This is a genomic window from Corticicoccus populi, from assembly GCF_042686195.1.
Lineage (GTDB): Bacteria > Bacillota > Bacilli > Staphylococcales > Salinicoccaceae > Corticicoccus > Corticicoccus populi.
Map to the genome: position 1 here is coordinate 1037028 of NZ_JBHUOQ010000001.1, position 230686 is coordinate 1267713.

Genomic DNA, 230686 nt, shown 5'->3' on the forward strand with positions numbered 1-230686 from the left:
GTTATACAGCATATGAACGATAAATGCCACAAGGAATAAAATCGCAAATAAACCGTACACCTGATACATTAAAATGGTTGTAACGATAAACAATACGATCGACAATCCTAAAAAGAAAAAAGACAGATAAATATCATATTTAGTCGTATCACGAATCGTCTGAGCCACTTTAAACATGAAAACACCAAACAGTATCAGAAAAATACCTGCAATGACTGGAAAGCTGCCAATCATAATCCCAAGCATATGGGAAACTTCTACAAAGAATGCATTGATTAAATCCAGAATCGTTTCAATTTCTCCTTCATCAACCAACTCGGCGTCTCCTCTAATACGACTTGTATTAAATAATATGAAGACACCCATTAAAACAAAAAACAGACCGAGTATAAGACTGATTATAACCTCGCTCTTATCTTTTAATTTATTAATCATTAAAATTCACCTCAATACAACATTCATTATAGTGTAAAAGAAAAAAATTTGCATTTTTTATCACTTTTTGTGTTTATCATTATAAACAGCTGGGTATAAATCACTAACAGATAATAATATAGTATTAATGATATGAAAAAAGTATTCAATACGCGTTTGAATAGATTTGACTAACCAAATATGCGGGTGTATAAGTTTTCAAATACTATGCTGAAAAGTTGTTGGTAAGTGTTTGTTGGTTTTGACTCAGTATAGCTCGTAAGGATTTAAAAGATTTTTAGATTTTTGTAAGTTGAGTTAAGATTTAAAATGGTTTTAGCAATATGATTTACTGTTTGGTTAGTCTAAGTTTCTCAGCAGTACCCTCAAGTACTTGAGATGTTTTAAAGTGTCCCGGTTCATCGTATTACAGATGAACCGGGATTTCTTTATGTTTCAAACTTTTACAGCTCTGATATTTCAAATTCCACATATCTACATTAAGAAACAAGGACCTTCAGACTGTATTAAGTGTTCACAGCCTGAAGGTCCTGAATCATCTATTATAGTGCACGATGTGCAATATCAGTACGGTAAAATAATGATCCATCATCAAATGTCACAGCTTTGATATTTTCATAAGCCGCTTCACGTGCGGATTGAACAGACTCACCTTCACCTGTTACGAGAAGTACACGTCCGCCGGATGTAATATAATCACCGTCTTCAGTCTGACTGAGGCCGCTGATATACGTTTTTTCTTTACACTCCTGAACAATATCCACTCTCGCACCTTTATCATATTCGCCCGGATAGCCGTCACTTGCAAGCATGACACCTACTACAAACCCGTCTTTCCATGACAGTGTAAGCGGCTCTTTATTCCATACACTTTCAAGCACTTCTGCGAAATCATTTTCAAGAAGGCTCAAGAGAACCTGCGCCTCCGGATCTCCGAACCTTGCATTAAATTCAATGACCTTAACGCCGTCATTTGTAACAATCGCACCGAGGTACATGACACCAAAGTAACTGAGCCCTTCTTCAACGAGGGCATCTGCCATCGGCTGAACGATATTTTCAACTGCCGACAGCCTTACTTCTTCTGAAATATGTGTGACCGGCGCATAAGCACCCATGCCGCCGGTATTCGGTCCTTGGTCGCCGTCAAATGCGCGCTTATGATCCTGTGCAATGACTTCAAAAGAATGTGTATATTCTTCATTCACCAGAACCATCAGGCTGAATTCTTCCCCTTCTAAAAATTCTTCAATCACCACCGGTTCACTGTCATCACCTTCATCCATCATAGATGACAGACCATCCAATGCCTCTTCAAGATTCATCGCAACAACAACACCCTTACCTGCAGCAAGTCCGTCTTTTTTAATGACAATTGGTGCGCCTTCATGTTCTATATATTGTTTTGCTTTATCATAATCTGTAAATGTTTCATATTTTGCAGTCGGAATATTATATTTTTTCATAATATCCTTTGTAAATGCTTTTGAAGACTCAAGACGTGCTTCGCTTTGTCTTGGGCCAAATACTTTAAGATCATATTCATCCTCAAGAAAATCAGCAAGTCCGTCTGCAAGCGGTGCTTCCGGACCGACAACCACCCAGTCCACCTGTTTTTCAATACAGACACCCGCAATCGCTTCAAAATCCTTCTCTGATACACCATAAATCACTTCGGCAGTATCATTCATCCCCGCATTCCCTGGTATGGCAATCACTTTATCAACACTTTTTGAGTGATACAATTTTTTAACGATGGCGTGTTCACGGCCGCCGTTTCCAATTACTGCTACATTCATTTGTTGAGTTACCCCTTTCCTCTAGTGCTTAAAGTGTCTCATACCTGTGAACACCATGGCAATACCATTTTCATCACAAAAATCAATTGATTCCTGATCTCGTTTTGATCCGCCCGGCTGGATGATGGACTTGATGCCGTGTTCATGGGCAAGTTCTACAGAATCCGGCATCGGGAAGAAACCGTCACTGGCCATTACAACACCATCTCCGAGTTCAAGAGCCCGGTCAATAGCAATTTTCAATGCACCGACCCGGTTCATCTGACCGGCACCGATTCCGACTGTCTGCTTATCATTCGCAAGAACAATCGCGTTACTCTTTACATGTTTGGAAACTTCCCAGGCAAGTGCCATAGCTTTCATATGTTTTTCAGACGGCTGTTGTTTGGTCACGACTTTAATATCATCTACATTCAGTTTACCGGTATCACGGGACTGAACCAGATACCCTCCTGAAACGCTGACAAATTCATCTTCATCTTCGTCCTCCCTGAAGTCCGCTTCAAGCAGACGGAGATTTTTCTTTTTTGTCAGCACTTCAAGTGCTTCACTTGAGAATTTCGGTGCAATAATCACTTCAAGGAAAATTTTGCTCATTTTCAGTGCCGCTTCCTCATCCACTTCTATGTTCAGTGCCACAATACCGCCGAATATTGACTGGCTGTCCGCATCAAATGCGTTCTGGAATGCTTCCCCGACTGTAGTGCCTGTCCCGACACCGCACGGGTTCATATGTTTAACTGCCACTGCTACAGGCATTGTAAATTTTTTGGCAAGTGCAAATGCGCTGTCGGCATCACGCAGGTTGTTGTAGCTGAGTGCCTTCCCGTGAAGAACATCTGCATTTAAAATCGTATTTCTCGCATCTGTTGTACGGACGAGTTTCGCATCCTGGTGCGGATTTTCTCCGTATCTGAGCACTTCTTCTGCACTTGAAAAGTGATTAACGATTGCCTGATCATAATCATTAGTATGCCGGAATACTTTAATCATCAGACTTTTACGGTATGTTTCATCCAGACGATCCTCTTCAATTCTTCTGATGACGCCGCTGTAATCTCTCGGATCAACGACAGTTGTCACAAACTTGAAGTTCTTCGCCGCGGCACGTAGCATTGTCGGTCCGCCGATATCTATATTTTCAACCGCATCTTTCTCAGTTACATCCGGCCGGCTCACTGTTTCTTTAAATGGATATAAATTAACAACCACCATATCAATTAAATCAATATTATTGTTCTTTAAATCTTCCAAATGACCAGGCTTACTACGGTCTGCGAGAATACCGCCGTGTACTGCAGGGTGAAGGGTCTTGACCCGTCCGTCCATGATTTCATCAAAATGAGTCAGTTCGCTGACACTTTTCGCCTCAACTCCGAATGACTGGATGCTTTTTAATGTTCCGCCCGTTGAATAAATTTCATAACCGTTTCTCACCAGTCCTCTGACAAATGGTTCGAGGCCTGACTTATCGGATACACTGATCAATGCTTTCATAATTTCATTTCTCCTCACTCAAATTAATCACGCTTTGTATTGCTTTTGGATAAAGCACATATTCTGTCTCATGAATTTTTTCTTCAAATGATTCCAAGGTCTCCCCGTCACAGAGTGCCACTGCACGCTGCATAATAATTTCACCGGTATCAATTCCGGAATCCACATAATGCACCGTCACGCCCGACACTTTCACACCATACAAAAATGCATCGCGGATACCGTTCGCACCTTTGAAGGCCGGCAGAAGTGACGGATGAATATTTAAAATTCTGCGGTCGTATTGATCAATAAAGTCAGGAGACAATATCGCCATAAACCCCGCAAGGATGACATACTCCGCCTGCCATTCTTCAATCATTTCAACAATTTTTCTTTCAAACGCTTTCCTGTCCGAATACTCTTTTCGAATAATTTTTTCATAAGGGACTGAAAGCCGTTCTGCACGCTCTACGGCACGGGCGCTTTTTCTGTCTACAATTAAGCCTGCGACTTCAATGCCGATATCATCCGCTTTTTTCACAATATTTTCAAAGTTGGATCCGCCGCCGGATGCCAGTACTGCGACTCGTTTACTCATGAATACTGATTCCTTTACGTTCTGTGACCTCACCGATGACCACCGGAGATTCTCCCGCTTCTGTTAAAATATCCAGTGTCTTTTCAGCATCTTCAGGATTTACTACCACAACAAAACCAATACCCATGTTAAAAATATTATAAGCCTCATCGCGGTCAATATCACCTAACTCGATTAAGTATTCTATAATTTTCGGTATTTCAATGTCTCCTACAGAGATGTCCACACCAAGATGTTCCGGAACCGCACGCGGAATATTTTCAATAAAACCGCCGCCCGTAATATGACTCATCGCATGAACATCAACTTTCTCAAGAAGCGCCTGCACCGGCTTCACGTAAATACGCGTCGGCTCCAAAAGCAGGTCAATCAATGTCTCTCCGTCAAGTGTACTGTTTAAATCAACATTATTATCTGCAATCAGTTTTCTTACCAGACTGTATCCATTCGAGTGCACACCGCTTGATGTGAGCCCGATAATCGTATCACCTTCTGACACACCGCTGCCGTCAATATGTTTTGATTTTTCGACCGCACCGACACTGAAACCGGCAATATCATAATCGCCCTTTCCGTACATATCCCCCATCTCAGCCGTTTCACCGCCGATGAGTGCACAACCGGACATTTCACAGCCTGCCGCAACACCTTGAACGATGTCTGCCACCTGCTTTGGATGTACTTTATTTACCGCGATATAATCGAGGAAGAATAAAGGCTCCGCACCGGTCGTTAATATGTCATTGACACACATCGCAACCGCATCAATACCGATAGTATCATGGCGCCCGGAATCAATCGCAAGTTTTAATTTTGTACCGACACCGTCTGTCCCTGAGACGAGGACCGGCTCTTCCAATGAAAGCTTTGATAAATCAAATGCCGCACCAAAGCTGCCGAGTCCCCCGATTACTTCCGGACGCATCGTTTTTTTAACGTGACCCTTCATTCCTTCAACCGCTTCATAACCGGCATTAATATCAACCCCGGCGCGTTTATACACTTCAGACATGTGTCAGACTCCCTTCGTCTTTAAATCTTTTTCCTGCGGCAGTACCTGGTCAATAATTTCAATCGGATACTTACCGGTAAAACATGCATCACATTCACCGCGTGAGCCGTACGTTCTATACACCTCATGCATCCGTTCCACCGATAAATATGTCAGTGAATCCGCACCGATTCTGTCACAGATTTCTTCCGGTGATTTCTTTGATGCAATTATTTCTGCATGTGTGGACACATCGATTCCGTAGTAACATGGGTTTTTAATCGGCGGTGATGACACACCCATATGAATTTCTTTTGCCCCTGCTTTACGCAGTGCCTTAACGATAAATTTACTCGTAGTCCCACGGACGATGGAATCATCAATCACAATGACACGTTTACCATCCACAATATCTTTCACCGGGGACAATTTCATCCGGACTGCCCGTTCTCTTGCTTCCTGTCCGGGCGATATGAATGTTCTTCCGACATAACGGTTTTTAAGCAGCCCCTGCTCCTGCGGGATTCCGGATGCATCACTGAACCCTTTCGCCGCCGCAAGACTTGAATCCGGGACACCGATGACGATATCTGCTTCTACATCCATCTCTTTATACAGCGCCTTGCCGAGTGCCTTACGAATGGTATATGTGGACGTTCCTCGGAACTCGGAATCTGCACGTGCGAAATATATATATTCCATTGAACACATATTCGGCTTGTCGGTTTCTGTGTACCGGTCAAAATCAATGCCGTCATCTGTCATTGTTATTAGTTCACCCGGTTCAATATCACGGATATACTCCGCATTAATCGCAGCAAACGCACATGTTTCACTTGCCACACAGTATGCCCCGTCAATCTTGCCGAGCATTAACGGACGGACACCATGGTCATCCACCGCGACAGTCAGTGAGTCTTCATGCATTATCACAAATGCGAACGCCCCTTTTAACTGCCGGAGCGCACTTTTAATACGCGCTTTTTTACCGCCTGCTTTTGAACGGCGGAGAAGGTGGGCGAACACCTCAGAATCCGAGGACGTCTGAAAAATCGCCCCCTCATCTTCAAGTGCACGCCGGATATTCATCGCATTTACCAGATTGCCGTTATGCGCAAGTCCAAGATCTCCGTGATGACTTTTAAATAAGAAAGGCTGAACATTAGACAGTTCACTGCCCCCCGTTGTTGCGTAACGGACATGACCAATCGCATAAGGAAATGTTTTCAACGACCGCAGCTGATCTTTCGTCAGCGCATCAGTTAACAGCCCCATACCTCTCGCACCGAACAAATAACTGCCGTTTGAAACGACCATACCTGCCCCTTCCTGCCCTCTGTGCTGCAGGCTGTGCAGTGCAATATAAGTCAGTTCACTTGCCTCGGGATGCCCCCAGATACCGAAGACACCGCACTCTTCATTTAATCCACGGATTTCATACATGACGGGATTGCCCCTTCCCACTCACTATTTAATGATTCTACAGACCGCTCAATTTCAAAATCCAAAGCCGAAACTCTGAAAGAGTCCTCAGTCAGTCTGCCGATTTCCACTGTGTCCTTAAGCTCAAGTCCCGCAGGTGCCACAACGATATAGTTCGAAGCCCCTTCTGAGAATAAAAGATCTTTCCGCACATCAATATGCGCCTCTACACCTAAATTGAACTCACTCGAAAGCTGTGCAAGCTTAACGATCAAGCCGCCGCGGCCGAGTGGTGCAATTTTCTTCACATCACCGTTCACAAGGCTGTCTTTTAAATTCATGCCGCGTGTATATTCCAGTTCAAGGTCGATATGCCTTGTTGTTTTACGAATCGTATTTTCAAGATGCTTTTCAAGCTGGCTGCCGGCAAATGATGGTGTCAATTCACCTGTTAAATACAATGCATCACCGGCTTCAATTTTCAAACCGTCCATAAAATGAACATTCTCGATTAAACCGACCATACCGATGACCGGTGTCGGCAGAATCGCTGCCGTCCTGTTTTCATTATAGAGACTGACATTTCCTGAAACCACCGGTGTGGACAGTGCCCGGCAGGCTTCTGCCATGCCTTTGGTGGACGCATCCAGCTGATGATAGATTTCCGGCTTCTCAGGAGACCCGTAGTTCAGGCAGTCCGTCATCGCAAGCGGCACCGCACCTGCTGCGACAATACTTCGGAATGTCTGTGCCACAACTTCTTTACCGCCGTTGTAAGGGTCGGCAGATACATAACGGCTTTTGCCGTCAATTGCGACAGCAATTGCTTTATCTGTCCCTTCCACACGGACAACGCCTGCACCGAATCCTGACTTCTGCACAGTATTCGCACCGACCTGATTGTCATACTGCTCATAAATAAATTTCTTATCCGCATGTGTCGGATGTTTGATTAAATCATCAAATACAGCGTTCAGGTCTTCATTTGAATAATCATCACGCGGGGTGTCTTCTTTCTCTTTCATACCTTCCAGTACATAAACCGGCGCCTCATCAGAAAGCGGCTGTACTGGAATATCAGCATAGAGTTCATCTTCGTAATATAAAAGGAGACGGTCCGTATCAGTCACTTCACCGATAACTGCACTATCGAGTTCCATATCCTCAAATAAATCAAGAAATTTTTGTTCCGTTCCATCTTCAACCACAAGCAGCATACGCTCCTGCGTTTCTGAAAGCATCATTTCATAAGGGGAGATACCTTCTTCTCTGACAGGCACCTGGTCCAGATAGAGTGTCATCCCGGACTCACCTTTTGCCGCCATTTCAGAGCTTGATGATGTCAGGCCGGCTGCGCCCATATCTTGAATACCGACCAGTTCAGGCATGTCTATTGCTTTAAGTGTGGCCTCCATTAACTTCTTGCCGGTAAATGGATCACCGATCTGTACCGACGGCCGTCTTGCCTCTGATTCCTCACTCAGTTCTTCAGATGCGAATGTCGCACCGTGAATACCGTCACGTCCGGTTTTCAAACCGACATAAACAACCTTGTTGCCAATCCCTTTTGCGGTACCCTTCTGCACTTTATCATGATCGATAATGCCGACACACATTGCGTTAACAAGCGGGTTTCCGTCATATGACGGATCAAATTCCACTTCACCTGATACCGTCGGTATACCAATACAGTTGCCGTAACCGCCGATGCCTGCAGTAACACCGCGGAGGAGACGGCGGTTGTTGGCATTGGTCAATTCGCCGAATCGGAGTGAATTAAGAAGCGCAATCGGTCTTGCACCGATGGATACAATATCACGGATAATACCGCCGACCCCTGTCGCTGCCCCCTGATACGGTTCCACTGCGGATGGATGGTTGTGGGATTCCACCTTGAATACAACCGCCTGATTGTCACCGATATCCACTACACCGGCACCTTCGCCTGGCCCCATCAGCACATGTTCACCGGACGTCGGAAACTGTCCTAAAAATGGTTTTGAATGTTTGTATGAACAGTGTTCACTCCACATGACAGAAAAAATACCGATTTCTGTATAATTCGGCTGTCTGCCTAAAATTTCAATGACTTTATCGTATTCTGCATCTGTCAGGCCCATGTCCCGGTAGAGATTCTGCATTTTGATATCTTCAACTGACGGTTCAACAAACTTAGTCATTATGTGCCTCCCAATTCGCAAGATTTTCAAATAATTTTAATCCGTCATCACTGCCGAGAAGTGTCTCAAGCGCACGCTCTGGATGCGGCATCATGCCGAGGACATTGCCTTCTTTGTTGACAATACCGGCGATATCTTTTTTGGAGCCGTTCGGATTGTCATTGTAGGTAAGTACAATCTGACGGTTTTCTTTAAGCGTTTCATACAGTTCTTCCGTACAGTAATAATGCCCTTCACCATGGGCAATGGGATAAACAACATCTTCTCCCGCTTCATACCCTGCAGTAAATTTTGTTTCCGTATTGACCACTTTCAACGACTCATTTCTCGAGATAAAAGTATGGCTGTCATTATGAATTAAAGCACCCGGCAAAAGACCGATTTCTGTTAAAATCTGAAACCCGTTACATATACCGACTACCGGCTTCCCTGCTTCTGCGAACCTTTTTACAGCCTTTGTGATTGGTGCGACACCTGCCATTGCACCGCTTCTCAAATAATCACCAAATGAAAAACCGCCCGGGATTAATACGCCGTCAAACCCTTCAAGCGATGTTTCCCGGTAATCCACGTACTCCGCTTCTGCACCGGCTTTTAAAGCGGCGTTCAGCATATCTCTGTCACAGTTTGAACCTGGAAACTGAATCACTGCAAACTTCATTATTCGTTCTCCTCTACAATTTTGTACTCATATGTTTCAATCACTGTATTCGTAAACAAACGCTCTGACAAAGACGCCACAATGTCATCGATTTTTTTGTCATCTGTTTCATCTATATCAAAATAAAGTACTTTTCCTACACGAATATTGGAAATTTCATCATGTCCGAGCTCTCTGACAGCACGGTCAAGTGCCTCCCCTTGAGTATCCAGTACCTGTTTTTGCAGTGTGACAATCAGTTCGATTTTTTTCATTATTTCGTTTCCTCCAGTTTGTTGTAGAATCTTTCGTAAGTATCAATCAGTGATCCTGTATCCTCACGGTATACATCTTTATCAAAATTTTCATTGGTATCTTTATCCCACAATCTGCACGTGTCCGGTGAAATTTCATCGGCAAGGAGAATGTTCCCTCTTTCATCACGGCCGAACTCAAGTTTAAAATCAACGAGCTTCAAATTCATCTGCCCCATCACATCAATCAATGTCGAATTCACACGGCGGGCATTGTTTTTCAGCGTATCGATTTCATCCTGTGATGCGATGTCGAGAAGTTTGATATGGTCTTCTGTCAGAATCGGATCATTTAACGCATCCTCTTTCAAATAAAATTCGACGAGCGGCGGTACAAACTCAGTCTCTTTTTCAAAACCGAGGCGCTTCACAATACTGCCGGCAGCAATATTTCTCACTACTACTTCAAGCGGGATAATCGATACTTTTTTCACACGCTGCCTGGTCTCACTGACACGTCCGATAAAATGAGAAGGGATTCCCTTCTCTTCAAGACGCATAAAAATTTCAGAGGATATTAAATTATTCAGCCGCCCTTTCCCCGTCATAAAATCATGTTTTGCTCCGTTTCCTGCGGTGACCTCATCTTTATACTCAATTTCCAGAATAAACGGATCTTCTGTTGTAGAGACTGTCTTTGCCTTGCCTTCATACAAAACTGTCATCTTCAGGACTCCTTCTCAAAATCAGCTTTTATTTCTTTTAGTGTTTCTTCAACATTGTCTGTAAGTATCGTCACATGTCCCATTTTTCTTTCCGGTTTTCGTTCAGTTTTCCCATACAAATGAACGTGCCAATCCGGATAATCGAATAAAGTGTCATCCAGACGGTCAAGGTCCACACCAAGAAGATTCATCATCACTGCATCCTGGTGCTGATAGACTTCAGGCATCGGCTGGTTCGCGATTGACAAAATATGTGCATCAAACTGACTGATATTACAGGATTCAATAGTATGGTGGGCGGAATTATGCGGCCGCGGTGCAATTTCATTCACATAAAGTTTTCCTGCTTTATCAATGAAAAATTCCACTGTAAATACACCGGCGAAATGAAGTGCCTCCATAATCTTATGCACTTCTTCTGTGGCAGATGCCGTGTAATCAAGACGTGACGGTGCAATGGTACGGTATAAAATCTGATTACGGTGCAGGTTTTCCTGAAGCGGAAAAATGATAACCTGACCTTCTGCAGAACGGGCTGCGGTCAGGGAAACTTCACGTTCTAGATCGATATATTTCTCCACAATAAAATCTGCATCCTGAAACGGAATATTCAAATCTTCCAGTGTTTCATCTGAATCAATGTAATACTGGCCTTTTCCGTCATAGCCGCCTGTTGAAGTTTTAACGATGACCGGGTAACCATGTTCAGAAATGAATGACTGAATGTCTGCATCGTGGTATACATTTTCAAACGGTACGACTGTGGCACCTCCTTGTTTAACTGCATTTTTTTCTGATTCCCGGTTTTGAAGAGTGAGTACTGTTTCAGCACCCTGGGGGACATAATAATCACTGACAAGTTCTCTTAAAATATGTGCATCTATATTTTCAAATTCATATGTGAGGACGTCGGACACCTCTGCGAGCTGTTTCAGTGCATCTTCATCACTGAAATCAGCCTGTATAAACGTGTGGCATACAGCGCCTGCCGGTGCATCTTCTGCCGGATCCAGCACTGCTGTTTTGTAACCCATTCTAAGTGCACTTTGTGCAAGCATTTTTCCAAGCTGGCCGCCGCCGATAATTCCAATGGTCGCGCCCGGGTAAATTCGTTTAGCTGTTGAGGTCATTCTGCATATCCTCCACTTTCTGTTCTAATGATGATGTATAGTCTAAAAGTTTCTGATAAATTTCTTCATTGTTTACAGCGAGTATTCTTGCAGCAAGTATTCCGGCGTTTTTAGCCCCTGCATCCCCGATAGCAGTCGTTGCTACAGGAATTCCACCCGGCATCTGTGCAATAGATAGAAGGGAATCAAGACCGTTCAATGCCTTAGACTGAATCGGCACACCAATGACAGGAACATTTGTCATTGATGCTGTCATACCAGGAAGGTGTGCAGCACCTCCGGCACCTGCAATAATCACATCGATACCGTTATTCTTTGCCTCTTTCGCATAATCAAACATCATTTCAGGTGTGCGGTGGGCACTGACCACCTTTTTTTCATAGGAAATATTAAACATATCCAGCATATCAGCAGCATGTTTCATCGTCGGCCAATCAGAAGAGCTGCCCATAATAATTCCAACTGTCATTACAATCCTCCTAAACGACTTGTATTTTCATCTATATCTTAGCAGTGGAAAATCAATTAATCAATCAAATAACGAACATTTAATTTATTATTTAAAATAAAGTTTGTATTTACGAACAATACAGCAGTAAACTACCACCAATTGTACGTATAATAAATTATTATAATTTTATGAACAATGATAGGAATTCTGGAAAAATAATATCAATTGTTGGATAATAGAGATGGAAGTTTATTTCTAGGAGGAAGAAACATGACAGCAGAACTATTGAACGGCCGTGAAATCGCAAAAGAATACCGCGATGGGCTCGCGGCTGAAGTTGAAGTTTTAAAATCCAAAGGTATTACACCGAACTTAACAGTTGTCATCGTCGGCAATGACGGGGCATCACTCAGTTATGTAAAATCTAAAAATAAAGCAGCTGAAAAAATAGGCCTCGCCTCAAACATCATCCATCTGGATGAAGATACTTCAGAAGAAGAGCTGCTTAAAGAAATCAAAAAATTAAATTCAGATTATGATGTTCACGGTATACTTGTGCAGGTGCCGCTTCCTGAGCAGATTGATGAAAACAAAGTTCTCGAAGCCATTGCACCTCAAAAAGATGTCGACGGCTTCAGCCCGGTTAATATCGGACGACTGTACACCGGCCAGCAAACTTTTGCACCGTGTACGCCCCTCGGCATCATGGAATTATTAAAGCACACCGGTGATATTGCAGGTAAAGATATCGCTGTCATCGGGCGCTCGCATATCGTTGGTCAGCCGCTCGCAAGACTATTGTCGGACGCGGACGCGACTGTCACTTTAATGCATTCCAAAACAGAGAATTTAGTTGATAAACTAAAACAGTATGATGTTGTTATCAGTGCTGTAGGACGTCCAGGACTTGTACACGGTGAACATCTTAAAGAAGGTGCAGTCGTGATTGATGTCGGCAATACCGCGGTAGAAGGAAAACTCATCGGCGATGTTGACTTTGAATCCGCTTCGAAAGTGGCAGGCTACATTACCCCTGTACCCGGCGGTGTCGGTCCTATGACAATTACAATGGTACTGAATAATACAGTTGTTGCAGCTAAAAGAAAAATCGGGCTGAAATAAAAATACAGCCGGGACATTTCATGAATAATCATGGGTGTCCCGGCTGTTATTTTAGTTTATAATGACTTAATTTAGAAACCGATAATCAAAAATAAAATGCTTAACCCTGAACTGACAATTAAAGATTCTTTGACACTTTTTTTAATATTGTATCTTTCTTTATTCAGCACAATCATCAAACCGTAAAATACCGTATTGATAAAGAAACAGACTAAAAATAAACTGATAAACAAAAATAAAAACATCAATCCATCAGACACTTGTCCATCCTCCTCTTCTCAACAGCTGTTTCATCCATCCTACAAATCATCAGCCTCTTAATATGATATAAACCAGATAGACGATATATATTAAAATAAGAAATGTACCTTCTACTCTTCCAAGTTTGTAACCCGTTCTTGACAGAATATACACAATCACACTAATGACGATTAATATTACTGCATCAATCATCAATGACGGTACTACAAGTAAAGGCATAATGACAGCCGACAAACCTGTCACAAAGAAGATATTAAAAATATTTGAACCAATCAAATTACCGACCGCCATTGATGCCTGGCCTTTTCTTGCCGCAGCAACAGAAGTCACGAGTTCCGGCAGTGAAGTACCTATCGCAACAATAGTCAGTCCGACTAATGCCTGGCTCATACCGAGCGCAATCGCAATCTCTGTGGCACTGTTCACAACCAGGTCCCCGCCGAAAATAATTGCGGCAAGCCCGAGGATTAAAATAACAATCAACTGCCACCACGGCTTATCATTTTCAATATCCGCTGCAGCTGCCTCTTTGTCCATCGTTGCCCCTCTGGAACGCAGTGCTTTCATAAAAACATATATTAAGAATACCGCAAAGAATAACAGTATCACCACACCGTCCGCCCTGCCGACAATGTGATCTCCGTATGTCCAGAATCCACCTGCAAGAATAAACAGCAGCACAGCTGTAAAAATCGAAATGACAACGTCCTTATTTACAGTATCACGGTCCATAATAATCGGTGATACCAGTACTGTCACACCAAGAAGCAGTGTAATATTTACAATGTTACTGCCGACAATGTTACCTACTACAAGGTCACCATTTCCATCAAGCGCCGCGATAATACTGACTACCGCTTCCGGCGCACTGGTACCAAATGCCACAATGGTCAGGCCTACAATCAATGGTGATACATGGAGCTTTCTCGCAATTGTAGATGCACTGTCTACAAAGTAATCCGCTCCTTTAATTAATAATATAAATCCGACAATAAGCCACACATAAACCAATCTATCATCCTTCCGTACTAACTTCTGTTATAGACTCCCTCCCATTATAATATAATTTAAACTTTTTATCCCTTTATAAAGAAAATCCTGTTTCAAAAATTTGAAACAGAATTTTCCCATATTCAGCCCGCGAGACTCATTTTTGGTCCAAACGGCTCATAGTGGATATTTGATTCTTCAAAACCGGAGTCTTTTAAAATATTAATCATGGCATCCATAAAGTGCATCGATCCGCAGATATATACTTCCCGGTCCAGATAATCTTTAAAATCATCATGGACTAAAAATCCATCCGGATGTGTTAATTTCACATGCACGTCCATATTATTTTTCAATGCTTCCATTTCTTCTTTAAACGGCTGGTGGCTTTCATCCAGTGCACTGTACAACAGTGCAGCATCCACATTGTTTACTGCAGCTTCTTCAGCCATCGCCATAATCGGTGTTGCGCCGACACCGCCTGCAACAAATAATATTTTCTCATGTCCCTGATCCACAGTGAAGTCACCGGCAGGTGCACTGATTTGAATTGTATCCATCTCACCGACTTCATCATGCATATAGTTTGAAACAACACCGCGGGTATCCCCCGCCCCTTCACGTTTCACCGCAAACTGAAGTCCGTTTGAAGTATCTGCTGAACAAATTGAATAATGCCGGAGTGCTTCATTCGGATAATGTTCAGGTTTTACTTTAACGGTAATGTACTGCCCCGCCCGGTAATCAAGCGGCAGATTTTTATTTTCAACTGTAAATCTGACTATGTCATCTGACAACTGTTCTTTTTTTGTCACTTTAAATTCCTGGAAACCTTCCCATGCACTCTCTTCATACATGTCTTCTTCGACATCGATAAACACACTTGCAAGCTCACCATAATATTCTTCCCATGCGTCCATAATTTCAGGTGTTGCCGCTTCTCCAAGCACCTCTTTAATCGCAATCAGCAGGTTCTCACCCACAATTGGATAATGTTCAGGTTTCACATTCAATGCACGGTGTTTATGACCGATACCGATTACTGCCGGTGTCAATACCTCCAGATGATCAATGTGTTCTGCTGCCTTAAGAACGGTATTCGCGAGTGCTTTCGGCTGATTACCCACTTTCTGATTGGTCTGATTAAACATATTCAACAGTTCCGGGTGCGCTTTGAACATATTTTGATAGAAATAAGTCGTAATCGTTTCACCGTGTTCTTTTAATACCGGAACGGTCTGTTTAATAATTTCCTTTTTGTTTTTATTCATAATATAACCCCTCTCATTAAATATGCATTTAATATACATCTTTAATTTTATACATATTCCTTGTTCATATCAATGCTTATGTTTATTTTTTCACAAAATATTCACTAATCAGTTCCCAAGTATTTCAATGCATTGTATAATGAAGAGAAGGAGTTGAATTTGATGAAACTCACTCAATATACTGATTACTCACTGCGTGTACTGATGTACCTCGGCTCTAAGCCGGATGAGAAAGTTCAAATTGATGAAATTGCCGGCTTTTATAATATTTCTAAAAATCATCTGATGAAAGTCGTGAACCATCTCGCTAATCTTGAATACATAAAGACGACACGTGGTCGCGGCGGCGGGATTATGCTAAACTATAAACCATATGAATTAAAACTCGGCGATATTGTGAGAAAAACAGAAGATAATTTCCATATGGCTGAATGTTTCAGAGAAGATAACGAATGTGCACTCACAAATGTCTGCGGCCTTACCCCCGTTCTCGGCCGTGCATTAAACGCTTATTTAAGTACACTGGACGAATATACTTTGGAAGACATCATACCGAAAGCTTTACTGAGGTGATAATAATGGATACAAATACATTAATTAAAATCATGGCAGGATTGATGCCGTTTGCACCTGTCACAACCGATATTATTGAACTTGACTTAACGTCAAGTCCTGCTGAGGAAGAAACAGCAGAAGACACATCTACTGAAGGACCGACCATGGAAGACGCGATTGCGGCACATAACTCAAACGTCCCGGCTATTGAGGGGGTTGACGGTATTAACGTTCAGGTCGGAGATACGTTTGATCCCCTTGCAGGGGTTTACGCCATAGACAGTCAGGACGGGAATATTACAGATCGTATTGAAGTGACGAATGACAATGTAAACACTTCGTCCGCCGGAAGCTACAATGTAACCTACCGTGTAGAAAATACCAGAAACGGATTTTACGAATATACCCGTCCGGTTACTGTGAGCGATGCACCGAGTGACCCGATCCCGGCAATCCCGTCTTCAGGCAGTGCTGAGTCAAGCGGCTCATCCGACTCAAACGAATCTGCGACGAGCAGTGACGGTGAAACCAGTGCAACTGTTCTCTTTCGCGGACTTGATGATACAACAATTGCCGTCGGCAGTGACTTCGATCCAAGAGAAGGTGTCACTGTGCTCGACACAGACGGCACTAACATCTCAAACGAATTATACATTTCCGGTGAGGTGGACACCTCCACCCCGGGCGAATACACGATTGCCTATGCCGTCTTTGATTTGTTTGATGACCCGCACGCAGCAGCGAGAACCATTACCGTTGAATAATATCAGCTCACAGCATATAGTGCTGTGAGTTTTTTTATTTATGAATAAAGTAAATCCTGCCCGTACAGCATTTATGTAATGTGGCGCACCAGAGAGGTTTAAAATACTTTCGTCAATCATTGTATTTAGAAGTAATTTATATTTATGAATGACGAATCACCTAAAATATTTCTATACATAACACTTAACCCATATCTCCAATCCATAAAAAAGACCGGATCTCTTAACGTTCACCGGCAATACGTTTTGTTTTTTAAAAGATGTCCATATAAATCACAGCCTTCTCTTTACAGACTTTCAGGATTTTCTTTGCTGCTTCCGCAAATCATGTTCTGTTTTGTCGTATTTTACGCTTTCTTTTTCACAACAGAGTGCCAGTAATGAAATGCGTTGATATATTCCCGGAAATCTTCGGGATGATGCCTCAAACATGTTTCGAGACGAATATATAATGCAATTAAAATTTGTTCAAATAATTCCTGTTCTTCTGCCTGACCGATACGAAGCAGCTGGAAACCTTCAAGTACCGTCTCTTTCGTTAAGTCTTCAGGTGACGAACAAAACGCATAAATTAAATCATATACAGGATCACCAATGACAGGTGTCGGGTCGATAACACCATGAAGTATCCCTTCACTGAATATAAAATTATGCATACCGCAGTCTCCGTGGAGTAAATACCGTGACCCTTTAAAAGTACTGTGCACTGAAAGATTTGCAATAAACGCATGCACTTCATCTTCCAGATGACTGCCGATAATCGGACAGGCATACGCCACTTCCTTCGTTTGGAAATCCTGCCATGAATCGGACGGTTTATCCACCCACCCCCATCCGTTGCCTTTCGCCGGCTGGTAATGATTAATCAGCTGCTTCACGAGGATTTGAAGTACTTCTTTTTTTCCGCCTCTATATTCTGCTTCACCTTCAATAAATGCATAAACGATATATTGATATAATGCATCCGTATATAAAAGTTCCGGCACCATATGGATATCTTCATAATAATGCAGGAAATCCACCTCGCTCCGTATCACTGCTTCGGTGTTTCCTTTGACGACATACTTCCTGCCGGCCAACTCTAAAAGATACACATCACTCACCGTACCTCCCTTTAACGAACGATACGAGATTCCCCGTCCGTAATGACCGCATCCCGGATCAATTCAGAAATAACCGTTTCAATATTCATCACTTCACCTCTTACAATATCGGAATTATTCACTCCGGAATTCAGTTGTTTTAGTAATTATCCTTACTCCATGTTTAATTCATTATACAATAAGCTGTACCGCACGTAATATCCGTATATGAACGAGGCATTGAGTACATTTAAATATTCTTGAACCACATTCTTTTTAAAAGCAGATGAGTAACTGTTGTTTGTTAATTTTGGTGAAGTCCATCTAAACTTGGTGAATAGATAATCGTTGATTTCACTAAAATACTCCCCCTTAAGTGTCTACTTAAGGGGGAGCTCCGGTCCATCTAAAAATTATTTCAATTGATCTTTAATTGCATTGTTGAAATCTTCAAGGTCATCCGGTGTACGGCTTGTCACAAGATTGTGGCAGACAACTACTGATTTATCATGGAAAGTCGCACCCGCATTCTCAAGGTCTTTTTTAACATTGCCGACACTTGTCACGTTACGTCCTTTGAGTAAATCTGTATCAACAAGGAATTGAGGTCCGTGGCATATTGCGAATGTCGGTTTATCATTCTCTAAGAAATGTTTCGCGAACTCAGCATTTTTAGCATCACCGCGAAGGACATCCGGAGCAAACCCGCCGGGTACAAGTAAACCTGCATAATCTTCAGGATTTGCATCATCTGTCGATTTATCAGCTGCAAATTTACCGCCTTTTTTACCCTCTGCAGCTGAACCGTCCGGAGTAATGACTTCTACTGTATATCCGGCAGATTCAATCGCTTCTTTCGGACTTGTATATTCAATATCTTCTACATGATCTGTCATTAATACTGCAACTTTTTTACTCATTACTATATCTCTCCTTATATCGATTATGTTTAGTATATTGCCAAGTTGCCTGATTTTTAAACATAAAAAATAAAATGATGCGATGCACCATTTTATTCGTCAGTATTATTTTCTGCGAGACTCGAAATATGAGCTGCCGCATTTTCTAAATATTCATTGCTGTTTTCAACATGAATTTCCAACAATTCATCGTGAAGCTCACGGTCCCCTTCACCATACATCGCCTTCAATTCGATTAAAGCAAGTGTCCGGTTTTCAATAGACAACTGAAGTTCCTGTAATACATCATTCATATGGTTCTTTGTTTCTGAAGATAAATGAACCGGGACTTCCATATCACTGACTACTGACTCGAAAGTATTATATTCGAGATGTAGTCCTTCAATTCTTTCCGCCACATCTTTTAATACTGCTTCATCTATATTTTTTTCAGGATAATATATCAAATTTTCATGCATGACTTCAAATTGATTTATCCAGGCAGCAGACATTTCTCCCTGCAGCTGATCAATATCACGAATGAACTGTTCAATTAACTGAATATCTTCCTGATTGTATATCCCGGATGTATATAAATTATTGATGGTGATTTCCGATACATTATCGTTAAGCACAGTATTTCTTGAATCGACATTTATTTCAGAATATGACTCAGATGCCGACTCCGGCAAAACAAGTGTATCGATTCCACTAATTCTTTTTTCATTCACTTCAAAATTACTCTCTGATTTCATATTGATATCCCCGCCGTCCGCCTGTGTGCAGCCGGCAAGTGCAGTCGTCACTATCACAGCACATATCCAATTATTTTTCACTGAGAAGCACTCCTATACCAATTGGTTTTACAAATATGACGACATTGTAACATATTTGTAATAATCCTGAAAAGTGTTTATCATAAAAAAAGTGGAAATGCCTCATTTGATAATGAGACATATCCACTGATTTAATAACTATTATTTAGTTACATCATCTGATTTTTTATTTAAAATCATATAGTCGAGCTCTTCTTTCGACATACTGTTCAACTTTTTATACTGTGTTGCAAAGAATACTACACCCAGTACCACCCATACGAGAAGTGCAATATATGATGGTGTTGACAGTGATGCTGGTGATCCCGGCACCAAAAGGAGTCCCAGAAATACTAATGAAATAATTACACCTAAAGCTCCAAAGAAAACAAAACCATTGTTTTTATTTTCTTTCTGGCTGAACAATTTCACTGTAACTAAACTTGTTGAGAAAAATGCAACCGAAACACCGACAGAAGACATGTCGACAATCCATGATAATGCCGTACGGCCGAGCCACGGTGCTGCAAGACATACAATCATAACAAATAACACTGCAATATACGGTGTTTTATTCTGTGTATGGATTCTTGCGAATGCCTGGGGCACAAAATTGGCACGTCCCAGTGCAAATAAAAGTCTTGATGAAGACATATAAAATCCATTCAAACCTGTAAACACACCAAATGAAATGGCAAGGGACAGAATCGTCATACCTATGATTCCCATAGATGACTGAACAACAGATCCTGTTACCCACTCAGCACCGCCGATAGAATGCGGATTCGGATAAATCCATGCTGTCACTAAAATCATCGCAACATATGTCAATATCGATGCAACAATACCAAATACAATCAAGCGGAATGTTTTACTGGCGTCAAAGTTAAATTCTTCAGCCGCCTGTGGAATATTATCAAAACCGACATACATCCACGGTGCAATTGCAACAATTAAAATAATTGAAGTCCATACACCATTTTCACCATTGAATAAAGGTCTTGTATTTTCAAATGAAAAATCTCCTGCAAAAAATGATGAAATCAATAAAATTGTAACTGTTACTGCCATAAAAGCACAGAAGATAAACTGAATATTTCCTGATAATCCTGATCCTTTAATACTGATGAAAGCAAATACAATCAATACAAGTGAGGATAACAGAACTTCCATAATATAAACATCCCAGCCGGCAATTGTATATAAATAACCGATTTCCAAAAAGTCCGGGAGTATAAATTTAAATAATAAACTAAATGCACTGGCGTTCAGTGCAACCACACATATGTAGCCGAGTACTAAAAACCATGAAGCGACAAAGCTGAAATATTTCCCAAAACCGACGTAACTGAACGCAAATTCTCCGCCGGACACCGGAAACTTCGCAGTGAGCGCACCGTAGCCTACCGCAATAATCAGCATCAGCAGTCCCCCGATTGTAATTCCAAGAGACGCGCCAAGTGTTCCGGACGATGTCAGCCAATCCCCGGGCAGTATAAAGGCTCCCCAACCGATAGACGACCCGTACGCAACCGCCCATATAAATCGTTTCGACATCGTTGAATCAAGCTCAGTACGCGCGGGTGTCCCCCCTTGCGATTGAGGCTTTGATGATTCAGACATGTTATTTCCTCCTAAAAATTAAAATTATTCTTATCATTATATCCTAATCTCATCATATTTAAACAGTTAATTTGATATTAACTTAAATCTTTTACCATACATGTTAATTAATATTTAAAAACAGCCGCAGGCTTCTTTTCAGAACCTGCGGCTGTTTTAAGGAAATCTTATCATTAGAATGGATATACCAGTAAATCAACACCGTATACAATAGGAACCAGTAAGTATACAAGTCCTACGATAATAATCAGTGCAATAATATTTAAACCAAAACCTGCTTTCATCATTTCCTGTATGGATACTTTACCTGTACCGAAGACAATTGCATTCGGTGGTGTACCCACAGGGAGCATAAATGCACAGTTTGCTGCCATCGCTGCAGGAATCATTAATGCGAACGGATGGACATCAAGCGCAATTGCAAGACCAGCAAGTACCGGCAGAATCATTGTCGCCGTTGCAGTATTGGAAGTAAACTCTGTCAGGAATAATATTAACAAAGCAACCAGTGTCACCATAAGCAGCAGCGGCATACCGCCGATACCGGATAACATCTCGCCAATCCACTGGTCCACTCCTGTTGCAACAATCGCACCCGCAAGTGCAAGACCGCCGCCGAATAAGAGCAGGACACCCCAAGGCAGATCTTTTGATACAGACCAGTCGAGTACACGTTTGGATTTTCTTTTAGAAGGAATTAAGAACAGTAGAACTGCTGCAATCATAGCAATTGAACCGTCACCAAGTCCTGAAAGGAATGGTACATATTCAAAGAAAAATCCTCTTGTAATCCACATTGTCGCTGCAAGGATAAATACTGCCAGTACCCATTTTTCTTCTATGCTGACTTTTCCAAGTTTATCAAGTTCATTAGTAATAATTTTACGGCCGCCGGGTAGTTCTTTCATTCCATGTTTAAATTGGAAGAAATTCATATACACCCATGCAATAGAGAGCATTAAAACAACAGAAGGCACACCGATTAACATCCACTGGCCGAAGTTCATTTCAACATCAAATATCTCTCTCATCTGACCCGCTAAAATAATCAAAGGCGGTGTTCCGATTAATGTACCGAGACCACCAATGGTACCTGCATATCCGATACCAAGCACTAGTGACTTCTCAAACACTTTTACATCTCTTTCAAGTTCATTGCCGGCAATGGTATTTGCCTCTTTAATAATTGCCATACCGATTGGAATCATAATCATTACCGCTGCCGTATTGGAAACGAACATAGATAATAATGCTGTAGCAATCATGAAACCGAGTAATATTGTTGCTGTTGTAGTACCGATTGCTTTAATGATGGACAGTGCGATTCTCGTATGTAAGTTCCATCTTTCCATCGCAACAGCAAGTAAAAAACCACCGAGGAATAAAAAGACAATATCGTCACCGTAAAAACTTGCCGTATCCTGATTGGACAGTACCCCGCCCATAGGGAACAAAATTAACGGAAGCAGTGATGTTGCCGGAATTGGAATGGCTTCAGTAATCCACCATGTCGCAATCCATAATGCTGCTGCGACAACGAAAACGCCCGATGAATCCAGCCCCTCTGTTTCTAAAAACAATAATGCTAAAGCAAACAATAACGGTCCTAAAATCAACCCCACCAGCTGCATTCTTGCATAAGGCTTCTTATCATCATTATTGTCTTCCGGCTTCACGCCATTTTTTAATTCTTTTGCGCTGAAAAATTTCAACAGTGATTTTGTTCTTCGTGATTCCCGCCAGAGATTATCGTAGCTCTCACGAATGACACTTTTATTTTTGTAACCGCTCACAAAAATCTACCTCCTTTTACGTTTCTTTTTTAAAATTAGCACATATTCGCCGGATAATCTATAAATATTTTAATAATTTCCGATAATTTCGAAAATACGTCTTAACAATTGTAATTTATACTTTTTAAACATAAAAAACAGAGCACTGAAAAGTGCCCCGTATTAATACCATACATTGTAAATGATAGTTACCGCAATACACAGTGTCATAATAGACAGCGGCAGGCCGACTTTAATGTAATCTGTAAATTTATATCCCCCGGGTCCATACACAATTAAGTTGGTCTGATAACCAATTGGTGTGATAAAACTGGAAGATGCCGCAATAGCAATTGTCACAATCAGCCCCATGTATGTAATGTCCATCTGTGTTGCGATTTCATAGGCAATCGGGAACATCAATACTGCTGCCGCACTGTTTGTGATTAATTCGGTGAATATGTTAGTCACTAAATAGATAATAAAAATAACACCTATAACACCAAATGGCTGTGCCAATGTCATTAGATTTTCAGCAACAAATGTTGCAAGACCCGATGAGGTCATCGCTGCACCGACACCAAAGGCACTGGCAATAAGTAATATCACATCAAACTGGATGTAATCAACGATTTCATCCCCCCTGACAAAACGGCAAACTACAAGAAAGATGACTGCTATCAGCATTGCCTGGAACATTGAGATTAAACCCAGTGTGACAGATAAAATCATAATGAGCAGCAGTGACAGTGCAATCCATCCTTTTACATTATTCTGTTCCAGCTTCTCAGGCGGTCTCAAAGATGACACCACATAAAAATCATACGAATGCTGATTATTCTTTAAAAAATGATCATCTGCAAGGAGAAGCAGTGTATCTCCCGCCCTCAGTATAATTTCACCAACCCGGCTCTTAATCCTTTCGTTGTTTCGGTGCACCGCAATAACACCCGCATTATACTGCGTACGAAATGCAGCAGATTTTATTGTACGGCCGACTAGACCTGAATTGTGTGATATAACCGCTTCAACCAAATGGTTATTATCAGAATTAATGGATTCCAGGCTGACATCCGTTCCTGTTTTTAAAGAAATACCTTTCAACTTTTCAATTTCAGCAATTGTATTTAAAGTCCCTGAAAACACAATGTGGTCACCTTCTTTCACCACAGTCGTTGCTTCAACTGGAAAAATATGTTCTTTCCCTCTAATAATTTCAATAATATAAATGCCTTTTAGAACATTCGAAGCAGCATCAATAATTTTTCTATCTACAAAAGCAAAATTGTTTCCCACTGTTGCTTCTGCGAGAAATTCTTTTGCCTCATCACGAATCACTTCTTCTGCTCCTAAAGTAGACGGCAAAAGTTTATAACCGATTGTAACCAAATAAATGAAACCGGCAATCGCAATCGGCACACCTACAACTGACAGTGTAAAAAATGAAAAACCTTCAAGTCCCTGACCGATTAACAAACCGTGTACAATTAAATTAGTTGAAGTTCCTACAAGTGTCATCGTTCCGCCTAGAATAGTTATGTACGACAGAGGGATTAAAAATTTTGATGGTGCAAAGTTATTTCTTTTCGCCCAATTTTTGACGATTGGTGTGAGTGTCACTACAATCGGTGTATTATTAAAGAAGCCGGATGCGATTCCGACCGGTGCCAAAAGCTTGGCCATTGCATTTCTAGGAGACTTACTCTTCCCGAGTACTCTGTAAATAAAATTCTCAATAATTCCATGTTTCTGTATCGCCCCGCCGACGATAAACAAAAGCAGCACCGTGAGCATCCCTTCATTTGAAAAGCCGGCGAGTGCCTGATCGGCCGTAATGACACCGGACAACAGAAATACTGCCAAAAATGCAAAAACGACAAAATCAGCACGTGCGACTTCAAATAACAGCAACAGCAGCATGACAATAATCATCACTGCCACAAATATCATTTCGAATGTCATTATGCCACCCCTTCCGAAACCTTATTAAATGATTTACAATCCATACCCATTTCCATAAATATATATACATATATTATAATATTTTTTTAAGAATTTTCAGTATTTTAAAGCCAAATAATTATAGTAAACGTTTACAATTCCCTTCAAAAAAAGCACGGTCAACACTGCCCGCGCTTTCATTATTTCATTCTACTCAAATACTTTATCGTTCACTACAGCTTCTGCATTCTGTACAAGTCTGTCTCTCACTTCGCTGCCGAGGCGCGTTTCAATAATATCCAGTGCGTCTTTCAAAAGAAAAGGTCTGTAGGATGCATGGTGGGCATCACTTGCCACAATATGAATCAATCCTTTTTCAATCCACTCCAGTGACATTTCCTGAATTCCCGTCCCGAGTTCTCCTGTGACTGAACCGGCAGTCACCTGCGCTTTCGCACCGTCACTGACAATTTTCTGCAGGTGATCCGCTTCCCGTGCGATAGGTCTGCATCTTTCAGGATGTGCAATAATAGGAATATAACCAAGTGATCTTAACTCGGCAAGAATTTCGTGCACGTCACTTCTCAGCTCTGTAAATGAAAATTCCACCAATACATACCGCGTATCATTCAGCGGGATACTTTCACCTGACTTTAATTCATTAATGATCTGATCATTAATACGTATTTCCTGCCCCGGATGAAGTTCAATATTAAGACCATTCTTTTGAGCAATTTTTCGTACTTCCACTATCTTTTTATCTACCACGCCGGCAGGCGTTTTATAACTGCCCGAGTGATGATGCGGTGTACAGATAACATGGGTAATTCCCTGCTTTACCGCCTGATTTAATAAATTGAGCACTTCTTTTTTTGAAGACGGCCCATCGTCCACATTGATAAATAGATGATTATGAATATCAATCATTCAACATTTCAACTCCAAATTATGATTAATACTCTTTATTATATCCCTTTTCACTGTTACAGACAAAAAATCTCTTCCATTTTATTATTTAGAAACCGCTTCAACCCTTCCATCACGGTATGCAGGAAAGAAATGGCTGTTCGGATTGGCACCGGCTTTTCGAATCAATTTTTTATACACTGAATGATTCCATATCTTTTTCCCTATGCAGTATTTAAACGACGTCTCACCACTGAAACGCTTCTTAAACTTCAGTACCGGATCATCAGAACTATTGGATACCCCGCCGCCGTAATGAATCAGACGGTATCCATTCTCCTCCCCCCAGTTTAGAGCCGTATACTTAAGAAGATACGCCGGTGAATATTTTAAATACTCACGTCTGGTACCGTTTAAGTGATCATGGATAATATCACCCGACAATAAATATAACCCCATCGCAATGACTTCATCATCATATTTAATACTCACTGTCATCACATCATCCTTAAATAAATCCCTCATCCTGTAAAAATAATCATCTTTAAAATAATAGAAGTAATCTGCATTATGACGGTTCATCGTACACCTGTATATATCAATGAATGTTTCGATATCCTGAAATCCCCTGTTCACATGGCAGCTGAAATGATTGTCTTTCAATCTTTTTCTGACTTTGTTCCTGGCAGTACTTGAAAATTGAGTTTGGAAAGTATCCCCATACGTGTTCAACACTGTGCCGACAGTATCCCTGATGTATGAAATATCATAGATTTCTTTAAGCGGCTCCTGATTATTAAATACCGGGTGAAAACGTATAAAGCTCGACACAATATGATTCGCCTCACAGTAAGCTTCTGCAAATATCCTGAAATCCTCAATCAATGCTTTTAAATCTGTCGTTTCATGAACAATCGGGCCGCCGTATCCATAGGCTGAAACAGCATCATAATAAGTTCTTCCGTCAATTGTTGTATCGATTTTCCGCTTAATATAACTATCACTGATATGACCGTTTTTTGTTTTTAATTCAAAAAATTCCGCTTCCCCTTCTTCAATCATTTCGTTTAAAGCAGCATATTCTTTAGTAAAGTAAATGTCCTTATTCATCACATGCCCTCCAGGTTCAGTTCATTTTTTATCACTCTGACAATACGGTCCCAAGCACAGCTTCTTTAATGATCAGTGATACCCGGTCAATGTCACCATGTGTCATATGCGTGTCTGACGGCAGGCACAGCCCTTCTTCAAATAAAATTTTCGAACAATCCGGACCATGTTCAAAATAATCGCATCCACTGTATACCGGCTGCATGTGCATCGGTTTCCATACGTGTCTGGCCTCAATATTTTCCGACTGAAGTATATTTATAATTTCCGCCGGCGTTACTTTTACCACACTTGGATCAAGTCTTAGAGTAGTCAGCCACCGGGTATGAAATGTATCTGCCGTCTCAGGCATAAATGATATTCCCGGTATATGCGAAAGGTGACGGATATATCTTTTGAATATATCTCTTTTTTTCTCTATTCTTTCATTAATGATATTCATCTGACCGCACCCGATGCCTGCGCTGATATTACTGAGCCGGTAATTATAACCGATTTCTTTATGCTCGTAATAGCCTGTATCCTCCCTTGCCTGGGTTGCTTTTTTCAGGCCGTGTTCAATGAGTCCAGCATCACTCGATACAATCATTCCCCCGCCCGAAGTTGTGATGATTTTATTACCGTTGAATGAGAAAAATGAAAGTCTCCCGAATGTCCCGCTCATCTTCCCTTTATACACTGCACCGAGTGACTCTGCTGCATCTTCCACAACAGGCACATTATATTTTTCACATATTGGCAGAAGCTTATCCATATCAGCCGACTGTCCGTATAAATTAACAATAACAACGGCTTTTGGAAGTTTTCCGAGACGGTGGTATTCCTTAAATGCCCGCCGGAGTGCAGCTGGTGACATGTTCCATGTCTCCGTGTCGGAATCAATAAATACCGGTTCTGCACCTAAATAAGTGATTGGAAATGCACTCGCTGCAAACGTCAATGATGAACAAAATACTACATCTCCTCTTTTGACACCGAGAAGATCGAGAGACAGATGAAGACCTGCAGTACCGCTTGATACGGCGCATCCCGCAGTAGTATTTACAAAATCGGTCACTTTCTTTTCAAACAGTGTCACATTTTTACCAAGAGGAGCAATCCAATTCGTATCAAATGCTTCATTAACATATGTCAGTTCATCCCCGCCCATATGCGGAGATGAGAGATAAATTTTATCCATCCTTCTCCTCCTGACTGAACGTATTTTTTTCAATTAAAGACATCAGTTCCGGACTCACAAGCGTATAATATCCGCTGCCGACTTTCATCTTCGCCCCTTCAAAAGGTGGATACCAGAACGCTCTTATTTTTCTGTCTATCTCTTCTTTTGATGCATCGGGATCCACAAACTTCATCTCTTCAAAATCAGCTCTCGAAATATATCTGCCGGCAGTAATATCATTAAAGTACGCATTGTCAATAAAGAACTGATACTGACTTGAAAATATTTCTTTAAACAGTAAAAACATATTCTGCATACTTTTCTGCTCCAGAGACAGCGCTGTTTCATTATCATTCATTTTAAACTTTGAAATTTTAATAATATCACCGGCATCAAAGCCTTCAATCATCATATGAGCAGTGACCCCGTACTCTTTTCTACCGTCAAGTATGGCTGCATTGTACCCCCCGAGCCCCTGATAATCAGGTAAAATTGCCGGATGAAAATTAATTGCAGTATCTGCAATTGAAAGAAGCGGCTGCCTGACTCTGTGATAGTACAAATATGAAATCACAATATCGATGTGTTCCCCCTTAAAAGTCTGCGCGTCATAATCAATATAATGATATATTTCATCATCACTGTAGACTGGGATACCGAGTAATCCCGCCTGTTCAACAAGTGGATTTCTTTTTTCACCTGTCAAATCATTCATGCCGGAAACACCGATGACTGTGTATCCGCTGTCCAGTAAATGTTCGAGTGCAGATGCCGCCCATTTTTTTCTCCCCAAAAAAAGTACGTTTTTCATAGAACCACCTAGTTCCCCTTAAAATACGTCATCATACTGCCGTCTTTGGCAGTGATACCGTCATTTTTCATCACTTTATAAACAGTCATATACAAAATTTTCATATCAAGAAGAAATGACTGATTTTCGACGTACCATATATCGAGCTCAAATTTTTCCGGCCAGCTCAAACCATTCCTGCCGTTCACCTGTGCCCAGCCTGTAATTCCAGGTTTCACATGATGCCGCATATTCTGCCGTTCATTATAGAGCGGCAGATATTCCACTAAAAGCGGCCGCGGTCCGACAATGCTCATATCCCCTTTTAATACATTAATGAGCTGAGGCAGTTCATCAACACTCAGCTTCCGGATGATATCACCGGACGGTGTCCGGCGCTTCTCATCATCAAGTAATTTTCCCTCCACGTCCCTTTCATCCGTCATCGTTTTAAATTTATAAATCGTAAACGGTCTCCCCCTGTATCCTGCCCGTGTCTGCCTGAAAACCAGAGGTCTGCCGATTTTTAAAATAATAATGACGGCAGCAGCAAGACTGAGCGGCAGCGTGACAATAATCAGGATTAATGCTGATACAATATCAAACAGACGTTTCATCATCTATCCCCCTGTCAATCGATTGAATACTTCAATCTGTCTATTTACAACATCCGTTTCATCATATTCATTGTGTGCCCGTGTGTACGATGCTTCCTGCATCTCCCGCCTTCTCTCCGGATGTTCGATCAGATATTTCATATAGCCTGCGAGTTCAGTGATACTTTTCGTCTTTGCAAGAAAACCGTTCAAGCCGTGAATGACTTCCTCCCTTGATCCGCGGATATTTGTTGCGATTACTGCATTTTTCATCGCCATTGCTTCAATAATCGACCGCGGCATCCCTTCTCTGTATGACGGCAGAACATAAACTTCAGATAATGCATAATAGTATTCAGGATGCTTCACCTGCCCTGTGAACCTGACAGCAGGGTGCACCTCAAACGCTTTTACCGCATCACGCGTCGTTTGATCCCTGTCGGAAGGTAATGTGTCACCCATGCAGATCAGCAATGTCTCCGGGTACTCATTATGAACAATTGAAAATGCATGAAGCAGTTCTAAAATCCCTTTCTCTTTCACCATTCTGCCGAGAAATGAAAACACCACATCTCCTTCTTTAATCCTGAGCGTATCTTTAAGCGCGTGCAGTTTTTCTTTATCCAGCGTGTCAATATTGAACTTCAGATTAAGATCAATGCCGTTTGAAATATGAAAGGCCTTTTCTTTTTCGATAAATTGATTATCGACAGCAAGCTGGTAATCCTCCCTGCTCTGTGTAAAAAGATAGTCTGTATAATATCTGCAGAAATATTTTTCAATTTGATACACCAACTGATACTTAAAACGGCTCATCCCTTCATGGAAATAAAAACCATGGGCCGTGTAAACGACTTGTCCGGTACCGGCCGCCTTCGCTGCGATTCTCGCCAGTATGGCGGCAACCGGTGTATGCACATGAATAATGTCAGGATTTACTGCTTTAAAAATTTTTATCATTTCAATTACTGACTGCAGGTTACTCTCCGGATGAATCGAGCGGCTGATATTCACTGGATGATACTCAATCTCTTTTCTGATGTCCTTGATATAATCATCAGGTGCACATAAGGCATGCACTTCATAGCCTTCATCAATCAATGAACCATTCAGCTGGTGTAACAATTTAACCTGTGATATGCCGACAGCAGTGACTTCAATTATTTTTGGTTTCATTTAAAGCCTCCAGACGGACTGCTTTTCTGATAAATCCCCCGGTTCAATCAGCCCCTTAATATCACACACAATTCCTTCCTCACTGAGGCACTTTAAATACTTATCTTTATTTTCTTTGTACTCATCATGCGCTACAGCAAGCACTAGAAAATCCGATACCGGCATGTCTGTTGTATCCATCAGTGTAATATCATACAGTTGTTTCGCTTCTTTCCTGTCTGCGAGCGGGTCATGAACATTCACCTTCATACTCAGTGTTTTAAATTCATTGATTAAATCAACCATTTTAGTGTTTCTCAAGTCCGGTGTATTTTCTTTAAACGTCAGTCCGAGAAAATTCAGTGTCTCCCCTCTGACTTTTAACCCTTTTTGAATAATCTCTTTAATATATGTGATTGCGATATACTGGGCCATACCATCATTAATTCTTCTCCCTGTAAGAATCATTTCAGGATGATGCCCGACCTCCTGTGCTTTATATGTTAAATAGTAAGGGTCCACTCCGATACAGTGTCCGCCGACAAGCCCCGGCGAAAACTTTAAAAAATTCCATTTTGTACCCGCTGCCGCAAGGACATCTTTCGTCTCAATCCCCATCTTGTCGAATAAAACCGCAAGCTCATTCATTAATGCCACATTGACATCCCGCTGCGTGTTTTCAATAATTTTCGCCGCTTCTGCAACCCTGATTGTCTCTGCCCTGTATACACCCGGAGTAACTACTGATTCATACACTTCAGCGACGATACTGAGCACCTCACTGTTTTCACCACTAACCACTTTGGTGATTTTCGTAAATGTATGTTCCTTGTCACCCGGATTAATCCGTTCCGGAGAATAACCGATAAAGAAATCTTTTCCCCGCTTAAGTCCTGAATATTCTTCTAAAATGGGTGCACAAATATCTTCAGTCGCCCCTGGATATACTGTAGATTCGTAAACAACAATGGTTCCCGGCACCATCACACTGCCGACTGTCTCACTCGCACGAATCAGCGGTGTCAAATCCGGCTGATTGTGGGAGTTGATAGGGGTCGGCACAGCAATAATGATAAAGTCCGCCTCTTTCAACTCACTTTTATCTGTTGTATAAAAAACATCTGTCACGCCTAAATCAACAGACTCTACTTCATTTGTCCGGTCATACCCCCTCTTCAGTTCCTCTATTCTTTCATCGTTAATATCAAAGGCAATCGTCCGGTTCTTTTTACCGAAGGCAACCGCAACCGGCAGACCGACGTAGCCGAGCCCCACTACCGCAATTGTTCTGTTCATACCGTGCCCCCCGCTTCATTAATGATGAATCTGACTTTTCCGTTTTTCCCCTTCGGAATATCATCCATATATTTAAAAACAAATACTTTATCACCGAAACGCCGTTTAAACCGTTCTCTGATGACCGCTTCATCCACCGAATAATCATAGTTCTTGTCTACTACCATATTGATCAGGAATTCATGATTCGATTTTTGAATCACCTGATATTGAACGACCTTATCCTCATATCCTGCAAGCATCCACGTCACATTTACAGCTGTAACCTTCTGTCCGAACTCACCGGTTAAATAATCCCCGCCTCTGCCGATAATCCGTTCTATCTGAATATCATCACAGTAGGAATTCAAATAATCTTTATCACTTTTTATCTCTACCTGATCCCCGATTCTGTAGCGGACAATCGGTGTGGCGTAATTAATGTAGCTCGTTACCACTATGTCATAAATACTGTCCTGTACTTTGTAAAATTCAAATAATCCGGTTTCAGAACCCACAACATACTTTTTATCCGGTCCAAGATACAAAAACGGCGCCCCTTCACCGCTTGCGTACTGATCAACAACAACGGTATTAAACGCATTTTCAATGTCATCTTTCATATGCGGAAGGACTGCTTCAGCAGTCGGAAAGACTGCTTTAATGTTCCAGTCAATATTGATATTATTCTTTAAGATGTACTGTGCCAGCAAGTGAATCGCTGACGGCAGGCCGTCGAGTGTGACCGGGCGGGTTTCTGCCAGATGACGGTAAATATATTTCACATTCGCGTGGGTCATAAAATAAGATGCATACAACGTCTGGTTCATTGAAATATTACGCCGCCATAATTTATTGTGATGCTTTTCCGACATGATAAAATTTCCTGTAAACGATGCCCGTTTTGAAAACGGCTCAACACCGTGAAGTGATTTAATATAATCAAGATACGCCATACGCCGACCCATATCTTCCTCTGACTGATACACCACGAGATTTTTACCGGTGGTTCCACTGGTACTTCCATACATTATCTTCCCCTCTCTGCATGAATATTTATCTAGGGAATTTCTTAATGTTTCCTTATCTGTTTCATCCAGTGCATAGAATGACTCGAGAACGTTATCCGTGTCGACCCTAATATCCTTGTATGCCTCCACCTTCTCCTGTAAATGGTTCAGTAAATCTGTTAATGCCTGCTTTTCTGAAATTTTGTGATTACGATATAACTCAAAATATCTGTGGTATATTTTTGTATATCTCTCTCTTTTCAACTTATAGCCGTATACACTCGTCGCTACATGCTGCGCAAACACAGGGAGACGATAGTAGAGTTCAATTTTTTCCACATGATCACCTTATTTACCATAATATTTTCTGTACCATTCGATGAATGCACGGATACCGTCTTCAATCTTTGTCTCCGGTTTATACTGAGTGACCTGATATAAATCCGATACATCCGCATGAGTTGAAATCACATCGCCGGGCTGTAAATCCATATAATTTTTCTCACTTTCAAGCCCTAGATTCTTCTCAATTTCGTAAATAAAATCCATTAATGCGACCGGGCGGTTACTGCCGATGTTAAATATCCTGTACGGTGCAAAACTTGTAGAGGGATCCGGACGTTCACTGTTCCATTCACTGCTGCTCTTTGGCGGCAGCTCCACGAGCCTTGAAACAGCTTCAACAATGTCACCTACAAATGTAAAGTCTCTCCGCATTCTGCCGAAGTTATAGACATCCACCGGCTTACGGTCGATCATTCTTTCTGTGAATTTAAACAATGCCATGTCGGGCCTTCCCCACGGGCCGTACACTGTAAAAAATCTTAGTCCTGTGGTCGGAATATGATATAGATGGCTGTATGTATGTGCCATCAACTCATCGGCCTTTTTTGTTGCTGCATATAAACTTAACGGATGGTCGACATTATCTTTAGTGCTGAACACAGGTGTGCCGTTCGCACCATACACTGAACTTGAAGATGCATAGATTAAGTGGGACACTTTATTATGCCTGCAGGCTTCGAGTATGCTTAAAAAACCGTTCACATTACTTTTAATATATTCATGCGGGTGACTCAAACTGTGTCTGACACCTGCCTGTGCGGCCAGATTCACAACGACTTCCGGCGCTTCAATATCAAAGATGTGTCCCACACTGTCTGAATCTGAAATATCCACTTCATAAATTTTTACCTGGTTTGATAAGAGATGAAGAACTCTGTCTCTTTTTAACCTCACATCATAATAATCATTAAAATTATCAATCCCTGCCACTTGATGCCCCGCTTCAACTAAGCGCTTTGTTAAATGTGCGCCGATAAACCCTGCCGCCCCGGTCACTAATATTCTCACCATAACTACACCTACTCATCTTTTTTAGTTAAAAACACACTTAGAAAAACCACTACCATGTAGAAAAATTTAAAGCGGTGCCGAATGGCTGTTCCGGCATTTGAAATACCCAGCCCGAATACAATCCATCCTGCTGCGATTGAAATCATTATTATAAACAGTAAAGGGTGCTTTCGAATCAACGGAAAATGTCTGACGCCAACTGCTAGAACCGACAGATAAAACACACCATCCAGGAAGAAACTTAAAATATCATTTAAATTTCTAAAACTCCACGGCATTGGCGACCCTATGAAATAAATCACCTTAACCGGCGTAAACAAAATCAACTGGAACATATTATTAATATTGATGTTGGTTAAATATGCCGCTTCCCCTCTTGTAGAAGTGAACGCCTCATACAAATTGTCATTCTGATTGAGTGACTGGCTGAATTTATTAAACAGCGGCCAATTTTCGATCACTTCCGGAAAAGTGAGTATATATATGAAGAAACCGGTAAATAATACAAACGGAATCACTGATCTTAACGATACATTGAAGCGGTGGTATGTACGGTCATAGAATATGAATGCATATACATAACCAATCACTGCCCCGATAACCGCCGAATGAAAGAGTGCAGCAACAACTAGAAACAGTACGCTGACTACTGCATGAATCCCCTTTGAACCTTTAAACCACGATATAAAAAAGTAAAGTGACAGTACAACAAACAATGAAATCAGCGACTCTCTCAGCAGAATACTTGAGAAAATAAGTGAGTGTGGAAAAAATGCCATCAATGCAACACATATCATCTGTACTCTTACCGGTATTTCAAGTTTTTTGAAAATCTCAATCATAAGCAGAATTGCTGTCATTGCAAAAATAATATTTAAAAACTGGGCAAATATACGGTCATCTCCGTAAATATTAAATATGACACCTAAAAATTTAGAATAAATTCCACCGTAAACTTCCGACTGAAGCAGATATAAATTTTCACCGATCAGCTGTCCCGTTTTATAAAAATTTTCTGTGTCATCACCGGTATGCGGCAGTGCATATAGATTAAAAACGTCTATAAAAAGAAACAGCAGCCTGACTAAAAAACTGGTAAACAGAATCAGAAAAAAACGGGTATAGTTTTTCATTAATGTGAACATAAAGAATAATGACACTGACATGATAAAGCCGGCTGTGATGTAGAGCGTCGAGTCCATCAAAATATTAAAGATATAACTGATACTTAATATCAAAATTAAAGTCACCCAGATGATGAACATCTCATCCCTCCTCAAACCGTTCTTTATTGTAATAAACGACCGCAATCAATTGAGCCAAAAGGTGCAGAACCTGAGTAATGAGCGCTGCCAGGAGTGCACCGGTAATACCGTACGGTATTACTAAAATGAAGGACAGCACTACAATCAGGACAAAAGTCACACCCTGCATCATCACCTGGATTTTATATTGATTCAAAATACTCATAATCATCTCAAGCACTTTACTGTAAACCTGAAAACAGAGTAACATCCCGAGCAGTATCATTTCAGTATTAAATTCAAGAAAAACGTCACTGTAAATGAATGCAAAAATTTGAGTCCCGTACGTGATTAAAACAAGTTCACCGAGAATGATAAGGACTGTTAAAATCAGGAACAGTTTCACCAGATACACATTAAACTTCCTGTGATTTTCTTTTCTGTAATTTACCAGTTTAGATACCACTGCCTGATTAATTGCGATAATAATATTACTGGTCAGTGTTGCCGCATACATCAACGTGCCGTATATACCGAGTTCCACCATTGAAAAATAATGTTCAATCAGAAACCGCGGTACATTTGTCATAAGCGACGACAGAACTTCAACCAGTGTCAGGCCGATGCCGAGAATAAAAATATTCTTGAACTGTTTTATGCTGATTGAAAATCTATCCTTATGATTCACTGTTGTATAACGGCCGGTATAAAAAAGATACACTAAAAATTGTGAGAAAAATAAGCTCATCACTGCTGCCATCAGAGATTCAAATATGATCACTGCAGCAACAAACATCACCGTTGTGACAATACTTTTATAAATTTTGGATTGTGCCAGAAACTTAATATGCCCAAGCGCAATATTTTCTGTATACACAAATTCTTCTTTTGTTTCGTAATACTTAAAGATGATAAAAATCATTAAACATAACTTTTCATAAACTGTGAGACCAAGCGCCAGTGTTACGATGACCCCCGCACCAATAAAAGCAATATTCATGACATTTCTATAGTAGAAAAATATTTGAAAGCTGTAATTCAGTTTTTCCTGGGTCGGTACCAATATGGATAAAGAAAAACGGGCCAGTAAAACGAGCGGTCCCATTACAGCCAGAAAATAAGTGAATACACCGACTTCGTAAAGCCCCAGAACACGGGTGATCAAAATCACCTGAAGCCACTGACACAGTGCAATCATTAGTGTGCCGACAATATTGAGTACACTATGTCGCATGGTTCTGTCCGATAAATTCAAGCACTTCATGTTTGACTTCTTTATTGTCGGCAGCTAAAAATTCTGTAATTTTCTCTTCGATTTGAGCCAGTGATGATTCTGATACTTTGCCCCGGTAAATTTTATCGAAAACCTGTTCAGGATGAATCTCCGATTCATCAAGCAGTTCTTCATATAATTTTTCACCCGGTCGTAATCCGATGAAATCAATCCCGATTTCATCTTCTGTAAAACCGCTTAACCGGATCATATTTTTAGCGAGATCTACAATTTTTACAGGCTGTCCCATATCAAGGACGAATATTTCTCCTCCCTCACTGAGTGCACCCGACTGAATCACCAGCCTTGAAGCTTCCGGAATCGTCATAAAATACCGGGTCATTCTCGGGTCTGTCACTGTTACAGGTCCGCCTGTTTCAATCTGCTTTCTGAACTTCGGAATCACAGATCCCCTGCTGCCGAGTACATTTCCAAAACGCACGGCAGTCAGTGTTGTCCCTGAGCATTTTCTGTTTAATGCCTGAATAATCATCTCTGCAACACGCTTCGTCCCGCCCATAATATTCGGCGGATTCACTGCCTTGTCTGTTGAAATCATCACAAATTTCTTTGCTTTATAGTGACAGGCCGCTTCAGCGATATTTTTTGTACCGACAATATTATTTTTTACAGCCTCTTTCGGATTATGTTCCATCATCGGCACATGTTTATGGGCTGCTGCGTGATAAATGATATCCGGCCGGTAACGATCAAACACTTCAAACACCCGGGCTCTGTCCTGGACATCCGCTATCACCGGTGTGTATTTGATATTATTTTTTAATACACTGACTTCTTCCAGGATGTTATAAATACTGTTTTCACCGCGACCGAGGAGTATCACCCGTGACGGCTGAAACTTACTGATCTGCCGTACTATTTCGGAACCAATACTGCCGCCCGCCCCGCTTACTAATATCGTTCTGTTCATTACCTGCTCCTCAATCTCATCACAGTCAAGAACAACAGGTTCACGGCCGAGTAAATCTTCGACCTCTACTTTTTTCAGGAGGTTGACTTCAATTCGTCCCGATAATACACCGTTAATACTCGGGAGAATCATCACTTCTACACCTTCATGGATGCACATATCATGTATTTCATTCAATGCTTTTTTATTTAATGAAGGAATTGCGATGACAATTTTTTTAATTCCGTACTTTTTAATCAGGCGCTCTATATCATGTCGGTTGCCTTCTACTTTAATTCTGCCGGTCATCTCAAGACCCATTTTGTGTGGGTCATCATCAACGGCAACTACCGGATTCATACCCATAGAAGGCGCTTCCAAAATTTGATTGACAAGTACTGATCCCGCCTTTCCCATACCGACAATCAATGTTCGTGTCAACGCTCTGTTTTTCTTGCCGTTACCATTCATCTGAAACATGAGGATACGCCATGACAGCCTTGACAGACAGGTTAATATCATATGCATCATCCATGTAATAATCATCAGTCTGAGCAGATTGACATCAAATAAAAACAAAGTCACGATATACGTCAAGAGTACCGATGATGATACTGCCTGAAGGATAGATATAAATTCTCTGATACTCGCATACTGCCATGCACGGTGGTATAAATTAAACACGTATGCAAATAAATGGTGGCTGACCAGTAAAATAATTGACGTAATCATTAAAACTGACAGCGATTGTTCGTAAAAATAGGGCGTTAATATGAAATAACCTACGTAAACAGAGAAGGCGGCGACAAGCGAATCCACACACAGGAATAATAAGTATCTTTCTTTTACGCCCATATCGTTCATCTACTTTCCTTTAAAATAGCGAAGAAAATTCTTTCTGCTTTTTTCATTACTTATCTCTATCCTCGGTGCTTTAATCAGTATCTCTTCATCTTTTAATACTGAAACTGCATTCTTCTGCAGTTCTTGTGCATAATCCATACCCAGTATTTTTTCTATTTCCATATACGCTTCAGCGAGCATAAACGGTCTTGATTCACGATGATGTGCGTCACTGGCGACAAAATGAACCAGATTGTCCTTCATCATTTTAAATACTGCATTTTTCAAATGCTTTCCTTCTTTTCCGCAGACAGTACCTGCTGTAATTTGTATCAGCACCCCTTTTTTCACTAAACGATAAAGCAGTTCTTTCTTCTCAATAAATGAAAGATAGCGTTCAGGATGTGCAATGATTGGAATATAACCTTCCATCTGTAAGTCGAACATGACATTCTCTAAATAGTTGGGAAGATCTGCATTTGATAATTCAATCAATAAATACCTGGATTCATTCAGTGTCAGTATGTGACGCTGTTTCAAATCTTCTATCAGCTCCGGGCTCATCCTCACCTCATGACCGGGATAAATTTTAATGTCCAACTGCTCACGCCTGATGACATCCCTTAGATGACTGATTTTTTCTAGAACCATCTCTGCCGGTGTCATAAATATGTGTTCATCATAATGCGGTGTAATAATTACGTCGGTAATCCCCTGCCCAGCCGCCTGTTTTAATAAATCAACTGCTTCAACTGTACTTCCCGGCCCGTCATCAACATTCACCAATAAATGGTTGTGGATATCAATCATTTCTAACCTCCTCTGCCGTAGTGATAATAACTGTTGTCACTCTGTATATTTTTCTTATTATTTAAAACAACACCAAATATATTCTCATTTCCTTTCTCTATCAGCTGCTTTGCTTCCTGCAGTGTTTTCCAGTCATTCTCTTCAACATTAGTAACGATGACTGAGCCGTCAACAAGCTTACTCAACACCTGTGCATCAATGACAGGTACAATGGGCGGGGAATCAATTAGAATAATGTCATAGCGGGTTTTCAATTCTTCAATCAGAACAGTCATTTTCTTTTTTGACAGAAGTTCTGAAGGGTTCGGCGGAATCGGCCCTGAAGTGATGATGTCCAATGATTTTACACTTGTCTCTTTTACTATCTCATTGACATCAACATCATTAACGAGTGCCGTTGACAGACCACTTTGATTCGCGACTTCAAATGTGTAATGACCCGTCGGCCGCCTGAGATCCGCATCAATAATCAATGTTTTTTTTCCTGTTTTTGCGAAAACCACCGCAACATTAGCGACCGTTGTTGATTTCCCGGCACTCGGCATATCAGAAGTGAAAAGAACAGACAAACATTCCCCCGCATCATGCGAAAATAAAATATTCGTCCGAATCGCCCGGTACTGCTCACTGATAGACGAATGCGGCTCTCTTAAAACAATCAACCCCCTTGAGTCCGGGACATAGTTAAAGTTTTTCTTTTTATTTTTCATATATCCAACACCCTACTTATCAAATTTGGCAATCGAACCCAGCACCGGCAGATCAAGATGTCTGCGAACATCTTCTTCATTACGGACTTTAGTGTCAAATACAGCTCTTAAAAAGGCAATCACCACCGCAATCACACCACCGGCCATTCCGCCGGCCGCAACATTTAATAATGTGTTTGGAAAAATTGGTGCAGGGTCTGTCTCGAGACGTGCAGGTGAAATAATAGTTACGTTATCAACATTCATAATTTCCAGAACTTTTTGATGGAATACATTTGATACTTCATTGGAAATGTCCGCCGCTGTTTCCGGCCTGTCATCCACTGCAGTGACATTCAGTACCTGTGAATTATCCGCCTGCGATACAGTCAGCTGTACTGCCAGTTCATCGGATGTGATTCCAAGATTCATCTGTTCTATCACATCATCCAGTACAAGCGGGCTTAAAATAATATCCCTGTAAGTGTTAATCAACTGAAGACTGGTTTCAATACTTTGGTTGTTAATCGGTGTATTCGTTTCCGATTCACTGATTAATATCTGCGTATTTGCTTCATATTTCGGTGTGATTAAAAAAAATGTGATCAAAAAAGCGGCAAGCATAAACCCGGCAGTCATCAATAAAATTAATGCTGAATAGCGTTTCAAAATATTGATGATTTCTTCAAATGACATATTATTTACCATATATTCACCACCATTTACATTAACTTCTAGTTATTAAATTCAATAACTTATACTTATTTGACTATATTTTATGACAATTTTTAATAATAAGCAAGATGATTTATATTAAATTTTAAAAATATTTTGAAATAAATAAAAAACCAGTACAGAGAATTATACTCTACACTGGAATGCTTGATATACATGAGTTTAATAACCTTTAAAAATTATTTCAATTACCGAAACAAATGATTGAAAACTTTATTTTTCACAATTTTAATTTTATAAATTGGTAATGACAACCGTACCATATTAAAATTTATACTTTGAAAACACAGTTAAAGAATAAGAGATAAAAACGAAAAGTATAATAATAGGTGCACAGTAATCAAATAAGAATAAATAATTATATTCTGTCAGTCCGATCATTATAAATCCCAGCATATAAATGCCTATGACCGGCGTTGTATGGACAATAAATCCTATAATCGACGCTGAAAGTATTACAATCATAAATAAGACAGTGGTTATGATGCCATATCTTCCAAGTGTGTCAATGAATATGTTGTGTGCATGAGGCAGCATTGAAAAATCTAAATATGACAACCCGTGACCGAAAAGAGAACTTTCTCTCACTACCTCAAGCCATACATTAAAACGTGTCGATGTCAGTTCATTTAAATCTATACCATCTGCAGTAATGCTTTCCACAGTAAAAAACTGATACAACGGTTTTATGAAAATAACTGTGATTGAAACAAGTACGGCTGCTGCTGCCGCTAAATACCGTGTTCCTTTTTTTCTGTCAATCACAAAAAGATTAATATAACATAAGTAAATCAGCATAATGACTGCATACATAATCAAGGATGTGCGGCTCGTTGTAACCGTTAAAAGCAGTGCACTTGCAGGGAGTAGATATAACAATACCGCACGATTCGTTTTAGGAATCATCATTAATCCCGCAGTAATTACCAGTACAGCAGTTGCACCGGATTCATTTAAAGTAATTTCCGACAGAAGAAGCCACGGCAGACTGAATAGTGCACCCATGATTATAAAAAACAGTAATTGACGCGGTAATTGAAACAACATGACAAATGAAACCATCAGTAAAATGATAATCTCATCAATCAATATATTTTGATTAACAAACATACTGATTATTATGGATAGAACATACAAGCCCCATATACAAAGAAATATATTTTTATGTTTTGAAAAAACGATTTTTGAATGATTCAGCAGATACGCGGTAATAATACTTAAAATAATGATAATTAATGGATTCTGACTGGTAACCACTTCTCTGATTCCTGAAAAATCAATCATTATGAGATTCGTTAATGAGAACATGACAAAAAACATTAGAGTAAAAATAATTCCTTCATATGATATAAATATTTTAAGTATCTTAGATTCCGGCATTATTATCCCTCCTTTACTTGTTGTCAATTCTTCGTTATGCTTCCAATAATATAATTATACCCAAATATAAAAATAAAAAAATCACATTTTATGTAAATTGTAACCTTTATTAACTATACTTATTTTTTGTAAATAAGCAACATTTATTTAAATCATTGATTAATTAAGTATGAGATTGATTCTCTAAAGACCTATATACCATTGATAAAAAATGACAAATATTTAAGTTATATTACATTTCTATTACAATGCAAAAATACACAACAATTTTTGTTATGATATTCCTTGAGTATAAATAGCACTAGCTACTAATTATAGATGCTAACCAATATTAAGAATTTAAACAAAGGGAAATTTAGGAGGAACACTTAACTATGAAAAAAGTGATTACTGCACTTACAGCAACAGCGGCATTATCTGCATACGGACTTTCCAATCAGGCTTCTGCCGATGAGCACAAAGTACAAGCTGGGGACACACTCACTCAAATCGGTGCTGCTTACGGTCTGACAGTTGAGAAATTACAATCCTTAAATGAACTATCATCTGATCTTATTATTGTAGATCAAAACTTAAAAGTTAAAGAAAACAATACATATCAAGTGCAGGCTGGAGATACACTATGGGGCATCGCACTTAAAAACAATACAACTGTTGATACACTTAAAGAAGTAAACGGTCTGACTTCAGACTTAATCTTAGTTAACCAGACACTGACCCTAACAGGTGAAACTGTTGAAGCTGCACCAGTCGTTGAAGAAACTGAAGCTGAAGAAGCTCCTGCAGAAACACCTTCTGAAGAAGTGGTTGAAGTAAAAACAGAAACTGTTGAAGCTTCCAGCTCATATACAGTAAAATCCGGTGATACTTTATACAGTATCGCTATTGAAACAGGCGTTAATTACCGTACGCTTATGGAAATTAACAGCATTCAGGATTATTTAATCTATCCAGGACAAGTATTAAACCTTAATGCAGAGGAAGTCGTTGAAGAAGCTCCTGCAGAAGAAACTGTAACTGAAGAAGCAAATGCTGATCAAGAGGAAGTAGACCAAGCAGCAGCTGAACAAGCAGCTCAAGAAGAAGCAGACGCTCAAGCGGCAGCTGAACAAGCAGCTCAAGAAGAAGCAGACGCTCAAGCGGCAGCTGAACAGGCGGCTCAAGAAGAAGCAGATGCTCAAGCGGCAGCTGCAGAACAGGCGGCTCAAGAAGAGGCAGATGCTCAAGCGGCAGCTGAACAGGCGGCTCAAGAAGAGGCAGACGCTCAAGCGGCGGCTGAACAAGCAGCTCAAGAAGAAGCAGATGCTCAAGTAGCGGCAGCTGAACAGGCAGCTCAGGAAGAAGCAGATGCTCAAGCAGCGGCTGAACAGGCAGCTCAGGAAGAAGCAGACGCTCAAGCAGCGGCTGAACAGGCAGCTCAAGAAGAAGCAGATGCTCAAGCAGCGGCTGAACAGGCAGCTCAGGAAGAAGCAGACGCTCAAGCGGCGGCAGCTGAACAGGCAGCTCAGGAAGAAGCAGACGCTCAAGCGGCGGCAGCTGAACAGGCAGCTCAAGAAGAAGCAGACGCTCAAGCAGCGGCTGAACAGGCAGCTCAAGAAGAAGCAGATGCTCAAGCAGCGGCGGCTGAACAAGCGGCTCAGGAAGAAGCAGACGCTCAAGCGGCAGCTGAACAAGCAGCTCAAGAAGAAGCAAATCGTCAGGCTGCAGCTGAAGAAGCGGCTCAAGAAGAAGCAAATCGTCAGGCTGCAGCTGATCAAGCAGCTCAGGAAGAGGCAAATCGTCAGGCTGCAGCTGAGCAGGCAGCTCAAGAAGAAGCAAATCGTCAGGCTGCAGCAGATCAAGCAGCTCAGGAAGAGGCAAATCGCCAGGCTGCAGCTGAGCAGGCAGCTCAAGAGGAAGCGGACGCTCAAGCGGCTGCTGAAGAAGAACGTCAAGCGGCGGAACAAGCGCCATCACCTACAGAATCCAACCAACAGGCTTCATACGGAAATAACTGGTACTCTAATGGTGACTGTGCATGGTATGCATTTGAACGTCGTCAGCAAATGGGCAAACCAGTCGGTAATAATTGGGGCAATGCTTCAAACTGGGCAAATGCAGCAAGAGCACAAGGTTTAAATGTAAACAATTCACCATCTGTCGGCGCAATTATTCAAGCTGATGCATGGACTAATGGTTCATGGGGAGCCGGCCATGTCGGTGTTGTTGAAAAAGTAAACGGTGACGGTTCAGTACTTGTTTCAGAAATGAACTGGAACGGTGGTACCGGAAACAAAACAATGAGAACTATTTCAGCTTCTCAAGTATCAAATCATAACTTTATCCATTAATATATCAAAAGAGACGTGCTCTACATTTGCAGAGTACGTCTCTTTTTCTCTCCATATTAATCACACCTTTAATGTACTAAATAAAGAGGCTTTCAGCGTGTTTCTCCAGCACTGAAAGCCTCTTTATCTTCTAATTTACTTTTAATAACGTAATACTATCCTCATTATACGCATTAAAACTGATTCTAATTGAATCTGCATTTTCTACTTTTTCCAGATTCATAGGCGGTTCCTCACCGTAAAGAATGGTTTCAAGAAATTCATCCCCATTATAATAAGACACATAACTGGAACGGTTTATCTCATAGTCATTGGATGAATCATACTCCACTGCTTCTGTCGTTCTCATCTCGGAATCTTCTGTTTCCTCACCATTATAGTTAATCCATGTACCTTCAATCACTGAATCATTGTCAATCAAACTTTCTCCTGTCCCTTCTGCATTGCTGCACGATGCTATAAACAGCATACTCATCAATCCTGAAAGAATCAATATCTTCTTCATATGTAACGCTCCCATCAATAATATCCTTATCTAAAATATTACAAAACTAAAGAATGATTGTCTATATCCTCTTGATATTTTTGTACAAAATACATCTGAAGTGGTATCTCATCAGCTTATATCAGCTTCACTCAATTCTTTTTCTCTGTAGAGCGATAAAAACACGATTAACACAAGAATCATTATCATACCGATGAATTGGTACCTTCCGAACGGCAGACTTAATAATAACACACTGCTTAATACCGCAGTAAGCGGCTCTACAGTTCCAAACAGTACAGTTTCTTTGGCAGTGATATATTTTAAACTGGATATGAACATCCAAAAAGCAAGTGTTGTCCCGCATATAATCCCAAATAATAATACACTGACTGTAGAAAACGTCCAGCTGCTTGTATCAATCTGCCATATCGGATGTATGAAATTCATAAAAATTCCTGAAATCATCATCGCCCATCCAACAACTGTGATTGATGAATACTTATGGAGCAGTGTCGTTGCATATAAAGTATAAAAAGCAAGTGAAATCCCTGAAATGATTCCCCAAATCACAGAAGGTACCGGAACAGATAATGAACTCACTGAACCATTGGTCAAGAGCAGCATTGTTCCAATTACAGTAATCAATATTGCCGCTGTATCCGCGAACTTCATCGGCTTAATCTTTTTCACCACAAGCCATATAATAATATATATCGGTGCCAGATACTGAAGGAGTGTTGCAACAGCAGCATTCCCTGCCTCAATTGATGCCATATATGAATACTGTACTAACAGCATTCCGAATAGACTGAAATATATCAAAGGCATTCTTTTCTCCGGATCTTTCCAAATTATAAATACCTCACGCTTGTTTTTTAAAATCATTTGGACACCGAGCAGCAGAAATCCGCTGATGAGTAAACGAGCTGTGACAAACCAATTCATGCTGATATTTTCTCTTGTAAATAAATAATCCGCAGCTGTTCCCCCGATACCCCAAAAGGCTGCACCAGTGAGGGCAAGAAAAATCCCAAGTGAGCGCATTTTTATTTTTTTATCCAAATTTATCACCTCAAATGTTAATATATGAATACGATAACTTAATTATTATTCGATTAATACACATTTACAGGCTGAAAATATAACAATATTGAGGTGATTAAAATTAAAGCTAAAAAAATCATGTTAAATTCTTTTAATCAGGAATATATTTCTTATCACCACCCCGAATGGCATCACTCAATACTCTACACAGTATTTTCTAAAAACAGTTTAAAGTATATACCACTGCACTGGCACCCTGAAATTCAGTTTATTGTTGTAATGACCGGTTCTCTTAAAGTTTATATGGGGAGCAACTCAAAAATACTCGCAAAAGGAGAAGGCATGTTTATTAATTCAGGTGTGATTCATGAAATTCATGCAGAAAATGATTCCTCTTCTTTTATATGCTGGAACATTGGGGCTGATGCAATTGACTCATACTTAGAGAAACAGTTTGTTACACCATTGATTGCGGACGATACACTCCCCTTCCTGCTTCTTAAGAACACGAATAAAAATCAAAAAATCATTATTAATTCTGTTCAGGAAGCATACAGAATATTTGAAGGCGGGTCGCGCAGTTTTGAACTTACCGTTACTGGGCTTTACCTTGACTGCCTGAAACATTTACTGGAAGAAGTCTCTTTAGACCAGCACACGAAAGATTTAATCTATGATCCACGGGTAAAAAAATTATTATGGTTTATACATGAGAATTACAATCACAACATCACATTAAAGTCATTATCAGAAATTGTATACTTAAGCGAATCCGAAACAATCCGTCTTTTCAAAAAACATATTGGAAAGACACCGATTAAATACCTTTTAAACTACCGCCTTCTATATAGTCTATATTTTCTTACAGACACACAGAGCAGTATTTCAGAAATTGCTCATCAATGCGGGTTTTCAAGTGTAAGCTATTACATCAAATCATTTAAATCGAACTACCAAATGACACCCAATCAGTACCGGAAAAATCATTAAGCGATTATACTGCCTGAGTATCTTCATTGGAATAAAATCAAGCACTTGCTTTATAATAACAAGTGAACAATATCTTCTAACAAAGTGGGGAATTAAGATGAATCAATTAACAGATACATTTAAATTATCTAACGGTGTGGAAATTCCGTGTGTCGGTTTCGGTACATGGCAGACACCGGACGGTGAAGTCGCAAGAGATTCCGTTAAAAAGGCAATCGAATCAGGGTACCGTCATATCGATACAGCAGCCACATATGATAACGAAGGCGGTGTCGGGGAAGGAATTAAAGCTTCCGGAGTAAGCCGTGAAGATCTGTTCCTTACCAGTAAAGTGTGGAATAGTGACAGAGGCTATGATAAAACAATCGCAGCGTTTAATACATCTCTTGAAAAACTCGGTACAGATTATCTCGATTTATATTTAATCCACTGGCCCGCGAATGAACAACAATTCGAAAACTGGGATGAGATAAATGTAGATACATGGCGGGCAATCACCGACTTATATAAAGAAGGTAAAATTAAAGCGATCGGTACATCAAACTTCCTGCCCCACCATCTTGAGTCACTGGTGAATACTGAAGTAAAGCCGATGGTCAATCAAATTGAATATCACCCTGGATATACTCAGGACGAAGCCGTAGAATACTGTAAAAAACACGATATTTTAGTGGAAGCATGGAGTCCGATTGGTTCCGGCCGCTTACTCGATAACGGCACGTTAAATGCCATCGCAGATAAATACGATAAGTCTGTTGCACAATTATGTATCAGATATGCACTGCAGCATGATATTCTGCCTCTGCCAAAATCAGTGACACCTGAAAGAATTGAAGCCAACACTCATGTATTTGATTTTGAAATCAATTCAGAAGATATGGAAATCATCGATGCGATGAAAGACATCAGTTTCTCAGGTGTTCACCCTGACACAGTTGAATTTTAAATAAATGATGTATTCTGCCTAAGAGACATGCTTTGTCTCTTGGGCTTTTTTAGTATCTGTAGAATACATCTTAAAATGACTAGTGACTGGATTTATAGAAGAAACATAACAAAATTGAATGTTTTTCCAGTTTAAATCAGGGTAATACCTAATAACTATTAAAAGGAGATAAAATAGATATGATAAAAAAATTCGGTATTCTTTTGACTGTTTTACTTGCTGCTGGATGCGGCTCATTATCAGAAGAAGAGATTACTGAGGAAGTTTCCAGCGCTGCGTCAAACGTCAATCAGTATGAAATGGAGATTACGACCTCCAGCGTGGATGAAGATATCCAGGACAATGAATACTCCATGAACATCGACTTGGAAAATCAAACTGGATATATTACCAGTATCATACGTAATAACGAGAAGACAGTAAATTCAGAACTATATTATGATGAAACAGATGTTTTTGAGAGATACGATGAAGAAGAGTGGGTAGAAAACCCAATAAGTGTAGAAGACATGCATGCATCTTACTTTATAGATTATGAAGTGATTGCCGGAGTGCTGGAATTCATTCAGCCGTTTGAAGAAACAGAATTTGAGTCTTCTGAAAATACTTATAATTTCTCTTACCAGACATCTGATCCAGATGAGGCAGAAGCTCTACTTAATAACTGGGGATTTATCATTGAGGACGGTACCACTGTTGAAGATGCACAAATCGATATTAAAATTAACCAGGATACATTTTATATTGAAGACATTCAACTGGGATATTCAATGGTGTACGATAACGGCTTTGAATTGGAAAACACTCAATCCATAGAATATAACAATTACAATGATGCACCTGCTGTAGAAAAGCCGGACAGTTTAAATTAAATGATTGAAATTTTATGTAATATGTTTCAATTTTATGGAAGCGGGTATTTATCAATTAAGTAATTTACAACTCTTAGAGGAGTGTTATCATTGAATTCCGTAAATTACAGTATCATTTTTTTACTTAGTATCATACTAATACTATCCATTGTGTTGGTATTAGGAAACCCTGTCATCGCCCTGTTAGACTGGTTCAAAATTTAAGCTTGAATCACTGTATCTTCCCCCTTTAGATACAGATGATTCAAGCTTTTTTATGTGCTGTTCAATTTTTAAAATGAAATGATTACGGTCCGTCAGTTAATGTCCATGTCAGTTTTGTCGAGTATGCACTACTTGGACTTGCAGTTATTGGATTTAATCGTAATAAAATCCCTCTGTCCCGCTGCCAGGTGACTGTCGATATGCCGTTACTGTCCCTTTGATAATCTGTACTTGAGGCCACCTGTACAGCATTCGTTTCTATATTCCGGTAAGTACTGCCGTCATAATACACTAGGCTGTTATTAAGTGTATCTCCCTGTTGATTGGTCATTGGAGAATCTGCCCTCACATTAAGTCTCCATGATTGAGTATTCCGGGTATCTCTAATTTGGAATGAGTAATTATCCTCAGTTCTTGGAATATTTACATTATCTTCATTTTTAATCTCAGTAGTTTCAAAAATGATATCTTTAGGTGACTGCGCAAATTCAAGAACTTGTCTTTCCACCCTGATTTCGGCTGCTTCTGAAGGTATATTCTTTCCTGAATCAATCGCATCAACTCTAATCGTGCTGCCATCAGCAGCAGCCGAGGAAAGATTTAATGTAAATTGTCCTGAAGCATTTGCCGTTGTTGATATTGACGGTGTATCTGTGAGATATACTCTTGAATTCGGCGCCGCAGTACCTGTGATACTATTCGAACCAGGCGCCACCCTGTTTAATACGGGTTTTTGAGAAGGTGATTCAATAACCATACGCCTTTTATCACTTAAATTGAAACGCGTATTAAAATTATTAACACTCGGTACCATATTAACTGCCGAAACATTATTACCGTTCACATTAAACTGCATTCTGGACTGTGTTCTTGTATACTGTACCGGGCGTCCTGTAGTAGTATTCCCCCATAATCCAAGCACCATTCCATCCGCATTAATCGTTGCATTGGTAGTGGATGAAAATAAGCGTCCGCCGCCTGTATTGTTTACTAAATTGAAGTAAGCATTACTGCCGACATTAATGTTTAAACTCCCTGATTTGTGTATATTAACGCCCTGACTCAATATATTTAATTGGGCATTGCTTGCAACTGACAATGTATTTCCTGCCAGAGAAACCGCTGCAGCAGTATTAGAGTTATTTAATTGAGTAATATTTGTTATCGAAGATGACATAACAGACATACTGCCTGTCGTGAGTACACTGCTGTTATTCGGTGAAGAAATATTATTAGTTCCACTAAAATTAATTACACTGCTCTGACCATTGAAAAAACTACGTCCGCTTGATAACAAAAGTGATGGTGTTGCTGAAAAATTTACATTTTGAACATTTACAGTTGAATTGCCTGAAGAATTTAAAAAAGCTGAATTAATTAAAGACAGTATTTCTCCCATATTTATAGAGTTAAAATTCCTCAATGTAAATGTACTGATCCCATCTGTTGTACTGTTGCTTAAATTGTAATTAGCAAGTGCTGCAATAGTTTGGAAAGTCATATTACTATTATTCCCATCCCAAATTTTAGCTCTGGAGTTTGATGCGATAGTAACCGACCCTATATTAATATTATGCGTAAAATTCCCCATATGTTGGACAGTACCTACACTGGAATTTCTTAAATCACTATGCATATCTGTTGTGTTGTAAACACACCCCGCAGGTCTATTTATAAGCGGACGGCTTGCCGGGCAGTTTAAACTATTCATCACAGAAGGAATTCCATAACTTGAAACTTCAAAGTCTGTCTGCTCAGTTTCTTCCTCAACTTCACGTTCTGCTTCTTCTGACTCTGCCTGTTCAGTTTCTTCCTCAGCTTCACGTTCTGATTCTTCTGACTCTGCCTGTTCAGTTTCTTCCTCAGCTTCACGTTCTGCTTCTTCGGCTTCTGCCTGTTCAGTTTCTTCCTCAACTTCACGTTCTGATTCTTCTGACTCTGCCTGTTCAGTTTCTTCCTCAGATTCACGTTCTGCTTCTTCGGCTTCTGCCTGTTCAGTTTCTTCCTCGGCTTCACGTTCCGCTTCTTCTGACTCTGTCTGCTCAGCTTCACGCTCTGATTCTTCTGACTCTGCCTGTTCAGTTTCTTTCTCAGCTTCACGCTCTGATTCTTCTGACTCTGTCTGCTCAGCTTCTTCCTCAGCTTCACGTTCTGCTTCTTCGGCTTCTGCCTGGGCGGCTTCTTCCTCGGCTTTACGTTCTGCTTCTTCGGCTTCTGCCTGGGCTGCCTCTTCCTCGGTTTTACGTTCTGCTTCTTCGGCTTCTGCCTGGGCGGCTTCTTCCTCGGCTTTACGTTCTGCTTCTTCGGCTTCTGCCTGAGCAGCTTCTTCCTCAGCTTTTCGTTCTGCTTCTTCGGCTTCTGCCTGAGCAGCCTCTTCCTCAGCTTTACGTTCCGCTTCTTCCGCTTCCGCCTGAGCTGCCTCTTCCTCAGCTTTACGTTCCGCTTCTTCCGCTTCCGCCTGGGCTGCCTCTTCCTCAGCTTTTCGTTCCGCTTCTTCAATAAGTTTCTCAGTCATTTTTAAATCTCTACAGTCTAAGTTCCCACTTAATTCTACTGTTTTTTCATCTGACTGATCTTTCAAAACCACATTGGCTTTAATTTTATTATTGCCAATTTCGATTTCAATACTCTGCTTTTCCGTTATTGGTTCATCTAATGGAAAAGTAAATTTCTGTTGCTGATTGACAATCACTTCGCTGTGTTTTTTTCCGTCTATTTTCAAAACAACAACTTCAGAAGGGATTCCCTGTCCTGTAATTTTATTATCACCCTCAACAGGACTATCCAAATAAAATTCATACTGTTGACATGCTGTATCAGGATCAATATCAGAATCTGTCTCTGCAGCTTGGACATGAGAAAACTCCAATATAGAACTAATCAGTAAAATCACTGCCATATTTATAATAAAAAACTTCCTCATGTCTGCCTCCCTGAATTTTTCATCAAGATTTTTTTCTTCTCAGTAATAAAACAATAACTACAATAAGTAATAGTGTAACAACAGCTCCGATAGCAAGCAGGATATACATCAGTGTGTTGTCCTGAGTCGCTTCGGGTTCTACAAGTTCTACTGCACCCTCGTTACCATCTTCTGCTTCTTCTTCTGTAATTTCAAAAGTTTCCTCAAACTCCCATTGATGTGACTCATTCTCAGCAGTTGCCCGGAATGTATAATCCCCCGGCTCAAGCCTTTCATTATTAAATGATACAGGGAAATTAAAGACATTATTCGGTGCTACATTAAAAGATTCATTTTCTTCAGTAAAGAGCGGTTCATCAGAACCATTCTCAAAAACTTCTGCTTTAATATGAAGTTCTTGAATCAATGTCGGTGTCGGATTATAAAATGTTGTCTGTAATCCTGTACGATGGTTGATTAAACCGGCAGATACACTTTCAAGACCTAGGTCAGGTTCAACTTCCGTATCGTTACCTTCCTCAGTAATTTGAACAGCCAGTGCATACGCATACTGATTAATAATATCTACTGCAGATTCTTCATTATTATTGTCAGCTTCCTGAGTAACAAAAATACCGCCAAGTATCATTCCATCAAAAGATTCATCCGGTGCTTCCACATTAACAACAACCGTTTCCTCACTATCTGCTTCTACAGTGATCTGCTCAGTATTAACACTTGAAATATCATCAAATGCATAGTTCATTGATTCATGATATGTGTCTATACTGCCATCATATGTAATGACACCGTTACTGTTGGTTGCAGCAAAATGCGTTGAAATCTCGAGCTCAATCTCTTCGTCTGAAGAATTATGAATGATGATTTCTAAATTCTGTCTTTGATTTTGTGTCATTTCAATATCGAAATATGTCACTTCTTCATTCACTTGATTTTCCGGAAGTACCGGTGTTACAGAAAAAGGAACCTGATCTTCTTCTGCTGATACCTTTGAAGTTGACATAAAGAGAAAGCTCACACATATCATTATTAAAAAGATAGTTTTTTTCATACTCTTTTCCTTCCTGTCAAATATATAAATATCCCTTTACAGCAGTTAGAATATTTTAATGTTCTCTGTCCACTGTAAAAGGATATAATTAGTTAATATGTCTTATATTATAACTTACTGTCCCGGACCGGATGTTAACGTCCATGTGATTGTAGAAGTATGATTTCCTTCAGTTGCTGAAGCTTCCGGTACATTTAAAGATACTTTTTCATTCGTATCAGTAGTATCTTCACTTAACCAACGCACGACCCAGGTACCTAAACCTTCAGCAGTATTTAATGCAGCACCGCTTTCACGTGCTTCTGCAGATGCAACCTGAACTGCATCTCCTCCAGTTGCAAGGTCAATTGAACCATTTACAGTTGGACCATCGGTTGTTGATGCTGAAATCGCATCACCATCAGCAAATGAAATCACTGACCCTGGGAGTGATGGATCTGAGCCATCATTAAATGTACTTGCTGATGCAGTTACATTCCAGCCCTCACCTGTACCACGACGATCTGAAACTTGAATATACGGTCTTTCAGTCGTTGAATTGTAAACTTGTGAAGATGGACTGATTTCATGAGATCCGAAATCTATATGAGATACATAGTCCAAAGTAAAAGGACCGGTTTCTCCAGTGATATTGCCGTCATCCTCATCCACATCTCCCGGCTGACTTGGATCTTCAGGATCCACTGGATCAACAGAATCTGTCGGAGCTGTAAACTCAACTGTTGCATTAGAATCTGCTGCATACACATTGGCTGTTAAAATTGTTGGTGCTGCGATTAAACCAAGAGCCAGAGTAGCTAAGATTGTTTTTTTATTCTTCATTTCCTGTCCCCTTAATATCTTATTTTTTGAAATATTTTCTAACTAACTCAATGTTATAATGAAATCCACATATTGTAAAGTATAAATATTCATCAATGTTAATTTAATTTTTAGTGAAATTACAAATTGTCCAATAATAATACACACTTTCATAATAGTGGTCATTGATTTATATCAAGAATTATGGTAAACGTTATCAATACTATATTACCAGTACTTACAGCATTTAAATTGATATCTAAATTGGCTGTTTTATGCATTTATTCTTTCGATATCCTAAATATTTCACTTTATAAGCCTTTAAGATAATTCTATTTATTTCTAAAAATAAAATGAGTATTCAATCCTGCTAATATGAATATTTATTCATAAATAAAAAATGATATTACTGTATTATTAAATACTACCAATAATAATCAAGTATAATTATTAGTTATTTTCATAAAAAAATGTATAATTTTACACTTATAAGGTATACATGACTATATTATTAATCAGGAAACTGCTGACAGAAAATCATTTTTCAGAAAAATAGAGTATGATTTTTCTAATTTCATCTAATAAATAAGTGCATTTTTTATCTTCATATTGTATTTTTATTTAATCATTTTCGACATCTTTATAATAAAGAAAGATATTTTCCATAACATTAAATACTTTAGTCGTTAATCTTTTTTAATTAACTTCTCAGTCTCTAAAGTATCATGACTAATGAGATATTTTATAACTGTTGTAAAACATTCAAACTTTCCTCTAATTGATATGGAGTGTAATGTTTAGATTGATTGTTGAGTTCTAAGAGCATAAATGAATTAATATATGTCGATTTCCCAGAACTATTCCTCCCTAATAACTACCATATTCGAATTGATATCCCGAATATTTTTCAGCTTATATAAAGCATCCATGTTATGAACATTCACATAAGCTGACCTGTCCTTATTTTGAATACCTCCCTCGAATAAGTTCTTTAGAATAATTGAACTTAAACCATCACTAACTAAGGTTTTGAATCTATTAATAAAATCTCCAATTAACTTCTTTTAATAGCTCTCTAGAGTTAAATCATCATAAGATTGCCTTATAAATTCTTCAAACTTGTTGATCATCATGTCACACCTTCGTTTCCATTTATTATCTAAATTATAATATTTCTTAAGAGAAGTGAAATAACCCCTCCAATAAATCATTGAAAATTCCGTTTATTCTGAATTATAATATTAAAGACACATACTTTGAGAGGAGATCACTTTTGGAAAAATCACAGAAAAATTCTATTGTCAGATCATTGGGCTTTACTGACCTTTGGTCAATCGGTGTTGGTGCATTAGTCGGCGGAGGCATATTTACAGTCATTGCACCAGCTATTAGTGAAACCGGACCGTCATTATTTATCGCTTTTTTAATCGCAGGGATACTCGCCATATTATCTTCAATGAGTTATGCTGAGATGGCTTCTAAATGGCCTTATCAAGGAGCATCTTATGTATACTCAAAATATGCTTTTTACCCTATATCCAAAGATTTATCGAAGCTTATTGCACTTTGGTGCTCCGGATTGTATTTTTTGTCATTTTCATTTGCGGCAGGTGCTGTAAACCTTGGGTTTGCTGGTTACCTAACTGTTTTACTTCCTTGGATGCCACCATACATTTCCGGCCCACTTATTTCTATTTTAATCACTCTTATGCTGCTCTTTGGCATTAACTTTACAGGAAAAATAAACACCGTATTATCAATTATCCAAATCGTTTCACTGCTTGCGATTGCTTTCTTTACGATTTCCAGTAATCCAGCAGGTCCATTTACTTATACAGATTTATTTACGAATGGTATCGGTGGGTTGTTTGCTGCAGTTGCCCTCATTGCTTTTGGTCAAATGCAGGTGGAAGCAGTACTCACTCTGGGAGAAGAAGCTAAGAAACCGAAGATTAATTTACCATACGCACAGATTTCGGCACTTATTACAGTTGTCGTATTATATGTATTAGTCGGTTACGGTGTAGTATCCAGCTCGCCTATTGATGACCTGGCAGCCTCTGCGGCACCTTTGGCTCTTGCTATTGAAAATGTATTACCCCAGTATGGTCCATTTTTGATTGCTATTGCTGCATTAACTGCCACTGCGACATCAACCATTGGTTGCCTTCTTGGTGCATCCAGAATGTTATATGCTGCCGCTAGAGAACACGCATTTCCTATGGTATTTGCAAAATTATCAAAATCAGGTATACCATACAATGCCGTACTTGCAACTGGTATTCTTGCACTCGCTGCAACTTTCATGAGTATATTTGGATACGCTGAAGTTTTGAATATACTTATTAGTGCTGCTGTATTTGCAAACTGGTTTATGATGATATTAATGAATATTGCTTTAGTGATTGTCAGAAAAACTCGCCCTGACTGGGATCCAAAATTCAGATACCCGTTCAATATTAAGAATGTACCGGTGCTTGCTTTAGTTGCTTCACTTGGTTGCATGATTATCATCACTTATGTTAATCCAATTGCGATTGCAATCGGTATTGGATGGCTTATCCTATTGACACTTTGGTACTATTTATATGCTAAAAAGCGCTGGAACTTCTTATCAGCAGAAGACATCGACAACTTATAAATTCAGAAAGGTGATATTATGAAACGTTATTTACATGAAAACAAATGGGAAGATATAGAATTATATTTAAAAAAGAGTACGACCATACTTTTACCGGTCGGCAGTGTTGAACAGCATGGAAAGCACTTACCTTTGGGAACAGATTCAATTCTTGCACAGGATATAGCATTAGATGTGGCGGATAAAACGGGGGTTCTAGTTGCTTCCCCATTATGGTATGGTTGGGCACCTCACCATATGGCTTATCCGGGAACAGTTACATTACGCCCTGAGACATTAACCAGTGTGGTTGAAGATGTAATTAATTCTTTAATTTATCATGGATTTGAAAAAATATTAATTATCAACGGTCATCGAGAAGCGAATCTTCCACCTTTAAGAATTGCTCTGACACGGGTTCGTAATAACACCGGTGCTTTTGTTGGTATCGCTGATCCATTCTATATTAATGCTGTTGCCGGTCGGGAATTAAGTGATGTAGACCCCGGTGGGATTGGGCATGCTGAGGAATTGGAAACATCAGTGATGTATGATCGACACGGAGAATTATGTACTCCTGAAGCGGCAGTGAAAAACATTCCTTCAGACCATAATAAGTATCTGCAGCACGACCCGCATGTCTTAACTGATAAAATATTAACGGCAAGTGATGTTGCACATTACAGAGAGGCTACAAATAATATTGGAGTAATGGGTGATTCAACCACTTCTGACAAAGAAAAAGGAAGAGAATATCAGGAAAGACTTACAAATAATATTGCTGAGTTTGTAAAGTATCTCGATGATTTGGAAGTTGAAATCAGAAAGAAAGATATACCGCTTTAAGAAAAAATTCATTTTATATTTGAACTGATTGTTATATGTCTTCTGACATCCTATTTCATAACAAACCCGTCTATGATTCAGAAAATTGAATCTCTTCCAGTTAAAAGATATATTGTTCTTATCACATTATAATGGAGGAGTACGTATGGGAAGATTAGATCAAAAAGTAACAATTATTACAGGTGCTGCGAATGGCATGGGTGCAGTGACTGCAGAGTTGTTCGCACGTGAAGGTGCGAAAGTCATTGCGACTGACTTGGATAAAGATAAATTAGATGAAGTGGTTGCCGGCATTAACAATGAATATGACAGTGCTGCCATCGCAGTCCGGCACGACGTATCAAAGGCAGAGGACTGGAAGAATGTAGTTGATGAAGGACTTGAAGCATTCGGTACTATCAACGGTCTTGTCAATAATGCCGGTGTGCAGGGTAAGGATTTAGTATTGGATGATTCTGAGGTTGAAGATTGGGATTTAGTTATGGATATTGATGCCAAAGGGGTTTTTCTTGGAATTAAAGCTGTACTGCCTGCATTAAAAAAAGCCGGCAGCGGATCCATTGTAAATATAGGTTCCATGGGTGCATTACTCAGCACTAAAAATTCAAGTGTGACTTATGGTGCCGCGAAAGGTGCAATCACTGCATTTTCAAAATCTTCGGCGCTGCATCTTGGGAAAGACAATATACGGATTAATGTAATCCAGCCCGGTGCAATCCGTACACCTTTAATGAACCGTATGCTGGATGCAGAACAAATTAAAGAAATTGAGAAATACACCTTACTGGGTAAAGTCGGTGAATCAGAAGATGTCGCATATACTTCCCTGTTTCTGATTTCAGATGAAGCTGCTTTTATTAATGGTACTGAAATTTTAGTAGACGGCGGCTGGTCAATTAACGGTGATAAATCATAGCCGTTGATGCTTCCACCTAAAAAACGTGATCTTTCACTTAAGAAAGACCACGTTTTTTTAATCCTCATAAACCACTCTGCCGTCCACTATAGTCATCGTCACTAAACTGTCATTCAGCTCTGTCTTTTCGTCCAGTGGATTTTCTTTTAAGACTGCGAAATCTGCGTATTTACCGATATCAATTGAGCCCTCTACAGCACCTGTGCCGTTTAGGACAGCAGCATCTATCGTCATCTTTCGGTAGGCTTCGAGTCTTGACAGCTTCATCTCTTCACCAAGTACATCACCGTTTCTTGTTGTCCGGTCACTGGCGATTTTGATGGAACCGAGCGGAGAAACATCTGTCACCGGGCAGTCTGAGTGAATGGTTGAAATCATTCCTTTGTCCACTGCCCATCTGACCGGGTCCAGTGTTTTCACCCGTTCAGGCCCGAGAAATTTTTTCTTGTGAATATCTCCGAAGTAGTAAATATGATTCGTGAAGAATGAACCGCCGATGTCATTTTGAATCATCATATCAATATCATTCTCGTTCACAAGCTGAAGGTGTTCGACACGGTTCATGATATTTGTCCGTTTCAGATCTTTCGTCTGGATATAGGCATTGATAACTTTTTCCGCTGCCAAATCACCATTCGCATGTGTAATGAGCGGGTATCCTCGTTTTTGAAAATGGATAAAGAGTTCAATCAATTCGTCATCTGTGAACTGGGTATCATCAGATGGTGCACCATCGTAATATTCTCCCCTGATTGCTGCGGTATGAATCTGGATCGAGCCGTCATTAAAGAATTTCGCACCACCGAGTCTCGCAAATCCACCACTTAATGATGAAAATTTTTCATCCAGTGCTTCCCCTGTCATATCTTTAAACTCCGCTTCTTCAAGGAGCAGTTTATAGTCCAACGCATAACGGGTTCTGAAATGCTGGGGGCGTTCAAGATAATTCAGTACAGCGTGGTAATCATCCATACCGGATAATATTCCGATACACATTTCCGTTGCACTCGTGAATCCTCGGGACTGGTAATCTTTAATCCCCGCCTCAATATCTTCTGCCAGACTCTCAGGTTCAATATTCGGCAGTACCTTCTTCGCTTTATCCAGTGCCGGAAACTCAAATAAGACACCATTCACCTGTCCCTTTTCATCCCGTTCATAGCGGCCGCCTTTTGGATCTGGATCATCAAGGTCAACACCCATCAGTTCAAGTGCTTTCGTATTGACTGCCCCCATATGTGCTGAAGCATGCTGCACGTATATCGGAATATCAGTTGAAATCTCATCGAGATCAAAACGATTCGGGTGTCTCTTTTCTTGAAGTTCAAACTCATTATAGCTGTATCCTCTGAGCCAGCCGTCCCTTAAAAGCTGTTCTTTCTGGCTTTGAAATTTTTGAATCATCTCTTTAATACTTGTGACACTTTCAGGCGAACAGTTCAGCTGATGCCTGAAATTTGAATACATGACCAAATGGCTGTGTGTATCGATAAAGCCGGGAGACAAATATGCACTATCCAAGTCGAGGCCGTCACCTGTCACTTTGCCGTTCTGTGGTTTGATATCTTTTATTTCCCCGTCTCCAATATATAAAGTTGAGAGTTGAATGTCACCTGATGTGACATCTATGACATTTGCATTAATTATCTTTGAAACTTTCATCTGACATGCTCCTATCTAAAATCTTCTAATTTATATTTCATCGCGGGCTTCGGAACTTCTGTTGCATCGTGTTTTGTGAGTAAGCTGACTGTTATAAGTGACACGAATGAGAACACGTATCCTGCAAGTGCCTGGTCAAACGGCAGGCCGGTAAATGGATATGCGAGTATAAAAATCAGGGACGCAATCATACTCGTAATAACGCCTGTTTTCGTCACTCTCGACCAGAACATAATCGCAAGGAACGGGAACACAAGCAGCACCCCGTTCACCATGAGTGCCCATCTGTAAGCATCGTTAATATTGGTAATAAAGAACGCCGCACCCGTACCCAGTACAGTGATTAATGCGACGGTGAGTCTTGAAACCAGCAGCAGCTGTTTGTTCGTTGCCTTCGGATTAATCATCACCTGGTACATGTCACGTGTTAAATTACTTGCCCCCTGCAGGTTAAATGATGTCGCACCTGTCATGAGTGCCGCAAGAAGCGCCACAAATATTACCGCGGCAATTGGTGTAGGCAGAAGTTCGTTCGTGACATAGGAAAACACTAAATCCTGATTCATTGTTAAATCAACAAACTGACGGGCTGATACGCCGATAATAAACGGACATATTGAAATGACCATGACGATTAAATGACCGGTAATCCCTGCCTTAAGTGCTGTCTTTTCGTCTTTCGCTGCAAAAATTCTCTGCCAGGTTGACTGCCACACGAGATAAAACGGTCCGACAGATAAAGCATATAATAATGTATCTGATAAGCCGTCGACACTGACAGGACTTAAAAACTCCCATGAAGTGGTGTTAATCAGTTCAGTCAAGCCACCGACATGCAGCACTACAGTAATGGTGAGTATCACTAAACCAAGTATAATCAAAATAGACTGTACCGCATCTGTCACAATTGTTGCCGGCAGTCCGCCCAAAATACTGAATATCAAAATAAGAACTGTTCCGACAAGTAGTCCTGTCGTCTGATTCCAGCCGAGCGTAATATTAAATACCGTCGACATCCCTATCAGTTGAAGACCAAGCGTTGGTACAGAGTAGATGAATGCTGATAATATAGAAGGGATCATTCCCGTTTTGCCGCCGAATCTTGAAGTAAATAAGTCTGCCAGTGTAAATAATTGCTGTCTTCTGAGCGGTTTCGCAAAAAGAATGACGAGCGTTAAACTTGCTATGTATGCGACCAGTGCAAATTTAAAGAACCCGGACATCCCGACTGTAAAACCGAGGCCCACCCAGCCGATGAATACTGCAGCACCGGCATTGGTACTGATAATTGTTCCGGTAATTTTCCAGAAACCCGTACTCCATGAGCTGATCATATAGTCTTCATATGTTTTAATTTTGTAGAAGTAATACCATGCCACCCCGATCATAGAACCAAAATAAATAATAAAAAATGCGATGTACCAATACATCGTCCTTCCCCCTTGAGTAAAGCAGTTTAAATATTTCACAAATGAAATACACCGAGTGAAATATCACTTATTTTACCCTTCCTTAAAAAATATAAACCTTGTTTCTCATTCTTATCTTCAAAACGAGTTTAAGTTGTAAAAGTAATCACTCACGTTTTAGAGCAATCATTCCTGTAAAGACTTTGTCTACGGAACTGCAGTTGTACTTCCCTTTTGAAATCAAAGTATTAGTTTCACAACTGTCCCTCCATAAATGATAGAATATACAGGATAAAGAAACTGAACAATGAAGTGACGTTCCGAGTTAAATGGAGGCATAATCATAATGGAGATTACAGAAAGCTATATCAAAAACCTGTTTAAAGACCATCTCTTCAGAAGAGGAAAGAAATACTACACAGAAGGCAGGGTCAGAAAATTAACCCGGCAGCCGGATAATTTTTCGTGGCATGCTGAAGTATCAGGGTCAAAAATCCACCATACGCAGGTTTCTGTAAAAAATAATGGCATCAGCAACTTCTGTACCTGCCCTGCCTTCTCTGCCTACGGGCAGTGTAAGCATACTTGTGCCACCCTGCTTAAAATTGCTGAACAGAGCCTTTCAGCTTCTCTAACTTCCGATGACACGGCCGATAATCCCGCTCGGCACGATCAAACCGAGCATTTCATTCAACTGTTTAAAGATTTTAAGCCTGAACGTACTGAAAAAGACATCCCTTCATATCAAGAAATACTTAAAGTGGAATTCACTTTACATGCAGAGGACGGTTATTATTATTTCACAGAAGGTGCTTCTTTCAGCCTGTCGATGAAAATCGGTACCAACCGGATGTACGTTGTTAAAGATATTGACCAGTTTTTCTTCAATATGACTGAAGGCATTGAGATGGATTTTGGAAAGAACTTCTTTTATGAACCGGATGTTCATTACTTTCAAGGCAGTGACAAAACAGTCATTGATATTTTGACCGACATCTGGAAAACTGAAAAATTTTATAAAACAAAATCACATGCATGGAATACCTCGCAGTCGAAAAAAATGTTGTCCATCCCTGTTTATGCAGCGGATTCATTGATTAACAACCTGCAGTATACAAACTGTAAATATGTTCAAAACGAAGACGAATATATGCATCTGACATTAATCACAGATGACATGCCGTTCACCTTCTCACTCGACCACTCAAACAATGAGTACCGTTTCACTGTCTCAGGAATTGAAGACAGCATTTACTTATCCGATTATCAATACTACAGCCATGAAGGAAACCTCTATAAAATCACAGACGCGCAGGGCGAAATGATTTCAGCCTTTCTGAATAATACAGATATACACGGCAGTATCAATTTCCCTGTTGCGAAAGATCAGGTTAAATCCTTTGTCACCCAGTCTGTGCCGAAAATAAAATCACTCGGTGCTGTGACTTTATCCGACACGCTGAAAGAAGATATTATCTCTCCGCCCCTCACCATCGAGTTATACGTTGAAATGGACAGCGGAATTTTAAATGTCAGTACCCTGTATAAATATAATGATATTGAAATCAATCCTTTGAAAGACTGGGAAGAAACACATGATACCGGGAATATTCTCATTCGTGAACTTTCTGCCGAACAGGCATTTATGGATATTCTTGAACATTCCCCTTTAAAAATAAAGAATCATGCCCTGTTTGTAGAGGATCCGGACGGCCAATTTGAATTTCTTTATGAAACGCTCGCCGTTCTCGAGCACCACGCAGATATCTATATGACCAGTACAGTAAAATCTTTAATGATGGAGATGCCGGACACAGGCAGTATCAGTGTGGACGCACCTTCTGACGGCGGGTATCTTGAGGTCGGTTTTAAAATAGACGGTATTCAGTCACAGGACATCCTGGACATTCTTTCTTCTATTAAAGAGAAAAAGAAATACTACCGGCTGCCGAACGGGTCCTTTATTCCCCTGCCGGAAAATGATGTACTTACGGATATGGCCGGAATTCATCACGACATGGCAAAAAATTCCGATACTGACAGTGACACTTTGATCCTGCCGATGTACCGCGGGCTTCAGGTGGAAGACCGGATATCTGATTTTAATGATATCCCGCGGACATTTAACGATGACTTTAAAGCATTCTATCAGTCACTTACTTCACCGGGTGAAGAAGATACACCGATTCCAGATACATTAAATGCCGAGCTCAGAGATTATCAGTATACCGGCTTCAAATGGCTGAAATCATTATCAAGATACCATCTCGGCGGTATTCTCGCTGACGATATGGGACTTGGTAAAACGCTGCAGTGCATTGCCTATCTGTTGTCTGAGAAAGAAGATGCACCCGGTAAGCCGTCATTAATTGTGGCACCTGCGTCCCTCACCTACAACTGGAAGAACGAATTTGAAAAATTTGCACCGTCGTTGAATGTTGAGGTCGTATCCGGAACAGTCCCGGAAAGAACAGCGGTTCTTAGATCCGACAATGTCCCGGATGTTTATATTACTTCATACCATACGCTTCGGCAGGATGTGGACTGGTATAAGGAACAAGTATTTCATGCAGTGATACTTGATGAAGCCCAGGCGATAAAAAATCACAGAACGAAGATTGCCAAAGCCGTCCGTTTAATCAGAGCATCCAAGCGTTTCGCTTTATCCGGGACACCGATTGAAAATTCCCAGGATGAATTATGGTCCATCTTCCAGGCTGTTATGCCGGGCTTTTTATATGATTATAAAGCCTTCCACAATATGGAACCCGAAACCATCGCACGAATTGTACGGCCGTTTATTATGAGACGGCTGAAAGAAGATGTGCTTGATGAACTGCCGGATAAAATTGAGAATACTTATTATACGGATATGAACCCGGAGCAGAAGAAACTGTACCTTGCCTACCTGGAAAGAATTCAAAAAGAGACAGCGAACGCACTTGAGACTGAGGGTCTCGCGAAAGGACGCATCAAAATCTTAGCCGGCCTGACACGACTTAGACAATTATGCTGCCATCCTGCCCTTTTTATTGAAAATTATACGGGAGATTCAGGGAAATTAGATGCTTTGTTTGAAGTAATTGAAAACGCCGAAGAAAACAACCGCCGGATATTACTGTTTTCACAGTTTCCGAGTATGCTTAAAATTATTCAGAATAAACTAAAGCAGACCGGACGAAGCAGCTATTATCTGGACGGCAGCACACCATCAAAAGAACGCGTTGAACTAGTAGAATCATTTAATCACGGTGATGAGGGGATTTTCTTAATTTCGTTAAAAGCAGGCGGTACCGGACTGAATTTAACCGGTGCGGATACTGTCGTTCTTTACGATTTATGGTGGAATCCGGCGATTGAAGAGCAGGCCATCGGACGCGCACATAGAATCGGACAGAAAAATATCGTCCAGGTCACCCGTTTAATTGCCCAGGGCACTATTGAAGAAAAAATCAATGACCTCCAGAAACAGAAAAAAGAAATGATTGATCAAATCATACAACCCGGCGAATCCTCTTTATCTTCGATGACAGAAGATGATATAAGGGATATATTGTCGATATAAAGAAACGCCGGTTCGAAAAAATAATTTTTTCGAACCGGCGTTCTATATTTACATTTTTGGAGAGCTATTTATATAGTACATTTACATCATCTTTTCTTCGAGCCCCAGTTAAATACTAGGCAGATGATTATGTTTTTATTTTATAAGATGCCGAAAAGTATATCAAAATAACTTTTCCCGGGTTTTAGTGAGATGTTGTGTTAACCTCATTGAAAAAGTCAGTAATATCAGTTAAATAACGGATACATTATTTAGAAATCCATCTTAAATTAAACTAATGGCTCATGTACTCCCAATTACTTTTGCACATTTAATCGTGCGTAATCTGTGCTTATTTTCAAACAAAATTTGAAGTATATTTAAAATAGAGAAATGAAAATCTAACAAGAAGGAGGCGAATGATGAACGATCGTAGTTTTAAATTATTAAACCTGCTGGTTAGAAGTAAAGGATTTATCACTATAGATTTACTCGCGGAAACATTAAATGTCTCACGGCGAAGTATTTATAATGATATCGATTTAATTAACACTTATCTGCATCACAGATATAATGCTTCAATTACGAAAGTCTACGGTAAAGGCATCTGCATCAGTGATTCTATTAAAGAAACCATGCGCAATGATATTGAACCGGATATGACCCATTACTATGAATTTGATAAGAATGAGAGACAAAGCTGGATCTATTTATATATAGCATGCATTTATGACACACCGTTATTTGTTGATGATTTGTGCAGCTTGTTCCGCGTCAGCCGGAGTACAGTATTAAATGATCTGCATGATTTAAAACACGGATTGTCCCCTTTTAACATTGAAATTAATTTTGATATTAAAAACGGCTACAACTTAACCGGAAATGAAGTTGAAGTAAGAAATCAAATCATTGATTATTACATGAAAATCAACCAGACAGAATTACTTCCGCTTATCCCTGAAGAAAGTATTCAGCTTTTTCAGTCACTCATCACATCCTATGAACACTCCATTAAGATAAAAATAACGGATGAATACAGAAATTTACTGAACAGCTGGTTCACTTTGTTTGGTATGAGGATGATTCAGAGCTGTTACATTGTGCTCGATAAAGAAGAAATTTCAGTCATTCAATCCACTAAAGAATTTTCAGCATTTGAAAACATATGTGCAGAGCAGAATATTTCAAAACATTATCCACTCAAAAAAACTGAACGCATCTATATGACCAGGTTTATGCTCAGTGCAAAATTGAAGAGTGTCCAGGACTATTACGCATCATCAGATATCGACAGCAGCTTGGAAACAGTCATTACAGCAATGATTGATGATTTTGAAAAGAATGCCGGTATCTTTTTCCAAGAGCGGAATTCATTATTCAGGAATCTTTTTTATCATCTGAAACCCGCCTATTACCGATTAAAATATGATATCCGCATTGAAAATCCCTTAAAAAATGAAGTTAAGGAAAAATACAAAGACATATTTAATTTGACTGAACGGGTGTCAGTTTACTTTCAGCAGTTTGTGAAAAAATTTTTAACTGATGACGAAATCGCTTTCATTGCAATTCATTTCGGCGGATGGCTGCAAAGAAATAAAATTAACATCGAAAATAAAAAATTAAAGATTATTCTGGTCTGTACCAACGGTATTGGGATTGCCCGTATTATGGAAAATCAAATGAGTAATTTACTTCCAGAATATGAAATCGTATCGGTGTCTTCCATCAGTGACTACAATGCCAGAGACGACTGGTCGGATATCGTTGATTTTGCGGTAACAACAAATCGCCTTAAAGATCGAGGTGTACCGATTATTAAAGTGAACCCTCTGTTTACAAAAGATGATAAAAAAGAGCTGCTTTCGATGGGGAAATCAGAGCATCAGTTCACTAAAGAATATGCTTTAAAAGATGCTGAATCTCTGATGCAGATTATCGCCCAGCATGCAGATATTAAACATATCGGCCAGTTAAAAGAAGACATTCTGAAATTTATAAAGGAAAAGAATGAAATACACAGTGTGGATAAACCGTCACTGAAATCATTATTAACAGTCAGTCACATCCAAATATTAAATGGTATTGAAAACTGGGAATCAGCGATAAGAACTGCGGCAGCTCCGTTGTTAAATGACCACACCATTACATCTCAGTATATTCAAAAGATGATTGAAATCGTCAAAGTACAGGGCACTTATATGATGGTGACTGATGATATCGCCCTGCCTCATGCGTCAAACCTTGATGGTGTGAACCAGACCGGATTAAGTATTTTACTCTTAAAAGAACCTGTATTCATGATGGACCGACATGTACGCATGTTTATCGTACTTGCTTCTGTCGATAACGAAAATCATATCGGTGCAATTACTGATCTGACACAGATTTTCAGAGACAAAGAGAAAGTACATGCATTAATGAATGCTGACAACCCACAGCAGTTTCACACCATTTTATTCTCTCATTCGACTGGAGGAATTCTATGAAATTTTTAAATGACTCATTAATTGAGATTGATGATTTATCCAAAACAGCAGAAGAGGCTATTAAATCAGGCGGATCTCTTCTCGTATCAGAAGGGAGTGTAAAAACAGAATATATTGATGCGATGATTGCATCACTTCAGTCCAACGGTCCGTATTTTGTAATCGCACCAGGTATTGCGATGCCGCATGCAAGACCAGACGATGGTGTAATTGAATCATCAGTATCACTCATCAAACTGACCCATGCGATACCGTTCGGCCACACTTCAAACGATCCGGTAAATCTAGTGTTCTGTATCGGTGCGACCTCCGGCAATGAACATTTATCACTGCTTCAAAAATTAACACGATTGTTAAACTCCAAAGAAACGACAAAAGCATTAATGAATGCAGACTCGGTCTCACAAATAAAATCAATTTTAGAAAAGAGGAATTAATATGAAGAAAATACTCACAGTATGCGGACTCGGTCAGGGAACCAGTTTAATTTTAAAGATGAATGTCGAACAGGCGTATACGGATCAGGGGGCAAGAGTGGATGTTGAAAACACAGATCTATCCGCCGCTTCAGGAATGAGAGCTGATTATATTTTTACCAGCAGAGAACTCGCAGACAGTTTAAAAGATCATCCGGCAGAAGTCATTGTTGTGAATAATTTTTTTGATATGGATGAAATCACTTCAGCAGTCTCAAATACGATTAGTTAAGGGGTGCTACACATGGAAACAACAACAAATATTGTGATGTGGATTGCGGCGAATATTTTCGGACAGCCTGCGATTTTAATCGGTACCATTGTTTTAATCGGGTTACTCGTTCAAAAAAAGACAGTCAGTCAGGTCATTACCGGAACATTTAAAGCAATTATCGGGTTTTTAATCATCACACTCGGTGCCGGTATTATTGCGGATGCATTAACCGTATTTGAACCTTTATGGGCAGAAGTATTCAATCTGTCCGGTGAATCTTTTTCAGATTATATGGGTCAAGGTGAGTTTACCAACCAGTACGGTAGTATTGTTGCGTTAGTCATGTCACTTGGTTTCCTGATTAATGTGCTGATTGCGAGATTTACACCGTTTAAGTATATTTATCTGACCGGACACATGATGTTCTGGACCACAACAATCTTTGCCGGTATTGTTGTTCAGTCCTCACCGGATGTCGGGTTCTGGCAGCTGGTTATTTTCTTATCTGTCATCATGGGTGTCTACTGGGCACTGCAGCCAGCAATTGTCCAGCCGTTTATGAGAAAAGTGACCGGCAATGACCAAATCGCACTCGGTCACACTTCCGCATCCGTATCATTGATCGCAGCCTTACTCGGAAAATGGTTCGGCAACAAAGAAAATGATTCTGAAAAAATCAAAGTGCCTGAAGGTCTTGAATTCCTGAGAGATTCCAATGTAATCACAGCACTTACCATGGGGCTGTTATTTGTCACAGGTGCAATTATTGTCTCACTTCGTGATACACCGGGCGCTGCTGAACTCGTCGCGTCATCCGGTGAACAGAACTTTATCATCTATGCCATTATCCAGTCCTTTACCTTCACTGCAGGGATTGCGGTCGTTTTAGTCGGTGTCCGTATGTTTATCGGTGAAATGGTACCCGCATTTAAAGGGATTGCCACTAAAATTGTACCCGGTGCAAAACCGGCACTGGATTCACCAATCGTATTTCCTTATGCACCGAACGCAGTGATACTCGGATTTTTAGGTGCATTTGTCGGCGGGTTAATCTGGTTATTTGTTCTCGGCAACACTGTTGCATATGTATTTGTACCGACAATGATAGTCTTGTTCTTCCACGGTGCGACAGCCGGTGTATTCGGTAACGCGACCGGTGGTGCAAGAGGTGCCGTCATCGGCGGTTTCATGACCGCAACGATTGTCGCCTGGGGTCAGTATGTAATGGTTCGAATGCTTTTATCGGATACGATTCCAGATACAGCCATGTGGGCTGCCGACTCAGATATGTTCATACTCGGACCAATAATCAAGATGCTGGCACAATTATTTTTTTAAAGGAGCATAGCCTATGATTAGAACACTCTCCGGCGACATACAAAAGACTGAACTTGGTTTTACCTACAGTCACGAACATATTGTCTGCCGTCCACCTTACTGGGTGGAGAAAAAAGAAGATGATTTACTGTTGGATGATAAAGAAAAATCACTGAAAGATGTCATGGATTTTAAAAATATGGGCGGTAGTACGATTGTCGATGCGACCGCTGTCGATTACGGCAGGGATGTCCAGAGCATTAAATATATTTCGGAACAGTCCGGTGTAAACATCATACTGACTGCCGGTTTTAATAAAAGTTTTTTATGGAAAGCAAAACTGCCGGACCATTTAAAAGAAGCGATTGGGGACTACACCACTTATGAAGACTGGATTGAATCGGCTTCGATTGATCAGTTAACTGCATTTGTCATCAGTGAAGTGGAAAATGGTATGGAAGGAACACCTCTTAAAGCTGGACAAGTGAAGTTCGGAACCGGATACAACAGTATCACTCCGCTTGAAGAGAAAACACTGCGGGCGGTGGCACGTGCCCATCACCATACGAAAGCCCCTATGCATTCTCATACTGAAGCAGGCACGATGGCACTCGAGCAGATTAAACTGTTAAAAGAAGAAGGTGTTAACTTAAACTATATGAGCTTCGGTCATATGGACAGAAACTTAGATCCGTACATTCATGAACAAGTCGCAGACACGGGTGCCTATCTGTCATTCGACGGCATTTCAAAAATTAAATATGCACCGGAAAGCGCACGGATTCAAGCCATTCTTGAACTTGTATCAAAAGGATATGAAAACCAGATATTAATCAGCGGAGATACCGCACGAAAAAGCTATTACAAACACTATTTGTATGGGCTCGGGTTATACAATATTATCGGAAACTGGGTGCCCCGCTTCATTAATGAAGCTAATCAGCAGGGATTTGACGGTGAAACATTAATTAATAAATTTTTTATCGAAAATCCCGCCCACTGTTTTTCTTTCAAGGAGTGATTGACTGATGATGTTTCAAAATGAAAACTCATATGACATTAAAGAAAAAATTAAATCCGCACCGGTGGCGATTCTGCCGGTCGGTGCTGTTGAGGCGCACGGTCACCACCTGCCGCTTGGAACAGATAATATTCTCGCAGAAATAATGGCAATAAAACTCGCAGAGAAAGTAGACAGCTTTGTTCTGCCGACACTGCCCTACGGTCAGGTTTGGAGTCTCAGAAACTTTCCGGGCAGCATAACTGTAAGTAATCAGTCGATTATCAATATGATTGTTGATATCGGCAAAAGCTTATATCAACAGGGCTTTAGTACTTTTGTGATGTTAAACGGACATCTCGGCAATCAAAATGCATTAAAGGACGCCGCAAGAGTACTGTATGATACAGTCCCTGAATTAAAAACATTTTACTTCTTTTATCCGGGGATGAACAAATATGCCGGTGAAATACGGGAAAATACCGCATCACATGATGTTTACTTTCATGCATGTGAGATAGAAACGTCTTACATGCTGTATCTGTCACCGACGGATGTTGAGATGGATAAAGCAGTCAATGATATTCCCGTCATCCCGATGGATGCCGATTCAACACCGACACCATGGGAGAATTTCACATCAAGTGCAGTTCTTGGCGATGCCACTGCTGCCACTGCTGAAAAAGGAAAGTATATATTAGAGCGTGTCATTATGAATATGGTTAATATATTATTAAACACAAAGGAAGATGATTATGATTCATGAGTACTTTAAAGAAGTGAGCCGTCTTTTGACAATGATTGAGGAAAATGAAATTAAAAACATGAAGACTGCGGCACAAATGATTTCAGATGTCATTCAAAATGATGGTGTTGTCTATATGTTTGGATGCGGACACTCGCACATTTTGACTGAAGATATGTATTACCGTGCAGGCGGTCTCGTACCGGTACAGCCCATACTGCATGGACCGGTCATGCTTCATGAGGGACCGGTCACCTCCTCAAAGCTTGAAAAGACGAATGATTATGCCCGGACATTTATCACGGGCTATCCAATCACAAGTAAGGATTTAGTTATTGTAATTTCTACATCTGGACGTAATCCAGTGCCGGTCGATGTTGCGCTTTATGCAGAAGATAAAGGAGCTAAAACAATTGGTATCACATCTATAGAGTATTCATCCCGTCACACTTCAAGGCACACGGACGGGAAAAAATTAATGGACTGCGTCGATTTGGTGATTGATAATCATGCACCGCCGGGAGACGCTGTGATGTCTCACCCCGATATCCAGGAAAAATTCTCTTCAAGCTCTACTGCGACAGGCAGTATGATTCTAAACAGTATTTTTTCTGAAGCCGTTTTTATCATGAAATCCACCGGCTATGAACCGCCGATATTCTTAAGCGGTAATTTAGATGGTTCTTCGAATCATAATCAAACACTCATCGACAAGTATAAAGAGAGGGTGAAACTGGATTAAATTAACAATATCAATTAAACGATTCAGTTAAAGTATCAACAAATATGTAATAAAACGAACAAGCATAATATTGACTATTAAAAAGTCAATATTATGCTTGTTTATATTTTCATACTTGGTTAATATTTACTTATTTTATTTCTTTGCTCTGAAAATAGATATGGAAAGCTTGAGTTTCTTTATCTAAGAAATCAAAGCAAATATATTACTGAATATCACTTCATTAGATAGAATGATATTCTTATTTGTTCTTTTCTGCAGCTCATTTTTAAACATTAAATTATATCCCATACAGTCACAGATGACATGATTCATTTCTAGATTATTCAATTCTTCAGCAACTCGGTCTATATCATCTTCTGTATAGTTATAAGGTGAAATATCCAAAATTACAGTATCTATTCCGACCTTGTCCCATTTTTTTATAATATAATCCACCTGTTTTTTATCCGGAACCAAAACACAGATTTTTTCATCAAAAACTGTACTTATTATATTTCCAACAAGTTTATCAGGATAAATAATAGGCTTAGTAGAATCAAAGAATTCAAACTCTCCTGTACATGCAATAAGAATAATATCTGTATCACCTTTCTCCAGTTCAGCAATAGTATCCTTCACCTTTTCTACAGCGAACGATTTATCGAGCTGAACCTGCCCACCGTCTTTTAATCTTGATACCAGTATATTGTCAGTCACAGGCTTTGGAAAATCATTTTTATATTCATCTAATATTCCAATATGTTCTATTATAATACTGCTGTTTTCTTTCAGAAATTCATTAAAATCGGTTCTCGGTGCCTGTCCGATAGTCACTAAACTCAATTTCATATTATCACTTCCAATACTATTGTATAGTCATTAATCATTAATAAAAGGTTCCTTAAATAAGGAACCTTTTACTATTACTCTTCTAATGAAATATTTGTGCCATTTGAACTGACGACATATATGGATCCATCTGCTGATAAATTAAATCCTTTAACGCTGTCACTGATACCAGTTGAAATATCCAGGTTATCAAGTTCAACTGTTGGATAATCCTGCATGATTAATTCCATCGCTTCCTGATATAATACCGCTCTTTCATCCTGATCAATTGTTTCAGTTACAGCTCGGTCCAGAAGTGCATCCACTTCAGGGTTGCTGTAGCCTTTACCGTTAGCGTTAGAACCGATTTGATCTGAATGGAATCTTTGATCCAGGAAGAAATATGGATCCGGATACCAGGACCATCCACCAATATTCATCGGTGCATTACCCTGACTGATTGTATCAGTTAAAGTTCCCCATTCGGAGACGTTGATATTTACATCAATATTTAGGTTTTCTTTCATCTGATCTTGGAAAATTGTCGCATAATTTGTTCTTGTATCGAGTACATATAAATCAATTTCAAAACCATCTGCATACTCTGTTTCCGCTAAGATTTCTTTTGCTTCTTCAGGATTGTATTCAGGTTTCAGTGATTCCAATGATTCATCGTAACCCCATGAACCTCTTGGCAGCGGCAGATAGGAAACTTCTCCTCCGCCCCACTGATGAACACCGTCAACAATCTGCTGTGTATCTGTCGCTTTTACAATGGCTTCCCTGACTTTTGGATCTGCTGTCGGTCCTTCTGTGAAGTTCATATCAAGGTAAGTAATTGATAGTCCGGGCGTTGATAATAATTCCAGCCCCTCTGTTGTTTCAATAATTTCCCTGTTCTGCCCGGTTACATTCGTTGCAATATGAATATCTCCGGAACGAATTGCATTCCCCATCATCGATTCATCTGAGATAAATTTAAATACCACACCATCCAAATAAGGCTCTTCACCCCAGTAATTCTCGTTCTTTACTAAGTTAACCTGTTGGCCTGTCTGCCAGCTGTCGAGTGTAAATGCGCCTGTTCCAATAAGGTTAGCTCCAAATGCATCACCATGTCCTTCAACTTCCTCCTGCGGGACAATCATATTGCCTGAGTCTGTCAGCATATTAATTAAAGCTGCATTCGGTTCTTCAAGATTCACAGCAACTTCAAAATCGTCAGTTACATCCACACTTTCTACACCAACAAGCCTGTTTTGTACAGACTCTTCGGATGATCGTTCAAGACTGTATTTAACATCTTCCGCAGTCATTTGTCTGCCGTCCTGATACTCACCTTCCTGGAAATATACATCGTCTCTTAATGTAAATGTATATGTCATCATATCCTCAGAAATTTCCCACTCTGTTGCTAAAGAAGGAACAATCTCCTCTAACTCCTGATCATATACTACAAGTGTATCACCAATCTGTCTCATAATTTGTGATTCATATACACCTGTATATAAAACCGGGTCTAACGTAGATGCATTTGATGAAAGTCCAATATTGAGTGTCCCTCCTGATGTCTGTTCTCCTTCTTCTCCACCTTCTTCACTTGTAGTTTCGGAATCTGAATTCGAACCACATGCAACTAAAACCAAAGCTAAAGCAAATACCAGTAAAAATTTTAGTTGTTTCATTTACCCCACCCCTATTTCATATAGTGAAATCAACATTTATATATTGAATTATAATGTATTATTACAGAAAAAATATTAATTGTAAAGTATATATTTTCATTTTTGAGAATAAAATGATTTTTCAGAATATATCTTTACACATTTATAAACTAATGATATATTTCATATAATAAAATCAAGATTCATATAATGAAAAGAGGGGTTATGATGACACGGTTTTTATTTAGAAGAATACTTCAGTTAATACCGACTTTGTTTGTAGTTGCAATTATTGTATTCTTCATCACACGTTTACTTCCGGGTAATCCGGCAGCAGTAATGCTTGGTCCACAGGCCAGTGTTGAAGATATCGAGAGATACTCTGAAGAGCTGGGATTGAATGATCCTATTTTTGTTCAATTTATCAATTACCTCGGAGACTTAATTACATTCAACTTTGGGAATTCGCTTTCATATAATGCACCAATTATTGATTTGATATTGGAAAGATTTCCAAATACTATTATCCTCGCTATGAGCGCATTAATACTTGCTGTATTAATTGGGGTCCCGGCCGGAATTATAGCTGCACGAAAACAAAATTCATTCATCGATTACATTATTACTACATTCTCATTGGTCGGTGTATCGATGCCTATCTTCTGGCTTGGAGTGATGCTTGTGCTGCTCTTTAGTGTCAATCTTGGAGTATTACCGGCAACCGGAATGGCAAACTTCATGGATAGCCCAGTAGAGTTTTTCAGGCATTTACTTCTCCCGAGCATTGCTTTATCAACCATTCCAATGGCAGAATTTGCAAGGATTATAAGGTCAAGTATGCTGGAAGTTTTAAAGCAGGATTATGTAAAGGCAGCAAAATCCAAAGGTATCAGCGAACGGGTTGTAATTTACAAACATGCACTGAAAAATGCAGTTACCCCGCTCCTGACCGTTATTGGACTGCAGTTTTCAAATTTACTTGGAGGTGCAGTATTAACTGAAACCATATTCAGCTGGCCGGGGATGGGACTTCTTATTGTTGATGCGATAGAACGCCGGGATTTTATCGTTGTTCAAAACACAGTCATTTTTATCGCATTAATCTATGTCACGATTAATTTAATTGTTGATATTTTATATAAAGTCGTGAATCCAAAAGTTAATTTTGATTCTAAAAAGGGGTGATGATTTATGAAAGATCCAAATATTTTAACTGATGAACAGATGTATGATGCTCATTATGCAAAATCAAAAAAGGAACAGTCTTTTTTCCGCAAGTTGATTAGAAATAGATTTGCAGCTATTGGTTTAATCGTTATCATCCTTCTAATTATTATCGCAGCATTTGCACCATGGATTGCCACACACAGTCCGAATTCAACACAAATTGGTAAATCGTTTCTACCAGCTGGAACTGACGGTCACCTGCTTGGTACTGACAGTTACGGCCGGGATATTTTCAGCCGGCTGGTATATGGGGCAAGAATTTCAATAATGGTCGGTATATCGGCTGTTGTATTTGGTGCAATTCTGGGTTCTTTTCTCGGATTGATATCCGGATATTTCGGAGGTGCCATTGATGCAGTGATTATGAGAATAATGGACGGTATGATGGCTTTTCCTTTTATACTGCTTGCAATCATTTTAATGACTGTTTTTGGTCAAGGTCTTACAAACGTCATTATTGCAATCGGAATTGCCAATATTCCCGGCTTTGCAAGAATTGTCCGCGGCCAGGTATTATCGGTAAAAGAAATGGAATATATTGAAGTATCTAAATCAATAGGTGCGAGCAGTGGCAGAATAATTTTTCATCACATCGTACCGAATAGTATTGCCCCACTGATTGTTTACGCAACGATGAGTGTCGCCGGAGCTATACTGTCTGAAGCAGCACTCAGTTTCCTCGGTCTCGGTGTTCAGCCGCCGACCGCAACCTGGGGAAGCATGCTTCAAGAAGGAAAGAACTTCTTAGTACTAAATCCTGAACTCGCAACATATTCAGGACTTGCAATCTTAATTACTGTATTAAGTATCAATATTTTTGGTGATGGATTAAGAGATGCGTTAGATCCAAAAATGAAAATATAGGCAGGTGAAATTAATGAATAACTATTTGTTAGAAGTAAAAAATCTTGAAGTTCAATTCAAATCAGGATCTATAGTGACGAAGGCAGTCAATGATGTCAGTTTCTCACTCGGTTCTAATGAAAATATAGGTATTGTCGGTGAATCCGGATCTGGTAAGAGTGTCACTGCAACTTCCATACTGAAATTAATTCCAAGTCCTCCCGGAAACATCTCAAAGGGTGAGATTTTATATCAGGGTGAAAACATTGTTAAGAAAAATGAAAGAGAAATGAGAAAAATACGCGGAAATGAAATATCCATGATTTTTCAGGATGCTTCTACAAGCTTGAATCCCGTATTCACTGTAGGCAACCAGCTGATAGAAGCCATTGTTACACACCAAAAGTTAGGTAAAAAAGCAACAAAACAAAAAGCAATTGAGATGCTTTCACTTGTTGGGATACCTGCTCCTGAAAAAAGGCTCGGAATGTACCCTCACGAGTTTTCCGGGGGGATGAAACAACGTGTAATGATTGCAATCGCCCTTTCATCAAATCCTAAATTGCTAATTGCTGATGAACCGACAACTGCACTTGATGTTACTGTACAGGCTCAAATGCTTGACCTTATGAAGTCTCTTCAAAATGAAATAGGGATGTCTATTATTATGATTACTCACGATTTAGGCGTTGTATGGGAAACATGCCAGAAGATGATTGTAATGTATGCAGGGAAAGTAATGGAATCCGGTGATGTAAAAGATATCTATAATAATCCGCTTCATCCGTATACATGGGGACTTCTTGATTCACAAATTACAAGTGAACAGGATAATGACAAGCCGCTGTCAACAATTCCGGGAAGCCCGCCTGATTTAAGTTTCGAATTAAAAGGATGTCCATTTGCAAAACGCTGCCCTTATGCAGCCGATAAATGTTTTGAAGAGATGCCGTCACTTGAAGCAGCAGACGGTTCTCATAAAGTCGCATGCCATTTTCAAGCGCCGAAACCACAGCTGATAAGAAAAAATAAGGAGTGAGTACTATGACCCAGACGATTTTAGAAGTCAATTCTTTGAAGAAACACTTTGACATTCCAAATAAAATCCCGCTTTTTCCAAGCAATCAAAGTGTTAAAGCTGTTGATGGTATCTCCTTCGATGTATATAAAGGTGAAACTTTAGGTATAGTCGGTGAATCTGGATGCGGTAAATCAACAGTTGCACGCATGATCAGTCAAATTATATCCCCTTCTGATGGTGATATAAAATTCAATAAACAAAATATCGTTGAACTGCACCGTAATGAATTAAAACAATTAAGAAAATCTATTCAGATGGTTTTTCAGGATCCATATTCTACATTGAATCCCAGAAAGAAAATTGGAGAACTGATAGAAGAACCTCTCGTTGTTCATAAAATCGGCACTAAAAAAGAACGTAAGGAGAAAGTGGAAGAGTTACTTGAAACTGTCGGTATTAATAAACGCTTTTATGATCGGTATCCTCATGAATTTTCCGGCGGTCAGAGACAAAGAATTAATATAGCACGAGCACTTGCACTGAACCCCGACATCATTGTATGTGATGAACCGGTGTCTGCTCTGGATGTTTCTATTCAGGCCCAAGTATTAAATTTACTTCGAAGTCTTCAACAGGAATTTAATTTAACATATATTTTTATATCACATGATTTAAATGTTGTCAGATATATTTGTGACAGAATTGCTGTGATGTACTTAGGTAAAATTGTAGAAATCGGCACTTATGAAGAAATATATGAAACACCTAAACATCCCTATACAAAAGCATTATTAGCTTCAATTCCAAAAGAAAGTCCTTTTGATGATATTGACAGGATTCCTTTGAAAGGAAATATACCCAGCCCAATTAATCCACCTTCCGGCTGCTCATTCCATGAAAGGTGTCCTTTCGCTATAGAACAATGTACTAAAGATATACCTGAATTGCTGTCTAACGAAGGAAACAACCATTTGGCTGCCTGCCATGTGGTCAATAATAAGGAGGAAAATAAATGACTTTAAAACACGTAATGAACCTTTTTGACATAATGGATGATATTAATGTAGATGGTGAAAGTGTAAAAAAATATTTGCAAAAATTTAATGATAAGATAGATGTTCACGTTTCCAAAATTACGGATGAAGAAGGCAGTACAGACTTTGTGAAAGTAATTGTCCCCGGCAGTTCAGGGAGGCTGTCCGGCGGCAATGCCCCAACATTAGGTATAGTCGGCAGACTCGGTGGTATCGGCGCCAGACCAGAAATGGCAGGTTTTGTTTCTGATGGAGACGGAGCACTGGCAGTAATGTCCGCTGCTGCGAAGCTTCTTGATATGCAGAATAAAGGGGACACGCTTACAGGAGATGTCATCCTTACGACACATATCTGTCCTAAAGCACCTACTCAACCTCATGACCCTGTTCCATTTATGGGCTCTCCCGTTTCCATCGAAACAATGAATAAATATGAAGTGACTGATGAAATGGAAGCAATTCTGTCTATCGACACAACTAAAGGAAACAGGATTATTAATCATAGAGGATTTGCAATTACACCTACTGTAAAAGAAGGCTATATTTTAAAAGTTAGTGATGACTTACTGGATATTTATGAAAGGGCTACCGGAATACTTCCGAAAACAATGCCGATAACAACACAGGACATTACTCCATACGGTAATGACATTTTTCATATCAATAGTATACTACAGCCTGCAGTAGCAAGTAACAGCCCGGTTGTTGGTGTGGCGCTCACAACAGAAACTGCAGTGGCAGGATGCGGGACTGGAGCCAGTCATATGACGGATATTGAATCTGCCGGAAGATTTGCCATTGAGGTAGCTAAAGAATACGGACAGAAAAAATGTTCTTTTTACAATGAACAGGAATTCAAACTTATAACAAAATTATACGGCAGCATGTCACATTTACAGGCTGCAACTCAAAAAGAAGGGGCACAATAAATGAATATCAATAAATTAAAAGATGAACTATTCCAATATGTTGATGACCATTCAGAAGATTTAATTGAATTATGCAGCAGACTGATACAATTCCCAAGTGAAAATCCTCCCGGTGACACAACAGATATAACGAATTTTATCGAAGATTACTTAACAGAATCCGGTCTTAATATTGAACGGTACGAATCAAATGATAAGATGTTCAACTTAGTAGCAACTACTGGTGAAAAATCAATGGAATATAATAATCTGATTTTCTGTGGTCATTCTGATGTTGTACCTGCTGGTGACAAAAGTAAATGGTCTTTTGATCCATTTTCTGGGGAAGTTAAAGACGGCTGGCTTCTTGGCCGCGGTGCAAGTGATATGAAGGCAGGTCTTGGGGGATTAATTTTCGCAACTGCGTTATTAAGCAGAAAGAACATCGAGCTACCAGGATGCCTGACCCTGGCCATTGTTCCCGACGAAGAGACCGGCGGCGAGTTTGGTGTCCCATGGATTCTTGAAAAGGATTTAATTGCCGGTGACGGCTGCTTAATTGCTGAGCCTTCCTCACCTCAAAATCCGACAATCGGTCAAAAAGGATCTTATTGGTTCAAACTCACTACCTACGGTACACCAGGCCATGGCAGCCTTTCCCCACTAGCCGGCGGTAATGCGATTGTGGATTTGATTGCAGCTGTTCAGGAAATACGAAAATTATGGGATATTGATATTACAATTCCCAATGAAATAAGACCTTTATTGAAAGAGTCAAAAAGATATATGCAGGAAGTTGAAAAGGAGAGAGAAGAATTTTATCCAGTTCTTGAACATATTACTGTAAATATTGGTAAAATTGAAGGAGGGACAAAATCAAATGTCATTCCGGAAAAATGTACTGTCGAAATTGACTGTAGACTGCCTTTTGGAATCACCCAGGATGAAGTGACTGAAAAAATTTCAGAATTACTTGCCCCGTTGAATATAGATTACGAAATCGAACGATTTGGTTTTAAAAGTAATGCGAACTACACTCCTGCAGACGATCCTGTTTGTAAGAGTATTACCGATAATATTGAAGTTGTAAGCGGAAAAGAAGCTTATGGTGTAATGCAGTGGGCAAGCAGTGATGCAAGACATTTCCGCGACTATAATATTCCAGTTTTACAATACGGACCTGCTCACCTCTCTACTATACATGGATATGATGAAAGGGTCCGAACGGAGCAGATTATTACATGCTGTAAAGTTTATCTTGGGGCAGCAATTGATTATCTCTATACTACTAAATAGATTTGAGGCGATGCGAATTGTTAAAAACGCTAGATCTTTCATTAAAAGTACTTGAACTCTTTAAAGAAAGAAATGAATGGTCACTTAAAGAACTTTCTGAGTATATGGATGAGAACACGACCAAAATATATCGTATTGTTGATACCTTAGAAAAAAGAGACTTTCTAAAAAAAGATGCTAATACAAAACGATACAAGCTGGGTGTTGGAATACTGGAACTCGGAAATAAAGTGAATTCAAATTTTGAATTTAAAGAGATCATACACCCCTACTTACTTTATTTAACTGAAAAGACTGGAGAATCTTCATTTTTTACAATTCTCGAAGATAATCAGGCACTGACATTAGATGCTGTTTCAGGAAAAGGGCGCATTAGATACGCAGTCACAACAGGCAGTACCGCACCACTGTATGCAGGTGCATCGTACCGGTCAATCTTAGCCTATCTCCCCGGCTATCTGATAGACGCAACTTTATCGAACCGAATTGAACAGTTTACTAAAAACTCGAAAACCAACCCAAATCTTATAAGACAGGACTTGATTTCAATTAGAGAGAACGGTTATGCAATTTCACATGGAGAACTGACCGAAGACGTGATTGCAGTTGCCGTACCAATATTTATAGGTGGAAAGATTATTGGCTCTCTCACCGTCTCCGGACCTGCATACAGAATTACTGATAAAGACGTAGACAGCTATATTCAAATTTTATTTGAAACAAAGAAAATTATTGAAATGAATGAACAACTGCTGAAGATTGTTTAATTATTAAGGGACTCTTCTATTCAATGTAGAAGAGTCCCTATTAATAATATTTTTATCATCTATTTCTATGTTTAGATGTTAAATTCTGTTACCCCTGGTTCTATTGTAACCATTCTCATAAGATTTATAATTCTTTATAAATGTTCTTTCCAGCTCATTTAATGAATTAAAACCACTTTTTTCAAGAGAAACCATTCTAATCATCCACTTATCTCCATACTTATAATCCGCATACACATCTCCATTTCCCCGGCCCGCAAAGTGATTATATACTCTATCATAAACTTTTTTACCCTGTCCGATATAATATAGATCCTTGGATTTATTGTGCAATATGTATATCCCGGAAAAGTTATAATTCTTTGAATACAGTAATTCTCCCCTTCCTCTTTGATTCATTTTTCTAATCTCTAAAAACTCTTCTGGAGAAATTTCGACTGCATTAACAGTCAGCCTCTCCACTTTATCTCGAATCATCCTATTATATTCTTTGGTTTTCTGATACTCATTAATACTAAGAATGATATACAGTACAACACTACCAATAAATAAAAATATTGCTATGTAAAGGAGACTATCAAAGAAATTAAAGAAACCTAATAATTCGTCCATCATATCAACTCAATTCTTTAATAATTTTTAAACTTTAATCATTAGTCGATAAATAAGTCACCCGGCGACAAACCGATTTCTCAATTCACCAAGACTTTCAATTTTTATCACAACTTCATCGCCTTCTCTTAAATACACCTGATCCGCTTCATCACGCCCCATTACGACACCTTCCGGCGTACCTGTCAAAATAATATCCCCGGGCTTTAATGTCATATGTCTCGATACATAGCTGATAATCTCCTCACAGTTAAATATCATATCTGACGTATTTGAGTTTTGACGCAATTCCCCGTTTACTAGAGTCTGGATTTTTAAGTTTCCGGGATTTTCTATTTCATCACTCGTTGTGATATACGGTCCGACAGGTGCAAAGCCATCACTAGTTTTACCGAGCAGCCACTGTACTGTACGCATTTGAAGATCTCTTGCCGACAGGTCATTTGCCATCGTGTATCCGAACACATAATCAAGTACATCTTCTTGTGCTATATCTTGTCCTTCACTGCCGACTACAATCGCAAGTTCTGCCTCATAATCCAGTTTTTCCGTCACTTTGGGAATTTTAATTTCCTCACCGTGCCCTGCCAGTGCGTTATTAAATTTGCTGAATAAAATCGGGACTTCAGGATAAGACATGTCTGTTTCAACCGCATGTTTTCTGTAATTTAACCCGACACAGATTATTTTTTCAGGACTAGTTACCACCGGTCCAAAACGACATTCACTTTCTTTATATATGTAAGCCTCATTCTCTGAATAAGAAAGATTCTCTACGTATTGAATCAGTGCTTCATCATTCGATTCAATACTTTCCTCCACACTTTTCGGTACTGTTTCATCGGGATATATTTCAAGTGCCTCGTTTATGTTAATCACAATTCCATTATGATATACGCCGAGTTCACTCTTATTATTAATCAAATTACAAATTTTCATGTGTATTCCTACAAGATTTTAAATATGACTGATTAGCCGGCGATATTTCTGACTATTTCATCAAATTATAACATGAATCATATGAGTTCTGTGTGCCGCACTTTACATCGTGCTCCTTCTTCTATACCATTAAAAGTGAAATGAAAACTACATACTTGAAGCACTAGGGGCGCTGTTTTATAACGGCTGAGACGAATCAATCGGACCCTCAACTACCCGATCTGGATAACACCAGCGTGGGGAAGTGCAGTTCTGTTCAAACATTGAATCGTTGATAAACATGGACTGCATTCCCTCTGGAATGTAGTTTTTTATTTCCAAAAATAATTTGGAGGTTTTATGAATGTCAGAAGAAGTCTGCAGTACAGAAAGAATTGCCGGGGCACAGTTTAACTTAAGTGTTATGAGTGATGATTTTAAAGAGATTATTTTAGGAGCACTTGCTGAAGTTGATACTGCCAATGTTTGGAAAGATACGGATGATGTTTCAACATGTGTGCGGGGGAAACCCGTTCATGTATTTGATGTGGTCAAAGCGATTTATCTGCATGCTGCTAAAACAGGTGAACACGTGGAAATGAGCGGTACTTTTTCAATCGGCTGCCCGGGTGACAGTTCCGGCGATACGTACATGGATCGAGGCGATACGCCGGCAAATGAGGACAACGCATCTTCAGTATCTCAAAAAGCAGGCTGTAAATTTGCATTATATCCGCTGAACACCGGAAACTACATGGACGTTATTTATGAACAGATTGACTTGTCCAAAGAGCAGAATGTCACAGTCACTCCGAGCCATTATGCGACACGTCTCGACGGTGAAGTGAATGATATTTTCAGGGCTCTTCAAAACGCATTCATCAAAGTTCAAAATGTTGTCAGTCACACGACCATGACATTTACCATTTCTGCAAACAGCCCGTCGAGTAAACAATAATCACTGCCGCTGCCACTTCCGGCAGCGGTTTTTACTGTCCGCCGTGAAATACCTGACGCAGGAATGCACCTTCCGGCACCTGCAGCGTATCATATGATTCAAGGAATGCCCTGTTGTCATATTCAACTTCGTTTAGTTCAATCTTTATCTCTCCTTGATTGAGCCCCACCACAGCATACCTTGCCGTCGGTTTGTCATGACAGCCAAGCGCACCCGGATTTAAAAAGATCGTCGCTTCATTTTTAACACAGTGTACTGGATGATGGTGTCCGAAACATATTAAATCCTGAGGACAACCGTCAAACAAACGCATGATGCTGTCATCCTTCTCAGAAACAATACTGCTGAACGGATCTTTGCTGATATGAAAATCTTTCTTTTTATCATCCATATGATAATGGGTAAATAAAATCTTCTTCCCGCAGGAAGTCACCTCCATTGTGCGCGGCAGCTCACTCATTTTCTGTATGAAGGACCGCTCCATCCTACTCGCAATCCACTCATGATGCTTTCTAGAGGCTGCGTGACTTTTTGGGTATGGTTCTCCCTTTAATAAAGCAAGTACCGCTTCATCATGATTACCCGTAATCATTGACACATCACTCCGGTCAAAAAACATTTCAAGAACTTCATTTGTATCCGTCCCAATTGCTATAATATCGCCTGTACAATATATATGATCAACATCTTTTCTGTCATCAATCTTTTTTAACACCTCTTTTAATGCCGGTGCGTTACCGTGAATATCTGTAATTAATGCGAATTTCATTTGGCTCACCTATCAGTCTGACTTAGAAAAATCATATCACACTTCAATAACTGCAGACGTGGATTAGGTAAATAGTATCGCCCGACTTCCTGTGAACATTCATCTATTACTAATATGACTGTAAATCGCTTTCCAGTCCGTGTTGAAATATTTACGTACAATAAACACTGAAGCAGCAGTCATTTCTGTTTCTTTAGATGAATCGAGCTCAATATTATATTCTTTCATAAATTTAAGGAATGCATCAGAGAATGGTTGATACTGAGGATTTTCAAAAATAGAAGTTTTGTAAACAGAAGTTTTTAAATCAAAAAGGTATTTAAAGAATTCATTGATACCGTAGGGGAAATCATACATATCTGACGGAAAATTAATATCATCAGGATGGTAAAAAAGAATGTCGAGTATATCTTCATTGGTAAAATAATGGATGGATTCGAGAGGGATTTCAAAAGTGGATGGGTTGATTTCTTCAATGTTAAAAAATTTGCGACTCGTATACTGAAAGATATAGGTCTTTGTATCATCTGAGGTGAGAACAAAAAAATCAAGAAGAAAATCAAGGTCAATAATGTCTAAATCATCAAGATGACTGCTTTCTTTTAAATCGAATGTCTCAGGTTCATCAAATATCGTACTAACGTAACCGTCTTCCGACATCGTTCCCTGTTTGTAGTAAACACACCAGGGGGCATTCGTGTCATTGAAATGCAGAGACTTATTATGCATTTCACCTTTTAATACTAATTTAGGTTTGTCCATATAAGCATCACTCCTCCCTTATTAATATACCCTGAAAAGTAGAATATTAAGCCAGTTTCAGATTTTCTTTAGAAGAAATAATCTGTAAATGATAAAAAACTATACATAGTATGAATGCATCATATTATGTACAGTTTTTCAAATAAATTTCTTTAATTCATTTTTCAGCTTTAAAAAATCGAACTCATCTCTTTTCCTTTTTTCAAAGCCTCTTCAGACAATGGTTTTTTAAGGAAGCCAATAATACAACATGTAATCACAGACCCGATTAAAATACATAAGATATACAGGAATGGGCTGTTACTCGCAATTGGAATAACGAATATACCGCCGTGTGGTGCTCTTAATGATATATCCAGAGCCATACATATAGCACCACCGACTGCTGCCCCGATAATATTTGCTGGAATTACCCGCAATGGGTCTGCAGCGGCAAATGGTATTGCCCCTTCTGTAATAAAGCTTGCACCAAGTACATAACTCGCTTTACCCGCTTCACGTTCTTGAATCGTAAATCTATTCTTAAAAACAGTAGTTGCAAGTGCAATCCCAATTGGTGGAACCATTCCGCCAACCATCAAAGCTGCGGATGGTTCAAAAATATTAGCAGCAAACATTGCCAATCCAAAAGCTGAAGCGGTTTTATTAATCGGGCCGCCCATATCAGAAGCCATCATTCCGGCAAGTAAAGCACCTAATAAAGCTGCATTCACGCCCGTTAGACCAGTTAACCACGTCTCAAGGAACCGATTGAGTGCGGACATTGGCGCATTTAATATAAAGAACATGAATGCACCGACAATGAACGTGCTTAGAAGCGGAACAATGAGTATGGAAACAAGTCCCTGGAACGATTTTGGTATTTTTCTCATTGATTGACTGATATACTTTGCTGCGAATCCGCCGACAAAACCTGCAATCATCCCTCCAAGGAATCCAGCTTCTCCGATATTAGCCATCATACCGCCGATCATAGCAGGTGCCAGTCCCAGTTTGCCTGCAATACTATATCCGATAAAGCCGGCTAAAATTGGAACCATCAGAGCAAAGGCCGCTTCTCCGCCAACCTGACTGAAGAAATGAGCGAATCTATTATACTCATCACTTGCCGGATCTGCTGCGAAAATTCCAAACATAAATGATATTGCGATGAATATTCCACCGACAACAACAAATGGAATCATATAGGATACACCGCTCATAATATGCTTATAAAACTGTAATCCTGTTTTTTCTTTCTCTTCTTCCACTTTTTCTTCCTGAACATATGTTTCATTTTCTTTTATATCGTAGGACAATGCCTTGTTAATCAGTTCATCTGCATGATTAATAGCTCTTTTAACGGGAACATCTACATATTTTTTCCCTTCAAACTGAGATACATCCACGTTTACATCATGAGCAAGAACAATAGCATCTGCTTTTTTAATATCACTGCCGGTCAGTGTATTTTCCGGGCCATTTGCACCGTTGGTCTGAATCTTCACTTTCATCCCCCGTCTGCGTGCAGCTTCTCTTAAAGCTTCTGCAGCCATATACGTGTGCGCAATCCCTGTCATACAGGCTGTGATACCTACTAAGTATTTATCTTTATCGTGAGAATCGATTTCTTCAACATTATTCTTTGACTCCTGCTCTTCAACAGCTTCCATGATTTCTTTTTCCGTAAGAGCCACTAACAATTTCGCCCGAAATGTTTCGTTCATCAGGAAAGTAGATAATCGTGACAGCAATTCTAAATGTTCATCCGAAGCATTTTCAGGTGCAGCAATCATGAAAACCAGATTGGTGTGCTGACCACCGTAATTAATTCCCTTTAGAGTTCTTCCGAAAATAATTGAAGGTTTTTCAATGGAATGATCTTTAGCATGAGGAATTGCCACACTATATCCTACTGCTGTAGAAATCTCATTTTCTCTTTTCATAACAGCTTTTTTAAATGACTCTGAATCCGTTGTCATCCTGTTTTTTTTCAGTCTTTCGACCATTTCATCAATGGCTTCTTCCTGACTTTCCGCCCTCAAATTTAAAATGATATTTTCCTCTGTGAGAATATCAGTAAATTTCATAGTTTACCCTCCAATCATCATTTAATATAATGACTTGCATTTCCTGTAGAATTAAATAAATCCATCTTCTTTTTGACTACCTCTTTGGCAGCATTTCTGGCACTCGGCATAATAACATCTGGTTCATAAGCTCCTGTATTTTCTGATAAAAATGTTCTCATCTCTTTGAAAAAAGCATTTTTCATATCTGTAGACAGATTAATCTTAGAGACACCGTGGAGGTAGGTCTGGGAAATTTCTTCGTCTTTATTATCGCTGCCCCCGTGGAGAACTAAAGGAATATCAACCTGTTCATGAATTTTCTCGAGCAGATCTAATTTCAGTTCAGGCTTACCGCTGTGTTTATACTGTCCATGGGATGTTCCAATTGCAACAGCAAGTGTGTCTACGTTTGTTGCATCAACAAATATTCTGGCATCTTCCGGATCTGTATACAGAATTTCATCTGCGCCGCCTTCCGAACTGCCTTCATTAGAACCAATCGTTCCAAGTTCCGCTTCAACAGAAACATTAACAGAATGAGCAAGTCTCACTACTTCTTTTGTAACTGCGATATTATCTTCAAAAGAAGCATGAGAAGCATCAATCATAACGGACGTAAAACCATTACGAATGGCACGCATAACATCTTCTACCGAGCCGCCATGGTCTAGATGAATTACTACAGGCACATGGGTACGGTGGCATATCTCTCTAACATATGCTAAAAACTCATCACCGAGCAGCTCAATTTCATTTGGATGAATCTGTATAATCGCAGGTGCGTTCTGTTCTTCTGCGGCCTCAATTACCACCCTGACAAATTCACTGTTCGCAACATTATATGAACCGACAGCAAATTGGTTTTCATAAGCAACTTTCAATAACTCTTTCATATTCATTAACATTAAAATACACTCCTCAATTAAATTTTATTCCAGCAATATATAAATTCTTCTTTTGTACTCATCTTTACAAGTTCCATTACATTTCTAATGTTCTTTGTCTTTTGAAAAAATTCCGTAAATATATACTCATTTCTTTCCACATCATTCGACGGCAGATAAATGATAATCAGTTGAACCGTTTCACTTCCCCAGTCAATCATCTTCTTGTTAATACCAATCATTACTTCTTCTTTGTATTCTTTTATGCCGAAATATGGATGCGGGAGGGCTACAAGATTACCAATAGATGTATAGGACATTTCTTCACGTTTCATCACAGCTTCCAAAAATTCTTCTCTGTGATTTAAAGCCAGTAAAGTACTTATAGCATCAAATGGACTGTCTTCATCAATCCAGTGAATCGTTGCATGATCCATAATTGAATTTTGAGATTCAAGTAAAAATCTTATTTTCTTAATTTCACCCTTCTGCAGACCATTCTGGACCATGATAATATTTCTTTTATGTTCTAAAGTTACAGGCAGATCTATAGCAATGTACAAATAGGCATCATCAAAAATATATTCTTTTGAATATTTTTCAACTTTCACAATTTCTAATTCATTAAAATAAGTGGCAATTTTTGATGATAGAAGCTTAGCCCTCTCATAATTTCTGTTGTAAAGAATAATTGTTTTTATCCTTTTTTTAGTTTGTGATTCAAAGATATTTTGAATATGATAAGCAAGGTATGCTATCTCGCTATCCTGTATTTCAACTTTAAAATCCCTTTCAATTTCCATAGCGATATTAGAAGCGATACTGAATGAGAAAAAATATTCGGATTTTGTCTCTTTGACAAACGGATTATAAATAAGCAGCTTATGAGATACAGGATAAATAATCCGGTAAATGTGATTCATGATATTCGTTCTAAATTTCTTTTCCGAATGTGTCGGTACTTTATACACTTCCTCTATTCTCTTTAAAATCCGCTCGATTTTATCAATGGTTTCAGTATCCCTTTTCTCTGAATGATTTTCTTCCAGATCCAAGTGCAGAGACATTAAATAATTCGTCAGAAATACACTTTCATTTTTTGAAGCGTTTACAAAATGACGCAGCCCTTGATAAATTTCAGCTGCTACTTCCGCCTCTTTAAATTTTTGGAAGGCTTCTTCTTCATCGGAATCAATTGAAACACCATTCCCCTGACTGAGACGGAATACCATAATAATCAGCTGAACTGATATTTTTTTATACATTAGAAATTCAAGGTTTAAGTCAAATTTGATATTAATTTCCTCTATTAAATTCAAAATTCCCTCGATAACTGATTCATCAGCCCAGCTGCTGAAATTCTTTATCACAAAGTCTTTATACACTTCTTTTTTCAATGAAATAGAGGTGAACAGATTTTCAAGAAGTACACGCTGCTGTATTTCCGTTCCAATCAGTTTGATTCCTTTAAATACTTTAGTATCGATTGATGCATCTACACCAAGTTGTTCCATGTCAGATGTTAATTTTTGAATTCTGCTCCTTATGGTCTGTGGTGAATAAAAGAATTTATCTGCAATTTCATCATATGTTGTATAGTCTTTTTGCTCCATAAGAAATTGTATGATTTCAAAGTCCAGCAATGTTTCTTCAAAATCATCACTCCCAAGGGAAGATAAATTTAAAGATTCTGCCTGAAGCCTGTATCCTTCAGCAGAAGAAACAATAGTAACCTGATTTGCTTTTTCATTAATCTCTTTTATATAGTTTCTAACTGTCCGATCCGTCACACCTAAAACTTCGGCAATCTTTGATGATGCTGTATACGAATCACCCTGATCTGCAAGAAATTCAACCAATTGATTGTGTTTCTTAGCCACCTGATTCACCCTTTCCATGTCTCTAATTTAATTCATGAGACAGCACTCCGCTATAATATAGAAATTTCCTTTGTATAGGAAATTTTATCTGCATGCGGTTTCAAAATGCTTATTTATTAAATAAAATGCCTCTCTGTCTGAGTGTTCATCATAGACTGACACTGCAAATAGAGAGGCATTAAAAATCATATTCTTTTATTGAGATTTACTTTACATCAACTGTTCTTTAAACATGTCGTCATAATAAGACAGTGTAAACACTGAATAGAATGATACAAGCGGTGTTTTCAGCGTCTGTTTTTTCCATGATGCTTCGAACGCATTATTGATATTGTAATCAAGCACTACATCATAAAACGTTTCATCATAAATTTTACTTAAAATGTGGGGATTACTGTTCATCAGTTCTGTGATAACGACCTTTAATGTTTCATTGATCTGCCCCACATTTTCTTCAATCAGGCGTAAGAAGGGCTCAATTCCTTTGTTGAATTCAATTACCTTTTCACGAACCTCACCGTTGATTTTTTCAAGGTCTTCCGGAAGCTGGAGCTGATAGAAATCAAGCTTTGAATTTTCAAGAGTAAATTTTTCAAGGGTCTCCTGTTCTTCAGCGTAGTGCAGGCTCCCGTCTGTATAAATGCCGTGGGTGCTCTGCATCAGTGACAGTTTTAAAATATCCACTCTGACAAAAGTCCGGCATAACTCCACTGCAGAAAGATGGTTAAAGCCTTCTTCTTTAAAATTCTCCTGAATTTCCTTGAAGTACGCGAGCTCTTTATCCATCATTTCAGGCAGCCGTGTCGCACGGTATATGAAACTTCTATAGTCTTTCTGGCTTAAAAGTTGTTCTTTGGCTTGTTTATAACTTTCCATAAAATCCTCTTTTCTCTCAAATGTTCACAGTCCCTATTTTAACACACGAAACAAACAACCGCCGTGTCTTTTCGTTATTCCTCCGAATCAATTCTGGGTTCAAAATGATTCCTGAACTTCACAACAAAAGACAGTGTCAAAAATACCGTCTACAGTTCGATGACTGACGCCGCCATTTACTCGTCCATGTTTCCGAACAGATTCGAAATTCCGGTACACCCCCATTCACCTCCCCCGAATTGGGCTGTACTTCAAACACTGATTTATCAATACTCTCAACTGACGACTTTTAGTCAAACAAACATCAGATAATAACCACCGTTGAATTTTCTCTTTTTACACTGCAATTCAAAATTTAAGGTTGACTGCACATTCAAATTCTTATAGTGTAGAGAACGGTTTGTTTTTAAATATACTGCTTTTAGATGGAGAATAATTTTTATTTAAATCGCCATTAACGATGAAGCAAATGAATAAACAATAAAATTTGTATGAAAGAAGGGATTATTTGAATCAATTTAAAAAGACCAAAGATAAGATTGACTGGCCCGTATTTATTATCAGCGGCGGGACACTTCTGGTTTTCATTATCGGTGGGATTATCAACCAGGAATTTGTAAATAATATTGTTAACTGGCTGTTTAACTTCTCCGCGACCTATTTCGGCGGTATGTATCAGGTTATTTTACTTATCACCTTTATCATTGCCTTAATATTAGGATTCTCAAAATATGGTAAAATTCGACTCGGTAAAGCCGATAAACCCGAACTGAGTACATTCAGATGGATTTCTGTTATTATGTGTACACTCCTTGCCGGAGGCGGAATATTCTGGGCAGCGGCTGAACCAATCAGTCATTTCCTTGAAGTACCTCCCCACTATGAAGGAGTTGAAGCAGGGACGCTTGAGGCTGTGGTTCCGGCACTCGCAACGAGTTTTGTTGACTGGGGCTTCCTTGCGTGGACGATACTCGGTACACTCGGCACTATCGTATTTATGTACGCCCATTATCATAGAGGTGCTCCGCTTAAACCGAGATCATTACTCTATCCGATTCTCGGTAATAAGTTTTCCGAGAAAAGTGTTGTCGGTACACTGATTGATGCATTTTCAATCATCGCAGTGGCAGCAGGTACTATCGGCCCGATTGGTTTCCTCGGACTCCAGGCAGGCTACGGTTTTAATACTTTATTCGGTACACCGGATACATTTCCGGTGCAGGCACTGATAATCACTATTGTGGTGATTATTGCGGCGATTTCTGCGGCGACTGGTGTATATAAAGGGATTCAGCTTTTAAGTACGTATAATGTTATTTTATCCATCGGGCTCGTCGTCCTGGTACTTATTATCGGTCCCGCGATGTTTATCTTTGATAATTTCATCGAATCATTCGGTGTATACGTGAAAGACTTTATTACCACCAGCACATTCAGAGGCGATGAAGGCTGGCTCGGTGCATGGACCGTATTCTTCTTCGCATGGTTCCTCGGTTACGCGCCGATGATGGGAATTATGGTTGCGCGCGTTTCAAGAGGACGTACTGTCCGTGAGCTTGTAATGGCGGTCGCAATTATCGCACCGATTGTCACAGCGTTCTGGTTTACGATTTTAGGCGGCACAGGTATCTTCCAGGAGTTGATGAATCCAGGTGTTATCTCTGACGAAATCGCAACCGGTGGTGTTCAGGCAGCCATGATCGCAACCACTGAGCAGCTGCCGATGAGTACTATTCTCGGACTTTTATTTATGATTGCGACATTGGTATTCGTTCTGACAACAGTCGATTCCATGGCACTCTCCATCTCTATGGCCATCACAGGTCAGGGTGACCCGTCCGTAGCAATGCGTGTATTCTGGGCAGTCGTGATGGGTGCTGTTGCGATTATTCTGTTAAACATCGGTGAAGACAGCATCGATTCACTGCAGTCCTTTATCGTTGTGACCGCACTTCCTGTTGCGTTCCTGATGATTACAACCTTCTGGACCGCACCGAAAGTGTGCAGAACACTCGCTGAGGAACAGAACATCATCCCTAAATCAAAAACAAATAAGTAATTTCAGTGGAATAAAAACCACCGGCCAAAGTGACATCAAAAACAGTTGTTTTGATGTCACCCGTGCGGGTGTTTTTTTTATCTCTAAATTTTACAGTTCTCTGTATGACACAATTTCTATTTCTAAGTCACGGAGCTTTTCCGCAACTGCCGGGTCAGTGAGCATTGCGGTTTCCTGTGTCCTCGGGATTAACAGGGATGAATGCTTCAGTATATAATCATCCAAATAACCCGGGTGGCATATCATCATCTCAACACCATCTTCATGAATATTTGACATGATTTTATCTAAGGTCCGGTAAGGATCATAGTCTTCTTTCATACTTTCCATCGTCAAGTATACTTTCGTTGTACCGACAGTAATCCATGCATCATCAGACAGTGCATTCGGCCCCTCACCTTCTGGAATGCCTGAATATTTAAGCCCGTGAACCTCTGCGAAATGTTCCATTGCCTCAAAAAATACCGGGCTGTTTACCGCATGTCCTTCAAAGTAATCCGGCTTTCTGTCAAATAACTCTATAAACTTCCGGTACTGTGCCTCTATCTCAATCAGCACTTCTTCTTTCACAACAAAATCATCGGAACTTCTATATTCTTTTGATGATTTAAACATATCGTCATGACCTGTAAGTGATGGAATATCTTCAGGCTTTGACAACGGCTTTCCGGCAGAAATATTCGTATGCAGGCTGAATGCTGCCGGTGTATCGATTAATAACTCTACACCGTGCAGAGTTGCCGGCATATTGACCATTACGCCGACACTCATCACGAGTCCCTCTTTCACCGATTTTTCAATACCGTAATTCACCGCTTCAGAATACCCTAAATCATCCGCCCTGAATAAAATACGTTTCATTACTTCTCCCCCCTTCCTTTACTCTATTCTACATGAGCAGTCTTAAAATAACAGACGATTCCACCATCATAATTCATTGCTATTCCACTTTATTTTCATATATAATGAACGTATATCAAAAATAACAACGTTGTTATCGGAGGAGAAAAATGAGTACTTTTAAGAAATTATCTCATCAGGACAATACACTTGTACTTTATGATGATGTACTGTCAGTCTATGCAGAAATCCGTGTGCTGGAAGCATCCGTGATTAATGTCAGAGTCAATAAAAATAAAACAATTGAGCTTCCGACGTGGACGATTACACCGGGAGATACAGAACTGCCGTTTGAAGGATTGTCACGGAATCATTTGGAAGCGTTCTCTCTGCCTGCTTATGAATGTGTTGAAACAGACCATGAAATAACGATTACTACTTCTGCCCTGAAGCTTTTAATTCAAAAAAATGGTTTTTATTTAACGTGGTATCAGAAAAATTCAGACGGTCAATTCGAGCAGGTGATGCGGGACCGTCATACCCAGAGCTACCAGCATCACCTTGGTGATAATCAGCCGACGTGCCATTACCTGATGCGGAATATTGATGATAAATATTTCGGTCTCGGCGAGAAGTCAGGCGGGCCGGATCGTCACGGCAGAAGGCTCCGCATGAATAATATTGACGCGATGGGCTACAATGCAGAAACTACAGATCCGCTGTATAAGCATATTCCGTTTTATATTACGTATATGCCGGCACTGAAACAGTCCATCGGTATTTATTACGATGACTACCAAAACTCGGTGTTTGACTTCGGTCAGGAGCTTGACAATTATCACGGTCACTACCGTTATTTTGAAACGAACAGTACGTTCCTTGATTATTATGTGATTGCCGGGCCGCGTATTAAAGAGGTCACTGAGCGTTTCAGCTGGTTAACAGGAAGACCTGCTAAAATGCCGGAATGGGCATCTATGTATTCAGGCTCTACGATGCAGTATACCGATATGCCGAACTCCCATGAGCGTTTGAGTGACTATTTGGATCAGTGTCACCAGCATAATATCAACGTCCGTTCATTCCACCTGTCCTCAGGCTATACTTCGATTGACGGCAAGCGTTATGTCTATAACTGGAACTACGATAAGTTCCCGGATCCTGAAGCATTCGGTAGAGAATTCACCGAAAAAGGTGTGGAAATTGTAGCAAATATCAAACCGTCATTAATGGTGAACCATCCGCTTCTTCATGAAGTGACAGCGTTTGACGGTTTTATAAAAGATGAACATGGAAAACCGCTTCTCGTACAGTTTTGGGATGACGAAGGCTATTATCTGGATTTCACCAATCCAAGAACCATCAACTGGTGGCAGAAGAAAATTAAAACACAACTTCTCGACAACCATATCCACTGTACGTGGAACGATAATAATGAGTTTGAAATCTGGGACCAAAAAGCACAGGTCCACGGTTTCGGTGAAGGCGGGAATTTCCAGGATTACCGCGCCGTAATGCCTTTATTAATGATGAAAGCTTCACGAGAGGCCCAGCTCGCACATAATGGCACCGAAGATCCTTATATCATCAGCCGCTCAGGCTGTGCGGGGATGAGTAAATATGTTCAGACCTGGACCGGTGATAACTATACAAGCTGGAAAACATTGAAATTCAATAATAAAATGGCGCAGGGACTGAGCCTGTCCGGTATTTATAATTTCGGTCATGATCTCGGCGGTTTCTCTGGACCAAAACCCGATTCCGAACTCTTTTTACGATGGATACAGTGTGGTATCTTCTATCCCCGCTTCTCCATCCATTCCTGGAATAATGACGGATCGGTTAATGAACCGTGGATGCATGAAGATGTCCTTGAAAGTGTGAAATATGCGATGCATCTGCACGACCGTCTCGCGCCTTATATCCAGTCACTGGTTGAACGCTCGCACAGTCATTATGAGCCGATTATACGTCCGGTATTTTATGACTTCGAAAATGATACCAACGCTTTTGATGACAGTGATGCATTCATGCTCGGCTCAATGCTCGTTTCACCTGTTGTCGAACAGGGACAGCAGTCAAAAGAAATTTACCTGCCGGATTGTGAAGACGGCTGGGTGGACTTCTTCACCGGTGAACATTATTCAGGCAATACGACCATCAAAATTGATGTCAGCCTGTCAGACATCCCGGTCTTTGTTAAAAAAGGAAACGTCATTCCAATGTATAATGACGCACTGATTGAAGTTGAGAATCATGAATTTTAAAGGTTAACTAAAAGCAGCAGGTATTCGTAATTGAATATCTGCTTTTTTTATGCCGGACTCCCAATATTATGTTACCACTCACTCAAAAATCTGAATGACCCGGCTCAATTTCTCAACATTTTCCGCCCATTAATAAAAGCATATATGACCCTGAAACGGACCCGGCCATATATGCTTTCTAGTATCATTTTTCTTGATGGATGATTTTAAATAACTTCTCTGCATTATTAAAACAAATATCTTCAAGCACTTCTTTCAGCAGTACATCATCATCTTCGATTTCCCCGCGCTCCACACAGCCGCCGAGGTACTCACATAATATTCTTCTGAAGTATTCATGGCGCGAGTAGGACAACAGACTTCTCGAGTCTGTCACCATACCGATGAATTCAGGCAGAAGACTCATATTGCCATAATCAATGAGATGTTCAATCATACCGGTTTTCGTGTCGTTGTACCACCATGCGGCACCAATTTGTACTTTCCGTTCACTGGATGTAAAGTTTCCTGCAGCGGACAATACCATCTGATGGTCATTCGCATTGTGCGGATAAATAATTGTGTCGCCAAGTGCATCATTCTTATCGAGTGCATCCAGTAATTCATTCAGTTTATCTGCGTCTAAAAGATTACCCAGGCTGTCAAAACCCGCATCACGGCCAATACTGTTGAATTTCCCAGTGTTATTATTTCGCAGCGGACCGAGGTGAAGCTGTGTCACCCAGCCGTATTCCACATAACGTTTTTGAAGTGCTGTAAATAAATAACCTGTCAGACCCTGAAGTGTATGCCGGTCAGGTGTACCGCCTGCTCGGAGCCTGCTGAAACACTCAGCTGCTTCACTGTCATTCAGGCTGATATGAAATACTTCACCGAAACTGTGATCGGCACTTCTTGCACCGTTATCATTAAAGTACGCAGCTCTTAACAACAGTGCCTCAATATAATCTTCTAACGTATCGATTGTTTTACCTGCCGCCTCTTCCAATCTGCCGACAGTACCTTCAATCTCCATCTCATTCAGTGTAATATACGCATCCGGACGGAATGTCGGCCGGACCGCAATATCAAATGACGGATCTTTCCGGAGTTCCTTATGATAATACAAATCATCACACGGATCATCAGTTGTACATACCACCTTTACCCGGCTTTTCTTAAGAATATTTCTCGGTGTCATTTCTTCAGACTCGAGTACTTTATTCAAATAGTTATAAAGTACTTCAGGTGATGTGTGCTGAACACCTTCAAAATGATTAAAATAGCGTGCAAGTTCAAGATAACACCAGTGATACATCGGGTTAGTCATACTTTTCGGAATCACTTTAGTGAATGCCTCAAATTTTTCATAATCACAGCCGTCACCTGTAATCATTGATTCTTCAATACCGTACGCACGCATCAGCCGCCATTTGTAGTGGTCATGACGCAGCCATAAATCTGTAATGTTCGGGAAATTCATATCTTCATATATTTCTTTCGGGCTCAGATGGCAGTGAAAATCATATACCGGCAAGTCCTTTACATGACGGTATAATGTTTTCGCCTTCTCTGTAGTCAATAAAAAATCTTCGTGAATCAAAGGCATATTAACTCTCCTTATACGTTATAGTCCAAGCAGGTTCGGTAAGAACAACGACAACTGCGGGATAAATGTAATAGCAAGAAGCATAATTATCAAAGCAATAAAATATGGAATGAGTGTTTTTATCACTTTTTCAATCTTGATATTTGCGACACTTGCCCCGACAAATAATGCGCTGCCTACCGGTGGTGTAATGTTACCGATACACAGGTTAAAGGCAATAATAATACCAAAATGTACCGGGTCCACACCGATGGATGTTGCGACCGGCAGGAAGATTGGTGTGAAAATCAATACTGCAGGTGTGATATCTAAAAATGTACCGATAATCAATAAAATCAGATTCATGATTAACAGCAGCAGAATCGGATTATCTGTAACAGATAATAAGCCGGCAGACATTGCTTCAGGAAGTCCTGTAAAGCTCATCACCAGTGAAAAGAGCGCAGATGCTGTAATCAGCAGCAAAATCATACCTGTGATTTCTACAGTTTCCTTCACGATTTTCGGAATATCCGCCACTTTAAAACTTTTGTAAATCAATGACAGTATAAATGAATATAATACTGCGACTGCGGCACCTTCTGTTGCGGTGAAAATCCCGCCGACAATTCCGCCGATAACAATAACGATTAACAGTAAACTTGGAATTGCATCTAATATTAAGTATAAACGGTCCGGCCACTGTACTTGTTTTGAAACCGGATAATTGTTTTTCTTTGCAAGTATATATGCAACAACCATGCCCGTTAATCCCCACAAAATCCCCGGAATATAACCGGCAACAAATAGTGCTGCGATTGACGTCCCGCCGCTGACCAGTGAGTATACAATCAGCATGGAACTCGGCGGAATAAGCAGGCCGGCAGGTGCAGAAGCAATATTTGCTGCTGCAGAGTATTCTCTCTTATATCCCTGCTGCTTTTGAAGCGGTCCCATAATCCGGCCCATCGCGGCAGCCGCTGCGACACTTGACCCTGAGATTGAACCGAACAGCATATTGCCGACAATGTTTGTGTGTGCGAGTGATCCCGGCGCACGACCGACCAGCACTTTCGCAAAGTTAACCAGCCGGAATGCAATGCCCCCGTTGTTCATTAAAATTCCTGCGAGAACAAATAAAGGAATCGCAAGCATTGTGAAGTTATCAATACCCGTCACCATCCGCTGTGCAGCGGTTAGAATTGTTACATCAAACGGCAGAATAATCAATAGCGTGGCAATTGAGCTGACAATAATTGAAATCGCAATCGGCACACCTAGTATTAAAAGCAGTGCGAATGTGATAAATAGTACTAATCCTGCTGTGATTGTCATACCTGCTCACTCCCCTCATCTGCTGTTGGAATATGCTTTGTCCGTATATTATATATTGTATAAAAAATAATAAATAATCCGGACACCGGCAGTGCTGAATACATTACTGCCATCGGTATGTCTGTTGACGGTGCACTTTGAGTCATCGTTAAATTCACTACATGGTAACCGCCCCATATCATCAGGACGACCGCCACCACAAGCAGTAAAATGTTCGACATCTGAACCAGTGCGAGCTGTCCTTTAATTGAAAATCTCTCACGTATAAACACAATTGCGATATGTTTCTGCTGACCGAATACATATGCAGCACTCATCAATGCAAACCAGATGAGCAGCATACGAATCACTTCTTCAGTAAAGGTACTCGGCGTATTGAATATAAATCTTGCAGAGACCTGCCATATCGATAAGACGGACATTACTGCAATCAATACGCCGGATAATGACAGAAGGATGATATCAACATAATTTTTCACTTTACTCATCCTGTTTCCCCCTCATAATTAAGTCATACTGTTCCTGTGTTGCTTCATTGTCAGCAAACCGCTCCTGAAGCGGCTGTACTGCTTCCATGAATGTACTTTTATCTATGTCATAAAATGTTACACCCATTTCAGATTCAGCAGTTTCACGGGCTTCAACCATACGCTCATCCCATCTTGGTTCATGCAGCGCAGTGGATTCATCTGCCGCTTCCTGCACCCATTGCTGTTCTTCTTCTGTTAATTCATCAAATGCTTCCTTATTCATAATTAAAATATCCGGCACCATCGCATGTTCCGTATAGAAATAATGTTTTGCGACTTCACCGTGTGCATTATCCGTTAATGCAGATTCGTTATTCTCTGCTGCATCAAGCATCCCGGACTGAAGTGCTGTATACACTTCTCCAAACCCCATCGGTGTCGGTGTGCCGCCGAGTGCCTCAATCATCTGTACACTGGTCTGGCTCGGCTGAACGCGTGTTCTAAGCCCCTTCATATCTTCATTCGTTTCAAGAATCCGTTCCTTAGTGTACATATTTCTGACGCCGGCGTCATAATATGTAATACCGATAAACCCGTTGTCTGCAGTTTTATTATAAAATGCGGTCTGTATTTCAGGCATTTTCATAATATCTCTGTACTGTTCCTGTGAATCGAATAAGTACGGCATACTGAATAATGAGTATGCTTCTGAAAAACTTTCAAGTGCACTTGCTGATACTTTCGTAAACTGCACTGCATTCGTCTGGGTCATTTCAATTACTTCCCGCTCACTGCCGAGCTGTCCGTTTGAATAAATCCGTAATTTTAATTCCCCGTTCGACTTTTCTTCAAGGAGACGACCGAAATCAACAAGTGATTCATGAATCGGATGTTCCTGAGGCTGGTTGTGTGCGAGAACCAGTTCTTTTGAACTTTCTGCACCGTCCGCATTACTGCATCCCGCCACCAAAAATAAAGCGCTTACAATTGATAATAAAAAAATACGCATCCTTTATTCACCTTCTTATCACCCAAAATAACAACGTTGTTATTTTTAAGCAAAAAATATAATATAACTATTTCCTATGCTATAATTATATCATCCATAAGTCAATAAAAATTTTCGGGAGGCGTTCATCATGCCGGTCACTCTAAAAGATATTGCACGCGCATGCGGAGTCAGCTACTCTACTGTGAGTAAAGCCTTAAAAGACTCACCGCTCGTGACCCAGCAGACTAAATCAATCATTAAACAAAAAGCAGAAGAAATGAATTATATCCCGAATAATTCCGCAAGATCACTCGTATCCAACAAAAGCGGCACCATCGGCTTAATATGGCCCGCTGTCGACCGGATTGCTGTCACAACACTTGCAACACAAGTTAATGCCGCACTCCAGAAACACGGCTATTTCATGGTTGTGTCGATTGATAAACCGGAAGTGGCTGCAGGTAAGTTCCTCGAACTCCGTTTCGATGGTGTAATTGTATTTGATGAAGGACCTGAAACCAGACTCTCAAATAAAATCACAAAAAATGTTCCTGTGATTGCCTACGGTGTATCTAAAGAACTTCACTACCCGATTGTTAATGTCAACCATGATACTGCGATTAAAAAAGCAGTCGATCAATTGATTAAAGATGGACACCATTCAATTGATTATGTCGGGGAACTCGACACTGATGACATCCGTCAGACTGTTAAACGGGATACTTTTAAAGAATACTGCAAAGAGAAGAATATCAAATACCGTTTGATTGATTCTGAAGGTCTGAGTGAAGCAAGTACAAGAGAAGCACTCACCAAATTTCTAAAAAACGAAAAAATAAATGATGCGGTCATCTGTGGAAGCTATGATATTACCATGGGATTTCTCCACCATCTCGACAAAAAAGAACCTAAATCCATTGTATCATTTGATAATATTAAACAATTCGATGCCATTGATATTCCATTATATACCGTCGGTGTTCCTGCAGAAACCATTGCCGAGCACCTCGTCATGCACCTGCATGAAAATATACAGTCCGGTAATACAGCTTCCTCCAAAGTCATTAATCTCTATCCCGAGTTGACTTATCACCAATAATTACACTGCCGCATTAAAGTATGGCAGATATTAAAGGATTAAGGAGCGTTTCTTGTTAAAAATTAAGATCTACAAAACACCTAAAGCCCTTTAATCATAAATATTTCTTAATTTGTGAGAAAATTATTGCAAATGACTATAAAAACCTGATACGGTTAATATAAGAATAAAATAACGGGAAGGTGAATGAATATGTATAAAAGAATTTTATTACCATATGACTTTGGCAACTCTTTTGAGAAGGTACCTGAACAGCTTCAGAAACTGACCGACAATCAAAAAGATGCAGAAGTTGTTGTGTTTAACATCATCACCGAAGGCGAATTATCCAACTACGTACGTTACCAGGGAAAACACCTGGAAGATGCAGTCGCAGAAAAAGAAAACGACCTCATACCGTTTAAAGAAAAACTTGAAGAAATCGGAATTAATTATTCCACGAAGTTCAAATCCGGGAATATTACGCACGAGCTTTTAAAAGAAATACGGGAAAATGATTATGATATTGTCGTCATGAGTAACAAACGCTCAAAACGTGACATCAAGCATGTCCTCGGACATGTCACACACAAAATTGCAAAACGTGTGAATACACCTGTCCTGATTATTAAATAGTAAAAACCAACCCCTCGTCTGAAATTTTATTCAGTGAGGGGTTATTTTTGTCACTTCTCTTTACAAATCTTCATATGTTTCAATTTTGAAACTGCCATGAGGATATTTGATAAAAAACCTGTGAAAGCAGTCCATACAACCGTCTCCTTAACATACTAAAGTCATGACAAAACACGTTCGTTTCGTCATGACTTATTTTAATTTATAAACCATTAACATATACATAAAAGTAACAGCATCAAGCTGCCGTATTCCCCTGCCCTCAGGAAATGTGGGACACTACTTCATCAATGACGCCGTCAATACCGATTCCGGTCATAAACGGAACACCGTCAACTGTCGGAATATCTGCGTTCACCTTATTTACACCAACAAGGACAACAACGTCCGGGTTAATAGCTGAAACATCCGCTTCATAAATGTTTTCCGCTACGATATCTGCACTGACGTTTCTTTCATCGAGTCCTTTTTTCAATAAATCTACTACTTTGTTCATCTTGTTTTGTGACGTACCTGTCGCCACTAATACTTTAGCCAATATAATCTCTCCTCATCCTGTTAAATATGTTCTGCCGCCGTCCATCAGTACAACCTGAGCCTGAATATAGCCCGCTTCTTCACTCGCCAGAAAATTGATAACATCTGTCGTATCAGTGAGTGTACCGAAACGGTTGACGGGAATTTTATTCCTGAGCTGATTTTTCTCTTCTTCAGTGGGATACAATACATCAAGCATCTCGGTTTCAATCACTCGGGGCGCTACAAGATTAATATGAATGCCCTGATGACTGTATTCATCTGCGACTGCCCGCATTAAACCGAATGCGCCGCCTTTTGAAGCCGCATAATGCATACCGCCGCCAGACCCCGTCACAGCAGATCCCGAACCGACAATCACGATACTCCCGCCGCCTTGTGCTGCCATTTTAGGCACCGCTGCTTTCAGAGAGTAAAACAGTCCTGTCAGATTCACATCCAGCGTAAAACGCCAGTCTTTTTCTGTGATTTCTTCAAATCGTTTCTGGGAAGTGATTCCCGCTGAGATAATCAATACATCAATACTGCCGTACAACTTGAACGTTTCATCCACGACTTTCTCTGCGTCGTTCCATGAAGTGACATTCTGTTCAATAAAAGATACCTCATATCCTTCACTCCGCCAGAGATCCTGCAACTTGTTTCCTGACTCTTTATTAATATCTGTAAACACAACCCTGTCGCCCTTTTTCAAACGATCTAAAACAACCGCCTGACCTATACCTGCCGCACCGCCGATAATTAAAATATTCTTTATTTGAGTCATCACTTCTCTCCTAACTATGACAACGTTTCGCCGTTATCCAGTGTAATCACCTGACCGTTTAAAAACGATACCGGCACGCTGCACATTTGAATAATCAGCCCGCTCACCTGTTTAATATCCGCTGCTTCATGAAAATACTTCTGTGACACACTAATCACGTTGGAACGGATATTACGGCTTAAAAGTTGCCTCGATAAACTTTTACTTAACGATTCAAGTGCACTCTTCTGTGCAGCATAACTCACGTCAGCATTCTCCCCGCTGACTGCCGCTGTCGAAGATAAATGGATGAACTGACCGCCGTCTTTAATAAAGGGCGTCACTGCCTGCATTAACATAAACGGCACATGCAGGTTAATATACAAAGATTCGTTCCATTCCTCTACAGATGTTTCACTCAGCTTTGTGCCATTTATCTGCTCCAGATTATTAATCACCACATCGAATTCGAATTGATTTTCCTGCAGCCAAGACGTGAGACTTTCCCCCGCATCATTTATCTCGAATGTCGTCAGTACTTTTGGTGATTCACCTTTTATATACTGATATAAAGCAGCCTGACCGCCTGTTTTACCAGACAGTTTCACAGCATATACAAATTCAGATTCTTCCGCCGTTAAATCAGACACCGGGTGCGTCATATCAAATAATAAAATACGCATGCCTTCACCTGCCTTCATCCGGTACGATGAGTACTTTTAATGCTTCTTTTGTCGTGTCGTGTGCAAGAGATATTGCATCATTAAGCTCAGATAGAGGAAATCTGTGCGTCACCATTTCCTGAACATCAATCACGCCTTTTTTCAACAGTTCAAGTGCCGGCGTATAATTGTATGGTGTCGATGAATAGGCACCGACAATAGAAATTTCATCCTCAAAGAAACGATAGGCAGGAATCGGAATATCCTTCTTCGGAAACGGTGCAAACACTAAAACAGTGCCGCCTCTTGCCACACAGTTCACCGCATCCTGCAGTAACGCACCAATGCCTGCTGAAATAATCACAATATCCGCACCGCGTCCGCCGGTTAAATCCTTCACTGTTTTTATCACATCATCCTCGGCCGCATTAATAATATCAGTCGCACCAACCGCCTGCGCTTTTTTCAAGCGGTATGGATTCACATCACTGACAATTACCCGGTCTGCCAGAAAATGATTGGCAAGCTGAACCTGCAGGCAGCCGATCTGCCCTGAACCGAGTATTAACACATTATCTCCCGGATGCATGCGGATCTGTTCAAAGCCGTGCAGACAGCAGGCAAGGGGCTCAACCATGGCACCAGTTTCAAAATTCATATCATCAGGAATTTTCCCCATCGTATGTTTGACATGTAACGCAGGTACACGAATCAGTTCCGAAAAACCGCCGGGATCAACATTCGTCACTTTAAACTGCGGACATAACGAATAGTGTCCTCTTTTACAGTATGTGCATGTAAAACACGGGACGTGATGCGCTAAAAACACACGGTCACCCGCCTTAAAGCCTTCTACACTACTTCCTGCCTTTATAATTTCTCCGGCAATTTCATGACCTAATGTAATGGGTGTCTGCACGGTTTTATCCACCGCCTTATGAATATCCGTGCCGCATAAACCGCAGACCTGCATTTTGAGCAGGACTTCATCGTCGTTGATTTCCAAATCACCGACGGGTTCCATTTCAAAGTGATTAATATCGTGATAAACGCTTTTATACATGCCTTTCACCTCTTCAAGCTGGATACTTTATTTTCCAAAAAACTTTTTTCCTTTAAGTCATCAAACAACTGGTCGAATCCTTCCATATCCGCAGATATCCAGTAGCGTCCTTTTAAAATATTCTTTGTACCGAGTCTTAAATATAATTTCCCGGTCGGTTTATACAAACGAATCTGCGCAAAGGATAAATCTTTCCAGTAAAATTCGTGAGTCACAAAAAATGCATGAATGATGATTTTATCGTCATCGAATTTAATCCAGCTCGGTGTATGAATACCGACAACGCTGGATAATAAAAGCAGACTGCTTCCGTATATTAACACCTGTGCGAACGCGCTCTCACTCCCTGTCATCATTAAAAATATTCCCCAGATTAACAGGCCGATCATGATAATTACAGGCAGTAATACATTCGTGACAAACTTTGCGGTTGTGTATTGATACGATTTCACGGTATACACCTTCCCTTAAGTTTTAGATAGAGCCCGGATTACTCCAGGCTCTTAATTATTCCAATTCTAAAATTTCCATGATTTTTTCAATATCCTGATCAATGCCGATACCTGACAGGAATGATACTGTCTGAATGACCGGTACATCGCCGACGCCGCTGACCGGTGTCGTTGTTACAATTAAATCAAAACGATCCGCTTTTGAAGGTGCTTCAGCTGCCTTGCACTGATCCACATGAACCTGATGCCCCTTCTGACCGAGTACTTCTTCAATCTTCTTTGCGACTACTGTTGATGTTGCGATAGCTGTACCGCAAGCGACTAGTATTCTTTTCATTATAAAATCCCGCCTTTTACTTTAATGTTTTTTTATCAATGCCTAATTCTTCAGCATACTGTTTCTTAATATCATTACGCACCCAGAACCATAACAGTGCGTATATAATTCCGAATATCACTGCGGTAATAAACAATGGATTGCTCGGATCAAGCAGGTTGTAGATGATGAACACGAGAATGTGGGAGCCGACATCAATACCGGAAATCAGACTTGCAGATTCAGGCATTTGGAAACCGACTGCTTCTCCCATTCTTGTTGTCAGTTCAGCAATGTTTGTTGCGATGAATAAAACAATCATCACTGTGACAATCGAGTTAATCAGACCGCGGATGATGTTACCTCTTGATGCAGCCACCGCCCAGATGACTGTAAACGGCAGTACCGCGAGGTCCGCAAACGGAAGCATTTCATTCCAAGGAAGAATCACAGCAAGAACCAATGTGATCGGCACCATTAACAGCGCAACCGCCATATTTGCCGGGTTCCCGATAACAACCGCAGCATCAAGACCGATATACACTTCTTTACCCGGAAATCTTTTTGTAACGAAGTCTCTCGTTCCTTCAGAGATTGGGATTAACCCTTCCATCAGTAATGCAACCATACGCGGTAAGAGAATCAGTACTGCAGACATTTGAATCCCGAGTGTTAATATGCCCTGCAGATTATATTCACCGAGTATACCGATTAAAAGCCCAAGCACGAGACCCATGACCAGCGGTTCCCCGAATACACCGAAACGTTTTCTGAGTGTTTCCGGATCCGCATGAAGTTTATTCAGCCCCGGAATTTTATCCTGCACCTTATTTAATGCATAAGTGATTGGTGCAAAGTTGACTGTTTCAGAGTGTGCAAGTGAGACACCTTTCAAGCCGAAATGATGTTCCACTGCAGGTGCTGTCCAGTCGGCAAGCTTTAAAGTAATTCCTGTCACAATTAAACCGATTGCGATAGACAGAATGACGTTATCTGTTGCGATATACACTAAGGAAGTCGAGAAAATTAAGTGCCAGAAATTCCAGATATCCACGTTGATAGTCTTCGTCCAGTTAAGTGCAACCAAAAGCAGGTTGAATACAATAATTACCGGAATCATCACCGGTGCCAGTGTGGTACCAAATGAAATTGCGGCACCGACCGGCCAGCCGACATCAAGAATGGATAAATTCAAATTAAATCGTTCGACCATTGCTTCAGTTGCAGGACTTAAAGATGTGGTCAACAACCCGATGACCAGGTTGATCCCTACAAATCCAATACCGATTGTGATACCGGCACGGAATGATTTATTAAAGCCCTGTCTTAAAAGCAGACCGAAAATAATCATGATAATAGGCAGCATAACGGAGGGACCTAAATCTAAAATAAAATCAATTGCTGATTGAAACATCGCCATCACCCTTTTTTATTTTATTAACTATACGTTTAACTCACTGCTGTAATCTTTAATCGTAGATATAATCGCTTTTTCATCTTCAGCATTACGGATTTTCATCAGCATTTCCTTGTTCTGCATGAGCCCTGTAATAATCTGCAGAACTCCAAGCTGCCTGTCCGGCTTTTGAATCGCCAGCATAAAGATAATTTCAGCATCTACTGTTTCATCCGGCATTCCCATATGTGAAAAAGACACCGGCGTATTCAATACGGCAACACCAATCGATTCTTTATTCACATGGATGGAATCAGTATGGGGAATCGCAACGCCTAAATGTTCCGTTTGAATTCCTGTAGGGTACACTTTTTCCCGTTCACTTAAAGCTTCTAAATAAGATTCTTTCACATAACCAAGTGAATGCATCCGGCCGAACATTTCTTTAAACAGTTCTTCCTGTGATGATACATCGAGAAAAAACACAAGCTCTTCACTAAAAAAAGTATCAAAATTCATAAACCTGATTCCTCCATTCCGGCATCAAATATGCTTCTCTTTATCTGATTCACTGCCGATAAATTGTTTTGTCCATTCCTGTACTTCCTGATAAGAGTCAGAAGAAATAATCCGGTTAATCTGTTTTTCGTTCTGCGAAATATCCGCAAGCTGCAGCAGTGCTTTTAAATGCTGTTCACGGTCAATCGCTGAGAGCAGTACAATCAAATGGGCTTTTCTCTCCTTCGAAAAATGAACACCTGATTTCACGATAAGAAAACTCATCCCCATCTTTAAAGCTCCGTTTTCAGGATCTGTGTGCGGAATCACTGTTTTATCACCGAGAAACAAGTAATCGCTTTCATAATTGTAGCTTTGAATCACTGAATCTCTATATTCAGACTTGATAATTCCGTTTTCGATCAGCGGAAGAGCAGCGAGTTCAAGTGCCTCTTTCCAATCCTTCATATTATCCCGGAACTGAACAAATTCCGGCTGCATCATCTGTGCGAGGTCGGGTTTCGCCACACTCAAATCAAATTGAGACGTTTCCTGCGAACCGTAAAAGTAGGATAAGAGTTCTCTTTCGAGCTTTTCTTTATCATGGACTGACGCATTTTCCTCTATCATCTGCATAATGAGGTCAAGATCCGGCGTTTGTGAAGTGTAGCCGAACAAATCATTCACAACCACTTTCTGAAGCTTCCTCCACTCACTGTTTGTCGGGAATTTATTAATATAATATTGATGCTTTGTTGTTTCCAAAGGAATATTCGTAAAGACAACATTATATTCTTCCGTGAACTCCTGGAACTCCCTCAAAGACAATGCGCCGAGGAAAATAAAATCAGGAAACATCCGCTTCAGCGTATTCATCAGCATTTTTGAAATCGATGTACCGTGCGGACAGACCACAACAGCCTTCACTTTCTCTGTGACATAGTCACCCTGCTTCGTCAGCCATCCGCCGATTAATATACTGAAATAAATGATTTCACTTTCCGGAATCGGCTGGTCAAACAGTTTCGCAAAGGGGAGTAAAGTTTGTTTAACCAGATAATGAAGTTCCTTAAAATCATTTGTAAACGATATATCCACCGGATTCAGTTCACTTAAATTGTATTTAATCCGGTAATACGCCGGAGTCGCATGCAGCAGAAGCTGACTGATCAGCTGGTTCTTATCTTTTAAAACCACACATGCCTGTCTCTCAAATTCAATGAGAAACATCTCAATAGCATCCTTGATTTTAGGCAGAACATTATCGTCCACGTATTCTGACGAATGCAGTGTCGTTGACAACAGATGAAGAGCGATATATAAACGCTCGTTTGTTGACACTACCTGATAATCGGAAAACAGTTCCTCAGTCGCAAGGTACTCCTTTGTATCCGCAATCTCTTCATAACGCAATTGAAAATTTTCGATAGAATACCCGAGCCTCACCCTTCTTAAAATAGAAGCAATGATATAAGGCATCACTGCCAGCTGTTCATCCGTAAACTTCAACTGCAGTCTGTTCTCAATATTCGTTAGTTTACTCGATATATCTTTAATATCCGCCTCCTTTATGTGGCCGTACTGCTGTATAAAATGATCCCCCTGATCCATCTCCATGCACTCACGTACAATTGAAATCAGAAGTTTCCGCACTTCAGACTCATCACCCGTTATCACATAACCGCCGATTCTGTTGTAAATAAAACTCACTTCAAAATCCTGAACGTACTCCCGAAGTTTCTTCAAGTCATTTAAAATAGTATTTTTACTGACCGAAAGCTCTGATGAAAAATGAACCAGCGACAATTCCTCACTTGACGTCAGTGTCATGAGAATAATGACCAGTCTTCTCTGTTCCTCCGTAAAATAATTCTCACGGTGATCCAAAGACTTTGACTGATGATGCTGCGCATACAATTCATCCGGAACTACAAACATTCCCGTTTTACTTCTCGATATTTTTGGAAACCCTTTCATTTTTAAGTATTCGTTAATTTTGGATAATGAATATGTCAGCTGACGCTTTGTAATATTCTGATCTTCCATTAATGCTTTACTCGTGACATAAGAGTCTCTCAATAACATCTCCATAATCAGACGACTTCTTGAATCCAACTGCATTAAAATCATCCCCTTGGCTTATTCATACTTTAACATAACATTTGTTCTTTACCGACACATTTATAAACAAAGATTTTGTAACACCTTTGTACATGCTTGTGTTCAAGTTGTGATGCAGTGCACAATATTGTTCTACTAAAATACGAATCATCTATGTAAATAAAATTCATGCTTCTGTTTCAATAATATCATTCTCCGGATATACGCTCTGTCCGGTGATATGATTTCATTTATATTATATTTTAAGAAAGAGAAATAATATATATTTAAAACTTCGGGACAAAAAAGATGTGATTTTTAATCATCATTAAATGCTTGTTCCGTATTAAGCATCTTTTATCACTTTCCACATCATCACAAAAAACCACCTCATATTTGAGGTGGCTCATCATCAATCTTTAGTTTTTTAATGAATCAGTAATATCCTTCATTAATACACTGTCTGCTTCCAATTAGATACATCCACTTCAAGCGGTATCTCTTCTGCACGCGCTTTTCTTGCTGCATTGAAGAACAGAAGTACAAGTATGGCTGCACCGATAAATCCGCCAATCCATGATACATTCATCGGCAGGTTGAAACCGATTGGCTGGGATAATATATAGGTTATAACCATAATCAGCATAAATGTTCCTGGTATCAATGCGACAAAGTAATTTTTGCCGGCGATGTAGAGATACATTGCACCGACGAATAATGCAATCACGGCAGTTGACTGGTTGGCCCAGTTAAAGTAACGCCACAATAACTCAAAATCGATTTGTGTTAACACTACTGATATTGCGAATAAAGGCAGTGCCACCCATAAGCGGCTTCTTAATGTTTTTTGTGCCACTTTCAGATAATCCGCAATAATCATTCTCGCACTTCTGAACGCTGTATCTCCGGAAGTAATCGGTAGTACAATAACACCGAGTACTGCAAGCGTACCACCGATGGCACCTAATAATGTTGTAGATGCTTCACTGACAATCGCACCCGGTCCGCCCGCTGCAAGAATTTCACCTAAGCCGTTGTAGCCGTCAAACAGACTCATTGCTGCTGCCGCCCAGATCATAGCGATAATTCCTTCTGCGATCATCATACCGTAGAAAATTTTACGTCCCTGCTTTTCCTGCTTTGTTGTTCTTGAAATAATTGGTGTCTGAGTCGCATGGAAGCCGGACAAAGCACCACATGAAATAGTAAAGAACAATAATGGGAAAATCGCTGCGCCGCCCGGATGGAAATTCTGGAATGATAATTCCGGAATCGGTGCACCGGTGACTACTAAACCGATACCAACACCAGCTGCACTGATTAAAAGTAGTGCACCGAAATACGGGTACAGTCTTCCGATAATTTTATCGACCGGCAGAAGTGTTGCCAGGATGTAATATACAAATATAAATGCGATAAATACGCCGATTGCCACACGTCCGTTTGACAGTAAGTGCAGAAGACTTGCCGGAGTGGATACAAATACCGTCCCTACAAGGAGAAGTAAAAGTACCGCGAATCCGTTCACGACATGCTTCATCACTTTCCCTAAAAACTTACTCGCGAGTTCCGGCAGGTGTGCACCACGGTTTCTGATGGAAATCATACCTGTCAGATAATCATGCACTGCACCGGCGAAGATACAGCCGACCACAATCCAGATAAATGCAGCCGGGCCGTATAACGCACCCATTATCGGACCGAATACCGGACCTGTACCTGCAATATTTAAAAGCTGGATAAGTGAGTTCTTTGGTGTACTCATCGGGATATAATCCACACCGTCACTGTTCACGTAAGCAGGTGTCGGACGCTCCTCTTTCACACCGAACATTTTTTCTATAAATTTACCATATGTAAAATAACCTACAACTAATAAAACAATACCAATTAAAAATGTATACAATTTTATTCCCCCTCTGCATTTGAATACGCTTTCAATTGATTATAAAGTAAACCTGCTCCAAATTGTCCGGAACAGGCATCAAAGGTTATTTCAGGAGATTAAGATGCATGTATCACACACTAAGATGCATCTTACAATTCCAGTTGTTCACGAAGCGACTTAACGTAATTTCTGCTGACTGACAGCTTTTCGTCTGTTCCTTCTAACTGCAGGTGATAGGCACCGTTAAACCAGGGTGTCAACTTCTGAATATATTTCAAGTTAACAAGAAAGCTTTTATGGATTCTGAAGAAACCATGCGACAATAAACGTGCTTCCAGCACTTTCAAAGCTGCATTGGTGCTGAATTCACCCTGCTTTGTTATGAGCCGGGTCTTCTTCTCCACTCTCTCCATATATAAAATATCTTTTAGTTCCAGGTAATGAATATCCCCGTCGACTTCCACCGAGAGTTTCCCCGGTGCTCTGTCAGGCTTTACCGAAACATCCTTTACATGTTTATTCACCAGACGTTGCATGGTTTCATCAAGCTGCGCTTCATCATACGGTTTCAGTAGATAGTCTACCGCTTCATACCTGAACGCTTCTGCCGCGAACTGCGGGTATGCCGTAGCGAAAACAATCAGCGGCGGTTTTTTTAGTTTTCTGATGGATTCCGCCACTTCCATACCGTTCATCTTCGGCATTTCAACATCAAGGAAAATCACATCCGGCTGATCACGCATCGCCTTCATCACCGCTTCTTCCCCGGACTCAGCCTCTTTAACGGATTTGATTTCTCTATAACTGCTCAGTAAATATTTCAGTTCTTCACGATTGTACGGCTCATCATCTACAATCAATGCATTCATCCACTGTTCCATCAATTGACCCCCTCTTTTTTCGGCAGAATAAAGTTCACTGCCGTCCCTGAATTAACCGTTGACTCTACTTGAAGCATTGACGCTTCACCAAATAGAATATTTAACCGACGGTTTACATTATATAATGCCAGGCCGCCGTGTTCACTGGAGCCTGCTGATATTTTATGAATCTCTGAGGCCGTCGCCTGATCCATTCCCATACCGTTATCCTTAATCGAAATATAGACACCGTGACGTATTTTTTCAATGGTAACTTCGAGCACACAGTCACTCTCTTTGTCTTTGAATCCATGAATAATCGCATTTTCAACAATCGGCTGAAGCGTTAACGGCGGCAGCAGTTCTGACAGCGCATCCTCATCAATTACATAGTGAATCGTCAAACGATCTTTGAACCGTTCCTCATATATTGATAAGTATGACTGAACCTGTTTCAATTCCTGCTCAAGCGTAATGATTTCCTGGGTGGCACCGGATAAATTCTGCCGGATGAAATGAGACAGTGAAATCAGCATTTTTCTCGCCTTCACAGGATGCAGACGGATTAATGAAACAATCGTATTAAGCGTATTGAACAGAAAATGCGGATGCATCTGAGCCTGGAGGGCCTTTATTTCCGCGTCTTTTGCGAGCTGGTATACCCGGTCTGCCCGGCCGATTTCAAGCTGGTGGCTGATCATCGTACTTAAACCTGAAACAAGTTCCCTGTTTGCTTCCGTCAAATCATTTTCCGAATGAAAATAAAACTTCAGAGTACCGATAATCTCATCTCTCTCTTTCAAAGGTGCGACGATGACCGCACCGAGCGGACAGTCTTTTTTATTACAATGAATCAATTCAGATGTCCCCATCTGAATCTGTCCTTTATCAATCACATCCATTGTGATTTTCGTTTGAATCGGGTTCTCCTGATAATGATGATCATGCCCGAGACCGATGTGCGCCAGAATATTTTTCTGGTCTGTGATTGATACGGCACTCGTATTCAGCTCCTTATGTATAATACGACAGACCGATTCCGCACCGGTGCGGTCAAGTCCGTTTCTTAAATAAGTCAGTGTCTGATCGGCAATTCTTAATGTTTTCTGCGCCTGAAGCGCCCCCGCCTTCTCTTCTTCCCGCAGGACACTTTTAATCACTAAAAGCACCAGAACTACTCCGACACCATTCGCGAGAATCATCGGCAGACCGATTAAACTGACCAGAGCCCATGCCTGCTCAAAAGGACGCGCAACGATAATAATCACGAGCATCTGCACCGCTTCAGCAAACGCCCCTACCCAAAACGCTGTCCGAAGCTTAACACGGTTGTTTTTCTTATAAAAGTAACTCGCAATCACACCTGCAAGTATCGTCGCGAGGCCACATGCTAGCCCTGTGAAACCGCCGAGTGTGAAGCGGTGAACCCCGGCAATAATCCCCGCACTGATACCCACTTTCGGACCGCCGAGAAGACCTGCGATTACGATACCGATGACCCTTGAATTCGCAATCGCATCCTCACTCGCGAGCTCACTTGCCCAGCGGTTAAACTGCAGACTGTCCGTACTGACATTTAATCCTGTATATGTACCGATAATACCGAAAAAACCAAAGAATAAAATCGCAGTCATATTCTGCTTAGGACTCAATTGGTCCTGGTAAAACATCTGTCTGAAAAAGTGGAAGCGGGTTAAAACAAATGCAATGGTCACGATAATACCAACCCGCTCTATTAATGTAATCAGCAATTCAAACATCGGAAGTACTCCCTTCCGGATTATGTATTTGAGAAAGTGTTCCCGTTAGTATAGTTTAGCAGATTTGATGGGGGGTGACTGGAAAATTTGATGTTTGGATATTTTATCGTGATCCTTCTATTTCCGGGTTCTAGATGTGATTAAAAAGTAATACGAGTATAAGTTAGGGAGTCTAATTCACAGTGCTATCGGGTGCGACCGGTACTCTGTGATAGGCACCCTGTCATAAAAGTATTTCAATCCACGCACCCTCACGGGGTGCGACCTTCCGGATGATCAGATTAAAAGTGCAGATCAATGATTTCAATCCACGCACCCTCGCGGGGTGCGACAAGAGTTATATGTAGTGCTGTTTGAGCATGTCGATATTTCAATCCACGCACCCTCGCGGGGTGCGACATGACGAACGCCTTGACCGCCACAAAGAGCGGATATTTCAATCCACGCACCCTCGCGGGGTGCGACGGGACAACCAATTAGCCGTACCTCCTTCGTCTATTATTTCAATCCACGCACCCTCGCGGGGTGCGACGTTCCAAATTCTCGAAACCTTACCGGAAGCCGGTATTTCAATCCACGCACCCTCGCGGGGTGCGACCTTATGGAAAAAGATTGGAGTACATTTACCAGTTATTTCAATCCACGCACCCTCGCGGGGTGCGACCAGGAAAGTCAACATCTTGCGGATGCTATTTTAATATTTCAATCCACGCACCCTCGCGGGGTGCGACCCACGGCGATTATAATTTTAATAAAGTAGTTAAGATTTCAATCCACGCACCCTCGCGGGGTGCGACATACCTGAAACTGCATCTGATTCATTTCCAAAATATTTCAATCCACGCACCCTCGCGGGGTGCGACTGATGAAAAAGAAACAGAAGAAAATGGAGGAAATATTTCAATCCACGCACCCTCGCGGGGTGCGACTCCGCCCATTTTCCCGATTAAACCGATTAAAGGAGAATTTCAATCCACGCACCCTCGCGGGGTGCGACTTAATCATCAGCACTCGACCATCGGGCCCATAAATTATTTCAATCCACGCACCCTCGCGGGGTGCGACACGGTTCACCGGGCGGTGGCGGAAGTGATGACGGATTTCAATCCACGCACCCTCGCGGGGTGCGACATTAATACAATAAGCAGCGCAGCACCGACCACGAAAATTTCAATCCACGCACCCTCGCGGGGTGCGACTATTCGACGCAGAGGTCGACTCTAATCAGGCGGTCATTTCAATCCACGCACCCTCGCGGGTTGCGACATATCCATGAAAAACTCGTCAATTGAGTATTGATATTTCAATCCACGCACCCTCGCGGGGTGCGACTTTATGACTTATTCGAAATGGAATGCACATGCCCATTTCAATCCACGCACCCTCGCGGGGTGCGACGCCGACTTCGACAGCTGATGACATTCCAGAGAATATTTCAATCCACGCACCCTCGCGGGGTGCGACTGGTGTTTCTTCCTCTTCATCACTCACATGCGCAATTTCAATCCACGCACCCTCGCGGGGTGCGACTAGATGCCCTCAGAACGTTTATACTGCATCACAACATTTCAATCCACGCACCCTCGCGGGGTGCGACTTCCAGGGGTTAAACGTCACTGTGACCTGTTTAAAATTTCAATCCACGCACCCTCGCGGGGTGCGACGTCCTCCAAAATCCATAACTTCATATATATGATTATTTCAATCCACGCACCCTCGCGGGGTGCGACTCTTCAGAACAATTGGTATTGATTCACTGCCAGTTATTTCAATCCACGCACCCTCGCGGGGTGCGACGACATCAAGGGTATGGCAACACCAGCATCACTTATATTTCAATCCACGCACCCTCGCGGGGTGCGACCTAATAGCAGACGACAAGGTTAAAAAACAAAGGAATTTCAATCCACGCACCCTCGCGGGGTGCGACCAAGTTCGTATTTTTCGTTTTCTCCTTTTAAAATTATTTCAATCCACGCACCCTCGCGGGGTGCGACGACAAATTTGGACATTATATTTCCTTGACCACTTAAATTTCAATCCACGCACCCTCGCGGGGTGCGACCGACTGCACTTTTACCCTGTGACGGTCTGCCTGCCAATTTCAATCCACGCACCCTCGCGGGGTGCGACCATTGTCGTCCACGAAACTACATTCCTGTTAAGGATTTCAATCCACGCACCCTCGCGGGGTGCGACAAGCATACAGAGGTGGATTCACATGGTTAAATAAATTTCAATCCACGCACCCTCGCGGGGTGCGACACACGTCTCTTTGATGTCTCCGTTGACCTGGGTGTATTTCAATCCACGCACCCTCGCGGGGTGCGACCTTAAAAATTCAAAAGTTTATACACGATGGCAAGATTTCAATCCACGCACCCTCGCGGGGTGCGACAATCAGATGCCTCTTCATTTAATTTAAGACGACCATTTCAATCCACGCACCCTCGCGGGGTGCGACCCGTTTATCTTTACGTAGTACAACGTCCAATAACATTTCAATCCACGCACCCTCGCGGGGTGCGACTGCAACATTACCGCCATACTGTTTACCGGCAATTATTTCAATCCACGCACCCTCGCGGGGTGCGACAAAAGACAGCGTACTCACAAGGGCAGCGACTGTTATTTCAATCCACGCACCCTCGCGGGGTGCGACCAGGTGTTTCTAATGTTTAACCCCGTAAGTAAATTATTTCAATCCACGCACCCTCGCGGGGTGCGACTCAAATACGATTGATGGTATTCAGGCGGTCAACTTATTTCAATCCACGCACCCTCGCGGGGTGCGACGATGTAGAGCCGAATGCATTTATTTCTAAAGCGCAATTTCAATCCACGCACCCTCGCGGGGTGCGACATCCATGAAGCGTGTGCCGTAATTAACGTATGGTATTTCAATCCACGCACCCTCGCGGGGTGCGACACGTTCGATTGAGGGCATTACTGAAATCCCTTCAATTTCAATCCACGCACCCTCGCGGGGTGCGACGGAGCATGAAAGTACAGCAGAATCGTACAGTGAAATTTCAATCCACGCACCCTCGCGGGGTGCGACCTGTTTGACACAGGCAATGTGATGTATGTGGCAATTTCAATCCACGCACCCTCGCGGGGTGCGACACTTAGTAGTTGGCGGTCAGCGTGATGCAACTTTATTTCAATCCACGCACCCTCGCGGGGTGCGACCGCACGTAGCAAGCGCATCACATATAGACTGCTAATTTCAATCCACGCACCCTCGCGGGGTGCGACTAAATTAAAGGGAGTGATTCTATGTCGGAATACATTTCAATCCACGCACCCTCGCGGGGTGCGACTTTTTTGCAGTGAAGTTATACCTTATCAACGAACCATTTCAATCCACGCACCCTCGCGGGGTGCGACGATTACGTATGACAGTCATTCGTGATTATTCAGATTTCAATCCACGCACCCTCGCGGGGTGCGACGCCTGCTCATGCGTCACACTGACCGGCTTACCTAAATTTCAATCCACGCACCCTCGCGGGGTGCGACTGTACGCAGGCGACTTTAACAACCTGTTCTACGATTTCAATCCACGCACCCTCGCGGGGTGCGACATTGTAATTGATGAGCGTTGTCCGAAAACAATTATTTCAATCCACGCACCCTCGCGGGGTGCGACATTTAGGCGGGATACACCCCGCCTTATGGTGTTTAATTTCAATCCACGCACCCTCGCGGGGTGCGACTTGATAGGTACTGTCTAGAGATACCTGCGCCTTATTTCAATCCACGCACCCTCGCGGGGTGCGACACCATGTGGATGCTATCACAGATGCAGAGACGATTATTTCAATCCACGCACCCTCGCGGGGTGCGACTGTAACATATTCACCTTCAAATTTACGATTCAGAATTTCAATCCACGCACCCTCGCGGGGTGCGACGATGAATCCTTCATCATCAGCACTCATATTTAAGTATTTCAATCCACGCACCCTCGCGGGGTGCGACTCAATAAAGTCATTGATGTCGTCCATATAAGGACTATTTCAATCCACGCACCCTCGCGGGGTGCGACACCATCAATATCAATGCCGATGTACGGTTCTTTATTTCAATCCACGCACCCTCGCGGGGTGCGACAATCATATACTTCCCCCTTATTCACACGGCATTATTTCAATCCACGCACCCTCGCGGGGTGCGACTGTATATCACGAACTCCTATCTTTCCTACCAAAAATTTCAATCCACGCACCCTCGCGGGGTGCGACGCCGCAAGGTAAGTCAATCGACCAAATGGCACGTATTTCAATCCACGCACCCTCGCGGGGTGCGACATGGCTTTTCCGAGGATGTGTGAGCCGTCTCCGGTCATTTCAATCCACGCACCCTCGCGGGGTGCGACGTCATGGGTGCAGAGTCCTTCACTGCTGCCGCTGCATTTCAATCCACGCACCCTCGCGGGGTGCGACTGCTTATTTAACAACAAAAAATAGAATGGTATAATACACAAGCGAAATATTACACCATATTCCAATGTCTTTTTGCTATTTATTACTTATTTTCTATGCGAACCTGCCGGGGTTTTATGAGTAACCCTGGTTCGCCTTAACTATAATATGAACACATCTTTATCTGGGTTGTATGATTCATCTTTCCCTAAAGTTTCTACCCTGTTCTCCCAATTTTTCCCCAAAAGATAAAACCTTAATGAATCTCTTTCCAAATCAATTATATTTTTCAAATCATTCTTCAACTTAACATATTGATCAGGCATAACACTGCACTCAAAGACTGAATTTTGCACTCTTTGACCATAGTCTACACATTTTTTCGCAACGTGTCTTAATCTCTTTTTCCCATTACTTGATTCTGTATTTACATCATACGTTACCAAAACCAACATTTTATCACCATCTCACGTTAAGAATGGAGGATACTCCTCAATATCATTCCTTATATACCTGCTTAATAACTGAGCTTGTACATAAGGGATTAAACCTATAGGCATTCTTTCTTTAATAAAGGGATGCGTTATTTCACTGTGCTTACGCTTCTGCCATAGCTCGAGCACCTTTTGTCTGCCTTTATCATTCAATAAAACAGCGCCATTCTCTTTTTCTTCAAAATCCTTACTATTGACCTGCTTTCGGTTAATCAAAGTGATTACAAAACGATCCACCATAAAAGCACGTAACTCTTCGACCATATCTAAAGCGAGACTTGCACGTCCCGGCCGGTCTGTATGATAAAAGCCAACATAACTGTCTAAACCTACAGATTCTAATGCCGCCTGTACTTCATATGTTAAGATACTGTATAAGTAAGAGAGGATAGCATTGACTTTATTTAACGGCGGACGTCTTGATCTCATTACAAATTTAAAGTCTTCCTTCTGATAGAGAATCAGCTCATCAAAAGCTTGGAAATATTGACGTGCAGCATCTCCTTCTATCCCTCTTAAACTGTCTAGACTGGTATTATTATCAATATTCTCAAGTTGATTCTTTAAATATTTCACAGTGAAATTCACTTGGGTTTGATTCACTTTTTCACCATGATCCCTTAGAACTCTCAAAAATAATTTTCTACTATTAATTATTTTTGCTTTTATACATTGATTCGCAATTTTTACACTTTGCTCTTCATTGTCTGAAAGTCTATACTGCGTTCTTCTCAACAGAACATTTCCGTTCGTCATACCGATAAATTTACCGCAGAATCTACCGTTCGGTGTTAAAAAGGTAATAGATATATTATTATCGCTCGTTAATTTCATTACACCAGGGCTTACTCCGACATAATTAAAACATACAATCCCTTCAAGTATATGCACAGGAAATCTCTTAATCACTTTGTCATCTTTTTTCACCACAATATTTTCCCGGTCTCTACCAAGATATAAGTCTTCGTTCGTCATATATAAAGTATTCAATAGTTTCCTCATATTAAATCCTCATCTATCTCATCGATATGATTATTCATATAATTAGAGACGTTCACTTTCTTTTTAGTCAATCGGGGCATACAAATATCATACAAGGAGCATTCTTTGCAGTTTTTATAACTTTCAGCCTGTAAGGTGCGACCCCTTTTATAAATATCATGCATATCACGACATATATCTTCAACTTGCGCTCTTAGACTCGGAGTAATATTTATCCTGACTTTCTTATTGGTCTGATTGTAATATAGATAAGAGTATGGAATATCGGTATCCAGTGTCTCTTCCAAACAAATTACCTGAGCCACTAATTGAACAACATCTCTGTCGTCTTTTTTCTCTTTTCCTCGTTTAAACTCAACAATGACCGGTTTCCATATACCTTTCTTTCCAACAATTGATATCCCGTCAGAATCCACTTTCGTAAATTCAACGACATCAAGAATACCTGAGATACCTAATTTAGAAGAGGCCACAGGCATTGCCCGTGAAAAGAATATTCCTTTTCTTTTTTCTTTTATATAAGGATTGTCTGCTTTTTCATGAAGAATCTGTCCCTCTGCAGTCCATCTATTATCTTTCCACTGCTGTTCAACATGGATGAGACTCCACTGGCGCTTACAGAAATAATAGTGTTGTATTCCACTAAGCATTAGATAATCCTTCTCTTTATACATGATTAAATACCTTCGAGTTGTTCAACTTCTAGACCGAGAGATTTATATTCTTCTAATTTTTCCGTGTTCAAATGAATGTTATAGTTCTCATATCTCTCTTTCATGTCTGAATCATTATTCCATTCAAGAAGATTTTTTATTTTCGCACTGGAAACATTACCAATCTTGGAAGAATGTTTGAACCAAAAAATATCTCTGACTTCCATTGAACCTTCCGGCCGTGCAGAAGACGCATCATTTATGAATAAAGTTCTTAACGCTTCTTTAATTACACTTAAGTCCTTCTCGTCAAATCCTGTTCTCTCAGCATAAAAACAGTTCACCGCGCCATAAATGACATATGTACCAAACTCAGCCACATGCTTTGTGCCCATAGTATCTGCAGATCGGGACTTTCCTGATTTTGGCTCCATACCATTCGTACTTCGTGTAATCTGCATAGATGTAATCTCTATAGGTTCTAAAGACTTCGCAATGCTGACTGACACCGGTCCTCTAATACCAATAGATTTTTTATCAAATGTAATCACCTGGCCAAATGAACGAACATCCAGCCATTTTTCCATCGCTTCTTTTTCAACTTCAATATCATTCTTATTCCCTTTAAAAAATTCATTATATCTGGACTCTAAAGAATAATGATCATCATCTACACGGTCACGTGATTTCACAAAAATTTCATGTCCCAAATCCTGCATACGATTTCTAATTTTCCGCTTAATACTGACGTCACTCATCTCACCGTATCCCTTTGAATCAGTTCTCGGCATATTTCCTGCCAGAGGATCCCCATTCGGATTGGCATTATTAACTACAACTGTTGCGATAAAATCAATTTTGTTTTCAATCATTTACTTGTTCCTCCTCAGAATCTTTTTCTTTTTTTGAAAATATGAAATCCATTTCTGCATAATACCCGAATATAAATTGATAGCTTAATGCTGAGTTTAAATGCGTTTCTTCTGTATTATCATGAATATTCTTAATAATTTCTTGTCTCTCTCTATCTAATTTGTAAAATACGCCTCTTTTATCAGCACTATTTTTTAATTTTTTCTCATAACTTTTTACTTTTCCTTCTAATTGCTGCATCATTGTTGCCGGATTGTTGGTATATGATGTCCAAAACTTCTCAGCATTCGTTAGTCTTTTATCACTACTGTCAAAGGTGCTTGCCTCAAGCCTTTCATAAACAGCCAGCAATCGTCCGTACAAATATGATCGATCCAAATTATTTTTATTAATCATCTTAGTAAATTCTCCCTCCTTTTGCTTATTCAAAATCGCCATTGAAACAAACATCAAATTATTCCATTTAACGTCATAACTCAGTCTGTTACGTACATTTAAATCCGCTCTCATTACATAGTCTGAAGGGGTCTGCAGTCCTTCAATAATACTGGTGACTAATTTTCTGTACTGTAATTTCTTAAACTGCCCATTGTCTAGTACCCAGTTATCATTTCTTTCTATCCCGTGGACCGCAACTATCATATTATAAACCTCGGGCGTACTTAAGTCCGTCTTCTTTAATATATAATTGTACTTCCACCACTCATTATCATGCTGCCATTTCTGTAAGTTTGTAAAGAGTTGAGACACAGGGAGTTCTCTGAAATATTTAATAGAGATACGACCGTTACTTGCCTTGTCTATAACCGCAACATAATAACTATCATCCGGAGATAATTTTTTATTTCCTTTTATAAAAGCATCACCAATCCTGCCGCCTCTTTCATCAACAGGGCGATAGCCTTCATCTACTTCTGAATCATCTTCAGAACCAAAACTAAGTATACTTGAATTTGTCACGTCCACTTTACTCTCATTAGGAATGTCAGTCGAAAACCAATTAACTAAATACTGCTGATCCCCGAGCCATTTATGACTGTTTTTGTTTTCAAGTAGATACTTCAACATCAAATGAATTTTCTCTGATGTTCTATAACCGACCTGTAAAATGTCCGTACCTTCTTTAAATCTTCCATAATATGTTTCACGATTATTACTTACCGAAATCAGCTTGGCATTCCCCATCAGTCCCCTGTGATTTTTAATAATATAGTCTTCTTTTCCGGTAAAATAACAAGTACCATTCGGTCGATTTCTGTATTCGATATATTCTATATAGTCCTGATGAAGGTCAGAATTATTTGTCACACTTACATTAATAGGCCCGTTAAATGCCTCTACAATAAATGTAATAAACACATTTGATAAATCATCCGTTTTTTCCTTCTCTTTATCATCTTTATATGCAACTGTAAAATCCTTAAGTGTATATTGTTCCCCTCGATACACTGCTTCAACAATTTCAGTAAACATATTCTCATTGTTGAGAAACTTTTTAATCACTTTCAAAAACTCAATTGCTTCCTCGTGATTTGAATTATCCAGCCAATGATTAAAAACTTCGGAATAGGAGACATTCTTTTGATCTCCTGTCGGGACAACATATTGTAACTTATCAACAAGTGGATGCGGCGGTGGGTTCTGGCCCGAACGTGTTAAAGATTTTTCAGTCACTGGAAAGATAATCATCTCATCTTTATCCATGTATTCTGCCTTCAAAAATGAACCATCTTTTTTAAGCGTCACCTGAATAACATTGTTCCCGCTCGATTTTAAATTATTATGATACACTGGGAGGAGAACTGTATTATCTCCATTATGATTATCAACAAGTCCTGCTTTTTCAGCTTGTTCATAGGCACTCAAAAGTGCGGTAGTCAGACTCAATATTTACACCTCCTTACTCTTCCATTTCTTTATATTCTTCTTCTACAGATTTAATTTGTTTTGGATATTTAAATTCGTAATTCGATAACTCATTTTTAATCCCACAGTCATTTTGCCTTTTAAATTTGATGATGCCGTCAGCCATAATAGTATTTGTGTAATAAGCGAATAACGGATTGCCTGGGGTATCGGGATATTCGAAAGAATGGAACATAATTCCAAAGTTCAAAGTCTGCCCCGCGTGACAGCTTTCCACCTGTGTATATTCCTCTTCAGTGACTGCCTCAACAAACGCCAGACACTCCCTTGTGCCAAGAAAAGTATCCCTGCGGCCGCCTTTTTTTATAGCTCTTTCAGCAATTGCCTCATGTTTCCTTTGATTGCGGTCGTATTCCAAGTCGGTCCTGTTCTCATTCCATTCAAAATGATATTTAACGTAGTAGCATACATCCGCAAGGTAAGTCACATAATTTAAGTCTGCCTTGCCCTTCCCTACCATGGCGCGAATACCCTTAGTATCTGTTTGAATTAGATTAATCACTTTAACTTCATCGACAATATTCTTAAATGTCGGTTTGTAGTAAATTGAATCTACTATTCCCGTTAATCCTTGCCGGGTAGGAACTGAGTAGGTGAATTTTTCACCGCCCCCCTTCGACTCCGGACTCGTCCATAATGCGTAATCGCCATGGATCTTGAAATATAAATCTTTTGATTTAAAACTCATTTTTGCACCTCTTTTCAAATAAAATAATCTTGTGAACCTTACATAATCAGACTATCAATCTTATCCACTGCACCTGTCTGCTTATCATAATAATCTGCTTGTAATATCTTTATTCTTCCATCCATATACGGCATTATTTCATCACTGTATTCATTTAAATTATACATATTCACCGTGTATGGCTGAAGTTCCTTCAGTAACATCTTAATTTTGGCTCCTTGTTCAATTTCATAATGTAATTCAAATTGATTTGCCGCTTCAATCAGTTTTTCTATCTTTTCATTACTTTTCTCATCATAATAAACAATCACCCCTGTTGTTTCTTGTTTAATTAAATCAATGTTTTCGGCAGCGGTCCTAAATGATTGTTTTAACCTACCGTTTACACCCGGTACAATACGGTGTTGATTCGAAGAAAGCAGTGACACAGCATCACCTCGGTCTTTCCCTAACGGGTAATTCATCTTATTTGAATGATTACCGTAGTAAGAATCAAAAAAATCATCATTTACTTTTGATAAATCCAGCGGCTCCGGTTCATCTCTTAATATCTTTTCCGTTTCATTCACTTTATCTTTAATGGACTTTAATGCAGAAACATTAATATTTTCAAATTCCTTCTTTGTTTTTACCAGCTTCACAATACCTTTCCCCGGCAATTCTCCATTTCGATTACATCGTCCCATCGCCTGAACAATAGAATCAATACCTGCATACGAGCGAATTAATCTCTTAAACGAAATATCAACGCCAGCTTCAATCAATTGCGTACTCACACAGATAACCGGTTCATCAGGAAGTAATTCTTTTATCTTTTCAATCACATCTTTTCTATGCTTAGGGCATAAGTTTGTAGAAAGATAAAATAATGGTCTGTCAGTCTGATTTTTCAATTCATCGAATACTTCATTAACTGCTTTTTTAGTATTCAGAATAATTAACACTGAATCTTCAGGGTTAGAAATAATCTCTTTGACAATTTCTTCAGCCCCTGATTCTTCTCCATTGTTTAATTTAAAGATTTCCGTACGATCAAATATTTTTCTCTCCTCATTGCTCATACTAACGATACCTTTCCCATTATCTTTACTGTAGTCAATGGGGTATTTAATATATTTTGAATCATACTTTGGCTGTGTTGCAGTACATAAAACGACTGAGGACTGCATCGTCTGGCTGATGAAATTCATTGTCATGTTAAATAAATGAGTCACTTCAATTGGTAAAGATTGAACTTCATCTAATATAATTACAGAGTTAGCTAAAGAAGAGAACCGTCTGATATTATTTGATTTCTCTTTAAACAAAGTTTGGAAGAATTGCACCATCGTACTCAATACAACTGGACTGTCCCAGGAGTCAACTAAATATTGTGAGAATACTTCCTTCTTGGAATCCTCTTCTGCTTTATCTGGAGAAAGTTCTTTCACTATATTAGAATGATGTTCAGTAATATCTTCATCTTTTAATAATGTTTTTATTTCATCAGCATTCTGTTCCAATACAGACAAAAAAGGAGTGATATAAAATAGTCTTTTTTTGTTTTGGGAGTTAAGCTGATGCACGCCATATCTTAAAGACAGCAGTGTTTTCCCAGCACCCGTCGGTAAATTCAACTGATAAACACCCGGGAAGTCAATTTCACCTCTTTCTTTTGCCTCACTGGCTAAACGATTACGTATCGCGTCCATATCATTTTCAGGGCTCTCATACTCTTTATATCTCTCTTCAATCTTTTCAATATAATCTTTCTTTTTATTGGAAATTTCTTCATTGGATAATGGCTCTACAACTGCTTCATAAGCATTGATTGAATCAGTAATATCAGCATTTTTTAAGAATGATAAATATAATCTTACTTTTAAACTCGTATAAAATTTTTCTTCATCCTTATTGCCCCGATCAAAATTCAAACGTTGACTAAGATCTTTGAATTCGTTGAATGCTTTAATCATGAGCTCCGCCAGGTCAATATCATTCTCTTTAAATAACTTCTCAGCGAAAGGTACAACATCTTCCTCAAAATAATACTCTATCTCTCCACTATTAATTTCATCGTACCTCAACCTTTGAACAAGTTGATTATCTTTACTTTCTAATTTTAGAATATCGTACAAACCATGATGCGCCGTAATTACATATAACACAACTTCTATAAACTCTCCAAATCCTACTTTTTTACTTATCCCGCTTAAGTCACTTGAATGTGCTTTCTGCATTAAATATTTCGCACCTGCCGAAGAATGTGTTACTCTCATTGTCGGTTTTTTATTTATCTTTTTTTGGAAATTCCGATCTGCTTTCCCTAAATCATGAAGTAATCCAATAAGAAAAAGAATATCCCCTTGTTTGATAACGCTTCCATATTCAGACGAAAATTTTGCAACATTTAAGAGATGTTCTGCCAGACTTTGCTTTTGACCAGTACTTGGGTCTTTGTGTGCAATAATCACTTGATATCCTCCTTTACCAAAATTATACACATTAGTAATTATATAAACCAATATTTTCATGGAAAATATTCATAAAAATTAGAATTTTAAAGATGTTTTAAAATTACTATTTGAATTCGAACAGAAATGTATAATTTATATTCTATTATTAATAATAGTTTTAAAAATATATTTAAGGATATTATTACACAATTAAGATCTTATTGCAACAAAAATAAGCGCCTTGATATAATATCAAAGCACCTATTTTTCAAATAAAACTAATATTATTAATAATTTCAATCCGCTCATCCCTTGGGATGGATAAAAAATAATACTAAGAATAACACGGTGTACGTACGATTTCAATCCACGCACTCTCGTGGAGTGCGACATTATGACTTACACATTTGAAGGGTACACAGTTGAATTTCAATCCACGCACTCTCGTGGAGTGCGACGCGGTGTAGCGGTACTCAATTTTACAATCGCAGTATTTCAATCCACGCACTCTCGTGGAGTGCGACGGGACCAGTCGCCAGTGATAATCGCCGAAACAGCCATTTCAATCCACGCACTCTCGTGGAGTGCGACGTTGGAATTTATTCGGAAATGAGGGAGACAGAATATTTCAATCCACGCACTCTCGTGGAGTGCGACTTAAAAAGGATGGACAGGCGTTGAAACTGCAAAGAATTTCAATCCACGCACTCTCGTGGAGTGCGACGTAACATCCGCAGGCTCATCCTCGTCTTCTAGCAATTTCAATCCACGCACTCTCGTGGAGTGCGACGGTTGCTTTGCAGAAGCAATACGTGCAACTTCGAAATTTCAATCCACGCACTCTCGTGGAGTGCGACATTAAATACTCCTTTGATTTTTGTTTTTTTTATATATTTCAATCCACGCACTCTCGTGGAGTGCGACGTGAATCAAGTGATTAAGCGTAATGTTGCACAGCTATTTCAATCCACGCACTCTCGTGGAGTGCGACGGGTAGTCAAAGGCTCACGAGGGAGCAAGAAGTCATTTCAATCCACGCACTCTCGTGGAGTGCGACTGCTTATTTAACAACAAAAATTATACCGGCGCAATACATAAGCAAAATATTACACCAATATTTAACCACTTTCACTTACTTTTCCACTAAATATTGCGCGAACATACAAGGATTTTATGTCCAACCTTGATTCGCACTTTTCAATAAAACTTAAGATACAATTCTCATCCTGAAAATATTGTCAGTAGAACTTAATTAAAGTATATGTTATTAATACTAATTTTTCAAAAAACTTGGTCTTAGTAAATCCATCTATGATATTTGAAATGAATTTATATGGGTTAATTTTTTTGAATTATTCAGGTTGACTCACTATATTATTAATCTCATCAATAATACTATCCCCAACATTGTATCCACCCCCATTAATCTCTATACTTTAATTACTATCACATTTAAAAGGGGCTTGTATTTATGCTAAGAGATGGTCAGTTAAAAGTGTTATGGATTTCCCGTATTGACTATGAGAAGAAGACTGGTGTCGCGTCACATGCCCATGAAGATATCTTTCAAATGCTTTTTGTCATTGATGGTAAGGGAAAGATAACATTTGATGATAATGAATATGAATTACTCCCAAACAATCTATATTTTATGCCGCCGGATCACGAGCATAGTTTTTACTTTAAAGAATTCGCTTCTACTATCGATATTAAATTTTCTATTACGGATAATGAGTTAAAAGATTTTGTCACAAAAAGTGATATCCCGTTTCCATATTTTTTGAGTGACTACTCTAAGATTAAAGAACTATTTAAGACATCTCTTTCCAATGAAAATAAGTATAACCCCCTAACTTCGTTCCGGGTGGATATGCTCTTCAAAGATTTTCTTATATCATTAATACAAAAGAATAATTTTCAAAAACAGAACGCAAATCCGATTGAACGTATTAACCTTTCCCTGAGTTCTGATTCACCGATGGAAAATTATATTATCCAACATTTGAATGAATCAATTACTTTAGACGATATTGCTAAAGAGTTCGGTTATCATCCCCACTATATTATTGATTTATTCAAACAAAAATTCGGGGTGACGCCTATGAAATACTTACAATATGTACGTGTCGAAAAGGCTAAAGAATTTTTAGAGTTAAGCAGCATACCTGTGAGTGAAATTGCAGAAAGAATCGGTCTTTCCGTCCCTTATTTCTCACGTCTATTTACATCAACTGAAGGTACTTCACCTTCTGATTACAGAAACCAAACAAGGACTGTTGTTGGTAAAGACATCGTCCTTGACGACAGCTTCTTTTCCTCTTTACCACAACAGCCCGATATTATTGATGAAAAATAAAATTTAATTATTCAACTCCAGTAAATTTGGTATAAACAAAGATATCTCAGGTATAAATGCAATAAGTAAAAGTATGACAAACATTACAACATAGAATGGAATAAGTGCTTTCACTACCTTTTCCATAGGTATGTTCGCAATAGAGCTACCGACGAATAATGCTCCGCCCACCGGCGGTGTCACTAAACCAATTGCCATACACACCATCATCATAATACCGTAATGAATCGGATCAATTCCAATATTTTGAGCAATAGGCAGTAAAATCGGTGTCGTAATCAAAATGATTGGTGCGACATCCAGTATCATTCCAAGTAAAATTAAGATTAACAAAATGATTAAAGTAATCATTACAGTGCTGTCCGTTAGTGACAATAAAAAATCGGACAACATTGCGGGTACGCGGAGTAATGCAAGGAGCCACGCGAAACCGCTGGAAGTGGCAAGTAAGAATAAAACCAGTGCCAGTGTTTTAAAAGTTCTTAATAAAACCGGCCCCATCATCGAGATTTTATTCTTTCTGTTAAATACAAAGCTGACTAAAAATGCGTATATTACAGCAATAGCTGCTGATTCTGTTACTGTGAAAATACCTGTCATAATACCACCAAGAATAATGACGCCTGTAATAATTGCCGGCATTCCCTGGATAAATGCAATGATAAACTGCTGGAATGTAGACGCCTCTTCTTTAGGATACTGTTTCTTTAATGCGATAATATAGGCAACAATGATTAAGCCGATTCCCAGTAATATACCAGGTAGAATTCCTGCAAGAAATAATGAAGTAATTGAAATACCACCACCGGCAGCAAGGGCATAAATAATCATATTATGACTCGGCGGTATTACAATTCCCTGCGTAGAAGATGCTACAGTAACCGCCACTGAATAATCGGTATCGTAACCTTTCTTTTTCATCATTGGCACTAAAATTGAACTGCTGGCAGATGCATCAGCTAAAGCTGATCCCGATACACCGCCGAACAACATACTGGAACCAACATTCGCCATACCAAGACCGCCCCGGAACCGCCCGACAACAGTATCTGCCAGTCTAATTAAACGGTCTGTAATTCCTCCGGCATTCATAATCTCACCGGCCAGTATAAAGAAAGGAATCGCAAGAAGTGGGAAACTATTTACACCTGCAACCATTCTCTGGATTAACACCGATAAAGGTATATCCAGCTGGAAGCAAACGACGATTGAAGTCACTCCCATTGCCAAGGCAACTGGGACACCTAAAATTAAAAGCAGTAAAAACAAACCAATCAATGTAAGTAAAATCATCTACAGCACCTCCTCTTCAGTTACAATTTCATCTCTTTTCTTCCAAAATATAAACTCAATAATTAAGTAAATAACAATTACTACTCCTGCCACTGGCATAGAGGCATATAGTACTGCTGAAGAAACATTTAGACCAGAAATTGTTGCATTCTGCATGTCACTGGAAAACCTGTATCCCTCAAAGAGCATAAAGAAACCAAAAAGTATCGCCAGTATTCTTTGAAAAAGTATCAATAATCCTTGAATTTTCTGCGGCATTTTTTCGACTAATAAATTCACTCTAATATGAGAATTATCCACTATACCAACAGCTATTCCAATAAAACCAATCCACACCATCAACATTAAAGACAGGGGCTGTATCCACGGTGGTGTGTAATTAAAACCGAACCTGGAAATCACTTGATAGAAAATGATAACAGTCATTATTATCAAAAATGCACATACAATAACTTCAATTCCTTTTTTAATTTTATTTAAAATATTAAACATTGTACTCTCTCCCATATATACAGAAGGAGAATAAAATCTATTCTCCCCCGGCATATCACTATTTTGCATTCTCTATCTCGGTAAACATATCTCCATATGTTTCCTCATACTTATCATATAACCCTTGCACGTTTTCTCTGAATTGTGCTCTATCCGAATCTGACAATTCTATAATATTATTGCCCGCTTCTTCTGCCGTACGTTCTGATTCCTCAGTATATTTATCAAATTCATCCATCTGAGTTTCCTCAGATTCAAGAGCTGCCTGACTGATAATCTCCTGCTGATCTTCAGATAAGCTGTCCCATGACTGTTTACTCATGAATAATAATCCCGGAATTCTCAAGTGTTCAGAAGTTGTGAAGTTCTTCGCCACTTCATAATGACCGTCAGCGACATAAGTATTAATATTATTTTCACCGCCGTCTACAACACCTGTCTGGAGTGCACTGTAAACCTCTGAAGCTGCTAAAGGCGTCGGAGACACACCAAGCTCATTAAATGCCTCGATTAATATATCATTCTGCATAACTCTAATAGACTTCCCTCTTAAATCATCCAAATTTTCTACCGGATCCATAGTATAGAAACTACGTGCACCTGCATCATAAAAAGCAAGACCTACCAGATTCTGCTCTTCTAAACTTGTGAATAAAGTATCCCGTAATGATGAATCCAGAGCATTCCATAAATGCTCACGGCTGTCGAATAAGAATGGGAAACTAAAAATTCCAAAGTCATCTACAAACTGTGATATGGGTCCTGTGTTAGCTCTTCCAATATCAATTATCCCTGTTTGTGTCTGTTCAATGGTTGTTACTTCATCCCCTAACTGCCCGCCTGTATACACATCGATGGTAATTGAACCTTCAGACAACTCTTCCACCCTGTCGGCAAATTCATAAATTGCGACTGCATCCGGATAGTCATCCACTTGTGTTTCTGATAAACGCAGAGTAATTAATTCCCCGGCAGCACCTTCATTGGTACTGCCGTTCGCCTCTCCTCCCGACTCTCCGCCGGAAGAACACGCAGCGAGCACCGCTGTAATAAGTAAAACGCTTACAATATTTCTTATCTTAGACATTGCTTTTCCCCTCCTGTTAAATTGATTCTGATTTTTTCTAAAAGTTCTTTATAAGTGTTTTCGTCAACATACTTTTTTTCTGCCGGTTCATTAGTAAATGCACTGCCCCATTCTTTTTCACCTTCATATTTAGGTACAAGATGCATATGTAAATGAGATACCAAATCACCGTATATACCATAATTTATTTTTTGCGGTGCAAAAGCATCGGATAATGCTTTTGCACTCGCTGATAAATCCTCAGTAAAATCCTTTCTTTCTTCTTCAGTTAAATTAAATATTTCTTTTTTATGATCTTTAAATGCAAGAATACATCTGCCCCGGTGCGTCTGATCTTTATTTAAATATAATCTCGAAACTTTCAGTTCTTTAATTTCTATCATTAAATTTTGCAATTCCTCATTCTGGGTACAGTAAAAACAATTCTTAGACATCTTTTTCATCTACTTCCGGTGCACAGTCAATCATGACATGTATAGTATCTGCCTTATGTGTATTTCTTGTTTCGAACGCTTCACCGATTTTCTCAAGAGGATAAACGTGAGTAATAGTTTCTGTCGTATTCACTAAACCATCGAGTACAAGCTGCAGCCCCTGTTCAAAATATCTTCGATTATCAATATCTCTTTTAGGTTCTGTAGAATAAATATCCAGTCTCTTTTTATGAACTTTAAAGAAGTCAATTGGCGCGTGACATGTTCCAATACAGCCATACATTACAATTCTTCCATTCTGTGCCGCAGCATCAATTGCATCTACCATCCCGGATCCTTCTAACAGGCAGGGAATCACAATATCGAATCCTTCCGGAAAATCCTTTCCGACAACGTCCATAGTCTTTGCATCTGAACTTGGCAGTTTGTAAGTATGTGTGGCACCGTATTTCTTGGCAAGTTCTAGTTTTTCATCAAATAAATCTGTCACAACTAAATTCTTAGGGCTATATAGCTTAATCACTTGAGTTAATGCAAGACCGCTGACACCCTGACCCATAATGAGGACATTTTTATTTGGAGAAATATCTGCATTTTCTGCTGCTGATATCAATGCAGGCAATACCTCGATTAAAGAACCTTCAATCAACGGCAAGTTTTTAGGCAGTACCTTCACTGAAAATGGATCACAGCATACATATTCGGCAAATGCCCCCCATACATACCTTAATGCAACGTGGTCACCTTCCTGTAAGCCAAGAACATTCTCTCCTACTTTATCAATCACACCCGCAACTTCATGTCCAAGCCTTGTCGGGTAAGTCACAAATTCCGGTTCCCGGTTCCCTCTGAATACTTCAACATCACTGCCGCATATTCCGACCCATTTAATTTTAATTCTGACTTCTCCTTCAGCAGGTTCCGGAATTTTAGCACGTTTTACCTCTATTTTTTTTTCATCCGTCATTACCGCACACATCTGTGTATCCGGTCCATCCTGTTCTACCAAATCCATTTTAGGTACCGTCATTTTTCTAACCATTATTAGTCTCCTCTCTGTTTCACTGCATATTTTTATTTACACAACCATCATATGACAGCGTTTACATCTAAACAATGTCGATAATTCAAGTGATTTTATCTAAAATTCAGATTACTGGTATTGAAATGGTTTCGTGAACCTGAAATATATGCATGTTTTTATTGGTCATACCTATATAAATGAAAGCGAATTCAAATATATGAGTTTTAGTTAAATGATTCTTTATTATCATCATTCCATTCGTTCCTGTTTTTATATACTTTAGACTTATATAAGAATAGAAAGGATGATTCATATGGTGACAAGACAAAAGTATGAGCAAATTAGAAGTGAGGTTCTGAATTATTTTGAGACTTGTAACATTGTATTAAACAATGAAGAAAGAAATAGAATTGAGGTTGCGGATTTTGGTTTAAACCGCATTGAAGAGCTGGGTTTACAACTGATTGAATACATAAATACCGACCGTGTATGCGCCAAAGATTTGGTATTACTTCCGAATCAGGTCTGTCCGGAACACCGTCACCCGCCGGTAGGTGACAGTGAAGGTAAAGAAGAAACGTTCCGCTGCCGGTACGGTACTGTTTACTTATATGTTGAAGAAAATAATGGTACCACACCCTCAGTGACAGTACCGGAAGATAAAAAGGATACTTTTACAGTCAATAAAGAAATTGTACTTTATCCAGGTGATCAATACACTATTCTTCCGGATACACTTCACTGGTTTGCTGCCGGGAAAGACGGGGCAGTAGTATCGGAATTCTCTACAAAAAGCACAGACGAAAATGATATATTTACTGATACAGAAATAAAACGCCTGCCGACGATTGAAGAATAATATATAATCAGTCTAAACTGCAGTGAAGGAGAATGTTATGAAATACGTCATTGGAATTGATCTCGGAACAAGCGCAGTTAAAGTACTTCTCGTGAATCTATATGGGAAAGTTGAACAGGAAATATCAAAAGAATATCCTTTAATACAAAAAAAATCCGGATACAATGAACAGAATCCAGAACTTTGGGTGGCACAGACTATTTCTGCCTTACGAGAGTTAATATCAGGGTTTGGCGGACGGCCTGAGGACATAGAAGGTATCAGTTTCTCCGGTCAAATGCACGGTCTCGTGCTGCTTGATAAGAACCATGAAGTTATCTGCCCGGCAATTTTATGGAATGACACACGCACAACAAAAGAATGTGAAGAAATAACAGAAGCGATTGGATATCAAAAATTACTAGGTATAACTAAAAATATTGCCTTGGAAGGTTTCACCCTTCCAAAAATACTTTGGGTTAAAAACCATGAACCTGAAAACTATAAACAGATCAGTCATTTCCTGCTGCCAAAAGACTATCTGCGCTTTCGGATGACAGGCGCACTGCACAGTGAGTTTTCCGATGCAGCAGGTACGCTGCTTTTGGATATTGAGAACAGTTCATGGAGTGATGAAATATGCCGTATATTAGATATTGATATCAATATGTGTCCGCCGCTTATATCATCACATGAGTGTGTAGGTACAATAACAAACGAATTTGCAGATGAAACTGGTCTGAATCAGTCTACAAAAATATTTGCCGGCGGTGCAGACAACGCTTGTGGTGCCATCGGATCCGGGATACTCGAAGAAGGCAGGACAATGGTTAGTATCGGCACTTCCGGTGTTGTACTTGCACATGAAAAAAATAACGATAAATCATTTGATGGGAAAGTCCATTATTTTGACCATGCTGTTCCTGATTCATACTACACCATGGGCGTCACACTTTCTGCGGGACACAGTTTTTCATGGTTTAAGAATACTTTTGCAGAAACAGAAGAATATGAAGCGCTGATTGAAGAAGCAGAAAATACGCCAGTTGGGTCCGATGGTCTACTCTTCAGCCCCTATTTGTCAGGGGAAAGAACGCCTCATGTAGACGCTTCAATACGTGGGAGCTTTATCGGAATGGACAGCCGGCACGAAAGAAAACATTTTACGAGGGCTGTGCTTGAAGGAATTACATTTTCATTAAATGAATCAATTGAAATTTTCAGGGAGAATGGAAAAGAAGTTGAGAAAATTATATCAATCGGCGGCGGTGCAAAAAGTGAAATATGGCTTCAGATGCAGGCAGATATTTTTAATGGCGAAGTCACAAAGTTAACCAGTGAACAAGGACCCGGCATGGGTGCTGCAATGCTTGCTGCTTACGGCACAGGCTGGTTTAACTCACTAAAGGAATGTGCAAATATTTTCTTAAGTGAAGATAAAACATTCACCCCCATTAGAGAAAATGTAGAAAAATATCAATACTTATTCGAGCAATATAAGTTAATCTATTCCTCCACAAAGGAGATTAATGAGAAATTAGTGGCGTTTAGGGAACAGTCACTTTAGTCACAGAATTCAAAGACACTGTTAGAACAGAGTTAATTAATTCATGTTCTAACAGTGTCTTGTTTTTCTCATCCTCTACTCACTATCTCATATATCCCAAACATCTTCTCAAGTGTCTTTTCCTTATTAAAGAACAAGTCCACGACTCTGCTTCCAATATCAACTGTTCTCTTATATACTTCTTCATCTGTCAAAAGGCTATCCAGATCACCAACAATATTTCCTTCTTCACTTTGACGGGATCCGTAGCCGCCGAAATTCGCACCTGCAAAGTGCTGCCAGTTCTTTTCATCAATAAGCCCGTGATAATTCCCGCTGCCTACTACAATGACTGGAATACGGAGTGTAAATGCATCGATTGCTACCCGGCCGGGTCCGATGATGATATCGCTGTTCTGCATGTATGTTTTCAATTCATTCTTGTCAGAAATCCATCCTATATCATTAATCTTAACTTTTTCATTTTGAATTTCATGATTTAAGTGTGTTATAAATTTTTCTCTTAATGATCCTTCACCAATCACATTAAAATTGATGGTCTGGTCTGTTTCATTCAGATAAGGTGCAAGTTTCTCCGCTTCTTCAATAATATTTGTCTTATCTGTTTCAAGCCGTGTGATCAGACTGATTGTTCTGGTATGTTGCTTTTCTTTCCGCACATCAGCTTCATAAACATAATCACTGTAATTTGGAATGACATGCACCTTATGGGCATTGCCACCTGTACGTTCAACCACCTTCTGTTTCACGGATTCAGAAACTGCGAATATACTGTCGAGCTTTTCAACATACGTTTCAACAGCATTCACCCAGCCGCCGTGAACATGATAGACAACTGGAATATCATATTCATCATGAAGCTGAATAGCTATTTCTCTGCTGATACCGGGGTTCGCGTGAATAATATCAAAATCCGTACCTGCCGCCTCAACAATATTCTGTACCGACTGATTAACATCCGCATCATCAATTTCTATCATATTAATGCCATCCGTAGAAAGTTGGTCAAAGAACAGTCCGCCCCGGCAGCCGACATAAACCTCATGGTCTCTCTTCTTTGCCTCAAGCGCAACCGCCCGAATGTTGTCATGCAGACCACCAAGTTCTGAATTGAAAAATAAAGTAATCAACACTTTCATATTCTTCACCTGCTTCTAAGTTTAAGTAATACTCTAATTTATGAATTATGAAGATATCGGGTATTTTTTCTTCCGGCCAAACAAGATTCCGTTTATTTTTTCATAGTATTTCTAGTCATGATTATGATAACCAAAATGATTGGAATCAACATTAAAACGATACCTGTCAGAAGAAACAACGCGCCAATGACGAACCGGACACCTTCAAATGTTCCCATCATTCCTGTATGAGACACTGCCAGCACTGCATTTTCAATAATTTCAAAAGGACTGGATTCCATTGAAATGATGAAACCAATAATGAAACTGCTTAACCCAAAGTATACACAGACTGCCCGCCAATTTCTTTGATTTTCATTATTGAAGAATTCAAGATTTGATCCTAACGTTACAGTATTCGGGTTCTTTATTGATAAGACAGGCAGTACAATTACCAGCATCATGATAAGGAGGCCAAGCATTTGTACGAAATATCCTAATAATACTATATTTAAAGATTGAATGATAATTGAACCCCGCCACCATGCATGTCGGTCGAATGTTTCAAGTAATTCTCTTGAAAACGGCAATAACCAGAAAATAATTAAAATGATGAGATTAAAAATAATCAAAGGCAGTGAGATGAAAAATGCTGAGAAAGTAAAATTGAATATTGCTTCAGTGGGCCCCAGATCTTTCTTCCATAATACTGATAATGTATTTACAGCAGAAACTACACCAGGTAATAAAAACGGCAGAAATGCCACCATTCGTCTGCCGTCACCATCAAAGAAACTATCAACAATACCCACTGCAGACAGAATAAATAAAGGGATAAGAAAATATAGATGTTTCTTATTGTATATTTTCTTAAATTCAATATGAACCATTTCTTTAAATGTCGGATGATGATCCATATCTTTTCCTCCTTAAATATCCAACTACAATACCTTAATTTTACGAATCACGATATTACTGATTAAACATATTAATCCGACAATATATTCGTCTGATACAGATGAATTATTTTGTTCTATTTTACACTATTTATTGAAAGTCTATTCCTGAAAAAACAAAAGTTGATGTGACTCACACCAACTGGATAAGAATAATCACGTCAGGTCCATGAACTTGGAACAAATTGTACATACGGCGGTGGTAAGGTACCACCTCCGTATATATTTCTTAGGTCACGCCTCCGTGTCGACAACAGAAATATTATGCAAAAGCAAAACCTGTATTAAAACACAAATCAATTGAAGTAACCAGTCGACCATGTAATTATTAGTTTTTCCCCTATCATAACACTACCTCAAGGATAGATTTTTTCGAGAACTAACATTTTCATCACCCCATATCCGCAACTTGTTTTTAAACAACATTTTGATGCGAATCTGTATCCAAGATCTCCATTTAATATTCTTCACTCACGTTTAGTTTAAATTCTAATGAGTATTTTTTCCATACATAAGAATCCCTAAAGTTGAAATCTAGATTTCAACTTTAGAGATGCACCTCACTTTATAAAGAATATTTATTAAATTCTAATTTTAATGAGTAACCACTTACTATATAATATAATGTAAATAGAAATTCTGGAGGATGCTTTATGAAAATTACTTTTGAGCAAATTAAAATTAAACCTGGTTACATAAAAGCTGAATATAGTGATGGAGACACCAACCATTATATTGAATTTGAGCTAAGTGACCCAATAATTATTAGAGATGATCTAATAGCGCTGTCTTTAGCAGCTTTGTGTGGAAAAAAATATGAGTCAATTAATTTTGATTTAAATATCTCAGAAAAAACTAAAAAAGATATTGAAAAATTTACAGCCTCCACGATAACTACTAAGTTAAATAATTCTCCAACATTAATTTCAAAAAAATTTGGGAATCACACCGTTAACTTTAGCGGAGGTTTTGACAGCTTAGCAGCTATACCTTTCTTACCTCAAAATCACTCTCTCGTATCTATGGATTTTGGTGGCCATTTTAAACGTGAGATGAATATGATTAATAAGTTCGACACTCACATTGTGAAGACAAACATATTAGAAACTGATTTCAGAAAAAACTCATGGCTATTCATGGTTATTGGTTCCATACTATACAGTGATTACTTAAACACTGAATTTAATGTTTTTGGCTCAATAATTAATGCAGCATTTATGCAAAATTCAAATTATGTAAAAACATACAATACTCCAACACTTGTTCAAAGTGCTGGAATGAAAAATATACCTTACACTCAACCATTATCTGAGATTGGATCTTTAAGAGTATCTACATATAACTTTCCACATCTTATTAATGAGTCTTTGAAATCTCTAGCTAATCCTAAAGAAGAAAAAAGATTTAGAAAGCAACTATTATTAGAGATTGAAATTGACAGATTTAATCATGATATAGAACTTACAGATACAGTATCTGAACCCACTAATCAGTATTTCAAATGGGGAGATAATTTCTTAGTCGATCAATTATCTTTTTACATCATGAAATACAAAAATTATGACATTGCTTCATTAACAATTTCAGATATTCCCAAAGAAGCATACGATTTAGCTCAAAATTTAAATTTATCATTTTATGATAGATACTATACGGACGTTTTGAAGTTCGTTCCTAAACAATTTAGATCAAAATATGTTTCCAATCTCGAACAAGCTAATATTTTGCCATTTGAAGAAAACGATTGGAAGGAATATAGAGAAGTCAACAAATTCTTATCAAACTACCATACTGTAAAATAGGGGTACCCATGAAAAAAAATATATTTATTTTACTCAATAAACATAGATTAAACCGATCAGAGATAATAAAAGCCAGTGAATACATCTTAAATGATTATATGATTTTGAAATATAACTATATTCCTAAATCATTCAATTCAATAAGTGACAACTTAAAATTTTGTTCTCACCCCGATTGGAAAATAGATATGGGACCACATACTAATATGGCTATGTTACACTTACACGAGTGGGAGCCAATCAGTTATCTTCTACTAGCTCACTACTATACAAATGAGGAAAAATATTTAGATAAATCCATTGACTTACTCGAAAAATGGTACAAGGTGAGTGACCAAGAAAACCATAAGTATTTATGGTACCGTCATTGTGTAGCTGATAGATCAATTGTTTTAAGCTATCTAAATTTAATATCTTCACAAAAATTTAAAACCGATACTAGAGAATTGATAAAAACATTAACAAAAACACATAAAGAATTTTTAGCAAATGATAAAAATTTCATTGAATATAACCATGGTCTGATGATGGATCGTTCACTCTTACTTCTCTCTATTATTTCCAAAGATGAACAGAATATGAATAAAGCTATAGAGAGAATTAAGGATAATTTTCTAAAGACATTTACACCGAATATGATTTGCGTTGAAAATTCAATAACATATTTCCTATTTAATTTAGAATTAATAATCTCAATTGAAAAAAATATAATGGAACCTATGGGTTTAAATATCTTAACCAATTTTAATAAAAAAATCGAAAAATCACTAGACTTTCTAAATATTATAAAACAACCAAATAATAGTTTCCCACTATATGGTGACGGGGAACTCGTCACTATTGAGAAAATCAAAAAATCTAACATATACGAATACTTTGATAATCATTTATTATTCTCAAACTATACTCATCATCAACTTAAAGGATACTACTTTGAAAATGAGGGTTACATTACAATCAAAAATAAGGATAGTTATTTTTTCTTAAGATGTGGAGATATTGTTAAAAATCATAAACATGCTGATGATTTATCATTCACTCTATTCCATAAAGAAGAGATATTGATTGATTCAGGAATATATAATTACGATCGGGGAGATTTAAAAGACTATTTTAAATCTCCCAAGTCACATAACTCTATAATGTTAAATGATGAAAGTTATCCTTATCACAAGTCAACTTCACATGAAATAAGAATTGTATATTTCAATGAAGAAAATGAATACTTTCATATCATTTTACAAAATAATGCTTATGAATATGCAAATATTCTAAGACATATATATATATTGAAAGATAGTTTCTCTATTATATTGTCTGATCATATAATAAGTGATTTTAAAATCAAAAATAGTTTGATTTTTAATTTTTCAAAAAATATCAGTAATATATTCAACTTAAAAACTAATAATAATAAAATTGTAATTAATGACTCTATACTTCTACAAACTTTAGATAGCAACTATATTAATATACACCCTAAAAGTAGTAAAAAAGCTAAACTTTCTACACATTTTCACCATTTAGAATATATATCTCAAATTGAATTTGTCAAATTTGATTCTAACGCCCAACTCACATCTATCCTCTCATTTGATCCTGATACTACCATACCTGATACATTAGAATTTTCAGAAGATGAAATTAGAATTGAGGATTCAAATAAATCATATACTTTAAAGTTTATTAACATTGAAAATGAATTGGTAATAGGAAACTATATAAATGTTGAATTCCAAGGGAATCAACATTTAGTTCGAACTTACTCTAATATTTTTGATGAGTGTGATTACGCATGGTATATATATATAGGAGATATACGTGAAAAAATAATTTGGTATCAAGAATCTCCAGAGTTTTTATATAAGTTCAATCAATCTGGGGAATATAAAATTAGATGCTTTGTACGCAATAAACGAAACAAAGATGAAAAGCGTGAGTTTACTTTCAAGAAATATATTCTACATCATTGAGATTAAATAATTAAAGCATATATGTAAAGGTTGATAATATGATTGACAATGAAACAAAAATAAAATTAGAAGATTTAAATTTAGATTTATTATTAACTCTAGATAATAGAACTCTAGTCATTCAAAAAAATAATGTTAGCTACCATTTTAAATTTCATAGTAAAGTCAATAGTAATAATTTAGTTGTTTTTTCAAATGGAGCATTAAATCGAAATAAAAAAGATGCTCCATTTTTTTCCAGGTTCACCTGGGCAAGAGAGTTTAATGCCAATAGTTTGTATATTGACGATCCAACCATCCATGACTCTCATTTAACTGTTGGTTGGGGGGTTGGAGAGAAGGATAATTATTATTTAAAAGAAATTAGTGAAATCATTGATAAAATCACTAAACTATTAAATATTAAGAATAATAACATAATCTTTTTTGGTTCATCTGCTGGTGGCTTTATGTCTATTATGCTATCTATTTTCAAGAAAAGAAGTCTAGCTATTGCTAACAATCCTCAGATCTGGATTCGAAAAGATACTCAAAAAAATCGGGCTGAAAATTTATACAATTCTGCTTTCCCAAACATGAGTGAAAAAGAGATAGCTGAAAATTATGGAGATCGACTTTCCGTACTTAAAATGATGGAAGAGTATAACTATATACCTAATATCGTATATGTTCTAAATAGATATAGTAATAAAGATTTTAAAGAACAATACCTTCCCTTTGTTGAGTACATTGATAATATTGACAACACTAATGATTCTATTGAACTATTGCTCTATCATTCTGACAAAGGTCATGGTGGAATTTATCCACGTGCTAAAACTATACAATTGATAAATAAATATTTAGATTTAAGAAATCCAAGTTACAATTTCAATACAAAGAAATTCAATACTTTCAAAATGTATGATAATAATAATAACTATATTGAATCAATGAGAGTTAACGACAATACTCTCTATTTGCCTGTTAAGTATCTAAAGAAGGATTTCTCATGTGTCTTAGAAAAAAGATTTGAAAGTAAAAAGGGAACTTTAAAAATTGAATTAATAAATAAATATCTAAACGCAAAAGGTAGTGGGTACTTACAATATGAAATCGTAAAGAATAGCAAAACGATTTTAATTGAGGATATTTCTAAATGGCCTTTCCAAAATCAAATTTACCTTCATAACTTGCAACAAAATGATATAATTTTAATCCGAATTAGGACTCTCAAGAATTGTGAAGCCAATTCTTGGTCAAAAGCATCAAGAACTGAAATATTAAACATTGTTGAACTGACCAAAAGCATAGAATATAACTCACCAGCTTCTTTTTCCAGTCCGTATAGTGTCCAAACCCAAGAATAAAATTTTCAAAATAAATATCTGAACCAAAACTAAAAAATCAAATTAAAATTAGGTGAATGAGCGACTGAGATTCGATACCGCAGTGGAAGCCGCTGTGACGTTCGTAAATCAAAATGGAACAGCATTCCACTGGAAAAAGGCATAGAAGAAATGTAAAGATTTGAAGAGGTGAGAATAACACTCAACGCCAGGCGTATACAGTCAAAAATCGAAATAATTTTTCTAAAACAGGTCCTGATGCGACATCTATGCAGATGAAAGGCAATTATATGCGTAAATGTCGGTTGGTGGTGCGCTATAATGTCTAGACATCGACCAGCCATTAGTTTGTACTGAACTACAATGTCTTTGAATCCGTCAGATACCTGGACATTGGTGACGATTTTAAACACGACACAGAGTACAACAATGAATATAACTATGAAACATTGATGATTCGATTTGAAAGTATTGAATTGATTATCAGAGTAATGTTTTTCAATCATAGACCTAGAAATATCAGAAAACTCCGAGACAGGCTGTGTACTGGACATATGATGAAATCAATATTCAGTACACATATCTGGGGGACAGGTAAACGATACCATGAACAAACAAAGGCCGGGTTACGGAATCTACATGTATACTAGGAATCCAGCGCACGTCCACTGTATGATATGTGCATTAAAAAATGAGAATCAGCGGAACAAATAGGTTCAATGAAAGTAAAATTTAGCTTTCGCCCACTTCTCATCGCGAGGAACGGAAAATAAATATTCTCACTGCACCATCAACATGGTCTAATTAAGCCACCATTTTTCTTTACCATAGTTCTTAATTTCAGAAGACACTTTAATCTTATTATATTTTTAAAGGCACATACCTCACTATGATTAATCGTTGAAAGAATTATCCAGACCTTCCAACAACACTTTATAATTTCTATTAACCTGTCGTTTCTTTCTATTCATGAAACTCAAGTAATTTTTTATATATTGTTTTTCATTCTCAATCGTATAATTAAACCTGGAAGTATTAACATACTGGTCCATGGCTATGACCGATTCAATATATGCTTTAGATGGATCTGTCTTCGGACCATAAGTCGGGTACGCAGCTATTGCAATAACAGGGAACGAATTAACTTCTAAAATAACTGCCTCTTTATCATCGAAAGATTTCATTATAATATCAAGTCCACCAGTGTATAAACCAGGAAATGAAGCAAGTGCATCTAATGCCAGCTCTTTAATATCATTGGAAACTGACTCAGTGATATTAAAGAGTTCACCACCATTGGACAAGTTGGATACTGATCCCAGGAGCACTTTCTCATCACTTTTTGGAATATAGAACATAGATTTTTCTATAGAATTTAGATACTCTTTCATAGTCTCACTTTTTTTAATTGGATAATTCCTCAAAAATCCACAAACTTTTCTAGATTCATTTTTTTTAGCAATTAAATCTTCTATTGAATTTTGACCGTCACCAACTACATATGGCGGTATGCGCACTGTGATTGATAAAAGTGTCCCTTCAATAATTGTTGCTCTAGCTTCGAATCCTTCCAAAAATTTTTGAACAATGATTTCATTTTTATTCGTTGAACTATTTGCCGCAACTTCCCAATTGTATTCGAACCTATCCTCTCTTACATTCACCCTGACACCTTTACCAAGAGTCCCATATAACGGCTTAATTACTACAGAATGATTGGAATCTTTGAAAGATAACTCCTTAGCTCTTTCTACCTCTTCTTTGTTGTAGATCTGAGATTCAGGTGTATTTATATTAAAGCGTTTTAAATACCCTTCAGTTTTTAACTTATCTCTTACAAGAGAATGACTGAACGAATCATTAGTAGAATACCTTGGTGGTTTAATAGTTGTTATAACAGATTCATCATGCCTGAGTATATCTATTGCCCTCATATATCTTTTAGCTGCTGGTTGAAAAACATATTTAATATCATTATTCTGTAAAAAATTCAAATGAATATTAGGTAAATGGAAAATGATATCATTCGAATAAACGTTTTTGTCATATGGGTTCTTTGATAATATATATTCTAAATCTGATACGTTCATAGGTTTCTCCTTCTATTTGCTAAATGAAAGTTTTAGAATGATCAAATAATATCCTATGCAAAACTACTGCAGTACTTAAGTTTAATAAATATTTATTGTATTCAACAAATATAATATAGTCGTTATTCCGAAACTGGATACTTATCTTGTGTAGTTGTAAGCATTAAATTATTCATTGCATATCGCCTTCTTTTAGTTACCAAATGATACTTTCTATAATAACAACAAAATGCTATATACCTTTGATTTCTAGTCTTCCGGCATTTAAAAACCCATCACTCTTATAATTTTTTTTGTATTTAATTTTTATTATAATATTACTTTTTTTAGGGACTTCAATGTTTGTATACTTGTTTCTTAACTTACTTATGCAATATGATTCTATTCTACTTTCCTTTATTGAAATTAGTTCAATCGTGATAATATTTTTCAAATTATAAAAACTTTTAATTTTTATATTTTTATCAAAATCAGAGAAATTGTCTATTTTTATCTCATAACTACTACTTGTAGTCACTGGTAATTCTTTCGGTCTAATCAACCAATTTTTAGAATCAATATTTAGAATCGCTAAATCATTGGTCAATTCCATTCTAGTTTTTTCATCATTCAATATTATTTTTTCTTTTCCAAAATCTAAACTTCTTCCACCTTTAAGTTTTTTTTCATTATTAACCAGGGTGACTAAATCACTTAAAATATCATTATTCGAAATGGAATTTGTCTCTATTTCTTTTGCAAAAGTATCCAAATCAATCTTATATAACTTGTCATCAGACATTTTTGACATAACACTATTTTCTTCAGTCAATGCTAAAATTGGTGTTCCGCTTCCCAAATAGTCACTTAATTTTGAAGGTAGATAAGGATTAAATGGCTTATCATCTTTTGTATTGGCATCGCTAATAATTAAAATATCGTACTGTGTTGTTGCATTTAAAAATTCAGTATAAGATAAGTAATCATTTACATTTATATACTTTTTCTTTAAATACAATAAGTCATTTTCATCAATTTGATTCTTATTTGTATATAAATGTAATTTGAATGTTCTATTAAAGTTTGCATTAAGTTGTTCTATTAATTCTACAAATTGACCATAACTTCTTTTGCTATAGAAATTTCCAAAATAAGCTATGTTAATTACAGATTCTTCAAATACAATATTAGACTTCTGTAAATTATAATACTCATTCGGGAGTGTCGGGTGCTTCATTATTACTGATTTTTTGCGTATTAATTCCTTCTCGTCTTCACAAAATCTTGAAATCATATATTCCAACTGATTTTCATTTGTAAAAATTAATTCATCCGCTAGTGCAAACGGGATTAGTTCTGAAATATTAAAAAGGTTATTATCAACATATTTACTAAAATCATTTAATAATCCATTTTTCATCGATTTTATAAACACTTCATTCTCAACTAAACCGTACCTTTCTTTAGATTCAATATCATACAGTAATGGATCAGAAAATTCTGCTGTCCATTTGATATTAGGGTTCATAATCTTTATAAAAATATTAGGTAGGTGAGATATAGGAAACATTGCCCTACTGTATACTTTTGAATAGCGTTCTTTATTTTTAGCATAGAAACGTACTGCCGTATCAATAAAACTATTTAAATAGAACATATTACTAAATGAAGCTAATTGATTTACAACAATATTACTTCCAACTAGAGGAGATACCATGTCTCTCAATGATAGTTCTTTATGTCTTATGCGACTCATATTATTAGAAACCACATCGACTACATCTCCATTATTAATTAACCTTTTAGCAACTATCGTAGCACTTGTATCACTAAAAGGTGGAAAACAATATGAGATAACTAATGTATTTGCAAAACCACGATTTAATATTGAATAGTTGAAATGCTTTAGAGACATATTTTCAATTGCATCAATTACTCTTTCTCTATCTGTTGGAGCTTCTATTAAATACCTATTCATAAAACTGATTTGAGCATTGTATTTAGACCTTACAAACTTGATTAGTGCTGGGTTTGTTATATTGCTAAGCATGTCATCTAATATCTCTAATATTTCCAGTCTTTGAAACACTAAAAAATCAAAAGATGCCTTTTTTCTCGAAACTGAATCTTCTCTAATATTTCTGTAGTATATTGCTTCAGTTTCAACTGGCAGTATTTTCAGTTTTGGGCGGCTATTTATAAATAACTCACTATAAAATACTGTATCTTCACCACTTCTTAAATAATCTCTGAACTCTTGAAGCATTATAATTTCTTTAGGAATTACTTTGCAAACTGTAATAGATGCAATTTTGTTTATATTATCAATCGACACCGGAGCTTTTTCTTGATTATCTATTATTTCCTTATTAATAGGATTATCAACTATTATTTCATTATCTAGTACATCATGTATTTGTGAAAATGTTATTGTATCTTGTTCCATCCTATCAAAGTTAGACTGTATGTAATTCTGTGAAATATAATCATCTATATCTACAAATGTAACATGGCTGTATCTAGCATTCTTCATCCCTAAATTTCTAGCAGACCCAGCACCATTCTTATTATTAATTAAAATGACAATATCTAAATTATTGAACGTGGTACTATGTAAGTATGTCAATTCTTCTATAAATTTACCATTTAAAACAATAATGACCTCAAACTTTGCATCATTTATTTTCTGATTTTCAATACTTTCTAGACATGAAGAAATAAATTCTTTTCCATCATGAACCGGTATAACTATTGAAATTCCCTTTTCGAGTTCCTGAGACTGAATAACTGTATCTCTTATATCATTAATTTTTCCATGAAATTTTTCATAACTCACTTTAAAAACTCCCTACTATAGCTTAGATGCATGTCTATGTAATGCATTGATTTTATTCACTAATTCTTTTTTTGTATCATCACTTTTTTTATAAGCTTTTAATATTTGGTTTGCCTGGTAAAGTATCTCATAGTTTTTTGAATGCAATTTAACATCATTGGGTATATATTTAATTCTTTCGAGTATTTTGAAGTTGTTCTCAATAACTGATTCACTGAGTTCCTTAGATGTATAAAAATTGATTCTTATTCTCTTATTCTCAACATCAACTGACTTAATAATTGATTCATTTGCAATTTTACTAAGGTTCTCTACTAAAAAAGCCTGCTTTGTATATAATACTGAAACATGAGTATCTTCTATTCTTAAAATATTAAATTTATCAGAGTGATTCAACTGCATCAAATTATTTATTTCCAGATTAATAATCAGAGACTTATTTTTTTTTAACTCTATAATTTCCTCAACATCTATATTAGTACAATCAGTAATGTTTATTTCAACAAAACCCTTCTCAATTTCAAGTTTATTATATGTCATAATTACAATCCCTCTAAAAATTTATTTATATAAATATTATAAACTTACTTCATTAACTATCAAAGTAAAATATAAATTGTTTCTCAGTATAAGGTTAGAGAACCTGCATTCTAATAATACCCCTACATTATGAAAACGCAATCAAATCTTTAAATGGCAAAAATTACTATTATGTTGTATATTAAATGTATACTCAATATATTCCAATAGGGATATAATATAAGAACAACGTAATTTATAATTTGTGCACATAATATATATCTATTTTACATTAGAGGGGCAAAAGAAATGAAAATAAAAGACCTAACCTTTGAATCCAGTTATTTAATCACTGAACTAAACTTGGATAATAGTTTAATCGAATATGAAAAAATTAATTCCAATAACATTAAAATCTACTATGATAAGAATGTTAATATAACTCAGTATAATTTAGATAATAAATCTATTTTTTTAATAGGTTACTGCTTTGATATTCGGGATTCCTTAAAGTCAACAGAGCACATCTTGAGAGATTTATTAATTTCTACTGATATTTATAATGAACTGGATTACTTGAATGGTCGTTACAATTTGATTGTATTCGATGGAGAATACCATTCTATCTACTCAGATGCATCTCAGCTTAGGCCATTGGTGTACCATCCCGATTCAAAAACACTTGGATCCCATGATTCTTTGGTACAGTTGGTTCTTGAAAATCATAATTTTATATTTAACAAAAGATCTAATCGTAAACACACAGAGTTAGACTACACTAGGTTCAAGGAAATATATAAATTCAATCCAAGTCTTTATCTAAAGTATGAAACTTTCGATTTTGTAAGATTTTATCCTAGGAAATCCTTATCAAATGCTGATTTAAAAGAGACATTCGAGGAATTGAAACCTTATTTAGACCAAAGTATAAAATATCTTGAGAGCCTCGATAATAATTTATTCTTGACAATCACCGGCGGTATTGATTCAAGAGTCTCAGCAGCATTAACGAGAGATTTCAGCAATAAAGTTGAATATTTGACCTATACAAAACCAATGGATAAGCTTGCCACTAAAATGGCTAAAATTATCTATAAAACTGATGAAAATATCACTAAAAATATGAAAGAATATCTTGGTTGGAATCACAATATCATTAATTTAGAAGACTATCTTCCTACAAAATATAAGAACAATATTAATCATATATTATTTAATTCAACACATTCATATTCACTTGCTAATTATTATCGGAGTAAACAGAAATATTTTAAGGCTGTTCACATTAAGTCCACTGTGTTTGGAATGGGAAAGGCAGATTTCCCGAAATCACTTGATAAATCATCAGACAGTTTTGATTTTTATAAACTGTGTTTACACGGTCTTCCAAAAGATTTTGAGAAGCAGCCGGACTTTGATGAAGAAATAGAATCATACTTCAAGAGAAATAAGATTTTTGAGGGTGTTACTAAAGGCCGTCACTTTTATGATTTATTTCATTTAGAATCGAGAATGGGAAATTGGCATAGTGCTCTGACTTTAGAAACTGATCCTGAAACTGAAGAGTTTATATTTACAAACACAAGAAAAACTATAGATTTAATTCAACAACCAACAATCAGTGAAAGAAGGAATTTCTCTTTATACAAAATGATTATAGAGAAATACTGGCCGGTATTATTAAAATTTGAGATTAATAAATCAATGAAAGAAAAAGAACATCAATCTCAAATTGATGAGCCATATGCAGAATTAAATAATGTGGGAATCTATGGTTCACATAAAGTGAGCATACACAAAAATAAGATAAAAAATTTTGTTAATCTTAAGCCAAATACCGATTCCATTAAAGAATATGAACAATACAATTTTTCTGTGAAAAATAATTCTGACGTTAGTCAGATTCTTAAAATCTCCAGTAATTATTCCAACAAAAGTGGGCAGAATAAAATCAAAGTATTGATTAATAACGGTTATGAGGCTAAAATTTATGATATGCTCGATTTATATAATGGCTTGGAACTACAAGTTAAAGATAATGTAATACACTTTGTAATTAATTATAATAAAGACTACTCAAAAAAATCGTGGATTGATGCAGGCAGGCTTAAATTAGAAATACTATAATCTATATTTAATAATGAATACTTTAAAAAAAAAAAACTACACAATCCACTGTGTAGTTTTATTTTAATATTAGTTGCGGTTCACTTCTTTCTTCAGTTCCTCAATTGTTTCTTTAACATCTTCATCATAAGCAGGATTAAACTTATCATACAATTTAATAATGTCCAAAAACTTCGACACTGCGTCAAATCTATGCTGAGATTCTACCCTCTCAAGTCTTGTCAAATACCACAATCGAATATACGAGTTGTATCTGACAGTCAGATACGTATCAATTAAATCGTAACTTTCTAGATAGGGAATTCTCTCAAGTTCTAATTTATAGTATTTATCAAAGAATTTGTGTGAGATTGTATTAGTTACACTTCCTAGAACAGCAGCATAATAGATATGAATGTAATGATTCACACCCATGATTGTTTTCGAGTTTAACACCAGCTCTTGATAAAACATGGTATCCTGGCCGGCTGCACCCTCAACCATCTTTAAATTATTATCTACGATTACCGATTTCTTAACAATTACAGCTTGTATACTCTGCACCCTCATTTCAGAGCGTATTAAAAATGCTTTAGGATCTTCCACTAACATTTTTCCGTTATTATTTCTTTTTAAAATGTCCGTGTATTTCCCACCATTTCTCCTATCACTGTCTTCTTTGACAATATTACCGACGACCATATCAACTTCATTCGTCTTTATTTTATTCAGTAAATTATGGAAGCCATCACCAATTGCTTCATTATCAGGATCGAGATAAGTAATGTAATCAGTTGAAGCAACTCTCGCTCCTTGATTTCTCGGTTTCGAAGCACTCCCTGATCCTTCAGTATTCTCTATATAAACGATATCCGGGTGTCTTCTTCTGAGCCTGTTAATTATCTTAATTGTCGTTTCATCTGTACTGCCATCATTAATAAAAATAATTTCCATTTTGTCAAAACTGCTGGACCGTTTTAGACTTGCAAAGCATTTTTCTTCAAGATAAGTTCCATTATTATGAATAGGAATAATAACACTTAGTTCTTTTTTACTCGTCACTTCTTTTTTATCATTCGTTTCTTCATTCAACACTTCAACATCATCAAGATTATAGCCATTAGTTAACTCAGATAAATCAGTTATTTCCATATAAACCGGTATATGAATCATTGTTTTAAATTGATTGACAATTTTATTGATGTAGTTATGTTCCTCATGAGTGTCATCTTTAGTTACAAAATCAACATCAGCATATTTAAAAGCAGTAACCATATCTTCAAGGTAGTATTCTTCATATAAATTACTGTCATCAAAGAAAGTAATAAAGCCATATTCAGAAAGATTAATATTATTTATATCTTTTTTAAGAACATAATTTTTGTCTTGATAAATTTGTCGATCAAAACTATTACGGTTTTGATATGTATCATCTTCAAATACAACAAGGATCTTACTGTTTTCCTCTTCTATATCAATGTCAATAGTTGCAGCAATCTGTCTGATTCTATGAAATGTAGTATGCTCTTTAAATACATTTCTAATTCCCTTAGCCTGCAAATCCTTCAAATCATCTTCATTTGTTCTGTATATTACTTTAAAATCCTCGCCGGTATTAATCATACGCACATTTGGAAAAAGATTATTAATTCCAGTATTATAATTTGATAATACAATATTTCCAAATGCCTGTAATTCATATACTCTGTTCGCAAACATAGTTTGAGAATATTTTACAGAATTCATGTTTATACTCCATCGAATCACTTTATGCAAGTTCATCAACTTATCATGTTGGAGAGGGGGTGCCATGTTTTCTATATATTTTTCAGGAAACTGGTATCTGGGATTTTTCAATCTCAAGTTTCTATCGATGATTGTAAACGGTGCCTCTTCTTTTTTTATTGCATCAAAAAGTTTTTTAGTTTCATTCATTCTTACTGGATATTTAGACAGCCAACTTCCAGCGAATAAAATTTCATTTTTAAATTTTTCTGCATATTTTGTTCTTGAACCAACTGGATTATGAATGTAAGGATTAATACCAAATTGTAAAACATTGATTCTATCATTTCCAGTGAGCTCTCTATAACTCTCCACCATTTCTAACGAACTAGTAAAAATATGACTGCACTTTTCAGAAAGCGATTTAAACAGATGGAAATTAACAGGATCTTCCTTAGAATAGAAAATAGTTGGAGTTCCATTTTCATTATATTTTTCTATTAGCTCTTCCATTTCAATTCTTTTTTCATTTGAAGGATGTGCAGATCCTTCCCAAGTATTGTCAATCCCTCTCCAGGTAGATGCAAAAATCACAAAATCATAGTCATGTATTTCCTTATCTTCTCGGGAAATATAATTTAAGTTGGCAACATCTTTAAAAGAGTTATATAAAAATTCATCTGCAATAATTCCAATATTAAGATTCATTTTCTTATAAAATCTACTACCATTACTTGTTGGAACATTCTCCATTGCATTTTTAAATTTATCCAGGGCATTTTCTCTTCCTATATCTTCAAACTTTAAATAATAAAAAGGATTAGTCTTTATTCTTTCAGCAAAATTTTGGCTGTATTCATTTGCTAAAATAGTCGGATCGAGATCATTAATCATTTGATTTAAAGTGAATGAAAAATCCTTGGATAAATTTTCCTTATATTTTTCAAGGTTTTTTTCTAGTTGATTCATATCCATATAATGACCTCCTCTATTTTTTATTATTTTTTTCTACTATTTTCTTTAACTTCTCTTCTACTAATTGCATACGTTGTTTATATTTATCTCTCTGCTGCTCAAGTCTTGAATTATAGTCTCTCTGCTGATTCAGCCTTGTTTCACCGAGCTTTATTTGTTTTTCCAATTTATTATTACTTTCTTTAACCAACTTTATTTCTTTTTTTAATGCTGTGATTTGTTCATCATTATTGTCATCACTAATATAAGAAGATAAGTTGTTTTTCTTTTTTGCTTTCATATATTTTTTAGCAGAAAGTATTGTTTTAACTATTTCTTTACTTTGATTTCTTTCAATTTTAATACCATAAAAAATATCATCTAATATTTTTTGATTAATACTTCTTTCTTTTTCTTTTTCTTCATCCAGCCCATTAATTAGATCATCCATGCCATACAGTTCAATCCAAAAAAACTGTTTATTATTCACTTTTACTCTACCAATTTTTGAGTTTTTAAAAACCGTAACTAATCTAGGATTTTCTATTTTCACTTCTTCAGTTGTTGGACTTTTAAGACTGCTCACTTTATACATAGCCTTATCTTTTAGAATATTACTGTCAACAGGAATATCACACTCAATCATTTTCTCAAAATATTCTATAGGATGAAAACCAAAAAATTTATTCTTTACAAACACACTGAAAAGTCTAGTTCCATCAATATTTATTTCAGATTTTACAGTAAGTAATTTATTATTAAAGTGTGTTCTAAAATCTTTATCTATTCCTATCTTCAAGTTAATTTCATGTGCTTTAAAATTTTGGTCTAGAAAACGGTAAGTCTCTGGTTCAAAACGAAATACTTGGATTGATTTTTTTAAATTAATCCACCCCAACTTCTGATCATCATGTTGAATTAAATAAAATTTTTCATCATCTACAATTGATTCCGTAATTGTGGTTACCGGATCCCATAAATATTTATCCACTGTTTCTGTAGAATTTTGATCATTTATTTTTTTATATATTTTAGTTTGTTCATCCTCAAATAGGATATATTGCTTTGAATATCTTAAACTTTCCAAGTTTTCCATATTATTCTCCCTTTATAAAACAATTTTAACCGAATAGCTCAGCTACTCGGTTAAGAAAATTATAATTTCTGGATGTTACCATAGTTATAGTATTGAGTTTCTTCAAAATCTGATTTCATTACATTTTTAGTATCAAAAATAACTTGATCTTTCATTGTACTAAAGTCTTCATCAGACATCACTTTGAACTCGGAATGATCACTTAATACGAGTACAAGTGAGCTTCCCTCAACTGCTTTGTTAACATCTTCTTCTACCCAGTCTAGTTTCACATGCGGATCATATGCAACTACATTAAGTGAAGATTCCTTTCGCAATAACTCATAAATATCAAACGCCGGTGACTCACGGATATCATCCACGTCACCTTTATATGTTAAGCCAAATACTGTAACTTTATCGCCGCCGAGCTTTTCTAATATCTCCTTAGTATAGCTCACTACATACTCAGGCATTGATACATTGATATCTCGTGCAAGCTTGATTAATGGAGACTGTTCCGGTGCCTCTGCAATAATGAAATACGGATCCACTGCAAGACAGTGACCACCTACACCAGGACCTGGAGTATGGAGGTTTACACGTGGGTGTTTATTTGCCATTTCAATGACTTCATGTACATTAATATCCAAGTAGTTACAGATTTTCGCAAGTTCATTCGCAAGTGCAATATTTACATCTCGGTATGTATTTTCCATAAGTTTAGACATTTCTGCTGTTTTAGCATTTGTCTCAATCATTTCACCTTGTACAAAAGTACCATAAACCTTTTTACCCGCTTCTACACATGCTGGTGTCATTCCACCGACAATACGATTATTAAAAATCAATTCATGCATAATCTGACCAGGAAGAACACGTTCAGGACAATGAACCAGGAATATATCTTCTCCGATTTTAAATCCTTGTTCCTGCAAAAATGGTGCTACATGGTCATCCATTGTTCTCGGAGCTATTGTAGATTCAACAATTACTGTATCTCCTTTTTTCAAGAGAGGTACGATTGACTTAACACCTGACATTACAATAGAAATATCACATGATTTAAATTCATCATCTCTATTTGGAGTCGGTACAGCAATAATATACGCATCTGCTTCCTCAGGCTGAGTTGCTGCCTTGAATTTACCTGTCTCAAGAACTTCTTCAAGTGCTTCCTGCAACCCTGGCTCTTCAATATGGATCTGGCCGCTGTTCAGCATATCCACTGCTTCCTGTTTGATATCCACACCAAGTACATCGACTCCGTGTTTTGCAAACATAATTGACGTTGGAAGGCCGATATAGCCCAATCCGATAGTAGTTAATTTCACTTTTAATTACACCTTACTCTCTCAAAAATCTTATTTTAGTCTTTTCTTATTATACCAAAACTTCTAATATTGAAAACCTTAAATTTATCCATATAGGTTTTTAAACGTTTTCTGTCATTTTTTCTGCTGTTTACAATAGTAACTGCACTGTCTACTAACTCTAATATATTTGCATAGTAACTAAAGTGCTCTTCCCCGGGACCAATCACTATAAGAACATCATAATAATTAGTCAGAGGGCTTAATTTGCTTTTTAGATCATATTCATTCACAGCTGATACAAACTCATCACTAGTCACTTCTTCAATCTCAATTAAATCCAAATTAGAGTATTGAGACTGTGCAATCGCTTCACTGATATAAGCAGATTCTTTCAATTGTTTTATTAAGCTGGCTCCTTTATCTGCCTTTAAATATCCATCAACTAAATCAGAACTTTTATGATTCAAGTTTACAATCAGAACTTTTTTCTTTAATTGTGTAAGTAGATACCCAATGTGAACTGCTGCTTCTGCTGTTGCCTCTCTTTCAGACAGGGAACTGAATAATACTGATTTATATCCGCGCTCTTCTATACCATTTTTCACAACAATCGCAGAATCATATAATTTCTTTAATATCTTATCATCAATCTCTTGTCGGCTGCTTTCTGCCTGGGTGCGTCTCATACATTAACCTCCTAAAATGAGCCAAGTGTCTTTTCACCTAAATAATATTCAAAATCTTCCTCAGTAGAAATATTTCTTGTCAATAATGAGAAGATAATTCCAATAACAAGTCCAACAAACAATGATGCAACCAATATAAACACTTTCAGAAACGTATTTTCTGTTTCATATATGTTCACGCCGCGTGTTTCACTCACTGAATAACCACTGTCTGAAAGAATACTATCAAACTGTGATTTAATACCTTCTAAATTATCTCTGTTGTTCGTATGTATATTCAATTGAATCATACTGGAACCGGCATCATGGCTAATTTCAACTGTCTTAACAGGTGATTCCGCATTGATATGTTCATTTGCCAAGGTATTCATGATACTGCTTGTATTTGGCGGGATATCACCTTCTAAGGTATAATATTCCTCGTAGTCTATTGACTGGACAGGAATAATGAAATTAATCAATGTCCCCAGCACGCCAAACAGTAATATAAACATAATTACATTTAATGAATTTTTCTTTAAAAAATACATAATATTTCTCCTCTAGTCATTATACAAATATTATTATACTATTATATGAGTGATTTAGAAAACATTCACACACAAATTTTGAGGTGTAATCTTAATGAAAATTGATATTATTGGTAGTAAATTTTCCAGTAAACTAACTGAATTTAAAAATTTTGGCTTTGATGTAAATAATATTGTAGAAGGACAAAGTATCTTATCTCTTCTTTCAAAACCCCATGAAACGACAATGAAAGAACTAAATACCACTGATTTAAATGATATCACTGTAGCTTATCGTGATTTAAATAAACTTCTGTACCCTGACCTTTTAAAATCAGATTCTGAAGTAATTATGATTGATTTATTAAGTGAACTTAATGATATTGTAGAGTTCGAAGATAGCTTCTATAATCTATCTTCCTTTAATTTACTTGAAACTAAACCAGATGTAGACATTTTGAGAAACATTCAAAAGTTTAGAGCAATCTATAGGAATTTAGAGAGTTTCATCACATTACTTCAAAAATACGAAAAAGTAATTATTTTAAAAATATTACCTAATGATGAAAATAAAAAGCAATTCATAAATGGTTTATATAAATTAATTGAAGAAAGAATTGATCATAAACTTATTTTAACGGTAAATCATCCATTAAATGAAAAATTAACAGCACCTATTGAAGTTTACAATGAAGTAAATCAAAATCTAAAAAAATTCTCATCCGATAATTACTATAATCAGCTACTGTTTGATGAGAAATTAGAAGATAATATTCTCTCTGTTTATATTAATCATATTGAAGAAAGAGAGTACATTTATGAATTATATAAAGACGGCCGTCCATTTAAAAAAATGTCTCCTACAACTTCAAGGTACTTTGAATATCAATTAACGGAAACCGGAAAATACAGAGTTCGAGTTAATTTGACGGATGACTCCATTAACTCAAGATTCTCATTGACTTATAATTACACTTTACAATCACTTGCTCAATCATATTCGGAAACGTTCAGCTATATAGAGATTCCAGATAAAAAGAACATTTGGATGTTAGAGACTGTACTTTCCAATGGAAATTTTACCGGTCTTATTGGAGACGCCTATGAGTATCCTGACGGCTTTAAGGGATATCCTGTATATTTAAAACAGGAAATTAACAGCCCTTTTATAAAAAAAGAGCAATTATTATCGTCCACCATAGAAATAATCTCTCAGATGTCAGAAAATGATTTTCAAAACTACTGTGATAAATATGCTCACCAGATTAAAAGCACTAATAAATTAATGTTAGACTTCTTACTCTTTATTCAAAAAAATAAGAAGAGAAATTATTAGTTAATAACTAAAAAACAGTAATAAGGAGTGATTTATTATCGTCCTTGTTACTGTTTTTATGTTTTATTAATTTTCAAAGCTAAAATAAGTTTTTAATTTCGTTATTAACTACTGTATTGATGTAGTTTATTGTCTGTTCTTTACCTATAGGATTGTGTCCTGCCCGCCGGTTATTATAAAGTGTAAAGTTAATTTTTCTTGAATTAAGTTTATACCTGTCCATATTTTTCCATAGCGGAGTCAAATGGTTATCCATATCACTTTGACACAATCTATTCTGCAAATAGAATATTTCAGGTACATTTTTATTTCTTGCCATAATATTAACTAAAGACAACCGATCGCTGTATTCAGCAATGATTTCCTTTTTAGATTTATCCGGAAATATTTGTTGATACAATTTTTTTACTATAGCCTCATGATAACGGGACACATATGTCTGTGGATTATTAACTATGGCCTTCGCTCCTCTATTCGCACTTGCCATTGCGATTGACATGAATCCGCCAGCCGAAGAGCCGTAATATATTAAGCTGCTTTTCTCAATATCAAGAAGCGTACAAATATGATTCACAAACTTGTTATAATCTTTTAGATAATGTCTTTCTTTTGAACCAATGCCCCACCCTATTTTTAGATTGTTATTATGAATTGTACGGTCATCTATGAATAAGCAATTCGCTTGTATTTCCTCATGCCAGCTTGATCTCATAAAAACCGGTGGCTGTTTTTTTGTAATATCAAGAGCCCCGTTTGAAAAAACAACCAACTTTCTGCTTCCTGTCTTTAAATATAATTTAAAATAGAAGTCCAGTTCATCGATATATATCTTCAAAATTTCTCCATTATTACTTTCAATAAAATCTTTATCAACTTCATTCAAATTTGCAGTAATCATGTTTTCCCCATCCTAAGGTTATCAAACCATTAATTCTTAGATACTTAAGCAATATTCTTTATCATTCAGTACAATTTTGAGTTCTTTATTTATATAACTAATTGTCAATTCATTGATTTCATTTTCATCATAAATAGCTGTTAAAAAGATATTATAGTCATCAGAACACTTTTCAAACTTAATTTGTTTTGTTTCTGTTACTTCTCCGAAACCAGTTGTATTGACAGCAGCCGGTATTGTTCTATCACCTAAAATTATACTCCCTGAATCTACCTTTACAAACTGTTTAATCACTAAGGTTTCATTCTTACCCTCTAAGTAATACTTATCATTTTTTTGAGTCACTTTAATTTTTTCATGAAGATTAAAAACTTGACTAAAATTCATGAGACTGTCTGTCAAACAGTCATCAACAATGATGAAAACCGGTAACCCATCAATCTGCATCACAGTTCTGGCTAACCTTGTGTCAGTATTATTATAATCTGCATGTGTACCTTTAATAAAAGAAATTTGATCATTAAAATTATAACCGGAAATTTTAATGTTTCTAGTAAATCGGTTATTCGCTTTTATATCATAGCTATAATCCTTTAAGCTGAATACGCTGTGGGCTTCAGTAGAAATCATATAATTCCTAATTGGACTATTTCGATTATAATTAAATTTCCCCGCATCAATGATAAAATCCTCACCGTTATAATTTATACCTACAGCAAAATCATCTTTATGTTTATGTACCTGAGAGCTGTATCCACATATAAAATTAGTATAGAAAGGTTTTTCCTTATTATACTGCAGTACTCCTATCCCTGCTTCTACATCACAAAAATTATTATAATATTTTGGTGACTTTCTAATAGTATTATTAGAGTCACCGATGGCAGGCAGCCTGTTATTGGGTGCCTTTATTGTATCTAAATATTTTGAAGACAAGTTCAGATAACCTAGTATTGTTTTATTAAATGATTTACCAGATAATTTTAGATACCTTTCTATCTCATTATACATTTTCACAACCATATTATGATAATCCGGCGAATTCTCCAAATGTATTCCCTGAGCACTGAAACTATAATAAAAAGTTTCAATTGCCCTATGGTACCCAGTACTGAAAAATAATTGATTAGATAAAACATTTCCAAGAACCAATAGTGATTTATCCATCATTAAGCCATGATTATTATTCCGGTATAAAGACTCATCCATTAAAACATCACCATGTTTTTTTAGAACTGCAGTAAACAATCTATCATCTATATCTAAATCATTTAGTTTTGCAAGATAGATAAAATGGATGATTGTTTGTGTCCTGTATGCTGTCGGGTGATCATACCAAACCATCTTTTCTTCAGTTCCTGCATTTACAAAATCAATCCACATATAGATAATTTCTTTAGCTTTAAAAAGATATCTGATATCTTTACTTTTTTCGAACTCCAATAAAACTTCTGTACACGAGCGGAGTGACTGTATATACAATTGATAACTTGTACCATATTTTTCAGATTTATCGGTTTTATAATAATTTATGTCTAAAGGCACACTGTCAAAGTTAGGAAATGGTATTATCTCATTTTTCAGAGCTTTCTTCGCAATTTTTTTGGTATTTTTATTATGCTTAAATAACCTTAATACATCCTTCTCCTGAACATTTAAATTACTTGAAAAAGATTCATCAATGTAAAAAGTACCTTTTCCAATACTTATATTCGCTCTCTCTTCCATTTCTAATTTTTCTTTTTCTTCAATAAGTTCTTTTTTACTCTTATCATCAATTGAAAGTTCCAGTATACCTTTTATGTCGTACTTCAAGAAATTTCTCATACAATTTTTTTTACGATTTTCAAATTCACTCAAAGAGTCGAAGAGATTAAGTTCATACTCTGAAAGTTTTAAATTATTTTTGTTCTTATAACTTGAAATAAGAGATTTTATATAATAATCGAGTACCTGAACTGATTTTCCCTTATAAGGTAAATAATGTATGAGAGTACTGATACTTAATGATATTCCATCCACTCTTGTTTCATCACTTTCAATATAATCCAATGACAAGTCTACACCAGCAGTGTATAAACCAGGAACAGCTGCAACTGCATTTAATGCAGTTTCTTTAATTTCATCTGAAATATTGTGAGTAACATCAAGACTTTCAGCACCATTTAAAACATTTAAATCATCATTAATAATACATACTCGATTTTCAGGTAAAACATCAGACAGTTTCAATCCAAGACTATTTAACTCTGTAGATAATTGTGCATCAAACTTAATTTCATGATTCTTGTAAAACGCTTTTTGTCTTCTCTCACTGTTCTTTTTATCGATTAATTCCTCAATATTATTTATTCCATTGCCTATAATGTATTTAGGGATTTTTAATAGTGCCGCTGCAACTGTACCCTCAACTATAGTAATTCTTATATTAAAAACAAGCTGTCCAGCTTCTGTTTCTTCCTGTTTTACTATTCTAAGATACTCTTCCAGTACTGCCTGTTGGTTACAGATGCTCACTGCTTGACTGCTTGTTGTAGATGGTTTTGAACCTCTCATTCCGCCAATAACATTATTATCAAAAATCAAAATTCTATCGGATTTAGATTTACCATATTTTAAGGAACAGTCATTTTTTTCAGCCACTTTTTCAAATATACGTGTTACATCCTCGTTCGAGTAATCATTACTTTTTATCCTGTCATATTCAATTATGAAATCATAAAAATTTTTTTCTTTAAATATGCTCATTAAGATACTCCTCAATTATTGAAGTGTCATAACCTGCCCCAAAATCCCTGCAAGAAATAGCAGTAAAAATAATAAACCAAAAGTCAGGCCGGATTTTGAGAAATCTTCCTTAGGTTGATTCAGACTACTACGTTTATTCAATTTTTGTTGATCGTGCATTTTTTCTTTATACTCAAGCTGTTCAGCTTTAGTTAAACTCTTATATTTACTGATAAATTCACTGTAATTATTAATTACAGTATGTGAGTCACCAAACTCTTTCATTTCACCATATTGAATCCAAACAGCTTTATTACACCATTTCTTGACCTGTCCGGTTGCATGGGACACAAAAAATATAGTTTTTCCCTGGCCCTGAAACTCTTTCATCTTCATGAAACACTTATCAGCAAATGTTTCATCTCCTACTGATAGTGCTTCGTCTACAATTAAGATGTCAGGATCCGTGTGAATTGCTATAGCAAAGCCAAGTTTAGACTTCATCCCACTGGAATAATTTTTTATTGGCTGCTCTAAAAATTCACCTAATTCACTGAATGCCACTATGTCTTTAAATTTATTATTTATTTCATTTTCAGTAAGCCCGTGCATCAAACATTTCATGCGTATGTTTTCATATCCTGTCAATTCCTGATTTAGTCCAGCGTTGACCGCAATCAATGAACTTTTACCATTAATATCAATTTTACCATCAGTAGGTTGAGTCACTTCACCCAATAAATCAGATAAAGTAGACTTCCCTGAACCGTTTAATCCTAATATTCCAACTGAGTCTCCAGGCTGAACTTCAAAGTTAATATTCTTTAGTGCATAAAATGGTTTGATTTTGTAAACCTGTCCAAAAGTAAACAGTGAAATAATCTTTGAAATTTTACTTCTGTTTAAATCATAAACTTTAGATACATTGTCTACTTTAACCTTATAGTTCATGGTGAATCCACCTCTTCATTATACTATCATTCTTCAAATTTCTAAAATCTTATAAATAATCCACAATTGTTTTTCTAAATCTATAATGTATATGTACTCCTATATAAAATAAAAACAAAGTGAATGTCCAAAAATATATGTGATCAAACATATCACCATAAAACGGTCCAGTTTCCAGAACAAATGCTGTACGGTATGTCATTACTAAATATGCAAATGGATTAAATGATGCAATATTTTGAAGCAGAGGGTCTGCTTCATCCAAACTCCAGAATATTGGTGTAATAAAGAAACACATTCTCATTACATTCTGAAATACATTCTTTAAATCTCTGACTATAATAGTCAGAGTAGACATTATCAAACCAAGACTGAATATTAACGCTGATGATGCAATCACAAAATAAAAGAAAACTAAATAACTTAATGGATTAGAGTATCCATTAATTATAGAGATTAATAGTACTATCGCAGTAGTAACTAATAGACCTCTTAATCCAACGGTGATATTTATCGTAATTAATGTACTGGATGGAAATTTCATCTTAGTAACTAATCCAATCTGTGACTGTATAGCCCCGGCAGCAGAGTTCACCCCGGCAGAGATGAACGTCCATGGAAATATGCCGGAAATTAAATGTACAATAAAAGGCAGTCCTGCGACATCCCCTCTATCTCCACGAAGTCCAAGTCCAAATACAATATAATACAACGCTACTTGCATAGCAGGCATTATAATTATCCAAAATAATCCTAAATAGTGACCCGCATATGATGATTTTAAGTTGTACATACTCAAACTGATAATGAGTTTTCTATTTTCCCATTGTTCTTTTAAAATATTTAAGTGTGGAAGCATATCTATTTATCCTCTATTCATACTATGTAAATTCGTTACAATATTAACTTATTATAAATCTCTGAACTTCAAGTGTCTATATTACTCTATAATATCTTAATGACCCACTCCATAATAAAGTTTATTTCTCTTGGAAATAAATTATATTTATTGACAGTTCGCCAGTTAATTTTATAATTAAAAATATCAGATACAATTATAAGAGTATTGGCAAATGATATTGGGTTTGATTAAACTTGCCTACAAAAAACTAAATACAGGAGATTTACATATGGGATACAAAAATCAATTATTTTTTCCAGCAGCAATCGCTCTTTCTATTATAACAGTTTCATTGGATGCAAATGCAGATGAAATGGAAATTATTAATGACACTAGTATTGAAGATGTTTCTACTCATCCAAATAAAAATATTGGTGGTAACAATAATCAGTCAGAAAATAATCTACCTCTGGATCACAACAATACCCAAAATGAGAAAGACAATGTAAATGCTGTTTCTGACACTGCTACTGAACCACAAAAAGACAACACTACTTCTTTTGATTTTGATGAGAATGTTATGAATGAAGAGAATCCCAATACTTTTGACAATGCCGAAACTGATGTAAATGACGATATTACTGAAACTGCTGATAATGATGAAACTGATGTGAATGGCGATAATATCGAGGCTGTTGATAATGGTGAAAATGCTGCGAATGTTGATATTACCGAGACTACTGATAATGATGAAACTGATGTGAATGTTGATATTACCGAGACTACTGATAATGATGAAAATGATGTGAATGGCGATATTACCGAGACTGCTGATAATGATGAAACTGATGTGAATGGCGATATTACCGAGACTGCTGATAATGATGAAACTGATGTGAATGGCGATATTACCGAGTCTGCTGATACTAATGAAAATGTTGTGAGTGACGATAATATCGAGGCTGTTGATAATGGTGAAAATGATGTGAATGACGATATTACCGATACTGCTGATAATGATGAAATAAAAACAAATCAAAAAGTTACTATGTCGGAAACATTGAATTCAGTGACAAACAGTAATATAGAAAAACATGGTTCTTCACTAAACGAACACTCCGTACTTCATATTAGTCGTAATGAACCAAGTCTCTCAATCCTGAAAGCAAACTCGAAATCAGTACTTCCGAAATATTCAAAAATTAGTCGTGCAGCAAGACTTATAACTAAAAATAATCCTGGAATTTATAAATCAGTAACCAACTCAAATAAAATTTCTTCTCAACGGCTTAATACAAGTACACTTTATATTTCAGAAAAAGCTGTTTATAAGGGAATAACTTATTACAAAGTTCATAGTCGTTTAAATGGCAAGGTAGAAGGATGGATGAAATCAAAAGACTTAAAAATATTTAATTTATATCCCGAAAAAAAACATATACAAAAATATTCTATTAAGTCTTCCAAGAAAAATGACTTTTTACTCTCCGATCCATGGGGAAACAAAAACCAACATACTAAAAGGCTAAGCAGCTTTGGAAATTCTGTTTTTCGAGCAACAAAATCGGTAAAAATCGGTTCTCTAAGCTTTTACCATGGAAAAATTAGGAATACATATGGATGGCTGCAAAACACTAAATTGTCTAAGTTAATTTCACAACCCAAATATTCGAAGATTAGTCGCGCTACACGGATTAAAAACAAAAACTCAGGAATCTATCAGACACCTACAGTAACTAAAAAAATGTCTTCTAAGAGTTTTAATAATTCAACTTTATATGTTAGTGAAAAAGCAGTATACAATGGAGAAACATATTATAAAATTCATAAAAACTTGCAAGGTCCCTCACAAGGGTGGATGAAATCAACAGACTTAAAAATATTTAATTTACTTGCTGAAAGAAAACATAGTAAGAAGTATTCCATCAAACCTTCTAAGAAAAATGATTTCTTACTTTCGGATCCCTGGGGGTATAAAAACCAGCAGACCAAACGGTTGAATAGTTTTGGTAATTCTGCATTTCAAACATCTAAGCATATTAAAATTGGAGCACTAAATTTTTACTATGGGAAAATAGGTAACCAATACGGTTGGCTGCAGGATACTAAGTTAACTAATTTTGTTAATAACAAGCCACAAACAAAGGTAGTTAAATACAATCAACCTCTACATAACGTATTGAATACACAAATGAGTCTGGGTGCTAAACCGCAGGCATGGAACGGCAATGGTGGGTGGAGAAACGCTACACGCAATGAAGTCAAACAGTTTCTCGATACCTCCAATCATAAAGGCGGTGCATGGGATTATACTTTCTTAAATCTAGACCAAAGTCAGGGAATCGCTGCTAATACTTTAAATAATAACCTGCTTGGCAGCAGAGGTATCTTGACCAATCAAGGTAATGCCTTTTCTCAAGCCTCAAGAACACATGGTGTAAATGAAGTATATTTAATTTCTCATGCCATACTGGAAACAGGACATGGACAGAGTCAACTATCGCAAGGTGTCAGGTTAGATAACAACGGTAATATATCAAACAGTGGTAAAAAATATTATAATATGTACGGAATTGGTGCTGTTGATCATAATGCTGTACTCGGTGGTGCACGTTATGCACAGCAGATGGGATGGGATACTCCGGCTAAAGCAATTATCGGCGGTGCACAGTTTGTGTCCCAAAACTACTTTGGACGCAGACAGAACACTCTTTATTCTATGAGATGGAATCCAAATAATCCAGGTACTTATCAATATGCGACAGATGTAAACTGGGCATATGCCACAGCAAGAAATATTAAAAATTATTATGACCAGTTAGGAATCGCAGGTCGTTTCTTTACCCGACACGAATTCTAAAACATTCAAAAACCATTACCGCTGCGGTAATGGTTTTTTACTAATATTCACTTACTACATTTTGTATAATCACTTTCCAATCCCGTTCCTTTATCACCCAGTCGCGGGCGCTGGTGCCGAGGTTCTCCTGACTCGTGATATTCTGAATGGCTCTTTTCAATTCTTCTTTGTTATCCGCTTCAAAATACATTCCATTTACTCTGTCGATTACCATTTCTTTTAATGCACCGACATCACTAACAATGACTTTCTTCGCCATTGCCATGGCTTCGTATGTTTTAATTGGTGTCACCAGTTTACACACCAGATCATTGGTTCTTGCAAAAGGTGCAATATCAATGACTGAATAATATTTTGCTACCTCTTCATGAGGTATACGTCCTGTAAATATTACATCATTCTGCATATTTAACTCATCCACTAAATTCTGCAGCTGGCTTCTGTGCTGTCCGTCCCCGACAATGATAAATTTAAATTTTTTAGTTATTTCAGGATTTTGATTTAACTCATTCATTGCCTGAATCACAAGGTCAATACCTTCATAACTTGTGATTGAACCGATAAAGCCAAGCACATGATGGTTATCTAAATGATAACTCTGAATCAGTTCATTATCCAGCTCTTGTGGTGAAATACTTTCCGTGTCCACTCCATTCGGAATCACCGTGATTTTATCTTCATCCACACCGTGACCAATCAAGTATGTCTTTAAGGATTCACTGATACAAAATACTTGATCTGCGATGTTACAACAGTGAACTTCCTGCTGTTCCTGAAGATTAAAACGGGCAGAATCTAAAAATCCTGATATTTTTGAACTTGTCGTATGATGCCACATACCTCTGACCTCATAGATGGTCTTAATACCGAATTTCTTACCAAGCTTTAAAGCAGGCAGTGCATTTTGAAAATTCGATGCAGCATGGATGATACCTGGTTTTTCTTTATCAAGGATTGCCTTAATTTCTTCAGCATATGCATCCAAATATTCAAGAATAGGTGTTTTATTAGTTAAATATTTTTCTGATTTATCAATATAATATGTTTGAATATCATTGATATTTTCCTTTGGAATGTCGTAATTTTCATGAACCGGGGACCAGCCGAGACGTGTCGTGATTACCGGTGTATAGCCGTTTTCTTTTACACGTTTCACAATCTCATTTGACCGGATTGTATATCCATTGACGACAGGGAGTGCCTTGTTTAATACAAACAATACTTTCTTCTTATCCGTACCTGAAGAATCGTACTCCAGTGCAGAATTGACTTCCCAGTTATTTTTATAAAAGTCATACTCCTGCTTCGCCATTGGAAACTCACCCGGAAATATACGTGCCGGATGATATTTTTTCATCAATTCAAGACACTCAAAACGATCTGTGACATTTCCGAGTGTATGATGTGCACGAATCAGCCCTCTTAACACATCTGCATTCTTAGGCTTAATCTCATATGCTTTTTTGATTTCAGAGAGTGATTTTTGAAAATCTTTCGTATTAAACAAAAACTTAGCCAGTTGAATGTGAATTTTCAACTGCTTGTCTTTTGATTTATACTTAATCAGCTTTTTAACTTTATCAGTCTGTCCTGTAATATAGTATTGTTTCGCTAAAACTACGGTATGGGACATTTTAACAGCATTATTTTCTAGATAACTCATAATTCTTTCCGGAAGCACCTGCTTACCATCTATACTATGAAGCTGCTTTATCACCATAGAGTACACACGTTTCTGCTGTTTTCCGCTATATGACTGATAAACAAACTGATCAATCTCTGATTTAAATACTGTTTCTGTAAACAAGCCGGCATTATAAAATACAGGCTCCAATTTTCGTTCGGCGCTGAATAATTTCTTAAACGCTTTATCTGTCAGTCTGATTTTCCCTTCAATCATCAGCCTCCTGATTGTGAAAATATGCTGATGGTTTAAGAGCGTATGCTCAAGACCTTTAGTAACGTTATCTATTATCTGTTTTGAAGGCTGGTTAATATACAGCTGGTTCAAAGTATTTTGAAGCTGGATTGCCTCATCAGATTCATCTTCAAAGTTGAAGTGCAGTTTATATACTGCAGCAGGATCCACATACTGCAGCAGATCACTGTTTGAGTTAATGTAAGGAACAAACGCATTATTCAGTATTTCCTCTGCCTCAGACTTATCAAAATACTGATTAATCAATAATACATAACCAAGTCCCTGCATTTGTTCTGATTGTTCATCTATGTATGTCTTGTAATGAATTAAATTGTCTGTCTCAAAATCATCCAGCTCTAGAACTCTTGTTTTGTACTGAGTCCAGGTGTACTTATAAAAAATATTGTTTTTTGCATCTTCATACGCATTATAAAGATTCTCGTTCGCTGCCTGACTCTCTTTAAGAATACGGTCTGCTTCTTCAAACATATTTTGAGTTAGAAAATATTTTAAAATGGTCTGCTGCTGCTTGTCTGTCAAATCCTTTAATACGTCATGCCCCTGTCTTGAAACATCCACAATATCTTTCATACGTTTTAAATCATAAAGAAGCCGCACTTTAAAACCTAAAATTTCAGGATTATTATCATTTTCAATTAATTCATATGCTCTCTTATAATTTTTTTCATGACGATGGACCAGTGCTTTTAAATATGCCTTATACTCATTGTCCACATTCACCCGTTCGATAATTTCAAATAAGGCCGCATGTTCTGCCCCTCTAACATATAAACTGATACCGGGTTCTTTACTTCCCGTTTTCATCGATAAGCTTTTTTTGAAAAAGCCACGTGCAAAAGTGGGCATATTTAATTTGAATGAGGTGTATGATAATACACTGTACAGATAGTTCATCGTCATTCTCCTATGTAATCATAATCATTTTAAAAAATCTGTTAAGGACTGAATATTGTTTTCCCAGACAAATTGTCTTCTTGCTAGTTTTCTCGCATTAGTCCTAAGTCTCAGTTCAAGGTCCTTATCATTCCGAATAATATTAATCATATTATAGATTTCTTCAGGCGTGGACCGTTCTTTAGAAAACCCGACATTATTTCCGTTAATCAGTATTTTAGAGTAGCCACCGAGATTCGATACCACCGGCACACCGGAACCTACCGCATCAATGACTTTTCCGGGAAGTACTTTTAAGAATACATCATTTTCTTTCAGTAGAGACAATGCCACATTATGGTCCCTGATCATCTCGAGACACTCTTCACGGTTTCTCTCTTCATAAAAAGTAACATACTTCATATTTTTGGATTCAATATAAGCCTGCAGTCTGTGGGCATTATATCCATACCCGACAATATTGAATGTCACCTTTTCCTGCTCTAACTTATTAATGATATCTTTTAGCTGCTCATAACTCTGTGCAAATCCAATGTTTCCGGTGTAGATTACTTTAAAATCACTTTCAATATCCTTAAACTGCAGTTCTTCCTCTAAAAATGAATTCGGCAGATATAAAATCTCTTTAGATTCTGTATGATTCAATATATGCTTTCTGAATTCTTCGTTGTTAATCACAATTTTATCCGCCAGAAGATAAATCATTTTCTCAAGAATTTTTAATACCGGAAACATCATATTAATATCAATCTTTTCAATTGCTTTAACACTGTCCGGCCATAAATCGCGGACTTCAAGCACTTTCTGAACACCTTTTACTTTCTTCTGGAAAAGTGTTGCCCATGGAAGAAAAATATTTGGCGAAGTCACATACACCACGTCATATTCTTTTTGATGCTTATTCACGTACAACCAAACTTTATACGCAAGTTCTATGTAATATAACACTCTCATCTTAAGTGACTGTCCCTGCTTGTCCATCCGCATTTTCAGTCTTTGAATGTCTGATGATTTGTCAATTTCAGGCTCATTCCAATATTTTTTATCTTTATATAAATTATGATTCGGATAAGACGGTTCAGTCGTGAGAACCGTCACATCATGCGTCTTTGACAACTGCATATATAAATTTTTTAATCGATTTGCTCCTGAACCAATTTCAGGATAGAAATTTTGTGTCACCAGTAAAATTTTCATAATATCTCCCTAACAATACAAAAATTAAGACCTACCCTGATATGGTAATCTCTCGTTGTGTGTAAGTTTTTAATTCAACTTAGTTAAAAGAATCAATTTACACATTCGCAACATATAATGCTAACATAACTCAAAGATAAATTATATACTTCAAAAAATATAAAACGTATTCAGATAATTATACTATAGTTTCAATTATACATTTTTATCATAATGCTTTAATTATAGTACTTTTCGGAAACCATGAAAACGGTTATCTTTATATTTAATCAAATAGTTTCCTATATAATGAAGTTAGTTTCCCCTTCTCTACCTGCCAGTTATACTTTTCTTTTGCGGTCTTTGTATTTTCTTTATAACGGTTTCTTAAACGTTCATCATCAACCAATTGCTGAATGGCTGTTTTTAGCTGCTCTGTGTTTCCTGCTTCTACTGTCATACCCACCGACTCGCCGTCAATCACTGCTTCAATCTCAGGAAGCTTTGATCCGATGACCGGGACATGTGCCATTAAGTACTCAAACAGTTTGTTGGATGACGCAGAGTAGTGATTGAAATTGGTATTCTCTAAAAACTGGATTCCGATATCCGCTGCTTTTGTATACTCCCGCAACATTTTATACGGTACACGTTCAATGAAAATCACCTTATCTTCAATGCCGATTGTCTGATGATATTGAATCAGGTTCTCTCTTTCTTTTCCGTCACCAATCATGACAAGGACTGCCCTTTCAATCTCTTTAAACGCGTCCAGAAGCTTAAACAGTCCGCGCCCTTCCTGCATGCCGCCCTGATACAATACGACCGTCTCACTGTCTTTAATACCATGGGTCTTTCTTACCGGATATTCTGACACATCTTCAATATCGTACTTCTCTGAATAATTATGGACAGACAATGGCCTCACACCATATAAATCTTCGTGATATGCTGCGCGGGTTTCATTCTCAACAATTACTTCATCCACAAATCGTAGTAAAAATTTCTCGACTTTGTATATCTTCTGAAACGCGTAATGGGTTCTTGATGTCTGCACTTCATGAGAATCATATATCAGCGGTTTCCTGTTAAGTCGGAGCTTCGCACACGCAATGCCCTGTATCAAAGTATTTAAATCATGGGCATGATAAATATCTGCATTCTGTTTTCTGCCTAGTAAAATCATCTTCACCATAAGAAGTGCATTCGGAATATGTTTATTAAAAACAGATGACTTTAATTTCTTCTGCATCTTCTCCGGCAGTTCGAGCTTATAAATCCGGTTCACATAAACATTTTCTAAAACTTTTTCAGATGATTTCAACTGTTTTTCCGTACGTTCTTTTTTCGCATTGATTGTGACTTCATAACCCGCTTCAGAAAGCGCACGCGCTTCTCTTAACACCCTCGCATCGTTGACAAAATTATTCCATACAAACATCGATATTTTTTTCATCATCCACACCCTGTTTAAATTCTCATTAGTTTTTACTTGTGATTTTATCATATCTTATATAATATTATAGGCTAGTCACTTGAGACACATTAAAATTTTGATTTCAATCACAGTCATAAAACATTATAATGAAATATGAATGTTCTGTCATTATTCATAAATGACGGGACGATTATAAAAGAAGGGTTTTTATTCATGAAAAAAATAATCATTTCAATAATTGTAATTCTAGCAGTCGTCTTAGTCGGTGTCGGCATCTATATCTTCAATCTGTTCAATGCATTTGAACAGGGTGTCTCCGACTCATACCAGTCAACAGACCGTGAGCGCTCGGAACTCCGCGAAGATGACGGGGATGAATCACCCGACAGCTTTACTATTCTGATTCTCGGTATTGACGAAAGTGAATCACGCAGCGAGAGTGATAAATTTGAAGAGAATGACTTCAGAACAGATACGATGATTTTAGCGACCTTCAACAAAGATGAGAATGAAGTGAAGCTCGTCAGTATCCCGCGTGATACACTCTCTTATTTCCCGGAAGAGAATTATTTTGACAAAATTACGCACGCCCATCGAATTAACGGGCCGGACTCTTCTATCTCGGCAGTTGAGTCACTCCTTAATGTACCGGTCGATTATTATGCCAGAGTCAATATGAACGCTCTAGTCGATGTCGTCGATACACTTGACGGTGTAAACTTTGATGTTCCTTTTGATATGGATGAGCCGGACTCCACAGACGACGGACGCACCGTACTTGAAGCAGGAGAACAGGAGTTAAACGGTGAAGAAGCACTTGCGGTTGTCAGAAGCCGTAAAGTGGATACCGATCTCGGCCGCGGAAACCGTCAGCTCGAAATGGTTGAAGCTATCTTGGAGAAAGCAAAATCCACAGGTGCATTAACTCAGATTGATGATTTAATCAGTGTCGTTGCGGGTAATTCCAGGCATAACCTTGAATCGGAAACTGTACGCAGTCTCGCAACATACTATGCATTCAACACTGTAGAATTTAACAATGTTCAGCTCCGCGGAACTGATTACTGGAATCCAGGAAACGGCGCCTATTTCTATATGGCAGACCCTGAGCATCTGTACGCGATATCACAGACTATCAGAGAATCTCTCGGAATGGATGCACCGGATCCGAATGATTTGATCAATATCAGATTGTCCGATTATATTGTCCCTTATGAATATCTGGATGATTACATGCTGAATGAATATGAACCTGAAGTCACACCTTACTTCCTGGAAGACGGATATGAAAACCAATACGGCGACGGCTTTGATGTTCCTGAAGCACAGGAAGCTGAGGGCGACCCGGATATTGAAGGTGAAGACGGATATATTCCTGAAGAAGGCACAGAGGAAGAAGGTGCCGGTGACGGGATGGATCAGGGCTATGATGAGAGTTACGATGAGAGCTATGACAACGGAGAAGGCACTAACGAAGACTATTACAATGATGCCGGAGAATATTACGATGACGGCACAGCAAGTGACGAAAGTTACTATTAATCCCTTTCATGGATAACAGATTTAAACCGCGTCTCAGTCAAATTGACTGGGACGTTTATTCTTAAACATTCTTATATGAGGTGAAGATGATGAAAAATATTCAGGTAAAAGTTGCGGAGTCAGATGCTTTATATCAACAGTGTCTCAGCATCCGATTCACAGTGTTTGTAGAGGAACAGAACGTTCCGAGAGAAATTGAAGTCGACCGTTATGAAAACACCTGCGTCCATTTTCTGTTGACGGATGATGCGGACACTCCGCTTGGTACGGTCCGATACCGCACGATAGACGATGAACTGATTAAAGTGGAACGTATGGCTGTTTTAAAAGAAGCCCGCGGTCACGGCTACGGCTATGATTTGATGAATGCCGTCCACGAACACGCTCGTGCTGCAGGATACAAAAAAGCCAAGCTCGGCGGACAGGTTCAGGCGATTCCGTTTTATGAAAAACTCGGCTATGTTGTGGACAGTGATATCTTTGATGATGCAGGCATTCCGCATAAATATATGGTAAAAGATTTGTAAAATAAATCCCCTCACGGACTGTGAGGGGACACGTGACTGTACCGGATGCCGGTGCAGTCATTTTTTCATTTCGCTGATTTTCTGCAGGTTTTCATAAATGCCGTTTTGGTCATTCAGCTGGTTGCCAAAAATATCACCGGATGTCCACCTGCTGATCATTTCAAGAATGCTCCCTGGTTCATACTGGATCCAGATTGGTGTCCCGGAACCGAGACAGTCACTGAACTTAGACGGCAGATACGGGTTATCAGTATGAAATTCTTTCGTATGGGCATCATTGATTAACAGGCAGTCAAAATCTTTCAGCGCATTCAGAAACTCAAAATATCTTAAATATGAGTGTACTTCAATGGTGTCAACGTAGCCGTCTGCGTATACCCTGCTTTTGGCTTTCTTGATATCACTCGTGAATATATATAGCTTGATATTTAAGTTTTTCTTCTCAATCATTTTCGCAATATCCATAATTTCTTCAACATTTCTTGTCTCATAAAAATTGCCGAAGTAGCCGATATTGATCGTATCCGGATTTAAATCAACATAGTGCTTTTGATAATGATAGTAGTCCGGCGGCAGTACCGGATGCATTTTAATCACTGATTTCTGACGGACCATATTTTTAAATACATCATCAAAACGCTCAATCATGGACTCCATCTGAATTTCATTGGTAAACACCAGCTCATCCGCGAAAATAAATGGAATCACTTCCGTCATATTGAAGAGATTGTCATCCAGATACTGATGATATGCTTCCGGGGTTTTCTTTTTGACGACGCTCACTTCCTTATTGGTATAGTAGGAAGTATTACGGACGGTATTTTTAATGTCTTTATACAGCGGGTCGGAAAATTCCGCAATCCAGCGGATGGTACGCACACTTTTCAGTATTTCAAATGCGAGCACATGAGATGCCGGCCATAAGGCTCTTGAATATATTTCTTCATACTTTGACAGTGTCAAATTCTCAAGTGATTTCTCAACAAACATCCGGATGTACTCTTTATTCGAAAATGAAGACGGGGTATTGATTTCAAACTGTTTCCCAATAAAAGGCGCTGCGATGCGTTCCAGTGTCAAATCAAGTTCCCGGACCGCATACATATTATTATGGATGACATCACACGGTCTGTGGTCTTCACGAATCCGCTTTGCGAGTACTGTCCCGCTCGTATCTGCATACGGCGGAAAACAGTAACTGATATACAGTCTTTTCTCAAGATCCTCATTCATCCGTTCAAACGGAAAATACTCTTCAGTGAGGTGGACGACCTGACTGATGACTTTCGGATATTCATGCGGATGTGCTTTTAAATAGCGGTTCATGAAGCCTGCCTGAGCACGCATTCTGTCAATAATGAGTGTCCGGATCTCTCTGCTGTCTTCAAGTTTCAGTATATCCTGGAGATGTGTGAGCACGTTCAAACGGTCAGTAATATTAAACTGATAGCTTGAAACTGCACGGGACAACGACCCTGCCACAATATACCGGTAGTACACTGAACTTTTTGGATTGACTTTAACGACCGGCTTATGTTCAGACACAAGCTTCATATAGAGCACCACATCTTCTCCGTTCTGTAAGCCCTCATCAAACAGTGTCTCTTTTAGCATCATTGACGGAATGATTTTTGCCCCGTTCAAGGATAAATTTTTCACAACATGAAAATAGCCCTCAGGATAGGTCGGTGACTTCAGTATTTCCTTTGAAATATGATTCGCACCGCCGTCGCTCCTGCCGTTCTTCACATCATATATTTTGTTCAGCAGAATGGAATAAGGTTCCGCCTCCTGAAGAGAGTGCTCCAAATAGTGGTCAGACAGTGTATCATCCGCATCGAGGAATGCTGTATATTGAAATCGGGACGCTTCAATCCCCATGTTTCTTGCGCGTGCGACCCCTTTATCTGAATATAAGACAGTATAGTTTTTCTTTTTTTCTATAGTTTTGAATATCTCTTCAGAAGCTTCAAACTCGCCGTTAAACACGACAATGACCTCAAATAACTCTGCATCCAGTGTCTGCCGCTCAATACATTGAATCAGGCGCCGCATGAAGTCCTCACCGCGGTGGACGGGAATAATCAGACTGATGCCGTGTGCGAGTGACGCCGTCTGTACCACCGGTGCCGCCTCTTCTTTTACTCCGGAGGTAATATACTGTTTCAGCGATTCAATTTCCTGAATTCTTCTTCGAATATTAATCTCAGACATTATGTCCCCTACTTCCGAATCATCTTTTTCGCTTTAAGTGCCGCCCGAATCGGCAGAAAGCCTTTATATTTGTTCAGTTCGCGGTTCAGTCTGGCGTTATCATTTTTCAACGCAGACATCTCCTGATCGATAATTTTAAACTCCTTCAGGATACGCTGTTCCCGCTCCAGACTGTCGAGTGCGATTCTCTTCAGTTCTTCATAACTTATTTTTTCACTCATCTGTGTCACTCCTCAGTGTTCACTTTTAAAAATGGCCGATAATCTGCATGTAAAGAGCGATACCGAGGACAATCGATACACCGCCGAGCAGCACGCCGTTCCATGCACCAAACGTCTGGTCATCGTGGATGTAGTCAAATGCTTCCACCCGCTGCCTTGAAAGCATTTCTTTTTTGTAACGCTTTTGGATGTGTTTCGGCTTCATATTATAGCCCCTTACAAAACGGGCATACATCCCGACAACCGGTATACAGTTCCCGAAATCACGGACTTCCCCGTAATGAAGCCACAGTGCCTTGTTGCACATCTTCTGAATCTGCTCGATAGAGTGACTGACGAAAAAGATTGTCTTCCCTGCCTCACGGAATGCCTCAATGCGCTTAATACATTTATTCGTAAATGTATCATCTCCGACCGACAATGCCTCATCTATAACCAGAACATCCGGATCTGTATGCACCGCAATTGAAAAACCGAGTCTCGACTGCATGCCGCTCGAATATGATTTAATCGGCTGATTCATGAAATCTTCAAGTTCGCTGAATTCAACAATCGCATCATACCGTTCTGCGATTTCTTTTTCGCTCAGGCCGTGCATTAAACATTTCATATGAATATTTTCAGAACCGGTCAGTTCCATATTGAGACCTGCTGAAATAGCAATTAACGATGCATTGCCGTTTACTTCAATCGTGCCCGCTGACGGTGAGGATACACCGCCGAGAAGGTTCGACAATGTTGATTTTCCGGAGCCGTTCAAGCCGACAATTCCGACAGAATCCCCTGCCTGAACATCAAATGACACATCTTTTAATGCCTGATAGTATTCAGTTTTTTTATTCTTCAGCGGAAGTATCATATTCCAAAGTTTCTTGTTGTTCTTAGTCGTATTAAATACTTTGGATACATTTTTCACGCGTACTTTATATGTCATATCTCTCACCCTGTTATTTCACGCATTCAATATTTGATGCGCGGTAAAGTGGTTTTTTTAGTATTTCAGAAAGTGTACGGAACGTTTTACTGTATAAATGGTAATCATGCTGTCTTGTAATATATGTCCCCGTCTGTTCAATACTGTCGAGCGTACTGCCTGCCTCTGTAAATGCCCATGTCAGGCTGCCGCTTTGTTTATAGTCACTGTACTTTGACGGAATATAAGGATTATGTGCTTTAATCCCTTTTGTTTCAGCATCAAAAATCATTAAAATATCCATCCGTCGGGTTAAGTTTAAACACTCAAAATATGTTACAAACGGATTGATTTTAAAGTAATGTTTAAAATCACTGTTGCTGTACTGCTGGTGGACACCGGATTTCAAATTCGTAAATACATGAATCATAAAATTATTAATCCCGCTCTCATATAGATACTTTGCGGCAAGTTCCAGCTGTCTGAAGCCTCTCGTATCATAAAAATTACCGAAATACGCGAGATGAATGGTTTCATTATCAAGCGGATAGAGTGATTGCTCCATTGTATACATGTCAGCTGACGGTGACGGGTGACTGGAGATTCGTGCGCGCTGTCTGACTGAACTTTGAATATCTTCATCGAAGCGTTCGAGCATATCTTCAAGCTGAAAGTGATTGGTGAAAATCAGTTCGTCCGCATATAAAAACGGAAGCAGCTCGCAGATATTAAAGACATTATCATCAATTAAATGATGATACCTGTCATCGACGGCGGCTTTTAAGCTGTTGATATAATCGCCATCATCAATCGGCGCATATCTTAAATCACCTTTCACATCTTTATGAAGGGGATCTGAAAACTCCGCCACCCAGTGAATATTACTGTCTTTCTTAATCTGAAAGCCGAGAAAATGTGAATGCGGGAACATTGCCCTTGAATACACTGTCTGATACTTATCACGAAACATTAAATACTGTTCCAACCCGTCATCCATATAACGTTCAATACTGTACCAGCTGCTGAAAGCCTGCGGCCCGTCAAGTACCAGCTGCGTATCGAGGACAGTGTCTGTGATGCTCAAAAGTTTCTCATCTCTTGTCCGAATCCGGCTCATATTATTTGAAATCACATCCGACACTTCTCCTTCTGAATGCATCCTTTTAGCCATCACATTGCCGCTCGTATCATTATACGGCGGGAAACAGTAGGCAAGAACGAGTTTTGACGCGCTGCCTTTGTTTAATGTGACAGTGTCCGGCTTCACACCGGCCGCTTCAAGACGGTTAATCACCGCTTCTCTCGTCATGTCCTTTCGGTCAATCTGATTTTTCAGGAAGAGTGTATGTTTCATCTTAAAATATTTTAAGAGCTTGAGCACTTCACTATTCCGCTTGAGCGAAAGACGGTCGAGTTCAGAAAGAATCGTGTAAGTGTCTTCTTCTGCTGCCGCATTCTGAAAAGGAATTTCTTTTTCTGTGTCATCCCTTTCATATACCATTTCAATGCCGTTTTTAAACAGTTTGACCTCGGATACAGAAATCACGCTGAGGCGGTCAAGGTAACGGTCCGTTTCAATATTCGACTGATAAACATGCCTGAACATCCGGCAGGACGGCAGCAGCACATGGTTCGAAATCACTTTATCCATGTCACTGACTGTCAGATTGTCTGTTTTAAAAGTATGATAAAAATAATCATATATCTTCTCATCCACCGTCTTCGGAGACTTTATTTTAATGAGGACAATGTCATCAAACCCAAAGCTGAAGTCATCATTCAAATGAAGTGTTTCACTCCCTGAAAGAACAATATAATGCGAGTACTTCACATACATTTTTGCCTGCTCAATCGTCCCAAGGACAGTTGTCCTCTCCTTGTAGTGACGGATGATTTCTTCATTATCCGATACGATAATATGCTGGACATCTGTCCGGGTAATAATCTCTGTATCCATCCGGTCCGTATACTGGATGACAGAAACCCCTTTGGAATGACGCGGAATATTGATATTAGGACTGATATCTGATTGATTCATTCTGTAATCCATATTCATCTACTGTCTCCCTCTCCGTTTCCAGTATGCCATCTGAAGTCTGCCGAGTTTCGAATTACGCAGATGATTAAGTCGGGTCAACGCCTGCTTATATTTCTCCATGAGTGCCACGTAACGTTCCGAATGATCCATCTCTTCAGATGACGCGAGAAGTGCCTGAAGGCGTTCATTCTCACGTTTCAGATGTTCTGTTTCAAGGCTTGAACCACTGTCTTTTTCCAATGCATTTCCGAGTATTTCAGCTTCCATTGTCCGCTTCTTGTTTTGAATGTTGATCTGCATCACTTTAAATACGTCATAAATATCCGGGTTTTCTTCAGAACCGAGTTTCAGTATAAAATGGGTATCCGAAACATCAATATCCGACACACGCTTCAAGGATTTCAAAGCCTCGTTATCACAGGATTCATGCCTTATGATTACTTTGATTTCAGTACAGGCAGGCGGTATACTGTCAGACACACCATGAAGTGTATCCGCGTCTGTCACATCAATTAAAAATGACTCTGTCATCTTTAATACACGTGCTGTATCTTCTTTCAGCTTTTCAGCATCTGAACCTGAAAGCTTCAGCACATATTCTGTTTGTCCGGATTCAAAATCAGTCGATTCAATCAGTTTTGTCATCAGCATTCACCCTCGTGTACTTCACATTTTTCTTCACTGCTACAGTACCCGCTTCACTGTCATTCTCCCGGACAAAGCCCTGAATGGTATACTTGCCGCTCTCCACATCGAAATGAAATGTATTTGACCGCTGATACGGCAGTTTAATGGTTTCACTTTTCCCCGAGCGGTCGATTAAATATGCCGCATACGTCATGCCGCTGCCCGCAGCATCAATCACTACAGTCAGGTTTCCTTCTGTTTCTGTGTGAATGTCATGAATTTTAAGCTTCGGCGACGCATTGTTCACCAGTACGCTTGTTTCCTCCATGATATGTTCAATATGTGCTTCTAAATCTTTATACGCCCGCTTCCAGTCTACCTGTTCAGTCACCTGTAATCACCTCAATCTCTTTATCAATCACAGCTTTAACGCCTGCTTTTTTCCGAATAAAGTCCGCTGCTTTTTTGGACATCTTTAAAAAAGTTTTCGGGTGCTGATATAATGCATCAAAATACTGCACCATCTCATCAACATGGTCACGTTCTGCAAGGTATCCTGTCCCTTCCGGCACAAATTCCGGAATACCGCCGATAGCATTTGACACAGGCACAAGTCCTGACGCCATGGCTTCACCGATGGACACACCTTGAGAATCATGACGCGACGGACATAGAAATACACCATGATTTTTGTGGATTTCAGAAATATCCGACTGCGCCACAAAGCCTTTATGAAGATGTACGTTATTAAAGCGTTTCAAAGGTGCCGTCACCTCATCAAATAACGGACCGTCACCATATAAATTAAAGGTCAGTTCCTTAAAGTATTTTTTACGGCTTAACTGCTCAATCACTGCCGCTGTAATATCATTCGCATAGTTTTTTGACACATACGGCCGGATGCTGCATATCTTTTTCACATCCGCTGCCGTTTTTTTACGATACGGAAATAAACGCTCATCCACAATGTTCGGTATGATCGCATACCGCCTTGGCACAATCTCTGTATACGGATCAACATACAGTGATTTAAATGCCTCCGATACATAGATAAATGAAATATCATATTCATCCGATGTCATAATATCCTGTAAAAATACTTTCTGAGGCTGATACACAGTATCACGACGCTCAAGCTGGGCATCGAGCTGTTTAATATCACCGAGGAAGTTATAATAACGTCTGTGCCATGCCTCTGCTTCAAAGCCGTGCAGCCAGACCACAATCCTCGGACGTTTGTCCTGCGGCATGGTTTTTATTCCGTAAAACATTTTCGGGTTCACAAAGTGAAACATCACAGTGTTGTATTCGTGTGTGTGTAAATGTGATGCGATTTCGTGTGTATCCATATATTTAATCCGGACGCCGTCATAATATTTGTCTTTCAGGACGCGTGTTGTGATGACGACCACGGTAATGTCGAGTCCGCGTTCTGCGTATGCTTTTACGCGCCGGTGCAGAAATGCGTTTGCGTACAGTTTTTCCGCGGTCGGGTATGCGTTTGATATGAGTAGGTATTTCTGCATGAGACCATTCCTTTATAAATAATCGATTAATTTATATCTAAATTTCATATGCAGGTAGCTGCCGACCATCATCAAGAATAGTGTCACCATCCAGAAATACAGGTGGTCGACATCATCGCCGTAGAAAAAGCCGTCCCCGTATATTAATGCGTTACGGTAGGTCTGGACTAAATAAGCAAACGGATTTAAATCCGAAATCAGCTGCAGGAAGCCGCCGCGCTCACCTGCCTGCCAGAAAATCGGTGTCAGGAAAAATCCCATTCTGATTAAGTTCTGCAGAATATTTCTGAAATCCCTGACGAGTATGATCAGCGTACTCATCACCAGCGTAATCGCAAATATCAGCGAAAATGAGGCGATGAGGAAATAAATCAGCCCGAGAAAATATACCGGATTTGTGTACTGGTTGATAAGCGAAACCGCCGCAATAATCAATGTCATAAAACCGAGATTGATCAGGCTGTTCATGTATGAAATCGACAGCAGTATGCTTGACGGAAAACGCATCTTCGTCACCAGACCGAGCTGGGCATGAATCGCATTTGAACCGACATTAATGGCCTGGGAGATGAAGAGCCACGGGAAGAGCCCGGATATTAAATAGATGATAAACGGGATTTCCGCATCCGGTGCCGTCGCCCCTCTGAGACCGAGGCCGAATATCATGTAGTAAATCGCAGCCTGCATAAACGGCTGTAAGATATTCCAGAATACACCTAAATAGTGGTTCGAATATTCACTTTTAATATTATATAAAGACAGCTTCCATATGAGATGGATATTCCGCCACTGTTCCTGTAATAAATTCCAGACATGATTCATGAGATTCCCTCTAAACTAATATGCCAAGGCATATTTTCTTATATCACTTCTATTATAATATGATACGATTCCAGTGTCATTGAAGAACTTTGTAAATATTGTAAAGACAGGGGCTGTGCAGATTTGAAAAAGGCTCACAACCCATCCCCCTTCAGCTGATGCATTAAGACAAAATAAAATACCCCAATAACCATTGAGGTATTTCTGTCTTTATTCTGCCGGGTCCGGGATAATTTCTTCGAGTGAACGGCGGTCGAGGCGGCCGACGGTGGTTTTACCGTTCATCTCAATATATGCGGGGAACATCTCATAATCTCCCGCAACTTTCTGCCCGGCTTTTTGATATGTGCCGATAATGACAATGACCCTATGAAGCAGGGTTGAAATTTCCATGAGCAGATCCTGATCGAGCGACGCCCCGTTCAGATGAATCAATGGATTACGGCGTTCTGTTTTCGGCAGTGTCACGCTTCTTATCCATGTCAGTTCGTCATGTGACAGTTCATCACGTGTTTTCAGCTCAATATGTAAAAACGGCGCACGGCCTCGGGATTCAAGTGCGCTGTCAAACTGATGTCTGAAATGAAAAAATTCGAGCCCGTGGTTTTCTTTCCTTACTAAAAACTGGGCATGCTCCTGCTGGATGTAGCATACGGCACCGTCCTCTATATGATGTATATTTTCCGGTTTACAGTACTGTGCGGCTGTTTCAAGAAACAGAGAATAATCCAGCAGCGGGCGGGCTCCTCGACTGTTTTCACTGTTCATTAATGTAACTTTTAAACTGTCGGACAGGAAACGGCAACCGGGGTACGTTCTAATGATTTCATGTACCTTCTGCCGGTGAAGGCTGTTGTAGGACAGACTGCCGAGCTCCAGCTGATACACCTGCTGCTCGAGTACATGCCCTTTCATAATGAAATCATCAAACAGCCGGCCGATGGTTAATTGTTCATCAATATTGATGTTTTCAATGACTGCCGCCCTGCCCGCTTCCTCAATCTTCACCCTGACTTTCATACACTCATCCTTCCTTCTCAAGTTCGACTAAATTTCTCAAAATATCCACTCTCAGCTTCACGAGTTCACTGTCTTCATAAAATGATCGGACTTTTATATCTTTCAACTGACTGCTTTCTGCTTCAGGCATCGGCTCAATGATAAACCTCAGGAAAGTCACTGCATAATCTTCTTTCGCATTGGTCGCCTGATACGGCACGTGAAAGTCTGTGACGTGATTGTTATAAAATGCTTCACGTTCAAATGTTGATTTTTCGGAGTTTTCGAGCCAGTCCTCCCCGTACTGTGTCCAGAAGCGGTCAACATAATCCGACATGACTGTATCATCTTTCACACAATTTAAATCTGTACCGGCTCCGCACTCTTGATCAAAATCATCAAAAGGCAGTGAATATATATGACCGAATTCATGAATCAGTGTCCGGTACTCTGACGCACGGTTTTGATTATCACGGATGTCCACCGCAAGTGTCGTACTGTCGTCCATAATCTCAACATATGCCAGTACATTCCCCTCACCGTCCGAGAATAAACGGAATGTATCAAGATCACTTAAATATTCTTCCGGAAAAATCCGGGAGAAGCGTTCCCATATTTCTTCAAAAGATTCTTTTGATCCGACAGGGAGCGGATTCTCCTCATCCGCTTCCCCAAGGTTCAGTGACGCATCAATTTCATAGTCAATATAGTTCGTCCGTGTCCGGTTCTCGATAAACATGTGCGGTTCATCCATAATATCAATATATTCTTCAAGCTCGCTCAAATACGCATCACCGAGCGCCCGGCACTCCCCGACCGTACTGCATTCATCTGATTCTACAGGCATGCTGTCATCAACCATTGTCTCATACACATCCCTGCTGCTGAAATAATCAAATAGATATAACACAGACAGCACGATGCCTGTAATGATCATTCCTGCCGCGACCAGCTGGAGAATAAACATCCATAGTCTTTTTACAGGCGGCTTCGGTTTCCTTTGATGCCGTATCACTTTGGACGTCTCAATCAGCCCCGCTTTATGCAGTTCATCTTTAATCAGTGTTAAATATTCATGATACACCGGCAGTCCGCCCCGGTGGTCACGATTAATATTCATGTGGCCTTCTGATTTGAATGCCGATTCATCTGATGACGCTCGTCTTTTATATGTAAAGGATTCTTCAGAAAGCAGGTGCCCGTCTGCCGAACCGTCTTCAGACACAGATATATCTTCATCCGTGCGACGTACCTCACTGTTCATAGAGACGGTTCCGTTTTCGGGTTCTCTTTCTTCAACCGGAAGTGAAATCACTGTTGTACCGTGATACACGACAGGCGGCGGATATTCATTCGCGGTGACGACAATGGTTTCAATACCATGTTCAAAAGCATACCTGCTGAGCTTACGGAAATCACGCTCTGAAATGTCCGTTGTGATGACAAAACAATCAAACGACTGATACTTCGTGCTGTCCGTCACACTTCCTGACATCTCAAATACATTCGATCCCGGTATTAAATCTTTACCGCTCATTCTCCCGTACGGACTCGAGATTTTCGCAGCATCGTTCGGCTGCACCCAGTGGTTACGAATCATCTTCTGATAGCTTTTTGTGATCCGCTCTTCTTCAGTGCTGAAATTTGTATGGAGGTGGACCTCGTGGTGTGAATGCGACGCAATTAAAGTCGACAGCATCGCACCGCCCGACAGACGCATTGATGAAGGATCCGCCTGATCAGTGATATTAAGATATGTACCGCCGCACACTAAAACCTTCATCAAAACACCTCCTTTCCCCCATTATGCTGGACATTTTTATGAAATAAAAGCCCCGCGCCCTGATTCAGAATCATACTGTGATATAAATCGGCTGTTCTTTAATTTTAATCGACCGGTCCAGGACGCGGAGGGTTTTATCATACTGTTTTTCGCAGAATTTAAAATCCGCTTCAATATCAATGGTCGTCATATCATTAAAATGAATACGTGTCGGTAGAGAAGCGATCCCGCTTCTTGAAAATTGAAGCATACTGCATAAATTGAGCCAGAACGGATTCTTGTTTTTTGATACAGAAAGCGGGAACATCACAAACTGGCATCGTTCATCCATGACAATCGGACCCATTCTGTGTATATCATGCCTGACTTTTAAATGATCCCGCCTCGCTTTTACGCTCGTCCCGTATTTATAAAGCAGGAGGTGATTCACAACAGACTCACTTGGAATTTTGGAATCATAAAAAGCAGCCGGATAATGAATCCTGCATAAATGTTCAGGATCCTTAATCGGTTCAATGTATTTTACATCCGGTATAAGTAAATGATAATTGTTCGGCAATATGATTCTCCTCGTGTAATCAGTTTTTTAATTTTTTTAAATCCAAAACGGGATGATATGAACCCACCGCATAATTCCGCTTATTCCCGCTCTAATACTAAAAAGCAAATCGTCTTAACATGAACATTATATACTAAAATCTCATTTTAAACACAATATTTTAACAATTATGTTATTTTTGTTAACTTTATGTAAAATAAAGCATTAATTATACTTGTTAAGTCGTTATATTTTATGAATATTCTTTTATATAGTCTGTTTATCCGGAAATAACTGATTTATCGATAAATCCTTAGGACAATGAACATTGAATAACACTGTTAACGAACGAGAACTCAACAGACTCATTACAGATTACGAACCCATGATTATGAGCATTATTAAACGCCTGAATATTTTATATGATATTGAAGACTACATGCAGATCGGCCGTTCTGCAGTTCATCAGGCAGTGACGGCCTACAAAAAGGATGCAGCAAACGGTGCCGCACTCCCGCAGTTTGTCTATACACGGGTGTACCAGCGGATGATTGACGAAATCCGCAAAACCAGCAGGTATACATCCAATGTCGACGTTACGGAAGATCTCGATGAGGGCATTGGTTTTTTATTCTCAAACACAGACAATCATATTGCACTGATCATTCATGACATGAAAAAACACTTAAACACACGTGAAGCTGCATGGTTCGAATTGATGCTTGACGGGTATAGTACAGCAGAGATTTCGCTCGTACTCGGTGTCAGCATGTCGACGGTTAAAAACATTCGAAAATCGGCAAGAAATAAAATAAAATCTCAACTATAGATTAATTTTACACTTTAAAACTGGTTACAATTTATGAAAATTATTGTATAATGTGTGGCAATGATTGTTTGGAGGTTGGTCTTATGGAAGAAGCGAAAGTTGGCAGTATTGTAGAATTTGACGGAATGAAGGGGAAAGTTGAGAAAGTCAACGAGAACTCTGTCATTGTCGACATCACGATGAATGAAAACTTCGATGAGCACGAAATGTTTGAAAAAACAGTGGTAAACCACAAACGTTATAAGATTATTCAGGAAGCGTAATACACCTGGATTTTTTATACTGACTGAGATGTATTCATATACATCTCAGTTTTTTTATTTCAGCCAGCCTTTTTCTTTAACAGTAGTAATGGCTTCTATCCGGTTTTTAGCGCCGAGTTTATCAAGGATAATCGATACATAATTTCTGATGGTACCTCCTGAGAGCCCGAGAATCTTCGCCGTGTCTTTAGTAGTCAAACCGTCTGCCAGGTGCTGCATGATTTCTATCTCACGGCGGGTTAACGGATTATCCATTTCAAAGGCAATATCAATTAATTCCGGTGAGAACACGCGCTCTCCTTTAATGACGCGTCGGATGGAAGCTGCGAGTGTTTCACTCGGGGTATCTTTTAATAAATAGCCTCTGACACCCGCTTCTTTCGCGCGCTGAAAATAGCCAGGACGCATAAAGGTGGTCAGTATCATCACTTTGGCATCCCCGCCTTTTAACGCTTCTGCCGCATCAAGTCCTGTCATCACCGGCATTTCAATATCCATCAGACAGACATCCGGCGATAATGTTTCAACCATTTCAAGCATTTCTTTCCCGTTCGATGCTTTACCGATGACCGTCATGTCCGCCTCCATATCAAGAAGTGCCCCGAGGGCGCCGAGCAGGAGGGTCTGATCTTCTGCAATTACTATTTTAATCATTGTATCTCTCCTATCTGCTTCAGAACTTTTGGAATCGTAATGTTCACTTCAAATCCCTCTATCGTTTTTATCGTATCCATTTCACCGTTGATGAATGACAGGCGTTCCTTCATGCCGTCGAGCCCGTTGCCGTATCCATATTCGAGTCCGCTGTTCTTCCCGTTATCTGTTACCTTTAAATGAAAATCTTTCTCCGTCTCAACAAGCTGCATCATGCATTCAGTGGCGCCGCTGTGCTTGACGACGTTATTCACCGCTTCTTTCAGGCACATGCTGAGCACATTTTCGATAAGAGCGGGAAGACGGCTGATGTCTGCTTCAATAATCAGTTCTTTACGGATATCTGCAGCTTTTAAAAGCTGCTGGATATGATTCAGTTCCTCATGAATCGTAATCTTTTTCATATCACTGACCATTTCACGGACTTCTTTTAATGCAAGCCTTGAAGACTGCTCAATATCATGGAGTTCTTTTTTGGCAGCTTCCGGATCTTTATCCATCAGTTTCCTGGATAATTCACTTTTCAAACCGATAACTGACAGCTTCTGACCGAGCGTATCATGAAGGTCCCTTGCGATACGGTGGCGTTCTTCGATAATTGCGAGCTCCGCAATTTTCTGATTGGCATCATCAAGCTGCACCTCAAGTGCCTCCTGACGGATGCGGTTTCTGATATTAATCGGAATCAGTATTACGCCGAGTATCGTCATAATTAAAAACGGCAGATATCCGAGAAACAGTTCAAAGTTGTTGAAAAATCCTAGTGTCACAGCACCTGTTGTCGTCACCAGGTGAATGACATACATCGTAATGAAACCAGATCTGCTTTTAATATGACCGACATAAAAAGCGATAAACAATGAAAAATACACATAACCGTACAGTACGGACATGACAATATTCATCACAAACTGGAGACTTAAGCCGATATAAATCCGCACTCCATGTGTCCGGTAAGACATCCAGAACACCGCAAAGAACAACATTGTGACAACGATACCGACCGCAATCTCCCACGTTGTGTTGGAACGGAATATAAAGTAAAACGGTAAAATACAGAACAACAGCCATATGTATAAATTAAGCCCTGTATTTCTTGCGAAGATATAGTACCATTCCTTCACTCTGGTCACGTCCTTTCTTAATTTATATTCTATCATTTTCTGTGAAATTCCGTATCAATACTGTATCCCTGTTATATTTTAAGGACCGCATGAAATCCGGTATTATAAAAACCCGCTGCAGCTGAATCATTCAGCCGGAACGGGTTCGAAATTTAGCCGAGTGTCGGACGCTGTGTTCTGTTTTCAAGATAGCGTCTCATCTCTTTGAAACTGATGAATGTTTTCTGTTCTTCATCATACAGTCTGAATTTTAAGGACTCCAGGCTGGTCTTTAATGTGATGGTCGTTGCCTTATGAAGCGGCGGCGTGTTCTCATGTGCTTTTTCAAGATGATAGTTCGGCACTCTCGGTGCGAGGTGATGCACATGGTGATAACCGATACTTCCTGTCACCCACTCAAGCCACTTCGGCAGTTTGTAGTAGGAGCTGCCGTCTACTGCCGCCTTTACGAAATCCCACTCTGATTCGTTTTCAAAGTATGAGTCTTCGAATTGATGCTGGACATAAAACAACCAGATACCTGCGATGCCGGCAATATAAATAATCGGAAGCTGTACCAGCAGAATCACGTGCCAGCCGAGTGTAAAGCCGATGAACAGATAAACAGCAACGAGAATCACATTGATTAAGTAAGTGTTCAGACGTTCTTTTTTCTTCGGTTTTCTTCTGTTGAAACGATTCACGCCTAAAAACAACTGGAAGGGTCCGAGTCCGAACATGACAATCGGATTTCTGTACAGCCTGTACTGCAGACGTTTCCACTTCCCTGCTGCCTCATATTCTTTTACCGTCATTACCCAGATATCACCGATACCCCGCTTATCCAAATTACCGCTTGTCGCGTGGTGGATGGAATGGTCTTTCTTCCACTTTTCATAAGCGAAGTGTGTAATCACACCTGTAAATGTACCAATAAAGTCATTTAGCTTTTTATTCTTAAAAAACGATCCGTGGGCACAGTCATGAAAAATGATAAACGACCGGATCATAAAGCCTGATGCGAGTATGCTGAACGGCAGGCTCAGCCAAAATGAGATGCTGAGTGTCTGCCAGGCGAGCACCCATAATATAAAAAACGGCAGTATTGTATTTAATAGTTGGATGATGCTTGTTTTTGTCTGTGATTTTGCGTAGGGCACGACTGCTTTTCTCAGTGCGGCCTGTTTTTCTTTTGTCATTTCAATTCCTCTTCTCCTGATACTGTAGCACTTTATCATGAGTATGAAGTAAATTCGACTGTATAGATAGACCCATGTGTCAGGTGTTCGATATGACAAATGTCATGTTAAAAATATCAATAATGTTAAAAGTGATATTTAGTGTTTTTTGTTAGTTAAAATATACTTAATTTTCTAATAATACTGTGTATAATGGAAAGAAGTCTTTTATTATTAATACGTTGGATTGGAGGCAGACTGATGGATAAAACTATCGCACTTTTCGGGGCCGGCAATGTGGCTGAGGCACTGATATCAGGAATTACACGGAGCCGTATCATACCACCGGAGCGTCTTTTGGTGACGAACCGGAAAAATAAGGCGCGTCTTAATTATATTGAGGATAAATACGGTGTCCGCTGCACCCATGAGGCAGAACAGATGCTTGTTGAAGCGGATATTTTAATACTTGCGATGAAGCCATATGATGCTTCTGAATATCTCGAGTGGCTGAAACACCATGTAACACCGGGACATTTGATTATTTCTGTCATCGCCGGTTTGTCGATTGAACAGATTGAATCCTCCCTCGGCGGTGAAGTAAAAGTCATCCGCTCCATGCCGAATACATCTGCACTTGTCGGTGAGTCCGCGACCGGCATGGCCCGGGGAACTCATGTTTCAGATGACGATTTACTGCTCGCAGAGACACTGCTTGAAACACTCGGTCTCGTGAAAATCGTAAAGGAAAAAGACCTTCATATGATTACCGCGATTGCCGGATCCGGACCGGCATTTTTCTACTATATGATTGAAGCAATGGAGGAAGTCGCGGTTGAGTCAGGAGTCGACCCTGCTGCTGCGACGGAACTACTGACACAGACTTTAATCGGTGCCGGTAAAATGCTTAAGTCATCAGGTGAAACACCGGAGCAGCTCCGCATCAATATCACGAGTCCTGCAGGCGTCACTGATGTCGGTTTAAAGCAGCTTGAATCCGATGATTTCAAGAAAATTTTAAGAACAGGCATCCGTCGTGCCCGCGACCGTTCGATTGAAATTTCCGAAGAACTTGATGAGTAAGGTGTGTTGGGGAGTGTTATCTAAATGAAAATATTTGAGAAGCTGTCATTACTGAATGGCAGCTTTTTATAATGATTGCTTCATTTTAGTAGAGGGTGGGTTTTATTCCTCATCCTTACCCTCTGTCTTATTCATTTCATTCAATAATTTTTGATAATCGTTTTTAAGTATATAAATACTGACCTTGCTTACTGCACCCTTGGATTTATAAAAACTGACCAGATTGTATTTCGTACCGGTCGAACCGAGCATACCGAGAATAAAATCCATCGCTTTAAAGCAATCCGGATCAATACCGGCATCAAAAGAATTCGATATATCGATGCTGATGATGTCCTCAAAATCTTCGTCTGTCATATCACTTTCTGAATACCTCACCTTTTGATGATGAATATTGTTGACTCTGCAGAATGTCCTGACAGCATCTTTAAAATAATTTTCTTCAAAGTACATTGAAAGTCCTCCCTTTTTATAAATATCATACTACGAACAGGAATTTTAGGCGGATGTCGCGTTTATGAAGGGATTGGGACGCGACAGATTGTTGGATTGGCGGTCAGCTGTGGCATTTTCTCCTGAAATATGACACAGCTTTAGGTGTTTCTGGTGACCTGTAGCGCTCAGCGATACAGATTACATCATTTAAAGATTCTGTCCCGTTTACGGGGTTGAAACGACACAGATTGTTGAATTCCCAGCAGGCTGTGTCGTTACGCCCTGAAATACGACACAGCTTTAGGTGTTTCTGGTGATCTGTAGCGCTCAGCGATACAGATTACATCATTTAAAGATTCTGTCGCGTTTACGGGGTTGAAACGACACAGATTGTTGGATTGCCGGATGGCTGTGGCGTTTCCTCTTGAAATATGACACAGCTTTACGTATTTCGGGTGACCTGTAGCGCTCGGCGGCACAGATTACATCATTTAAAGATTCTGTCACGTTTACGGGGTTGAAACGACACAGGTTGTTGAATTCCCAGCAGGCTGTGGCGTTTTCCACTTAAATACGACACAGCTTTACGTATTTCGGGTCACCTGTGGCGCTCGGCGACACAGATTACATCATTTAAAGATTCTGTCGCGTTTACGGAATAAAAACGATACAGATAGACGGATTCTCTGCAAGCTGTGGCGTTACGCCCTAAAATACGACACAGCTTTACGCATTTCGGATCACCTGTAGCGCCGGAACATGTCGTCCTGAGACCCTCTCAACACAAAACCAGGTCCTCCCCCAGAAAATAACCCTGGATTCTCTTTTCGGAGGACCCAGGGTTTTTATTTCATAATTATAAATGATAGTAAATCTGATCTACGAGGTTCAAGTCATCGCTGTTGGCTGCGATTTCCTGATTCATCTGCTTGACTGTGTGTCCGATGTATTCGAATGAAGTCATCCGCCGCTTGAATTCAATATCGATGGACATCACGTAGCCGCTGTGATGGTGGTGATATAAAGGAATATCCCCACCCTTTGGAATCTGGTCTGCCATATGTCTTTCAGAAGTGTCTTTACTGACCACATCGTCATCAACCTCACCGCCGGTAATGACGATGCCGACACCTTCTAAGTCATCGAGGAGTTCTTTTTTGCTGTCATCGTAGTTACTGAGAATCGCAATAACGTAATCTGTTTCCTCATTATCATAAATATATCTGAGCGTCCGTCTGATTGCGGGTGCTATTTTTGATATGTGGACAATCGGTTCTTCTGATGATGAAGCGTTTTTACGGCTCCGGTGATTTAAGTTCAGCTTTTTATACCGGCTTTCAATCATGTTCCAGCTGCTGCCTGCCCCGGTGTACTCGTCCCCGGAATTTTTCGATGCAGCAGTAGAATCGGTCAGCTTTTTATCGCTCGGATAAATACTTTTCACTGCATCCGACACATCGGACGGTCCTGCATATGCACCGAGTACGGCAACTTTCATACCTTTAATGTTCAACATTAAATATGGTTCTCCGAAAAATGGTTCTTTTGTCAACGGGTGAACCAGGTTACAGCTCATAAACGGCGGGATTGAGAAGCCGAGTGCCCGCCTCAACTTGGAAATATTCGATAAATCATTTTTGTTCAACGATGCGAAATCATATTTCATATAATTCATCGCAGTAATACTCGGGTTTCTGACACCGGTACTCTTCTGATCAATTCCGAGCGTACCGCCGAGATCAAATGTCATCAGGTGCTGCCCGTCATCGAGCACTAAATTTCTGTTATACCTCGAAACTCCGGCAAGTGTCGGGCCGGACATTTCGCCGAGACGTCCAGCCATCTGCTGGGTAATCATTAGCTTTACATTAAAAAATTCCTGCATATTTTCGTGCCCCTTCCTAAAAAACTGTACGGGTTTTTATTCCAATTACTTATATCATACCATCTATCGATCTCAATAATCACTTACAAATGATATTACCCGACCATCAAACGTTCTTTAGGAAGCTCATAGGAATATTTATGCTGTCTGCCGCCCATTGACAGCAGGAATGAAATAAAACCAATCTTTCCGATAAACATGAACACAATGATAATCAGCTTGCTGAGGACAGAGAGATCACCCGTGATTCCTGTTGATATACCGGCTGTCCCGAAGGCGCTTGTTATTTCAAAAATTACATCAATGACACTGAATTTAACGCCCTCAATATATACAATCGATACAACACCTGTAAATACCAGGAACAAAGCAAGTGAAATCACGGCGAAGGCTTTCTCAACATCCTCCCTCACGAGCTGCTTATGAAACACGTGAATGGACTGCCGTCCTCTGCTGAATGAGATCACAAAGAGAATTAATATCGCGAACGTTGTTGTTCTGATACCGCCGCCTGCAGATGACGGACTCGCACCGACAAACATCAATGCACTCATCATCAGCTGGGTGGCCTCATTCAACGAATCAATATCCACAGTCGTGAGACCGCCGCTTCTCGTTGTTACTGACAAAAACATTGAATTCATCAGAGCATGGAATACACCCTCTCTGAAATGTTCCTGCCATTCCGAAAGAAATATCATCAGTGTACCTCCGGCAAATAAAATCCCGTACATTGATGTTGCTACCTTAGTATACAAAGAGAACCTGAAATTTTTATGCCGTTTTGAAAAATACGTTTTTACTTCAATCAATACCGGATACCCGATTGAGCCTAGGAAAATCTGCAGCATCACAGGCACCTGCAGCAGGAATTCATGATCATATTGAATCATTGAACTTGAAAATAAATCCATTCCGCCGTTTGTTGTTGCCGACACTGATAAAAAGATGCCGTGCAGCAGTGAATAACTGATGTCACCGCTGTTTGACATGAAGTATATGAAGTAAATCACGGCACCTGCAATCTCCACAATAAAAATCAGAGTGATAATATCGATGACCAGTTTTACGGCACCTGAAAATTTATCCTGATTGTTATCGACCATAATCTGAATCCGTTCTTTAAGGCCGACACGATAGCCGAGCACAATCCAGATAATTGTGCTCATCGTCATAATACCAACACCGCCGATATTCATAATCAGCATTAAAATAATATAACCGCCGAGGTTGTATGTATGTGCAATGTCGACCGGGCTGAGACCTGTTACAGATAAAGCGGAAGAGGCGATGAACAATCTGTTGATAAATGTAGTTTCATTATTATATACAAACGGCAGAGACAACACGGCTGTAGACACAATCAGCGCCACAAGGTAATACAAAAGTATACCGCGCTGCGGTGTCATTCTTTGAAACAGCTTGCGTATTATTTTAACCATATTGCCCATCCCCCTTCCTAAAAATAAAATGAGACCGTCCGTGGTCTGTCAAAAGTGCATTTCTGCACTTTTAAACCCCACCAAACGGCCGTCATTTATTTTATTCGAGCACGACAGTAACTGTCTGCTCCTCACCCTGTCTGTAGAACGTTACGTCCATCTCATCACCGGGTTGTTTTTCATAATATAAATACTGACGGAGTTCCATCATGCTGCCTACTTCATTCCCGTCCAAAGCAACGATTAAATCGAACTGTTCAAGCCCTGCATTAACTGCAGGAGAAGGGTTTTGAATGTTGCTGACGACAACACCCGCACTCACATCTTCAGGTACATTCATCTGATTCACGACAACATCACGTGGAATTGTGTATAAATCCTGTAATGAAACACCTAAAAACGGACGTGTGACTTCCCCGTCTTCTTCAATCTGTGCAGTAATTTTTTCGACTTCATTCGCAGGAATCGCGAAACCGATACCTTCAACGGTCGGCATGCTGATCTTCATCGAGTTAATACCGATTAACTCACCTGATGCATTAATCAATGCTCCGCCTGAGTTACCCGAATTAATCGCAGCATCCGTCTGAATGACATTCGCTTCCCAGTCATAACTGCCGTCACCGTCTAAATCCACAGGTACGGAACGGTCAAGACCTGATACGATTCCTTGAGACACGGATCCTGAGAATGCCTCTCCAAGCGGTGAACCGATTGCGATTGCTTCTTCACCGACTAACAAATCATCGCTGTCACCAAACGGAATTGTGTTTTCAATACTGCCGCGGTCTACTCTGATGACTGCAAGGTCTGTCCAAATATCAGAACCGATGAGTTCTCCAGTGATGGAATCACCGTTTTCCATATTGACCTGCAGCTCCTCGGCACCATCCACCACATGATGGTTCGTCACAATATATGCTGAGTCATCTGTCACTTTATAAATGACTCCGGAACCGACACCTGCTTCTTCAGGTTCTGCTGCCTGATCTTGACTCATACCCGGCATAAATGACTCTGCACGCTGCATATTAATAACTGAAACAACAGATTCACGTGCCGTTTGAATCGCAGCTGTCGTGTCGGAAACCGGACGATCGCCATCTGTCGATTCTTCAAGGTCTGCTCTTGTATCTTCAATGTCCTGTTCAGTTGATGTGTTTTCTGATGCCACATCTGTACTTCCGCTGTCACTGTCATTGAAATAGTTAAACGCGAGTAAAATAATCAGTGCACCAATCATTCCGGCAATGAGCGGAATGATAAATCCTCTGACAGGACCGTTATTTCCACCTTTTTTACGTGACGAACGATTAACCGGCTCCTCTTTACCGCTGTTTTTATTGTCAGAAGCGGCCGCTTCGTTTGTCGCGCCGTATCCACCCACAGCAGACACTTCTTCATCAGTCTCTGACCCGTTATCTTTGTACCCGTAACTGCTGTCAGACTGATTATTTCTGTCTGAAAATCCAGCGCCGCCGGACGCTTCATGCAAAGCCTCATTACGGTCTGTTTCTTTATAGCTGTAGCCGTCATCAGGACCGGTCTCACCGTATTCAATATCATGTGACCGGTTGTCACTGTTCTGGTCACGTTCACTGTCAAAGACCCGTCTTTGTCGTCTGTACTGCTCTCTAGGAATGATGTGTTTATTCTCTTTATCCACTTTTTACTCCCCCGTTTCGAAAGTTCTTTACAGATTATTATATGACGAACACGAAATTTCTTCCAATATTTATACCTCTTCAGCTGTTTTATTTTTACTGCCGAACCAGCCGATTAAAATGACGATCACCATGATACTCCAGAAGATTAATTTCCATGCTGTACTGTGAGGAAATTCATGTGGAATCACGTTAATCTGATCATGAGCAAGTGTCAGCACGGCAAGTTTCACACCCACCCAGCCGACGATAATGAAAGCCGCTACTTCGAGTCCCGGGCGTTTATTCAGTACTTCTACAAACCATGTTGCGAAGAAACGCATGATGATGACACCAATTAATCCACCGATCAGCATTACTGTATACTGACCTGCATTGACACCGAAGAAATCGCCGCCGACTGCAGGAAGTGCAAGTGCAATCGCTGCTGCTGCTAGAATTGAGTCAATCGCAAATGCGATATCTGCAATTTCAACTTTAAGCACTGTAAACCAGAAGCCGCTGCCTTTCTTCTGCTCTTGTTTTTCAAGTTCGGCATCAACATCAGTGCCCCGTGCTTGATTTTTTTCCTTATAAATTTTAACTAAATGCGATATGGAAACATAGAATAGATACAATGCACCAAGCGCCTGCATCCACCACCACTGTACGAGCCACACTAATAATAGTATCGCGATCATACGGAAAACAAATGCACCTAAAAGTCCGTAGAATAATGCCTTTTTCCTCTGTTTCGGTTCTAAGTGTTTTACCATTACTGCAAGTACAACAGCGTTATCTGCAGCAAGAAGTCCTTCAAGTACAATCAGAACTATCAATACCCATGCATATTCCAAGAAAATTGAAAAATCCATAAACATCCGCCTCATTTCTTTACTTTAATTTAATAGCTGTAAACAATAGAGGACAAAAAAGAGACCCATAGCAAAAGTTACGAACCGGGATGATAATTCACATCCATACTTCCAATACTTCAGAAATACTTCAATCACTCAGTTCAATAAATTTTGCCAAAGGTCTCACGTTACACTGTAGTAATAAATAAAACATGATGCTTAATATTTACAGTGCTCATTACACCGGGATTTCTCCGTCATGACGATGTAATGATGAGTATTCAATGCAGCCGGCCGTTATTACCGGTGATGTACACTCATAGTTACTCCCCTTTTTCAAATTACCTGTTACGTCAATCATTTGAAAAGGATCTATTCAATTGTTTCTTTGTTTAACAAGATAACTATAATCTATTATTTTTGAAAAGTAAAGAGAAATTATATTTTAATTTTTAAGAGGCCGGGATATGTGATTAAATCAGTGTGTTTAAGGGGTCCATAACTGCCTCTAAAGACTTTTTGGGGCACATTGAAATTCCTGTTTGAACTGCAGACGACGGTATGGGCTGAGCCAACTTTGCAAAAAACATCAACACAGCTGACAAATCTATTCAATATTTTAGTCCTAAAAAATATCCCCCAGTCGTCACTCTTTTGAGAGTTCGTAATAGGGGAATATTAGTTCAATCTTACTTATCTAACTCAAATAGAACTTTCATTGCTTTTTCTCTGCCAGTTGTTATTTTACGAAAAATTTCAGGTCCTTCTTTTAAGGAAATACAATGAGAAATCATCGGTTGTGTTTTTAATTTCCCTTCTTTCAGGAACTGCAGAGTTGTTGTAAATTCTCTGCCTGGAAATGGAGCTGATACTGCATTCCATGATCCGTGGACTGTTAACTCCTGGCGTACAATTCTTTCGAAGTAGAAACGTTTCAAAGTTATATCACTATAAGGAATGCCGAGGAATAAAACTTCTCCTCCCTTCTTCGGTGCAGCAAATACTTCTTCTGACGTCTGAGCAGAACCCGCTGCTTCAACCGCCAAGTCCACTCCATCAGTTAATTCCATCAGCTTAGAATAAGTAGAAACATTTTTATCAGGCTGTATCACTTCATCCGCACCTAATTCTTTTGCGACTGAAAGTTTTTCTTCATCAATATCAATTGCTATCACTTTTTCTGCACCAAACAATTTGGCCCACTGACAGGCCAGTAATCCGATGGTGCCGCATCCATAAACTGCAACAGTTTTCCCTGGCTGCAGCTGTGTTTTAAATAAGCCATGCAGAACCACAGAGGAAGGCTCTATCAATGCTGCTTCATCAAATGAAACATTATCAGGCAGCTTTAAAAGATTCTCTGCAGGTAGCCTTGTGTATGAAGCAAAACATCCCGGCTCTTTTGCCCCAATTACCAGCAGGTTTTCACATGCTGCAAAATAACCTGCCTTACACGCCTCACATTTCCCGCATTTTAATTGCGGACATACAGCAACCCGGTCACCCTTTTTAACATTTGTCACATTACTTCCTGTTTCTTCAACCACTCCTGAACATTCATGACCGAATATGTTCCCCGGCGTCAAGGGACCAAGTTTCTTATATCTTGATAAGTCAGAGCCGCATATCCCCGAATATTTCACTTTGATAATCACATCATCTGCATTTTCCAACTTTGGTTTTTCTTTTTCTTCATAACGTAAATCCTCAATGCCGTAAAAAGCTAAAGATTCCACTTTAATCACCTTGACCTTCCAAGCTGCTTTTTAATTTATAAACAGGTAAATAGAAATCATGATAAAAATTCTGAAGACTTTCCATACTCTTTTTCTTTGACGTGTATACTGTTACAGATGGTTCCTTAAATGAATTAATCAGTCCTTCTTTATAAGCACTAAGCATTGCTGCACCTTTAGCTACCGCTTCTTCTTCATCGTAAGCAATGATTTCAGCCTGAAGAATATCAGCTTTCAGCTGCAGCCAAAGTGAATTTTTAACCGCCGGTCCGATGACTTTTATTCTGTTAATTTCTGAGCCGAGGTACTGCTCATACACTTCCTTTAACTGTTTTAATTCAAAGGATAACCCCGCAACCATCGACAGCAGAAGATCATTATCTGTCGACTGGTCTGTAAGACCATATATCATCACTTTGGAAGATGTACTTCGAATCGGTGGTCCGCTACCTCTTAAATGAGGAATAAAGACAGGCATTCTCTTCACCATTTCATTGATGCTGTTCTCATATTCCTGGTACAACATTTCACATTGTACCGCTACCTCTCCAAGACTTTTATTTAATAGATTCGATATCCAGCTGAAACTCTGTCCCGCTGTCGGCATAGAACCATATATACTGTATGTCGATTCCATCACATAGCATCCATTCGAAATTAAAAATTCCCTGAAAATATCGCTTAAGTTGGGCTTTTCATCTATAAGAAGCAAACCTTCTGTTGTACCAGTAGAGTTTAATATTTCTGTTTTCTGCTTTAATCCTGTGCTTACAGAGCCTGCCATGTGATCATGTCCGGAGATAGAAACGCTGATACCTTCTTTGATACCTGTAACATCTGAAATATCTTTTCTGACACCAGCAATTTTCATTCCTGATTCCACAACTTTTGGGAAACTAGTGATATCCAAATTAAAAGCGGCAATGATTGAGTCATTCCATTCTTTTTTCGTAATATCATATAACATTGTTCTGGAGGCCAAACTCCAGTCTGTCGCAGAAACACCCGTCAGACGCGAAACAATAAATCCAGACATACATGTCCATGTATGCAGTCTCCTAAATCCTTCTTCATGTCGTTTAATCCAAAGTAACTTAGTTAAGCTGTGGTTGGAGTGAGAATTAATACCTGTTATTTCATACAATGTTTTATCTCCAAGACAATCTTCAACCTCTTCTGCCTCGGTTTTTGTTCTTGGATCAAACCATGCAATTGTGGGCGGGATCACTCTTTCTTTATCATCCTGCAGCACAATTGTCTGTCCAAAACTTGATACAGTAATATGTTTAATCTCTTCAGAATCCTCTACAATATCAGCCAGCTTTTTCAGTGCCAACATAAGTTTTTCCCATAAATCCTCTGAATCCAAATTTGTTTCTGTTCCGTTTACTATTTGAGGGGTTTTAAACTTCACTACTTCCGTCAACTGAAAATCCGGAAGCTGATAAAGGCACACTTTTGTATTGGTCGTACCTGCATCAATACTGATAATGTACATTTCTAACTGTTCAACGCCTTAAATTTAGCTGCTGCAGTTTCCCTCACAGCACTTTGTGCCTCCAGTAATACAGAAATCAGATTATACTCATTTGGATTTTTTTCATAACGTTTTCCAACAGCCGTAATAAATGCTTTTCTCAAATCACTGGCAAGATTCACTTTTCTAACACCATAATTTTTTAACTGTGCCAGAGATTCATCGGGAATACCTGAACCACCGTGAATCACGAGCGGCACTGAAACCATTTGTTTAATTTCATTAAGCAGTTCAAAATCTAAATCCGGAGCCTGGTCAATTCCATGAATGTTTCCAATAGAAACAGCCAGTAAGTCAATGCCGGTACGATCCACAAAATCTTTACATAAAGATGCATCTGTCCGGTCAGCTGTTTCCGCTTCATGATCATCTTCTTTCCCGCTCAATTCACCTAATTCTGCTTCTACAAGTACGCCTCTCTCATGGCAGTATTCCACTACTTCTCTTGTCAATTTAATATTCTCTTCGTAATCCAGTGTAGAAGCGTCAATCATCACGGAAGCAAAACCAGCATCTACTGCTTTCTTCACATCTTCAAAACTCATCCCGTGATCTAAATGAAGAGTGACAGGGACCGAAACTTTATCTGCTGCTTTTTTCACAATTTCTGCGATATAATCATAACCGGATAATTTCACATTAGTCGGAGCAATTTGAACCATAACCGGACACCCGGTTTCTTCTGCTGCTTCAACGATTGCAATAGTCATCTCCAAGTTAGTTGTATTCATTGCCGGTGCGACATAACCGCCTTCCTCCAGCACTGTTAAAAAATCATCCATTGCTTGATAAGCCATATACATTTTCCTTTCTATTAATTTTTTAATACAATCTTTAAAACATTTTCATTTTTTTTCTGTGTTAATTGAATTGCTTCGCCTAAATCAGATAATGGCATTTCATGAGTAATGAGTACTTCTGTATTAATCACTCCATTTTGTATTGCAAGAAGTGCTTCTTCAAACTCATACGGCGATACACTATATGTGCCGACTATTGATTTTTCATCATGAAAAAACATGCCTGCATCAATTGTTACATCCGGATTAATCGTAAATGGTGAAAAACAGACTACAGTTCCTCCCCTTTTTAATACATTCATTGCTTCAGGAAGCAGTGCCGAGACACCTGCAGCAATAATTACGATATCAAAGCCCGGATGCCCATTTTCCTGTATATAATCTCTCAGATTATTTTCTGCCGTATTAATTATTGTATCTGCACCAAATGCATGTGCATTATTTAAGCGGTGATCTGATACATCTGTAATCACTACTTCCTTCACTAACTGCTTTTTTAACAACTGTGCGTGAATTAAACCAATTGGTCCCGCACCCATTATCAGCACTCTGTCTCCAGGATGAATATTTACTGCCTTTTGTCCATGAATACAACATGCAACTGGCTCAGCAAGAGATGCTTCAGAATAGCTCAATTCTTCAGGGATTTTATACAGTAAATGTCTCACATGTTCTACAGGGATCTTTATATATTCCGAGAATCCTCCTGGATGAATATTTGTCTTTTTGAATTCAGGACACAATGTGTAATGACCTCTTGAACACTGATCGCATGTGAAACATGGTACGTGAATTCCGCCTGTTACTCTGTCACCGATACTGAAACTGGAAACATTCTTTCCAGTTTCAACTACTTCTCCGGCGAACTCATGTCCGAGTACCGTACCTTTCGAGACAGACTCCTCCAGCACCTTATGAATATCTGTACCGCACAGACCGCAGGCCTTCAATTTGATTAATATTTCATTATCATTTATTACCGGCTTCTGTACTTCTTCAAATCGGATATCATCTTTTCCATAAAAAACGGAAGCTTTCATCTTTAAAATCTCCTTTTTTATTTCATCAACATCGATATCTTTCTAATACCTTATTCTTTCAACTGACCGTTTTCATCAAAATCTCTTCTGCTGAGTCTATAGATATACCAGACGATAATTAATACAACCGGTATAATTGCAACAGCAATCCAATTCCCCTGTGCGAGCATAACCAGCCAGTAACGTACCGGGTTACCTCCATCCAGGAAGCTGTTTATCATAGATGTTGCACCTTCCGGGAATTCATACTGAATACTTTCTGCGACATTAGTGACAAGCGGTGCTAAATTAGATGCCAAATATAATGAAACGATAATCATCGGAATTCCAATTATTGCAGATCGTATGATATTTTTATTCGTAGCAACAAGAACCATTGCCAGAGGAACAACAATAAACGGCAGATCTCCAAGCGGCATAATGATTACTCCCGGCAGAACTACCGCAAGCAGAATCGTAACTGGAACAAGAAGCAGCGCTGTAGAAACAACTGCAGGGTTACCAATGATTACAGCTATATCAAGACCAATATTTAGATCTTTACGGTCAGGGAACCTTTTCTGGAGAAAGCTACGTATAGCATCTGATAAAGGAATTAAACCTTCCATGAGAATTTTTACCATTCTCGGCATAATAAACATTACTGCACCAAGTGAAATACCGAGTTCTATAATATTTCTAATTTCAAACCTGGCAATAATACCGATAATTACACCTAGTATTACACCAATCATCATCGGTTCTCCCAATACACCGAAACGTTTTTTAATTGATTCGGGATCGGCATTCAGTTTGTTCAGCCCCGGAATTAAATTGATAATTTTATCTCCTAAAATTCCAACCGGGAAATAAATCACTGATGAAAGTGTTGGGAGAGATATACCAGGAAGCCCCATTCTTTTGTGAATATACGGTGCTGACCAGTCAGCGAGTTTGAAAGTAATGATTGTAGCAATTGCTGCACCAATCAGACCGAAAAAGAAGTTTCCTGTAGCGATATAAACCAGAGAACCTGCAAATGCAAAGTGCCAATAGTTCCATAAATCCACGTCTACTGTCTTTGTCCATTTAAACACCAACATAACGATATTGATTATAATCGTTAAAATAATAACAACTGGTGCAATGGGCGAAGCAAATGCAATAGCTGCAAGCGGCGGCCAGCCGGTATCCATAACCGGAAGGTTAACACCTGAGTTATCTATCATCGCTTCAATTGCAGGACCGAGACTTCCCGTCAATAAATCGAGTACCAGGAATATTCCTACAAAACCAAATCCAATAGTTAAAGCCGATTTTAATGCCTTACTCAGGCTGACACGAAAAGCAACAGCCATAATAAATATAATAATCGGCAGCATTACCTCGGGTCCGAAACTAAGAATATACTGAAAAGCATCTACTATTACGTCTCCCATTATGTTCATCTCCTTATTACAAAATTTTTTTATTATTCAATTTTATAATTCAATAAAATACATTAATTACTTTTATTGGAAATTAAAATTACATAAAATCTATGGATGAGGAAGTACGAACTTCTTTAAATTCAGATAATCGATTTCGATTATGGAATATGTTCCGCTTCTTCATCTGCGTATTTAGAATATTAAAGAGTATGTCCAACAGTCGTAATGCCTATTTCTAAACCTTCACACAAGTCATTTGCTAATTGGTTTTCACACATTCATCCATAGATTATATTTTTATTCCGAATCTCTTAAGATGGCAACAATCTGTTCCAATACTTCCTCTTCACCTATACCGGTCAAAATTGGCAGTGCATTTACAACCGGAGTATTATACCCGCTGCCGACATCTGAAGTCACTACAAATAAATCAACAACGCCATCCAATCCTGAAAGTTCCCCGACCGTGCCCTGACGCGCATTAACATCAACGCCCTTTTCTCTGCAGTACTCTTCTACTTTCTCTGCCACCACTGTTGATGTTGCGATACCACTTGAACATGCAAAAATAATTTGTTTTGTCATTTTAAGTTCCCCCATTTTATTCTGATTTTAAATTTTTTTGTAAATAATTGTGAAGCTCTTTTTGAGACATGTCTGTCATTTTCTTTAGTACACCTTCTTCTTTGATGAGATCCATAATCTGACGAAGAATATTTAGGTGCTTTGTGCTTTTTGAAAGACCTAACAGAAAAATCACTTTCACCTCGATTGTCTCTTTTGCATTAATCATGTTATGAAACAATACAGGGTCTTTTAACACCGCTACCCCCAAAGAGTCATGATTGACAAATTCCGGTTCTGTGTGCGGAATTGCAATACCAAAGTCATACGCTTCAATTCCTGTCGGTGCTTTTTCCTCCCTGTTTAAAATGCTTTCGAAATATCCCTCTTTCACATTTCCATGCTTCTCAAAAGACTGTGACATCAGGCGTAAAGCCTCTTCTTTGTCCGATGCTTCCAGATTAGTAAACACCGCATCCTCTGATATCATTATTTTATTCACACTAGCTCACCTCTTCTACAAAATCACTGATTATTTTCTCTATTTCTTCCACAGTATCTGCCAACTTTATTTGGTTTATCTTATCTTCATTCTCTGCAAGCCTTCTTAATTGGAGCAGTGAATTAATGTGTTTCTCTTTATCCTCTGCAGCAATAAAACAAATCAAATTCATGTGCTGCCCATTTGGGAATTTTACGCCTTGCTTAATGTTCAGCATACTCATTCCAACACTCATTACTCCGTCACTCGGTTTTGCGTGCGGAATCGCAATTCGATTGGCAAGCATGATATAATTTGAATTTCTTCTACAGTTGTCAATGACTGCATCTACATAAAACTTATTAATCTGTTCATTAGATAGTAAAGGCTGTGCAGAATAACGCACTGCTTCTTCCCAGTCTGAAACTTCATTTACTGTCTGAATGGTATCAGCATTAAGAAAATCAGCCAGTCCCATTTCTTTGCTGTATAATTTTTTTTGAACTTCTGATGTACTTTGCCCGAGTAAATATTTATTTAAATCATCAATCAATTTAAATCTGTTTTTTATTTCTGTATGCTCTTCAATAATATTTAGAACCGCATCCATATCAATATTCGAAAATGAAAATCCATATAATTCTGTATATACTCTCGACTGCAGTTTTCTAATAGTCATCTCACTCATAATAGGTTCAACAAGAAATTGTTTAACATCTGTATCCAGTTTATCTGTTGTAAAGACAATATCGACTTCTCCCTCATAATTTGAGAACTCACGAATCGACATTGGCTTTAAAAACAATAATTCTTTAAAAGTAGATGTCAAAGTCACATGTATCATTGCAGACACTGAGTGTCCATTTGGGCAAACAACAGCTGCTAAGATTTTTTTATTAAAATCAATACCATGCTGCCTGAGCCACCCGCCTATAATGATGGTGATATAAATCAATTCACTTTCCGGCACCTTTTTCTCTAAAGCGTTTTCAATTGGATCAATAATCAGCTTTATTACCCGGTGGAGATTCACTAAGTTTTGATCAAACTTCAATGATAATGATGAATTATCAATCAAATCATATTTAATTCTGTAGTATGCAGGTTTCATATGAACATATAATTTCTCTGTCAAAAGTTCTTTTTGAGGAATATCAATCACACTCACCCGCTCAAACTGATCCAGCATTTCCTTTAGAGCGGTCTTAATTGTATTCATTGATTCTCCTGTGTAATAATTGCTCGTAGAGAATACATTCATAATCATGATTAGTAATGTGACGTAATGCATTTCACTTTCTTTAATAAATTTGAACTCATGAAATACTTTTTTCACAGTATAGAATTCTTTTGTATCTGCTAAATCAAATTTTCTCATTTCATTATCTTCCACCGTTTTCTTTTGACGTACACGATTCTGCCATACTGCTAAACAATAGGCTATCGTCGAAATCATATTGTCAGAAAACGTGGATCCAAGTGTGTTTTCACACTGCTCAAGCTTACGGTAGAAATCTTTCAAATCTTCAGCACTAATACTTCCGTATTTTTCAAGTAAACCCCTGTCTTTTCTGTTCTTCACATACTTTTGAATGATATCAAATAAAAGCTTTCTTTTTTCATACTCCTCTCCCAAAAACTGATATCCTTCAGTCCTCGAATAATGAAGTTCCATTCGATAAGGCTCAAGCTTTTCTTTAGCCTGCTTAATCACCTTTGTAACAGTGTTCCTGCTGATATCAAGGATTTCTGTAAAATGCGTCAGGGATAAATCACTCGAACGATTTAAAATGATAATCAGCAGAAGGTCAACTCTTTCTTCTTCAGACAGAACATAGTCATAACCGTTCTTTGCAGCAAGAAACAATTCTATAATCTTTCCCGGAATAATAAACTGTCCTTTAGGAGTACGCTCAATCTGCACCCGATGAATGTCCATTAAATAGTTATTGATTTTATCGAGACTGTATGTAATCTGTCTCTGGTTAATATCCATTCTGGACTCAAGTGACTTCAATGTTGCATTAGGGTCGTTTATTAATTCCTGTAACAGCTGGTTACTTCTTTCATCAATATGCATTTATTGTTCGCCTCCTGATACCTTTATATTAAGTTGGCCGGTCTTCAAAGTAAATTCTATTTCAGCCCAATATTTATTATGGTCATTGTTTCACAATGGTCTCTACAGTTGGAAGTCAATCTCATCCAGACCCCAACTTCTTTTGAATTAACGTGATGAAAATTTTAAATCACTGTTTTTTGGTGAAATGATGTTCATTCATCCTCACGAATAAGTCACCACTATAACTAAAACTCCCTGCACTCACATCCTATATAAATAAAAAAACATCCTGAATTCACAGGATGTCATTAGTTAAATATTAGTTTACAGCAGGCTAAAGAGTTTAACTTCAGGATATTTTTCAGTGAACCAGCGGGTCGCGAACTCGTTTTCGAACAGGAATACTTTGTTGTCATAACGGTCATGAACGAGGTTTGAACGCGGGCTGTTCATCGCATCTGTAATAACGTCTTCGTTTTCAATCCATCGTGCGATTTTTTTACCGATAGGTTCCATCACTACTTCTGTGTTGTACTCATTTTTCATGCGGTGTTCGAACACTTCGAACTGAAGCTGGCCGACAGCACCTAAAATCGGCTGGTTGGTGTGTACCGTTTTATAATACTGGATGGCACCTTCCTGAACAAGCTGCTCAATGCCTTTATAGAAATGTTTCTGCTTCATCACATTTTTGGCAGAGACTTTCATGAAAATTTCAGGTGTAAACTGAGGCAGTTCTTTAAACTCAACTTTTTTGGCACTGCCCTCATAGAGAGTGTCGCCGATCTGGAAATTACCTGTATCATACAGACCGATAATATCACCGGCGTACGCTTCGTTGACTGTTTCGGTATCATCCGCCATAAACATAGTCGCACGGGACACCTTTGTTTTCTTATTCGTTCTTGAAAGCACCGTCTCCATACCGCGGGTAAATTTCCCGGATACGATTCTCATAAATGCCAGTCTGTCACGGTGTCTCGGATCCATGTTTGCCTGGATTTTGAAAATAAAACCTCTAAACGCATCGTCAACCGGTGATATGAGTTCCTCATTCACTGTCTCACGTGGTGTCGGCATCGGAGCGAAGTCCACATACGTATCCAGGAATTCTTCAATACCGAATGTTGATAATGCAGAACCGAAAAATACAGGTGTTAAATCCCCGGATTTAATTTTCTCTTCATCAAACTGATCTCCCGCTTCCTCTACCAGCATAAACTCCTCAACTGATGTCTGGAACGCTTCATCATTTTCAATTTCGTGACTGCCTTCAATCTCGTAGTCATCATTCAATTGAAGTTTATCCTCTTCACGGAAAGGATTGATTGTCTTGTCTTTACGATTGATGATGCCAAAGAAACTCTGACCCATACCAATCGGCCACGTCATCGGATATGTTTCAATTTCAAGTGTTTCTTCAATTTCTTCCAGCAATTCAAATGGTTCTTTACCGACACGGTCGAGCTTGTTGATAAATGTGAAAATCGGAATACCGCGCATTTTACACACTTTAAAAAGCTTCAAGGTCTGAGGCTCTATCCCTTTCGCCGCATCAATCACCATGACAGCAGAATCCACCGCCATCAATGTCCGGTACGTATCCTCTGAAAAGTCTTCGTGCCCGGGTGTATCGACAATATTAATTTTATAGCCGTCAAAATCAAACTGCATGACTGAACTTGTGACACTGATACCACGTTCCTGTTCCACTTTCATCCAGTCACTGGTTGCGAATTTACCGCCTTTTTTCCCTTTAACAGTCCCTGCCTGACGAATCGCGCCGCCGAACAGAAGCAGTTTCTCAGTCAAAGTCGTTTTACCCGCATCCGGGTGGGAAATGATGGCAAACGTCTTTCTCTTTCTTATTTCATCTTGTAAAGTCATAAATATCTCCTTAAATTAACAATTCATCTTCATAGCCGGCATCATTCGGGGGATTCACTCCAACCGATGCCTCTTCAAACATTTGAAGCTTTTTATTTATAAATAAAAACAATCACTCACCCTTATATTCATCGGGGCGGTATTTCTGATATGCCGCATCCAGTGCGATTAAGTCGTCTCTGTGCGGTGCTTTCACATAGTTTTCCACAATTTGATACGGTTCACGGCCTTTACATGCGAGGACGATGGTGTCCCCGGGCTTACTGATTTCAACTGCGTAACGGATTCCTTCTTCACGGTTGATAAAGGATTTGTACGACTCGTGAGTCGCACCTTCTTCAAGCAGTTTCACAAGCATTTCAGGGTCATCATTTGCCGGATTGTCCGGTGTAAAAATCGCGACATCGGCACGCGTCGAGATTTCACCCATGGCTGCGGCCTTTGAAGTATCCCGTTCACCTGTCATACCGACGAGGAAAATGAGATGTTCCTTAACAAACGGCTTCACTGTATCCATAATTTTCTCAAGTGCATCCGGTGTATGCGCAAAATCAATAATAATATCAATCGGCAGCGACGGATCCAGCACTTCAAGTCTGCCTTCAACAGGTGTCATCATCTTCACCGCATCAATAATTTCGTCAAATTCATAACCCTGGAGCCATTCTGAGATGACTGCACACATTAAGTTTTGAATATTGAACTCTCCGATAAAGGGCGAGTCCACATGAAATTTTCCGTCCGGTGTATTCAATGTGAAGTTGAATCCCTCAAGCGTACCTTCGATATCTGTCGGATAAATATCCGCTGTCTCGTCCATACCGTACGTAATCACTTCAAACGGTGTCATTTCACGGTATCTTCCGCTCCATTCGTCATCGTTGTTTAAGACGACGTATTTACGTTTCTTAACGTCCTGCCCCATCTGTGAGAATAATAGACCCTTCGCATGACCGTAGTCCTCCATTGTATGATGGAAATCCAGGTGATCCTGTGTCAGGTTTGTAAAAATCGCAATATCGAAATCAATCCCGAACGTCCGGCCTTCTTTTAAGCCGTGGGAAGAGACTTCCATTGTGAATACTTCTGTTTTTTCATTATTTGCCGCTTCAATTCTCTTATGAAGTGTCACTGTTTCAGGTGTGGTGTTGACACTTTGATAGCGGTCTTCATTAATCATGAAACCATTGGTCCCGAGATATGCACTTTTCTTGCCGAGTGCAAGACTCAAATTATGAATCATTGTCGCAACCGTTGTTTTGCCGTTGGTCCCTGTAACACCGATCATTGTCTGTGTTTCGTGCGGGAAATGATATATATATTCACTGAACAAGGCAGCTGCTTTTTTCGGATCTTTCACAATCAGTATACCGGCATCACCCGTGTCATAGAAACGGTCGGAAACGATAAAACGGCATCCCTGCTTCAGCGCTGCCGGAATAAAATCAAATCCATCCACTTGATGGCCGTTCAGTGCAACAAAGATACTGTTTTCATCTGCTTGTCTCGAATCCGTTGTTATTTCAGTTACTTCCTCCGGAAAATTTCCGTGAAATTCTTTTATTTTTAACAGCGAAATTAGATTTTTGGAGTTCATGATACGAAACCACCTTTCAACCTTTATATTATACCTTAATTCATCACGTTTTTACATCTTAAACCGCCAACAAATAAAGGCATAACGACTAAGCGTCATACCTTTCATTCTCTTTTTCTTTCTCACGTCTTTCCTTTTTTCTGACCAGAATAATACTCAGTTCATATAAAATAATCATCGGTATCAGTGTAACCAAGTGTGTAAATAAATCCGGAGGTGCGATTAATGCCGTAATCACGAGAAGCGTGAAATATGCATATTTTCTAACACCCGTCATCACTTCAGAATCGAGCAGGTCAATAAAGTGAAGGAAAAGTACAACAAGCGGCAGCTGGAATATCAGGCCGAACGGCAGTGTCGTTACAAGCAGGAACGACATGTATTCATCCGCTGTGACCAGGACGTCAAAGTTTCTCTCACCCATTCCGATTAAGAAGAAATAACTGAGCGGGTGGACGACAAAATAACCGAATGCAAGACCGACAAGGAATAAAACCACCATCATCGGAAGCATCCCTTTTAAGAGGTTCACTTCCTTCGGAATCAGTCTCGGTCTCATAAAGTTCCAGAGGAAATATAAGATCATCGGTACGGATAATCCAATCGCAATCGCCGCAGATGTTCTTAAATAAAACCGGATGACTTCAAACGGCCCCATCACAACAATCTGTGTGTCCGCCGCAACCACCGGGAACCACCATCGTATCGTCGAGAAAATCACAATGAACATTACAACAACGGTTATAATAGAAAGAATAATGACTGTTCTGAGTGCTGCGATATGCTCCGCAGCCTCCTCCATCGTCATTTCAATCTGTTCTTCAGTACTACGTGTATTATTTTTTTTATTTTCAGCTGGTGTCATGTATATCACCAAATTCTAAAGATTTTGAAAAACCCTTTTTGAAAGGCGCATGGAATTAGTATATAATATTATTAAACTAATGTGAATGTTGAGGTGTATGAATATGTCTTTTTTTAAGCAGTTAACATGGGACAACCGGCATATGGATTTACGTTTTGAAGAAAACAAATATGACGGCAAAGTAACAATTACTAAAGTATATGATGACGATGAACACAAAACAGTCGATTTAAATGTTGTCAATGAAAACTACAGCGACGAATTAAAATCCGCACGCGGCACAATTTTAGCCAACCGTCTCGGTATGCTCATCGCTTTTTCATTCTTCGTGTTTTTACCGGCACTCATTTTAAGCGTCATTGAACAGAATGTTTTACTAATCGGTGCAGTCATCGTTTATTCTGTCCTTGCGTACTTTATCATTGAATGTATTAATCAGGTGATTATCAACGACGTCCTTCAACGGATTGACCATACATTCAGTAAATAACACTATCCTCCCGGAATTTAAAGTTATCCTGATACGGATACTTTTCCAGGAGGTTTTTTTATTTTATTCTGTTCAAAAAATGCGGATGACGCCGTCTCAGCACAGAACTCCCCTTCAATATTTCTATTAAAGTTTTAAACTTTGTATTTTCATGCCCTCCTAAAAGTTATATACTAATATTTAAATGATAATAATTCTCAATTAAATACAACTTCCCTTAGGAGGGATTTAATGATCAATAGAAATATTAAATTCATATGGAATGAAAGAGAAGTCTCCATTTTACTGCCGAAAAATTACTTTTCGGCACCTAATCAGAGATTCCCGGCAGTCATTACACAGGATGGCGATTATCTTTTCAAGCGGTACAGAGTCACACAGCCGGACGTCATTTTTATCGGCCTCAGCCCCCTCGACCGTGACACGGAATATACGCCGTGGGACGCAGAAACTGATGTCGGCAATTATACAGGAAAAGCGGACGCATATCTTCAGATGCTGACGCAGGATTTTATACCCTTTCTCATCGAATCCTACAGAATTGACGAAAATGATATCGGTATCTCAGGCGGCTCATTCGGTGCGCTCGTGTCTTTATACGCCTTACTGAATTACGGTGATTATTTCAAACGGTATATTCTACTGTCTCCGTCGCTCTGGTACCCGGATTTTCTCGACCACATTAAACATAGTCCGGATATTTTGGATGAAAAACATATTTTCTGGTATGTCGGCGGTGCTGAAGCCCTTGGCAGAACAAATATTATGGGCACTATGGTACCGAACAATAAGAAAGCCGTGTCTTTAATCAACGAAAAATTAAGCCATCCGGAATCACAGCTTATTTTCATGACGAATGATGACGGACTGCACCGCCACCGCTTCTTCATCCGTCATTTTATCCAGGCTGCCGCTGTATATTATGGAAAATAAATTCTAAGTTCCGTCGGTATCACACCACAGTATACTTCACCCTCACTCTCGGCCTTGATATATTCCAGCCGCGCGTCTTTGCCGGGCTTGAGACCGAGTGGCGGCTTTCACAACAAAGCACCCCTGGAGCTGAGTCAGCTCCAGGGGTGCTCTTCATATTAATCTTCGAGACGTCTTTGATCTCTGCTGTATTCAATAACACCTTCTGCACAACGGTATGCCAGTGCGCCGACTGTTGCAGTCGGGTTGTAGCCGCTGTTATGCGCGAAGTTCCCTGCACCGACAACAAACAGATTATCTCTGTCCCAGTGCTGAAGGTAGTTGTTAACTACACTGATTTCAGGGTCATCTCCCATGACAGTACCGCCTGTGTTATGCGTGGACTGATAAGGGACAATATTGTAGTCTCCGAGGTCGCCGTTCACGACAACTTCAGATGCACCCATTTCCTCTAAAATTTCACCGCTTCGTTCCGCAAGATATCTATGACGCTCACGGTCCATATCAGTGAAGTTATAAGTCAACTGTACAAGTGGTACGCCGTATACATCATCATAATCTTCATCGATATCCAGATAGTTGTCTTTATGCGGTGAAGTCGCACACTGACCTGATACGCTCAGTGTAGATGTATAGTTCTTGATTGTTTCCTGTTTAAACTCAGAACCGAATGCTTTTGTATCCGGGCGTACAGTATTAGACTGAATCGGACGTGCACCGGTCTGTGTAACCGTAATGTTACCACCGTGCAGGAAGTCAAGGTCCTCATGGTCAAATTCATCACCATTATAGTCATCAAGTGCCATACCAAGTGCACCTGCACCCATGAATGAATTGAACTGCTCATCGTCAAAGAAACCTGTTGAGCCGCCGAAAGTCTGGTAACAGTAGTTACGGCCAAGTGTTCCTTCTTCTGTTTCAGGATCATACTGTTCCCCGATGTCTGAAACGCGGAGTAATTTATAGTTATTAAATACATAGCTTGTCAGTGCCACGATATCCGCAGGCTGGATGTACTCTTCGCCTGTTCTGACATCAACAAAACGAACACCGCTTACTAATGAATCATCATCTTCATCTGTAATGATTTCAACAACATTCGCATTCGTACGGATTTCAAAGTTGCCTGTTTCAAGCGCAGTCGGAATCACTGTTGTTTCCGGTGTTGATTTCGCATTATACTCACATGCAAAACGTTCACAGAAACCACAGTACTGACACGGACTTAATGTCTGACCGTCCGGGTTGGTATACTGTTCTGAAAGGTTCGCCGACGGAAGCATATGTGTATGCAGCCCCATACCGAGTGTTGCATCTTTAAATTTCTTAAGTATTGGTGTTTCCATCATCGGCGGTGTCGGGAATGGATTTGAACGATGTCCGCCAAGTGGATTTTCTTCACCTGAAATCCCGCATGTCTGATCCATACGGTCAAAATACGGCTCCAGTTCATCATATGTGATTCCCCAGTTCTGCCAGCGGTAGCCGTCACTTTCACCGAGTTTGTCCGCACCATAACGTTCTTCTGTCATGGACTGAATTTCAAAGTCATACGGCAGGAATCTCCAGTGCTGGCCGTTCCAGTGTGTACCTGAACCGCCGACATTTGAACCCAGAAGGAATGAACCCATCTGTCTCATCGGGAGTGCCCGTTCGTCTCTGTTATTTCTGAATGTTAAAGTCTCTTTTGATACATCCTGCATCAATCCGTATCTGATACCGTAACGGAATTCATCATGAATGTGCTGATAGTCATCGACTGAACGCTGAACTCCGCGCTCAAGTCCCATTACCGTGAGTCCTTCTTTTGCTGCTTCAGCTGCGATAATACCGCCGGTCCAGCCGACACCGACTGTGACAACATCTACTTTATCTAATGTTTCAACCATATTGTGTTTCCCCCATTAATAACTACTTTAAATTAAATTCGCTGAACCTAGTGACTGCCGCCGTATAATGGCAGCGGCTCAATTTCCTGGAATTCGTCATTCTGGATTTCATTTACGTATGCATGCTGGTGGCCCGGGAATTTCTTCATTCTCCAGCCTTCCATATTTCTGTTGCCGCGGTACATCGGATCACAGTAGCAGCCTTCAATCGTTGCCTGCTTTAGTAAACCGAAGAAGTGTGCACTCGTTCCGCCGACTGCAGAAACACCCATATCCGCTTCACCGTTCATAAATGATTCAATGATTGTATCCTGCTGGTCTGTTTCGATATTTGCGAAATCATCATCATAATCTTCATTCGCAATCGCATTCAGACGTTCAATACCTAATGTAAAGTACTGTGCACGTGTCATTCTTGCCTGATAGCCCTGTGTCGGCAGTCCTTCATGGAACGGCCCCTGCATATACTCTTTTGTGTTTGAACCATAGTCGCCGGCGAGCTGCATATCAAGGAAATACGGTGCGCCGAGCCCGATTGCACCCGGTCCTAAATCATCTTCAGGGAAAATTCTTTCCATTGCTGCAGCAATCGTGTCAAAATCATGCTGCTTCGTAAAGAACATCCAGCCTGGATCTTCCTCGTGGGATGCTTCCTCCTGACCCTGTTCTTCTGTATTTGTGTTTTCTGCAGCAGGCTCACTGCCGCCGTCCATTCTAAAGCCGACCAGACCGCCGAGTAATGAGCCGCCGATAATACCGCCGGTTGCGACACCCGTTGTCTTCAAAAAGTCGCGTCGTGAAAACTGTTTTTCATTCGACCCTTTTTCTGCCATAATAGTACCCCCTACTAAAATTATCTCAAGAATCCTTATCCTGCCTGAGACATTGTATACTATATAATAATACTACTAAAAAAACGGCTTGTACATATCATTTTCCCGTATTTAAATTTCGAAAATCCCCCCATAATTCAGTTTCCAGCAGTTCAACACCGCTCTTTTTCCTCCCGACTGCCATAAATAGGATTTCTTTACCATTCACAACCCTTATCCACCAGTAGTTATCATTTTCATATACACCGTCAAACGTAACTTTATTTCCTGTATTAACGGTCCTTTTTTTACTGCCTGTGAGCCCTGGATAATTCCTTACATTAATTTTATTCCGGGGAATAAAATCCCCCTTCAAACGAATCTTATCCGGATACTGTTCTTCTTCCACATTTATTTTCAGCGGGTTGATGCCTGTACACACAAAATTTTTCTCACCCTTGATAAAACCGTATTTTTGAAACTGAATATGGAGATGGGAAGCCATCGGTACATTATCATAATTCGTGCCGGACTGATATCCAATCACATCCCCCTGTTTCACAGCCTGTCCGATTTTCACCGGCAGTTTCCTCTTTAAGTGGCCGTATATCACCTGAATACCCAGTGCCTTATCTGCAATTACTACAGTGCCGCCGAAATTTCCGTAAGAAGACGTTCCCGCAGTAACAATCCCTGAACATACAGCAGGAATTTCCGCCCCGTCATGTTTTGATAAATCATATGCCCTGTGGTAGCCGCCGCAGTATTTATCATAGTTATAGCCGTTCACCGTATAATCCCGCTTCCCCCATATACCGCTCTTATATTTACCGGGGTCGCTTGTGATTTTAAAACCTTTCTTCACTAAATAATCAATTGGGTTCATATTTATCTCCTTTAAACGTGATACTTTTTATATCGGTTTACAGAAAGATAAACGACAGCCGTTTTCAAATTTCATCATTTGCCGAAAAAAGCGCACAAAAAAAGCACCTCCGGCGAGGAGGCACTTATTTCTCAAAAATTTAACTGTCTGAAGACCTTACTTCGGTAATCATTGCTTTTTTCAGGTTCTGGCGGTATCTCCAGATGTTTTGAATGATGGTTTTGACTACGGCGTATGTCGGAATCGCAATCAGCATTCCGACAAAGCCTGCGATGTTACCGGCAGCAAGAACAACCACAATAACTGTCAGCGGGTGCAGCTTCAATGACTGCCCCATGATATTCGGCGTAATCAGATTACTTTCAATCTGCTGGGCTACGAGTGTAATCAGCGCCACCCAGATAAACATAATCGGATCCTGGATGAGTGCGAGTATCGCAGCCGGAGTAAATGCCATCCACGGGCCGACAAACGGGATAATGTTCAAGAATAATGCAAGAAGCCCGAGCAGGAGTGCATATTCAAGTCCAATCAGTGAGTATCCGATAAACAGAATTACACCGAGGATTGAACTGACCATCAGCTGGCCTTGGATAAATGAACGCAGTGTACGGTCTACATCATATAGTAATTCAGTTAAAAACTGCTTCAATGTTCCTGAGAAAGGCGCCACTGCATTCGGGATGAATTTCTCGTGGTCTTTCAACATAAAGAAGTAGAAAAACGGAATCAAAACAATCATCAGAATAACACTGACTGTTCCGGACACGATACTGAATGCATTACCAATCAAATTACTCAGTATTTCTCCGCTTCTGTCAATCATATCCTGACCCATTCCTGCAATATCAATATCAAACGGCATATTCTGCACGCGTTCCCGCTGAGTCATCAATGTTTGATATAAATCCAAGAGTTCCCTCTGAAGCATCGGCAGACGGTTAATCAGTGTTTGAATCTGTTCCGTTATCATCGGTACGAGAATCATTATGAATAAAGTAATGACAATTAAAATAATTAAGAATACAGAAAGTATACTTACCGCTCTCGGTGCTTTACGCTTCTCGAGAAATGCCTGTATCGGCTGAGTGACGTAATATAACAGGCCGCCGATTAATACCGGTACAAAGACTGTCGTAATGATTGTTGCGACCGGCTGAAAGATTACCTGCACCTGAATGACGAGCATGATGATGAGCAATGTCATAATAATTGCTACCAGGGATTGAAACCAAACCTTATTCGTCATGAATTTAACTCCTTCAATTTAATATTTATACAGATTGTATCACAAAATATATCATATCACTTCAAATTTGAAGCGGGAAGTATAACATATCATGAGAAGTTCTCATAATTATGTTTCAAGCATTGTTTTTATTGGTAAAATAGGTTTGAAGGAGGAGATTATTATGGATTTTGAACCTGGGAAAGTACACACTGCAGAGGTGCACTCAGAAGTATGCGGTGAAGATTTTGAAGTGCAGTATTACCTGCCGAAAAACTTTACTGATTTATATAAATACAATGTCATTATCACATTTGATTCACAGGACTTTTTCAGGTACGGCCAGATTGAGCGGCTGTACGAACGTCTCAGGAAAAATGGAGAAATTGAACGTTCGATTATTGTCGGCATTCCTTACCCGAGTGTTGAATGGCGGAACCATTACTTCAGTCCAAACGGAGAACATCATGAAAATATGGTCACGTTTGTCGGACGCGAACTGATTCAATGGATTGATTCCACCTTCCCGACATTGAAAATGCCGCACTCACGTGTATTAATGGGGGAATCTCTTGCCGGGTCATTCGCTTTCAGCGTATCCCTTGCCTATCCGATGACATTCCCGCAGTCACTTGCCTTCAGCCCGTTTGTGGATAGAGACTTCATCAAACGCTTCGAGGGGGAACCGAATTTGATGCAGCTTAATCTTTATCATACGATTGGTCTCGAAGAAGATGATTTCACAACAATTATGGGAGACGAAGCGGACTTTTTAACACCAAACCGTGAGCTGAATGAATTCCTTCAGTACGAACCTTTGGAATATGAATATCATGAACTTGAAGGTGGTCATGTGTGGAAGACATGGAAACCTGAACTTGAAAAGATTCTAAAACACTATCTGCAGCAGTAATGTATGCACTTACAATACAAATCTGATATACTATAGACAAACAGATTTTAGGGAGGAAGTTAAGAATGAAATTTGGAGTAGCTATTTTTCCATCCAAGGAATTACAAGACAAAGTCAATCAATACCGTAAAAGATATGATTCAATGTATGCTTATATTTCACCGCATATCACAATAAAAGCGAATTTTGAAGCGGATGAATCCGATAAGGATAAAATTGTTGAATATCTTAAAAACGTGGCGAAAGACCATCAACCGACAGAGATTAACATCAAAAAAGTTTCCAGTTTTTCTCCAACCTCTCCTGTGATCTACTTTAAAGTTGAGCCGAACGAAACACTGTCATCAATACATGATTCTCTGAATACTGATGAATTTTACGGTGAGGGCAAGCATCCGTTTGTACCGCACTTAACAATCGCGCAGGCAAGCACATCACAAGAATTTGAAGATGCACTCGGACACTTATCAATGGTCGGTATTAAACACACTGAAACACTCGATAAAATCAGCCTCTGCTACCAGCTTGAAAACGGAATGTGGCAGATTTCAGAAACATTCCGCCTGGGAGAATAATATAAAATTTTCACCGTCACTATTGTGGCGGTTTTTTATTTTCTGGAAGACTAAATGATGCACAGAGCCTACTCAGATTTCTGAATGCATCACAATACTGAATAACCATCACAGATGAAAAAAGAGACAGACGGCCGAGTGTCGTCTGTCTCTAAATATTTATGCTGTAATGTTGGCACCTGAGTCAACGTGGAGGATTTCTCCTGTGATTCCTGATGCAAGGTCTGATAATAAGAATGCAACTGAGTTACCGACTTCAAGCTGGTCAACGTTACGCTTAAGCGGCGCACGTTCTTCAATTTCTTTAAGAATTGATTTAAATTCACCGACTGCAGATGAAGACAGCGTACGGATTGGGCCTGCAGATACTGCGTTCACGCGGAAGCCTTGTGCGCCTAAATCAAGTGCAAGGTAACGGACACTTGATTCAAGTGCTGCTTTCGCAACGCCCATCACGTTATAGTTCGGCATTGCGCGTTCGCCGCCGAGGTAAGTCATTGTCACTAAGCTTCCGCCTTCGTTTAAAATGCCTTTCGCATGCTTCGCAACAATCGCGAGTGAGTAAGCACTGATATCAAGAGCAGTGTGGAAGCCTTCACGGGAAGTTTCACTGTAGCCGCCCTGAAGTTCATCTTTGTTTGCGAATGCGATAGCGTGAAGTACGCCGTCGATGCCGCCTGTTTTTTCTTTAATTTCAGTAAATGCACGTTCAACTTCTTCATCACTTGCCACGTTACATTCAACAACGATGTCATGATCACCTTCTAAATCTTTCAAAAGCTTATCGAGCTCTTTACGGAAACGTTCATTCAAAATTGTAAATACAAGTTTCGCTCCCATTTTATCAAGAGCACGTGCAGCGCCCCAGGCAATACTGCGTTTGTTTGCTACGCCCATAATGACATAAGTTTTACCTTCTAAGTTCATAATATAATATCTCCTTTTATAGATCTTTATTCATCTAATATGACGATTGTGTCGTTCATTTTTAGTACCTACTACTAATTTACTAATAAAAATTAAGAATTGCAACTAAAAAGACAGATTAATTCACTTTTATAGAAATCTCTTAATCTGATGTTCATCATACATTAATACATCTTCACCCGACGAGTGACGACATAAACGCATTAGCCAGTGAGAAATAAATCAGCAGGCTGATAATATCGTTCCCTGTTGTGATGAACGGACCGCTCGCGATTGCCGGGTCAATGCCGAATTTATCCATAATTAAAGGCACCAGTGTTCCCATCAATGTCGCGATTGTCATCGCAATTAATAAACTGAAGCTTACAATCGCACCGATCAATATCTGCTCACGGAATAATAATGTAATAATTAAAAATAAAATCACACCGCAGACAAAACCAGTCATCACACCGGAGCCCATCTCACGAAGTGCGAGTTTCAGTTTGCTTTCCTCTTTAATCTCACCAGTTGAAATACCGCGTACCGCAACCGCAAGTGACTGTGTACCGGTATTCCCGGCCATCCCGCCGATGACAGGGATAAACGCACCGAGTATCGCCACCTGTGCGAGTGTATCTTCAAATGCAGTCAGCATAGTCGCTGTAATCATCCCCATGAATGTCAGTCCGACAAGCCACGGCAGACGTTTTTTTGCTGTTTCAACCGAGCTGTCTGTCGTACGTTCCGTTTCACTCATACCGGCAAGTCTTGAGTAGTCTTCACTTGCCTCTTCATCAATAACGTCCATAATATCATCGGCTGTGATGATACCGACCAGGTGGTCCTGATAATCAAGAACAGGCAGCGCGAGGAAGTCATAGTCTCTCATAATCTGCGCTGCATCTTCCTGATCATCCGATACTAATACAGATACCACACGCTCATTCATAATGTCGCCGATATATTCATCATCATCCGCAATAATCAATTCACGGAGTGACACAATTCCCGCAAGCCGTCTGTCGTCATCAACCACAAATACATAATAAATGGTCTCTGAATCCGGTGCGACCACTTTCAAATGCCGCATCGCTTCACGGACAGACATTGAAGACGTCACACTGACAAACTCGGTGGTCATAATACCACCGGCAGTATCTTCATCATAGTTCAATAAGTCGCGGATCTGCCGTGCATCTTCTTTGTCCATCAGGGCAAGGAAGGATGTCACTTTCGATTTCGGCAGTTCATTTAAAATATCCACCGCGTTATCGTACTGCATGCTGCCGAGCATGGACGCCGCATACCGCGCATCCATCTCGTAAAACAGCGCATCGTATTCATCTTCATCCATTTCAATCGTATCAAAGAAATCCGAGACCTCTTCCGGACTCAGCATACCGTAAAGTTTTGCTTTATCCGCTTCTTCGAGCTCTAAATAAAATTCACTCTGCTCATAGCTGTGCAGCTCAAAAAACTCATCTCTGAATGTGTCGATATTTCCGTCCTGCAGCAGGGTGAGCAAACGCTCATATTCAATCTCTATTTCTGTCATTTCTTCATTTTCCGGCATTTTGCCCACCACCTATCAATTACTCCTTTTGTATTATACCCTATTTTACCCTTCTGAAATAAATGATTCGTGAACTCTTTTCCAAAACGGGAACGGGCGGAATCTTGCGAAGCGGATTTTTTCATCAGCCACACGAAATTGAATCGACTGCACCCCTTTATGCACAAGGTTAATATGGTCCACTGTCATTTTGTAGACTTCACTGTTCACAGGGAAAATCTGGCACGTATGGTGCTTCGGCAATACAAGCGGCGAGCCGACCGTTCTGAACACACTGTTGTTGATTGATGCGATTTCCGCAATTTGAATCGCCTCAATCGATGGATGAATCAACGCACCGCCGAGCGCTTTATTGTAAGCCGTTGAGCCGGACGGTGTAGATACACATAACCCGTCTCCCCGGAAACGTTCAAAATGCTGGTTCCTGATATCCACATCCGTCACAAGTGTTGTCCCGTCCTCAGTACGGAGTGTCGCCTCATTCAGTGCCAGGTAACGTGTATCATGCCCTGACGTATGATAGCGTACGATTGTCTCCAACAGCGGATATTCAATCACCTGATATTCATCATTAAAAATCTCTATAATCAGCCGCTCCACCTCATGTGGCAGCCAGTCCGCATAGAAGCCGAGATGACCGGTGTGAATACCGACAAACGCAACAGTATCAAGCAGATGCTGATAGCGGTGAAACGCCTGAAGAAGCGTCCCGTCCCCGCCGACAGAAATCACAATATCCGGCGTCTCACTATCAAGTTCCATCTTCATATCCACCATATAATTTACCATCTTGTCTTTCAGTGCATTTGACTTTGTATCCCCTTTTGAAACAATCACAAATTTCATCTGACGGCACCTCTTTCTATAAGTCTTTTATTGGAATAAAAACCAGCCGCAGTTATATATTCCGCTTCTTCTTGTAATATTTCTCAGCGTCGTGAATCTCCTCGCGGATTTCAGACATCTCTTTATCGAGAAGGTAGGCAGCATCCGCTGCGTTCTGAAGTCTGTGTCGGATTTCAGGCGGATATTCACCTGAGTATTTATAATTTAATGTATGTTCGATTGTTGCCCAGAAATTCATCGCCAGTGTACGAATTTGAATTTCCGCAAGAATGTCCACGACACCATGAATCGTATTTACCGGATACTTGATAATAATATGATATGAACGGTAGCCGCTTTCCTTTGTATTTTCGATGTAATCACGCTCTTCAACAACACTCATATCTTCACGATCCCGTACGAGTCTGCATATCACTTCAATATCATCAACGAACTGACACATAATTCTGATCCCTGCAATGTCATACATTTCTTCCTGCAGCTCATCATAGGGAATGTTCCTTGTGTTTGCTTTTTCAATAATACTTTGAATTGGTTTGACACGTGCTGTAACAAATTCAACAGGTGAAGAATGTGCGCCTAAACGATAATCCGTCCGTATCCCCTTCAGCTTCACTTTCAACTCTTCCACCGCCTGATGATAAGGTGCCAAAAATTGATCCCATCCATCCATTTTGTTCACTCCAGTCTATCTACGTCAAAGTTCAAATGCTTCAGTCACTTTTTCCTCAAATTCTTTACCATAATTATTATTGTCTTTTATATTATCCAGTAAAAAGTCGAGCTCATCATAAAATGATTCAAGCAAAAGCGTATCATTTACGACAATCTCTTTACCGTAATTCTTCTTTAAATAGGGCCATGTTTCCGGTACAAACTGTACCCGGTCATATGACTCCTCTCCCGGTCTGTCCGCCAGATAAATAATTGCCATATTATCTGAATCAACAATCATCAGCTCGGCAGGTTTTACATTCTCGGTATTTGTTTCTGAATAACATTTAATCTTGTCGTCTTCTATCTTTATCTCTGTCACATAGATGTCCATTTTCTCACTCCTAATGCATTTTATTTTACCATAACGGGTGAAGTTTGATAATCTCATAAGCGCCTTTTACTTTACAGTATATTTCAAATTATAGATAATGATATGTGAGGAGTGACTGGATTGAAAGAACTTGAAATTGAGTTTAAAAATATACTTGCTGAAGCGGACTATCAAACGCTTCAAGATCTTTATTTTCAAAACATTAAACCTGTTGTGCAAAAAAACTATTATATAGACACGAAAGCACTGGATTTAAGGGAGAACAGAATGCTGCTTCGTGTCCGTGAAAAGAACGGCGGACAGGTAATGACTTTAAAGGTGCCGACAGACCGCGGTGTACTTGAATTCCACGGCGAAGTGGATGTGGACGTCACAGACGGCGCAGAGATCAGTGCCGGGGTCATACCGTCAATTATTGTTGAAGAGTTCAAAGTCCGGAATATTGAAGTGGAAAATGTTTATGTCTACGGCGTTCTCGAGACTAAAAGACAGGAAACAGATTATAAAAACGGGCTTCTCGTCCTTGATCACAGTAATTATCTCGGACAGGAGGATTTCGAACTTGAGTTTGAAGTCAGTGATTATGACCGCGGAGAAACAGATTTTCTGAATTTACTAGAATCCCACCAAATTGAGAGACGGACAGAAGTCACAAAGAGCGGGCGTTTTTACGCACGCCTATCTGAACTGAAAAAGGAGCAGTAACATGCCGAATGCATATAAAGAATTAGGCGAGGATAAACTTTATGAGATGATCGACCGTTTTTACGGCTATGTTAAAGAAGATCCGCGCATCAATCACCTGTTTCCGGGTGACTGGGAAGAGACTGCGTACAAACAGAAATTATTCCAGACACAGTTTCTCGGCGGGCCGAACGTCTATATTGAAAAGTACGGCCATCCGATGATGAAGATGCGGCATATGCCGTTCCGTATCACACCCGCTGCACGCGATGCATGGCTTGAAAATATGGAACGGGCAATGAATGATGTTGAAATTGACGAAGAATTAAAGAAATATATGATGGCAAGGTATGAGATGACTGCCAATCATATGGTAAACAGTGATGATTAACTAGACTGGGGGGATTAACTTGGATCGGACACTTTATGATGCGCTTAGTTTGGAACCTGCTGAGCATACAGTTGAAATCTTTTATTTTTTCGATCCTTTTTCTGAAGAATGTCTGCAGATGGAACCCATCATTAATAAATTATTAATTGAATATAAAGGTCACATCACGATTAAGAAAATACTGGCACCTTCCCTGAGCGTACTGACTAAATGTCAGGCACAGTCCACAAATGATCTGGACAATATCGCACTTGCTTATAAAGCTGCAGAAATTCAGGGACGGAATAAGGCGCGCGCCTTTATGAGATATGTACTGAACCGGATTTCACCGACACGGACGCTCTGTACTTTTGAGCATATGAAAGAGGCTGCTGAACTGTCAGGACTGGATGTGCACAGCTTTTTTCAGGACGTGAAATCCAAACAGGTTAAAGCACTTTTGAAACGGGATCTTGCAGTTTACAGAGAAATGGATGTTGAAGAACTTCCGGCAATGGTTTTTTTCAGTGGTGACGTCCATGAAGAAGGCATTAAAGTTGAAGGAATTTATCCTTATCATATCTATACGTATATCATTAACGAACTGCTCGACATCCGGTTAATGAAACACCCGCTGCCGGCAATTCATGAATATATCGAGACTTATGAGATGGTCAGTTTTTATGAATTAAAAACAGTTTTTGAATGGAGAAGCGGCCTTCTCCTGAATGAACTCAAAAAACTGCGGCTAAAAAACCTTGTAGAAGAGATAAACACAGAAAATGGAACATATTATCAGATTAGAAGCGGCAGACCCTCGTTACGGGGCGTCTGACTTATATAGTACCGCCTGAAATGATAAAGCACCCGGTCATTCTGCATTTAATGTGCAGGATGACCGGGTGTTTTTGATTTTGAAATATTTTAATTCAGTACTTATTTGATTTGGTCTGATACATTCAAATTTCTGAATGACCCCGCTTTTCAAAACAAAGCAGGAAAGCAGAAGATTCAATATAAAATATAAATTATATAATGTGCTTAAAAAAAGACATAAAAAAAGTAACACACCTTCTATAGTGTGTTACTCAAACAAAGGGGATGGGAGAAATTTTTCACTGTATAAACAAAGGGGTATGTTTCAGTGATAAAATTTTCATGGTCTTAATATATCATGGCTAAAGGGTTTCAGCAACATTTTGAACACATTTTCACAAATTAGTCATAATGAAAGCGCATTCTTAATTTCACTTGTATTAAACCACCGGACAACACCCGTTGTAATTTCAAGTTTCTCCCATTCAATTCCTTTATTTTAATTCAGCAAGCAATTCTTCAAACTGATCAAGTTGTGATTCAAATACTTTCATCGCATTTTCAATCGGTTCAGAATCAGCCATATTAACACCGGCATTTTTCAAAATCTCAATTGGATAATTTGAAGAGCCTTTTTTCAGGAATTCATTAATATAACGCTCTGCAACTTCACTGCCGCCTTCAAGCACCTGCTTTGAAAGACTTGATGCTGCAGAATAGCCTGTTGCATACTGATATACATAGTAATTCATATAGAAGTGCGGGATACGTGCCCATTCTACATCGATATACTCATCATAGTCTACAGACTCACCGAAATACTTTTGATTCAATTCACCGTAGACCTCATTTAAACGGCTCGCAGTTAACGGCTCGCCTGCTTCTCTTAACTCATGAATTTTATGTTCAAATTCAGCAAACATCGTCTGACGGAACACTGTACCGCGGAACCCTTCCAGCTGTTCGTTCACAAGATATAATTTTTTCTTTTTATCTTCAAGCTTTTTGAACATATAATCTGCAAGAAGTGCCTCATTAAATGTACTTGCCACCTCTGCGACAAAGATTGAATAGCCGGACTGGTTGGATGTCTGGTTTTGACGGCTGTAGTAACTGTGTACTGAATGGCCGAACTCATGTGCAAGCGTAAATAAATTATCCACATTATCCTGCCAGTTCATTAAGATATAGGGGTTTGTACCAAATGTGCCGGATGAGTAAGCACCGCTTCTTTTTCCTTTATTCTCATAAACATCCACCCAGCGGTTATCGAGACCTTCTTTTACGATGCCCACATACTCCTCACCGAGCGGCTGAAGTGCACTCAAAAGCCATTCTTCCGCTTCAGCATACGTTACTTTAAAGTCTACATCTTTAACAAGCGGCGTATACACATCATACATTTTTAAGGAATCAAGTTCTAAAATCTCTTTACGAAGTTCAGTGTATCTATGAAGCAGGTGCAGATTGTCATTCACAGTCTTCACCAGATTATCGTATACTTCCTCAGGAATATGATTATTCTTCAGTGCCTGATGACGGCTTGAGTGATAATTTCTTGCCTGTGCCGAGAACACATGGGTATTTATTTCACCCGCAAGTGTCTGGCTCAGCGTGTTTTTATACTGCCCGTATTGGCTGTATAAATTTTCGTAAGCAGACTGACGAAGCGTACGGTCACTTGATTTTAAAAGGTCGATATATGTGCCTTGAGTCAGTGTATGCTCATTGCCGTCTTTATCCACTGCAGACGGGAATTCCAAATCAGCGTTATTAAACATGCCGTACACCTGTGTCGGCGTATGCATCACTTCACCCGCTCTTGCAAGAAGCTGCTCTTCTTTATCACTTAAAACATGCGGACGCTGTGTATTTAGTTTTTCCAGATCAAATTTGAATTCTTTCAGCTGTTCACTTTCAGCATATTCTTTTAATGTATCTTCCGGTATCGCAAGAATCGCAGGTGTCAGAAAGCTTAGTGCTGTACTTAATGAAACACCTAAAGAGCGTGCTCTCGTTTCAAGTCCGCTGTAAGTATCATTTGAAGTATCCTGGTCATGCTTTAAATGTGCGTACACATAAATTTTTCCGAATGCTTCACTGATTTCACGGTCGAACTCCAATACTTCCAAAAGTGTTTCTTTGGAATCAATACCGTTTTTAAATTTTTCTTCCTCACCGATTCTTTGTTCAACTGCTTTATATGCCTCTTCCCAGGCATCGTCGGATTCAAAAATCGACGTTAAATCCCATGTATTTTCAAGTTTCTGTTCTTCACGTTTAATGACTTCCGCCATAATGTAACCCCTCCAATTGTTTGATAATCCAATTTTCTCAAGTTTACAAATAAATTTCAAGTTTCGAAACTCATTGTGAATTATATAACATAATATAATGATTCAACAGCTGTTGGATTACTTTCTTCTTATCGGGTGTATCAATAGTCGTTCTTAATTTAATAAAGTGACTAAACGTCTCCATGTGAAATGATTTTCTTTCCAGATGAAACTTTAAATACAGTTTCCACTCAACAGGATGATTCATGATCCACCGTTCAACATGAGTAATCACGCATAAATAGTCAGGCAGAGTGTCTTCTGTTAAACCAAGGTGATACATAAAAGACAGCACGGGATTCAATACTGATTTTTTCTGACGCTCTTTCTTTAAAAATATTTTAATGTCACTCCTCTTTAATGTATGACATCCTGTGTCCCGAAGAAGTATTAATTTCAGGCAGTCAAAAACTGAGACTTCAGTTCTTTTATATATCCACCTTCCAAAACCGATATGATGCAGCAAAATATACTGATAAAATTTTTTGTGTGTCATTTCATAAGTGGTCAGCACCCCATTCTGCATCGTTGACAACTGAAAATGAGTCGGCAGGCAATAACCGCCTTCTCTTCGTATATTATCATCATTTAATATCCACACCACATTGATGTTTACAGAATGGTAGCCTCTTGTCCGTTCTGCGATCAGTTCCGGTGATATACTGGACAATTGTATTTCAAGAGCAGTCCTGTTCTCTACAAGTAAATCAGGGATCTGTTCGATATCAGATAAATAATATTCCATTGAGACCTTTACTTCAGGCGACAGCATTAAATAAATATCATTCTTTATTTTTAAATGTTCAAGTGACTCACTTTTATAAAAATATCTTAAACAGTCCATTATTTTAAAATGGGAGAAATGCGGCACCTTTATATTTCCGGATTTATATGTAACCCTGCTGCCGCATACAGGACAGAAATACTTTCCTCCCTTTACAGCATGACCTGCACTGACTTCAAAGCCCTTCTCATCCACCGCTGAAATCATAAAAAACCCTCCTTTTCTATATATGCCGAAAAAGGAGGGTTTTACTTTTTTGATATTTAAATAAATTAATTTTCTTTGAAAAATTTTCTTACTTGAAATCTGACATTGTTACTCATAATAATTTTTCCATATTCTTCAACAATCATTGAAGGAAGATGCGTCGGTGCAGCATATTCTAATAATTTTGCTTCAAGACCTTCAATTTTGTCAAAATCGAGGCGGTAGTCAAAGAAAATCTGATAGTAGTAATGGTTATTATATACATACAGTAAATCTTCATATACTGTTTCATCAATATCTACTTCATGAGTATATTTAATTAGATCTTCAAAATCTTTAAATTCGACCATAACAGGTTCCTGTACAACCGGAATATCCTGTTCACGGGATTCCTGAATTGCTTTATCTAAAAACCCTTCAATGCTGTCTTCAGGAAGTTCAACATCGGAATGTTTCATCGTATACTGTTCATCGCCGTTCTGGGATTTGGATACAACCACTTCCACTCCCTTATCATAAGCATGAACCTGAATCCACAACGGTCCTTCCATAGTAAAGCCTTCCTCGTTCTCATCGTTGACTTCATCCATCAATGACCAGAAAAATTCTTCTCCACGCTTTCTGTTCATCCATAAATCATCTCTATTGAATCCGCGCTTTTCAATATCCTGATAGGTGATGAAGAATTTAATCGTCGACTCATTCACTCTTTCGATTCTCATAACATTCACTTCCTCTCGCAAGTGTTCTTAATATTATTATACCTTAATTTGGATAAATAAAACCAGTTTCCGAAATTTGTGAGTTTCATTATACGAAAAAAGTCTGTAGAAATCAATTCTACAGACTTTTACCGATTTTAGTATATATTAGTTTTAAGGGGGGACTATTTTATACTTAAGTTATGCTTACATTTCCGCCAGACGTTTTGCTTCCATCAAATGGAACGTTCTTACTTTACGCGGCAGGAATCGGCGGATTTCATCTTCGTTATAACCGACTTGAAGACGTTTTTCATCCATGATAATCGGACGTCTCAACAGACCCGGATTTTCCATGATTAATGTGTATAGTTCCTGCATAGGTAATGAATCGATATCTACATTTAACTTTTGATATGTTTTAGACCGTGTTGAAATAATCTCGTCAGTTCCGTCTTCCGTCATTCTCAAAATCGCTTTCACTTCTTCTAAAGTTAATGGCTCTGAGAATATATTTCTTTCTGTATAGGGAATATCATTTTCTTGTAACCACGCTTTAGCTTTACGGCATGACGTACAACTTGGAGAAGTAAAAAGTGTTACCATAATAACTCACACTCCAATAATTTATTTTTGTAATAATAGCTTATACCCGGATGGGACATAATTCAATCATACATTTGGTTGAATTTCCATCCATCAACTATTTACAATTCATATTATATCGGTCGAACATTAAAATAAAATGAGAAAACGTTAATAATCATACAAAAAAATAAAAAAATTTAAGTGAAGAACAATCAATTTACACGTCTCTCTTATTGCAGTCCATAAAAAAGTCTATTATTATAGATGTTAATATGAAATGAAGGTGACATTATTTATGAAGACATTATTTTCAGGTGTACAGCCAAGCGGTATCCCGACAATCGGGAACTATATTGGCGCATATAAACAATTTACAGAACTGCAGGATCAATATGACTCATATTTCTGCATCGTAGACCAGCATGCTGTAACCGTCCCTCAGGACCGTTTAAAACTGCGTGAGAACATACGGAAGCTCGCTGCCATTTATCTTGCTTCAGGTT

At 39.0% G+C, this 230686-nt stretch carries 195 protein-coding genes, 2 CRISPR repeat arrays and 1 riboswitch (2 of these 198 only partly in view); of the genes, 52 read left to right on the forward strand and 143 right to left on the reverse strand.

Features of this window, described 5'->3' with window-relative positions; genetic code table 11:
* The 12 genes from auxA to purE form a co-directional block, all read right to left on the reverse strand.
* Positions 1–435, reverse strand: the 5' end (the start) of a protein-coding gene (auxA, locus tag ACFSX4_RS05360; RefSeq protein WP_377772305.1) for a lipoteichoic acid stability factor AuxA. Its footprint begins 819 nt before the window's first position; 435 of the gene's 1254 nt are visible here — the first part of the coding sequence; it begins with the start codon at positions 433–435; the stop codon falls past the left edge of the window.
* Between the two features lie 542 nt (positions 436–977).
* Complete coding sequence (gene purD, locus ACFSX4_RS05365; RefSeq protein WP_377772307.1) at positions 978–2234, reverse strand: phosphoribosylamine--glycine ligase; 1257 nt, start codon at positions 2232–2234, stop codon at positions 978–980.
* A 21-nt stretch (positions 2235–2255) separates the two neighbouring features.
* On the reverse strand, positions 2256–3734 hold the full coding sequence (gene purH, locus ACFSX4_RS05370; protein WP_377773447.1) for a bifunctional phosphoribosylaminoimidazolecarboxamide formyltransferase/IMP cyclohydrolase: 1479 nt from the start codon (positions 3732–3734) through the stop codon (positions 2256–2258).
* Position 3735: 1 nt separating this feature from the next.
* Positions 3736–4311 (reverse strand): phosphoribosylglycinamide formyltransferase, encoded by a 576-nt coding sequence (gene purN / locus ACFSX4_RS05375; RefSeq protein WP_377772309.1) that lies wholly within the window; start codon positions 4309–4311, stop codon positions 3736–3738.
* The gene (gene purM / locus ACFSX4_RS05380; protein ID WP_377772311.1) at positions 4304–5323 is read right to left on the reverse strand and encodes a phosphoribosylformylglycinamidine cyclo-ligase; all 1020 of its coding nucleotides are present in this window, start codon (positions 5321–5323) and stop codon (positions 4304–4306) included. The genes purN and purM overlap by 8 nt, the downstream gene beginning before the upstream one ends.
* A gap of 3 nt (positions 5324–5326) precedes the next feature.
* On the reverse strand, positions 5327–6745 hold the full coding sequence (purF, locus tag ACFSX4_RS05385; RefSeq protein ID WP_377772313.1) for an amidophosphoribosyltransferase: 1419 nt from the start codon (positions 6743–6745) through the stop codon (positions 5327–5329).
* Positions 6724–8904 (reverse strand): phosphoribosylformylglycinamidine synthase subunit PurL, encoded by a 2181-nt coding sequence (gene purL, locus ACFSX4_RS05390; RefSeq protein ID WP_377772315.1) that lies wholly within the window; start codon positions 8902–8904, stop codon positions 6724–6726. Before purL ends, purF begins: the two co-directional genes overlap by 22 nt.
* The gene (gene purQ / locus ACFSX4_RS05395; RefSeq protein ID WP_377772317.1) at positions 8897–9565 is read right to left on the reverse strand and encodes a phosphoribosylformylglycinamidine synthase subunit PurQ; all 669 of its coding nucleotides are present in this window, start codon (positions 9563–9565) and stop codon (positions 8897–8899) included. Before purQ ends, purL begins: the two co-directional genes overlap by 8 nt.
* The gene (purS, locus tag ACFSX4_RS05400) at positions 9565–9819 is read right to left on the reverse strand and encodes a phosphoribosylformylglycinamidine synthase subunit PurS (protein WP_377772319.1); all 255 of its coding nucleotides are present in this window, start codon (positions 9817–9819) and stop codon (positions 9565–9567) included. Before purS ends, purQ begins: the two co-directional genes overlap by 1 nt.
* The gene (gene purC / locus ACFSX4_RS05405) at positions 9819–10523 is read right to left on the reverse strand and encodes a phosphoribosylaminoimidazolesuccinocarboxamide synthase (protein ID WP_377772321.1); all 705 of its coding nucleotides are present in this window, start codon (positions 10521–10523) and stop codon (positions 9819–9821) included. The genes purS and purC overlap by 1 nt, the downstream gene beginning before the upstream one ends.
* Before the next feature lie 2 nt (positions 10524–10525).
* Positions 10526–11653 (reverse strand): 5-(carboxyamino)imidazole ribonucleotide synthase, encoded by a 1128-nt coding sequence (gene purK / locus ACFSX4_RS05410; protein ID WP_377772323.1) that lies wholly within the window; start codon positions 11651–11653, stop codon positions 10526–10528.
* Positions 11637–12122 carry a 5-(carboxyamino)imidazole ribonucleotide mutase gene (gene purE / locus ACFSX4_RS05415; RefSeq protein WP_377772325.1) on the reverse strand — a complete coding sequence of 162 codons (486 nt, stop codon included), beginning with the start codon at positions 12120–12122 and terminating at the stop codon, positions 11637–11639. Before purE ends, purK begins: the two co-directional genes overlap by 17 nt.
* A 252-nt stretch (positions 12123–12374) precedes the next feature.
* On the opposite strand from purE, the gene ACFSX4_RS05420 reads away from it, so the two are divergent.
* Entirely contained in the window at positions 12375–13226 is an 852-nt protein-coding gene (locus ACFSX4_RS05420) for a bifunctional 5,10-methylenetetrahydrofolate dehydrogenase/5,10-methenyltetrahydrofolate cyclohydrolase (protein WP_377772327.1), read from the forward strand.
* A gap of 71 nt (positions 13227–13297) precedes the next feature.
* Here the strand turns inward: ACFSX4_RS05420 and ACFSX4_RS05425 are convergent, their stop codons facing one another.
* The 3 genes from ACFSX4_RS05425 to ACFSX4_RS05435 form a co-directional block, all read right to left on the reverse strand.
* Positions 13298–13486, reverse strand: coding sequence for a hypothetical protein (locus ACFSX4_RS05425; RefSeq protein WP_377772329.1), 189 nt, complete (start codon positions 13484–13486; stop codon positions 13298–13300).
* Positions 13487–13535: 49 nt separating this feature from the next.
* Positions 13536–14489, reverse strand: a complete 954-nt coding sequence (locus ACFSX4_RS05430) for a calcium/sodium antiporter (RefSeq protein ID WP_377773449.1) — start codon at positions 14487–14489, stop codon at positions 13536–13538.
* A 131-nt stretch (positions 14490–14620) separates the two neighbouring features.
* Entirely contained in the window at positions 14621–15748 is a 1128-nt protein-coding gene (locus ACFSX4_RS05435; RefSeq protein WP_377772331.1) for a globin domain-containing protein, read from the reverse strand.
* Positions 15749–15910: 162 nt separating this feature from the next.
* Between ACFSX4_RS05435 and ACFSX4_RS05440 the strand changes: the two genes are divergently transcribed.
* Positions 15911–16321: an RrF2 family transcriptional regulator gene (locus tag ACFSX4_RS05440; protein ID WP_377772333.1), complete on the forward strand. Its 411-nt coding sequence runs from the start codon at positions 15911–15913 to the stop codon at positions 16319–16321.
* A 5-nt stretch (positions 16322–16326) separates the two neighbouring features.
* Positions 16327–17067, forward strand: a complete 741-nt coding sequence (locus ACFSX4_RS05445) for an immunoglobulin-like domain-containing protein (protein ID WP_377772335.1) — start codon at positions 16327–16329, stop codon at positions 17065–17067.
* 347 nt (positions 17068–17414) lie between these two features.
* Here the strand turns inward: ACFSX4_RS05445 and ACFSX4_RS05450 are convergent, their stop codons facing one another.
* From ACFSX4_RS05450 to ACFSX4_RS05555, 22 genes are all read right to left on the reverse strand, one after another.
* On the reverse strand, positions 17415–18233 hold the full coding sequence (locus ACFSX4_RS05450; RefSeq protein ID WP_377773451.1) for an aminoglycoside phosphotransferase family protein: 819 nt from the start codon (positions 18231–18233) through the stop codon (positions 17415–17417).
* A gap of 329 nt (positions 18234–18562) precedes the next feature.
* Positions 18563–19069 carry a type 1 glutamine amidotransferase domain-containing protein gene (locus ACFSX4_RS05455; protein ID WP_377772337.1) on the reverse strand — a complete coding sequence of 169 codons (507 nt, stop codon included), beginning with the start codon at positions 19067–19069 and terminating at the stop codon, positions 18563–18565.
* A gap of 92 nt (positions 19070–19161) precedes the next feature.
* On the reverse strand, positions 19162–19884 hold the full coding sequence (locus ACFSX4_RS05460; protein WP_377772339.1) for a hypothetical protein: 723 nt from the start codon (positions 19882–19884) through the stop codon (positions 19162–19164).
* A gap of 141 nt (positions 19885–20025) precedes the next feature.
* Complete coding sequence (locus tag ACFSX4_RS05465; protein WP_377772341.1) at positions 20026–21486, reverse strand: APC family permease; 1461 nt, start codon at positions 21484–21486, stop codon at positions 20026–20028.
* A gap of 173 nt (positions 21487–21659) precedes the next feature.
* On the reverse strand, positions 21660–23279 hold the full coding sequence (locus ACFSX4_RS05470; RefSeq protein WP_377772343.1) for an SLC13 family permease: 1620 nt from the start codon (positions 23277–23279) through the stop codon (positions 21660–21662).
* A gap of 162 nt (positions 23280–23441) precedes the next feature.
* Positions 23442–25220, reverse strand: coding sequence for an SLC13 family permease (locus tag ACFSX4_RS05475; RefSeq protein WP_377772345.1), 1779 nt, complete (start codon positions 25218–25220; stop codon positions 23442–23444).
* Between the two features lie 189 nt (positions 25221–25409).
* Complete coding sequence (locus tag ACFSX4_RS05480) at positions 25410–26126, reverse strand: tyrosine-protein phosphatase (protein WP_377772347.1); 717 nt, start codon at positions 26124–26126, stop codon at positions 25410–25412.
* 84 nt (positions 26127–26210) lie between these two features.
* Positions 26211–27215 carry a GNAT family N-acetyltransferase gene (locus ACFSX4_RS05485; protein ID WP_377772349.1) on the reverse strand — a complete coding sequence of 335 codons (1005 nt, stop codon included), beginning with the start codon at positions 27213–27215 and terminating at the stop codon, positions 26211–26213.
* Positions 27216–27246: 31 nt separating this feature from the next.
* Positions 27247–28395, reverse strand: a complete 1149-nt coding sequence (locus tag ACFSX4_RS05490) for a DegT/DnrJ/EryC1/StrS family aminotransferase (RefSeq protein ID WP_377772351.1) — start codon at positions 28393–28395, stop codon at positions 27247–27249.
* Positions 28388–29188 (reverse strand): formyltransferase family protein, encoded by an 801-nt coding sequence (locus ACFSX4_RS05495; RefSeq protein WP_377772353.1) that lies wholly within the window; start codon positions 29186–29188, stop codon positions 28388–28390. The genes ACFSX4_RS05490 and ACFSX4_RS05495 overlap by 8 nt, the downstream gene beginning before the upstream one ends.
* Positions 29189–29196: 8 nt before the next feature.
* On the reverse strand, positions 29197–29784 hold the full coding sequence (locus ACFSX4_RS05500) for a sugar transferase (protein WP_377772355.1): 588 nt from the start codon (positions 29782–29784) through the stop codon (positions 29197–29199).
* Between the two features lie 3 nt (positions 29785–29787).
* Positions 29788–30939: a glycosyltransferase family 4 protein gene (locus ACFSX4_RS05505; RefSeq protein WP_377772357.1), complete on the reverse strand. Its 1152-nt coding sequence runs from the start codon at positions 30937–30939 to the stop codon at positions 29788–29790.
* The gene (locus ACFSX4_RS05510) at positions 30940–32214 is read right to left on the reverse strand and encodes a nucleotide sugar dehydrogenase (protein WP_377772359.1); all 1275 of its coding nucleotides are present in this window, start codon (positions 32212–32214) and stop codon (positions 30940–30942) included.
* On the reverse strand, positions 32211–33542 hold the full coding sequence (locus ACFSX4_RS05515; RefSeq protein ID WP_377772361.1) for a hypothetical protein: 1332 nt from the start codon (positions 33540–33542) through the stop codon (positions 32211–32213). The genes ACFSX4_RS05510 and ACFSX4_RS05515 overlap by 4 nt, the downstream gene beginning before the upstream one ends.
* A 9-nt stretch (positions 33543–33551) precedes the next feature.
* Positions 33552–34556, reverse strand: coding sequence for an NAD-dependent epimerase (locus ACFSX4_RS05520; protein ID WP_377773453.1), 1005 nt, complete (start codon positions 34554–34556; stop codon positions 33552–33554).
* A gap of 11 nt (positions 34557–34567) precedes the next feature.
* Entirely contained in the window at positions 34568–35824 is a 1257-nt protein-coding gene (locus ACFSX4_RS05525; protein WP_377772363.1) for a hypothetical protein, read from the reverse strand.
* Position 35825: 1 nt separating this feature from the next.
* Positions 35826–37067 (reverse strand): oligosaccharide flippase family protein, encoded by a 1242-nt coding sequence (locus ACFSX4_RS05530; RefSeq protein ID WP_377772365.1) that lies wholly within the window; start codon positions 37065–37067, stop codon positions 35826–35828.
* On the reverse strand, positions 37027–38841 hold the full coding sequence (locus tag ACFSX4_RS05535) for a polysaccharide biosynthesis protein (protein WP_377773455.1): 1815 nt from the start codon (positions 38839–38841) through the stop codon (positions 37027–37029). Before ACFSX4_RS05535 ends, ACFSX4_RS05530 begins: the two co-directional genes overlap by 41 nt.
* A 9-nt stretch (positions 38842–38850) precedes the next feature.
* Complete coding sequence (locus tag ACFSX4_RS05540) at positions 38851–39639, reverse strand: tyrosine-protein phosphatase (protein ID WP_377772367.1); 789 nt, start codon at positions 39637–39639, stop codon at positions 38851–38853.
* A gap of 2 nt (positions 39640–39641) precedes the next feature.
* On the reverse strand, positions 39642–40349 hold the full coding sequence (locus tag ACFSX4_RS05545; RefSeq protein WP_377772369.1) for a CpsD/CapB family tyrosine-protein kinase: 708 nt from the start codon (positions 40347–40349) through the stop codon (positions 39642–39644).
* Between the two features lie 12 nt (positions 40350–40361).
* Positions 40362–41036: a YveK family protein gene (locus tag ACFSX4_RS05550; RefSeq protein ID WP_377772371.1), complete on the reverse strand. Its 675-nt coding sequence runs from the start codon at positions 41034–41036 to the stop codon at positions 40362–40364.
* A gap of 291 nt (positions 41037–41327) precedes the next feature.
* Positions 41328–42443: an O-antigen ligase family protein gene (locus tag ACFSX4_RS05555; RefSeq protein ID WP_377772373.1), complete on the reverse strand. Its 1116-nt coding sequence runs from the start codon at positions 42441–42443 to the stop codon at positions 41328–41330.
* 374 nt (positions 42444–42817) lie between these two features.
* Between ACFSX4_RS05555 and ACFSX4_RS05560 the strand changes: the two genes are divergently transcribed.
* Entirely contained in the window at positions 42818–44773 is a 1956-nt protein-coding gene (locus ACFSX4_RS05560; protein WP_377772375.1) for a LysM peptidoglycan-binding domain-containing protein, read from the forward strand.
* A gap of 130 nt (positions 44774–44903) precedes the next feature.
* On the opposite strand, the gene ACFSX4_RS05565 is transcribed toward ACFSX4_RS05560, so the two are convergent.
* Complete coding sequence (locus ACFSX4_RS05565; RefSeq protein ID WP_377772377.1) at positions 44904–45278, reverse strand: hypothetical protein; 375 nt, start codon at positions 45276–45278, stop codon at positions 44904–44906.
* 111 nt (positions 45279–45389) lie between these two features.
* Positions 45390–46304, reverse strand: a complete 915-nt coding sequence (locus tag ACFSX4_RS05570; protein WP_377773457.1) for a DMT family transporter — start codon at positions 46302–46304, stop codon at positions 45390–45392.
* A 138-nt stretch (positions 46305–46442) separates the two neighbouring features.
* On the opposite strand from ACFSX4_RS05570, the gene ACFSX4_RS05575 reads away from it, so the two are divergent.
* The 3 genes from ACFSX4_RS05575 (at position 46443) to ACFSX4_RS05585 (ending at position 49112) form a co-directional block, all read left to right on the forward strand.
* Complete coding sequence (locus ACFSX4_RS05575) at positions 46443–47294, forward strand: AraC family transcriptional regulator (protein ID WP_377772379.1); 852 nt, start codon at positions 46443–46445, stop codon at positions 47292–47294.
* A gap of 97 nt (positions 47295–47391) precedes the next feature.
* The gene (locus ACFSX4_RS05580; protein ID WP_377772381.1) at positions 47392–48240 is read left to right on the forward strand and encodes an aldo/keto reductase; all 849 of its coding nucleotides are present in this window, start codon (positions 47392–47394) and stop codon (positions 48238–48240) included.
* A 179-nt stretch (positions 48241–48419) separates the two neighbouring features.
* Positions 48420–49112, forward strand: coding sequence for a hypothetical protein (locus tag ACFSX4_RS05585; RefSeq protein ID WP_377772383.1), 693 nt, complete (start codon positions 48420–48422; stop codon positions 49110–49112).
* 286 nt (positions 49113–49398) lie between these two features.
* On the opposite strand, the gene ACFSX4_RS05590 is transcribed toward ACFSX4_RS05585, so the two are convergent.
* From ACFSX4_RS05590 to ACFSX4_RS05600, 3 genes are all read right to left on the reverse strand, one after another.
* Complete coding sequence (locus ACFSX4_RS05590) at positions 49399–52239, reverse strand: Ig-like domain-containing protein (protein ID WP_377772385.1); 2841 nt, start codon at positions 52237–52239, stop codon at positions 49399–49401.
* Between the two features lie 22 nt (positions 52240–52261).
* Positions 52262–53242, reverse strand: a complete 981-nt coding sequence (locus tag ACFSX4_RS05595) for a DUF916 and DUF3324 domain-containing protein (protein ID WP_377772387.1) — start codon at positions 53240–53242, stop codon at positions 52262–52264.
* A 162-nt stretch (positions 53243–53404) separates the two neighbouring features.
* The gene (locus ACFSX4_RS05600; protein WP_377772389.1) at positions 53405–54112 is read right to left on the reverse strand and encodes a WxL domain-containing protein; all 708 of its coding nucleotides are present in this window, start codon (positions 54110–54112) and stop codon (positions 53405–53407) included.
* A gap of 1252 nt (positions 54113–55364) precedes the next feature.
* Here ACFSX4_RS05600 and ACFSX4_RS05605 point away from each other — a divergent pair.
* From ACFSX4_RS05605 to ACFSX4_RS05615, 3 genes are all read left to right on the forward strand, one after another.
* Positions 55365–56732, forward strand: coding sequence for an APC family permease (locus ACFSX4_RS05605; protein WP_377772391.1), 1368 nt, complete (start codon positions 55365–55367; stop codon positions 56730–56732).
* 18 nt (positions 56733–56750) lie between these two features.
* Entirely contained in the window at positions 56751–57557 is an 807-nt protein-coding gene (locus tag ACFSX4_RS05610) for a creatininase family protein (protein ID WP_377772393.1), read from the forward strand.
* 145 nt (positions 57558–57702) lie between these two features.
* Entirely contained in the window at positions 57703–58473 is a 771-nt protein-coding gene (locus ACFSX4_RS05615; protein WP_377772395.1) for an SDR family NAD(P)-dependent oxidoreductase, read from the forward strand.
* 57 nt (positions 58474–58530) lie between these two features.
* Here ACFSX4_RS05615 and ACFSX4_RS05620 read toward each other — a convergent pair whose 3' ends face one another.
* Positions 58531–60135, reverse strand: a complete 1605-nt coding sequence (locus ACFSX4_RS05620) for an amidohydrolase (protein WP_377772397.1) — start codon at positions 60133–60135, stop codon at positions 58531–58533.
* Positions 60136–60146: 11 nt separating this feature from the next.
* A complete protein-coding gene (locus tag ACFSX4_RS05625; RefSeq protein ID WP_377772399.1) occupies positions 60147–61565 on the reverse strand; it encodes a sodium:solute symporter family protein in 1419 nt (472 codons plus the stop codon).
* A 325-nt stretch (positions 61566–61890) separates the two neighbouring features.
* Between ACFSX4_RS05625 and ACFSX4_RS05630 the strand changes: the two genes are divergently transcribed.
* From ACFSX4_RS05630 to ACFSX4_RS05665, 8 genes are all read left to right on the forward strand, one after another.
* On the forward strand, positions 61891–65109 hold the full coding sequence (locus ACFSX4_RS05630) for a DEAD/DEAH box helicase (RefSeq protein ID WP_377772401.1): 3219 nt from the start codon (positions 61891–61893) through the stop codon (positions 65107–65109).
* A 401-nt stretch (positions 65110–65510) separates the two neighbouring features.
* The gene (locus ACFSX4_RS05635; RefSeq protein WP_377772403.1) at positions 65511–67577 is read left to right on the forward strand and encodes a BglG family transcription antiterminator; all 2067 of its coding nucleotides are present in this window, start codon (positions 65511–65513) and stop codon (positions 67575–67577) included.
* Positions 67574–68014, forward strand: coding sequence for a PTS sugar transporter subunit IIA (locus ACFSX4_RS05640; protein ID WP_377772405.1), 441 nt, complete (start codon positions 67574–67576; stop codon positions 68012–68014). The genes ACFSX4_RS05635 and ACFSX4_RS05640 overlap by 4 nt, the downstream gene beginning before the upstream one ends.
* A 1-nt stretch (position 68015) precedes the next feature.
* The gene (locus ACFSX4_RS05645) at positions 68016–68285 is read left to right on the forward strand and encodes a PTS sugar transporter subunit IIB (RefSeq protein WP_377772407.1); all 270 of its coding nucleotides are present in this window, start codon (positions 68016–68018) and stop codon (positions 68283–68285) included.
* 12 nt (positions 68286–68297) lie between these two features.
* Positions 68298–69605, forward strand: coding sequence for a PTS ascorbate transporter subunit IIC (locus ACFSX4_RS05650; RefSeq protein ID WP_377772409.1), 1308 nt, complete (start codon positions 68298–68300; stop codon positions 69603–69605).
* Between the two features lie 13 nt (positions 69606–69618).
* Positions 69619–70605, forward strand: a complete 987-nt coding sequence (locus tag ACFSX4_RS05655) for a phosphotriesterase family protein (protein ID WP_377772411.1) — start codon at positions 69619–69621, stop codon at positions 70603–70605.
* Between the two features lie 7 nt (positions 70606–70612).
* Positions 70613–71350, forward strand: coding sequence for a creatininase family protein (locus ACFSX4_RS05660; protein ID WP_377772413.1), 738 nt, complete (start codon positions 70613–70615; stop codon positions 71348–71350).
* Positions 71340–72071: an SIS domain-containing protein gene (locus ACFSX4_RS05665; protein WP_377772415.1), complete on the forward strand. Its 732-nt coding sequence runs from the start codon at positions 71340–71342 to the stop codon at positions 72069–72071. The genes ACFSX4_RS05660 and ACFSX4_RS05665 overlap by 11 nt, the downstream gene beginning before the upstream one ends.
* Before the next feature lie 183 nt (positions 72072–72254).
* On the opposite strand, the gene ACFSX4_RS05670 is transcribed toward ACFSX4_RS05665, so the two are convergent.
* On the reverse strand, positions 72255–72902 hold the full coding sequence (locus tag ACFSX4_RS05670; RefSeq protein ID WP_377772417.1) for an AroM family protein: 648 nt from the start codon (positions 72900–72902) through the stop codon (positions 72255–72257).
* A gap of 74 nt (positions 72903–72976) precedes the next feature.
* Positions 72977–74566 (reverse strand): ABC transporter substrate-binding protein, encoded by a 1590-nt coding sequence (locus ACFSX4_RS05675; protein WP_377772419.1) that lies wholly within the window; start codon positions 74564–74566, stop codon positions 72977–72979.
* Between the two features lie 207 nt (positions 74567–74773).
* Here ACFSX4_RS05675 and ACFSX4_RS05680 point away from each other — a divergent pair, with 207 nt between their 5' ends.
* The 7 genes from ACFSX4_RS05680 to ACFSX4_RS05710 are packed head-to-tail and all read left to right on the forward strand — an operon-like array spanning position 74774 to position 81641.
* Entirely contained in the window at positions 74774–75730 is a 957-nt protein-coding gene (locus ACFSX4_RS05680) for an ABC transporter permease (protein WP_377772421.1), read from the forward strand.
* 39 nt (positions 75731–75769) lie between these two features.
* The gene (locus ACFSX4_RS05685) at positions 75770–76636 is read left to right on the forward strand and encodes an ABC transporter permease (RefSeq protein WP_377773459.1); all 867 of its coding nucleotides are present in this window, start codon (positions 75770–75772) and stop codon (positions 76634–76636) included.
* A 13-nt stretch (positions 76637–76649) separates the two neighbouring features.
* Entirely contained in the window at positions 76650–77654 is a 1005-nt protein-coding gene (locus tag ACFSX4_RS05690; protein ID WP_377772423.1) for an ABC transporter ATP-binding protein, read from the forward strand.
* 5 nt (positions 77655–77659) lie between these two features.
* On the forward strand, positions 77660–78652 hold the full coding sequence (locus ACFSX4_RS05695; RefSeq protein WP_377772425.1) for an ABC transporter ATP-binding protein: 993 nt from the start codon (positions 77660–77662) through the stop codon (positions 78650–78652).
* Positions 78649–79599 carry a DUF1177 domain-containing protein gene (locus tag ACFSX4_RS05700; protein WP_377772427.1) on the forward strand — a complete coding sequence of 317 codons (951 nt, stop codon included), beginning with the start codon at positions 78649–78651 and terminating at the stop codon, positions 79597–79599. Before ACFSX4_RS05695 ends, ACFSX4_RS05700 begins: the two co-directional genes overlap by 4 nt.
* Complete coding sequence (locus ACFSX4_RS05705; protein ID WP_377772429.1) at positions 79600–80874, forward strand: M20 family metallopeptidase; 1275 nt, start codon at positions 79600–79602, stop codon at positions 80872–80874.
* A gap of 17 nt (positions 80875–80891) precedes the next feature.
* Positions 80892–81641: an IclR family transcriptional regulator gene (locus ACFSX4_RS05710; RefSeq protein WP_377772431.1), complete on the forward strand. Its 750-nt coding sequence runs from the start codon at positions 80892–80894 to the stop codon at positions 81639–81641.
* A 78-nt stretch (positions 81642–81719) separates the two neighbouring features.
* Here ACFSX4_RS05710 and ACFSX4_RS05715 read toward each other — a convergent pair whose 3' ends face one another.
* Together ACFSX4_RS05715 and ACFSX4_RS05720 are read right to left on the reverse strand one after the other, a co-directional pair.
* The gene (locus tag ACFSX4_RS05715; protein ID WP_377772433.1) at positions 81720–82253 is read right to left on the reverse strand and encodes a GIY-YIG nuclease family protein; all 534 of its coding nucleotides are present in this window, start codon (positions 82251–82253) and stop codon (positions 81720–81722) included.
* A gap of 57 nt (positions 82254–82310) precedes the next feature.
* A complete protein-coding gene (locus ACFSX4_RS05720; RefSeq protein ID WP_377772436.1) occupies positions 82311–83192 on the reverse strand; it encodes a fumarylacetoacetate hydrolase family protein in 882 nt (293 codons plus the stop codon).
* Between the two features lie 155 nt (positions 83193–83347).
* Positions 83348–83452, forward strand: a riboswitch (TPP riboswitch).
* Between the two features lie 83 nt (positions 83453–83535).
* Here ACFSX4_RS05720 and ACFSX4_RS05725 point away from each other — a divergent pair.
* Entirely contained in the window at positions 83536–84129 is a 594-nt protein-coding gene (locus ACFSX4_RS05725; RefSeq protein ID WP_377772438.1) for a YkoF family thiamine/hydroxymethylpyrimidine-binding protein, read from the forward strand.
* Between the two features lie 31 nt (positions 84130–84160).
* Here ACFSX4_RS05725 and ACFSX4_RS05730 read toward each other — a convergent pair whose 3' ends face one another.
* The 6 genes from ACFSX4_RS05730 to ACFSX4_RS05755 all read right to left on the reverse strand — a co-directional run bounded on the left by ACFSX4_RS05730 (position 84161) and on the right by ACFSX4_RS05755 (position 91351).
* Complete coding sequence (locus ACFSX4_RS05730; RefSeq protein ID WP_377772440.1) at positions 84161–84898, reverse strand: metallophosphoesterase family protein; 738 nt, start codon at positions 84896–84898, stop codon at positions 84161–84163.
* A gap of 99 nt (positions 84899–84997) precedes the next feature.
* Positions 84998–85660, reverse strand: coding sequence for a hypothetical protein (locus ACFSX4_RS05735; protein WP_377772442.1), 663 nt, complete (start codon positions 85658–85660; stop codon positions 84998–85000).
* 170 nt (positions 85661–85830) lie between these two features.
* Positions 85831–87729 carry a PTS fructose transporter subunit IIABC gene (locus ACFSX4_RS05740; RefSeq protein WP_377772444.1) on the reverse strand — a complete coding sequence of 633 codons (1899 nt, stop codon included), beginning with the start codon at positions 87727–87729 and terminating at the stop codon, positions 85831–85833.
* A 17-nt stretch (positions 87730–87746) separates the two neighbouring features.
* Complete coding sequence (locus ACFSX4_RS05745; protein ID WP_377772446.1) at positions 87747–88616, reverse strand: ketose-bisphosphate aldolase; 870 nt, start codon at positions 88614–88616, stop codon at positions 87747–87749.
* Positions 88617–88633: 17 nt separating this feature from the next.
* Entirely contained in the window at positions 88634–90475 is a 1842-nt protein-coding gene (locus tag ACFSX4_RS05750; RefSeq protein ID WP_377772448.1) for a BglG family transcription antiterminator, read from the reverse strand.
* A 210-nt stretch (positions 90476–90685) separates the two neighbouring features.
* A complete protein-coding gene (locus ACFSX4_RS05755) occupies positions 90686–91351 on the reverse strand; it encodes a hypothetical protein (protein ID WP_377772450.1) in 666 nt (221 codons plus the stop codon).
* Between the two features lie 508 nt (positions 91352–91859).
* Between ACFSX4_RS05755 and ACFSX4_RS05760 the strand changes: the two genes are divergently transcribed.
* Positions 91860–93410: a BCCT family transporter gene (locus ACFSX4_RS05760; protein ID WP_377772452.1), complete on the forward strand. Its 1551-nt coding sequence runs from the start codon at positions 91860–91862 to the stop codon at positions 93408–93410.
* A 90-nt stretch (positions 93411–93500) separates the two neighbouring features.
* On the opposite strand, the gene ACFSX4_RS05765 is transcribed toward ACFSX4_RS05760, so the two are convergent.
* Positions 93501–94271, reverse strand: coding sequence for a ChbG/HpnK family deacetylase (locus ACFSX4_RS05765; protein ID WP_377772454.1), 771 nt, complete (start codon positions 94269–94271; stop codon positions 93501–93503).
* 149 nt (positions 94272–94420) lie between these two features.
* On the opposite strand from ACFSX4_RS05765, the gene ACFSX4_RS05770 reads away from it, so the two are divergent.
* The gene (locus tag ACFSX4_RS05770; protein ID WP_377772456.1) at positions 94421–96517 is read left to right on the forward strand and encodes a TIM-barrel domain-containing protein; all 2097 of its coding nucleotides are present in this window, start codon (positions 94421–94423) and stop codon (positions 96515–96517) included.
* Positions 96518–96701: 184 nt separating this feature from the next.
* Here the strand turns inward: ACFSX4_RS05770 and uxaC are convergent, their stop codons facing one another.
* Genes uxaC through ACFSX4_RS05790 form a run of 4 tightly spaced genes read right to left on the reverse strand, consistent with a single transcriptional unit; the run spans position 96702 to position 100898 of the window.
* On the reverse strand, positions 96702–98105 hold the full coding sequence (gene uxaC, locus ACFSX4_RS05775; RefSeq protein WP_377772458.1) for a glucuronate isomerase: 1404 nt from the start codon (positions 98103–98105) through the stop codon (positions 96702–96704).
* An 18-nt stretch (positions 98106–98123) separates the two neighbouring features.
* The gene (locus tag ACFSX4_RS05780) at positions 98124–99419 is read right to left on the reverse strand and encodes a TRAP transporter large permease (RefSeq protein ID WP_377772460.1); all 1296 of its coding nucleotides are present in this window, start codon (positions 99417–99419) and stop codon (positions 98124–98126) included.
* On the reverse strand, positions 99416–99907 hold the full coding sequence (locus tag ACFSX4_RS05785; protein ID WP_377772462.1) for a TRAP transporter small permease: 492 nt from the start codon (positions 99905–99907) through the stop codon (positions 99416–99418). Before ACFSX4_RS05785 ends, ACFSX4_RS05780 begins: the two co-directional genes overlap by 4 nt.
* Complete coding sequence (locus tag ACFSX4_RS05790; RefSeq protein WP_377772464.1) at positions 99900–100898, reverse strand: TRAP transporter substrate-binding protein; 999 nt, start codon at positions 100896–100898, stop codon at positions 99900–99902. The genes ACFSX4_RS05785 and ACFSX4_RS05790 overlap by 8 nt, the downstream gene beginning before the upstream one ends.
* A gap of 130 nt (positions 100899–101028) precedes the next feature.
* Here ACFSX4_RS05790 and ACFSX4_RS05795 point away from each other — a divergent pair, with 130 nt between their 5' ends.
* Complete coding sequence (locus ACFSX4_RS05795; protein ID WP_377772466.1) at positions 101029–101979, forward strand: LacI family DNA-binding transcriptional regulator; 951 nt, start codon at positions 101029–101031, stop codon at positions 101977–101979.
* Between the two features lie 192 nt (positions 101980–102171).
* Positions 102172–102594, forward strand: a complete 423-nt coding sequence (locus ACFSX4_RS05800) for a universal stress protein (RefSeq protein ID WP_377772468.1) — start codon at positions 102172–102174, stop codon at positions 102592–102594.
* Between the two features lie 262 nt (positions 102595–102856).
* Here ACFSX4_RS05800 and ACFSX4_RS05805 read toward each other — a convergent pair whose 3' ends face one another.
* From ACFSX4_RS05805 to cas3, 19 genes are all read right to left on the reverse strand, one after another.
* Complete coding sequence (locus ACFSX4_RS05805) at positions 102857–103132, reverse strand: hypothetical protein (protein ID WP_377772470.1); 276 nt, start codon at positions 103130–103132, stop codon at positions 102857–102859.
* Positions 103133–103144: 12 nt separating this feature from the next.
* Positions 103145–103897, reverse strand: a complete 753-nt coding sequence (locus ACFSX4_RS05810) for an SDR family NAD(P)-dependent oxidoreductase (protein WP_377772472.1) — start codon at positions 103895–103897, stop codon at positions 103145–103147.
* A gap of 14 nt (positions 103898–103911) precedes the next feature.
* Entirely contained in the window at positions 103912–104559 is a 648-nt protein-coding gene (locus ACFSX4_RS05815) for an SDR family oxidoreductase (RefSeq protein WP_377772474.1), read from the reverse strand.
* Positions 104560–104563: 4 nt separating this feature from the next.
* Positions 104564–105601 carry a zinc-binding dehydrogenase gene (locus ACFSX4_RS05820; protein ID WP_377772476.1) on the reverse strand — a complete coding sequence of 346 codons (1038 nt, stop codon included), beginning with the start codon at positions 105599–105601 and terminating at the stop codon, positions 104564–104566.
* Positions 105602–105606: 5 nt separating this feature from the next.
* Positions 105607–106053 carry a hypothetical protein gene (locus tag ACFSX4_RS05825; protein ID WP_377772478.1) on the reverse strand — a complete coding sequence of 149 codons (447 nt, stop codon included), beginning with the start codon at positions 106051–106053 and terminating at the stop codon, positions 105607–105609.
* A gap of 55 nt (positions 106054–106108) precedes the next feature.
* Entirely contained in the window at positions 106109–106390 is a 282-nt protein-coding gene (locus tag ACFSX4_RS05830; RefSeq protein WP_377772480.1) for a PTS sugar transporter subunit IIB, read from the reverse strand.
* A gap of 16 nt (positions 106391–106406) precedes the next feature.
* Positions 106407–107783, reverse strand: a complete 1377-nt coding sequence (locus tag ACFSX4_RS05835; protein ID WP_377772482.1) for a PTS galactitol transporter subunit IIC — start codon at positions 107781–107783, stop codon at positions 106407–106409.
* 27 nt (positions 107784–107810) lie between these two features.
* Positions 107811–108284 carry a PTS sugar transporter subunit IIA gene (locus tag ACFSX4_RS05840; protein ID WP_377772484.1) on the reverse strand — a complete coding sequence of 158 codons (474 nt, stop codon included), beginning with the start codon at positions 108282–108284 and terminating at the stop codon, positions 107811–107813.
* 24 nt (positions 108285–108308) lie between these two features.
* The gene (locus ACFSX4_RS05845) at positions 108309–110384 is read right to left on the reverse strand and encodes a BglG family transcription antiterminator (protein WP_377772486.1); all 2076 of its coding nucleotides are present in this window, start codon (positions 110382–110384) and stop codon (positions 108309–108311) included.
* A gap of 430 nt (positions 110385–110814) precedes the next feature.
* Positions 110815–112269 (reverse strand): carbon starvation CstA family protein, encoded by a 1455-nt coding sequence (locus tag ACFSX4_RS05850; RefSeq protein ID WP_377772488.1) that lies wholly within the window; start codon positions 112267–112269, stop codon positions 110815–110817.
* A gap of 131 nt (positions 112270–112400) precedes the next feature.
* On the reverse strand, positions 112401–113132 hold the full coding sequence (locus tag ACFSX4_RS05855) for a LytR/AlgR family response regulator transcription factor (protein WP_377772490.1): 732 nt from the start codon (positions 113130–113132) through the stop codon (positions 112401–112403).
* Positions 113132–114871 (reverse strand): LytS/YhcK type 5TM receptor domain-containing protein, encoded by a 1740-nt coding sequence (locus ACFSX4_RS05860; protein ID WP_377772492.1) that lies wholly within the window; start codon positions 114869–114871, stop codon positions 113132–113134. Before ACFSX4_RS05860 ends, ACFSX4_RS05855 begins: the two co-directional genes overlap by 1 nt.
* 233 nt (positions 114872–115104) lie before the next feature.
* Positions 115105–119319: a CRISPR direct-repeat array (repeat unit 32 nt; unit sequence ATTTCAATCCACGCACCCTCGCGGGGTGCGAC).
* A 140-nt stretch (positions 119320–119459) separates the two neighbouring features.
* Entirely contained in the window at positions 119460–119753 is a 294-nt protein-coding gene (cas2, locus tag ACFSX4_RS05865) for a CRISPR-associated endonuclease Cas2 (RefSeq protein WP_377772494.1), read from the reverse strand.
* Positions 119754–119765: 12 nt separating this feature from the next.
* Positions 119766–120794: a type I-C CRISPR-associated endonuclease Cas1c gene (gene cas1c / locus ACFSX4_RS05870; RefSeq protein ID WP_377772496.1), complete on the reverse strand. Its 1029-nt coding sequence runs from the start codon at positions 120792–120794 to the stop codon at positions 119766–119768.
* Entirely contained in the window at positions 120791–121468 is a 678-nt protein-coding gene (cas4, locus tag ACFSX4_RS05875) for a CRISPR-associated protein Cas4 (protein ID WP_377772498.1), read from the reverse strand. Before cas4 ends, cas1c begins: the two co-directional genes overlap by 4 nt.
* A 2-nt stretch (positions 121469–121470) precedes the next feature.
* Positions 121471–122319 (reverse strand): type I-C CRISPR-associated protein Cas7/Csd2, encoded by an 849-nt coding sequence (gene cas7c, locus ACFSX4_RS05880; RefSeq protein ID WP_377772500.1) that lies wholly within the window; start codon positions 122317–122319, stop codon positions 121471–121473.
* Positions 122312–124207, reverse strand: coding sequence for a type I-C CRISPR-associated protein Cas8c/Csd1 (gene cas8c / locus ACFSX4_RS05885; protein ID WP_377772502.1), 1896 nt, complete (start codon positions 124205–124207; stop codon positions 122312–122314). The genes cas7c and cas8c overlap by 8 nt, the downstream gene beginning before the upstream one ends.
* Before the next feature lie 13 nt (positions 124208–124220).
* Entirely contained in the window at positions 124221–124934 is a 714-nt protein-coding gene (gene cas5c / locus ACFSX4_RS05890) for a type I-C CRISPR-associated protein Cas5c (RefSeq protein WP_377772504.1), read from the reverse strand.
* Between the two features lie 38 nt (positions 124935–124972).
* Complete coding sequence (cas3, locus tag ACFSX4_RS05895) at positions 124973–127387, reverse strand: CRISPR-associated helicase Cas3' (protein WP_377772506.1); 2415 nt, start codon at positions 127385–127387, stop codon at positions 124973–124975.
* A gap of 341 nt (positions 127388–127728) precedes the next feature.
* A CRISPR array of direct repeats spans positions 127729–128426; the repeat unit is 32 nt; unit sequence ATTTCAATCCACGCACTCTCGTGGAGTGCGAC.
* A 414-nt stretch (positions 128427–128840) separates the two neighbouring features.
* Here cas3 and ACFSX4_RS05900 point away from each other — a divergent pair.
* On the forward strand, positions 128841–129725 hold the full coding sequence (locus tag ACFSX4_RS05900; protein ID WP_377772508.1) for an AraC family transcriptional regulator: 885 nt from the start codon (positions 128841–128843) through the stop codon (positions 129723–129725).
* 3 nt (positions 129726–129728) lie between these two features.
* On the opposite strand, the gene ACFSX4_RS05905 is transcribed toward ACFSX4_RS05900, so the two are convergent.
* Genes ACFSX4_RS05905 through ACFSX4_RS05925 form a run of 5 tightly spaced genes read right to left on the reverse strand, consistent with a single transcriptional unit; the run spans position 129729 to position 134073 of the window.
* On the reverse strand, positions 129729–131018 hold the full coding sequence (locus ACFSX4_RS05905; protein ID WP_377772510.1) for a TRAP transporter large permease: 1290 nt from the start codon (positions 131016–131018) through the stop codon (positions 129729–129731).
* The gene (locus ACFSX4_RS05910; protein ID WP_377772512.1) at positions 131019–131510 is read right to left on the reverse strand and encodes a TRAP transporter small permease; all 492 of its coding nucleotides are present in this window, start codon (positions 131508–131510) and stop codon (positions 131019–131021) included.
* Positions 131511–131568: 58 nt separating this feature from the next.
* Positions 131569–132597 carry a TRAP transporter substrate-binding protein gene (locus ACFSX4_RS05915; protein WP_377772514.1) on the reverse strand — a complete coding sequence of 343 codons (1029 nt, stop codon included), beginning with the start codon at positions 132595–132597 and terminating at the stop codon, positions 131569–131571.
* Positions 132585–132980 (reverse strand): HIT family protein, encoded by a 396-nt coding sequence (locus tag ACFSX4_RS05920; RefSeq protein WP_377772516.1) that lies wholly within the window; start codon positions 132978–132980, stop codon positions 132585–132587. Before ACFSX4_RS05920 ends, ACFSX4_RS05915 begins: the two co-directional genes overlap by 13 nt.
* A gap of 43 nt (positions 132981–133023) precedes the next feature.
* Complete coding sequence (locus ACFSX4_RS05925; RefSeq protein ID WP_377772518.1) at positions 133024–134073, reverse strand: zinc-dependent alcohol dehydrogenase; 1050 nt, start codon at positions 134071–134073, stop codon at positions 133024–133026.
* A gap of 295 nt (positions 134074–134368) precedes the next feature.
* Here ACFSX4_RS05925 and ACFSX4_RS05930 point away from each other — a divergent pair, with 295 nt between their 5' ends.
* Both ACFSX4_RS05930 and xylB read left to right on the forward strand, forming a co-directional pair.
* Positions 134369–134914, forward strand: a complete 546-nt coding sequence (locus tag ACFSX4_RS05930) for a D-lyxose/D-mannose family sugar isomerase (protein WP_377772520.1) — start codon at positions 134369–134371, stop codon at positions 134912–134914.
* Positions 134915–134951: 37 nt separating this feature from the next.
* Entirely contained in the window at positions 134952–136460 is a 1509-nt protein-coding gene (gene xylB / locus ACFSX4_RS05935) for a xylulokinase (protein ID WP_377772522.1), read from the forward strand.
* 68 nt (positions 136461–136528) lie between these two features.
* On the opposite strand, the gene ACFSX4_RS05940 is transcribed toward xylB, so the two are convergent.
* Both ACFSX4_RS05940 and ACFSX4_RS05945 read right to left on the reverse strand, forming a co-directional pair.
* Positions 136529–137599: a glycosyltransferase family 4 protein gene (locus tag ACFSX4_RS05940; RefSeq protein WP_377772524.1), complete on the reverse strand. Its 1071-nt coding sequence runs from the start codon at positions 137597–137599 to the stop codon at positions 136529–136531.
* A 92-nt stretch (positions 137600–137691) separates the two neighbouring features.
* Complete coding sequence (locus tag ACFSX4_RS05945; RefSeq protein WP_377772526.1) at positions 137692–138495, reverse strand: hypothetical protein; 804 nt, start codon at positions 138493–138495, stop codon at positions 137692–137694.
* A gap of 692 nt (positions 138496–139187) precedes the next feature.
* Between ACFSX4_RS05945 and ACFSX4_RS05950 the strand changes: the two genes are divergently transcribed.
* Genes ACFSX4_RS05950 through ACFSX4_RS05960 form a run of 3 tightly spaced genes read left to right on the forward strand, consistent with a single transcriptional unit; the run spans position 139188 to position 143658 of the window.
* Positions 139188–140336, forward strand: coding sequence for a hypothetical protein (locus tag ACFSX4_RS05950; protein WP_377772528.1), 1149 nt, complete (start codon positions 139188–139190; stop codon positions 140334–140336).
* Positions 140337–140344: 8 nt separating this feature from the next.
* A complete protein-coding gene (locus ACFSX4_RS05955) occupies positions 140345–142309 on the forward strand; it encodes a heparinase II/III domain-containing protein (protein WP_377772530.1) in 1965 nt (654 codons plus the stop codon).
* Positions 142310–142347: 38 nt separating this feature from the next.
* On the forward strand, positions 142348–143658 hold the full coding sequence (locus tag ACFSX4_RS05960) for a hypothetical protein (protein ID WP_377772532.1): 1311 nt from the start codon (positions 142348–142350) through the stop codon (positions 143656–143658).
* An 872-nt stretch (positions 143659–144530) separates the two neighbouring features.
* Here ACFSX4_RS05960 and ACFSX4_RS05965 read toward each other — a convergent pair.
* The 3 genes from ACFSX4_RS05965 to ACFSX4_RS05975 form a co-directional block, all read right to left on the reverse strand.
* Complete coding sequence (locus ACFSX4_RS05965; protein ID WP_377772534.1) at positions 144531–145727, reverse strand: ATP-grasp domain-containing protein; 1197 nt, start codon at positions 145725–145727, stop codon at positions 144531–144533.
* A 232-nt stretch (positions 145728–145959) separates the two neighbouring features.
* On the reverse strand, positions 145960–148542 hold the full coding sequence (locus ACFSX4_RS05970; protein ID WP_377772536.1) for a glycosyltransferase: 2583 nt from the start codon (positions 148540–148542) through the stop codon (positions 145960–145962).
* A gap of 15 nt (positions 148543–148557) precedes the next feature.
* Positions 148558–149082 carry a hypothetical protein gene (locus ACFSX4_RS05975; RefSeq protein WP_377772538.1) on the reverse strand — a complete coding sequence of 175 codons (525 nt, stop codon included), beginning with the start codon at positions 149080–149082 and terminating at the stop codon, positions 148558–148560.
* A gap of 288 nt (positions 149083–149370) precedes the next feature.
* Between ACFSX4_RS05975 and ACFSX4_RS05980 the strand changes: the two genes are divergently transcribed.
* Positions 149371–151188 (forward strand): hypothetical protein, encoded by a 1818-nt coding sequence (locus tag ACFSX4_RS05980; RefSeq protein ID WP_377772540.1) that lies wholly within the window; start codon positions 149371–149373, stop codon positions 151186–151188.
* 69 nt (positions 151189–151257) lie between these two features.
* Here ACFSX4_RS05980 and ACFSX4_RS05985 read toward each other — a convergent pair whose 3' ends face one another.
* Genes ACFSX4_RS05985 through ACFSX4_RS06005 form a run of 5 tightly spaced genes read right to left on the reverse strand, consistent with a single transcriptional unit; the run spans position 151258 to position 157453 of the window.
* Positions 151258–153867, reverse strand: a complete 2610-nt coding sequence (locus tag ACFSX4_RS05985; protein ID WP_377772542.1) for a glycosyltransferase — start codon at positions 153865–153867, stop codon at positions 151258–151260.
* A gap of 13 nt (positions 153868–153880) precedes the next feature.
* Complete coding sequence (locus ACFSX4_RS05990; protein WP_377772544.1) at positions 153881–154942, reverse strand: hypothetical protein; 1062 nt, start codon at positions 154940–154942, stop codon at positions 153881–153883.
* 59 nt (positions 154943–155001) lie between these two features.
* Positions 155002–156255, reverse strand: a complete 1254-nt coding sequence (locus ACFSX4_RS05995) for a nucleotide sugar dehydrogenase (protein WP_377772546.1) — start codon at positions 156253–156255, stop codon at positions 155002–155004.
* Positions 156256–156290: 35 nt separating this feature from the next.
* Positions 156291–156923: a ParA family protein gene (locus tag ACFSX4_RS06000; protein WP_377772548.1), complete on the reverse strand. Its 633-nt coding sequence runs from the start codon at positions 156921–156923 to the stop codon at positions 156291–156293.
* Between the two features lie 11 nt (positions 156924–156934).
* Positions 156935–157453 carry a hypothetical protein gene (locus tag ACFSX4_RS06005; protein ID WP_377772550.1) on the reverse strand — a complete coding sequence of 173 codons (519 nt, stop codon included), beginning with the start codon at positions 157451–157453 and terminating at the stop codon, positions 156935–156937.
* Positions 157454–157547: 94 nt separating this feature from the next.
* Between ACFSX4_RS06005 and ACFSX4_RS06010 the strand changes: the two genes are divergently transcribed.
* Complete coding sequence (locus ACFSX4_RS06010) at positions 157548–158768, forward strand: hypothetical protein (RefSeq protein ID WP_377772552.1); 1221 nt, start codon at positions 157548–157550, stop codon at positions 158766–158768.
* 79 nt (positions 158769–158847) lie between these two features.
* Here the strand turns inward: ACFSX4_RS06010 and ACFSX4_RS06015 are convergent, their stop codons facing one another.
* From ACFSX4_RS06015 to ACFSX4_RS06030, 4 genes are read right to left on the reverse strand one after another with little or no spacing between them, the layout of a single operon-like run.
* Positions 158848–159666: a glycosyl transferase gene (locus ACFSX4_RS06015; RefSeq protein WP_377772554.1), complete on the reverse strand. Its 819-nt coding sequence runs from the start codon at positions 159664–159666 to the stop codon at positions 158848–158850.
* Positions 159667–159702: 36 nt separating this feature from the next.
* On the reverse strand, positions 159703–162414 hold the full coding sequence (locus ACFSX4_RS06020) for a heparinase II/III domain-containing protein (RefSeq protein ID WP_377772556.1): 2712 nt from the start codon (positions 162412–162414) through the stop codon (positions 159703–159705).
* Between the two features lie 15 nt (positions 162415–162429).
* Positions 162430–163344 (reverse strand): ABC transporter ATP-binding protein, encoded by a 915-nt coding sequence (locus ACFSX4_RS06025; protein WP_377772558.1) that lies wholly within the window; start codon positions 163342–163344, stop codon positions 162430–162432.
* 49 nt (positions 163345–163393) lie between these two features.
* Positions 163394–164203: an ABC transporter permease gene (locus ACFSX4_RS06030; RefSeq protein ID WP_377772559.1), complete on the reverse strand. Its 810-nt coding sequence runs from the start codon at positions 164201–164203 to the stop codon at positions 163394–163396.
* A gap of 271 nt (positions 164204–164474) precedes the next feature.
* Here ACFSX4_RS06030 and ACFSX4_RS06035 point away from each other — a divergent pair, with 271 nt between their 5' ends.
* Complete coding sequence (locus ACFSX4_RS06035) at positions 164475–167045, forward strand: N-acetylglucosaminidase (protein WP_377772561.1); 2571 nt, start codon at positions 164475–164477, stop codon at positions 167043–167045.
* A 40-nt stretch (positions 167046–167085) separates the two neighbouring features.
* Here ACFSX4_RS06035 and ACFSX4_RS06040 read toward each other — a convergent pair whose 3' ends face one another.
* From ACFSX4_RS06040 to ACFSX4_RS06050, 3 genes are all read right to left on the reverse strand, one after another.
* A complete protein-coding gene (locus tag ACFSX4_RS06040) occupies positions 167086–169881 on the reverse strand; it encodes a glycosyltransferase (RefSeq protein ID WP_377772563.1) in 2796 nt (931 codons plus the stop codon).
* A 24-nt stretch (positions 169882–169905) separates the two neighbouring features.
* The gene (locus ACFSX4_RS06045) at positions 169906–171078 is read right to left on the reverse strand and encodes a glycosyltransferase family 4 protein (RefSeq protein ID WP_377772565.1); all 1173 of its coding nucleotides are present in this window, start codon (positions 171076–171078) and stop codon (positions 169906–169908) included.
* Positions 171079–171343: 265 nt separating this feature from the next.
* Positions 171344–172513, reverse strand: a complete 1170-nt coding sequence (locus tag ACFSX4_RS06050) for a glycosyltransferase family 4 protein (RefSeq protein ID WP_377772567.1) — start codon at positions 172511–172513, stop codon at positions 171344–171346.
* Between the two features lie 195 nt (positions 172514–172708).
* Between ACFSX4_RS06050 and ACFSX4_RS06055 the strand changes: the two genes are divergently transcribed.
* Both ACFSX4_RS06055 and ACFSX4_RS06060 read left to right on the forward strand, forming a co-directional pair.
* Entirely contained in the window at positions 172709–174037 is a 1329-nt protein-coding gene (locus tag ACFSX4_RS06055; protein WP_377772569.1) for an LCP family protein, read from the forward strand.
* Between the two features lie 89 nt (positions 174038–174126).
* Positions 174127–174564 (forward strand): GNAT family N-acetyltransferase, encoded by a 438-nt coding sequence (locus ACFSX4_RS06060; protein WP_377772571.1) that lies wholly within the window; start codon positions 174127–174129, stop codon positions 174562–174564.
* A gap of 57 nt (positions 174565–174621) precedes the next feature.
* Here the strand turns inward: ACFSX4_RS06060 and ACFSX4_RS06065 are convergent, their stop codons facing one another.
* The 11 genes from ACFSX4_RS06065 to ACFSX4_RS06115 form a co-directional block, all read right to left on the reverse strand.
* Positions 174622–176778: a glycosyltransferase gene (locus tag ACFSX4_RS06065; RefSeq protein ID WP_377772573.1), complete on the reverse strand. Its 2157-nt coding sequence runs from the start codon at positions 176776–176778 to the stop codon at positions 174622–174624.
* 8 nt (positions 176779–176786) lie between these two features.
* A complete protein-coding gene (locus ACFSX4_RS06070; RefSeq protein WP_377772575.1) occupies positions 176787–176999 on the reverse strand; it encodes a hypothetical protein in 213 nt (70 codons plus the stop codon).
* A 25-nt stretch (positions 177000–177024) separates the two neighbouring features.
* Positions 177025–177933 carry an ABC transporter ATP-binding protein gene (locus ACFSX4_RS06075; protein ID WP_377772577.1) on the reverse strand — a complete coding sequence of 303 codons (909 nt, stop codon included), beginning with the start codon at positions 177931–177933 and terminating at the stop codon, positions 177025–177027.
* A 13-nt stretch (positions 177934–177946) separates the two neighbouring features.
* Positions 177947–179968: a hypothetical protein gene (locus tag ACFSX4_RS06080; RefSeq protein ID WP_377772579.1), complete on the reverse strand. Its 2022-nt coding sequence runs from the start codon at positions 179966–179968 to the stop codon at positions 177947–177949.
* Positions 179969–180595 (reverse strand): hypothetical protein, encoded by a 627-nt coding sequence (locus ACFSX4_RS06085; protein ID WP_377772581.1) that lies wholly within the window; start codon positions 180593–180595, stop codon positions 179969–179971.
* Positions 180579–180968 (reverse strand): hypothetical protein, encoded by a 390-nt coding sequence (locus tag ACFSX4_RS06090; protein WP_377772583.1) that lies wholly within the window; start codon positions 180966–180968, stop codon positions 180579–180581. The genes ACFSX4_RS06085 and ACFSX4_RS06090 overlap by 17 nt, the downstream gene beginning before the upstream one ends.
* Positions 180961–182103 (reverse strand): glycosyltransferase family 4 protein, encoded by a 1143-nt coding sequence (locus ACFSX4_RS06095; RefSeq protein ID WP_377772585.1) that lies wholly within the window; start codon positions 182101–182103, stop codon positions 180961–180963. Before ACFSX4_RS06095 ends, ACFSX4_RS06090 begins: the two co-directional genes overlap by 8 nt.
* A gap of 12 nt (positions 182104–182115) precedes the next feature.
* Positions 182116–182925, reverse strand: a complete 810-nt coding sequence (locus ACFSX4_RS06100; protein ID WP_377772587.1) for an ABC transporter permease — start codon at positions 182923–182925, stop codon at positions 182116–182118.
* Between the two features lie 210 nt (positions 182926–183135).
* On the reverse strand, positions 183136–183945 hold the full coding sequence (locus ACFSX4_RS06105; RefSeq protein ID WP_377772589.1) for a hypothetical protein: 810 nt from the start codon (positions 183943–183945) through the stop codon (positions 183136–183138).
* 4 nt (positions 183946–183949) lie between these two features.
* A complete protein-coding gene (locus ACFSX4_RS06110; RefSeq protein ID WP_377772591.1) occupies positions 183950–185707 on the reverse strand; it encodes a hypothetical protein in 1758 nt (585 codons plus the stop codon).
* Positions 185708–185777: 70 nt separating this feature from the next.
* Positions 185778–186266: a competence protein ComK gene (locus tag ACFSX4_RS06115; RefSeq protein WP_377772593.1), complete on the reverse strand. Its 489-nt coding sequence runs from the start codon at positions 186264–186266 to the stop codon at positions 185778–185780.
* Positions 186267–186573: 307 nt separating this feature from the next.
* Between ACFSX4_RS06115 and ACFSX4_RS06120 the strand changes: the two genes are divergently transcribed.
* Both ACFSX4_RS06120 and ACFSX4_RS06125 read left to right on the forward strand, forming a co-directional pair.
* Complete coding sequence (locus ACFSX4_RS06120; protein WP_377772595.1) at positions 186574–187074, forward strand: sigma-70 family RNA polymerase sigma factor; 501 nt, start codon at positions 186574–186576, stop codon at positions 187072–187074.
* Positions 187075–187157: 83 nt separating this feature from the next.
* The gene (locus ACFSX4_RS06125; RefSeq protein WP_377772597.1) at positions 187158–187337 is read left to right on the forward strand and encodes a YkvS family protein; all 180 of its coding nucleotides are present in this window, start codon (positions 187158–187160) and stop codon (positions 187335–187337) included.
* Between the two features lie 54 nt (positions 187338–187391).
* Here the strand turns inward: ACFSX4_RS06125 and ACFSX4_RS06130 are convergent, their stop codons facing one another.
* The 3 genes from ACFSX4_RS06130 to ACFSX4_RS06140 all read right to left on the reverse strand — a co-directional run bounded on the left by ACFSX4_RS06130 (position 187392) and on the right by ACFSX4_RS06140 (position 190293).
* Positions 187392–187991, reverse strand: coding sequence for a response regulator transcription factor (locus ACFSX4_RS06130; RefSeq protein ID WP_377772599.1), 600 nt, complete (start codon positions 187989–187991; stop codon positions 187392–187394).
* Positions 187988–189115, reverse strand: coding sequence for a sensor histidine kinase (locus tag ACFSX4_RS06135; RefSeq protein ID WP_377772601.1), 1128 nt, complete (start codon positions 189113–189115; stop codon positions 187988–187990). Before ACFSX4_RS06135 ends, ACFSX4_RS06130 begins: the two co-directional genes overlap by 4 nt.
* A gap of 152 nt (positions 189116–189267) precedes the next feature.
* On the reverse strand, positions 189268–190293 hold the full coding sequence (locus tag ACFSX4_RS06140) for a fatty acid desaturase (RefSeq protein ID WP_377772603.1): 1026 nt from the start codon (positions 190291–190293) through the stop codon (positions 189268–189270).
* Positions 190294–190533: 240 nt separating this feature from the next.
* On the opposite strand from ACFSX4_RS06140, the gene proC reads away from it, so the two are divergent.
* Positions 190534–191355: a pyrroline-5-carboxylate reductase gene (gene proC / locus ACFSX4_RS06145; protein ID WP_377772605.1), complete on the forward strand. Its 822-nt coding sequence runs from the start codon at positions 190534–190536 to the stop codon at positions 191353–191355.
* A 102-nt stretch (positions 191356–191457) separates the two neighbouring features.
* On the opposite strand, the gene ACFSX4_RS06150 is transcribed toward proC, so the two are convergent.
* From ACFSX4_RS06150 to tatC, 16 genes are all read right to left on the reverse strand, one after another.
* Positions 191458–191808, reverse strand: coding sequence for a hypothetical protein (locus tag ACFSX4_RS06150; protein ID WP_377772607.1), 351 nt, complete (start codon positions 191806–191808; stop codon positions 191458–191460).
* Between the two features lie 838 nt (positions 191809–192646).
* Entirely contained in the window at positions 192647–193675 is a 1029-nt protein-coding gene (locus ACFSX4_RS06155) for a hypothetical protein (RefSeq protein ID WP_377772609.1), read from the reverse strand.
* 95 nt (positions 193676–193770) lie between these two features.
* Positions 193771–195117, reverse strand: a complete 1347-nt coding sequence (locus tag ACFSX4_RS06160; protein WP_377772611.1) for a TrkH family potassium uptake protein — start codon at positions 195115–195117, stop codon at positions 193771–193773.
* Positions 195118–195217: 100 nt separating this feature from the next.
* A complete protein-coding gene (locus ACFSX4_RS06165; protein ID WP_377772613.1) occupies positions 195218–196783 on the reverse strand; it encodes a S1C family serine protease in 1566 nt (521 codons plus the stop codon).
* Between the two features lie 69 nt (positions 196784–196852).
* Entirely contained in the window at positions 196853–197635 is a 783-nt protein-coding gene (locus ACFSX4_RS06170; RefSeq protein WP_377772615.1) for a TerC family protein, read from the reverse strand.
* Positions 197636–198306: 671 nt separating this feature from the next.
* Positions 198307–199353, reverse strand: coding sequence for a galactitol-1-phosphate 5-dehydrogenase (locus ACFSX4_RS06175; RefSeq protein WP_377773461.1), 1047 nt, complete (start codon positions 199351–199353; stop codon positions 198307–198309).
* A gap of 1 nt (position 199354) precedes the next feature.
* On the reverse strand, positions 199355–200851 hold the full coding sequence (locus tag ACFSX4_RS06180) for an FGGY-family carbohydrate kinase (RefSeq protein WP_377772617.1): 1497 nt from the start codon (positions 200849–200851) through the stop codon (positions 199355–199357).
* 2 nt (positions 200852–200853) lie between these two features.
* A complete protein-coding gene (locus ACFSX4_RS06185) occupies positions 200854–201687 on the reverse strand; it encodes a class II aldolase (RefSeq protein ID WP_377772619.1) in 834 nt (277 codons plus the stop codon).
* A 17-nt stretch (positions 201688–201704) separates the two neighbouring features.
* Positions 201705–202730 carry an alcohol dehydrogenase catalytic domain-containing protein gene (locus ACFSX4_RS06190; RefSeq protein WP_377772621.1) on the reverse strand — a complete coding sequence of 342 codons (1026 nt, stop codon included), beginning with the start codon at positions 202728–202730 and terminating at the stop codon, positions 201705–201707.
* A 50-nt stretch (positions 202731–202780) separates the two neighbouring features.
* Entirely contained in the window at positions 202781–204148 is a 1368-nt protein-coding gene (locus tag ACFSX4_RS06195) for a PTS galactitol transporter subunit IIC (protein WP_377772623.1), read from the reverse strand.
* A gap of 288 nt (positions 204149–204436) precedes the next feature.
* Positions 204437–204724: a PTS sugar transporter subunit IIB gene (locus ACFSX4_RS06200; protein ID WP_377772625.1), complete on the reverse strand. Its 288-nt coding sequence runs from the start codon at positions 204722–204724 to the stop codon at positions 204437–204439.
* 16 nt (positions 204725–204740) lie between these two features.
* Positions 204741–205205 (reverse strand): PTS sugar transporter subunit IIA, encoded by a 465-nt coding sequence (locus tag ACFSX4_RS06205; RefSeq protein WP_377772627.1) that lies wholly within the window; start codon positions 205203–205205, stop codon positions 204741–204743.
* 1 nt (position 205206) lies between these two features.
* A complete protein-coding gene (locus tag ACFSX4_RS06210) occupies positions 205207–207264 on the reverse strand; it encodes a BglG family transcription antiterminator (RefSeq protein WP_377772629.1) in 2058 nt (685 codons plus the stop codon).
* A gap of 306 nt (positions 207265–207570) precedes the next feature.
* Positions 207571–209133 carry a peptide chain release factor 3 gene (locus ACFSX4_RS06215; RefSeq protein ID WP_377772631.1) on the reverse strand — a complete coding sequence of 521 codons (1563 nt, stop codon included), beginning with the start codon at positions 209131–209133 and terminating at the stop codon, positions 207571–207573.
* Between the two features lie 112 nt (positions 209134–209245).
* Positions 209246–210730: a UDP-N-acetylmuramoyl-L-alanyl-D-glutamate--2,6-diaminopimelate ligase gene (locus tag ACFSX4_RS06220; RefSeq protein WP_377772632.1), complete on the reverse strand. Its 1485-nt coding sequence runs from the start codon at positions 210728–210730 to the stop codon at positions 209246–209248.
* Between the two features lie 88 nt (positions 210731–210818).
* Positions 210819–211595, reverse strand: a complete 777-nt coding sequence (gene tatC / locus ACFSX4_RS06225) for a twin-arginine translocase subunit TatC (RefSeq protein ID WP_377772634.1) — start codon at positions 211593–211595, stop codon at positions 210819–210821.
* A gap of 103 nt (positions 211596–211698) precedes the next feature.
* Here tatC and ACFSX4_RS06230 point away from each other — a divergent pair, with 103 nt between their 5' ends.
* Both ACFSX4_RS06230 and ACFSX4_RS06235 read left to right on the forward strand, forming a co-directional pair.
* On the forward strand, positions 211699–212085 hold the full coding sequence (locus ACFSX4_RS06230; RefSeq protein ID WP_377772636.1) for a hypothetical protein: 387 nt from the start codon (positions 211699–211701) through the stop codon (positions 212083–212085).
* A gap of 231 nt (positions 212086–212316) precedes the next feature.
* Positions 212317–213018 (forward strand): alpha/beta hydrolase, encoded by a 702-nt coding sequence (locus ACFSX4_RS06235; protein ID WP_377772638.1) that lies wholly within the window; start codon positions 212317–212319, stop codon positions 213016–213018.
* 158 nt (positions 213019–213176) lie between these two features.
* On the opposite strand, the gene ACFSX4_RS06240 is transcribed toward ACFSX4_RS06235, so the two are convergent.
* The 4 genes from ACFSX4_RS06240 to ACFSX4_RS06255 all read right to left on the reverse strand — a co-directional run bounded on the left by ACFSX4_RS06240 (position 213177) and on the right by ACFSX4_RS06255 (position 217854).
* Entirely contained in the window at positions 213177–214907 is a 1731-nt protein-coding gene (locus ACFSX4_RS06240) for a GMC family oxidoreductase (protein ID WP_377772640.1), read from the reverse strand.
* A 47-nt stretch (positions 214908–214954) separates the two neighbouring features.
* Positions 214955–215740: a gluconate 2-dehydrogenase subunit 3 family protein gene (locus tag ACFSX4_RS06245; protein ID WP_377772642.1), complete on the reverse strand. Its 786-nt coding sequence runs from the start codon at positions 215738–215740 to the stop codon at positions 214955–214957.
* Between the two features lie 97 nt (positions 215741–215837).
* Positions 215838–216605: a M23 family metallopeptidase gene (locus tag ACFSX4_RS06250; protein ID WP_377772644.1), complete on the reverse strand. Its 768-nt coding sequence runs from the start codon at positions 216603–216605 to the stop codon at positions 215838–215840.
* A 139-nt stretch (positions 216606–216744) separates the two neighbouring features.
* Entirely contained in the window at positions 216745–217854 is a 1110-nt protein-coding gene (locus ACFSX4_RS06255; RefSeq protein ID WP_377772646.1) for an AI-2E family transporter, read from the reverse strand.
* 163 nt (positions 217855–218017) lie between these two features.
* Here ACFSX4_RS06255 and ACFSX4_RS06260 point away from each other — a divergent pair, with 163 nt between their 5' ends.
* Together ACFSX4_RS06260 and ACFSX4_RS06265 are read left to right on the forward strand one after the other, a co-directional pair.
* Positions 218018–218746, forward strand: a complete 729-nt coding sequence (locus ACFSX4_RS06260; protein WP_377772647.1) for an alpha/beta hydrolase — start codon at positions 218018–218020, stop codon at positions 218744–218746.
* 65 nt (positions 218747–218811) lie between these two features.
* Entirely contained in the window at positions 218812–219321 is a 510-nt protein-coding gene (locus ACFSX4_RS06265; RefSeq protein WP_377772648.1) for a 2'-5' RNA ligase family protein, read from the forward strand.
* Positions 219322–219480: 159 nt separating this feature from the next.
* Here ACFSX4_RS06265 and fabI read toward each other — a convergent pair whose 3' ends face one another.
* From fabI to ACFSX4_RS06290, 5 genes are all read right to left on the reverse strand, one after another.
* The gene (gene fabI, locus ACFSX4_RS06270) at positions 219481–220248 is read right to left on the reverse strand and encodes an enoyl-ACP reductase FabI (protein ID WP_377772650.1); all 768 of its coding nucleotides are present in this window, start codon (positions 220246–220248) and stop codon (positions 219481–219483) included.
* Between the two features lie 175 nt (positions 220249–220423).
* Positions 220424–221803, reverse strand: a complete 1380-nt coding sequence (gene mgtE / locus ACFSX4_RS06275; protein ID WP_377772652.1) for a magnesium transporter — start codon at positions 221801–221803, stop codon at positions 220424–220426.
* Positions 221804–221848: 45 nt separating this feature from the next.
* Positions 221849–222649, reverse strand: coding sequence for an NAD kinase (locus ACFSX4_RS06280; RefSeq protein ID WP_377772654.1), 801 nt, complete (start codon positions 222647–222649; stop codon positions 221849–221851).
* Positions 222650–222701: 52 nt separating this feature from the next.
* Entirely contained in the window at positions 222702–223322 is a 621-nt protein-coding gene (locus ACFSX4_RS06285) for a GTP pyrophosphokinase (protein WP_377772656.1), read from the reverse strand.
* A 24-nt stretch (positions 223323–223346) separates the two neighbouring features.
* The gene (locus ACFSX4_RS06290; RefSeq protein ID WP_377772658.1) at positions 223347–223697 is read right to left on the reverse strand and encodes a UPF0738 family protein; all 351 of its coding nucleotides are present in this window, start codon (positions 223695–223697) and stop codon (positions 223347–223349) included.
* 120 nt (positions 223698–223817) lie between these two features.
* On the opposite strand from ACFSX4_RS06290, the gene ACFSX4_RS06295 reads away from it, so the two are divergent.
* The 3 genes from ACFSX4_RS06295 to ACFSX4_RS06305 are packed head-to-tail and all read left to right on the forward strand — an operon-like array spanning position 223818 to position 225586.
* The gene (locus ACFSX4_RS06295; RefSeq protein ID WP_377772660.1) at positions 223818–224402 is read left to right on the forward strand and encodes a CYTH domain-containing protein; all 585 of its coding nucleotides are present in this window, start codon (positions 223818–223820) and stop codon (positions 224400–224402) included.
* Position 224403: 1 nt separating this feature from the next.
* Positions 224404–224772 (forward strand): globin domain-containing protein, encoded by a 369-nt coding sequence (locus ACFSX4_RS06300; RefSeq protein WP_377772662.1) that lies wholly within the window; start codon positions 224404–224406, stop codon positions 224770–224772.
* A 19-nt stretch (positions 224773–224791) separates the two neighbouring features.
* The gene (locus ACFSX4_RS06305) at positions 224792–225586 is read left to right on the forward strand and encodes a DsbA family protein (RefSeq protein ID WP_377772664.1); all 795 of its coding nucleotides are present in this window, start codon (positions 224792–224794) and stop codon (positions 225584–225586) included.
* A gap of 475 nt (positions 225587–226061) precedes the next feature.
* On the opposite strand, the gene pepF is transcribed toward ACFSX4_RS06305, so the two are convergent.
* The 4 genes from pepF to spxA all read right to left on the reverse strand — a co-directional run bounded on the left by pepF (position 226062) and on the right by spxA (position 230201).
* A complete protein-coding gene (gene pepF / locus ACFSX4_RS06310; protein WP_377772666.1) occupies positions 226062–227864 on the reverse strand; it encodes an oligoendopeptidase F in 1803 nt (600 codons plus the stop codon).
* Positions 227865–227934: 70 nt separating this feature from the next.
* Complete coding sequence (locus ACFSX4_RS06315; protein WP_377772668.1) at positions 227935–228894, reverse strand: competence protein CoiA; 960 nt, start codon at positions 228892–228894, stop codon at positions 227935–227937.
* Positions 228895–228959: 65 nt separating this feature from the next.
* Positions 228960–229616 (reverse strand): adaptor protein MecA, encoded by a 657-nt coding sequence (mecA, locus tag ACFSX4_RS06320; RefSeq protein WP_377772670.1) that lies wholly within the window; start codon positions 229614–229616, stop codon positions 228960–228962.
* 186 nt (positions 229617–229802) lie between these two features.
* Complete coding sequence (gene spxA, locus ACFSX4_RS06325; RefSeq protein WP_377772672.1) at positions 229803–230201, reverse strand: transcriptional regulator SpxA; 399 nt, start codon at positions 230199–230201, stop codon at positions 229803–229805.
* A 277-nt stretch (positions 230202–230478) separates the two neighbouring features.
* On the opposite strand from spxA, the gene trpS reads away from it, so the two are divergent.
* Positions 230479–230686 carry the 5' end (the start) of a tryptophan--tRNA ligase gene (gene trpS / locus ACFSX4_RS06330; protein ID WP_377772674.1) on the forward strand. The gene runs 791 nt beyond the window's last position, so 208 of the gene's 999 nt are visible here — the first part of the coding sequence; it begins with the start codon at positions 230479–230481; the stop codon falls past the right edge of the window.

What these genes read in the sequence shown, in the direction of transcription:
- uxaC (WP_377772458.1), bottom strand. Translation starts at nt 98,105, where the DNA reads ATGCCTTTGATTCACGAAGATTTTTTATTGACTACAGAGAAGGCGAAA.
- ACFSX4_RS05635 (WP_377772403.1), top strand. Translation starts at nt 65,511, where the DNA reads ATGAACGATCGTAGTTTTAAATTATTAAACCTGCTGGTTAGAAGTAAA.
- ACFSX4_RS05690 (WP_377772423.1), top strand. Translation starts at nt 76,650, where the DNA reads ATGAATAACTATTTGTTAGAAGTAAAAAATCTTGAAGTTCAATTCAAA.
- ACFSX4_RS05780 (WP_377772460.1), bottom strand. Translation starts at nt 99,419, where the DNA reads ATGACAATCACAGCAGGATTAGTACTATTTATCACATTCGCACTGCTT.
- ACFSX4_RS05955 (WP_377772530.1), top strand. Translation starts at nt 140,345, where the DNA reads ATGAAAAAAAATATATTTATTTTACTCAATAAACATAGATTAAACCGA.
- ACFSX4_RS05660 (WP_377772413.1), top strand. Translation starts at nt 70,613, where the DNA reads ATGATGTTTCAAAATGAAAACTCATATGACATTAAAGAAAAAATTAAA.
- ACFSX4_RS06235 (WP_377772638.1), top strand. Translation starts at nt 212,317, where the DNA reads ATGATCAATAGAAATATTAAATTCATATGGAATGAAAGAGAAGTCTCC.
- ACFSX4_RS06290 (WP_377772658.1), bottom strand. Translation starts at nt 223,697, where the DNA reads ATGGACATCTATGTGACAGAGATAAAGATAGAAGACGACAAGATTAAA.
- ACFSX4_RS05860 (WP_377772492.1), bottom strand. Translation starts at nt 114,871, where the DNA reads ATGTTTGAATTGCTGATTACATTAATAGAGCGGGTTGGTATTATCGTG.
- purC (WP_377772321.1), bottom strand. Translation starts at nt 10,523, where the DNA reads ATGACAGTTTTGTATGAAGGCAAGGCAAAGACAGTCTCTACAACAGAA.
- ACFSX4_RS06075 (WP_377772577.1), bottom strand. Translation starts at nt 177,933, where the DNA reads ATGACATATAAAGTACGCGTGAAAAATGTATCCAAAGTATTTAATACG.
- ACFSX4_RS06255 (WP_377772646.1), bottom strand. Translation starts at nt 217,854, where the DNA reads ATGACGAATAAGGTTTGGTTTCAATCCCTGGTAGCAATTATTATGACA.
- ACFSX4_RS05540 (WP_377772367.1), bottom strand. Translation starts at nt 39,639, where the DNA reads ATGATTGATATCCACAACCATTTATTGGTGAATGTTGATGACGGGCCG.
- ACFSX4_RS06210 (WP_377772629.1), bottom strand. Translation starts at nt 207,264, where the DNA reads ATGCATATTGATGAAAGAAGTAACCAGCTGTTACAGGAATTAATAAAC.
- ACFSX4_RS05545 (WP_377772369.1), bottom strand. Translation starts at nt 40,349, where the DNA reads ATGAAAAATAAAAAGAAAAACTTTAACTATGTCCCGGACTCAAGGGGG.
- ACFSX4_RS05945 (WP_377772526.1), bottom strand. Translation starts at nt 138,495, where the DNA reads ATGGATCATCATCCGACATTTAAAGAAATGGTTCATATTGAATTTAAG.
- purL (WP_377772315.1), bottom strand. Translation starts at nt 8,904, where the DNA reads ATGACTAAGTTTGTTGAACCGTCAGTTGAAGATATCAAAATGCAGAAT.
- ACFSX4_RS05440 (WP_377772333.1), top strand. Translation starts at nt 15,911, where the DNA reads ATGAAACTCACTCAATATACTGATTACTCACTGCGTGTACTGATGTAC.
- ACFSX4_RS06055 (WP_377772569.1), top strand. Translation starts at nt 172,709, where the DNA reads ATGAAAAAAATAATCATTTCAATAATTGTAATTCTAGCAGTCGTCTTA.
- ACFSX4_RS05575 (WP_377772379.1), top strand. Translation starts at nt 46,443, where the DNA reads ATGTTAAATTCTTTTAATCAGGAATATATTTCTTATCACCACCCCGAA.
- ACFSX4_RS05820 (WP_377772476.1), bottom strand. Translation starts at nt 105,601, where the DNA reads ATGTATAAAAGCGTTTATCACGATATTAATCACTTTGAAATGGAACCC.
- ACFSX4_RS05960 (WP_377772532.1), top strand. Translation starts at nt 142,348, where the DNA reads ATGATTGACAATGAAACAAAAATAAAATTAGAAGATTTAAATTTAGAT.
- ACFSX4_RS06230 (WP_377772636.1), top strand. Translation starts at nt 211,699, where the DNA reads ATGTCTTTTTTTAAGCAGTTAACATGGGACAACCGGCATATGGATTTA.
- ACFSX4_RS06050 (WP_377772567.1), bottom strand. Translation starts at nt 172,513, where the DNA reads ATGAAAAAAATATCGATGTTTGTATGGAATAATTTTGTCAACGATGCG.
- ACFSX4_RS06155 (WP_377772609.1), bottom strand. Translation starts at nt 193,675, where the DNA reads ATGCAGGAATTTTTTAATGTAAAGCTAATGATTACCCAGCAGATGGCT.
- ACFSX4_RS06170 (WP_377772615.1), bottom strand. Translation starts at nt 197,635, where the DNA reads ATGGATTTTTCAATTTTCTTGGAATATGCATGGGTATTGATAGTTCTG.
- ACFSX4_RS05455 (WP_377772337.1), bottom strand. Translation starts at nt 19,069, where the DNA reads ATGAGTAAAAAAGTTGCAGTATTAATGACAGATCATGTAGAAGATATT.
- ACFSX4_RS05795 (WP_377772466.1), top strand. Translation starts at nt 101,029, where the DNA reads ATGCCGGTCACTCTAAAAGATATTGCACGCGCATGCGGAGTCAGCTAC.
- ACFSX4_RS05925 (WP_377772518.1), bottom strand. Translation starts at nt 134,073, where the DNA reads ATGGTTAGAAAAATGACGGTACCTAAAATGGATTTGGTAGAACAGGAT.
- ACFSX4_RS05845 (WP_377772486.1), bottom strand. Translation starts at nt 110,384, where the DNA reads ATGCAGTTGGATTCAAGAAGTCGTCTGATTATGGAGATGTTATTGAGA.
- proC (WP_377772605.1), top strand. Translation starts at nt 190,534, where the DNA reads ATGGATAAAACTATCGCACTTTTCGGGGCCGGCAATGTGGCTGAGGCA.
- ACFSX4_RS06195 (WP_377772623.1), bottom strand. Translation starts at nt 204,148, where the DNA reads ATGGGAGACGTAATAGTAGATGCTTTTCAGTATATTCTTAGTTTCGGA.
- purE (WP_377772325.1), bottom strand. Translation starts at nt 12,122, where the DNA reads ATGACAGTTGGAATTATTATGGGCAGCTCTTCTGATTGGCCGACGATG.
- ACFSX4_RS06060 (WP_377772571.1), top strand. Translation starts at nt 174,127, where the DNA reads ATGAAAAATATTCAGGTAAAAGTTGCGGAGTCAGATGCTTTATATCAA.
- spxA (WP_377772672.1), bottom strand. Translation starts at nt 230,201, where the DNA reads ATGGTAACACTTTTTACTTCTCCAAGTTGTACGTCATGCCGTAAAGCT.
- purD (WP_377772307.1), bottom strand. Translation starts at nt 2,234, where the DNA reads ATGAATGTAGCAGTAATTGGAAACGGCGGCCGTGAACACGCCATCGTT.
- ACFSX4_RS06020 (WP_377772556.1), bottom strand. Translation starts at nt 162,414, where the DNA reads ATGAGCATATTTAAAGAAAAAAATTTTTATGATTTCATAATTGAATAT.
- ACFSX4_RS05490 (WP_377772351.1), bottom strand. Translation starts at nt 28,395, where the DNA reads ATGGATAAAATTTATCTCTCATCTCCGCATATGGGCGGGGATGAACTG.
- ACFSX4_RS05475 (WP_377772345.1), bottom strand. Translation starts at nt 25,220, where the DNA reads ATGACATTCGAAATGATATTTGTGGCAGTGATGATTATTGTCATGCTG.
- ACFSX4_RS05900 (WP_377772508.1), top strand. Translation starts at nt 128,841, where the DNA reads ATGCTAAGAGATGGTCAGTTAAAAGTGTTATGGATTTCCCGTATTGAC.
- ACFSX4_RS06200 (WP_377772625.1), bottom strand. Translation starts at nt 204,724, where the DNA reads ATGACAAAACAAATTATTTTTGCATGTTCAAGTGGTATCGCAACATCA.
- ACFSX4_RS06105 (WP_377772589.1), bottom strand. Translation starts at nt 183,945, where the DNA reads ATGAAAGTCAGGGTGAAGATTGAGGAAGCGGGCAGGGCGGCAGTCATT.
- ACFSX4_RS06215 (WP_377772631.1), bottom strand. Translation starts at nt 209,133, where the DNA reads ATGACTTTACAAGATGAAATAAGAAAGAGAAAGACGTTTGCCATCATT.
- cas7c (WP_377772500.1), bottom strand. Translation starts at nt 122,319, where the DNA reads ATGATTGAAAACAAAATTGATTTTATCGCAACAGTTGTAGTTAATAAT.
- ACFSX4_RS06150 (WP_377772607.1), bottom strand. Translation starts at nt 191,808, where the DNA reads ATGTACTTTGAAGAAAATTATTTTAAAGATGCTGTCAGGACATTCTGC.
- ACFSX4_RS06245 (WP_377772642.1), bottom strand. Translation starts at nt 215,740, where the DNA reads ATGGCAGAAAAAGGGTCGAATGAAAAACAGTTTTCACGACGCGACTTT.
- ACFSX4_RS05555 (WP_377772373.1), bottom strand. Translation starts at nt 42,443, where the DNA reads ATGCCGGAATCTAAGATACTTAAAATATTTATATCATATGAAGGAATT.
- ACFSX4_RS05500 (WP_377772355.1), bottom strand. Translation starts at nt 29,784, where the DNA reads ATGAAACGTCTGTTTGATATTGTATCAGCATTAATCCTGATTATTGTC.
- ACFSX4_RS05930 (WP_377772520.1), top strand. Translation starts at nt 134,369, where the DNA reads ATGGTGACAAGACAAAAGTATGAGCAAATTAGAAGTGAGGTTCTGAAT.
- ACFSX4_RS05560 (WP_377772375.1), top strand. Translation starts at nt 42,818, where the DNA reads ATGAAAAAAGTGATTACTGCACTTACAGCAACAGCGGCATTATCTGCA.
- mecA (WP_377772670.1), bottom strand. Translation starts at nt 229,616, where the DNA reads ATGAGAATCGAAAGAGTGAATGAGTCGACGATTAAATTCTTCATCACC.
- ACFSX4_RS06015 (WP_377772554.1), bottom strand. Translation starts at nt 159,666, where the DNA reads ATGATTACTGCAAATTTGAATGAAGTTGATAAAGATTTTATTGAAAGT.
- purQ (WP_377772317.1), bottom strand. Translation starts at nt 9,565, where the DNA reads ATGAAGTTTGCAGTGATTCAGTTTCCAGGTTCAAACTGTGACAGAGAT.
- ACFSX4_RS05445 (WP_377772335.1), top strand. Translation starts at nt 16,327, where the DNA reads ATGGATACAAATACATTAATTAAAATCATGGCAGGATTGATGCCGTTT.
- purN (WP_377772309.1), bottom strand. Translation starts at nt 4,311, where the DNA reads ATGAGTAAACGAGTCGCAGTACTGGCATCCGGCGGCGGATCCAACTTT.
- ACFSX4_RS05915 (WP_377772514.1), bottom strand. Translation starts at nt 132,597, where the DNA reads ATGTCTAAGATAAGAAATATTGTAAGCGTTTTACTTATTACAGCGGTG.
- ACFSX4_RS05530 (WP_377772365.1), bottom strand. Translation starts at nt 37,067, where the DNA reads ATGAAGTGCTTGAATTTATCGGACAGAACCATGCGACATAGTGTACTC.
- ACFSX4_RS06125 (WP_377772597.1), top strand. Translation starts at nt 187,158, where the DNA reads ATGGAAGAAGCGAAAGTTGGCAGTATTGTAGAATTTGACGGAATGAAG.
- ACFSX4_RS06285 (WP_377772656.1), bottom strand. Translation starts at nt 223,322, where the DNA reads ATGGATGGATGGGATCAATTTTTGGCACCTTATCATCAGGCGGTGGAA.
- ACFSX4_RS05920 (WP_377772516.1), bottom strand. Translation starts at nt 132,980, where the DNA reads ATGATAGAAATTAAAGAACTGAAAGTTTCGAGATTATATTTAAATAAA.
- ACFSX4_RS05830 (WP_377772480.1), bottom strand. Translation starts at nt 106,390, where the DNA reads ATGAAAAGAATACTAGTCGCTTGCGGTACAGCTATCGCAACATCAACA.
- ACFSX4_RS05950 (WP_377772528.1), top strand. Translation starts at nt 139,188, where the DNA reads ATGAAAATTACTTTTGAGCAAATTAAAATTAAACCTGGTTACATAAAA.
- pepF (WP_377772666.1), bottom strand. Translation starts at nt 227,864, where the DNA reads ATGGCGGAAGTCATTAAACGTGAAGAACAGAAACTTGAAAATACATGG.
- ACFSX4_RS06280 (WP_377772654.1), bottom strand. Translation starts at nt 222,649, where the DNA reads ATGAAATTTGTGATTGTTTCAAAAGGGGATACAAAGTCAAATGCACTG.
- ACFSX4_RS05495 (WP_377772353.1), bottom strand. Translation starts at nt 29,188, where the DNA reads ATGAAAAACGTACTTTTTTTGGGGAGAAAAAAATGGGCGGCATCTGCA.
- ACFSX4_RS06025 (WP_377772558.1), bottom strand. Translation starts at nt 163,344, where the DNA reads ATGAACTATAAGGTTAAAGTAGACAATGTATCTAAAGTTTATGATTTA.
- ACFSX4_RS05765 (WP_377772454.1), bottom strand. Translation starts at nt 94,271, where the DNA reads ATGAAACGTATTTTATTCAGGGCGGATGATTTAGGGTATTCTGAAGCG.
- ACFSX4_RS05855 (WP_377772490.1), bottom strand. Translation starts at nt 113,132, where the DNA reads ATGGAACAGTGGATGAATGCATTGATTGTAGATGATGAGCCGTACAAT.
- ACFSX4_RS05815 (WP_377772474.1), bottom strand. Translation starts at nt 104,559, where the DNA reads ATGCGTATTTTATTATTTGATATGACGCACCCGGTGTCTGATTTAACG.
- ACFSX4_RS06000 (WP_377772548.1), bottom strand. Translation starts at nt 156,923, where the DNA reads ATGAGACGCACCCAGGCAGAAAGCAGCCGACAAGAGATTGATGATAAG.
- ACFSX4_RS05590 (WP_377772385.1), bottom strand. Translation starts at nt 52,239, where the DNA reads ATGAGGAAGTTTTTTATTATAAATATGGCAGTGATTTTACTGATTAGT.
- ACFSX4_RS05640 (WP_377772405.1), top strand. Translation starts at nt 67,574, where the DNA reads ATGAAATTTTTAAATGACTCATTAATTGAGATTGATGATTTATCCAAA.
- ACFSX4_RS05570 (WP_377773457.1), bottom strand. Translation starts at nt 46,304, where the DNA reads ATGCGCTCACTTGGGATTTTTCTTGCCCTCACTGGTGCAGCCTTTTGG.
- mgtE (WP_377772652.1), bottom strand. Translation starts at nt 221,803, where the DNA reads ATGCCGGAAAATGAAGAAATGACAGAAATAGAGATTGAATATGAGCGT.
- ACFSX4_RS05535 (WP_377773455.1), bottom strand. Translation starts at nt 38,841, where the DNA reads ATGGGCGTAAAAGAAAGATACTTATTATTCCTGTGTGTGGATTCGCTT.
- ACFSX4_RS05620 (WP_377772397.1), bottom strand. Translation starts at nt 60,135, where the DNA reads ATGAAAGTTTCAAAGATAATTAATGCAAATGTCATAGATGTCACATCA.
- ACFSX4_RS06300 (WP_377772662.1), top strand. Translation starts at nt 224,404, where the DNA reads ATGCCGAATGCATATAAAGAATTAGGCGAGGATAAACTTTATGAGATG.
- ACFSX4_RS05770 (WP_377772456.1), top strand. Translation starts at nt 94,421, where the DNA reads ATGAGTACTTTTAAGAAATTATCTCATCAGGACAATACACTTGTACTT.
- ACFSX4_RS05645 (WP_377772407.1), top strand. Translation starts at nt 68,016, where the DNA reads ATGAAGAAAATACTCACAGTATGCGGACTCGGTCAGGGAACCAGTTTA.
- cas2 (WP_377772494.1), bottom strand. Translation starts at nt 119,753, where the DNA reads ATGTTGGTTTTGGTAACGTATGATGTAAATACAGAATCAAGTAATGGG.
- ACFSX4_RS05835 (WP_377772482.1), bottom strand. Translation starts at nt 107,783, where the DNA reads ATGTTTCAATCAGCAATTGATTTTATTTTAGATTTAGGTCCCTCCGTT.
- ACFSX4_RS06010 (WP_377772552.1), top strand. Translation starts at nt 157,548, where the DNA reads ATGAAAATTGATATTATTGGTAGTAAATTTTCCAGTAAACTAACTGAA.
- ACFSX4_RS06180 (WP_377772617.1), bottom strand. Translation starts at nt 200,851, where the DNA reads ATGTACATTATCAGTATTGATGCAGGTACGACCAATACAAAAGTGTGC.
- ACFSX4_RS05685 (WP_377773459.1), top strand. Translation starts at nt 75,770, where the DNA reads ATGTATGATGCTCATTATGCAAAATCAAAAAAGGAACAGTCTTTTTTC.
- ACFSX4_RS05420 (WP_377772327.1), top strand. Translation starts at nt 12,375, where the DNA reads ATGACAGCAGAACTATTGAACGGCCGTGAAATCGCAAAAGAATACCGC.
- cas1c (WP_377772496.1), bottom strand. Translation starts at nt 120,794, where the DNA reads ATGAGGAAACTATTGAATACTTTATATATGACGAACGAAGACTTATAT.
- ACFSX4_RS05550 (WP_377772371.1), bottom strand. Translation starts at nt 41,036, where the DNA reads ATGGTAAATAATATGTCATTTGAAGAAATCATCAATATTTTGAAACGC.
- ACFSX4_RS05610 (WP_377772393.1), top strand. Translation starts at nt 56,751, where the DNA reads ATGAAACGTTATTTACATGAAAACAAATGGGAAGATATAGAATTATAT.
- ACFSX4_RS05785 (WP_377772462.1), bottom strand. Translation starts at nt 99,907, where the DNA reads ATGAGTAAAGTGAAAAATTATGTTGATATCATCCTTCTGTCATTATCC.
- ACFSX4_RS05595 (WP_377772387.1), bottom strand. Translation starts at nt 53,242, where the DNA reads ATGTCAACTTCAAAGGTATCAGCAGAAGAAGATCAGGTTCCTTTTTCT.
- ACFSX4_RS05650 (WP_377772409.1), top strand. Translation starts at nt 68,298, where the DNA reads ATGGAAACAACAACAAATATTGTGATGTGGATTGCGGCGAATATTTTC.
- purK (WP_377772323.1), bottom strand. Translation starts at nt 11,653, where the DNA reads ATGACCTCAACAGCTAAACGAATTTACCCGGGCGCGACCATTGGAATT.
- ACFSX4_RS05580 (WP_377772381.1), top strand. Translation starts at nt 47,392, where the DNA reads ATGAATCAATTAACAGATACATTTAAATTATCTAACGGTGTGGAAATT.
- ACFSX4_RS06085 (WP_377772581.1), bottom strand. Translation starts at nt 180,595, where the DNA reads ATGACAAAACTGATTGAATCGACTGATTTTGAATCCGGACAAACAGAA.
- ACFSX4_RS05735 (WP_377772442.1), bottom strand. Translation starts at nt 85,660, where the DNA reads ATGGACAAACCTAAATTAGTATTAAAAGGTGAAATGCATAATAAGTCT.
- ACFSX4_RS06260 (WP_377772647.1), top strand. Translation starts at nt 218,018, where the DNA reads ATGGATTTTGAACCTGGGAAAGTACACACTGCAGAGGTGCACTCAGAA.
- cas4 (WP_377772498.1), bottom strand. Translation starts at nt 121,468, where the DNA reads ATGTATAAAGAGAAGGATTATCTAATGCTTAGTGGAATACAACACTAT.
- ACFSX4_RS05910 (WP_377772512.1), bottom strand. Translation starts at nt 131,510, where the DNA reads ATGTTTAATATTTTAAATAAAATTAAAAAAGGAATTGAAGTTATTGTA.
- ACFSX4_RS05700 (WP_377772427.1), top strand. Translation starts at nt 78,649, where the DNA reads ATGACTTTAAAACACGTAATGAACCTTTTTGACATAATGGATGATATT.
- ACFSX4_RS06185 (WP_377772619.1), bottom strand. Translation starts at nt 201,687, where the DNA reads ATGGCTTATCAAGCAATGGATGATTTTTTAACAGTGCTGGAGGAAGGC.
- ACFSX4_RS05840 (WP_377772484.1), bottom strand. Translation starts at nt 108,284, where the DNA reads ATGAATTTTGATACTTTTTTTAGTGAAGAGCTTGTGTTTTTTCTCGAT.
- ACFSX4_RS05940 (WP_377772524.1), bottom strand. Translation starts at nt 137,599, where the DNA reads ATGAAAGTGTTGATTACTTTATTTTTCAATTCAGAACTTGGTGGTCTG.
- ACFSX4_RS05630 (WP_377772401.1), top strand. Translation starts at nt 61,891, where the DNA reads ATGGAGATTACAGAAAGCTATATCAAAAACCTGTTTAAAGACCATCTC.
- tatC (WP_377772634.1), bottom strand. Translation starts at nt 211,595, where the DNA reads ATGACACCAGCTGAAAATAAAAAAAATAATACACGTAGTACTGAAGAA.
- ACFSX4_RS05680 (WP_377772421.1), top strand. Translation starts at nt 74,774, where the DNA reads ATGACACGGTTTTTATTTAGAAGAATACTTCAGTTAATACCGACTTTG.
- ACFSX4_RS06130 (WP_377772599.1), bottom strand. Translation starts at nt 187,991, where the DNA reads ATGATTAAAATAGTAATTGCAGAAGATCAGACCCTCCTGCTCGGCGCC.
- ACFSX4_RS06095 (WP_377772585.1), bottom strand. Translation starts at nt 182,103, where the DNA reads ATGCAGAAATACCTACTCATATCAAACGCATACCCGACCGCGGAAAAA.
- ACFSX4_RS05790 (WP_377772464.1), bottom strand. Translation starts at nt 100,898, where the DNA reads ATGCGTATTTTTTTATTATCAATTGTAAGCGCTTTATTTTTGGTGGCG.
- ACFSX4_RS06100 (WP_377772587.1), bottom strand. Translation starts at nt 182,925, where the DNA reads ATGAATCATGTCTGGAATTTATTACAGGAACAGTGGCGGAATATCCAT.
- ACFSX4_RS06035 (WP_377772561.1), top strand. Translation starts at nt 164,475, where the DNA reads ATGGGATACAAAAATCAATTATTTTTTCCAGCAGCAATCGCTCTTTCT.
- ACFSX4_RS06160 (WP_377772611.1), bottom strand. Translation starts at nt 195,117, where the DNA reads ATGGTTAAAATAATACGCAAGCTGTTTCAAAGAATGACACCGCAGCGC.
- cas5c (WP_377772504.1), bottom strand. Translation starts at nt 124,934, where the DNA reads ATGAGTTTTAAATCAAAAGATTTATATTTCAAGATCCATGGCGATTAC.
- ACFSX4_RS05625 (WP_377772399.1), bottom strand. Translation starts at nt 61,565, where the DNA reads ATGTATTGGTACATCGCATTTTTTATTATTTATTTTGGTTCTATGATC.
- ACFSX4_RS06190 (WP_377772621.1), bottom strand. Translation starts at nt 202,730, where the DNA reads ATGAAAGCTTCCGTTTTTTATGGAAAAGATGATATCCGATTTGAAGAA.
- ACFSX4_RS05510 (WP_377772359.1), bottom strand. Translation starts at nt 32,214, where the DNA reads ATGAACAGAACAATTGCGGTAGTGGGGCTCGGCTACGTCGGTCTGCCG.
- ACFSX4_RS05655 (WP_377772411.1), top strand. Translation starts at nt 69,619, where the DNA reads ATGATTAGAACACTCTCCGGCGACATACAAAAGACTGAACTTGGTTTT.
- ACFSX4_RS05755 (WP_377772450.1), bottom strand. Translation starts at nt 91,351, where the DNA reads ATGGAAAGTTATAAACAAGCCAAAGAACAACTTTTAAGCCAGAAAGAC.
- ACFSX4_RS05725 (WP_377772438.1), top strand. Translation starts at nt 83,536, where the DNA reads ATGTCAGAAGAAGTCTGCAGTACAGAAAGAATTGCCGGGGCACAGTTT.
- ACFSX4_RS05810 (WP_377772472.1), bottom strand. Translation starts at nt 103,897, where the DNA reads ATGACTCAAATAAAGAATATTTTAATTATCGGCGGTGCGGCAGGTATA.
- ACFSX4_RS05980 (WP_377772540.1), top strand. Translation starts at nt 149,371, where the DNA reads ATGAAAATAAAAGACCTAACCTTTGAATCCAGTTATTTAATCACTGAA.
- ACFSX4_RS05485 (WP_377772349.1), bottom strand. Translation starts at nt 27,215, where the DNA reads ATGAATAAGGACATTTACTTTACTAAAGAATATGCTGCTTTAAACGAA.
- ACFSX4_RS05985 (WP_377772542.1), bottom strand. Translation starts at nt 153,867, where the DNA reads ATGGATATGAATCAACTAGAAAAAAACCTTGAAAAATATAAGGAAAAT.
- ACFSX4_RS06070 (WP_377772575.1), bottom strand. Translation starts at nt 176,999, where the DNA reads ATGAGTGAAAAAATAAGTTATGAAGAACTGAAGAGAATCGCACTCGAC.
- ACFSX4_RS05905 (WP_377772510.1), bottom strand. Translation starts at nt 131,018, where the DNA reads ATGATTTTACTTACATTGATTGGTTTGTTTTTACTGCTTTTAATTTTA.
- ACFSX4_RS06040 (WP_377772563.1), bottom strand. Translation starts at nt 169,881, where the DNA reads ATGAACTATCTGTACAGTGTATTATCATACACCTCATTCAAATTAAAT.
- ACFSX4_RS06030 (WP_377772559.1), bottom strand. Translation starts at nt 164,203, where the DNA reads ATGCTTCCACACTTAAATATTTTAAAAGAACAATGGGAAAATAGAAAA.
- purS (WP_377772319.1), bottom strand. Translation starts at nt 9,819, where the DNA reads ATGAAAAAAATCGAACTGATTGTCACACTGCAAAAACAGGTACTGGAT.
- ACFSX4_RS06080 (WP_377772579.1), bottom strand. Translation starts at nt 179,968, where the DNA reads ATGAATATGGATTACAGAATGAATCAATCAGATATCAGTCCTAATATC.
- ACFSX4_RS05565 (WP_377772377.1), bottom strand. Translation starts at nt 45,278, where the DNA reads ATGAAGAAGATATTGATTCTTTCAGGATTGATGAGTATGCTGTTTATA.
- ACFSX4_RS05990 (WP_377772544.1), bottom strand. Translation starts at nt 154,942, where the DNA reads ATGGAAAACTTGGAAAGTTTAAGATATTCAAAGCAATATATCCTATTT.
- ACFSX4_RS05585 (WP_377772383.1), top strand. Translation starts at nt 48,420, where the DNA reads ATGATAAAAAAATTCGGTATTCTTTTGACTGTTTTACTTGCTGCTGGA.
- ACFSX4_RS06220 (WP_377772632.1), bottom strand. Translation starts at nt 210,730, where the DNA reads ATGAACTCCAAAAATCTAATTTCGCTGTTAAAAATAAAAGAATTTCAC.
- purF (WP_377772313.1), bottom strand. Translation starts at nt 6,745, where the DNA reads ATGTATGAAATCCGTGGATTAAATGAAGAGTGCGGTGTCTTCGGTATC.
- ACFSX4_RS06005 (WP_377772550.1), bottom strand. Translation starts at nt 157,453, where the DNA reads ATGTATTTTTTAAAGAAAAATTCATTAAATGTAATTATGTTTATATTA.
- ACFSX4_RS05600 (WP_377772389.1), bottom strand. Translation starts at nt 54,112, where the DNA reads ATGAAGAATAAAAAAACAATCTTAGCTACTCTGGCTCTTGGTTTAATC.
- ACFSX4_RS05480 (WP_377772347.1), bottom strand. Translation starts at nt 26,126, where the DNA reads ATGATTGATATTCATAATCATCTATTTATCAATGTGGACGATGGGCCG.
- ACFSX4_RS06265 (WP_377772648.1), top strand. Translation starts at nt 218,812, where the DNA reads ATGAAATTTGGAGTAGCTATTTTTCCATCCAAGGAATTACAAGACAAA.
- fabI (WP_377772650.1), bottom strand. Translation starts at nt 220,248, where the DNA reads ATGAACTTAGAAGGTAAAACTTATGTCATTATGGGCGTAGCAAACAAA.
- xylB (WP_377772522.1), top strand. Translation starts at nt 134,952, where the DNA reads ATGAAATACGTCATTGGAATTGATCTCGGAACAAGCGCAGTTAAAGTA.
- ACFSX4_RS05505 (WP_377772357.1), bottom strand. Translation starts at nt 30,939, where the DNA reads ATGAAACCAAAAATAATTGAAGTCACTGCTGTCGGCATATCACAGGTT.
- ACFSX4_RS05665 (WP_377772415.1), top strand. Translation starts at nt 71,340, where the DNA reads ATGATTCATGAGTACTTTAAAGAAGTGAGCCGTCTTTTGACAATGATT.
- ACFSX4_RS05615 (WP_377772395.1), top strand. Translation starts at nt 57,703, where the DNA reads ATGGGAAGATTAGATCAAAAAGTAACAATTATTACAGGTGCTGCGAAT.
- ACFSX4_RS06065 (WP_377772573.1), bottom strand. Translation starts at nt 176,778, where the DNA reads ATGTCTGAGATTAATATTCGAAGAAGAATTCAGGAAATTGAATCGCTG.
- ACFSX4_RS05465 (WP_377772341.1), bottom strand. Translation starts at nt 21,486, where the DNA reads ATGTCTGAATCATCAAAGCCTCAATCGCAAGGGGGGACACCCGCGCGT.
- ACFSX4_RS05525 (WP_377772363.1), bottom strand. Translation starts at nt 35,824, where the DNA reads ATGTTCATCATCTGGGTGACTTTAATTTTGATATTAAGTATCAGTTAT.
- ACFSX4_RS05720 (WP_377772436.1), bottom strand. Translation starts at nt 83,192, where the DNA reads ATGAAAATTTGTAATTTGATTAATAATAAGAGTGAACTCGGCGTATAT.
- ACFSX4_RS05695 (WP_377772425.1), top strand. Translation starts at nt 77,660, where the DNA reads ATGACCCAGACGATTTTAGAAGTCAATTCTTTGAAGAAACACTTTGAC.
- ACFSX4_RS05975 (WP_377772538.1), bottom strand. Translation starts at nt 149,082, where the DNA reads ATGACATATAATAAACTTGAAATTGAGAAGGGTTTTGTTGAAATAAAC.
- ACFSX4_RS06240 (WP_377772640.1), bottom strand. Translation starts at nt 214,907, where the DNA reads ATGGTTGAAACATTAGATAAAGTAGATGTTGTCACAGTCGGTGTCGGC.
- ACFSX4_RS06045 (WP_377772565.1), bottom strand. Translation starts at nt 171,078, where the DNA reads ATGAAAATTTTACTGGTGACACAAAATTTCTATCCTGAAATTGGTTCA.
- ACFSX4_RS05965 (WP_377772534.1), bottom strand. Translation starts at nt 145,727, where the DNA reads ATGAACGTATCAGATTTAGAATATATATTATCAAAGAACCCATATGAC.
- ACFSX4_RS06250 (WP_377772644.1), bottom strand. Translation starts at nt 216,605, where the DNA reads ATGAACCCAATTGATTATTTAGTGAAGAAAGGTTTTAAAATCACAAGC.
- ACFSX4_RS05715 (WP_377772433.1), bottom strand. Translation starts at nt 82,253, where the DNA reads ATGGACGAATTATTAGGTTTCTTTAATTTCTTTGATAGTCTCCTTTAC.
- purM (WP_377772311.1), bottom strand. Translation starts at nt 5,323, where the DNA reads ATGTCTGAAGTGTATAAACGCGCCGGGGTTGATATTAATGCCGGTTAT.
- ACFSX4_RS05670 (WP_377772417.1), bottom strand. Translation starts at nt 72,902, where the DNA reads ATGAAATTGAGTTTAGTGACTATCGGACAGGCACCGAGAACCGATTTT.
- ACFSX4_RS05705 (WP_377772429.1), top strand. Translation starts at nt 79,600, where the DNA reads ATGAATATCAATAAATTAAAAGATGAACTATTCCAATATGTTGATGAC.
- ACFSX4_RS05675 (WP_377772419.1), bottom strand. Translation starts at nt 74,566, where the DNA reads ATGAAACAACTAAAATTTTTACTGGTATTTGCTTTAGCTTTGGTTTTA.
- ACFSX4_RS06315 (WP_377772668.1), bottom strand. Translation starts at nt 228,894, where the DNA reads ATGATTTCAGCGGTGGATGAGAAGGGCTTTGAAGTCAGTGCAGGTCAT.
- ACFSX4_RS05740 (WP_377772444.1), bottom strand. Translation starts at nt 87,729, where the DNA reads ATGAAATTTACTGATATTCTCACAGAGGAAAATATCATTTTAAATTTG.
- ACFSX4_RS05745 (WP_377772446.1), bottom strand. Translation starts at nt 88,616, where the DNA reads ATGTTAATGAATATGAAAGAGTTATTGAAAGTTGCTTATGAAAACCAA.
- ACFSX4_RS05800 (WP_377772468.1), top strand. Translation starts at nt 102,172, where the DNA reads ATGTATAAAAGAATTTTATTACCATATGACTTTGGCAACTCTTTTGAG.
- ACFSX4_RS06110 (WP_377772591.1), bottom strand. Translation starts at nt 185,707, where the DNA reads ATGAAGGTTTTAGTGTGCGGCGGTACATATCTTAATATCACTGATCAG.
- ACFSX4_RS06140 (WP_377772603.1), bottom strand. Translation starts at nt 190,293, where the DNA reads ATGACAAAAGAAAAACAGGCCGCACTGAGAAAAGCAGTCGTGCCCTAC.
- ACFSX4_RS05730 (WP_377772440.1), bottom strand. Translation starts at nt 84,898, where the DNA reads ATGAAATTCGCATTAATTACAGATATTCACGGTAACGCACCGGCATTA.
- ACFSX4_RS05435 (WP_377772331.1), bottom strand. Translation starts at nt 15,748, where the DNA reads ATGAATAAAAACAAAAAGGAAATTATTAAACAGACCGTTCCGGTATTA.